The following is a 230,686-nucleotide window of genomic DNA, read 5'->3' as shown; positions in this document are numbered from 1 at the left end:
ACCCGAAGTTGTGGGAAAAGCTATGAAGGAGAAATTAAATAGGAGGTAATTTTATGAATTTAATGGAATTAGTAGAAGAACTTGAGGACTTAGTTGAAACTTCAAGCCAAATACCACTAACAGGTAAGGTTATGTTAGAAAGAGAAGAAGTGCTTGAAATAGTAAATGAAATGAAAAATGAAATTCCTACAGAAGTAAGAGAAGCAAAGAGAATAAGCTCTGACAGAGATTCAATAATTGAAGGAGCACAATCTGAAGCTGACAAAATTATTGCAGGGGCAAAAGCTCATGCGGAAGAAATCATTTCTCATGATGAACTTGTACTTCAAGCAAATCAAAGAGCAGAAGAAATTTTAAAATCTGCAAATGAAGAATCAAACCAAATCAGAGAAGGTGCAAGAGATTATGCAGATGGACTTCTTGAAAACACACAAGTAAATCTATCTGAAATAATAAAAATGCTAAATGAAAACAGAAAAGAACTTAGAGGATAAATAAAATGTCGGTACAAAAGTACCGACGTTTTTAATTGATATAGTAACATAATTATCTTACTAAATATAGAGTTCCATAGTAATATCCAACACATTTGATTCCATTGTATAGCTTACAATAATATTATATAATATTATTGTAAGCTATACAGCTGTTTATATTAAAATCAGAGGTGAAATTTATGAAAAAGACATTTTATTTGTTAGCTGTTTTTACTGTGTTTTTATGTCTTGTAGCTTGTGGAAGTAAACAGACCGATAATGTAAATTTGGAAAAGAATAATTCTATAAAAGATAATGTAACAAAAGAACAAAATATGATAACAATGGAAGAAGTTGGAAAAGTAGAGCCGGACAACATGAAGAATATAAAAGTTATTGCAGGTTCTGATAAAATTGTAGATATACTTGAAAAGTTGGGTTATGAAAATGTAGTTGCTGTTCCGACAAACTTAAAAGATAAAGGATATGTCGATGCGGTAGAGTTTGGAAATATTGAAGATCCTGATTATGATTTGTTAAAAGAATTGAAGGCTGATATTTTTATCACAGATGAAAGTGTTGAATATAAGAAACGTCCAAATGAATCTTTGAGTATAAAAATACTTACCTGTTCTTTTGAAACAGAAGAACAGACAAAAAATTCAATTGAATATATAGGAAAAGAACTTGGACTTTCGCAAAAAGCACAAGAAATTATAGACACTATGGTTCAATAGTATTTTGATTATAAGTATACTTGAAGTAAATTATCTAAAATAGTAGGATTATTAAATAAAAATTGAAAATAAAAAAGAGGGGCTTATTAAAAGCCCCTTTTATCTATTAGCAAAGACCTATGGATAATTTTACAGAAATAGCAACTATAACTGTTAATACTGAAATTATAAAATTATGAATCATAGGTTGAATTTCAGATTCAAGGTTGTCGCATATAGCCTTAAAAATCCAAGGGAAAAGCACTTGTTGAATAATAAGTTTATTTTAAATTTCTCTTCTGTTTTCAAGTGCGGTTGAGATTGTAAGTTCGTCATAATATTCCAAATCTCCACCAACAGGGATTCCATAGGCAATTCTTGTTGTTTTTATTCCAAGCGGAGAAAGCAGTTTTGAAATATATAGTGCAGTTGTATCTCCCTCGGCTGTTGGGTTTGTCGCTATGATTATTTCTTCAACATTATTATTTTCAAGTCTTTTTAAAAGCTCTCTTATTTTTAAATTGTTGGGTCCAATACCTTTGTTCGGAGAGATTGTTCCGTGAAGTACGTGATACATTCCATGATAACAAGTAGCACGTTCCATAGCTTCAACATCTTTTGGATATTCTACAACACAAATTACACTTTCATCTCGATTTGTATCATTACATATTTTACAAGGATCTATGTCTGTAAAGTTTGCACATATGCTGCATTGTTTTACATTTTCTTTTGCGCTTGTTATTGCATCTGAAAGTGCCTTAACTTTTTCAAAATCCATATCAATTATATGATATGCAAGTCGCTGAGCAGTTTTATTTCCAACTCCGGGAAGTTTATTTAATTGATTAATTAAATTTTCAATTGGTTTTGCTCTGTTTTTCATTTTATAGTCCAGGAATATTTAAGCCGCCGGTGATTTTATTCATTGCAGAGTTTGATTTTTCTTCTACTGATGCAATTGCCCCGTTAACAGCTGTAATAATTAGATCTTGCAGCATTTCAACATCATCAGGGTCTACTACTTCTTTATCAAGTGTTATCGATACAAGTTCTTTGCTTCCGTTTACTTTTGCAACTACTGCGCCGCCACCTGCAGAAAATTCTATTTCTTGATTTTTTAAGTTTTCTTGCATTTCTTCCATTTGTTTTTGAAGCTTTTGAACCTGCTTCATCATATTATTCATATTTCCTCCCATTGGAAATCCGGGATATCCTTTTGCCATAATGTTCCTCCTATATTATTTCTATATTTTTACTTCCAAATAAATCTTCTGCACTTTTTACTGCAAGTTTTATTTCTTTGTTATCTGTAAGTACAATTTTAACACTAATTTTATCATTATAGTACTTACTTAAAAAATCTTCTATAAAATTAATATTATCCTTGTTGGATAATGATTCATAGTTAAATTTATTTGATTCATCAAATTCTATTAAGAGTGTATTTTGATTAAAGTTTACAAGTTTTGCAAAGCTAAGTTGAATTGGAATGTTAAGTCTTTTTCTATTTTTAATTTCGATCAAGATATTATTCCAATCAGATTTTATTTTTTCAAGGGTTAAATTACCATCATTTATTATATCAGATTTTTCTTCTTTTTTTTCATCATCTTTTAATTCATCAACTACAGTTGTAGGAAAAACTTCCTGAGAAAGTTTTTTAGAAGGTGCTTCTATTTTTGTATCATTGTCTATAGATTTTAAATTGTTTTTAACAGGAGAAGTTTCAGATACATTTTTAAAATTCCCACTATTAATAATATCTTCTAAAGCTTTAATTCTTTCTTCAAGTGATACGGTATCTTTAAGCACAGTTATTTTTATTATGCTCATTTCAAAGATAATTCTTTTATCATTTGCATATTTTACATTTAAAAGAGTTTCATTTAAGATTTTAAGTATGTCAATTATTCTATCAACTGATAACATACAAGCTTCTTTTATATAATCATCAAGTCTTGTTGTATATAAAAGTTCACTTGTATCTTTTATAGTCTTTACTATCATAAGGTTTCTGAAATGGGAAATTAAATCGGATATTAAAATTGAAATATCCTTTCCTTTAGAATAAATTTCCTGGAGAGAACTGATAGCATTCTCAAGATTTCTGTCTATTAACGCTCTTGAAATTTTAAAAAGTATATCATCAGATGTTATACCCAAAATTTCAGTGGCAAGATTATAACTTATATGCTTATCCGTGAAAGACAGACACTGATCTAAAAGTGAAAGAGCATCACGCATAGCACCATCCGAGTTATTTGATATTAATGAAAAAACATCTTCATCACAAGATTTATTTTCAAGTGCAGTTATATTTTTTAAATTCTCGATTATAATTTCGGGATTTATCCTCTTAAAGTTAAATCTTTGTGTCCTCGAAAGTATTGTTTGAGGTATTTTTTCGGGTTCAGTTGTTGCAAGGATAAATATTAGGTGTTTAGGCGGTTCTTCTAAAACTTTAAGCAGTGCATTAAAAGCACTTTTTGATAGCATATGAACCTCATCAATTATATATACTTTATATTTTAAGTTCTGAGGAGGATATACAACTTTTTCTTTAAGTTCTCTAATATCTTCAACACTATTATTTGAAGCTGCATCCATTTCAATTACATCCATAACCCTATCATCAAGTATTGAAAGACAGTTTTCACAGTGGTTGCATGGATTTCCATTTTCAGAACACAGACAATTTACAGCACGAGCAAATATTTTTGCTGCTGATGTTTTTCCGGTTCCTCTTGTTCCTGAGAATAAGTAAGCATGAGATATTTCATTATTTGCTATTTGATTTTTAAGTGCTGTGGTAATATGATTTTGTCCCACAAGTTCATCAAAGGTCTTAGACCTATATTTACGATATAGTGCTTGGTACATTAATTTCAACTCCCATATTATTATAACATGAGGATTAAAAAATTTACCATATTTAATATTATTTAAATAATATAATATAAAGTTCTAAAACTTTTTACCATATCAACACATAATTTTCACACCATGAAACTATGATGTACACATATTAAATAGGAGGTATAGTTGAAGATGAAAAATTTAAACAAAATTCTTGCAGTAGGAACAATAGGTGTTATGATGTTCGGTTTAGTAGCTTGTGGACAAAAGAAAAATGAAGCTCCGGCAAATAATGCTCCGGCAAATGAAATGACAGAAGAAAAGGCTGAAAATGCTCCAGCAAATGAAATGATGGAAGAAAAGGCTGAAAACGCAACTGAAGAAAAAGCTGAAAATGCTCCAGCTGAAGAAGCTGCTGAAAATACAACTGAAGAAAAGAAGAACTAATTTAAATATTAAAAATGAGGAAGCCTTGGCTTCCTTTTTTTTATTCTATGTGATATGAATATTTAATGCTATAATAGTTTTGGTGATTTATATGAAAAAAATATTTTTTGTACTAAGTGCTATTTTAATTTTGATAGTCGGATTTGTTGTAGTTGATTATTCTACAAACGGAAACATAAGTGGCTTGAATTTTATTTCTAAAGAACCGGTTATTAAAAAAAATACTGTTAAGCAAAAAAACGTAGATGATAAGCCTGAAAAGAAAAGCGTTACTATTTTGGCAACAGGAGATATCATGTATCATCTTCCGCTATATATAAGAAATTTTGATGAGACTAAGGGAAAATATGATTTTTCCACATATTATGCAAAAATGAAAGAGTACATAGATTTATCAGATATAACTGTCGGAAATTTTGAGAGTACCGTGAATCCGAATAGGCGGATAAGCGGACATCCGATGTTTAACACGCCTAAGGAGGCACTTGAATATTTAAAAGAAATAGGTTTTGATGTTTTAAGTACGGTAAATAATCACTGCATAGATACTCATGCTGAAGGGATAGAAACAACTATTGATGAAATGGATAATGCGGGATTAAAGCATTTTGGGACATATAAGACAGCGGACAGACCGATGCTTGTGGTTGAAAAAAATGACATTAAGATTGGTTTTATAGGATATTCTGAAATTTTTAACGGACTTGAATCTTTAGTGCCTAAAGATAGAGCATATATGATTTCGCCGCTTGATGAAGAGCTTATAAAGGAAGATATAAGTAAGTTAAAAAGTCTTGGTGCAGATTTTATAATAGCGTATCCTCATTGGGGAGTAGAATATAGTAAAGAACCGTCAGAAGTGCAAAAATATTTTAATGATTATTTTTTAAATCTTGGAGTAGATGCAGTTTTGGGTTCACATCCTCATGTACTTCAACCTGTAAAAAATTCAAGTTATAACGGTAAAAAGACTTTTACTATTTTTTCTATGGGAAATTCTATTTCTAATCAGAGAATAAAGTGGCTACCTAAAGACGGTGTTGAGACCGGTGTTTTTGTGAAATTGTATATTGATAAAGAAAATGGCGTGACTTCTTTGACAAATGTGGAGCTTATTCCAACTTATGTAAATAGATATATAGATGAAAAAGGCAAGCCGCAGTCAGAAGTTTTGGCATATAAAGATATAATAGACGGTGGAAAATATAGAGATACATTAGACGATGCTACGAAGGCTTTTGTAGATAAAAATTATAATTTACTTTCGGAGAGTTTAAGAGAATATGAATAGTGAAGAAAATATAAAGAAAATACTTTTAATTGCAACAGGTGGAACAATTGCATCTGAACAGACGGAATTTGGGTTAAGTCCAAAAATAAATCCTAAAGAATTTTTAAATCATATACCTCAGTCAAAAGAGCTTGCACAAATTGATGTAAAGCAGGTTATGAACATAGATTCAACAAATATAGAACCTCATCACTGGCTTATGATAGCAGATGTAATTAAGGATAATTATGAAGACTATGACGGTTTCATTATAACTCATGGTACTGATACTCTTGCATATAGTGCTGCAGCATTGTCATATCTTATACAAAATTCGACTAAGCCCATAATTTTGACAGGTTCTCAAAGACCTATAACAGATTTGATAACAGATGCTAAGAAAAATTTGCTTGATTCTATAAGGTTTGCAATAAGAGAACAGGCCAGGGGAGTTTATATTGTGTTTGATGGAAAAGCCATTATAGGAACGAGAGCAAAGAAGCTTCGCTCAAAGAGCTATTCCGCATTTGATTCAATAAACTATCCGGTAGCTGCATTTATAGATGGCAATAGAATTTTACAATATGTTGAAGATAGAGAATTTGATAAGCAAACTGTTTTTTATGAAAAATTAAATTCAAAAGTATTTTTATTAAAGTTGACTCCGGGTGTTGAACCTGAAGTACTTGAATATATTTCAAAGCATTATGACGCAATTGTAATTGAGTCTTATGGTGTTGGAGGACTTCCATTTAATTCGGGCAAAAATTTTAATAAGGTACTTGAAAAGATAACTTCTGAGGGTAAAATAGTTGTCATTGCAACACAGGTTATGCTTGAAGGTTCAGATGCTACAACGTATGAGGTCGGATTTAGTATAATGAAAGATTATAATGTACTTGAGGCTTATGATATGACTGTTGAATCTGCAGTTACAAAGCTTATGTGGATACTCGGACAAACAAATAATTTTGAAAAGGTTAAAGAACTCTTCTATAAAAGTATAAATAGAGATTTGCTTAACAGCTAATACTTTACAAAAAAATATTTTAATGTTATTATTAATATATCGTTAAAATATTTTTTTAATCTAAAAGACAAAGATGGTCAAAAGGTGATTTTATGGCAAAACTTTCAAATTCAATTGAAGACTTTATAATGTCTTTACTTGAAGAAACAGATGGCACATTGGAAATACAAAGAGCTTTAATAGCAGACAGATTTAATTGTGCGCCATCTCAAATCAACTATGTTCTTACAACAAGATTTACTCCATATAAGGGATACTATGTAGAATCAAGGCGTGGTGGCGGAGGATTTATAAGGATTGTAAGAGTTGAACTTAAAAATAAAAATTCATTAAACAAGTTGTTTTATGATGAAGTTGGAAATTCGATAACTAAGGACAAGGCGGATCAAATATTAAAAGAACTTGTCCGACTTGAATATATAACAGAGAGAGAAGAGGGAATTATTAAAGTTGCATTAAGCGACAGGGCGCTTGGAGATTGTCCGGATATAAAAAATGAAGTTAGAGCGAGTATTTTAAAGAATATACTTCTTGTGATATTCGGTTAGGAGGATATTATGCTTTGTGATAGCTGTGGAAAAAAAGAAGCGATTATTTCATATACAAAGATGATGGGAAATGATGTTGAAGAAGTACATTTATGTGCTGATTGTGCCGAAAAGAAAATGAGAGAAGATTTAGAATTTAATAGTGCAGTTACCGGAAAGATGGAAAATTTTTTAAAGGAAATTTTTAAACTTACAGGTAACTTAAATTCAGATATTGTAAAAAAGAAATGCAGTCATTGTGGAACGGGATTTAAAGAGCTTGAAAATAATGAGCTTGGCTGCGAATGGTGTTATGATGAATTTGAAGATGAAATTAAAAGCATGCTTACAAGTCTTAAATCATCTTCAAAACATAAGGGAAAAATACCAAGAAGTGCAGGAGATAAAGTAGTATTTAAAAGAGAAGAGGATGAGCTTTTGAATAAATTGTCTGTTGCCATAGAACTTGAGGAATATGAAGAAGCTGCAAGACTTAGAGATGAGCTTAAGGCTTTAAGGGGGAAAAATGAGTATAACACTCTTTAGTGAAATAAGATTAGATAGAAATGTAAAGGGATATAACTTTCCGTCTACCATAAATAAAGACGAGGCATTAGAAATAACTGAAAAAGTTGAATATGCTATAAGAAATAGAAAATATAAAAAATTTTTGACTTCTGAAATGTCATCACTTGATAAGCTTAAGCATTTTGAAGAAAATGGAGCCGGAGATATTTTTAAACATGAAGATATAAGCTCAATATTTATTTCTGATGAAGATCCGGCTGTTATGGTAAATGGTACTAATCACATTAGTATATTTTCATCATCCGAAAAACTTGATTTAAAAAATTTATATGAAAGAGTATCCAGGATTGATGATTTGATTGATGCTAATGTTGATTATGCATATAGGGAAGATTTCGGATATCTGACTGCAAATCCCCAAATGTGTGGAACTGCAATGGATGCTACGATTTATTTTCATCTTCCCGCAACAGCATATTTTGGAATTTCATCTCTTGTTAGCAGTCTCAGCAAGCTTGGATATAAGGTAAGTACACTTAGCTCCGGAGCGGCACAGAGTGTCGGTTCAATATATAAAATCTCACATGAAAGAGTAATAGGACTTGAAGAGATGGAATACATTGATAAACTTCTTGGAATAGCTAGGGAAATAGTGGATATAGAAGAGCAAAATAGAAAGAAATTGTATCTGGATAAAATTATAGAGCTTGAAGATATTGTAAATAGAGCAGTTGGAGTTTTAAGTCATTGCAGAATAATAAGTGAAGAAGAAATGATTAATAAGATGTCAGATTTATTTTTAGGTATGGAACTAAGTATTTTAAAACCTAAGAAAAATATGGAATTATTAAAAACGATTAATAGCTTAAAGAATGGACATTTACAAATTGAGAGAGGTTCACTGCTTGATGAAAAATCCCGTAACATTTTAAGGGCTAATAATATTAGAAAGATGATGAAGGAGGTCTTTTAGTGGATATATTTGGAAAATTTACAGAAAAAAGTCAAAAGGCCTTATTGTTTGCACAAACTGAGGCAAGAGAAGGAAGACGTAACTATGTAGGTTCAGAACATTTGTTACTTGGAATAATGAGAGTTGAAAATTCAAAAGGGGCAAAAATTTTGTCCAATTTGGGGCTTAATTATAATAGTTTAAAGTCTGCAATATATGAAGTTGTAACTATGGGGCAAGATGTCATAAGTTCAAATTTGATATATACACCGAGAACTAAGAGAATATTTGAACTTGCATTTGAAGCTGCAAAAGAAGATGAAAGTGAATTCGTAGGAACGGAACATCTGCTCATAGGAATTTTAAGAGAAGGTCAAGGAGTTGCAGCACTTGTTTTAAAGAGAATAGGAATAGATTCGGATGCTCTTGAGGAGAGTATTTTAAATATAGAAGATGAAGAAATTGACGAGAGAAATAAAAAAGAGTCAAGTCTTGAAAAATATACTCAAAATTTGAATAGCAGAGCGGAACAGGGAAAAATTGACAATATAGTTGGAAGAGAAAAGGAAATAGAGAGAATCATACAGGTTCTTTCGAGAAGAAGAAAAAATAATCCTGTTTTAATAGGTGATCCGGGAGTCGGTAAAACTGCAATTGTAGAAGGACTTGCACAAAAAATACAAAATAGAGAAGTTCCTGAAATTATTCAAGATAAAATTATAAGAACTCTTGATGTAAGCGGCCTTATTGCAGGAGCAAAATACAGAGGAGATTTTGAAGAAAGACTTAAATCTGTAATAGATGAAGCTATTAAGAGTGAAAATACAATTTTATTTATTGATGAACTTCATGTAATTATAGGAGCAGGAGCTGCAGAAGGTGCAATGGATGCATCCAATATATTAAAACCGATGCTTACAAGAGGCGAATTACAAATAATAGGTGCTACTACAATAGGAGAGTACAGAAAACAAATTGAAAAAGACCCTGCCTTTGAAAGAAGGCTTATGCCTATTATTATAGAAGAACCTACTGTTGAAGATTCAATAAAAATTTTAAAAGGGCTTAGAGAGGGTTATGAAAATCATCACAATGTAATTATAACCGATGATGCAATAGATGCAGCAGTAAAGCTTTCTGACAGATATTTAACTGATAGATTTTTACCGGATAAAGCCATAGATTTAATTGATGAAGCGGCATCTAAATTAAAAATCAGTGCATATAAGACGCCGGATTTTAAATCTGAATATACAAGAGAATTAAATGATTTGACAAGACAAAAAAATATTGCGGTAGAAGCACAGGATTTTGAGCTTGCAGCTTCAATCAGAGATAAGGAAAAAGCATTAAAAAAGGAATATGAAAATAGAGAACAAGAATATAATTCTTCAAAGAAAAAAGATAGAGTAACATATGAAATTATTTCAAAAATAGTTTCTGACTGGAGTAAGGTACCTGTTGTAAAGATGGATGAAAAGCAAAATAAAAAGCTGCTCCATCTTGAAGGAAATTTGAAAAAAAATGTAAAAGGACAAGATGATGCTATTGCTTCAGTTTCAAAGGCAATTAAAAGAGCGAGAATCGGACTTAAAGATCCAAATAAGCCGATAGGATCATTTATTTTTGTAGGACCTACAGGAGTTGGAAAGACATATCTTGCAAAAATGCTTGCTAAGGAATTATTCGGAAGTGAAGAAAATTTGCTTAGAATTGATATGAGTGAATATATGGAAAAACATTCAGTGTCTAAACTTGTAGGTTCACCGCCGGGATATGTAGGTTATGATGAGCCGGGACAACTTACCGATGCAGTAAGGACAAATCCGTATAGTGTTGTTCTATTTGATGAAATTGAAAAAGCGCATCCTGATGTTTTTAACATACTGTTGCAAATTTTAGATGATGGAAGGCTTACCGATTCTAAGGGAAGAACTGTGAGCTTTAAGGATACTTTAATAATAATGACATCCAATGCAGGAGCAAGTTTTCTGAAGAATAAAAGTTCAATAGGATTTTCTTCTGTCGACGGTACTATAAAAGAATATGAAAATATGAAGATGCTTATAAACAAGTCTTTGAAAGATGTATTTAAACCTGAATTTTTAAATAGAATTGATGAAATAATAGTATTTAGAGAACTTGGAGAAAAAGAAGTACAGAGTATAGTTAAAAATATGCTCGAAAAATTAGCTGAAAGATTATTTGAAATGGGAATAAGAGTAAAATTTACTCCGAGAGTTGTAAAATATATTTCTGATATTGGATTTGACACGGAATTTGGGGCAAGACCGCTTGAGAGAGCAATTAGAACCAATATTGAAGATGAACTTGCTCAGAAAATACTTGAAGGAAAAATTAAAGAGGGAAATAAAATAGAAATAGGCTTTAACAAAAAACTTACAATAAAAAAATTAAGTGGGGTTAGAGATGAAAAAAAAGAACAAGTTCAAGTGTAAAAAGTGTGGCTATATATCATCAGGTTATTTTGGGAAATGTCCTGAATGTGGAGATTGGAATACATTTGAGGAAATAATTGAAGTAGATGAAAAAAAGATAAATGCTAAAGCGACAGAAAAAAGTACGTCAGCTAAAAAATTGAAAGAAATAGAAAGCATAACTTCATTTAGAATACAAAGCACTATAGAGGAATTTAACAGAGTTATGGGAGGCGGAATTGTTAGAGATTCTGTATCCATAATAACAGCAAAACCGGGTGTGGGAAAATCTACACTTCTCTTGCAGGTTGCAAATGATATGGCAAAGCAGGGTTTTAAAGTTTTATATGCTTCGGGAGAAGAGTCTGAAAGTCAAATAAAAAACAGAGCTAACAGAGTCGTAGATTTTATTTCAGAAAATATATATGTGTATTCTGATAATACGATGGATAATGTACTTGAAGAAATAGAAAAAACAGACCCTGATTTTATAATAATAGATTCAATTCAGACTTTTGTATTAAGAGATATACCTTCAAGACCTTCAACGCCTACTCAAATTATGGAGTGTGCATATAAAATGGTAGAGATTGCAAAAAATCCTCTTAGACCTAGAGTTGTATTTTTGGTAGGTCAAATGACTAAGGAGGATGAACTTGCAGGTGTTAGAGCTCTTGAGCATTTAGTAGATACAGTTTTGCTTATAGAAAATGAGAGTAATGAAGAGTTAAGAGGACTACTTGCTACTAAAAATAGATATGGTTCAACAGGGGAAATGGGATTTTTTTTGATGACAGAAAAAGGTCTTGAGTCACTTGATAATCCGTCAGAGTATTTTATGACATATAGAAAAGAGGGGACAGAACTTCCCGGTTCGGCACTTAGCGTAATAAGGGAAGGAACAAGACCTATAATCCTTGAAATTGAAGCGCTTAGCTCTCAAAGTTTTTTACCGTATCCATCACGTGTGGGAGAATGTCTAAATAGAGAGCATCTTAGTACATTGATTTCAATTTTGGAGCAGAGAGCAGGGTTAAGACTCATGGACAAAAATATAGTAGTAAAGACTACAGGAGGAATAAAGTTGAAAGAGCCTGCGGTGAATTTGGCGGTAATGATGAGTATTTATTCATCGCTTAAAAATGTTGCAATAGATACACAAACTGTTTTTATTTCAGATGTTGGACTTACAGGTGAATTAAAGAGCGTTCCTTCAATTGAAATAAGACTTAAAGAAGCGGAACGAATGGGATTTAAGAGAGCATTTATACCTCCGGTTAAAACTGAATTTGAAAATGTGAAGAATTTAAAAATTTATAAATGCAAGACAATTTCAGATGTGATAGAAAAAATTTAGTAGGATACTTAAATTTAAGTATCCTAATTTTATTTTTTATGTGTTTTAATCTGTAATGGTGTTATAATTATTTTATATTATAAGGAGGTAATTATGCATCAATATAAGGGTAGATTAATTGTTCACACAGGTTCAATGTTTAGCGGAAAGACATCAAGTCTTGAAAGAGAAATGAAAAGATTTGCAATAGCCGGATATAAGACAGTTGCATTTAAACCATCTATTGATACGAGAGCGGATAGAGAAAAAATTGTAACTCATGATAATACATATCTTTCTGCAGTAATGGTAAATAACATATTTGAGCTTGTTAAGTATGTAAGTAAAAGTGATTTTGAAGTTGTCGGTATAGATGAAGTACAATTTTTAGGCGGAGAAGTAGAAGAAATATTAAAAGAGATAAATGAACTTTTAAACTCCGGAAAAACTGTTGTAGTTGCAGGACTTGATATGGATTATACTTCAAAGCCTTTTGAAATTGTAAAAGAACTTATGTCAAGGAGCGACTATTTAAATAAGCATCATGCAGTGTGTACAGTATGTGGTGCTGATGCATGGGTTTCTCATAGAAAGACAAAAAGTGATGAGAGAATTGTAATAGGCGCCACTGAAGAATATGAACCGCTCTGTAGAAATTGTTATAATGAAATTTTGAAAAAAGAACTTGACGAAAAATAATTAAAAGTTTATAATCTAAACAAAGTTTTAGAGGTGATTTATTTGACTCCAAGAGAAAATGAAATAATGCAGCTCATTAAAAAAAATCCTGCGATATCACAACAGGAGATAGCTGATTTATTAAATATTAAAAGATCTTCAGTTGCAGCGCACATAAAAAATCTTTCAAGTCAAGGTTATATATTGGGAAGACAGTATGTGCTTAGAGATGAGCCGTATGTTGTTGTAGTCGGAGGAGCTAATGTAGATATAGTAGGCTATTCTGATTTTAAATTGATAAAAAATGATTCAAATCCCGGAAGGATTATTCAATCAACAGGCGGGGTTGGAAGAAATATTGCTGAAAATATCTCAAGGCTGAATGTGAGAACTTCGATTATTTCTGTAATAGGAGATGATGACAAGGGCAGGTTTATTTTAAACGAGCTCAATTCACTTGGAATTGAATCTGATAGTATTTTTGTAATGCATGATTGTAATACATCTGTATATCTTGCCATATTAGATGAAAATAGAGATATGGATATTGCAATTAATGATATGGAAATAATAAATAAATTGACTCCAGAGCTTATTGAAAAAAAACAGAGAATGATTGAAAATGCGATTTGCTGTATTGTAGATACAAATCTTACAAGAGAAACCCTTGAATTTCTATTTAAAAATATAAATCAAAAATATTTTGTAGATTGTGTGTCTGTAAATAAAGCGGAAAAGCTTGAAGGATTATTAAATAATGTTTATTTTTTAAAAGCGAATAAATATGAGGCTGAATTTTTAAGTAAAGTGAAAATAGACAGCCTTGAAGATGCAAAAAAATCTGCTAAAAAAATAATTGAGCAGGGAGTAAACTCTGTTGTAATAACCATGGGTGATGAAGGAAGTTTGTATGCTGATGAAAAAGATATGTTGCATGTAAGTTCAAATACTATGGATATTGTAAATGCCTCGGGGGCTGGAGATGCTTTTATGGCAGGCTATGTTTATTCCTATATAAAAGATTATAAGCTTACAGAAAGAATGAAATTTGCAACTGCATCAAGTAGAATAGCACTTATGTCTGAAAAGACAAACAGCGAAAAATTTACTGTTAAAAATATAGAGGGGGAAGTTAAGAATGTTAAGTAGAGAAATGATGAAGAAGTATATGGTTATAAGTCCTGAAGTTCAAGATGCAATGGATAACGGATATCCGATTGTTGCACTTGAATCAACAATAATATCACATGGAATGCCATATCCTCAAAATTTAGAAACAGCACTTGCTTGTGAGAGAATAGTAAGGGAAAATGGAGCAATTCCTGCAACAACAGCAATAATAAATGGAAAAATTAGAGTTGGGTTAAGTGAAGAAGAACTTAAATTTATGGCTACATCAAAAGATATTATAAAATGCTCCAGAAGAGATTATCCATATATTATAGCTAATAAATTAAATGGAGCTACTACAGTAGCAACATCAATTATAACTGCTTCCCTTGCAGGAATTAAGTTGCTTGTAACCGGCGGAATAGGAGGAGTACACAGAGGAGCTGAAGAAACATTTGATATTTCAAGAGATTTACAGGAGCTTGCAGGAACAGACATAGTAGTTGTATGTGCAGGTGCAAAATCTATACTTGATATCGGACTTACTCTTGAATATTTAGAAACATTCGGAGTTCCGGTACTCGGATATAAAACAGATGATATGCCTGCTTTTTATACAAGAAAATCAGGATATAAATTAGATTATAAAATGGACAGCGTAGCTGAAATTGCAAATACGGCAAGTACAAAATGGGAGCTTGGACTTTCAGGAGGAGTACTTGTAGCAAATCCTATTCCGGAAGAAGATGCAATGGATGAAAATTTGATTAACAGTGCGATAGAATCTGCTTTAAAAGAAGCTAAAGAAAAGGGAATAACTGGAAAAGAAACAACTCCTTTCTTACTTGGAAAAGTACTTGAAGTTACAAGTGGAAAATCTTTGGTTTCAAATATTGCTTTGGTTGAAAATAATGCAAAGGTAGGAGCGCAAATTGCAAGAGAACTTTACAGATAGTGTTAAGAAAACTTCATATAGCAGAGCTTTTTTTACTCACGCTACACTTCCCACTGATTTAAATGAGGGAGGTACAGTTTATGGAGCAAGACTTCTTGAGTGGGCGGACAATCTTGCAGGTGTAGTTGCAATAAAACATAGAAGAGGCAGCGTTACAACAGCATCTTTTGACAGTTTTGATTTTTTAAATCCTATAAGGCTTGGAGATTTTATATTTGGAGAGGCATATATTTCAGGTGTTGGTGCTAAATCAATGGAAATATTTGTAAAATTTATAGGAGAAAATTCTGTAACAGGGGATAGATATTTAGCAGCAATGGCTTTTATAACATATGCTGCATTAGATTTGAAAGACGGAGAAACACTTCCTAAGATAGAGGGAGAAACAGAAGATGAGATAAGATTTATTGCAGATTACGAAAAGCGAAGAGCAAAAATTAAGGAGCGAAGAGAAAGAAATAAAGATTTAGAAAGCAGAATAGATTTATATGCAATATAACTATTATAAGACATCATTTAAAGAGTGGTGTCTTTTTTTATTAGTAAAATTTGAAATTATATAAATAAAATAGTTTCAATTAATCGATTTTTTGGTATAATATAAAAAAGAAAAGTTTTAATTATAGTACTTTTTAATACTAAAATATAAGGAGGAGTGATAAATATGAAGAGAACTAAAGTATTTTATTTGACAGTTGCAGTTACGCTGAGCTTTATGATAATTTCACAAAGTGTCTTTGCAAAAGCTATGTCATTTACAGATGTACCAACCAGTGCATGGTATTATAATGATGTAAATTCAGCATATGAAAAAGGTCTGATAAACGGAAGAAGTGAAAAGATTTTTGCACCTGACGAAAATATGACTTATGCAGAGGCGGTAAAGCTTGCAGCGTGTATGCATCAAAAGGCAACTATGGGAAGTGTAACACTTACAAATGGAAATCCATGGTATCAAACCTATGTAGATTATGCTAAGAATAATGGGATAATTTCAGGTGAATTAGCGTGGATGTCCAGTGCAACAAGAGCAGGATATATGGCAATTTTTGCAAAAGCGCTTCCTGCAAGTGAGATGACAGAAATAAATACAATAGCAGATGGAAGTATTCCTGATGTGCCGATGACAATGACAAATGCAGCAGAAATTTATAAGTTGTATAAGGTTGGAATTGTTCAAGGAGTAGATGTATTACACAATTGCAGTCCTAACTCAAATATTAAGAGAAGTGAAGTAGCTGCTATACTTTCAAGAATGATGGATAAGAGTAAGAGATTAACATTTTCTATGTCAGGCACAAATAAAGAATTTGAAATAACAAAACAACCTACAGATCAAACTATAAGTTTTGAAAGTTGGGCAACATTTGAAATTCAAGCCAAAGGAGAAGGGTTAACATATCAATGGGAAGGTCTAAATAATAATGAATTTGTAAAATTAAATGATTCTTCAGAAATTTCAGGTAGCAATACAAGCATACTTAGATTAAAGGGAGTTGCTAATTTTAACGGCGTAAAAGGGCGTTGCGTTGTAAAAGACAAAAATGGCAACACTCTTATATCTCAGGTGGTAAGTTTAACCGTTACAGGAATTTCAAACACAAAACCGGTTATTCTTGTAGAGCCTTCGGATATCAGTGCGAAGATTGGAGATACTGTATATGTTGAAGTAGTTGCAACAGGAGAAGGCTTGACATATCAATGGGAAGGACAAATGCCCGGATATTCTTTTTCAAGTTTACAAGGCTTATCGGGAATTAGCGGAATAAATACAAATAGACTTGGAGTAGTAGTCAGTGAGGCTCTTGCCGGAGCAAAGTGTCGTTGTATAATAAAAGACAAAAACGGCAATACTGTGATAACAAGAGAGGCTTTATTAACTGTACAGCCAATTCCTCTAAAGATTACAAAACAACCTGTGGGACAGAGCGGAAGTGCAGGGAGCAGTTGGACTTTATCTGTTGAAGCTGAGGGAGTTGGGTTAACATACCAATGGTATTCTATGGTTCTTATGAATTATCCGGAACCTATTGACGGAGCTGTTTATAGTTCATATACTACCAGTTTGCCAATTATATCAAGGAGATATTATTGTATAGTAAAAGATAAATTCGGCAATACAGTTAAGTCAGATACAGTAACTTTAAGCGGAACTAATGTTGTTTATCCATGAAAAAACAAAAGGCTATTCTTAAATTTTAGAGTAGCCTTTTATTTTTTGAAATTTAATTATGGATACTAATATATCTCATATACTAAAATTTAAAGTTGAAATTAAAAATACCGACAATTATATAAATATTTTTATAAAATGTATCTTCGATGTTTGACAAAGTATATTTGTGGGGATAGTATACTATAATTGAATAAATTTTAGAGATTGTATGGGGAAAAAAGTTAGTTTGAATTTTATACTTTGTGTTATATAATAAAATTATGGTTGTGGGAACATGTAAAATAAAACTTAGACTCTTTTCACCTAACAGTCTAAAGGAAAAGAGAAAGATTATAAAATCCTTGATTGAAAGACTAAAGAATAAATTTAATATTTCCATAGCTGAAGTGGAGGATAATGATTTATGGCAAAGCTCTGTTATTGGGATAGCGGTAGTTTCAAATGACAGTATCTTTGCAGATGAAGTTATCAATAAGGTTTTAAACTTTATTGAAAATTTTAATGATGTGGAAATTATTGAATGCGACATTGAAATGTTGTAGGTGAATATGAGAAAATTATTAACTAAAAAAGAAGCAGAGCAGGTACTTGATGTATTAGAGATATGTTATCCTGATGCACATTGTGAGTTAGAGCATAATTCACCGTTTGAACTGCTTGTGTCAACTATTCTTTCAGCACAATGTACCGATGTGAGAGTTAATTCTGTTACACGAGATATGTATAAAAAATATAATACTCCTTTAGATTTTATTGAACTTGGAATTTTTGGAATAGAAGAAATTATTAAGCCTTGTGGCTTTTATAGAAATAAAGCGAAGAATATTTTAATGGCATCTAAAAAAATCATTGAGGAGTTTGACGGGCAAGTTCCAAAAACGATAGAGGAGCTTATGTCACTTCCCGGGGTAGGGAAAAAGACGGCTAATGTGGTAGCATCTACTTGTTTTGGAGTTCCGGCTATAGCAGTCGATACTCATGTATTTAGGCTTGCAAATAGAATAGGATTTGTAGATGAGAAAGACGTTTTAGAAACTGAAAAAGCTCTGCAGAAAAAAATTGAAAAAAACAGATGGACAAGAGCACATCATCTTTTAATTTTTCATGGTAGAAGAATATGTAAAGCAAGAAATCCTATTTGTGAAGAATGTAAAATTTCAAGTTATTGTAAATATTTTAAAAGGGAGAAATAAGTAATGCACTTTAGTAACAAGAGAGTGATATCAGTAGTATTAGCTGTTGTATTACTTGGAATTGCAATTATTTATTATAGTAATGAATCAAAAAGCGAAAAAATACATCGTGGTATAAAGATATCTAATATAGATGTATCAGAGCTATCAGTTGAAGATGCAATATTAAAAATTACATCAACCAAGGAAGAAGAAAATAAAGATGCTAAATTAAAATTTTCAACTGAAGAAATGAATTATTTTATACCATATAAGGACTTGGGCTACACACTTGATGTTGAAACAGCAGTTAAAGAAGCTTACTTGATAGGCAGGAGTAATTCTATAATAAAAAATTTTTTTGATATTATATACACATCGATCGTTCATAAGAATATTGAATTGTCGGAGAGCTTCAGCGTTGAAAAAGTAGATGCCACAATTAATTTTTTGGTTGAAAAGGTATATAAAAAACCTAAGAATGCTGAAATATCATATAGTGCTGAAAATGGATTCAATCTTTCTAAAGAGGAGCAGGGTTCATATTTAGATTCAAAAAAATTAAAGGAATTAATATTTCATGATATTGATAAAAAAGAAGATATACAGCTTCCAATTTTAAAATCTGAACCGACTGTGTATATAAAGCAGTTTGAAGGTATAGATGGACTTCTATCTGAATTTTCAACAGATTATTCAAAATCGGAAGATAACAGAAAAGATAACATTGCATTGGGTGCAAGTCACTTTAATGATTTTATATTAAAACCTGGAGAAGAGGTTTCATTTAATAATGTTGTTGGAGATATAAGTTTATTAACGGGATTTAAAGATGCGGGAATTATAATTAACGGAGAGTTTGATAGAGGTGTTGGCGGAGGAATATGTCAAGTATCAACCACATTATATAATGCACTTATAAGGGCAGATTTGGATATTGTTGAGAGATATAATCATACAAGACCTATTTCATATGTACCGCTTGGAACAGATGCGGCAGTTTCTCAAGGATATAAAGATTTAAAGTTTAGAAATAACTTAAATCATAATATATATTTCAAGGCATTTGCAGACGGCAATGAGCTTAAATTTCAAATATTCGGAAATAAAGCGGATCGAGACTATCAAGTTGAAATTGAACCTAAGTTACTTGCAGTTACTGAACCTAATGTAATTACACAGTATTCGGATGCAATAGAAGAAGGTAAAGAGGAAGTGAAAAAACCGGGTGCAAAGGGATACAGTTATGTCACTTATAAAAATATAATTAAAGATGGACAAATTGTAGAAACTCAAAAAATATCAAGCTCAAATTACATCGCACAGGATAAAGTAGTAGTAATAGGTGAAGGTGATCCTGATGTGATAAGAGAGAAAAAAGAAAGAGAAAAGAAAAATTACAATAAAGAAAAAACAAATAAAAAAACAAATAATGATTAGGAAGTAAATATGTATTTTCTATTTTCATAAAATTTGGATAGAAAGTATATTTATTACTCATAATTTAATCGGAATGATAATATAATTTATGCATACTAATAGAGATACATTTTGTATCTCTATTTTGTTGTACATTCTTGAGAATTACATAACTTAAAATAAATATACCTTTAGTAATTCAACTCTATATGATAAAATATTCTAAGCTAAAAGAGAGGTAATAATATGAAAAAACAACTTATTCTTGCAGAAAAACCGTCTGTAGGGAGAGATATTGCAAGAGTTTTAAATGTAACTAAAAAGAATAACGGATATTTTGAATCGAATAATAAGATAGTAACATGGGCACTTGGACATTTAGTGACACTTTCAACACCGGAAGAATATGATAAGAGATATGAAAAGTGGAATTTAGAAGATCTTCCGATAATTCCAAACAAAATGAAACTATCTGTAATAAAAAGTTCAAGGGCACAATTTAATATAGTCAAAGAGCTTATCAATAGAAAAGATATTGATGAAATTGTAATAGCAACCGATGCGGGGAGAGAAGGAGAACTTGTTGCAAGGCTAATTCTCACAATGTCAGGATCTAAGAAGAATTTAAAGAGGCTTTGGATTTCTTCTGTAACTGATAAGGCGATTAAAGAAGGCTTTGCGAATTTAAAACCAGCTGAAAAATATCACAATTTATACTTGTCTGCTCTATCAAGAGCCCAAGCGGATTGGCTTGTTGGAATTAACGGATCTCGTGCATTAACGATGAAGTACAATGCAAGATTGTCATGCGGTCGAGTTCAAACTCCTACTCTTAATTTAATAAAAATGAGAGAAGATGAGATTACCTCTTTTGTCGGAAAAGATTATTTTAAACTCAAATTGATTGTAAATAAAATGACATTCAACTATATTGATGATAATAATTCAATGACAATATATGAGGAAGATAAAGTAAATAAAATATTAAATGATGTTAGAGGCGGCAGCATAAGAATTGATGATATTGAGGAAAAATTAAAGAAAAAGTATCCTAAAGAATTATATGACCTTACTAATTTACAAAGAGATGCTAATGTCAGATATGGATATTCAGCTAAGCAAACACTTGATATAATGCAAAATTTATATGAGAAGCATAAAATTTTAACATATCCTCGTACGGATTCAAGATATTTAACAGAAGATATCGTTCCTACAATTTCAGAACGTCTTAAATCTATGAATACCGGCAGTTACAGAAAATATATAAAAGAAATATTAACGGGAAAAATCAATGCATCAAAAAATTTTGTAGATGATTCTAAAGTTAGTGATCACCATGCAATAATTCCTACAGAACAACCTCTTAGGATTGATGAATTAGATGACAAAGAAATAAAAATTTATGACCTTGTTGCAAAAAGATTCTTGTCGAATTTGATGAAACCATATGAATATAAAGAAATAAAAATTTATGCAAGTAGTTCAGGACATAAATTTGTTGCAAGGGGAACTATAGATATTAATCCGGGATATAAAGCTATTGACAGTTTTGAAGATGATGAAGAAGAAAATCAAAAATTATATGAAATTAAAAAAGGGGATATATTGAAGATTTCTGATATAAAAAAATCATCTCAAAAAACATCTCCTCCTGCATATTTTACGGAAGGTTCACTTCTTTTGGCTATGGAAAATCCTCAAAAATTTGTAAAAAATATAAGCTCCCAAAAAGCATCTACACTTAAAGAAACCGGAGGAATAGGAACAGTTGCAACAAGAGGAGATATAATTGAAAAGCTTTACAACACTGATTTAATTGAGAATAACGGAAATTATTTGAGAACAACATCAAAAGGAAGGCAGCTTCTTGAACTTGTACCTAATAAATTAAAGAGTCCGGAGCTAACTGCGGATTGGGAGTTGAAACTTAAGAATATTGAGTCGGGAAAACTAAAAGATGAAAATTTCTTAAAAGAGATAAAAGAATTTTCAATTGCAAATATTGAAGAAATAAAAAACAGCAATTACCAATATAAACACGAAAATCTAACAAATATAAAATGTGAATTATGCGGCAAATTAATGCTTAAAGTAAATAGAAAAGATAAAGAGCTTTTAATTTGTCAAGATACAAATTGTGGAAACAGAAAAACATTGAGTATTATAACAAATGTTAGATGTCCAAATTGCCATAAGAAACTAAAACTATTGATGGATAATAAAAATTATATTTGTGAAACTTGTGGATATAGAGAATCGAAGGACAGTGTGGATAAAAAATTTGCTGAAAATAAAAACAAGATGAAGAAATCTGAAGTTAAGAGATATTTAAGTAAACAGTCGGATGATGAAATTAATAATTCACTGGCAGCAAAGCTTAGCGGTTTGAAATTTGGTGAGAAGTAATGAACGTGTTTAAAAGAAAAGAGAATAGAGAAAAAAGCATATATGATGAGATTTTAGATTTTGAGGAAAGCGGACAAAAAGGAAGTATATGTTTAAATTCTTATTTTGTAGAGAAATCGTCAGATTTCAGCATTGATGAACTAAAGACAGCATTACTTGATTATTATGAGAGAGAAAATAAAGCGGTAGAAAAATTCTGTAACTATTTTCAATATCATAGAGCGGAAGATATAATTAGAAAATTCGAGAAATATATTTTTTCTATGGAAGTTTTTAATGAACAAAAACTTGTGGGAATGTCAATTTTACTTATGAGAGATACAAGAACCATAGAAGCTATGAAGTTTGGGATAATGCTATCAGAGTTTTATTCTCTTGAAAATATTAGAGCTGCAATAAAAATAATAACAGATTTAGGTGCATATGAGGAATTTACGGCAATTAGTCTTAAAGCATTAAAACAAGTAAATTTTTATCCTGTTTTAAGAGATAATATACAAAGACGCGGTAATGAAAAAGTAAAAGAAATTGTGAGGAATATGGAATGAAACTTGGAAGATGTGAACTTGAAGTAAAAAAAGTATTGAAGAAAGAAATTATTCTTACGAATGGTAAAGAAGATATAAAGTTAAAAGAGTTTGATGACAAGTTGAAAGTCGGAGAAAAATTAAACGTATTTATATATGACAGTTCAAAGGATAATAGAGTAGCGACAATTCAAAAAACATTGTTAGATGTGGGAGAAGTTGCAAAATTAAAAATTGCAGACAAGACAAAATTTGGCTATTTTGTGGATATTGGTCTTGATAAAGATATATTTTTGCCATATCAGGAAACTATAGGCAGAGTTGATATACATCAATCATACTTGATGCAGTTATACATTGACAGATCCGACAGATTATGTGTAACAATGAAAATAAAAGATAAACTCTCAATGAATGATGAATTTAAGGTAAATGACATAGTTAAGGGAACTATTTATGAAATAGACTCAAAAGGAGCTCATGTTGCAATAAATGATAAATATGACGGAATGATTTTGAAAGAAGAGCTTAAGGGAATATACCGAGTTGGAGAAGAAGTTGAAACCAGAATCCAAAGAATATTAAAAGACGGTAGAATAACTTTGACACTTAGACAAAAAGCTTATAAGCAAATGCACTATGATGCAGAAATGCTACTTGAGCTCATTGAAGATAACGGAGGAGTTTTAAATCTTGGAGATAAGTCGGATCCGGAGCTTATAAAAGAAGTAACAGGACTTACAAAATCTGCATTTAAAAGAGCTGAGGGCTCATTATATAAAGATAAATTAGTTGAACTGTATCCTGAAAAAATTGTGCTGAAGGTAAATAAATAAAATGGAATTTTTAATAAGAGATTTTGACTTTAAAGGCAGAGGATTTGCAAAATATAATGAAAAAGCGGTGTTTTTGGACGGAGGAGTAATAGGAGATAAAGTACTTGCAGAGATAGTTGAAGACAAGAAAAAATACTCTATAGCAAAAATATCAAAGATACTTGAACCTTCGCCATACAGAGTCAAATCAAAATGTCCATATATAAGAAAATGTGGCGGCTGTGACTTTTTAGAATATGACTATGAAAAACAACTGGAATGGAAAAAAGAAAAAGTTAATAATGATATGCTTCGAATTGGAAATATAGAATGTAAAGTGGAAAATACCATTGGAATGCAATATCCATATTACTATAGAAATAATATTCAGTTAAAAGTGGTAGATGGTAAAATAGGATATTTTTCTAAAAATTCGAAAGATTTAATTTCAATTAAACATTGCTTAATTGCAGGAAAAGAGATAAATAGAGCAATAGAAATTTTAAAAAATTGGAAGGGTTTAAACAGCGTTGACAGTATAATTATAAGAGAAAATAAACTTGGAGAATTATTTATAGTTCTCGTTACAAAGTCCGAAATAAAGAAAGTAAATCAACTTTTATCAGAACTGCTTGAACTTAAAATTTGCGGAATATTTGAAAATAAAAATACATCGAATAAATTCAGATTTGGCAGAGAATTTAAGAAGTTATATGGCGAAGACTATTTAACAGATGAGCTTTGCGGTTTTAAATTCAAGCTTTCTCCCGTTTCATTTTTTCAAGTAAATACAACTCAAACAGAAAAGCTATATCAAGAAGCAATTGATTATCTTGAAATTAATAAGCAAGATATAATTTTTGACTTATACTGTGGAATAGGAACAATATCTCTATTTGCAGCAAGAAATGCCAAGACAGTTATTGGTGTAGAGATAGTTGAAAATGCAATTGAAGATGCAAGGAAAAATGCAGAATTTAATTCGGTAGATAATGTGAGATTTATATGCGGGAAATCTGAAGAAATACTTGAAAAGTTGTTGGATGAAGAAAAAATAATACCGAATAAAATAATATTGGATCCGCCTCGAGCAGGATTAGATGAAAAATTAATAAAAAAACTACTTGAAATTATGCCGGAAAAAATATCATATATATCCTGTAATTCATCAACGCAAGCACGAGATTTAAAACTATTAAAAGAAAAATATAAAATAGAAAAAATTCAGCCTGTTGATATGTTTTGCAATAGCGTTCATGTTGAGACAATCGTGTTGCTTTCCAAACTAGATTCAAAGAAATATATTAGTGTAGAACTTCCGATGGATGATATGGACTTAACAAGTGCAGAGAGTAAAGCAACCTATAAACAAATTCAAAACTATGTTTTTAAGAAGTTTGGATTTAAGGTATCTAATTTATATATAGCACAAGTAAAAGAAAAATGTGGAATTAAAGAAAGAGAAAATTATAATAAACCTAAAAAAGAAGACTTAAAACAACCAATTTGTCCAATAGAAAAAGAAGAGGCAATAAAAGATGCGTTTAGATATTTTCAGATGATCTAATAGATGTTCACTAAAGCTAAAATTTCAAAATTAGTATTTGAAAATGTTTAAGTTTAGTATCCTATTAATAATTAAATATTGAATAGAGTAAGTCTATTTTAGCAATAGGTGAGCAATATTATATAAATATAAATTATCAGAAGATGAAATTGATTTTTCGAAGAAAAGATTAAGCCTATGGAATAATGTTAAAGTTAAAAAATTAGTGAAAGGATGGCTAAAATGCGATTATCGAAGATAAAGATTAAAAACTACAGATTGCTTATTGATGCCGAATTGGATGTCGATGCAAAAACAACCCTTATTGTTGGCAGGAATAATACTGCCAAGACTTCCTGTAGTAACTGTATCAACACCGTGCTGCAAGGAAACGATTTTTCATATAATGATTATCCTATATCAAAGCGAGAAAACCTCTACAATCTGATTTTTCAGTTCATGGAGAAAAAATTAAGTTATGAAGATTTCTGCAGAGGAATAGAACCTATTTCTATAGAGTTTGTAGTTGATTATTCATTGGATGATCCAGATACAAAATTGGGGGCATTATCACCTTTCATTATTGACGTTGATGTGGATACCACTGCAGCGTTAATTCGTGCGGAGTATCAGTTGAAAACTGACGAAAGCAAACTGCGGGAACTGTTTAAGGATAGTTGCTATAGTAATGATAAATTTGCGCCCAAAGCAGAGGAAATGCACGCTATGCTTGCAAGCAATTTTTCGAGGTTGTTTGGCTTAATTATCTATGCGGTTAATCCAAAGAATTTAGAAGATCGGCAAGTTAAAAGTCATAGAGAACTTGAAGACCTTTTCCCTTATTATCCGATTCCTGCAGAACGCATACTTGGAGAAGATGGTACTCAAAAGAACGAGTCCCTTAGTTCGTTGATTGCGGACTATTTCAGCTTGAACGAGGAAGATTTGACACCTGATATAGCAGAGAAAGTCAAAGAACTCCGTGCAGTAGTTGATGGTGCAAACAAAAATGTGCAAAAAGAAAGCGATCGAATACTCAGTGACTTAGTCAGCAAGGCAGTTGGTTTTGGATATCCTAATGTTGAAGAATTGCAGCTTGGTGTTACTACTGAGTTAAAAATTGATGATCAAATAAAAAACCAGACACGGCTTTCATATAGCTCTGGCACCGATGACGAAAGCCTGCCCAGCTCCCATAACGGACTGGGGTACAAGAATTTGATTAAAATGGAATTTCTCTTGGCTGCGTTTGCACGAGATGTTGAGAAAAAGGGAGACGCCTGTATTCCATTGTTGTTCATTGAAGAACCAGAGTCACATATGCATCCTCAAATGCAGCATGCGTTTGCGGAGCATTTAGAAAAATTCCTCGATAAAATTACAACTGTTCATATTCAGACGTTTTTAACTACTCACTCTGCACATATAGCGAATACTATGGATTTCTCTAAAATCCGGTATGCGCAAAAGTCTAAATCTGGAGTTGTTTATAAGAACCTTGATATTTTTGCGAGAGAAAATGCTGACAACATGGATTTCATCAAGAAATACCTTACACTTAGCAGATGCGATTTGTTCTTTGCAGATAAGATCATTTTTGTTGAGGGTGCTTCGGAGCGGTTGCTGCTACCGGACATGATAGAGAAATGTGAGAAAGAAAAACTGTTTGATTCAGAAAAATATAAACTGCCCGCACAGTATTATGCTTTGATCGAAATTGGAGGAGCATACGCATACAAATTCATACCTTTTGCAGACTTCCTCGGACTCCCTTGCTTAATCCTTACGGATATAGATTCTATGATAGATGGCAGAACAAAGGCTGTTGTCAGCAAAGGTAAGACCACCTCCAATGCAACAATAAAATGGTGGATGCGCAAAATTAAGGGTATTCCGCAGAATAGTAAAGATAAGATTTACCTTGCGGATATCACCGCTGCAACAGATGCAGAAAAGACTCTGGGGAAATGTCATATTGAATATCAAACTTCGGAAAATGGGATATGTGGCAGATCTTTGGAAGAAGCCATCATGAATGTGAATCGTAGTCATTATGGGTTCACAGAACCTGTTGCCGAAGAAGATTTGGAGTTTACTGAGAAAAGCAAGACGGACTTTGCACTCAATCTGATTTGCAATAATCCCAATTATTCTATTCCTCAATATATTAAAAATGGTTTAATATGGCTTAATCAGCAGCGAGTTCTTGAATAAGGAGGTGTTGAGAATTGTCTAAGAATTATGAATGTTTAAACTATAACATAGCTAAGGCGGAAGCAGACAAAGTCGACGAACAAATAATTTGTGCACTCAAGGCTGGGCGTAGCTTCCGCGTGGAGGCAGGCGCTGGTTCTGGAAAAACCTACTCACTAAACCGTGTAATCGAATGGATTCAAGCAAATAAGTGGAATGATTATCGCCGAAAAAAGCAGAATGTAATATGTATTACATATACAAATGCAGCTGTTGATGTGATTTCGCAGCGCTTATCCCAAGATTCATTTATTCTTCCGTTGACAATCCATTCATTTGCTTGGAATGCAATCAAGCAGTATCAAAGTACCCTTATTAGCATTATCGAGAACGATGCGTCATTAACAACGACGGAAACGGACTTTAGCAAGGTGTTAGAGATTCGTTATACTTTAGGACACCGTTATGTATCCCAAGGAGTTCATTACTTGCACCATAATGATGTTTTGAAGCTTTTTTGTACTCTGCTGGATAATGCAAAATTTCGCCGTGTTTTCTCTGACAATTACCCGTTGATTTTAATTGATGAATACCAAGATTCCTACAAACCGATTATCACACGTTTTATAAACTTTTTTATTGCAGAAGGAGTAGGCCCACAATTTGGCTTTTTCGGAGATGCATGGCAAACTATTTACCAAACCAACAACGCTTGCGGTGCGATAGAGCACAGCAATCTTCAGGAAATCAAAAAGGGTTCAAACTTTAGATCAGCTCCCAGAATTGTGAAGCTATTAAATGATATTCGCCCAGATTTACCACAACAATCTGCAATAGATAATTTTGAAGGTGAAGTAGTTGTTGTGACTTGCGATGATTTTTCTGGAGAACGTCGAACAGAACGTACATTCAAAGACGATCTCCCCGCAGAAGAACTGAAATCCAGACTGTTCCAGCTTTCAGAACACATCAAGAAAAACGCGTCAAAGGATGAAAATATTAAAATTTTGATGATTACTCATAAGGTTCTTGCCACACAGCAAGGATATGAGCGTCTATTAGCCATTATTGATGATGGACTCAGAGATAAACAAGATCCATTTTTGCTATTCTTCATGAATATCGTTGAACCGATATATGAAGCACTCAGCACATCAAATATGCAACTTCTGTTTGATACGCTTGGAATCAGACGATATCCTATCACGAAAAAAGCTGAGAAGATGAAATGGAAAGAGTTTGAGTCGCAGCTAAAGAAAGCCCGTAATGGCAGAGCCATTGATGTTATCAACACTATCGTAGAGACAAAGTTGGTGCCTATTCCATCATTGGTTGGTGGATACTACCATCTATATTTTGATGCCCCTGATACAATCTATGGATTGGATGCAACAATCCGGGATGTTTTAGATTTAGATTACAGTCAATTTAAGGCGGCAATTGAATTTCTGTACCCTGAATCAGAGTTTTCGACAGAACATGGTGTTAAGGGCGAAGAATACGATAATGTTGTCTTCGTTATCAGTAAAGGATGGAACCAATACCAATTTGAGACTTATGCACCTATGATAACTGGGAAAGTTCCAATACCAGTAGGTAAAGAGGCATCATATGAACGAAATAGAAATTTGTTTTATGTATGCTGCTCAAGACCAAAGAAAAGATTATTTTTATTTGTTTCAATACCTCTTAATTCCACTTTTAGAAATTTTCTAATCGATATAGTTGGATCAGAAAATATTTATACATTTAATGAATATTTAGATAATAAAGCTAAATAAAATGTTGGTTTGAACAAATCTGAAAAGAAAGTTGTTTCTTTACTTATTGAAAATTCAGCTTCCACTTCAGATGAGCGTGTAATTTAAATTGGTTTAACAAAAAGAACCATAGAGCGAACATTTATTTCTTACAAAATGAAAAAGTCATCGAAAGAATCGGAACAAAACGTGATAGAAGATGGTTTGCAATAAAATAGGAAAATAATCCTCATAGATATATTTTATGTTGATGTTTATATGTGGAAGTTTGGACAAAAGTTCGCATGTGGAGACGGTAGCATTGATGTCAAGAAAATGAAAAAATCTGACAGGAAACTACTGAATTTAATGATTTTTAGGATATTTTATTGAAGAAAAGTCGTTAGGGAACTGGTTGGTATTAGAATATTCCAAGGTGTATAGACACTATGTATATTTATAAAGAGATAAGATAGGGATTATGATACAGGATTTTAAGAATATTAGAAGAGCAACTTTATTTTCACATTTATTAATAGTTTTTTTATTATATTTTTTGTAAAATTTGCCGAAAGATTTTCTTATGTCTATGAGACGGATAGTATAAAAAATATAGCAACTATTATTATAGATTTACTTTTTGCGGTATTACTTATTATACATTTTATTTTAATCATAATTAATCTTATAGTCTTGTTACAAGAGATTACCAAAAAACATTTGCATTTCATAGATGTCTTATGGTGTTTGTATCCAATCTTAATTCTTTTAATAATTTCAGGATTTGATAAGTTTAATTTATTAAATGTTATAAAATCACTTTTTAATATAATTATAAATTATATTTACAGATAAAATGTTATTAAAAATATATAATTATATTATAATTAACAACAGTACCCGACATGCCTTTTAACAATGCATACCAAGTCGGGTCTTTTGATTTTAATAAAAAACACCCTTTCATATGTTACAAGAGCTTGTTCCACGAATATTATATCAGACATATTAAAGATATGTAGCTAAGATAATTGCAGAATATTTGAATAAAAATTTGATGATTGTTTGAAATAAATATACATAATTTATTAGATGAAATATCCGCTAACCATACTGTCATCATATTTAGGAATAGAGACGAAACGGAAATATTTATAAATAAACTTGATAAAAATGGGGGGATAGTAAAATATATTTAGATTTAGTTTCAAAATGGAAAAATTTATAATTAATAAAAAAGAAAAATAGATCATGGAGGTAATCCGGTTATAAAATGGATAATATATTTATACGAGCAGACCATGTTGGAAACATAAAAATATACAAGAAAAAATCTACAAAAAATATAGATGGAGTAATTGCTACAATTATGGCTCTTGATAGAGCAATAAGATGTGGTAATGATACTAGTGAATCTGTGTATGATGACAGAGGACTCATTGTGTTTTAATATCCATTACTATTATTCCTAAAACTGAGGTATTATATTCCGATGCCCTTGACATTATTCCGATGAAATAATATCATAAATTATGAAAAGGAGGAAGGGTATGTTTATAGGAGTAAGCGAAATTGCAAAAAAATGGGGCATATCAGAAAGAAGAGTTAGAATTTTATGCAGTGAAGGAAGAATTCCTAATGCTTATAAAGAAGGTAAGACATGGAAAATTCCATCTAATGCGATAAAGCCGACAGATGAAAGATTTACAAGGCCTAAAACTCTTCTTCCGATAATTGATGAAAAATTAGCAAAATTAAACACACTAAGACCTCTTACAGAGGGAGAAGTGTCAAGGCTAACAGAAGATTTCATGATTGAATACACATACAATACAAATGCGATTGAAGGAAACACTCTTACTTTAAGAGAAACGGATATGGTTCTTAGAGGACTCACTATTGATAAAAAACCATTAAAAGATCATATAGAAGCGGTTTCTCATAAAGAAGCTTTTTATTTTGTTGTAGATTTAGTTAGAGAAAATAGAGAATTAACAGAGAGTGTAATAAAGCAAATTCATTATCTTGTATTAGGAGAGAAAAAAGAAGATAGGGGAGTTTATAGAAAAGTTCCAGTTCGTATAATGGGTGCAAGTCATGAACCTGTGCAACCATATTTAATTGAGCCTAAAATGGAAGAACTCTTAATAAATTATAAATCATCAAGTGAGCATATAATAACTAAACTTGCAAAATTTCATATAGAATTCGAGGGGATTCATCCATTCATTGATGGAAATGGAAGGACTGGCAGACTTCTAGTTAATCTTGAACTTATGAAAGAAGGTATTCCGCCGATAGATATTAAATTTACAGATAGAATAAAATATTATGATGCTTTTGATGAATATCACGTAAAAAATAATTTAAGTGAAATGGAGAGTTTATTTGCCTCTTATGTTAATGAAAGATTAGATGAGTATCTAGGAATACTTGAAATAAAATAAATTATATTTAGCACTCGTTTAGATGGGTGCTATTTTTATATCTAATTTTAGGAGGTGGTAATATAAATATTTTAAATAAAATATTCACCCATAAGGGTACAGGTAAATCAAGGTATATCTAAAGACGGGGAGAGAATTTTTCATCTTCGCTTTCTATTAATGGCTATGAGAATATAATAAATTTAATCTTTAAAGAAAATTACATAGAAAAGTATGAGGATAAAGTATTAAAGTTATTATAAAGAGATGTAGAAAATTAGAAATACAATTACAAATAAAAAATTTCTGTATAACTTAAGTTAAAAACATTTTAGCAAAAGATGAAAATAAACTATATTATAATAAAAAAATAAAATTATAAAATTATTATTGATTTTTACTGTAAATATGTTAAAATATAATTGTTAAAATAATAACGAATATAGAAAGGGGTAATATGAATGGCACGTTTTACTTTACCAAGAGATTTATATCATGGAAAGGGTTCTTTAGAAGCACTTAAGACTTTTGAAGGTAAGAGAGCAATGATCTTTGTAGGTGGGGGCTCTATGAAGAGATTTGGATTTTTAGACAAAGCAGAGGGGTACTTGAAAGAAGCAGGTATGGAGGTTGAAATTTTTGAGGGCATTGAACCTGATCCATCTGTAGAAACAGTTATGCGAGGAGCAGAAGCGATGTCTAAATTCAAGCCTGATTGGATAGTAGCTATTGGCGGCGGTTCTCCTATTGATGCTGCAAAGGCTATGTGGATTAAATATGAGTATCCTGAGTGTACATTTGAAGATATGTGTAAGGTATTCGGATTACCTAAACTTCGTACTAAAGCTCATTTTTGTGCAGTATCTTCTACTTCAGGAACAGCTACGGAAGTAACAGCATTTTCAATTATTACAAATTATGAAAATGGCGTAAAATATCCTATAGCTGATTTTGAAATTACACCTGATGTAGCTATTGTTGATCCGGAATTAGCAGAAACTATGCCTAAAAAACTTGTGGCACATACAGGAATGGATGCATTTACACATGCCGTTGAGTCTTATGTATCTACAGCAAATTGTGATTACACAGATCCGTTGGCAATTCATGCTATTGAAATGATTCAGGAAAATCTTGAGGGTTCATATAATGAAGATATGGAAAAGAGACATGCAATGCATAATGCACAATGTCTTGCAGGTATGGCATTTTCAAATGCTCTTCTTGGAATTGTTCACTCTATGGCACATAAAACAGGTGCTGCATTTAGTGATTATGGTGCACATATAATTCATGGCGCTGCAAATGCTATGTATCTTCCAAAAGTTATCGCATTTAATGCAAAAGATGAAACAGCTAAAAAACGTTACGGTGTAATTGCTGATTATATGAAATTAGGTGGAAATACAGATGATGAGAAAGTTGCTTTATTGATTGAATATTGTCGCAATATGAATGATAAGCTTAATATTCCTCATTGTATTAAAAATTATGGTGCAGATAGTTACCCTGTAGAGCAAGGATTTGTTCCTGAAAATGTATTTTTAGAAAGACTTCCTGAAATTGCAAAACTTGCTATTGAAGATGCTTGTACAGGTTCTAATCCAAGAATTCCAACTCAAGAGGAAATGGAAAAATTGCTTAAGGCAGCATATTATGATACAGAAGTAGATTTTTAAATTATTTAATTTTATTCAATAGAAATTGTAAACAAAAATTGAACCTCTATCAGTAAGTTTTTATCTACTGATAGAGGTTCAATTTTTGTTTTTGCTTTTTACATTTTATTAAGTGCATTTTTTACTTTAGGAGCAATTATTACAACGGCAATAGTTTTAATAAGAGCTCCGGGGATAAATGGAATTAGTCCCCAACTTAATAGGGTGTAAAGACTATCAGGCGCTTTACCCAATGAATTTAATATAACATACATATATGGAAGACCGATTGCATAGAAAATAACTTGTCCAATTAAAAGGGAGATGAGAAGTTTTTTTCTATCTGTTGTATTTTTTACGATTGAACTTATTGCATAAGCTCCTATTGCAAAGCCTATTATAAATCCAAAACTTGGCGTAAATACTGTTCCAAATCCTCCATTAAATCCTGCAAAAACCGGTAATCCGATAAGTCCCAAGAGTATGTATATGAATACAGATAAAAATGCTTCAACAGGTGTAAGCAATACTCCGGCCATCATTACAAAAAATGTTTGCAATGTGATTGGAACCGGGTTCATGGGAATCGTTATTGCAGATCCCACACAGATAAGTGCTGTTAAAAGTGCAATTTTTGTTAAACTTTTTGTCTTATTTTTCATAAATAGCCTCCTAAATAATTAATTGTAATTATAAAATCAGTTAACAAATATGTCAAATTGTCAACATTGTTTACTAAAATTTATAAATTTTTAGAATGTCTTGAAAAAAACATATCAAATGTATATACTATAAAAAAATAAACTGTTATATAGAGGTTAAGAAATTATATGTTATTAGTTATTGATGTAGGAAATACTACAATAGTTTTTGGAGTGTATAAAAATGATGAATTGGTGCATGATTTTAGAATATCCACTGTAAAAACAAGAACATCTGATGAGTATGGTATGTTATTTTACAATACGCTTGCTCATGCAAACATAGAGATTAATGATATAGATGATGTAATAATTTCATCTGTAGTTCCAAATATTATGCATTCGTTACCGAGCATGATTATTAAGTATTTTAATAAAAAGCCAATTGTTATAGATCAAAGTTTAAAATTTGATTTAAATATTAAATATGATAATCCTAAAGAAGTCGGGGCGGATAGAGTTGTAAATGCGGTAGCTGCTGTAAAAAAATATGGCGGACCATGTATAATAGTTGACATTGGAACTGCAATGACATTTTGTGTAATTGATGAAAATAAAAATTATCTTGGGGGATTAATACTTCCGGGAATAGGAATTTCTGCAGAAGCATTGTTTATGAGAACATCAAAGCTTCCGAAAATTGAGATAGTAAAACCTGATTCCGTTATTGGTACTAATACTGTAAGTTCTATGCAGTCAGGGTTGTATTATGGATTTGCATCAATGATTGATGGAATAATAGATAAGATTGTTTTAGAGCTTGGAATGGATATAGAAAATATAAATTTAATTTCAACCGGAGGGTTTGCATCATTACTTACATCCGATTCAAAATATAATATAAAAATTGATAAGTTTCTTACTCTATATGGGTTAAAAGTTATTTATGATATGAATAAGGAAGATTTAATTGAAGAAAAAAATTGATGGAGCTATTTTATCACCTCTTGCGGGATATACAGACATTGCTTTTAGAGAAATATGTTCTCAAAAAAATGCCTATATGACAGTAACGGAAATGATAAGTGCAAAAGCTTTATATTATGGAGATAAAAAAACTAATGAATTATTAAAAGTTTCACCATTTGAGAAAAATGTGGCTGTTCAAATTTTTGGAGATGATCCGGATATAATGGGATATGTTGTAAAGAACAGCTTAAATTCTTTAAATTTTTCATGCATAGATATAAATATGGGGTGTCCGGCTCCTAAGATTGTAAAGAATAATAACGGTTCCGCATTACTTGATCAGCCTAATCTTGCATATAGTATTATAAAGAGTGTTGTAGAAAATTCAAATGTTCCTGTTTCTGTAAAAATAAGAAAGGGAATAAGGAATACAAATTCTATAGAAGTTGCAAGACTTGCACAAAAAGCCGGAGCTTCATTTATAACAGTTCATGGAAGAACGAGAGAAGAATATTATTCAGGACTTTCGGATTGGAATTATATAAAATCTGTTGTAGATGAACTTACAATTCCTGTAATTGGAAATGGAGATGTTCAAAGTTATGAAGATGCAATGGAAAAAATAAAATTTTCAGGAGTAAGTGGAGTTAGTATTGGAAGAGGAGCAATAGGAAATCCATTTATATTTGATGAGATTTATAAAAAATCAATTGGATATAACTATGAAAAGCCGACTGATTTAGAAAAAATAGAGATGGCATTGAGTCATCTTAAGTTAAATTGTGCATATAAGGGTGAAAAAATAGGTATACTTGAAATGCGAAAACATTTTGTAGGATATTTTAAAGGCATGAAAGGTTCGAAAGAGTTAAGGGACAAAATAAATAAAATTAATAATTTGGAAGAAATAGAAGAAATAATATGTAAATATATGCAGCAATAAAGGCCTTTACTTGACAAAGACCTTTATTTTTACTATAATTAGTGAGACTTTTAAGTAAGTAACTTGTAAGGGCGTGTTGCGCCTTATTTTTTATATAAGGAGAGATAAATTTGGTAGAAAAAGATATATTTTTCACTGCGGAAGGTTTGGAAAAAATTGAATCTGAAATAGAATATTTAAAAACAGTTAGAAGAAAAGAGGTTTCAGAGAGAATAAAAGTCGCACTTGGGTACGGAGATTTATCTGAAAATTCAGAATATGATGAAGCAAAAAATGAACAAGCTCAAGTTGAGGAGAGAATTGTAAAACTTGAAACTATGGTCAGAAATGCAAAGGTAATAAGTGAAACAGATTTAAATACTGATGTGGTAAATATAGGTTCAACAGTTAAAGTAAAAGATTTATCTGATGGAGAAGAAGAAGAATTTTTAATAGTAGGTTCTGCGGAGGCGGATCCTCTTGAAGGAAGAATTTCAAATGAAAGTCCTGTAGGTGGAAAGCTTATAGGTTTAAAAATAGGCGAGGTTGCAGAAGTTGAAGTGCCTGATGGAATTATAAAGTATGAAGTAGTAGGGATATCTTTATAGGAGGATAAAATGCAAAAGTCTGAAGAAAAAAAATTAAATGAAATGCTTGTTTTGAGAAGAGAAAAGTTGAATGAACTTAGAGAATCAGGTAAAGATCCGTTTAAAGTTGCAAGATATGATGTTACTAATTATTCAAAAGAAATAAAGGATAATTTTGATGCATTTGAAGGGAAAAAAGTTTCAATAGCAGGTCGTATAATGAGTAAGAGACGTCATGGAAAAATTGCATTTTTAGATGTTCAAGATAAGCTTGGAAGAATACAAATATTTGCAAGAAAAGACGTACTTCTTGACAATTATGAAGATATCAAGGGATATGATATGGGAGATATAATTGGTGTAGAGGGGGAAGTATTTAAAACGGAAGCCGGAGAAATTTCGGTAAGGGCTGAAAGTACACTTCTTCTTTCAAAATCACTACAAATATTACCTGAAAAATTTCATGGATTAAAAGACCCTGATCTTAGATACAGACAAAGATATGTAGATTTAATTGTGAATCCGGAAATAAAAGATGTATTTATTAAGAGAACTAAAATTTTAAAATCAATTAGAAATTATCTTGACAGCAGAGACTTTTTAGAAGTAGAAACTCCAATTCTTGCTACAGTGGCAGGTGGGGCGAATGCAAGACCATTTTTAACTCATCACAATACTCTTGATATGGATATGCAAATGAGAATTGCAAATGAGTTATTTTTAAAGAGATTAATAGTTGGCGGAATGGATAGAGTATATGAAATGGGTAAAATGTTTAGAAATGAGGGAATGGATACAAGACATAATCCTGAATTTACTAATATTGAGGTATATCAAGCATATGCTGACTATGAAGATATGATGAGACTTACAGAGGGCATTTTTGAAAATGCTGCAATGGAAGTTTATGGTACTACAAAGATCACATACCAAGGAACAGAAATTGATTTAAAAGCACCTTGGAAGAGAATAACAATGATAGACGCAATTAATGAAGCTACCGGAGTTGATTTTAATAAAATAGATTCTGATGAAGAAGCACAAAAAATTGCTAAGGCAAAAGGACTTGAAATTGAATCTGATTGGACAAGGGGAAAAATAATATCAGAAATGTTTGAAGAATTTTGCGAGGCATCATTAATTCAACCTACTTTTGTATTAAAACATCCTGTTGAAGTTTCACCGCTTGCAAAAAGAAGTGCTGAAGATCCAAGATTAACAGATAGATTTGAGGCATTTATAAATACATGGGAATTTGCAAATGCTTTTTCTGAATTAAATGATCCGATTGATCAAAGAGAAAGATTTGAAGAACAAGTTCGTGAGAAAGAAGCGGGAGATGATGAAGCTCATCCTATGGATTATGATTTTGTCAATGCACTTGAAGTTGGATTGCCACCAACAGGCGGACTTGGAATAGGTGTTGATAGAATGGTAATGTTACTTACAGACCAACCTAGTATAAGAGATGTGGTATTTTTCCCTACAATGAAACCTATAGTAAAAAAAGATGAGGAAGAACAAGAGTTATAGGATTTTTTGAATTAAAAAAGGCAACATTTTAGACACGAAGAATACTTGATAATATGTTGTTGTATTATTTATACTGAATTTTCGTTATAAAAAAACTAAAAAATAGTGGTTTTAGTTAACGGATTCATAGTCAAAATTATAAAAACGATATGATGCCAATCATATCGTTTTTTGATAGAAATAAAAATTGATAAGTGAAATGTAAGAGTATACTACTAAAAATAATATTATAAAATATTTGATGAGATAAAATATAATTTGTTAGGTTATATAATGCAGAATAATAAAATCTCATACCTTTTATATCTTTTTACTTTATACAGTATTTGGAATATGCATTCAAAACAATGGAATATTTGTCGATATAGAAGTCATCAAATCACATTTCGATAGATTTTATATACTGACAAGTCTCAGTTTGTATATTTAAAACAATCAAATACAGAATCGCAAATTAAAAACAGTAAATTAAAAAAGTTTACTGTTTTTTTATTGTTTAAAATCAAAAATAAAGGACAAGAAAAATTAAAAATATAAAAGAAAAAATCGTCAGTATAGAAGAAATCAATAAAACCTTAATAAAGAAAACAAATATGAAGATTTTTATAAAAGGCATATCGCAGATATTATTTTATTTTAAAGTGTAAAGAAATATCTGAAATAATATTTAGACAAAAGCAAGAGCTTAAATATATCCAAGTGAAAATTGAAAGTAAGTACTTTGAGGAAAGAAAAAGATAATCTATATTCTCAAATCTTAGATATGCGAAAATAGGTTGAACAAGCTGAAAACGTTAGAAGTAGCATAGAAAAATTCTTGCAAGAAAACAGAGAACTGACACAGAACAAGAAGCAAGAGTTAGAAGTATAATTTCTGTAAAGGTAACTTGACAAAAGTACAAACGGGGGATTATAATAATGTAAAGGAAACTTGACAGAAGGAGGACGGTGCGTTTGAAAAACAAATTAGATGAATTGCGAAAAATTAACGGTTTGACTCAAGAAGAATTTGCAAAAGAATTAAGAGTTTCAAGGCAAACTATTAGTGCGATAGAAAATGGTAAATATAATCCATCTTTAGATTTAGCATTTGAGATAGCATTATATTTTAACAAGACAATAGAAGAAGTATTTACTTATGAAAAGGAGGAAAAATATGAAAAAAAGTAATCTGATTTATGGTTTAATTTATATTATATTAGCTGGAATATCTTTGTATGTAGCTATTTACTTTGGCGACAATAAGATGACAGGTATATTTTACGGTTTAACAGGTGCTTTAGGAGGTAGTGGTATCGTTACTATAATTCGATATTTTTATTGGCAAAAGAACAAGGAAAAATATCAAGAAAAATTAGAAATTGAAGAAATAGAACAGCAAGATGAATTAAAACAAAAACTGAGAGATAAATCCGGAAAATACACTTATTGGATTGGAATGTTGATTATAGCTTTATCTATTATTGTGTATTCTGTACTTGGAGTTTTGAATATCATGGATGCAGAGCATATTGTAATTTATTTAGGGGCATACTTAATTAGCCAAGTGTTTATCGGTGTTATAGTTTTTAATTATCTATTGAAAAAATATGATTGATAAAATTCTAAAAAAGAATATTTTAGTAAAAACAGTAAATTAAAGAGAAAAAATTTAATTTGTTATGTATTTTGTGATTAATTTAGATGTGAACTATAAAAGGAGGTGTATATTGATATGGAAAAAGTAAAGATAGAAAAAAATACAGTTCAGGAAACTTTGATTGTTCCGTTATATGGAAGAAAAATGTGTTCTGAAAAATTTCCCGAACTTTATATGGATATTTTTGCTAATAGATTGTGTGATAGGTTGGATTATGATTTTTCAGAATTAGAGAAAAAGAAAAATTCATTTTTATATGAATTTGGTTCTCTTGAAGCTGCAATGCGACAGTTGGATATAATATATGAGATTAAAGAATATTTAAGTAGGTATCCTAAAGCAACAATTGTAAATCTTGGTTGCGGTTTAGATGAAACGGGAAAAACTTGTGATAACGGACTTTGCCATATTGTAAATGTGGATTTTCCGGATGTCATATCAATTCGTAAACAATTGATTTTTGAGCAGGACAGAGAAAAAATGTTGCTTGTGATTTAAAAGATTTTTCATGGATGGATGAGGTTGACGGTTCTAACGGAGTTATTTTCTTTGCTGCCGGGGTATTTCATTATTTTAAGAAGAATGAAGTAAAAGTATTGGTATTAGAACTTTCAAAAAAATATTCTAAAGGATGTTTGATTTTTGACAGTGTAGGCAAGCTCGGTTTGAAGCTGATGATGTCAAAAGTATTAAAGAATATGGGGATTAGTGATGTAGAAGGATTATTTTATGTAAATGATCCGATACAAGAATTAAATTGGTCGGAAAAAATTAAAATAACTTCAAAAGGTTATATGTTAGGATATTATGATATGAAAAGTCCTAATATTCGCTTTTCTCATCGTTTACTTGCTAAGATAGGGGATAAAGTGATGAAGATGTCAGTAAATAGAATGGATTTTAAATAAGTAAAGAGTTTTGATTTAATAAAAATAAGATTGTAATTAATATTTATAGTGAAGAATAAAAATGAAGATAATAGTATTGAAGGACATTAAAAGTAATGTCCTTTTTATTATGTTATTAATGATTGGGAAAAATATTTTGAAACTTGACATATTAGAATATTCTAATATAATAATATGTAGGTGATTATTATGGATAGAGAAATTATTATACGAAATGCAGATATATTAAAGGGTATTGCAAATCCTATAAGACTCTGTTTAGTGAAAAAAATTTTTGAAAATGGTAGTTGCAATGTATCGTTTTTTACAGATTGTATGGAAGTAAGTCAGTCTAATATAAGTCAACATCTTGCTAAGATGAGAGATTTAGGGATTTTAGATTATAAAAAAGACGGTAAAAATGTAAATTATTTTATTAAAAATGAGAAAATTAATGAAATAATAAAAGTGTTATTTAAAGAGGAGAAATAATGTCAAAAAAAATAGTTGTTGTAGGCGGGGTTGCAGGAGGAGCAACTGCAATAGCGAGAATTAGAAGATTAGATGAAAATGCTCAAATTATTTTATTTGAAAAGGGAGAATTTGTTTCGTTCGCAAATTGCGGGCTTCCTTACTATATAGGAGGCACTATTTCAAGTAGAGATAGTTTATTTGTTTCTGATATTGAATCGATTACGAGTAAGTATAATGTTGAAATAAGAAATTTTTCTGAAGTTATAAAAATAGATAAAGAAAATAAAAAAATATCTGTTGTAGATTTGAAAGTCAATAAAGAATATGAAGAAAGCTATGATGTTTTATTGCTTTCTACAGGTTCGACACCTTTTATTCCTCAAATGGACGGGCTTGAGTCTGAAAATGTATTTACTTTGTGGAATATTCCGGATACTGATAAAATTTATAATTTTATAAAAATTAATAAACCTAAAAATGCTGTTGTTGCAGGCGGAGGATTTATCGGACTTGAGATGGCGGAAAATTTGTCTGAGCTTGGTATTAAAGTTACTTTAGTTGAGTTTGCAGATCAAATTATGCCTCCTTTAGACAAAGATATGGCAAAATTAGTTCAAAATCATTTAGAACATAAAGGAGTTAAGCTAATTTTAAATACAGGAGTGAAGTCTATTTTTGATAATGGTAATAAAATTCTATTGTCAGATGGAAGTAAAATTGATACAGATATGACTCTTCTTTCAATAGGTGTAAGACCGAATTCTAAATTAGCAAAAGATGCAGGACTTGAGCTGAATGAAAGAGGAGGAGTTATCGTAAATGACAATATGCAAACAAGTGACTCCTTTATTTATGCCGTCGGAGATATGATTGAAGTAAATAATCCGATATCATTACAAAAGACTATGATACCTCTTGCAGGCCCTGCGAATAAACAAGGAAGAGCTGTTGCAGCAAATGTGTTGAATTTAAAAAAAGAAACTTATGACGGAACTATAGGAACAAGTGTAGCAAAGGTTTTTGATATAACAGTTGCAAGTACGGGAGAAAATGAAAAGGCGTTAAATAAAAGAAATTTAAAATTAAACAAGGATTATGGAATAGCACTAATTCATCCTATGTCCCATGCGGGATACTATCCTGGTGCAACTCCGTTAACTTTAAAACTGATATTTTCATTGGAAAATGCAAAAATATTAGGTGCACAAATTGTGGGATATGACGGAGTTGATAAGAGGATAGATACAATAGCAACAAGTATTCATTTTAATGGGACGGTATATGATCTTACAAAAATAGAACTTGCATATGCTCCTCCTTATTCATCAGCTAAAGACCCTGTAAATATGGCAGGATATGTCGCTACAAATATATTGGAAAAATTGACAGACCCCGTGACATTTGAACAGTGGCAAGCGAATAAAGAATTATACACTCTAATTGATGTAAGAGAAGATATTGAAGTGGTACAAGGTAAAATAGAAAATGCACTTCAAATTCCACTTACAAGAATTAGAAAAGAAATGTCGAAGCTTGATAAGTCAAAAAAATATTTATTATATTGTGCAGTGGGTGTAAGAGGATATATTGCAGAGAGAATATTAAAGCAAAATGGATTTGATGCATATAATTTTGTCGGAGGATATAGGACTTACAGAGATATTACAGATAGTGAAGACAGCTTTGAACTTATAGGAAATCAAAATTTAGAGCAAGACAAATTTGTGCTTGATAATAAAGAGAAAGCGTTAAGTTTAGATGTTTGCGGATTAAGTTGTCCAGGACCCATTGTAAAAGTATCGAAGAAAATGGAAGATATGAATATTGGGGAAATACTTAGTGTTAAAGCGACAGACCCAGGTTTTATCAGAGATATTGACAGTTGGTGTAAAAATACCGGAAATACTCTTATTTCAAGAAATGAATACAAAGGAAATTATTTTGCAAGCATTCAAAAGGGAGAAAAAGTAGAAACTTGTAGTGTCAATACTTGTAAAGAAAAAACGATGATAGTATTTGATGGAGATTTAGATAAGGCAATAGCTGCGTTTATAATAGCTACAGGAAGTGCGGCTATGGGAAATAAGGTAAATATGTTTTTCACATTTTGGGGATTAAATATTCTTAGAAAAGATGAAAAAGTTGATGTACAAAAAGATATAATTGGAAAAATGTTCAGTATGATGCTGCCAAGAGGAGCTAAAAAGCTTGGATTATCAAAAATGAATTTTTTAGGAATAGGTTCTAAAATGATGCGCGGTGTAATGGCCAAGAAGGGAATCAGTTCGCTTGAAGAATTGATTATTGAAGCTAAAAAAGCCGGAGTTAAAATGACAGCATGTCAAATGTCAATGGATGTTATGGGGATAACAAAAGAAGAATTGATTGATGGCGTTGAAATCGGCGGAGTAGCAACAATGTTAAACGATAATGATAATTCAAATATGAATTTATTCATCTAATATGAGGTAAAATAAGGCGACTTTGAAGTCGCCTCATTTTTATGCATATATAGTTAGATGATTATTGAAAAAGCTTGTACTGAATGATAAAATATAAAAATTAGTTAGATTTTATTTAATGGTGATACTATAAGGATGTAATCCTTTTTATTTATGGAGATATTAATGAGACTTAGAAAAAAACATTGGGCAATTCCTGAAATGAAAGAAAATCCGTATGTATATTTTGATGCTGCTGAATATAAAGGTAAGTGGAAAGAAGTATTTGAAAATTCAAATAAAATACATATTGAAATTGGTGCCGGTAAGGGAGCTTTTATTCAAGAGTTGGCAAGACGAAATAAAAATATAAATTATGTAATAATAGAACAAGAATCAAATGCTTTTGTTTATGCTACAAGAAAAATAATAGAAGAAAAACTTGAAAATGTAAGAGCGCTTCCAATAAATGCTGAAAAAATAAATGAATATTTTGATAAAGAAGAAATTGACAGAATATATATTAATTTTTGTAATCCATGGCCTAAGCTAAGGCATCAAAAAAGAAGATTAACTCATCCGAGATTTCTTGTTCAATATAGAGAAATATTAAAAAAGGATGCTGAAGTACATTTTAAAACTGATGATTTAGATCTATTTAATGATTCGCTTAAATATTTTGAAGATAATAAATTTAAAATTATGAAATGTACAAGAAATATGAAACTTGAAGATTATCCTGAGAATATAGTTACAGAATATGAAAATAAATGGAGAAGTAAAAATATTCCGATATGTTATGGAGTTTTTAGAATTGAAAAATAAATTTTGATAGTAATTATAACAGTAAGTCACTGAAATGATTTACTGTTATTTAATTTATCTATAATAAAAGTTTAATAAATTTGCATAATGTTTGTTGTATAATTTAATACATAAATATTAAAGGAGAAAATAAATGAAATTTAAAAAAATTAAAGTAATTATATTTTTAATGGTAATTGTTATATCCGCGGGATTAACATTACTGTATTTTTGCAATAATAAATTAGCTAAAATTGATTACAATTCGAAGGCAATTTGTGTAATGGATGCAGATAAAAATAAAATAATATTTGAAAAAAATGCAAATGAAAAATTAAAAATAGCTTCACTTACAAAATTAATGACAGTACTTGTTGCAATTGAAAAGAATTTAGATTGGGAAGAAATTAGTCCTGTAGATGTAGAAAGTTATAAAAATATGGTAGCTTCAAATGCTTCTATGGTAGGATTTTATGGAAGAGAAAGAGTTAAAGTAAAAGATTTATTATATGGAACAATGCTTGCATCCGGAGGAGAAGCAGCTATGAGTCTTGCCATAAAATCAAGTGGAAGTTTAGAAAATTTTGTCATTGATATGAATGAAAAAGCAAAAGAGCTTGGGCTTAAGGAAACAAATTTTTCAAATCCTGTCGGAATGGATGAAGAAAATAATTATTCAACAGCAAGGGATATGGCATTATTATTAAATGAAGCAATAAAAAATGAGGAATTTAAAAAAATTTTTACTGCAAAAAATTATACTACAACAGAAACATTAGATCATCCAAATGGAATTAATATAGAGAGTACAGTTCTTAAAGAAATTTCAGATGAGGATAAAACTGATTTTAAGATATTGGGAGGTAAAAGCGGAACAACAAAAGAGGCAGGACTTTGTTGGGCAACATTATCAAAAAAAGGAGAAAAAAACTATATAATAGTAGTAATAGGAGCACCATTGGATGAATTAAGAAATCCTACAATGTTACAGAAAGAGGATACAATAAAAATATTAGAAAAGATATAAAAAAACTATTGACAAAAAAGAATAAAACTAATAGAATAAAAAAGCTATCGCTTGAACAGAAAATTTCATAAAAGAAATAAAGAAAAATAAAAAAAACATCTTGACATCTTTAAAATGAAATTATATAATGAATAAGCTGTTCAAATGAATAGCAAACCTTGATAATTAAATAGTGTAAGAGAAAGAAACACAAGCAAAGCAAAAAAGCTTAGCGGAAAAAGTCAGTGAAAGAAACTGAAAGCTAAGGATACAAATTTCAATTGAGAGTTTGATCCTGGCTCAGGACGAACGCTGGCGGCGCGCCTAACACATGCAAGTCGAGCGATGAAAAGGATTTGGAGTTCTTCGGGACAAAGAAACCTTGGATTAGCGGCGGACGGGTGAGTAACACGTGAGTAACCTGCCTTTGACATGGGGATAGCCTCGGGAAACCGTGATTAATACCCAATAACATTTCCAAGTCGCATGACATGGAAATCAAAGCGTTTAGCGGTCAAAGATGGACTCGCGTCTGATTAATTAGTTGGTGAGGTAACGGCTCACCAAGATAGCGATCAGTAGCCGGCCTGAGAGGGTGAACGGCCACATTGGAACTGAGAGACGGTCCAAACTCCTACGGGAGGCAGCAGTGGGGAATATTGCACAATGGGGGGAACCCTGATGCAGCGACGCCGCGTGAGCGAAGAAGGTTTTCGAATCGTAAAGCTCTGTCCTATGGGAAGATAATGACGGTACCATAGGAGGAAGCCCCGGCTAACTACGTGCCAGCAGCCGCGGTAATACGTAGGGGGCTAGCGTTGTCCGGAATCACTGGGCGTAAAGGGTTCGCAGGCGGAAAAGCAAGTCAGGTGTGAAAGGCGAGGGCTTAACCCTCGTAAGCATTTGAAACTGTTTTTCTTGAGATGTGGAGAGGTAAGTGGAATTCCTAGTGTAGCGGTGAAATGCGTAGATATTAGGAGGAATACCGGTGGCGAAGGCGACTTACTGGACACAAACTGACGCTGAGGAACGAAAGCGTGGGGAGCAAACAGGATTAGATACCCTGGTAGTCCACGCTGTAAACGATGAGTGCTAGGTGTCGGGAGTAATCTCGGTGCCGCAGTAAACACAATAAGCACTCCGCCTGGGGAGTACGTACGCAAGTATGAAACTCAAAGGAATTGACGGGGACCCGCACAAGCAGCGGAGCATGTGGTTTAATTCGAAGCAACGCGAAGAACCTTACCAGGGCTTGACATATAGTGGACATATTTAGAGATAAATACTTTTCTTCGGAAACCGCTATACAGGTGGTGCATGGTTGTCGTCAGCTCGTGTCGTGAGATGTTGGGTTAAGTCCCGCAACGAGCGCAACCCTTACCTTTAGTTGCCAGCATGTAAAGATGGGAACTCTAAAGGGACTGCCGATGATAAATCGGAGGAAGGTGGGGATGACGTCAAATCATCATGCCCTATATGCCCTGGGCTACACACGTGCTACAATGGTCGGAACAAAGGGTAGCAAACTTGTGAAAGTAAGCAAATCTCAAAAAGCCGATCTCAGTTCGGATTGTTCTCTGCAACTCGAGAACATGAAGTCGGAGTTGCTAGTAATCGCAGATCAGAATGCTGCGGTGAATGCGTTCCCGGGTCTTGTACACACCGCCCGTCACACCATGGGAGTTGGCAATACCCGAAGCCTGTGAGCTAACCTTAGGGGAGCAGCAGTCGAAGGTAGGGTTAATGACTGGGGTGAAGTCGTAACAAGGTAGCCGTATCGGAAGGTGCGGCTGGATCACCTCCTTTCTAAGGAGATTAACTGTTGGACTGTAAAAGGAAAGGCAGTAATCAAAAGTGAAGGAYACACAACAAACCAAAGAGAGCTTGGTTCTAAGCTCTTACACTATTAATTATATATAAAAAAATCCAATTCAAAACTATATAGTTTTGAATTAATTTATGGACTTGTAGCTCAGGTGGTTAGAGCGCACGCCTGATAAGCGTGAGGTCGGAGGTTCGAGTCCTCCCAGGTCCACCAGTAATGATGAAAATCATTAAAAGAACCATGAAAACTACAAATCTAGAAGAAAGTCAAAACTTAAATTTCAGAAGAAATAAAGAAAAGACAAGAACACTGGAAAAGAAGTTAAATTTAGAAATAAATATAACAAAGGTCAAGTAAAAAAGAGCATTAGGTGAATGCCTAGGCACCAAGAGGCGAAGAAGGACGTGACAAGCTGCGAAAAGCTGTGGTAAGGAGCAAATATCCATCGACCCACAGATATCCGAATGGGGAAACCCACCTTAAAAAGGTATCTTTAAGCGAATAAATAACTTAAAGAAGCGAACCGGGTGAACTGAAACATCTAAGTAACCCGAGGAAAAGAAAGAAAACTCGATATCCCAAGTAGCGGCGAGCGAACAGGATAGAGCCCAACCGTGCATAAAGTATAAATAGCCAGTAGAATCATTTGGGAAGATGAACCAAAGAAGGTAACAGTCCTGTAAACGAAGGCGAAGAAATACCGGCACAAAAGAGTACCACGAGACACGAGAAACCTTGTGGGAAAATGGGGGGACCACCCCCCAAGGCTAAATACTACTTGGTGACCGATAGCGAACAAGTACCGTGAGGGAAAGGTGAAAAGAACCCCGGGAGGGGAGTGAAATAGAAACTGAAACCTAATGTTTACAAGCAGCGAAACTGGCAAAAGCCAGGATCGTGTACTTTTTGTAGAACGGGCCAGCGAGTTATGATATCTAGCAAGGTTAAAGTATAAAGTACCGGAGCCGTAGAGAAATCGAGTCTTAATAGGGCGAAAGTTAGATGTCATAGACCCGAAACCGTGTGATCTATCCATGGGCAGAGTGAAGTTGAAGTAAAATTCAATGGAGGCTCGAACCGGGTAGCGTTTAAAAGCTATCGGATGACCTGTGGATAGGGGTGAAAAGCCAAACGAACACGGAGATAGCTGGTTCTCCTCGAAATAGCTTTAGGGCTAGCCTTTAGTGATCAATGATGAGGGGGTAGAGCACTGAATCGTAGAGGGGTCTGTAAGATTACTAATACGTATCAAACTCCGAATACCAAATCAAGCACTAAGGAGTCAGACAATGTGGGATGAGCTTCATTGTCGAAAGGGAAACAGCCCAGACCACCAGCTAAGGTCCCAAAATAATAGTTAAGTGGGAAAGGATGTGGAGTTACTCAGACAACCAGGATGTTGGCTTAGAAGCAGCCATACATTCAAAGAGTGCGTAATAGCTCACTGGTCAAGTGACTCTGCGCCGAAGATAACCGGGGCTAAACTATATACCGAAGCTGTGGACTACGAAAGTAGTGGTAGAGGAGCAATGTGTAAGAGACGAAGCATAAGGCGTAAGCCGATGTGGATTTTACAGAAGAGAGAATGCTGGCATGAGTAGCGAAAGGTGAGTGAGAATCTCACCCGTCGAAAACCTAAGGATTCCTGAGGAAGGCTCGTCCACTCAGGGTAAGTCGGGACCTAAGGCGAGGCTGAAAAGCGTAGTCGATGGACAACAGGTGGAAATTCCTGTACCGATATGAAGCGTAAGAAAGTAAGTGGGGACGCAGGAGGATAGTAGCAGCGCCCAGTTGGTGAGGCGTGCAAGCACAAAGGTGGGAATAGAGGCAAATCCCTATTCTAAGAACACTAAAGTGTGATGCGGATCGAAAAACAAGTAGAGAAGGATATGACTCCACACTGCCAAGAAAAGCCACTATCAAGTAACATATCGCCCGTACCGCAAACCGACACAGGTAGGAGAGGAGAGAATCCTAAGACGAGCGGAAGAACCTTTGTTAAGGAACTCGGCAAAATGACCCCGTAAGTTAGCGAGAAGGGGAGCCCCTGTAAAAGGGGGCCGCAGTAAAAAGGCCCAAGCGACTGTTTACCAAAAACATAAGTTTCTGCAAAGTCGAAAGACGAAGTATAGGAGCTGACACCTGCCCGGTGCTGGAAGGTTAAGGGAAAATGTTAGGAGCAATTCGAAGCATAGAACTGAAGCCCCAGTAAACGGCGGCCGTAACTATAACGGTCCTAAGGTAGCGAAATTCCTTGTCGGGTAAGTTCCGACCCGCACGAAAGGTGTAACGATTTGGGCACTGTCTCAACAAAGGATCCGGTGAAATTGTAGTAGCGGTAAAGATGCCGCTTACCCACGACAGGACGGAAAGACCCCGTGGAGCTTTACTGTAGGCTGACATTGGATTTTGAGTTTAAATGTACAGGATAGGTGGGAGACAAAGAAGCTAGTACGCCAGTATTAGTGGAGTCAACCTTGGGATACCACTCTTTTAAGCTTAGAATTCTAACCTAACCCCTTGAATCAGGGGAAGGGACACTGTCAGTCGGGCAGTTTGACTGGGGCGGTCGCCTCCCAAAAAGTAACGGAGGCGTTCAAAGGTTCCCTCAGCACGGACGGAAATCGTGCGAAGAGTGCAAAGGCAGAAGGGAGCTTAACTGCGAGACCAACAAGTCGAGCAGATAGGAAACTAGGACTTAGTGATCCGGTGGTACCGAGTGGAAGGGCCATCGCTCAACGGATAAAAGCTACCCCGGGGATAACAGGCTTATCTCCCCCAAGAGTCCACATCGACGGGGAGGTTTGGCACCTCGATGTCGGCTCGTCTCATCCTGGGGCTGAAGTAGGTCCCAAGGGTTGGGCTGTTCGCCCATTAAAGAGGCACGCGAGCTGGGTTCAGAACGTCGTGAGACAGTTCGGTCCCTATCCGTCGTGGGCGTAGGAAATTTGAGAGGAGCTGTCCTTAGTACGAGAGGACCGGGATGGACTAACCTCTGGTGAATCAGTTGCACTGCCAAGTGCACGGCTGAGTAGCTAAGTTAGGAAGGGATAAGAGCTGAAGGCATCTAAGCACGAAGCCCCCCTCGAGATGAGATTTCCCCTGAAAAGATAAGACCCCTTGAAGAAAACGAGGTAGATAGGCTCAAGGTGTAAGAGCAGCAATGTTTTAAGCTAAAGAGTACTAATAGGTCGAAGACTTGACCAAGAAAGAAGAAAGATTTGTAGTTAAATGGTATCCGGTAACGAAAGTAAGAGGGAAACACCTGTAACCATACCGAACACAGAAGTTAAGGCTCAATACGCCGATGGTACTTGGCTGGCGACGGCCCGGGAGAGTAGGTATTGCCGGTTTGAATAAAGGTCTATGAATGAATATGTAAATATCGTTTATAGGCTTTTTTATTTTGTTTAAAATTATTAAAAATAAGCTGTATTAACAAATTAATAATTAAATCTTATAAATGCATAATAAAAACTCTTAATATAAATTAAATATTAAGAGTTTTTATTATTTGTATTTTTTATTACTTTAAGTTTTTTAAAAGTTCTAAGGTAAATTCATATACTCTCTTTGTAGATGGTATTGAAAGTGTTTCTTGAGGAGTATGTGCGCCTGAAATATCAGGTCCGATTGAAATCATATCTAAGTTTTTATATTTTATATAGAATACTCCGCATTCAAGACCTCCGTGGGTAATATCTATTGTCATTTCTTTTCCATACATTTCTTTATATAGCTTCATAGTAAGTGCTCTTAAATTGGAATCTTCTTTATATTCCCATTCAGGATAGTAGTTGGAATAGTTATATTCTACATTATATTCCTCTGAGATTAAATTGAATTTATTTTTAAATTCAGTCATCAAATCCCCTTTATTAAATCGCATTGAATTCCAAACTTCATATTTTCCGTTATCTTTTTTAGTTACTATTGCAAGATTAGAAGATGAAGCTACAAATGTTTTTGTTTCATCTGTAAATGAATTTACTCCTGTTGGGAGAGATAATAAATATTTTGCAAATTTATTTGTAGATTCTATTGATTGAGCTTCACTAGGTGTTTCTATTTCATTGTATATTATTTTAAGTTCACCTTCAATATTGCTGTATTTTTCTTTTAATGAAGTTATCAGTTCGTCAATACCATTTGTGTTCTTGATAGCAAGTTTAACTTTTCCAAGTCTTGGAATAGCATTATCTTTGGTTCCCACTATAAAGTCAACAAGCATAGAATCCTTTAAATTTTCTACAAAATCTGCCATTACAACAACCATGTTTCCTTTAGGGTTGGCAATTTCTACACCGCTGTGACCTCCCATAAATCCTGAGAAGTTGAATTCATAAGTTTTATATTCATTTGTTGGTGAAAGTTCAGGAGTGAAGTATGCCATATACAATTCTCCTCCGGCAGAGCCCACAGTCATTATTCCTTCTTCTTCAGAGTCTATGTTAATTAGATAATCACCTTTAAGAACTTTATCAGATAGAGCTTGTGCACCACCTAAATCTGTTTCTTCAGAAACTGTTACAAGAACTTCTAATGGTGCATGAGCAATTGTATCTGAGTCCAGTATAGCAAGTGCCATTGCTACACCTATACCATCGTCTGCGCCAAGGGTTGTATCATTTGCATGTAAGTTATCTCCATCTACTATAAGTTCAATAGGATCTTTTTCAAAATCATGAGTGGAGTTTTCTCCTTTTTCAGGAACCATATCCATATGTCCTTGTAAGATTACACCTTTTGCATTTTCATAACCTTTAGAAGCAGGTTTTCTGATTATAACATTATATGATTCGTCTTGTAAAACTTCCAAATTTCTTTCTTTTGCAAATTTCACAAGATAATCTGAAATTGCTTTTTCATTTCCGGATCCTCTAGGGATTTGAGATATTTCTTCAAAGTATTTAAATACATCTTTTGGTTCTAATTGTGAATATTCCATTATTTTGCCTCCAAATTTTCAATTATTTTAATTACTAAATCTTTTCCTTTTGTTAAAGAAGATACTGGAATAAATTCGTATCTTCCGTGGAAATTATATCCACCTGCAAATAGGTTGGGACAAGGAAGTCCCATATATGAAAGAGTAGCTCCGTCTGTACCACCGCGAATTGGTTGTATAATAGGTTCTATATTGAGATCTTTCATTGATTTTGATGCAAGTTCTATAATTTCCATATGTGGTTCAATTTTTTCTTTCATATTGAAATATGAATCACTAATATTAATTATAGCAACATTTCCATATTTTTTGTTTATAAATTCAACGATATTTGTAATTAATTCTTTCTTTTTATTAAATAATTCTATATCATGGTCTCTTATTATATAGAACATTTTTGTTTCTTCAACTGTTCCGTTAAACTCATCTAATAAGAAAAATCCTTCATAACCTTCAGTATGTTCAGGACGCTGAGCTGATGGAAGAAGAGAATTTATTTCTATTCCTATAAGTGATGAATTTAGCATAATATTTTTTGCAGATCCGGGATGAACATTTTTACCTTTTATTGTAATTTCTACACTTGCGGCATTGAAATTTTCATATTCTAATTCGCCTACAGGACCGCCATCAATTGTATAAGCGAAATCTGCTGCGAAATTTTTAACATCAAATAAGTTAGCTCCCCTTCCGATTTCCTCATCAGGAGTAAAACCAACTTTAACTGTTCCGTGTTTTATAGATGGATTTTCAATTAAATATTCCATTGCAGAAACTATAATTGCAATTCCACTTTTATCATCTGCACCAAGTAGTGTAGTTCCATCTGTAGTTATAAGTCTTTCTCCGATTAAATTTTTGAGAAATGGAAATTCTTTTTCTGTCATTACATATTCATCATTAAGTTTTATATCTCCACCTTTATAATCAACAAATTTAGGATTGACATTTTTTCCTGTTAAGTCTGGAGCTGTATCCATATGAGCAATAAATCCTACTATCGGAACATTTTTATTTGTGTTTGAAGGTAAAGTAGCATATACATATCCGTTTTTATCCATAGTTACTTCTTTCATTCCGATATTTGTAAGCTCTTCTACCAAGTACTTTGCCAAGACTAATTGGTTTTCTGTAGAAGGACATGTTTCAGAGCTGTCATCGGATGTAGTTTCAAAGGAAACATATTTTAAAAATCTTTCTACTATATCTTTCATAATCCACCTCATTTATAATTTTAAAAGATGTAGCCGGCATTAGCCGGCTGCTTTTTTACATAATAGTTTGAACACCAAGCATAGTTGCTGCAAATATTGCAAGTAGTACCATGTAAGGTATTACCCATTTTACCCATTTATCATAAGTTACACCAACCATTTGCAATGTAGGAAGTATTAATCCTGTAGGTGTTAAGAATGCCATCCAACCTTGACCGTAAGTGTATGCTGATACAATTACATCACGTCCTAAATTTACAGTATCTGCTAGTGGAGCAAATATAGGCATTGATAATACGGCAAGACCTGATGAAGATGGTATAAAAATTCCAAGGAAAGTGAATAAAATCATTTGTACTATTGAGAACAGTATTCCATTCATACCGTTTACAAGATTAGAAGCATAGAATAGCATTGTATCTGAAATAGATCCGTTATCCATAATTATATTAATAGCTCTTGCTACACCGCATACTAATGCTACTTGAATTAAATCTGCTGCTCCGTTCATAAATGTATTTACTGCTTCACCTTCAGTCATATTTGATAAAAGCATAATTAAGAATGCTGTTACCATAAATATTACGCTCATTTCAGTGAACCACCAGCCTTGAGAATAATCTCCCCAAATCATTACAGGGAATCCTAAACCAAATATTAAAAGAATAAGTTTTCTTTTTAGAGTAAATTCAGGAGCATTGTTTGAATCAAAGTTATCTAAATCAAATTTTTGTCTTATTTCAGGCATTTGGTCGGAAATAATCGATAAACTTGGATTTTTTTGAACTTTCTTTGCATAGCGATAGATGTAGATTAAAGTTAAAATAGAACCTAAAACAAGACCTACAGATCTTATAGGAAGACCAAGTTTAAAATTAATTCCGGCTGCTGTTGATGCTATTATAGTGGCAAACGGGTTTACTGTTGAGAACATTGTTCCCAATGATGATGCCATATAAATTGTTGCAATTGCTACCATGGCATCATATCCGCTTGCAATAAAAATAGGTAATAAAATAGGATATAATGCTATAGTTTCTTCTGCCATCCCAAAGGTTGTACCGCCGAGAGCTACCAGAGAGAATACTATTATAATTAGTATAAATTCTTTACCTTTGGTTTTTTTAGAAAGTGCTGCAATACCTGCATCAAATGCTCCGGTTTTGTTAAGAAGACCAATATTTCCACCAATTATCAATATAAATATTATAATGTCTACAGTATCAATAACACCCTCAATAGGAGATTTTAAAAATGCTGTTAATCCCTGCGGATTTTGTTCAATAGTTTTATAAGTACCTGGAATTGCGATAGGCTTACGAATATCTCCTCCTGTAAATTTTTCGAGTCCTATTGCTATGTTAAGCTCTTTTAAAGTATCTTCAGTTGCAGGTTTTTCGGTAACATTTCCTTCTTGATCGATAACTTCAAATACATTGCTATCTCCATCATAAGATAGACGTTGATATAGTCCGGCGGGAACTATAAATGTAAGTATTGCTGCAAGAATTAATACAATAAATAGTACCGTGAAGGCATTAGGAAAGGCCCTCTTTTTTTTCTTTTTGGTTGTTTCTGTCATTAAATATCACCTCATTTTTTTATTAAGAAATCTTATATTATAACAAATGAAAGAATTTCTTAATTATATTTTAACCCTACTGTAAATTAAAAACAAGAAAATTATATAAGATAAATTAATAAAAATCTGTAAATTTAGCTGTTTGAAGTGTAAAACTATATCAGGTTTTAAATATATTAAAAATATCGATGTAAAATAAATTGTATTTCAAAATAAAGATGTTTTGCTATATAATTACATAAAAGATTATTTAATAGAGAGTGATTTAATTATGAAAGTAATTATAATAGGTGGAGGAATATCCGGAGTTTTTTGTGCAATAGAACTTGCAAGAAGAGGAAATAAAGTTGTCATACTTGAAAAAAAAGATAGAATTTTAAAAAAAATGTTAGTTACAGGAAATGGAAGATGTAATTTAACAAATATGGAACTTTCTTCAGATAAATATTTTGAGAAAAAAGAATTTGTTTCAAATGCTATTGAAAAATTTTCAAATATAGATTTTATAAATTATCTTAATACTATTGGAATATATACAACGATTGAAAATGCAAATAGAGTATATCCGATAACGTTAAAGGCACAAAGTGTAGTTAAAGAATTATTAGATGAGCTTTATGATTTAGGAGTGGAGATTTTTTGCAACAATAGTGTTATATCAATAGAAAAAGAAAATAAGTTTGTTGTTAAAACTAATGAATGTTCTTATGAATCTGATAAAGTAGTTTTTGCAGTTGGAGGATCATCAACTCCAAATCTCGGTTCAGATGGTAAGAGTTATAAAGTACTTGAAAAATTGGGGCATAGAATCACAAAAATAATGCCGGCACTTACACAAATAAAATTAAATTCTAAATATTTGAAGCATTTAAGCGGAGTTAAAGTTGTTGGAAATGTAAAACTTATTAACGGTAAGAATGTAGTTGAAGAAGATTTCGGTGAGATTTTATTTACAGATTATGGAGTAAGTGGTCCTCCGATATTAAATATTTCCAGAAAAGTAAATTTTTATAAAAAAGAATTGAAAATAAAATTATCTATTATTAATAATGTTGATGATTTAAGTTTAATGAAAAATGAATTGTATAATAGGTATTATATGCTTTCTCATTTTGATTTAGATAGATGGCTTAGCGGAATAGTAGATAAAAAATTTATATATTATATAACAGATATCTTAGGAATGAAGAAAGAAACGTCTTTAAACATAATAGACAGTTCTGAATTTGAACGATTAATTAATATATTACTTGAAAGTGAATTTGAAGTTTTGGGTAATAGAGGATTTGAAAATTCTCAAGTGAGTGTTGGAGGAGTTGCAACTGATGATATAGATGAAAAATCTTTTGAATCTAAAATTTTAGGCGGGCTATATATTATAGGAGAGGTTCTTGATGTTGATGGTATGTGCGGAGGATATAATATTCAATGGGCAGTATCATCTGCAATGCAAGCTGCCAGAAGTATGTAGCTTTTAAAACTAAATTTTATATGATATAATTTTATTTTAGATAAGGAGGCAGTATGTTCTATTTAAAAAAAGTTTTAGAAGAGCATGGTAAAATTTCAGTTGGAGTTGTTGGGGCTGGAATTATGGGTACATCATTAGTATCACAACTCGAAATAATAGATAATTTTATGCCGCAAGTTCAATCATCACGCAAAATAGAATCAGTTCTTGAATCTTTCAATAAAGCGGGAATATTAAAAGAAAAAATAAAAATTACAAATGAATTAGATGAGGCATTAAGATATATTGAACAAGGATATTATATAGCTACTACAAATAATGAAATTCCTGCAAAATTTACTGACTGTGTTGTTGACTGTACAGGAGATACAGAAGCCGGAGCACAAATTTCTCTTTGGGCTATAGAATCAAAAACAGATATTGTAACATTAAATGTTGAAATGGATGCAACTATAGGAGCATATTTAAAAATTTTAGCAGATGAAGCCGGAATAATTTATACAGGGTCTTCCGGAGATGAACCTGGAGCTATAATAGAACTGTTCGAGTTTTTAAAAACAACCGGTTTTGATATTTTGGTTCTTGGAAAAGGGAAAAATAATAAGTTAAATAATTATGCAATACCCGATGAACTTTGTGATGAAGCAATATCGAGAGGATTAAATCCAAGGATGTTAACATCATTTGTTGATGGAACAAATACAATGACAGAACTTAATGCAGTTTGTAATGCTACCGGTTTTGTTCCGGATACAAGAGGATGTCATTGCTTTACAACAAGTCCAAAAGAAATTGCTAAAGATATTAATTTGAAAGAATACGGCGGTATGTTAAATAGTTACGGAGTAGTTGATTTTGCGATGGGAATAGCGCCGGGAGTGTTTGCAATTGTCAGGGCAAAATCAGATGTAATAAAGTCTGAAATGAAATATCTTTCAATGGGAGACGGACCTAATTTTGCAATATATAGGCCCTATCATTTGACAAGTATTGAAGTGCCGAATTCAATTATAAGAGCTGTAGTTCTTAGGGACTCATCTATTGTTAGCATTGGAGCACCTGTTGCTGAAACTATAGCAATAGCAAAAAAAGATTTGAAAGCAGGAGATTTTATTGACGGCATAGGTGGATATTCTGTTTTTGGACAACTTGAAAAAGCAGAAATTCAGAAAAAAGAAAATTTGCTTCCGATAGGATTGATAGTTGGAAATGTTAGGCTTAGAAGAAATGTAAAAAAAGGACAAGCTCTCAGCTATGAAGATGTAATTTTGGATGAAAATTCTGTAATAGTTAAACTTAGAAGAGAACAGGATAAAAAAATTATATTGACGTAATATATTTAATATTATAGAATGTATCTATTATAGATTAGGATGGAGAGGAATATCTGGTATGAGAATTACACAAGAAACAGATTATGCATTTAGAATTTGTGGATATTTAGCTCAAAATGAAGGACAAGTAATTGGAGCGCCTAAGATAGCAAGTGAAAAGAAAATATCTGAGAGATTTACACTTAGAATTTTAAGAAAGTTAAATCTTGCAGGTATAACTACAGCAAAAAGAGGTGCTGCAGGGGGATACTTGTTAAATAAACCTAAGGAAGAAATTACATTATATGACATAATTGTTGCAGTAGATGGACCAATTATAGTTAATAAATGTATTGATTCAGAATGTGGAAGAGTATCTGACAGCCCTTGTGGATTTGTAGGATGTAAATTTCACAATAAACTTGCAGAAGTACAACAAACAATAGTAGATATGTTTAAAGATGCAACATTAGATAAGTTTATGGAGCGATGAAAAGACCGTTATGCTTGATATTTATTTTTAGAGAGTGTTCGCTTGGTGGAAGAACATAAAATTGAGCATATAGATCAGCTTGGAGCTTTTAGGTTAGTCGCCTTAAGACCTTAAGAGATAGACATCTATAATTAGGGTGGTACCGCGGCAATGTTCGTCCCTTTCTTTTGAAAGGGACTTTTTTTTATATTATTTTTAAGGAGGAAAAAGATGAAAGTATTTAAAACACTTTCTAAGGAATCTGTAAAAGAAAGAGAAGAAAGTATAGCAAAATATTGGGAAGATATAGATCTTCTCCACAGATCCGTTGAGACAAGAGCTGGGAATGAACCTTATATATTTTTTGAAGGACCTCCTACAGCAAACGGTCGTCCGGGCATACATCACGTAATGGCTAGAACATTAAAAGATTTAACTTGTAGATATAAAACTATGAACGGCTATCAAGTAAAAAGAAAGGCCGGATGGGATACACACGGTCTTCCTGTTGAAATTGAAGTTGAAAAAAGACTTGATCTTCATAACAAACAAGATATAGAAAAATATGGTATAGCAGATTTTAATAAAATGTGCAAAGAATCTGTATTTGAATATGAACGTGAATGGAGAACTCTTACAAAGAGAATGGCATATCTTATAGATCTTGATCATCCATATATAACACTTGAAAATGATTATATAGAATCAGTTTGGTATATACTAAATAAGATGTTTGAAGATGGACTTATTTATGAAGGACATAAAATATTACCATATTGTCCAAGATGTGGAACAGGTCTTGCATCACATGAAGTGGCTCAAGGATATGAAGAAATAAAAACAGAAACAGTAATTGCAAAATTCAAATTAGCTAATAAAGATGAATATTTCCTTGCGTGGACAACTACTCCATGGACACTTCCATCTAATGTTGCACTTACAGTAAATGCAGATGTAGATTATATAAAGGTAAAGTATGAAGATGTAATATATTATGTTGCAAAAGATCTTGCATCTAAAATCTTTGATAAAGAATATGAAATTCTTGAAACAATGAAAGGGAAAGAGCTTGAATTTGTAGAATATGAACAGTTAATACCATTTTTAACTACAAATAAAAAAGCATTTTTTGTAACTTGTGCGGATTATGTAACAACTGAGGATGGTACGGGAATAGTTCATACAGCACCTGCATTTGGAGAAGATGATTATCAAACAGGAAGAAGATATGATTTACCGGTATTAAATCCTGTAGATGAAGAAGGTAAATTTACAGAAACTCCTTGGAAAGGACAATTTGTAATGGATGCGGATCATGAAGTAATACATTACTTATATGATAATGATAAGTTATTCAAAAAACAAAAATTCTTACACAATTATCCTCATTGTTGGAGATGTCATACTCCATTGATTTATTATGCACATCCATCTTGGTATATAGAAGTTACAAAGTTTAAAGATAAATTAATTGAAAATAATAATGATGTTAATTGGTTTCCTGAATTTGTAGGAGAAAAGAGATTTGGAAATTGGCTTGAAAATTTAAATGATTGGGCAATTTCAAGATCAAGGTATTGGGGAACACCACTTCCTCTTTGGAGATGTGAATGCGGTCATGTTGAGTCTGTAGGTTCTAGAAAAGAACTTGTAGAAAAAGCGGTAGAAGATATAGATGAAACTGTTGAATTACACAGACCTTATGTTGATGATATACATTTAACTTGTCCTCATTGCGGCAAACCTATGACAAGAGAAAAAGATGTAATTGACGTATGGTTTGATTCAGGCGCTATGCCTTTTGCTCAATGGCACTATCCATTTGAACATAAAGATGATTTTAATGAGTTATTTCCTGCAAATTTCATCTGTGAAGGTATAGATCAAACAAGAGGTTGGTTCTACTCACTACTTGCAATTTCAACTTATATGACAGGAGTTACTCCTTACAAGAATGTACTTGTTAATGATTTAATTCTTGATAAATTCGGTAAGAAAATGAGTAAGTCTAAAGGTAATACAGTTCAACCATTTGAATTATTTGATAAATACGGAGCTGATACAGTTCGCTGGTATTTAATGTATGTATCACCACCATGGGCACCTACAAAGTTTGATGAAGACGGATTAAGAGAAGCTGAATCTAAATTCTTCAGATCACTTAGAAATATATATAATTTCTTTAGTCTATATGCAAATACAGATGAAATAGATCCGCGTGAATTTAAAGTTTCTTATGAGAATAGAGATGAAATAGATAAGTGGCTTCTTTCAAAATATAATAATCTTTTGCTAAATGTTAAGGCTGATATGGAAGTATTTGAGCTTACAAGAGTTGTAAGAAATATTCAAGACTTTGTAATAGAAGATTTTTCTAACTGGTATATCAGAAGAAATAGAAGAAGATTTTGGAAAACAGAAATCGATGATGATAAAAAAGCTGTTTACAATACAACATATGAAGTTATGCTTGGAATTACAAAAGTGATAGCACCTTTTGTTCCGTTTATAGCAGAAGAGCTTTTTAAATCTCTCACAGAAAATGAATCTGTTCATCTTGAAATGTATCCGCTTGCAGATGAGTCATTAATTGATACTAAACTTGAAGAAAAAATGGATTTAGTAAGAAGCCTAGTGGCACTTGGTCGTGCTTCAAGAGAAGAAGTTAAGATAAAAGTTCGCCAACCACTTTCAAAGGTAATAATTGATGGTAAATACAAAGAAATAATAGGCGATTTAACGGATTTAATAAAAGAAGAATTGAATGTTAAAGAAGTTGTATTTGAAGAAGATTTATCCGTATTTATGAATTATGAATTAAAGCCAAACTTTAAAGTGGCAGGTTCAATTCTTGGAGCAAAAATTAAAGAGTTTGGAAATGTATTAAAGTCAATAGAACCGAAAAAATTTGTATCAGACTTGAGAAATGGCGCTGTAAATATGGTTCTAAACGGAGAAGATACAGAGATATTAGAGGATTATGTATTAATAACAATAAAGTCTAAAGAAGGCTTTGATGTAATAATGGAAAATAATTTATTTGTAATACTGGATACAGAATTTACAAAAGAATTAGTTGAAGAAGGATATGTTCGTGAGTTTATTTCAAAGATTCAGCAACTTAGAAAATCTGAAGATCTTGATGTGCTTGATAATATAGTAATATCTTATGAAGCTGATGATGAAGTAGTAGAGGCAATAACAAATTATACAGAATTTATTAAAGCGGAAACACTTGCTCAAGATATAAAGAGAGAAGGTTTTGAAGGAGAATCTGTTGATTTGAATGGACATGACTCTAAAATAAAAATAGAAAAACTCAATTAAATAATGAAATTAAGAAGTTAATGTACTAATATTAGTATATTAACTTCTTTTTTATAGTAATAAAATTTATGCTTAAAGATTTTAAAGTAATAAGAAAATATATTTATTTAAAAACTTTAACAACATCAATGTTAAATAATTATATTGATAGCATTAAGCTAGGAATATGGAATACTGAGCATATGCCATGTATTAAAGAGAAAAATATATTGTTAAAATGAAAGGAATATAAGTAATATTATAATAATTAAATAAAATGATAAGCAGCCTATTTGAAAAAGAAAAACCGACATTTTTGAATGTCGATTTTAAATAAAATTATATCTTTATATAAATCATCTGTTTTAAAAATTATCAAAATTTGTCAACTAAATTACAAAATTTCCATCTTTAAATATTTGAGTTCTTTCTCCACTTTTGCTTATTCCTACAATATTTGTTGTGCTATCTCCAATCATAAAGTCAACATGTATGATTGAATCATTAGCACCATTTTTGATAAGTTCTTCCGTACTCATAGATTCGCCTCCCTTAATACAAATAGGATATGCTTTTCCAAGAGCTAAATGGCATGATGCGTTTTCATCGTAAAGTGTATTGTAGAATAAAATTTTTGTATTGGAAATTGGAGAGTGATATGGAACTAATGCAACTTCTCCGAGTCTTCTTGAGCCTTCATCCGAATCTAGCATATTTTTTAATGTTTCATATCCGATTTTTGCATCAAAATCAACAACTACTCCATCTTTAAATTTAAGATAAAAGTCATCTATTAAATTTCCGTTGTAGTTGAGAGGTTTTGTGTTGTAGACTATTCCGTTTACACCATCTCTATGCGGCATTGAAAATACTTCTTCAGTTGGCATATTGGCAATGAATTCTTCGCCATACCTGTTAAATTCACTTGCACCTGAAAATATATGATTTTCCGGTAGTCTTATTTTTAAGTCTGTACCATTTTCACTATGGTATTCAAGAAATTCAAATTGTTTTTCATTTAAGAAGTCAGACCATTTTTTTAGATTATTTGAATGAGTTTCCCATGCTGATATAGGATTATCTTCCGTAACTCTAACTGTATAGAAAATTGTGTCCCAAAGTTTTTTAACAGCTTCTTCTTCACTTAAGTTTGGAAATACTACTTTAGCCCAACTCGGAACTGCAACACCTACAACACACCATGAACATTCACTATTCATCATTTTTTCGCTGAAAGATTTTAAGGCTATTGATTTTGCTTTGACAGCGGCTTTAACTTTTTCGGGATTTACATCAGAAAGCAAATTTGGATCATCACCTGTAATTGATAAAAATTTAGCTTTTTTTTCAATATATCCATTTTGTTCATCAATAAAATATTGTGGAATATCGCTTAAAGTTTCAATACTTGCATTATTGTATCTTATTTTAGCTAAATTTTGGTCAGAATAATTTACAAAAACATCTTTTGCTCCTGCTTCAAATGCAGTTTCTGCAATTAAGTTAATAAACTCATAGGTTTCTACCGGACCTCTAATTACAAGCAGATCATCTTTTTTTATTTTAAGTCCTTCTCTTATTATTAAATTTGCATATTTTTTTAGATTTTCTTTAAAAGACATTAATAATCACCTCATTAAAATTATAGCATATTATAATTAACAAAATATATAAGAATAGGGTGCAAATTTTTCGAATTATAAACTATTTTATTATTCCCGATCCTAAACAAATATCTCCTTGATAGAATACAAGAACTTGTCCCGGGGTTACACCTTTTAACGGATTTTCAAATATAACTTTAAGTTCATCATTTTCTAAATATACAGTCATATTTTCATCCTTGGCACGATATCGTATTTTTCCTGTACATTTAAGTGGAAATTTTGGAGTATCTGTTATCCAAAATGCATTTTCACATATAGTTTCTTTTTTATATAGGGCAGGATGTTTTAATCCTTGTGCTACGATAAGCCTATTGTTTTTTAAATCTTTATCTGCAACAAAAAACGGTTCTCCACTTCCCATACCTCCAAGTCCCATACCACGTCTTTGACCTATGGTATAATGCATGAGACCGGAGTGTTTTCCAAGATATTGACCATCCACTGAATATATGTCGCCTTCTTTAGTAAATAAAAATTTATCTAAAAAGTTGTTGAAATTTCTTTCTCCTATAAAACAAATTCCGGTAGAGTCTTTTTTCTTTGCAGTTGCAAGATTATATTTTTGTGCTAATTCTCTAACCTGTTCTTTTTTCATATTTCCTATGGGAAATAGTGTTTTAGAAAGAGCCGCTTCGGAAACTCTTGATAAAAAATAACTTTGATCTTTATTTTCATCAAGTCCCCTTAGTAAATATGTCTTTCCATCTTTTTTTAAAGTTCTTGCGTAGTGACCCATAGCGATATAATCAGAATTAAATTTCATTGCAAATTCTAAAAATGCTTTGAATTTTATTTCTGTATTACACATAACATCCGGATTTGGAGTGCGACCTTTTTCATATTCAGATAGAAAATATGAAAAAACTCTATCTTTATATTCCTTTTCAAAATTTACCGTATAATATTTTATTCCAAGTTCTGAACATACTCTTATTACATCAAGATAGTCTTCTGTAGCTGTACACACACCATCATCATCTTCTTCATCCCAATTTTTCATAAAAACTGCGGTTACATCATAACCTTGTTCTTTTAATAATGCAGCGCATACAGAAGAATCTACACCACCGCTCATTCCGAGAATAACACTTTTAGATTCAGTCATAAAAATTCTCCTATTTTAATAATTATTAATTCATTATATCTTAACAATTAAAAAAAATCTATAACAGCTATATATAATAAATTAATTGTATGGTAAATTAGTTTAAAATATTAAAAAGGGTAGAAATCTATAAAGAATTATCGTAATATGTTAGATAGAAAATATGATTAGGATGGTGTATAAATATGAAAAAGAAAATTTTAAATTTTGCATTAGGTATGGTAACGGCGACTGTTGGACCTAAAATTTTAAAATCAAAACTAGCAAAAAAAGTAGCTGTTGAAGCGGTAGTACAAGGAATGAAAGCTAAAGATTATATTGATAAAACTGTAGAAACTATAAAAGAAAATACAGATGATATAATCGCAGAAGCAAAAATTATAAAAGCAGAGGAAGAAAGTAAAGCAAGAGAAACTGAATTTAATGAAGAAGATTTTGTAACTGAAGTTAAAACAGAAGAAGCATAATAATATATGAAATTTACAATCGAGCATAAAATAAAAGGTAGAATAAGATTTAAAACTCCATATAAGTTCAGTTATGAAGAGGTAAATATACTTAAATATAATCTCGAGGCTATATCCGGTGTAAAAGAAGCCTATATTTATAAGAGAACAGGAAGTATCAGAATTGATTATGAAGAGTACGCATTTAAGGATATATATTATTTGATTAGAGATACTAAACTTAATCAACTTAAAAAATCCGATGTTGAAAATCATGCATTTAAACCTCAAGAGCGTATTGAGTTGCTTGATATATTAAGAGATGCAGTAGTTAAAAGAACTATTATTAAATATTTAATGCCATATCAGTTTAGAATAGCTTATAGTTTTATTGGAGCTTTTCCTTTTATTAAAAAAGGAATAAAAAGTTTGGTGCGTAGAAAACTTGATGTAGACGTATTAGATGCTACTGCTATAGGAATTTCTCTTTTAAGTAGAGAGTATTCTTCAGTAAATTCTATAGTATTTTTATTAAAGCTTGGACAAAGACTTGAAGAATGGGTATTTGAACGTTCTAAAGCAAATCTTAAGGGAGCGCTTTCTCTTAATGTAGAAAGTGTATGGATAAAAAGAGATGAACAGATAGAAAAAATTTCTTTAAGCAGCATTAAATTTGGTGATGAAGTATTAGTTGAGATGGGAAATATAATTCCGGTTGATGGCATAGTTATAGATGGAATTGGAATGGTAAATCAATCAAGTTTCACCGGAGAAGCGGAACCTGTTGAAAAGTTTAAAGATAGTTTCGTTTTTGCAGGAACGGTTCTTGAAGAAGGAAGACTTTTAATAAAAACGACTAAGGCACAAGATGACACTAAACTCAATGAGATAATAAGGCTTATATCTGAATCGGAGGAGAATAAAGCACAATCTCAAAAAAATGCTGAAAGAAAAGCAGATTCACTAGTAAAGTATACTTTTCTAGGCTCTATAATAACCTATGCTTTGACGAGAAATTTTGCTAAGGCCAAAGCTTTTTTAATGGTAGATTTTTCTTGTGCACTTAGACTTGCTATTCCAATTTCGGTAATGAGTGCGATGAGAGATGCATCGGATAAAAAAGCTCTTGTAAAAGGTGGAAAGTTTTTAGAAAAGCTAGCTATGTCAGATACTATAGTATTTGATAAAACAGGGACACTTACAAATGCACAGCCTAAGGTTGTAGATTTGATTACATTTGGAGAATTTTCAAAAGATGAATGCTTAAAATATGCAGCTTGTCTTGAAGAGCATTTTCCTCATTCAGTAGCCAATGCTGTTGTAAGGTATGCTGAAGATAGAAATATTATTCATAGAGAAATGCATACAAGCCCTGAATATATAGTTGCTCATGGAATAGCATCTACAGTTGATGGAAAGAGAATATTAATTGGAAGTGAGCATTTTATATTTGAAGATGAAAAAATAGAATACAATCATGAGGCGATAATAGAAATTGAGAAACTAAAATCTAATTATTCACTTTTATATCTGGCATATAGTGGAAAATTAGAAGCTGTAATTTGTATAGAAGATCCAATTAGAGATGAAGCTAAGACTTGTATTGAAAAATTACGTAATACAGGATTTAAAAATATAGTGATGCTTACTGGAGATTCAGAAAATTCTGCATTTCATGTTGCAGATGAGTTAAATCTTGATTATTATAAATCGCAGGTATTACCTGATGATAAATCCAATTATATAAGAGAACAAAAGAAACTTGGAAGAACGGTTGTTATGATAGGTGATGGAATTAATGATTCTGTAGCTCTTTCTGAGGCTGATGTGGGAATTTCTATGTTTAAAGGAGCAGATATAGCAAGAGAAGTTGCAGATATAAGTATTAATTCTGACAGTTTATATATCTTAAATGATATGGTAAGTCTTTCTAGAGCAATGGATAGAAGAATTAAAAACAATTATATATCAATAGTTGGCATAAATTCTATATTGATTATTCTTGGAGTGTTCGGAATTATAACTAATACTACAAGTTCATTACTTCATAATACATCTACGGTAATAGGATCAATGTTTAATATGAGAAAGTATAAAATTTAAAAAAATACCTAAATGTAAAAACTATATTACATTTAGGTATTTTTTGTTTAAAATTACTTTTACAATATACATATTTTTGATAATATATACAAAAGGTGATGAATTTGAAAAAAATATTGGTTGTTTTATTAATACTTTTTTTAACATGTGGATGTACAAAAGAAATAAGAAATTATGAAAAATATGATATTCAATTTTTTGATGCTTTTGATACGGTTACTTCAATGATTATTTATGAGGAAAGTGAAGAAAAAGCAAATGAAATTCTTTCAAAAATGAAAGATAAATTTTTTGAATACCATAGAATTTTTGATAGATATAATAATTATAAAGGTATAAACAATCTAAAGACAATTAACGATAATGCAGGAATAAGACCTGTTAAAGTATCTGATGAACTTTTTTTTCTAATAAAGAAAACCATTGAATATAATAAGGATGTAAGTGATAAGATTTGTCTTACAATAGGACCTGTAGTGGATTATTGGAGCAAATATAATGAGCTATATAATTCCGGAGCAACAGAAGATGAAGTTATAAATGAAATGGGTTTACCGATACCGACACATGAGAAATTGGATGAATTTAGAAATCTTATTAATGATGAAGATATTATTTTAAATGATGTTGATAAATCTGTATTTTTAAAGAAGAAGGGAATGATTCTTGATCTCGGTGCAGTTGCAAAAGGATACGCAACAGAGCTTGTTTGCAATTATGCGGTAGATGAACTTGGGGTTAAATCAGGAATAGTATCAGCAGGTGGAAATGTAAAAATAATGGGAAAGCCTGTAGATAAACCGGCATTTAAAGTAGGAATACAGAATCCGAATTTGGAAAGTTCTCAATTATATCTTTCAATACTAACACTTAATGATACATCTGTAGTAACGAGCGGAGATTATCAAAGATACTTTTTCTATAACAAAAAAAGATATTGTCATATAATAAATGCACAAAGTTTAGAACCTGCCGATGAGTATAAATCAGTTACAGTAATAAGTAAAGATTCATTTTTCTGCGATTATATGTCTACTACACTATTTCTTTCAAGTTATGAAGAGGGCTTAGAGCTTTGTGAAAAATTTGATGTGGATGCAGTTTGGAAATTTAAAGATGGAACTATAAAGGCGACAAAGGGTGCAAAAAAAGTAATGGGTGATTAAATGAGAAATAATACAAGGGGATTAATATTTCACTTAATAATAATAGCAGTAATGTTTATTTTTACTGCAATTGTAAATTTAAGTGAAATGCTAAAAAAAGTTTTATATGGAAATATAGCGTTTAGAATTATACTTTGTATAATTCCCATATTGCTATACTACAATTTGGCAAAGGGAATGAGCAAAAAAAAATCAAAACGACTTGATTTTTTAAGTGGAAATATAATAGTTTTAATATCTGTAATTTTATTTATTCCTCCATTTTTAATTTTAAAATCTAAGATGTTTTCGCTTGGTATAGCAGAATCAATTTGGAAATTTCCGTTAGATTTATTTTTAATGCCGGAACTATTTATATATCAGCTTTTAAAAATAGATTATAATATAGTTAGCATTATAATAGCATCATTAATTCCAGGATTTATTTATGGAATATCTATAAAAAAATCAAGAATAAAAATAATGAGAAAAATCAGAATGAAACAGTTGAGAAGTAAAAGATATGAAAAATAAAAAGATTTATTTATTGTTAGTATTATTTTTAATTTTATTTTTTCAAAAAAATTTATTATCTGTTAAGATTGATGATAATGTTGAAATTGCTGTTATAAAAACTGTTATAGATGGAGATACAGTTATTTTAGAAAATGGAGATAAAATTAGAATAATTGGGATAAATACTCCTGAAATCGGAAAAAAAGAAGAGTTGTACGGAATAGAAGCTAAAGAGTTTGCTGAAAAAATTCTATTAAATAAAAAAATCTATCTCGAAAAAGATAAGAAATATTTTGATAAATATGGAAGAAAATTAAGGTATATATGGCTTGAGATTCCTGAAAAAATAACAAAAGGAACAATAGAAGAATATAATTTTTCCGCGATTCAACTTAAAAATGGGTTTGCAAGAACATATACTTTTAAACCGAATGTAAAGTATTTAGATTATTTTAAAAAGATTCAGAAAAGTGCAATTAAAAATAAGGAAGGAATGTGGAAAGAAGACATTGCTAAAATAACGAGAGGAAATAGTTTGAGGTGATATAATGTATAACTATGATCAAAAACAATTATTTGATGAAGCTGTAAAAGCATTAAACAGAGCAGGAATAGAAATAAGAGATATTGCAGAAATTGTATATGAATTACAATCAAAATACGCAAAAGATTTAACTATTGAATATTGTGAAAAAAATGTTATTGCTGTTCTTGAAAAAAGAGAAGTGATTCATGCAATATTGACAGGACTTGCAATAGATGATTTGGCACAGAAAAAATTACTTCCGGAACCATTGCAGACAATTATAGAAAAGGATGAAGGGTTATATGGGATAGATGAAGTTCTTCCTCTTGGTATCGTAAATGTATATGGAACAATAGGACTTACCAATTTTGGATATTTAGACAAAGCTAAGGTCGGTATAATAAAAGATCTTGATGGAAGAAAAAACACAACAGGTCAGATTGCGACATTTGCGGATGATATAGTAGCGGCAGTAGCAGCTGCTTCTGCCTCAAGAATAGCACATAGAAATGCGAATAAATAAATTTTAAAACTGAGAATAAAGTCTCAGTTTTTTTAGTTGAAAAAAACTTTAATAGGTGTTATTCTATCATAAGGTGTAAAAGTTTGTTAAATATTAAACTATACGATAAGATACCCCAAAATAATTAAATGTGGTAAAATTAAGTTAGAAACTTTTAAGAAAGGGGATTTTTGATGAAAGTAACAATATGTATGGGATCAAGATGCACATTGATGGGTGCGAATGCAATCTATGATGCAGTTGATTTCTTAAAGGATAATATATGTACACCGGAATCGGATTATTGTTCTGCGGAAAATTTAGAAATAGAACTTTCTCATTGTATGAATTATTGTAAAAATGCTGAACATGGGAATTTAGCACCTATAGTAATAGTAGATGATGAAATAATATATAAAGCAACCGCACAGGAAGTAAGTGCAAAGATAATTGATAAGTTAAAATTATAGTATTGCAAATAGAGGACTGGTTATATGAAAGAAAGTTTCGGTAGTATAGTAGATATTAGAAGAAAGGTATTTGCTGAAGTTGCAAGAATTGCATATGAGGATTGTGATATTTCGGAATTAGAGAATTCAAGTTATAGAATAGTTCCGGGAGAAGTAGCTAAATATAGAGAAGATATATTTAGAGAAAGAGCAGTTGCCGATGAAAGATTAAGACTTGCAATGGGAATGGGTGTAAGAGAGATAAGTGTATATAAAAAAGTTACTGATGGATTTGATAAGATTGATATAGATACTAATGCCTATGAAAAACCGCTTATAAATGTAATAAAATTTGCGTGTGAGGCTTGTCCTACAAAAACATATTATGTAACTGATAATTGTAGAAAATGTATGGCACATCCATGTACAAATGTATGCCCGGTGAATGCTGTGACAATAGAAAGAAATAGGGCGCATATTGACACTACAAAATGTATAAAATGTGGTAGATGTAAAGAGACATGTCCATACAATGCAATAGTTATGTATGATAGACCATGTGCAGCAGCTTGTGGAGTAAATGCGATAGGTTCAGATGAATATGGTCGCGCAGAAATAGATCATGATGAATGTGTTGCCTGCGGAAGATGTATTGCAAGTTGTCCTTTTGGAGCAATAGCAGATAAAACACAAATATTCCAGTTAATTAAAGCTATTAAGTCAGGAAAAAAAGTATACGGAGCAATAGCACCATCATTTATAGGACAATTTGGAGCAAAAACAACACCGATGCAAGTAATAGAAGCAATTAAGAAACTTGGATTTGAGGATGTAATAGAAGTTAGTCTCGGTGCAGACATAACTACATTAAATGAAGCAAAAGAATATTTAAAGAGAGTACCTAATGAAATTCCATTTATGGGAACAAGTTGTTGTTATTCTTGGGCTCTTATGATAAAAAATAAATTCCCTGATTTATATGAACAAGTATCAGATTCAGGTTCACCAATGAGGTATACAGCAGAATATATAAATAGATTGGACCCTAATTCAGTTGTTTGTTTTATAGGACCATGTACATCAAAAAAACTTGAAGCACTTGATACTAAAGTAAAATCTTATGTTGATTTTGTTATAACATTTGAGGAGCTCATGGGAATGTTTGTAGCCAAAAATATAGAACCATCTGAGATAGAAATATCAAAAGAAAAAGAAGAGGCATCTGCACTTGGAAGAGGGTATCCTATAGCAGGAGGAGTTGCTGCGGCGGTAAAAGAGGTTGCACAGCAATTAGAGCCGAATAGAGAAATACAAATTGAAGGTGCAAATTCACTTGATGAGTGTATAAAAATGTTAAAGCTTGCCAAAGCAGGAAAATTAAATGGATGTTTACTTGAAGGCATGGCTTGCCCGGGAGGATGTATAGCGGGCGTTGGAACAATAGCATCAATGACAAGAGTTAAGAGAAATATAGAACAATTTAAGAAAAATTCACAAATTAAAACTCCGCTTGAAAATGAATTAATATTAAAAGAAAAATAAAAAAATATGCTAAAAACTTTGTGAAATACAGAAATAATACTTGACATAATATTTAGTGTATATTAAAATAATTGAAGTATTTAAAAAGCCCCGGAAAATTTTTAAATCACAGGAGGGAAATCCCATGAAAACTTATATGGCAAAAGCCAATGAAGTAGATAGAAAATGGTATATAATAGATGCTGAAGATAAAGTTTTAGGTAGACTTGCAACTGAAGTAGCTAATATTTTAAGAGGAAAAAACAAACCAATCTACACACCACATGTAGATACAGGAGACTATGTAATAATAATCAATGCTGATAAGGTTAGATTAACAGGAAATAAGTGGGAACAAAAAATTCATGCTTATCATACAGGTTATCCAGGTGGAAGAAAAGAAGTAGTATATAATCAATTAAGAGAAAAACATCCTGAAAGAGTAATAGAATACGCAGTAAAGGGTATGCTTCCAAAAAATAGACTTGGAAGAAAAATGTACACTAAACTTAAGGTATATGCAGGTGCTGAACATCCACATGAAGCACAAAAACCAGAAGTTTATGAGTTTTAATTGAGGGAGGATACAAATGGATAAATCACAATACAGAGGCACAGGAAGAAGAAAAACTTCTATTGCACAAGTAAGATTACTACCTGGTAATGGAAACTTTACAATAAATGGTCGTGATATTGAAAATTATTTCGATTATGAGACTCTTAGAATAGTTGCTAAATCTCCCCTAACATTAACAGAAACACTATCACAATTTGATGTAATAGTAAAAGTAATAGGCGGAGGATATACAGGACAAGCAGGAGCAATAAGACAAGGAATATCTCGTGCATTGCTTGAAGTAGATCCTGAACACAGAGTAATTCTTAAAAAAGCCGGTTTCTTAACAAGAGATCCAAGAATGAAGGAAAGAAAGAAGTACGGTTTAAAGAAAGCAAGAAGAGCTCCACAATTTTCAAAGAGATAATATATTATTATACAAAACCTTGGAAAACACCAACATTCCAAGGTTTTTTTATTTTGAAATAAAATTGAACTTGAAGTTATTTATACTGATAGTATAATTAAATTAATATTATTCTATATGGAGATTATTAGTATGAATGAAAATAAAGATAATAAAAATGAAAAAAATATAAGAATTAATGGGAAGTTTTTAAAGTATTTCGGACCGGTGTTTTATATTTTAGGACTTGCAGCAATAATCGGAAGTTATCAAAAGAAAGATATATTTTTGGCAATAGTTGGTATTTTTTTAATATTTTGGACAAAAAGATACAGAAAACCTTATATAAAGGCGCTTGAAGAGTTAGAAAATAAAAAAGAGTAGGTAGGATACAATTTATAAAAATTTATGAACGTGAAAAAGATTTCTTCATAAAAAGATATTAATACATCCTATATTGTTAGATGAAAAAAGTAATAAATATTTAAAGTATAAAATGTAAAGTCTCTTTTTGGAGACTTTATTTTTATTGTTTATGTAGTTTAATTTATAAAACTTTAGGTGTTATTTTTTAAATTTATGTTGACATTAAAAATCAAACAAATTATAATCTTTAGTGGTATTTAATAAATTAAGTAGATAGTTTAATATTTTGTTAAGAGGTGATTATTTGGATATTGGAAATAAACTAAAAAATTTGAGAGTTAAACAGGCGCTTACTCAAGAAGAATTAGCGGACAGATCTGAACTTACAAAAGGGTTTATATCACAAGTTGAAAGAAATTTGACATCACCTTCGGTAGCAACTTTAATTGATATATTAGAAGCACTTGGAACTACTCCTCTTGAATTTTTTGAAGATGATGTAGAGGAAAAGATTGTCTTTAAAAAAGAAGATTACTTTGAAATTGTTAAAGATGATGGTTATAAAATAACTTGGATAGTTCCTAATGCTCAAAAAAATGAAATGGAGCCTATAATTATAGAGCTTGAAAAAAATTCATCGACTAAGCTTTTAGATCCTTTTGAAGGTGAAATAATGGGATATGTATTAGAGGGAAGAGTTGAGCTTAATTATGGAGATGAAAAATTTGATATTAAGAAAAATGAAACATTTTATTTTACTGCGAATAAAGTAAGTTATCTTGAAAATAAAAATGCAAAAGTTGCAAGGGTGATGTATATAAGTTCACCACCTAATTTTTAAGGGGGATGAGTATGGAAAATTGTGTAATAGACTTAGTAAATATAAATAAGACTTTTGAAGAAGATGTTATTTTAAGTGATTTTAATTTGTCTGTTAAAAAAAATGAATTTCTTACATTACTTGGTCCAAGTGGTTGCGGAAAAACTACAACTCTTAGAATTATTGGCGGTTTTGAGACACCTGATAGCGGCAAAGTTATTTTTGAAGGAAAAGACATAACAGAACTTGAACCTTATGAGAGAAATATAAATACTGTTTTTCAAAAGTATGCTCTTTTTCCTCATCTAAACGTTTCGCAAAATATAGCTTTCGGATTAAAAATAAAAAAGATGGGTGCATCAGAAATAGCTTCAAAAGTTAAAGAGGTTTTAAAAATTGTAAATCTTAAAAATTTTGAAAATAGATCCATAAATTCTTTAAGTGGTGGACAGCAACAAAGAGTTGCAATTGCAAGAGCACTTGTTAATGAACCTAAAGTTATATTACTTGATGAACCGCTTGGAGCACTTGATTTAAAACTTAGACAAGGTATGCAAATAGAGCTTAAAAAAATTCAAAAAAGTGTTGAAACTACGTTTATTTATGTAACTCATGATCAGGAAGAAGCTCTTTCTATGTCTGATACTATAGTTGTAATGAATAATGGTAAGATACAGCAAATCGGAACTCCCATTGACATATATAATGAACCTAAAAATGCATTTGTAGCTGATTTTATAGGAGAAAGTAATATTATTAATGGCATTATGAGAGAAGATTATTCTGTTGAATTTTTAGGACATTTATTTAAATGTGTTGATAAGGGATTTGATAAGGATGAAGAGGTTGAAATCGTAATACGACCTGAGGATGTTGATCTTGTAAATGGAGATGGAATGCTTAGTGGAGTTGTAAAATCTGAAATTTTCAGAGGAGTTCATTACGAGATGGAAGTTGACGTTAATGGCTTCAATATGCTTGTTCAATCTACGATAAATAGACCTATAAATTCGGTTGTAGGAATAAATATTGATCCTGATTTGATCCATGTAATGAAAGCTGGTGGAAAATGAAAAAATATTCCTATGTATATGCACTTTGGGCATTAATTTTTATAGTATTTCCAATAGTTTTAATATTGGCATATTCTTTAAATGGCAGTAGGGGTATGGGGCTTTCTGATTTTAAATTTTCTTTTGAAAATTTCAGTAGATTTTTTGAACCGTTATATCTAAAAATACTTTGGACATCTCTTATCGTTGCATTTTTTTCAACAGTTATATGTCTTTTAGTAGGATATCCTGTTGCATATATAATTTCAAGAATGAGCGAAAAGGTCAGAGGTAATTTGATTTTACTATTTATAATTCCAATGTGGATGAATTTTTTGCTTAGAACTTATGCATGGCTGACTTTACTTGGAAACAATGGACTTATAAATAAATTTTTATCTGTACTTGGATTTGCTCCGTTAAATTTGATGTATAATATGCGTGCTGTAATGCTTGGTATGGTATATAATTTTTTGCCATTTATGGTACTTCCGATTTATACGGTATTACTTAAAATTGACAAAAATTTAATTGATGCAGCTAAGGATTTGGGTGCAAATAATTTAAAAGTATTTTTAAAAGTTACATTACCTCTTTCACTTTCAGGAGTGTATACAGGCATAACAATGGTGTTTATACCTGCTATTTCTACATTTGTAATTTCAAATTTACTTGGCGGAAATAGATTTTACTTAATAGGTAATTTAATAGAGCAACAATTTACTTTTACAGGAGATTGGGCTTTCGGTTCTGCGATTTCAATAATTTTGATTATTATAATGATTTTATTCCTTGTAGGTTCAAATATCATTTCCAAAGGTAAAAACAGAGAAGGAGGTGGAGCTATATGGTAAGAAAAATATTGGATAAACTATATTTAATTTTGGTTTTTATTTTTCTGTATGCACCAATAGCTGTGCTTATGGTTTTTTCCTTTAATGATTCTAAATTGAGAGGATCTTGGGCAGGATTTACTTTAAGATGGTATAGAGCTCTTTTGGAAGATTCTACAATTCTCAGAAGTCTTTATATAACTTTAATAGTAGCGGTTATAGCAACATTAATATCTACTGTCCTTGGAACATTTGCAGCAATAGGAATACATGAGCTTAAAGGGCACAGAAAAGAAATAATTCTTGATGTTAACTATTTACCGGTATTAAATCCGGATATTGTAACTGCAGTTGCATTAATGGGGTTATATGGATTTTTAGGACTTAATTTCGGAATGTTGACAATGACACTGTCACATATTGTATTTTGTACACCGTATGTAATTTTATCAGTTCTTCCTAAGTTAAAGCAAATGGACAAAAATACTGTTGAAGCTGCTTTGGATCTTGGAGCAACACCTGAGTATGCTATGAGACATGTGGTTATACCGCAAATAAAACCCGGAATAATAACAGGTGCACTTATGGCATTTACACTTTCAATTGATGATTTTGTTGTAAGTTATTTTACAACAGGCCATGGAGTTCCAAATCTTTCGATTACAATTTATACTATGGCAAGAAAGGGAATTAATCCTGCAATAAATGCAATGTCAACTATAATGTTTATATCTTTATTGGTACTATTGATTATTATTAATAAGAGAAACAGTAAGCAAATTATTAATAAGTGAGGTTACAAATATGAAAAAAAATAAAATTTTATTAATAGGTTTAGTTTTTATAATAGCGATGTTGCTATCTTCATGTGGCGGCAGTTCATCAAGTACGGCTACAATTAATGTATATAATGCGGGCGAATATATGGATCCCAGTACGATAAAGGAATTTGAAAAAGAAACAGGAATAAGAGTTGTATACGATACATTTGCATCTAATGAAGATATGTATATAAAAGCAACTCAATCTAAAGATGCATATGATATTTTAGTTCCATCAGATTATATGATTGAAAGGCTTATAAAGGAAGATATTATACAAAAATTAGATTTTAACAATATACCTAATTATAGCGGTATATCATCTGCTTTAAAAAATAAAGAATTTGATCCGAATAATGAATATTCAGTACCTTATTTTGCGGGAACTGTTGGTATTATATATAATACAGAAATGGTTAGTGAAGATATAAATTCTTGGAATGCACTTTGGGATGCCAAGTATAAAAACCAAATTATAATGTATAACTCTCAAAGAGATTCAATAGCTATAGCATTAAAGAAACTTGGCTATTCCATGAATTCTATAGATAAAATTCAGCTTGAAGAGGCAAAGGAAATATTAATACAACAAAAACCGTTAGTATATGCTTATTTGACAGATGATGGCAGGGATGTATTAGTTCAAGGGGATGCTGCAATGGGGGTTATGTATTCAGGAGATGCGGCTCTTATGATGGAGAATAATTCCAGTTTAAAATATGTAATTCCTAAAGAAGGATCAAATATTTGGATAGATTCATTCGTAATTCCCAAAAATGCAAAAAATAAAGAAGCTGCGGAAAAATTTATTGACTTTATGTGTAGACCGGATATTGCAGCAAAAAATGCCGAATATTGTGTAGGCTATACTTCTCCTGTTGATGCTGCTAAAGATTTACTTCCTGAAAAATTAAAAAATTCAGAAGTTGCATATCCTGATTATTCTAAATTACCTGAGCTTGAGTCGTATAAAGATCTTGGAGAAAATGTATCTTTATATGATAAAATATGGACAGAAGTATCTGCTACAATGGATGAGAAGCTTTAATAGCTTCTCTTTTTTATGTGATTGATTTGAAAAAAATTTAGAATTTAAAGTAATACGCTTTAAAAAATATTAATAGAGTGTATAATATCTTATGGAGGTTGATAACATGCAAGTATTATTTATAGTAATTAATCACGAACAGCATTTTAATGACATTTTGGAAGAATTTAAGAATAATGATATAAGAGGAGGTACTATTATTGATAGCGAGGGAATGGCACAATCATTGGCGTATATTGACCCAAGTTTTAGTACCAGTTATTTAAAGGTTATGTTAAATCAGGGAAGACCTTATAATAAAACAATATTTTTATTATTAAATGATGAGAAACTTGAAGTTGCAAAAGAATGTGTTAGAAGAGCAGTTGGTAATTTGAATAAAGAAAATGTTGGAATTATGTTTACTTTTGAAGTAACAAGTTTTGAGGGATTGACTAAATAGATGGATAAAATATATTATATATCAGTATTATTAATAGCAGGACTTGTTTTTTCTAAAATCTTAGGCAAGTTCAAATTTCCGGATGTTACAGGTTTTTTGATTGGTGGAATTATAATAGGTCCATCTGTACTCGGACTTATTCCAAAAGAGACACTCTCTTCACTTGATGTTGTAAGTGAAGTTGCGCTTGCATTTATAGCTTTTTCAATAGGTGATGAAATGAAGATTTCTGCTATTAAAAAATTGGGAAGCGGAATTTTATTAATAGTTTTATTAGAGGGAATATTTGCATTTATTGCAGTAACTATTTCAACTTTGTTTATATTTAAAGAAAGCTTTGCCTTTTCACTTACACTTGGAAGTATAGCATGTGCAACAGCACCCGCTGCAACACTTATGGTAATTAAACAATACAATGCAAAAGGAGATCTTGTAGATGTACTTATACCTGTTGTAGCACTTGATGATGTTTTATGTATTATTTGTTTTGGAATTGCATCATCAATCACAATTTCTTTAATTTCACATAGTGCTCTTAGTATAGGAGTTATGATTTATAAACCTATTAAAGAAATTATTCTTGCATTACTTTTAGGATTGATATCGGGAACTGGATTTTCGTTCATTATTAAAAAGGCAAAAAGTGATAGTGAAACAACAATAATCTCAGTTGCATCAATATTTATGGTAACTTCAATAGCTCTATATTTAAAATTATCAAGTCTTCTTACACTCATGCTCATGGGAGTAGTTTCATCAAATATAGGTAAAAGTAATAGAAGATATAGTGCTCTTATAAGTAGTATAGCACCGCCTGTAACAGTATGTTTTTTTGTACTTTCCGGGGCAGAACTTGACTTTGCAAATTTAAAGACTGTTGGATTAATGGGAGCATCATATATAATTACAAGAGTAATCGGGAAAATGCTTGGAGCTTATTCTGCATCTAAGATTGCAAAATTTCCTAAATCAGTTCAAAAATATTTGGGACTTACACTTGTTCCGCAAGCCGGAGTTGCAATTGGCTTAAGTCTTATAGCCTCAAGAATAATTCCCAATCCTCACGGTGCAATGATTAGATCTATTGTGTTAAGTGCGACGATAGTATATGAATTAATAGGACCTTTACTTGCTAAAATAGCTCTTGATAAAGCGGGATGCATAAAAGAAAATAGTTAAATTAAAAACTTCGGTATTAATACCGAAGTTTTTAATTTTTAATAGTTTAAAATTATTAAAAATTAGGGTATGATAGAAAAAAAGAAAGAGGGTGTTAGTATGATTCCTACAAGGGAACAGGCGTATAATTTGTTAATAAAATATAACGAATCAGATGCATTAATAAAACATGGTCTTCAAGTAGAAGCTGCTATGATTCATTTTGCAAAATATTTTGGTGAAGATGAAGAAAAATGGGGTATAGTTGGGCTTTGTCATGATTTAGATTATGAAAAATATCCTGAAGAACATTGTATAAAAACAAGAGAAATTTTAGAAAGTGAAAATTGGGACGAAGAATATATTCGTGCAATAGAGTCACATGGTTGGAAAATGTGTGTAGATGTTGAACCTATATCGCTTATGGAAAAAACACTTTATACAATAGATGAACTTACAGGAATTATAAATGCTTGTTGCTTACTTAGACCGAGTAAATCTGTGCTTGATTTGAATTTGAAGTCATTAACTAAAAAATTTAAGGATAAAAAATTTGCGGCAGGGTGTGATAGAGACATTATTCTTGAAGGATGTGAAATGCTTCAAATTGATAAAAATATAATTTTTGAAGAAACAATAAAAGGGTTAAGTGAAAGAGCCGAAATATGTGGATTAAAGGGAGAACTTTAATTTAATATATTAATCTTTAAAATTTCATTTCTATTTCACATAATGATTATATATTATAAAAAGAGGTGATAGCTTGTTTAAAATATTAGTTGTAGATGATGAAGAAAAAATAAGAGAAGTAATAAAGACTTATGCAGAGTTTGAAGGTCATAATGTTGTAGAAGCATGCGATGGACTTGAAGCAATAGAAAAATGTAAAGAGCAGGAATTTGACGTTATTGTGATGGATATAATGATGCCAAGACTTGATGGTTTTTCTTCATATAAAGAAATAAAAAAGATTAATGATATTCCTGTATTAATGTTATCGGCAAGAGGAGAGGAATATGATAAGTTATTTGGATTTGAAATTGGAATAGATGATTATGTTGTCAAACCATTTTCTCCAAAAGAACTTATGGCGAGGCTTAATGTAATAGTTAAGAGACGTCAGAGAATAATTGAAAATGCAGTTTTAGAATTTCAAGGTCTTAAAATTGATTTAGATGGAAGAGTAGTTTATGTGGATGGAGAAAAAGTTGATATGACTCCAAAAGAATATGATTTACTTGTATTTTTAGCGACTAATGAAAATATTGCTCTTTCAAGAGACAAGTTATTAAGCAAAGTATGGGGATATGATTTTTATGGTGATGATAGGACCGTTGATACACATATAAAAATGCTTAGAAATTCTATAAAAGATTATAGAAAATTCATTGTAACAGTTAGAGGAACAGGTTATAAATTTGATACGAAAGAATAAGAATTTAAAAATAGACAAAAAAAGCATAATGTTCACTTTTTGGAAGTACTTTTCTGCATTTGCGGTTGTAATACTTGCTATACTATGGCTTTTTCAAATAGTATTTTTAAATAGATTTTATGAATCTATGAAAATACACGAGGTTACGAAAATTGGAGATTATTTAAGAAGCCAGTATATGAATAAAGATTTTGAGAGTAAAGTATTAAACTATTCTCAAAAAAAAGGACTCAATATAGAAGTAATTGATGAAGAGGGGACTTTAATTTATCCTCTTACATGGCTTGATGTTATGATAAATCCAAAAGTAATAGGAAGTGATGCATTTGATGAATATTTTGCAGGTGTGAAAAACGGAGATCATCCTTATAGGGTTTCAATTACTAAGTTAAAACATTTAGAAACTCCAACTATAGTTTATGCAGGTTATCTTGGTACTACTGCAGGAACCAATTACTATATAATGATAAAAACCTCTCCACAGCCTGTAGATTCGGCAATAGATGTATTAAAGAGACTTTTAATAATAGTTTCTATACTTTCATTGTTGTTGGCATTCGCATTATCTTATTTTATTTCAAGAAGATTATCAAAACCTCTTGTTGAAATGTCAAAAACTGCAAAAAAGCTTGGAAGTGGAGATTATTCTGTAAATTTTAAAAAGGGAGATTATACTGAAATAGATGATCTTTCAAATACACTCAATTATGCTACAAGAGAAATTACAAAAACTATGGAAGTAAGAAAAGACTTAATTGCTAATGTGAGTCATGATTTAAAAACACCTCTTACAGTTATAAAATCTTATGGAGAAATGATAAGGGATATATCAGGAAATAATGAAGAGATGAGAAACAAGCATATTGATACTATAATAAATGAGGCTGATAGACTTACTATGCTTGTAAACGACCTTTTGGATATTTCAAAAATAGAATCAAATCTTGAAGAAATAAAATTTGATTGTATAGATTTAAAAGAAGTTGCAGAAGATGTTATTGATAGATTTAAGATTATGTTTGAAAAAAATAATTATAAATTTAATTTTATTTATTCCGGAAACACTCATATATTTGCAAACAAAAAAAGAATTGAGCAAGTAATATATAATCTTATAAATAATGCAATTAATTATTCTAAATCTGAAAAAGATATAACTATAAAAGTTGTTGGAGATTTAGGTGTAGTTAGGTTTGACTGTATAGATAAAGGAATAGGAATACCGAAAGATAAATTGGATTCAATATGGGAGAGATTCTATAGAGTTAGAAATAATCATACAAGACCTACAGTTGGAACCGGACTTGGACTTTATATTGTAAAAAATATTTTAGAGCTTCACAAATTTAAATATGGAGTAATTTCGGAGGAAGGAGTAGGATCTGATTTTTATTTTATAACGAAGCAATGTAATACAAAAGTTGTATCTTAATGTAATTATAATAATGGGAAAAAAACAATTTATAGTATGCCTTTAAAGATTATAAACAATATATAGTTGAATTTTGATTTTGATTTAAATATAACAGCGTAGATATATAAAAATAGAGAATAGGGACTTAGGTCCCTATTTATTTTTTTTATAAATTATAATGGAATAAGTAACGTAAATAGTGTAAAATGTAATTAAAGTGGTAGTAAGTGGTAAATAGTGGTAATAAGTGGTGATAGAAATGCTTATAGGTGAATATAGACATTCCCTCGATAATAAGGGAAGAGTGATGATTCCATCTAAATTAAGAGAAGATCTTGGAGATAATTTTGTAATAACAAAAGGATTAGACAAGTGTCTTTTTGTGTATCCAAATGAAGAATGGAAAAGGATTGAAAATAAACTTAAAGAATTACCGATGACTAATAAAGCTGCAAGATCATTTATAAGAATATTTTTCTCTGGAGCTACAAATGAAGATTTAGATAAACAGGGAAGAGCGCTAATACCACAAAATCTCAGAGAACATGCAGAAATTTTAAAAGATGTAGTTATTATAGGAGCAAGTACGAGAGCTGAAATATGGAGTAGTGAAAATTGGGATTCATATAATGATGATGAAGGTTTAAGCTATGAAGAGGTTGCCGAAAAAATGGCGGAGCTTGGAATATAAATGAAATTTAATCATAAATCAGTATTGTTTGAAGATACAATAAATTTATTGAATATAAAAGAAAATGGGATATATGTTGATGGGACAATAGGTGGAGCGGGACACTCATCTCAAATATTAAAGATACTTAATGGAACAGGACTATTAATAGGTATAGATCAAGATTTAGCTGCATTAGAAAAATCAAAAGAGGTTCTTGGAGAACTCGGCTATAATAACTATAAGTTATTTAATTCAAATTATAAAGATTTTAATGTTATTCTCGATTCTTTGGAAATTGATAAAGTGGATGGATTTTTACTGGACTTGGGAGTAAGTTCATATCAATTTGATGAAGGGGATAGAGGATTTTCATATAATTATGATGCAAAGCTTGATATGAGAATGGATACAAATGCTGCATTTAGTGCTTGGGATATAGTAAATGGATATTCAAAGGAAGAAATTGCAAAAATTTTATGGGATTATTCTGAAGAAAAATGGGCAGGAAGAATAGCGGATTTTATAGTTAAAAGTAGAATAAAAAAACCTATAGATACAACTTTTGAACTGGTTGAAATAATAAAAAATGCAATTCCTGCTGCAGCGAGAAAGAAAAAAGGTCATCCTGCTAAAAAAACATTTCAAGCACTTAGAATAGAAACAAACAATGAACTTGATGTTTTAAGAAATACACTTGGTAGAATGATTGACAGATTAAATCCAGGTGGAAGAATAGCTGTAATATCATTTCATTCTCTTGAAGACAGGATAGTTAAAGAAACATTCAAGTATTATTATTTAGATTGTATTTGTCCTGAAAAGGCTCCAGTATGCAACTGCGGTAAAAAACGTGAAATTGAAATAATAACAAGAAAGCCTATAGTTGCTTCTGAAAAAGAACTAATAGAAAATAACAGAGCACATAGTGCAAAATTAAGGGTTGCAGAAAAATTATAGAGGTGTAAAATGTTTAAAGTAAAAAATGATTTTAAAATACAAAAAAATAAAATAAAAAAAATTAATAGAGCCTCAAAAAGACCTTTATATATAACTCTTATTATTGTTATGATGGTTGTATGTGCATCTACATTAACTTATGCACAACTTTCAAGTTTAGATAAGAAAATTATGATACAACAAAAGGAAATTTCGGAACTTAAAAAGACTAAAATGTCTTTAATAGGAGAGGTAAAGGGAATAAAAAGCTCAACTGAAATACAAGATGAAGCAATGTACAAATTAGGTATGATTTATCCTAAAGAAAATCAAATTGTTTATGTAGATATAAGTAAGGACCAAAAACAAAAAGATGTAAATAACAACGTATTTTTAAGTCCTATTATTTCTGTACTTAAATCATTTACTAAAGATTAGGAGGAATCATGAACAAAAGAATGAAATTAACAGAGCCTGAAAAGAAAAATAAAGTAGAGAATAATTTGTCGAAAACTGCGAATAAAAAGGTTTTTTTTCTACTTTTCTTTTTGGGTTTTTTGTTTATAGCGATAGTATTAAAATTATTATATATTAATGTATTTCAAGGTGAAGACCTGACAAGAAAAGCGTTGAATCAGTTGACTAAGACTGAACTTGTAAGAGCTGACAGGGGAATAATATATGATAGAAATAAGAAAGAACTTGCAGTAAATGTCACCAAAGCAAATGTATTTTATAATATGAATTTTGAAAAAAGTGAATCTCAAAAGACAGAAGAATTTAATATTTATAAAAGAGCTGTATTGGAAGAGGCGTCAGAGAAAATAGCAACGGTGTTGGAAATTAGCAAGGAAGAAATTTTGGATATTATGGTTGGCGATAAAATTATAAAAATAGCTTCAAATATTTCAAGAGAAAAAGCTCTTGAATTAAAAGATTTAAAAATACCGAGACTTTCAATAGAAGATGTTGCAAGAAGATTTTATCCTTATGATGCTATTGCCAGTCATGTTATCGGATTTATAAGTGATGATGGAGTTGGTCAATATGGTCTTGAAGCTAAGTATGATGATGAATTATCTGGAATAGCAGGAAAAAATATATCAATAAAGAATAATTCATATACTCAAATTCCTTTGACAGATGAAGAAAATTATGCACCAAAAGAAGGGGCATATCCGGTGCTTACATTGGATGAAACAATTCAACAATTTGCAGAAGAAGCTGCATTGGACGCGAGAATAAAACACAATGCGGATATGGTTTCCATTATAGTTCAAAATACGGTTACTGGCGAAATCCTTGCTATGGCTAATAATAGAAGTTATAATGCAAATAATCCTAAGGCACCGGTAGGGGAAGAACAGGAAAAAATTTGGCCTAATTTAAGTAAAGAGGAAAAAGCGGAATTATGGTTTGAAAATTGGACAAATTTTTGTGTGAGTTCTCAATATGAGCCGGGTTCTGTTATGAAAGTAATAACTGCAGCAGCGGCTCTGGAAGAAAATACAACAAGTCCTTTAAAAATATATTATTGTCCACCTGTTTTGCCGGGTACAAAAATAATTTGTAATACTAAAAATATAGGAAATAAAACTATGGAACAGGCGATGGCGGAAAGTTGCAATATTACATTTGTAAAGATTGGTAGAGAGCTTGGTGCTGAAAAACTATTAAAATATATAAAAGCATTTGGTTTTGGAGAAAAGACAGGCATAGATTTACCGGCAGAAATCAAAGGACAAATTCCGGCAAATGCTAACGAAATAGGAGATATAAGACTCGCTACATTGAGTTATGGACATGGAATAGCGGTGACTCCTATTCAACTTATAAATTCAGTGTCTGCAATTGTAAATGGAGGAAATTTAAATACACCTAAAATAGTCGATAGATTTGAAGATAAAAATGGAAATGTTATTAAAAAATTTAAGACTGAGTTAAAGAGAAAGGTGATATCTGAAGAAACATCAAATACTATGAAGAGATTGATGAAAAAAGTAGTTGATGATGGAACAGGAAGACTGGCAAGAGTTCCCGGATATCAAATTGGAGGAAAGACAGGTACAGCATATATACCATCAAAAGATGGAGGATACGAAGATAATTATATATCTTCTTTTGTAGGGGTTGCGCCTATAAATGATCCTAAGATAACAGTACTTGTTGTTATGCAAAGACCGAGAGGAGATTTTTATGCTGCAACTGTAGTTGTACCGGCAGCTCAATATGTGTTAAAAAATACTTTAGAATATTTAAATATTCCAAAGACAGAGAAAATTGACACATCTGATAACAAAAATATTGTAGAAGTTCCTGATGTAACAGGATTGTTGTTATCGGACGCAGGTAAAAAAATTGTAGATGTGGGATTACAATTTAATGCAAATATAAATAATATTTCTAACGCTTCAATAGTTATGAAACAATATCCGGAAGCTGGAGCCATGGTAAATCTTGAAACAATAGTAGATTTAAGTGTAAATTCCAATATTGAAGAAGATAAAGTTATGCCAAATTTAGTTGGTAAGACCGAGAAGGAATTAAAGACTATTTTAAAAGATTTAAACGTGGAGTATAATATAAAAGGCACAGGTGAAGTGACATATCAATCTGTAGGACCTAATAGTAAAATCAACAGTAATACTTTTGTAGTATTTACTATGTCGATTCCTCCTACAGATGAAAATATCAGAGAATCTAAAAATGATGAAAATAACAAAAAGAATTTGAATAAAGAAAAGTAATTAAAGTTAGGAAGTGTATTTATGCAGGAAAGTAGAATCCTGATTAGTTTAATTTTATCAATGCTTATATCGTTAATGTCAGGGAAAATTGTAATACCGGAGTTAAAAAAGTTGAAAGCAGGTCAAAGTATTAGAGAAGATGGTCCACAAAGTCATTTGGTAAAAGGTGGAACGCCTACGATGGGCGGAGTAATGTTTTTAATTACTATATTAATTATGGTAATTTTATCCAAAGATAAAAGTCTTGAAATTGTAATGCTTTTATTTTCAACTTTTGCATTTGGTTTGGTAGGATTTATAGATGATTATATTAAGGTTGTAAAAAAGAGAAATTTAGGATTTACTGCAAAACAAAAATTAATCTGTCAAATTTTGGTAGCTTTAATAATATTGTTTTATCAATATAAAACTCCGGAACTTAATACAAATATAATAATTCCTATATTAAATTTGAACATAAACATAGGATTATTATATATACCATTTATTGTATTTGTCGTAGTTGGAACAGTTAATTCGGTGAATTTGACAGATGGATTAGATGGTCTTTCCAGTGGAATAACTATAATTTGCTTAGGTTTTTTCGCTGTTGTTGCACATAAACTCGGAAGAACAACAGTGGAACTATTTTGTATATTGCTAATAGGAGCTTTATTAGGCTTTCTATATTATAATAAATATCCGGCAAAAGTATTTATGGGAGACACAGGTTCTCTTGCATTGGGCGGAGCAGTTAGTGCCGTTGCAATACTGTTAAATTTACCTTTAATACTTCCTGTAGCGGGAGGTATATATTTTATAGAAACTCTATCTGTAATAATACAGGTAGCATCATTTAAACTTAGAGGCAAAAGAGTATTTTTGATGTCACCGCTTCACCACCATTTTGAACAAAAAGGTTGGAAAGAAACCAAGGTAGTAGTTGTATTTTATGCTGTGGAATTAATATTGTGTTTAATTTCATATAAAATGTTATTTTAGGAGATAATTATGTACGAATATAAAAATATATTAATTTTTGGGCTAGGAGTTACAGGCGAATCCGCATTGAAATGTATGAGTAATTTTGAGTGCAATTTATACGCCTATGATGAAAATGAAGACAATTTAAACAAAGATTTTGAAATAGACTTTAAAATTTTCAATAAAAAAGATATTGATAAAATTGATTTGATAATAAAGAGCCCGGGAATAAATCCTAAAAATGAAATTTTAATGCTTGCTAATGAAAAAAATATTAAAGTTGTATCAGATATTGAAATTGCTTATGGGATTACTAAGTGTAAAAATTTAATAGCAATAACAGGAACGAATGGAAAGACAACAACAACTTCATTAACTTATCAAATATTAAACAATGATAGAAAAACATACTGTGTAGGAAACATTGGAAAGGGAATTTTAGATATAGCTCTTGAAGCTGAAGAAGATGATTATATAGTTATTGAGGCAAGTTCGTTTCAATTAGAGTATACTTATGATTTCAAACCGATAGTTTCAGTTATAACAAATGTTACAAGCGACCATTTAGACTGGCATGGGAATATTTCTAATTATAAAAATGCTAAATATAAAATATTTAAAAATCAAAATGAAGATGATTACACCATATTCAATTATAGAGATCAGAATTTAAAAAGTTTAAGTTTCGATAGAGATATATATTATTTTTCACTTGAAGATTCCGGGAAGCTTGGTACATTTGTAAAGGAAGGCGGTATTTACTTTAGAAGTAAAGATTCTACGGAATTTATAATGTCTGTGAATGATATAAAAATGCCGGGAGTACATAATGTAGAAAATGTACTTGCATCAACAGCTATCGCAAAATCTCTTGGAATAAAAAATGAGGTCATAAAAAAGTCTATTTCTAATTTCATGGGAGTGGAGCATAGAATAGAATTTGTAAGAGAGTTAAATGGGGTAAAATATTATAATGATTCTAAAGGAACTAATCCGGATTCTACAATTATGGCAATTAACGCTATTGAAAAAAATATAATTTTAATAGCAGGCGGATATGATAAGAAAGCTGATTTTTCAGAGATGCTTAATATAGGGCTTGGCAAAGTAAAAAAACTTATATTACTTGGAGAAACAGCAGATATATTGCAGAAAATATCAAAGCCGTTAGGCTATGAAATATATATGGTTAATGACTTAGATAAGGCGGTTATGCTTTCTAATAGCATAGCATCTAGTGGAGATGTTGTATTGTTGTCACCGGCATGTGCATCGTGGGATATGTATACTTCCTATGAAAAAAGAGGAGAACATTTTAAAAAATTAGTAAATGAGTTGATATAATGAAAAAATATAAAAACAAATTAAAATCTATGGATTTTCCGTTAATAATAATTTTGATACTTTTAGTATTTTTTGGTCTTATTGCAGTAACAAGTGCAAGTTACCCTGAAGGTGTAAAAAATTTTGACGGCGATGGGTTTTATTTTGCAAAAAGACAATTAATATTTTCTATACTTGGATTTATCGGAGTTATTGTTGTTTCAAAATTACCAAGAAAAACAATCCGAAATTTATCTGGGATTGGTTTTATAGTGGGGATTTTTTTGATTTTTGCATTATGGACTCCTCTTGGCTGGGGGAAGTATGGACAGATAAGATGGATAAGAATTCCGAGTTCATCATTTAAATTTCAACCATCAGATATTTTAAAAATAACATCTATTGTGTATATGGCGAAGCTTCTTGATATTAACAAAAAAAATATGGGAAATAGTTATACATTTTATTCATTAGTATTAATCATGGCAATATCAGTTGTTCCGATAATGTTGAAAGACCTTTCAACAGCTGTTGTAATAGGAATATCATTATTTTCTATGTATTTTGTAGGGGGAATAAAGTCTCATCAATTTGTGACATTACTTGGCATTGGGGGAGCATCAATTGTGCCGATGATAGTTTTATTTCCATATAGAATAAAGAGAATGTTTTCGTTTTTTACAGATAGCGGAACATTAACAAAAGATAAATATCAAATAACACAATCATTGTATGCGATAGCTATGGGCGGATTTGGAGGAGTAGGATTGTTTCATTCAAGACAAAAATATTCTAATGTACCACTTGCATATAATGACTTTATTTTTCCTATTATTTGTGAAGAGTTCGGTATCATAGGAGCCATATTTTTGATTTTTTTGTTTTTTATGTTAATATATAGAGGATATTTGATTGCATATAAGGCAAAAAATTATTATGATAAATATGTAGCAGTTGGAATTACGACATATATCGGAATACAGGCAATATTTAATTTGGGAGTTGGCTGTGGATTATTTCCGGTTACGGGTATAACACTTCCATTTATTTCTTATGGAGGAACATCATTAATGTTGACTATGATTTCAATAGGTTTGCTACTTAGAATTTCAAGGGATGTGGAAGAATAAATGAAATACATTTTATCCGGTGGAGGAACCGGAGGACATATTTATCCGGCACTTGCGATAGCAAATGAATTAAGAAAAAGAAATGGGGATAATGAAATATTGTATGTAGGGAAAGAAGGAAGTCTTGAAGAAGAACTTGTAAAAACATATGGTATTGATTTTGAATCGATTCACATAGAAGGATTACCAAGAAAAAAAATAAATAAGCAAACTTTTATTACAATGTTGACTCTCTTTAAGGGTTTAAGAGAATGCAATAAAATAATAAAAAAATTTAAGCCGGATGTTGTAATAGGTACCGGAGGTTATGTTTGTGCTCCGATAGTTTTAAAAGCTCAGCAAAAGAAAATAAAAACTGTTATTCAAGAACAAAATGCATATCCGGGAAAAACAAACAGACTTTTGGCTAAAAAGGCAAATCTTGTTTCACTTAATTTTGAAGAAGCTAGAGAATATTTGAATACTGATAATATAATTATAACCGGAAATCCTGTAAGAGATGACTTTGAAAATATAGATAGAGAGAATGCGAGAAAAGAACTTGGAATTTTAGATAGTGAAAAATTTGTTTTATCATTTGGAGGTAGCGGAGGACAAGAATCTACAAATGAAGCTGTTATTGATATAATAAAAAGTAAAAAGGATATAAACTTTAAATTTATGCATATAACAGGAAAAACTCACTATAATAAATTTATGGAAAATTTAAATAAAAATAATATTTCTGAAAACATAACGATATTAAATTATTCATATGAAATTCCAAAATTATTAATGGCAAGCGATCTTGTAATTGCAAGTTCAAGTGCAATGACACTTGCTGAAGTGTCGGCGGTTGGAATTGCAAGTATTTTAATTCCAAAAGCATATACTGCAGGGAATCATCAAGTTTTTAATGCTAAAAGCTACGAGAATAAAGGTGCTTCAAAAGTTATATTAGAAGAAAATTTAAACGGAGATATTTTATATAATAATATAGTTGAACTGATTTCAAATGATAATTTAAGAAATGAGATGGCATTGAATTCAAAAAAAATTGGGAATATTGAAGCTGTAAAATTATTGGTAGATAAAATAGAAAGTTTAAAATAATGAATAACGGAAATAGAAAAAAGAAAATTATAAAGCGTAGAAAGAAAAGGCTTTTGATAAGAAAAATAGTTTCTATAATAATTTTGTTTAGTATAATAATATTTTTTATGCTAAAATTGGGAGTATTTAATGTAAGATCAATCAATATAAAAGGGGCATCAGAAGCAAAAGAGTCTGAGATAATAAAAAAGTCTGAATTTAAAGTTGGAGAAAATTATTTTTCTGTAAATAAAAAAGATAGAATTAAAAATATAAATAATATTCCGGTAATTAAAACTTCAAAAATTTCTTTTTCATTATCAAGGCGTGTAACTATTTCAGTTTATGAAAGAAAACCGATTCTACAAATAGAAAATTATATGGATTATTATTTGCTTGATGATGAATTTAGAATTATTGGAATAAAAAATGAACCATTACAAAATATTGTAGAACTTACCGGAATAGATGAAAAAGATTTAAAACTTGGAAAGTTTTTATACGCTAAAGATGATCAAACTAAAAATTTTATAAAAAAGCTTTTTGATGAAAAAGAAATTTTTCAAAATTTGAAAAGTGTAAATATAAGTTCTAATTCTATTATGTGTATAAATAAGGATAATATTGAAATTAAATTTGGAGAACCTACTAATCTTGATTACAAATTTAAGATGTTAGGACAAGTATTGGAAGATATTAGGAAAACAAATAAAAGAGCCACTTTAATAGATATGAGTAAAGGAGATAATATTATAGTAGAAATAGAAAGTGATTATTCAAATGGTAATGATAAAAATGACAAAGATAATTTTGATGAAAATTTAACGGAAAGTGAAAATTAACGATGTTTTTTTATAATGAAGTGTTTAGATATTGACTATTTTACAATTTATTTATAAAATACTATTATAGGTTTATTATGATGAATAAGTAATTTATTATATAAGGAGGATGTTTATGTTGGATTTTGATATGGATCATGATGATTTTGCCAAGATAAGGGTAGTTGGCGTTGGTGGCGGCGGAAATAATGCTGTTAACAGAATGATAAATGCCGGAGTTAAGGGAGTAGAATTTATTGCTTTTAATACAGATAGACAAGCATTAAAAAATTCTCTTGCAGAAAGTAAAATTCAATTAGGAGAGAAAGTAACAAAAGGGTTAGGTGCAGGTGCCAATCCTGATGTTGGAGAACAATCTGCAGAAGAGTCTCGTGATGAAATAAGAGCATGTCTTGAAGGTGCCGATATGGTATTTATAACTGCCGGAATGGGCGGTGGAACCGGTACTGGAGCAGCTCCTATAATTGCAGATGTTGCGAAAGAATTAGGATTACTTACAGTTGGTGTAGTAACAAAACCTTTTGCCTTTGAGGGTATAAAGAGAGCAAAATTTGCAGAGAGAGGAATTAACGCATTAAAAGATAAAGTAGATACATTGGTTATTATTCCAAATGATAGACTCCTTTCAATTTCAGATAAAAAGACAAGTTTTTCAAAAGCTTTTGAGATGGCGGATGAAATATTAAAACAAGGTATACAAGGTATATCAGATTTAATTTCGGTACCTAATCTAATAAATCTTGACTTTGCGGACGTTAAGACAATTATGTATGATAAAGGTATTGCTCATATGGGTATAGGTGTTGCATCCGGGGACGATAGAGCTACTGAAGCTGCTAAACTTGCTATAAATTCTCCTCTACTTGAAACTTCTATTCAAGGAGCAAAATCTGTACTTCTTAATATAACAGCAGGAAATGATCTTGGAATTTTTGAAGTTAATGAAGCTGCAGATTTAATTCGTGACTGTGTAGATGAAGATGCAAATATTATATTTGGAGCAGGAATTGATGAATCACTTAAAGATCAAATAAAAATTACAGTAATAGCTACTGAATTTGATCAATATAAAGAAGATAAGGGAAAAAAATTTCCAGGTCTTGACATTAGTGGCAGATCTGATTCTAAAGATTCTGTAAAAAATTTTGAAGATGGAGAATTAAAAATCCCTTCATTTTTAAGAACAAAGAAAAACTAATTAATGCCTCATCATTTGATGAGGTATTTTTGATGAGGTGATAATATGAAGTGTCCATATTGTGGGTATTCTGAATCTAAAGTTGTAGATTCAAGACCGACAGACGAAGGTAGTACAATAAGACGTAGAAGAGAATGTATAAATTGTAAGGGAAGATTTACAACCTATGAGAAAATTGAAGAGACACCTATAATAGTTGAAAAAAAAGATGGCAATAGACAGAGCTTTGATAGAAATAAAATAGTTCATGGAATAATAAAATCGTGTGAAAAAAGACCTGTATCAATTGAAAAAATAGAAGCTGCAGTAGACAATATAGAAAAAAAGATTCAAAATTCATTAAAAAAAGAAATTACAACTACTGAAATCGGTGAAATGGTAATGCAGGAACTAAAAGAACTTGATGAAGTTGCCTATGTTAGATTTGCTTCTGTATATAGGCAATTTAAAGATGTAAATAGTTTTTTTGATGAACTGCAAGATATAATAAGCAAGAAGAAGTGATTTTATGGATTTATTTACTTTAAATATGCAGGAAAATTTAAAAACAAATGCACCGCTTGCAGAAAGACTAAGGCCAAAAAATCTAAATGAATTTTTTGGACAGAAACATCTTGTCGGTGAAGGAAGATACTTAAGTAGAATTATAAAATCGGACAGAGTATCTTCGATGATATTTTATGGACCGCCTGGAGTTGGGAAAACAACTCTTGCAAGAATAATTGCAAATACCACAAAAAAAAGATTTGTTCAAATTTCAGCTGTAACATCAAATATAAAAGAATTAAGAGAAGTGTTAAATGAAGCTGAAGAATTTTTAAAATATGAAAATAAAAATACTATACTGTTTATAGATGAAATTCATAGATTTAATAAAACTCAACAAGATGCTCTTCTTCCTTTTGTTGAAAAGGGAATTATAATTCTAATAGGAGCTACAACTGAAAATCCTTACTTTGAAGTTAATAAAGCATTAGTTTCCAGGTGCCAAATATTAACACTTGAAGCTCTTTGTCAGGAAGAATTAAGAGAACTTATAATAAAAGCTTTAAATGATGAAAATGGTTTCGGTAATTTAAATATAGAAATAGATGATGCTGCAATTAATTTTTTGATAAATAATTCTTCAGGTGATGGGAGAAATATTTTAAATTCTTTAGAAATAGCAATTTTATCTACAGATATGGTTGATAATAAGATAAAAATAGATATAGATATTATTAAAGATTGTTTACAAAGTAAAAACATAAATTATGATAAAAATGGAAATGAGCATTATGATACTGCATCAGCTTTTATAAAATCAATTAGAGGATCTGATCCTAATGCTGCACTTTTTTACCTTGCAAAGATGATAGAGTCAGGAGAAGAACCTAAATTTATAGCAAGAAGATTAATAATATCCGCATCAGAAGATATATCAAATGCGGATCCTATGGCGCTTGTAGTTGCAGTAGCGGCATTTAATGCAGTTAATATGGTTGGATTTCCGGAAGGCAGAATTATTTTAGCACAAGCAACCACATATCTTGCTACAGCTCCAAAATCTAATAGGGCATATCTTGGAATTAATTCGGCTATTAATGATGTGAAATATGGAACAAATTTTTATATACCGATGTATCTAAGAGATAAGCATAGTCCGGATATAAAAAAAGAAGCTATATATAAGTATCCTCATGATTATGAAAATAATTATGTAGAGCAACAATATCTTCCAAGTGAATTTGTAGATAGGATTTATTATGAACCATCTAACAATGGATATGAGAAAAAAATAAAAGATTTTATGGCTAAACTTAAAGATAAATAAGAAAAAAATAGAATTAGAAATTGTGTTTTTCAATCAATTTGATTATGGAATAGAGCATAAATATTTAAAACATAGCATTGTGTTTTTTAATAAATATTTATGCTCTTTTATATTTGATTAAATATTGCTATAATATTAACTAGGAAATCATTTTCGTAAGGAGGAATTATAATTATGAAGAAAAGAATGTTATCTTTGTTATTGGCACTTATTATGATATTAAGTGTTGGTAATAGTGCACTTGCCTGTACAGGAACTTATGTAGGAAAAGATGTATCTAAGAATGGTTCTACTTTAATTTGCAGAACAGAAGATATAGGTGGAGGACATCCGAAAAGTTTTGTTGTATATCCGGCTGCAGATCATAAAGACGGTGAAATGTATGAAGATCAAATAACAGGGTTTAAATGGCCTCAAGCTATGCATACTTATCAATATTGTGCAGTTCCTGATTCAGATGGCTATGATGATGATGGTATTTATGACGAAGTTGGTTATAACGAAAAAGGAGTTGCAATATCTGCAACAGTATCTGCAGATTATAGAGAAGAAATTGAAAAAGTAGATCCTCTTATTGATACTGGTCTTAGAGAAGCAGACATAACTACATTAGTTCTTTCAAGATGTAGCACAGCTAAAGAAGGCGTTAAACTTCTTGGAGAAATAATTGATAAAGAGGGAGCTGCTGAATGTAACGTTTTAATGATAGCAGATCATAAAGAAGCGTGGTACATGGAAATAGTATCAGGACATCAATATGTTGCAATTAAATTGCCAACTGATGTTTGTGCGGTAATTCCAAATTGTTTATGGCTTGATTACGTAGATGTAAATGATACAGAAAATGTTATAGCATCTAAAGAATTAATTAGTATGCCTGAAAAACATAATTTAATAAAAAAAGTAAATGGAAAGTTTTCAGTGAGGGCAACTTATGCTCCTGAACTTCAAGATTATGATAGAGCAAGAGTATGGGGCGGACAAAATTTTCTTGCACCTTCAAAAAAATTGTCTTATGAAAGTAACTATAATTTATTTTTCAAACCGGATAAAAAGGTTTCTTTAAAAGATGTTATGGAATTACAAAAATATAGATATGAAGGAACTAAGTTAGATGGAAATAAGCCTGAAAATAAAGGCGTAAGAGTTATAGGAATAGAAAGACAAGTTGAGTGTCATATAATAGAATTAAAAGAAAATTTCCCTGCAAAAGTTCCTGGAATTTTATGGCTTGCTATGGGAAATGCGGAACACAATGTGTATGTTCCATACTTCCCTAATTTATCAAAAACTCCTGAGGCATATGCTAAAAAATCATCAAATTTTGATGATACACAGGCATATTGGGTATTTAGAGGATTATCTACATTAGCTGAATTAAATAGAGATAAATATGGAAAGAGTATTAGAGAATACTGGAGTAAGTATCAAGATAAATTAATAGAAGAACAAGATGCAAGAAATAAAGAATTTTTAGTTTTGTATCATCAAGATCCTAAAAGAGCAGTTGAATATGCAAATGAAATGGCAGAAAAGCTGGGAATGCAGGCTTTTAAAGATGCAAAATCAATGTACTCTGAGTTATTTAGATATGTTGCCGGAGATGTAGCAAGAACAGCTAAAAAGCCATTTGTTCCATCAATAGCTCAATAATGAAAAGATAAGGTCCTAAAGGGCCTTATTTTTATGTAAAAATACTTCTACAATTTGACAAACTGTTACAAAATGGCTATAATACAACCTATATATAAATTGAAAATAAAAAATAAAGTTGATATATTAGGAGGAATTATGAGATTAACTATTAGAGAAATTTTAGAAAACAGTCAAAAATTTATTGATAGAGATGTAAAAATTGAAGGATGGATAAAAACAAGCAGATCATCTAAAAATTTTGGATTTATAGAACTTACAGATGGTTCGTGCTTTGGAAGTCTGCAAATTGTATACGATGATAAGCTGCAAAATTTTTCTGAAGTTGAAAAATATCCCATAAGTTCTTCTCTTTTAGTAGAGGGAAAAATCGTGGAAAGTCCCGGAGCAAAGCAGCCAATTGAGCTACATGCAGTAAAAATTGAAGCTTACTGTGAATCTGACAGAGATTATCCGCTTCAAAAAAAGCGTCATACGATGGAATATTTAAGAACTATTGCACATTTAAGGGGAAGATCTAATACATTTAATGCAGTATTTAGAGTTAGATCTATTCTTGCGTTTGCAATACACAAATTTTTTCAAGAAAAAGGATTTGTTTATGTAAATACTCCGCTTATAACAGCATCAGATGCAGAAGGGGCAGGAGAGATGTTTCAAGTTACAACTCTTGATTTAAAAAATATTCCTTTAACTGAAGATGGTAAAGTTGATTTTTCGAATGACTTTTTTGGAAAATCAACTAATTTAACTGTATCTGGACAATTAGAGGCTGAATCATTTGCTTTAGCATTTGGAAACGTGTATACTTTTGGACCTACTTTCAGAGCTGAAAATTCAAATACAGCAAGGCACGCTGCAGAATTTTGGATGATAGAACCGGAACTTGCATTTGCAGATCTTGAAGAAAATATGAGAATTTCAGAAGAAATGTTAAAGTATATAATTAAATATGTACTTGATAATGCAAAAGATGAAATGGAGTTTTTTAATAGCTTTATTGATAAGGGACTTTTTGAAAGACTTAATAATGTTGTAAATTCTGATTTTGGTAGAATTACTTATACAGAGGCTATAGAAGTATTAAAAAAATCAGGACGTGAGTTTAAATATCCTGTTGAATGGGGAGTTGACTTACAGACTGAGCATGAGAGATATTTGACTGAAGAAGTATATAAAAAGCCTTTATTTGTAATAAACTATCCAAAAGAGATAAAAGCTTTTTATATGAAAGAAAACGAAGATAAAAAAACGGTAGCTGCAATGGATCTTCTTGTACCCGGAGTTGGAGAAATAATTGGAGGTTCTCAAAGAGAGGATAGACTTGAAGTATTAGAAGAAAAAATGAAAAATATTGGAATGGATATGGACACATATAAGTGGTATTTAGATCTTAGAAGGTATGGTAGCGCTCAACACTCAGGATTTGGACTTGGATTTGAAAGAGCTGTAATGTATATTACAGGTATGAGCAATATTAGAGATGTAATACCATTTCCAAGAACAGTTGGTTCTGCAGAATTTTAGGAGGAACAGATGAATAATTATAATCCAAATGAAATAGAAAAAAAATGGCAAAAGTTTTGGGATGATAATAAAACTTATGTTACAAAAAATGAATTTGACAAGGAAAAATTTTATGCATTAGTAGAATTTCCATATCCTTCAGGACAAGGACTTCATGTAGGACATCCAAGACCTTATACTGCACTTGATATTGTTGCAAGAAAAAGAAGATATGAAGGATATAATGTTTTATATCCGATGGGATGGGATGCATTTGGACTTCCAACTGAGAATTTTGCTATTAAAAATAAAATTCATCCTGCGAAAGTTACTAAACAAAATGTAAATAGATTTAAGAAACAGCTAAAATCAATAGGATTTTCCTTTGACTGGTCAAGGGAAGTTAATACAACAGATCCTAAATATTATAAATGGACTCAATGGATATTTTTACAACTTTTTAAAAGAGGGCTTGCATATAAAACTGAAATGCCTGTAAATTGGTGTCCTTCATGTAAAGCGGGACTTGCTAATGAAGAAGTAGTTGGCGGTAAATGCGAAAGATGCGGTCATGAGGTAGTTAGAAAAGTTAAAAGTCAATGGATGCTTAAAATTACTGATTATGCACAAAGACTTTTAGATGATCTTGAAGAAGTAGACTATATTGAAAGGGTTAAGACTCAACAAAAAAATTGGATAGGCAGAAGTGAAGGAGCTGAAATTAAATTCAATATTGCAAATTCAGATGATTATCTTGAAGTTTTTACAACGAGACCTGATACTATTTTCGGAGCGACATATATGGTAATAGCTCCGGAACATCCATTAATTGAAAAATATATTGATAGAATTAAAAATTTAGAGGCAATAGAAACATACAAGGAAGAGTGCTCCAAAAAATCTGATTTTGAAAGAACAGAGCTTTCAACTGAAAAAACAGGAGTAGTAATAGAAGGACTATATGCTATAAATCCGGTGACTGAAGAGCAAATTCCTATTTGGATTTCGGATTATGTATTAATGAGTTACGGTAAAGGTGCTATAATGGCAGTTCCGGCTCATGATACAAGAGATTATGAGTTTGCAAAGAAATTTGATCTTAATATAGTTCCTGTAATTGATGGTGGAAATGTCGAACAAGAAGCTTTCATAGATACTGAAACAGGAATTATGATAAATTCTGGATTTTTAAATGGAAAATCAGTTAAAGATGCCATTGATTCAATGCTAAAGTGGATTGAAGATAAGGGAATAGGACATAGAAAAATAAACTTTAAGTTGCGTGATTGGGTATTTTCAAGACAAAGATACTGGGGAGAACCAATACCTTTAATATATTGCGAAAAGTGCGGTTGGGTTCCGGTTCCTGAAGCTGAATTACCTGTTTTATTACCTGATGTTGAAAACTATGAGCCTACAGATAATGGAGAAAGTCCTCTTTCTAAAATTGATAGTTGGGTAAATACAACATGTCCTCATTGTGGAGGCTTTGCGAAAAGAGAAACGGATACTATGCCTCAATGGGCAGGAAGTTCTTGGTATTTTTTAAGATATACAGACCCTGATAATGATATGGAGCTTGCATCAAAAGAAGCACTAAAATATTGGACTGCAGTTGATTGGTATAATGGAGGTATGGAGCATACAACTCTTCACCTATTATATTCAAGATTTTGGCATAAATTTTTATATGATATAGGAGTTGTTCCTACCAAAGAACCTTATAAAAAGAGAACATCTCACGGAATGATTCTTGGGAATAATGGTGAAAAAATGAGTAAGTCAAGAGGTAATGTAATAAATCCTGATGATATAATTAGAGATTATGGTGCGGATACTCTTAGAACTTATGAAATGTTTATAGGAGATTTTGAAAAGAACGCTCCATGGAGTGACAATGGCGTTAAGGGATGTAGAAGATTTTTAGAGAGAGTTTGGAATCTTCAGTCTATTTTAAATAACGGTGAAGATTATAGTAAGAGTCTTGAGTCCAGTATCCACAAGGCTATAAAAAAAGTTTCGCATGATTATGAGAACTTAAAAGCAAATACGGCAATAGCAGCATTAATGGGTTTATTAAATGAATTTAATGAAAATAAGAGTATCACTAAAAAAGATTTAAAAACATATTTAATACTTTTAAATCCAGTTGCTCCACATATAACAGAAGAATTGTGGGAAATTACAAATCTTGGTGGATATCTAAATCAAGCTAGATGGCCTGAGTATGATGAAGCAAAGACTATTGATGATAGTATTGCGCTTCCTGTTCAATTTAACGGCAAGGTTAGGTACACAATAGAGATTCCAAGGGATGCTAATATAGATGTTGCAAGGCAGATTGCTATGCAAAATGAAGTTTATAGAAATTATACTGACGGAAAGAATATTGTGAAGGAAATATATGTTCCGGGTAAGATTTATAATATTGTAGTAAAATAAAAAGAGAATCTGAAAAGATTCTCTTTTTTTGTCTTGTTTTTATGGCAAATCTATCAGAAATAAAGTATAATACTATAAAATGGGGTGTTATAAATGAATAGCATGACAGGATATGGAAGTGGAATAGCTTCTAATGAAAGATTCAGCATTAAAGTAGAAATGAAGTCTGTAAATAACAGATATTGTGATATATCAGTAAGACTTCCTAAAATATTATTTGCTCTTGAAGAAAGAGTTAAAAAGTCTATAAAAGACAGTGTAAATAGAGGAAAGATTGATGTATTTATAAATCTTGAATACATTAATTCTACAGATGTTAAAATAGAAGTAGATACTACTTTAGCTAAACAATATTATTTAGCTCTTACAGAACTTAAAAATGAGCTTAATATTAGTGATGATATATCTCTTAGGGATATATACTATATGCAGGGAGTTCTTGTAAATAAAAACAATGAAGAAGATATAAATGAATATTCAAAGATTTTGGATGAAGCATTAAATGAAGCTTTGACTAATTTTATTTCAATGAGAAATATAGAAGGAGAAGAAACAAAAAAGTTTTTTATAGAAAGAATTTCAGATATTGAAAAAATTTCCGCAATGATTAAAGAAAGAGCACCGATAACTTTAAAAGAAAATACAGAAAAGTTGAGGGAAACAATAGAGTCTAATGTAGATATTAAAAATCTAGATTTACCAAGGCTTAGTACAGAGCTTGCAATAATGTGTGACAGGTTATCTATTGACGAAGAAATTACAAGAGTTTTTTTACATCTTAAACAATTTAATAAAATAATCAATTTGGATGGAGCTATTGGAAGAAAACTTGATTTTTTAGTTCAAGAATTAAATAGAGAAGTAAATACAATAGGTTCTAAATCAACGGATATAGATACATTAAATTGTGTAGTTGAATTGAAATCCGAAATAGAAAAGATAAGAGAACAAATTCAAAATATAGAGTAGGAGTTAAAAAATAATTAAAATGATAAATATAGGCTTTGGAAATATTATTAATGAAAGTAGAATTATAGCGGTAATCGATCCTGATTCTGCTCCAATAAAGAGATTAATATCTGAAAGTAGAGATAAGGGGTTATTAGTAGATTCGACTTATGGACGAAAGACAAGATCTGTTATAATTATGGATACAAGTCAGATAATTCTTGCTTCTATACAACCGGAAACAATAGCGGCAAGGATAAGTGAAGGAAAAGTTAAGGAGGATTGATTTTTTTGTCAGCAGGTTTTTTATTAGTGTTATCAGGACCTTCAGGAAGTGGAAAGGGTACAGTAAGTCAAGCACTTATGAGTAGAAATAATAAGATATCCTTTTCTACATCGGTTACTACAAGAACTCCTAGACCAAATGAAGTTAATGGAGAAAATTATTTTTTTACTACTATTGAAGAATTTGAAGATATGGTAAAAAATGATGAACTTCTTGAATATGCTTTTGTACATACAAATTATTATGGAACTCCAAAAAAGTTTGTATTTAGCGAAATAGAAAAAGGTGAAATAGTTCTATTGGAAATAGATGTTCAAGGAGCATTACAAGTAAAAGAAAAATATAAAGAGGCAGTATTTATATTTTTACTTCCACCGACAATGGACGAATTAAAAAGTAGACTTATAAAGAGAGACACAGAGACGGAAGAAGAAATCAATACGAGATTTAAAAATGCATTTAGAGAACTTGACTTTGTCGGTGAATATGATTATTTTGTTGTAAATAATACAGTTGAACAAGCTGTTATAGATATAGAAAACATAATTGAAGCTGAAAAGCTTAGAGTTAAAAGACATAAAGATATAAAAAAAGAAGTAATGAAAGAAAAGAAAGGTGAGTAAAATGATAATACCTTCATTTAATAAAATAAAAAATGTAACAGATAGCAGATATTCTTTAGTGGTACTAGTTTCTAAAAGAGCAAGAAAAATTGTGGACGGTTCAGCTCCACTTGTTAATACTGAGAATGAAAAACCGGTATCAATAGCTATTGAAGAAATAATGGACAAATCTATTTTGTTTGGGGAGCCTATGTCAGATCGTGCTTATAACAAAAAAATAGAGGATGAAAAAGCGCATAAACTCGAAATTCTTAAAAATAGCAGAATGAAAAAAATGAAAGATGAATATGAAGAAAATTCTAAAATAGAAGATGAGATTAATGATGAAGAAGTTAATTTTAAAGAGAGTATGAGTGAAAATGCTTAAAAATAAAAATATATTACTTGGAGTTACAGGAGGTATTGCTGCATATAAGGCACCATCTATTGTAAGTAATTTGCGAAAACAAGGCGCTAATGTAAAAGTTGTAATGACTAAAGCTGCATGTGAATTTGTAACTCCACTTACATTTCAGACAATGTCCAATGATATAGTACATGTAGATATGTTTAAACAACTTTCAAATATGGATGTTGAACATATTTCTCTTGCAAAGTGGGCAGATATAATTGTTGTTGCACCGGCAAGTGCAAATACGATTGCAAAGTTTGCAAATGGTATTTGTGATAATTTACTGACTACTATATTACTTGCAAGTCGCTCAAAAGTGATGATAGTCCCTGCTATGAATACATTTATGTTAAATAGCCATGCCAATAGAGAAAATATGAAAAAATTATCAGATAGAGGTGTGATGATACTTGACACTCAAAATGGTGTATTGGCATGTAATGATGTTGGGGATGGAAAAATGTTAGAGCCGGCAGAGATTATTGATGAAATAGATAGTGCTCTTACGGAAAAAGACTTAGAAGGAAAAAGATTTGTAATTACAAGTGGCGCTACTATTGAACCTATAGATCCCGTTAGATATATTACAAATCATTCAAGCGGTAAAATGGGTTATGCTCTTGCTAAGCAAGCTAAGAAAAGAGGAGCGGATGTAACTCTTATTTCAGGTTCTGTAAGTATAGAAGCGCCTAAGGTTGATAATTTTGTTAAGGTATCTACGACTCAAGATATGTTCGATGCAGTTGAAAAATATTTTGATAAGTGTGATGTTTTAATAAAAGCAGCAGCCCCTGCAGATTATAGACCTAAAAAGTATAGTGAAGAAAAAATAAAGAAAACGGCACAAAAGGATTTGGAATATATTGAGCTTGTTCATAATATAGATATAGCAAAACATTTTGGAAATAGCAAAAAGAATCAAATTGTTGTGGGTTTTGCAGCAGAGTCAAATAATGAGATAAATTATGGAATCGGCAAGCTTAGAAGTAAAAATTTTGATATTATTGTTGTAAATAATATAAAGCAAGCAGGAGCAGGATTTAGAACTGATACTAATATCGCCAGTATTATTGATAGAAATGAAAATGTAGAAACTCTGGGTTTAATGACAAAGACTGAACTTGCAAATGTAATATTAAATAAGGTTAGAAAATTATTTTAAGCAAGAGAAAATCTTGCTTTTTTAATGGTGGTTATATGAAATATGCAAGTGTTTTTATACAAAATAGCGTATCTAAGATAGATGATTTATATTTATATAAATGTCCGGAAAACTTATTTATTGAAATCGGAATGAGAGTAATAGTTCCTTTTGGCAGAGGTAATAGTACAAGAATTGCATTAGTTGTAAAAATTCATGACAATATAGAAAAAGTAAATTATAAATTAAAAACTATAATTAATGTAATAGACTATGAACCAATATTGGAAAAAGATTTAATTGAGCTTGGTTTTTGGATGTCAGATAGGTATTTAACTACTTATTCTCAAAGTTTTTCTCCTATATTTCCACCGGGAGATGTTAAAAAAATCAAAAAAATTGCAAAAATAAACGGGAATATTAAGCTTAATGATAGTCAGAATGAGTTTATAAGACTCATAGAGAAAAATAATTATGAACTTGATTTTTTGGATGGAGATGAAAAATTAAAAAATTTTTTAAGAGTTCTTATAGAAAAGAAAGTAATCGAAATTGATTTTAAGATTGATACAATAGGTGGGGAAAAAACACAGAAATATGTTAAGTTGTCAAAAAATTACTTGAGAAAAATTGGAGAGAAATCATTAAAAATAACTGAAAAGCAAAGCTTAATTATTAAATATTTACAAGAAAAAATTGAAACTTCAAGGGCTAATTTACTTTCAGATTTAAAATTATCGGATGCTCCATTAAAAAGTCTTGTAAATAAAGAAATAGTTGAACTGTATGATAAATTTATTGAAAGAAATCCATATAAAGATAAGCAAAAATTAGAATCAAAAATATTAAATGATGAACAGTTAAAAGTTTTAAATGGGATATTTAATTCAAATAAAGAAACTGATTTAATATATGGACTAACGGGAAGTGGAAAAACTGAAATTTACTTAAAACTTGCAGAAGAAGTTATAAAAGCCGGTGGACAAGTTATAGTTCTTGTTCCTGAAATTGGGTTAACTCCTCAGATGATTGAAAGATTTATGGGAAGGTTTGAAAATAAGGTTTCTGTACTTCATTCTAAGTTGTCTACCGGAGAGAGGTATGATCAGTGGCAAAAAATTAAAAATGGATATGTTGATGTAGTTGTTGGAGCTAGATCTGCAATATTTGCACCGTTTAAAAATTTAAAATTAGTTATAATAGATGAAGAACATGATAGTTCGTATAGATTTCATAATGCATTGAGATATGATACATTAGAAGTTGCTCAAAAGAGGATGAATATATTAAATGGAAAAGTTATTATAGGAAGTGCAACTCCAAGTATTGACAGTTATTATAATGCATTAAGTGGGAAATATGGACTATTTAAGTTAAAACATAGAGCTGTTTTAGGTGCTAAACTTCCAACTGTTCAAATTGTTGATATGAGAAAAGAGCTTCTTAGAGGTAATGTTTCTATTTTTAGTGAACAACTTCGTAATTTAATAGAAGAAAAATTAGAAAAAAAAGAACAAATAATATTGTTTTTAAATCGAAGAGGATTTTCTAATTTTGTATCATGTAGATCTTGTGGTCATGTTATAAAATGTGATAATTGTGACATATCTATGACATATCATAAAAACACAAATTCGCTTAGATGTCATTATTGCGGTTCAACTAAGAAAATGGTAGATAGATGCCATGAATGTGGAAGTAAGTTTATAAAACAGTTTGGAGTAGGAACTCAAAAAGTTGAAGAAGAAGTACAAAAATTATTTCCTAATGCAAGAATTATTAGAATGGATAGAGATACAACTGTAAGAAAAAATTCTTATGATAATATTTATGAAAGTGTAAAAAACAAAGAAGTAGATATTTTAATAGGAACTCAAATGCTTGCTAAAGGATTAGATTTTGAAAATGTTACATTAGTTGGGATAATAGCGGCAGATTTATCTTTATACATTTCAGATTATAAAGCTACTGAGACTACATTTGAACTTTTAACTCAAGTTTCCGGGAGGGCAGGAAGATCGAATAAAGGCGGAGATGTTATTATACAAACTTATGAACCTGATAATTATAGCATTGTGTATTCTAAAAATGCAGATTATGAGCGATTTTATAATAAAGAGATAGGATATAGAAAAGAATTTAATTATCCTCCTTTTATTAAGCTTGTAAATATACATTTATATTCTGAATTTGAAAATAAGCTTGATTTTATGGCAAATGAAATTTTAAATTCATTTGCTGGAGAAATTAGAGGATATAAAGTTGAACATACAAGGATAATAAAAATGCCTAAAATAAAAAATGTATTTAATCGTAAAATAACGCTTAAAGTTGATCCTGATAATTTGGAGGAGTTAATTGAAGTTATAAAAAGGGTATTAATAAATAATAGATTAAAGCTTAATAAGAATAATATATTTATTGAAATAGAATTTATATGAGGTGAATTATGGCATATAGAGTTATACGAACAGATGATGATCCTGTTCTTAGAAAGATATCGAGAGAAGTTGTAAAATTCGATGATAGGCTTAAAACCTTAATAGAAGACATGTATGAAACGATGGATAAGGCAGAAGGAGTTGGATTAGCAGCTCCGCAAGTCGGTGTACTAAGAAGAGTCATAACCGTTGATGACAGAACGGAACATAGATTTGCTCTTATCAATCCTGAAATAATTTTTGAATCGGGAACACAATTAGGTTATGAAGGTTGTTTGTCATTGCCAAATAAACAAGGTAAGGTTAAAAGATTTAACGAAATTAAGGTTAAGTACTTAGACGAAAATGGAGAAAAAAAAGAAATAGAAGCTAAAGAATATCTGGCAAGAATTCTTCAACATGAGATAGATCATTTAAATGGAATTTTATATTCTGATATAGCTGAAGAGATGTATGTTATAAATAGTGAAGATGAGGAAATATAATGAATATAATTTTTATGTCTACTCCTGAATTTGGGATAGATGCACTTGATGCGCTTAATGAAAAATATAATATAAGTGCAGTTATAACTCAAGTTGATAAAAAAAGAGGAAGAGGTAAAAAGCTGCTTTCATCTCCAATAAAAGAGAGAGCATTAGCTCTTGGACTTGAAGTTTATCAACCTGAGGATATAAATTCAGAAGAATCAGTTAAATATTTAAAATCAAAAAATGCGGATTTATTTGTTGTAGTAGCTTATGGACAAATTTTAAAAGAAGAAGTATTATACTTACCTAAATATTATTCAATTAATATTCATGCGTCATTACTTCCAAAGCTTAGGGGGGCGGCACCCATAAACAGAGCAATAATAAATGGAGAAAGTTGTACAGGAATAAGTATTATGAAAATGGAGAAAGGTCTTGATACGGGTGATGTTGCGATAACAGATTGTATTGAAATCGGAAAGCTTTCTGCATCTGAGCTTGAAAAAAAACTTGCTAAAATGGGAGCAAAATTAATAGTAGAATTTATAGAAAAGTTAAAAAATAAAAATGTAAATTTTAAAAAACAAGATGAAGAATTGGCGACTTATGCTGAAAAAATAGAAAGAGAAACAGGGCATATTGATTTTAAAAAAATGAGTGTATTTGAAATAGACAGACTTGTAAGAGGCCTTAATGACAGAATGTATGCTTCTTCAGTATACAAAGGAGAAAGATTTAAAATAGTAGAAGTTGAAATTTCAAAAGATATTCAAAATAAATTACCGGGAGAGATTATTGATTCAAATAAGAAATTAATTATTTCAGCAATAGATGGAACTGTTTCAATATTAAAGCTTCAATTTCCGGGGAAAAAGTTAATGGATATTAAATCATATCTTGCCGGAAATAGTTTTAAAGTCGGAGAAATTTTGGGGGTGTAGTATTATGTTTGGTTATGGTTATTATGGTATTGGTTTCCAATATATGTATTATATAATACCCGGATTGTTACTTGCTATGTTTGCTCAATCAAAAATCAATTCTACTTATGAAAAATATAGAAGAATTGATTCAAATACAGGATTAACAGGTGCAGATGTTGCAAGGCTAATAATGGATAGAAATAATTTAAGAGATGTAAGAATTCAAATGATAGGTGGAAAACTTTCAGATAATTATGATCCTGAAAATAAAGTTTTAAATTTATCGTCTGATATATATTCAGGAAGAAGTATAGCAGCACTTGGAATAGCGGCACATGAAGTGGGGCACGCTATTCAGCATGAAAGAGGATATATTCCATTAAAAATTAGAGCTGCACTTGTTCCGGCTGCAAATATAGGATCTAATTTGTCAATGATATTTATAATGATGGGATTGTTTTTCTCGGCATTTATGATAAAACTTGGAATAGCAATGTTTGCGATAGCAGTTTTATTTCAGATAGTTACACTACCTGTAGAATTTGATGCAAGTAGAAGAGCACAAGCTGAATTATCTAACAATATTTTGTCGGTTGATGCACTTGTAGGAACGAAAGAAGTTCTTTCGGCAGCGGCATTAACTTATGTTGCATCTACATTAATTGCATTGGGACAACTTTTTAGATTATTGGCATTATTCGGAAAGAGAAGAGATTAAATATGAAAGATATTAGAAAAAAGGCACTTTTTATAATAGATAATGTCCTTTATAAGGGTGCCTTTTTAAATGAAGAACTGTTAATTTTATCTAAATCTAAAATTGACAAAAGAGATTATAATTTAATAGTTAATATAACTACAGGAGTAGTCCAAAATAAGCTTTTATTAGAACATATTGTATCTAAGTATTCTAAAATTAAAATAAAAAAAATACACAGAACTATTTTGACTATTTTACAAATGGGAATATATCAGATATTTTTTACAAGTAGAATACCTGACTATTCTATTATAAATGAAAGTGTAAATTTAGCTAAAATTTTTGGGAATCAAGGGTCGGCAGGATTTGTGAATGGATTACTTAGGAATATTTTAAGAGATAAAGAAAATATAGAAAAGTCTGAATTTTGGTTAAATGATGTAAAAGAGACAGATTATGCTGAGTATCTTTCCATCTATTATTCACATCCTAAATTTTATGTAGACTTAATTTTAGAAGAAAAGGGAAAAGATTTTACAAAAGAACTTTTAAAATGCAATAATGTACAAGCGCCATTTACAATAAGAGTAAATACATTAAAATGTAGTGTCGAAGACTTAGCGGGCAAGCTTAAAAAAAGAGGATTTGATACAGAAAAAACTAAATATTCCAAGAATGCTTTAATTGTAAAAAATCCTGAATCGATTTTGGATTCATTTTTGTTTAAGGAAGGGTATTTTTATATTCAGGATGAGGCATCTATGCTTGTATCAGAATTTACAAAATTTAATGAAAAGGCAAAAGTTTTAGATTTATGTAGTGCTCCCGGAGGGAAGAGTTTTAATATAGCTATGTTAAATAGAGATGCATCAATAATTTTATGCGATATTTCAAATAAAAAAATTTCGTTGATTCGAGAGAATATGGAGAGGCTTGGAATTAAGAACATAAAAATTCTAAAGAATGATGCTACGATATATAATAAAACTTTTTATAATTTATTTGACAATGTAATTGTGGATGCACCTTGTTCGGGTCTTGGATTATATAGGAGAAAGCCGGAAATAAAATGGAATAGGAAGCCTGAAGACATAGAGAAACTCACAAAAATTCAAATGAATATAATAAATAATGCATCTAAATATGTAAAAATAGGCGGAATAATAACATATTCCACATGTACAATAACAAGAGAAGAAAATGAAGATATAATTAATAAATTTTTAGATGAAAATAAGAATTTTGAAATTGAAAAAATAGAGAATTCAGATATTTTAAAAATATATACTAATACCCATAATATGGATGGTTTTTCTATAGCAAAGATTAAGAGGATTAATTGATGGAAATTAATAACCTGTATTTAGATGAAATTGAAAACAAAGTAAAATTTTATGGAGAAAAAAATTTTAGAGCTATGCAGCTGTATAATTTTTTCCATAAGCAAAAAAGGACAGACATAGAAAATTCTAATCTTCCTAAGAGTTTGATTACAAAGATTTTAGAATATGAAAAAATTCAGACAGTTTCAATCCTTGAGGAATATTCATCAAAACTTGATGAAACTAAAAAATTTCTATTTAAACTTGAAGATAAAAATATTGTTGAGGGAGTATTAATGAAATATAAGCATGGGTATTCTCAATGTATTTCAACTCAAGTTGGTTGTAGAATGGGTTGTGTTTTTTGTGCGTCAACAAAAGAAGGATTAATTAGAAATTTATCTGCTTATGAAATGCTTGGACAAGTTTATGAAGTTGAAAAAAGGTTTAATATAAATGTATCTAATATAATTTTGATGGGTAGTGGAGAGCCTTTTGATAATTATGATAATGTAATTAGATTTTTAAAATTAGTTCATAGCAAAGAAGGAAAAAATTTAAGCTATAGAAATATAACAATATCTACTTGTGGAATAGTAGATAAGATATATGAGCTTTCTAAAGAAAATTTGCCAATAACTCTTGCAATATCTCTTCATAACACTAATAATATTAGTAGAGACAACATTATGCCAATTAATAAAAAATATAACATTGAACAGATAATACAAGCTTGTAAAAATTATTCAAATATGACAAATAGCAGGATAACTTTTGAGTATACTTTAATTGGAGGTCAGAATGACACATTAGAAAATGCACAAGAACTTAAAAGTTTAATTAATGGATTAAAAGCTCATATAAATTTAATTCCATTAAATCCGATAAAAGAATATAATAAGAAAAGACCAAACCAAAAAGAAGTTGAAGATTTTAAGAAAAAGCTTGAAGCTTTGAAGTTAAATGTTACAATAAGAAGAGAATTAGGTGCGGATATAATGGCATCATGTGGACAACTTAGAAGAAAGTATGAAGGAGGCGATAAAAATGTTTGTAGCTGCGACTGATAAGGGATGTATTAGAGATAATAACGAAGATTCGTATTATATTCCCGGTAAAATAGAAAATATTTTTATACTTGCCGATGGTATGGGAGGTCATTTAGCTGGAGAAACCGCCAGTCAAATGGCTGTTCAAACAATAGTGGATTATTTTTCTGAAGAAAATATTAATTCTGATGAAGAGCTTGAAAGAGTAATAGTAAATTCAGTAAAAATGGCTAATGAAAAAATTTTTAATTTATCTCGTGAAGATATAAAATATAGAGGAATGGGAACAACTCTTTCTATGTGTTATATTTATGATGGATATTTATACTATGTCAATATCGGAGATAGCAGAATATATGAGATAAATTGTGATGAGATAAATCAAATTACAACAGATGATTCTTTTGTCAATTATTTAATTCAAATAGGAGAAATAACTGAACAGGAAGCTAAGGAGCATCCTAAGAAAAATGTACTTACAAAAGCCTTAGGTACATCAGAAACTATAGAGGTAACTGTAAATAAGCTGAAAATTAATAAGAATACAAAATATTTGTTGTGTTCAGATGGGCTTACAAATATGGTTGATGAAAAAGAAATATTAGAAATAATAAACAAATATGAAATTGAAATAGCCAAGGATAAATTAATTAAAGAAACTCTTTTAAATGGCGGAATTGACAATGTTACATTGATTATAATAGATAATAAGTAGGTGTTCTCATGATTGGTAAAGTATTAGGAAATAGATATGAGGTCCTTGAAAAGATAGGAACCGGAGGAATGGGCGATGTTTATAAAGCTCATTGCAGAAAACTTGATAGAATTGTAGCTATTAAGATTTTAAAAGCGGAATATAACGATGACAATAATTTCATTAGAAAATTTAAAAGAGAGTCACTTGCTGCTGCAAGTATTTCTCACCCTAATATAGTTAGTATTTATGATGTAGGTTCAGAAGAAATTGATTCTCAAAAAGTTCATTATATTGTAATGGAATATATAGATGGAAAAACATTAAAAGAAGTTATAAATGAAGAAGGGCGTTTAAATGAAAAACGAGCTTTAAATTATTGTGTGCAAATTGCTGAAGCATTAAAAGTTGCACATTCAAAGAATATTGTGCATAGAGATATAAAATCTCAAAATATTATGGTTACTAAGGATGACAGAGTAAAGGTAACTGACTTTGGCATAGCAAGAGTTGCTGACAATTCAACTGTTACAGCTACAAATGCAATAATGGGTTCTGTACATTATTTTTCTCCTGAGCAAGCAAGAGGTACTAAAGTAGATAATAGGTCAGACATATATTCTCTAGGTATTGTACTTTATGAAATGTTAACGGGTAAACTTCCTTTTGATGCAGAAAATCCTGTATCAGTAGCACTTATGCAGGTTCAAAGTAATATGCCAAAGCCATCTTCAAGATATAGCGATATATCGTCAATGGCAGATTCAATAGTATTAAAGATGACAATGAAAGAACCTAATGATAGATATGCTGATGTATATAGCTTAATAAAGGATATAAAGGATATTCAATTTGGAAGAACAACTAATTTCAATTATACAAATAGCTCTTCAAGGAATACAATGCCTGTTAATAAATCGGAAATTGCAGCTTCAAGAGATAAAAAAGTTGTTAGAAGAAATACGCCTAAACCTGAACGTGTTATTGAAAAAGAGGTTAAGAAAAAGAAAAAAAGTTCTTTTACGCCTGTACTTCTTGGAATATTATGTGCATTATTGTTGTTTGGACTATTAATTTTTGTAGTTCCTAAAATAATGTCGGGAAATAATACGGATGTAGATAAGGTGGAAAGAGTATCAGTTATAAATATAGTAGGACTTGATGAAAAAGAAGCGGAAGCAAAACTTAAAGCAATTGGATTAGTTATGGAACAATCCGGAGTTGAAGAAAGAGAAGATAAAAATAATAGAGAAATTTTATCTCAATCACCAAAAGAAGGCGAACAGGTTGAAAAAGGTACTTCTGTAAGCGTAGTTGTAAACATAGTGGAAGATTCAATTAAGGTTCCTAATCTTGTGAATAAAACATTGGAAGAGGCACAAAGACTTGCTAAAGATTCGGGACTTAATATAATTGATATTCAAATGGATTATAGCGATACTGTTGAATCTGATAGGATAATTTCACAGGAACCTCAAGCAGAAAGCGAAGTATCAAAAAAACAAGGTATATCAATTCGCATTTCAAAGGGTGCTGAAGATAAGAGTAAGGAGATTCCAAATATAAGAGGTTTAACAGAAGCACAAGCTAAAGCTACACTTGAGAAAGTTGGATTTGTTGTTGATGTGAAATATATAAAGGCAAATAATGTGGACAGAGGAGATGTATCAAGATATGAACCCGAAGGAGTAGCAGATAAAGGTTCAACAATTACAATATATGTAAGTGAAGGTCCAAAAGAAGATGGAGATTTAAATCCATCTGACGGTACTTCTACTCAAAACAGTTTAAGCGTAGATCTTCCAAATGATGGACAAAGACATAAAGTAACTGTGTATAGATTTACACCAAACGGTGGAGAGTATAAAATATATGATTATATGAAATCTGCAGATGAAGGAACTGTTTTAGTTCCATTAGATTATGCGGAACACGGAGACAAATTTGAGATTTATGTTGATGACGAAAAAGTAAGAACTGAGGTTATTGATTAGGAGGATGAATGAAAGGTAAAATAATCAAACTTACCGGTGGTTTCTATTATGTTAATTCTGAATCTGAAGTTTACGAAACAAGAGCTAGAGGAAATTTTAGAAACAATGATATAAAGCCTTTAGTCGGGGATATTGTCGAATTTAAATATGATGAAAATAAACTGGGATATATTGAAAAAGTATATCCCAGAAAAAATAAGCTTTTAAGACCTGCAGTTGCTAATGTAGATCAAGTGTTAATAGTTATACCGACTAAGGATCCTAAGTACAATTTAAACTTAATAGATAAAATGATATGCTTTTATGAAAATAAGGTTGACATATTGATTGCTATAAATAAATATGATCTTGATAGGGATAAGGCTGAAGAATTAATGGAAATTTATAGAAAAGCAGGATTTAAAACATTCTTAATCTCTTATAAATATACATTTACGATAGATTTATTAAGAGAATATTTAAAACAAAAAACTACTGCTTTGTGTGGAGTTTCTGCTGCAGGTAAATCTACAATAGCAAGTAATATTTTGAAGAAGGATATTTTAATAGGAGATGTCAGCGAAAAGACAAAAAGAGGAAAGCATACTACAAGGCATACTGAAATTTTTACGGGAGATAATAATACATATATATTTGATACTCCGGGATTTTCAAGTTTTGATTTAGACATAAACAGTGAAGAATTGCAACAATTTTTTAGAGAATTTAAAAGAAATTCGGGTAAATGTAAATTTAATAATTGTAAGCATATAAATGAACCGGAATGTAATATAAAGAAAATGGTTGAAAATGGGCTAATATCTAAATCAAGGTATGATAGCTATTTAGAAATTTACAATGAACTAAAGGAAAAGGAGCGATATTTTTGATTTCACCTTCAATATTATCATGTGATTTTACTAATGTAAAAAAAGATTTTGATGCAATGAATGAAGCAAAGGCTGATTTTGTTCATATAGATATAATGGATGGAAATTATGTTCCGAATATATCGTTTGGACCGTCAATAGTGTCTCAATTTAGAAAGCTTACTGATATAGATTTTGATGTACATTTAATGATTAATGAGCCTGAAAAATATATAGAAGATTTTGTGAAAGCCGGAGCAAATATTATTACTATTCATCCTGATTCAACACTACATTTAAATCGAACAATTAATTTAATAAAAAGTTTTGGAATTAAAGCTGGAATTGCAATAAATCCTGCACAGGAATTATCTATTTTAGATTATACACTTGAAGATATTGATTTAGTTTTAATAATGAGCGTAAATCCGGGATTTGGAGGTCAAAGTTTTATAGAAAGCTCTACCAGAAAAGTTGAAGATGTTAAAAAGATTATAAATAATGCTAAATCAAAATGTTTAATAGAGGTAGATGGCGGAATAAAATTAAATAATGCACTTAAAGTATATAATGCAGGAGCTGATATTTTAGTTGCAGGTTCTGCAATATTTGGGAGTGAAAATCCAAAAGAAACTATAATTAAATTTAAAGAGCTTTTAAAATGAAGGGGTTATTAGTATCAGGTGGAAATAAAGTAAATTTTTCAATATTAGAAAGAGAATCTAATAATTCTTTTATTGTATGTGCGGATGGTGGAATTAAAAATTTTGTCGGAACTTATTTAAAGCCTGATTTGATTGTCGGAGATTTTGATTCTATTGATGACAATGGTAAAAAATTTGTAAAAGAAAAAAATCTTGAATTTAAAAAATATCCATGCCAGAAAGAGTTTACTGATACTGAGGCTGCACTTGAAATTTTACTTGAGAAGAATGTTGATGAAATAGTGATTTTAGGAGCAACAGGAACAAGGCTTGATCATACTGTTTCAAATATATTTTTACTTCAGAAACTTTTTGGGAAAATAAATGCTAAATTAATAGATAACAATAATGAAATATATTATTTTGAAAATGGTATTTATGAGTTTGAGAAGTCTTGGTATAAATATATAAGTGTTATTCCTATAAGTACATGTGTTGAATATTCCACTGAAGGATTATTATATGATACAAATCATATTATAATAAATAGTACATCCGGAATAGGAGTTAGTAACGAAATATTGAATCAGAAGTGTAAAATAAATATTTATAATGGAAAAGGGTTTATAATAAAGTCGAATGACTGATTATAAACCCTTTTTTAGTTTTATTTCAGTTTTTAATCCGGGATTATTATAATAAAAATTTATTGTTCCTCCATGCAAGACAATTATTTTTTTTGTGATTAAAATTCCAAGTCCATGTACGTCTTGATTTTCTGTTTTTAAATTTAATGCAGTTATTTTTTGTTTAGATATAGATCCATTGTCTTTTATTATTATTTCTACATTATCATCAATTTTATTGAGAGATACTGTAATTATTACATTATCATTATGAATTATGCTGTTCAAAAGAATATTTCTTATCGCGCGTTCTATCAAATTTTTGTTGCAGTTTATTTTATATTCTTGGTCATTTGGGTTAAATTTGATTTCAAAAAACGTAGAAGAAGTATTGATAAGATCAACTATTATTTCTCTTAATAACTTTTTTATGTCCGTGTTTTCAAAACCATATTCAAAAATTGAATTTTCTAAAGTATATGTTAAATTTAGTCCTGAAATAATATTTTGCATTAGTTCGGAATTTTGCTTTATTATTTCAATTTCTTCACATTTACCTATTCTCTTTTCTAACAAATAACTGTATCCGATAGTTTTTGTAAGCGGGGTTCTAAGATCGTGACTTATTCCGCGAATCCAAAATTCTCTTTGAGAACTGTTGTTTTTCATTAATTTTGATGTTTTATTTAAGGCTTGTTTTATTTCTATAAGATTTCCGTTTTCAGGGAGATTTATAGATTTATTTTCAGATAAGTTTTTAATACTTGTTGCAATAGGATAAACTTCATCGATTATTTTTTTCTTGGAATATATATACACTAAAAATAAAGCTGATATATCAAATAAAAAAACTATAAAAATCAATTTTAATATATTTGCAAATAAATCATATTGATAAAAATTTGTTGGAAATTTTTCATATACACCGTGAGGATATCCGATTACCAATATACCCTCATCTAATACAAAAGTAAATACCGGATAACCATCAAGGTACCACCTTGTGAATTTTATTATATCTTGAATACTATAATCTCTATTTAGGTGTTTTGGAAGATTATAATTTTCTTTAATTTTTCCGTTTGAAGATATTACCATTATCCACAAATTATTTTTATCTAAAAATTCTTTGTTTTTATCTGAAAGATTCAACTTTCCATTTTCTTCAATCATATAATAAACGCTTAACGGTTCTATGTCAGATTTATTGAATTTTTGGTAATTATAATATACTCCAAAAATAAATAAAAATAGTGATGCTATAAAAAACAGGAATATGATTATAAAGAATTTAAGAAGTGATTTTAGATAATATTTTATGGAGTTCATGTTTCTACCTTCAATTTATAACCAAGGCCTTTAAATGTAAGTAAGTTTTTAGGAGACGATGGATTTAATTCAACTTTTTCTCTAATTTTTCTGATATGTGCCATTAGTGAATTTTCATATCCAAAAGAATCAACACCCCAAATGGAATTTAATATTCCGTCTATTGTAACAATCTTATTTTTGTTTTCATAAAGAAGTTTTAAAATTTCATATTCTTTTGCAGTAAGGGGAATTTCTTTATTAGATTTGATGACTAATGCTTTTTCAAAATCTATTTTAGAATTTTTTAGAAATACAATGTTATCATCATTTCCATAACTTCTGTTTAAAATAGCAATAAGTCTAAGTTCCAATTCTTTTGGTAAAAACGGTTTAACTATATAATCATCTCCTCCAAGCATAAAGCTTTTATATTGATTTTCTATATCTGATATTGCCGATAAAAATAATACGGGAATATTATTGTTTTTTCGAAAGTATTTAATTAAATCAAATCCGAGTCCGTCAGGAAGTAATATATCGAGTATTGCAATATCAAATTTTTCTCTATCAAATAATTTAATTGCATCAGCTATATTGTAAGCACATTTTATATTTTTAAATCCACATTCATTTAAAATTCTCTTAACAAGATTTACAATTACTACATCATCATCTACTATTAAGATTTTTCTATTTTTTATGTTCATAATTATACCTCAAAATTAAGTATATCATTTTATATTTGATATTTGTGGATTGATTTTAAAATTAAGGTAAATTTAAGGTTAATTAAAAGTAAATTTAAACATAAATTGATAATATACTGTTGAGGTGAGATTTATGGATAATTTTATAGAATTAACTAATTTAAAAAAGAATTATGGTAAAAATACAGTAGTAGATATTGATAATATGAAAATACCGGAAGAAAGTATCTATGGACTTATAGGACCGAATGGAGCAGGTAAATCTACGACAATGAAGATGATTTGTGGACTTACTGTTAAAGATGAAGGAATTATAAGAATTGCAGGAGAGGAGTTTAATGATAATAATAGGTTAAATATGCTAAAAAATATAGGTTCATTGATAGAGGGACCTGCATATTATAACAATTTAACTGCTTATGATAATTTGGATATAGTAAGAGAGCTTAAAGGTTTAAAGAAAACAGATATAGATGATGTAATAGATATTGTAGGATTAAAAAACAATATAAAAAAAAGGGTTAAAAATTATTCACTTGGAATGAAACAAAGACTTGCCATAGCAATGGCACTTATGGGCTTTCCAAAACTTATAATTTTAGATGAGCCTACAAACGGATTAGATCCTCATGCTATGGAAGATATAAGAAATTTAATAAGGAACTTACCCAAAAAATATGGTTGCACTGTTATGGTTTCATCTCATATTCTCGATGAAATTGAGAAAGTTGCAGATAAAATAGGGATAATAGGAAATGGAAAGATGCTTTATCAAGGTACAATTTCAGAATTTAAAAGTAATTATAGAGGAGAAATTAAGTTTAGAACATCCGATAATAATAGAGCTACTAAAATTTTAGACAATATAAATTTTGAATGTGATGATGAATTTATAAAAATAAAATATGTTTAAGACAATGTGGTGGGAAATATTATTGAATTGTTGGTGAAGAACAATATAAAAATTTACAGAGTATTTGAAGAGATTAAATCTTTGGAAAATTTATTTATAGAATTTACTGAAAGGAATACTTTATAAGTGATGTTATGAAAAATAATGTGAATGTTAATTTAAGAAAAATAGAAAATAAAAAGTTTAGGGGAAGTTTTTTATTTTTGGTATTTTTAGCCTTTTTTACGATAAATGGATTTTTTATGTCTGTTGTTTTATTTTCATCAAATTTTAAAAACATGTTTAGTAGCAATGATATCCCATGGAATTATGCATTGGATTTTTACTTTTTCATTAAGCAGTTATTAACTCCTATACTAATTGCCTCTATTATAAGTAAAGCAGTAAGTATCGAAAATGATACATATATGTGGAAATTTTTAAAAAGTTGCGGGGTCAGTTTTAATAAAATATATAGTGTAAAATTTTGGAATATTTATAAAAAGTATTTGATATATCAAATGTTAGAGTGGATTTTTCTCATATGTATTTCTAAATTTGTAGGACTTCATCAACCAATACCTATTTTTAGATTTATTGTATATTTTATATCGCAGAGTTTAATATCATTTTTACTTATGAGTTTTCATTATGTTTTATCTTTAAAATGGGAAAATCAACTAATATCAATTTCAATAGCGATAATAGGCACATTGGTAGGGCTTCTATCATCACTTATTTCTAAATTTATCTGTATATTTATGCCTTATTCTTGGTATATGTCACTTTCGTCAATTAAAGTTACAATGATTTCAGAGGACAAATTTGTAAGAAATATATTACCTATAAATTATTTACCGCTTATTTTATCAGGCATTCTTGGAATAACTATATATTTAATCGGTAGAAATATAAGAGGAGATGAATGATTTCATGATAAGAATTGAATTTAAGAAACTTAAAAACTCAAAGTTATTTTTGCCGATTATTTTACTTCCAATATTTTCTGTAGGATATGGAACTGTAAATTATTATATAAACAGAGAAATATTAAATTTGGAATGGATTAGTCTTTGGACGCAGGTTTATCTGTTTTATGGATTAATATTTTTTCCGGCTCTTATTGGAATTGTATGTGCATATATTTGGAATAACGAACATAAAAATAATAATTTTAAATTATTATTCAGTTCATCAAAAAGTTTTTATAATATAATTCTATCTAAAATTTGTGTTGTATTTATTATTTCTTTTATAATACAAATATATTTTTTAATATTATTTAATATTTCTGGAAGTTTTTTAAATTTTAATAGTCAATTTCCATTTGAAATTTTATATTTTATTATAATTATAAATTTATTTAATATTTCTATAATATGTATTCAGTGTTATTTATCATTAAAAATAAATTCTTTTGCAATACCGGTTGCACTTTCAATTGTGTATGCATTATTAGGAATGTTGGCAGCAGCTTTTGCAAAAATACCTGAACTCAAATATATTTTTAGCAATGCAAATATGACATTTGCCATGAATCATTTTCCATATAAATCATTTTCTAAATTGGAATATTTTAAAATGATGACATATAATTTTCTATTAACTATATTTTTTATAAAATTACAAGTTAGAGAACTTAAAAATAAATTAAAATAATTGAGAATCTTGTCTCCTTTTTTAACATTTATCAGCTGATTTATGATATTATTATATTAGGTGTTGATATGATTTTAGAAGCAATTATTATAGGTTTAATATTATCAAAATTTTTCAATGGAAATTTTGATAATTTCAATAAATTTAATTTAAAAGGAAAGTCTTTAATTGTCATTGGAATTATTTCAAATTTATTGATGATTTTATTTACAAGTTATGATTTTAAGATAATCACATATACTGTAATCAAATATTATGAGTATTTTCATATTATTTCATTTGCAGTTTTAATTATAGGTCTGTTATTTAATTATGATAATTTTGGGATAATTTTAATTTCAATAGGTCTTATTTTAAATTTGGTGCCAATAATTTTAAACGGGAAAATGCCTGTTGATTATGAAGCACTTTTATTGACAAATAATAATAGACTTATTGATATTATTTCTAAAGGTAGAAGTTTAAGTCATATAGTGCTTGACAATCCTAAAGCTAGAATTTTATCTGATATAATAGCGATTACAAGTCCTTATCCAATGCCCAAAGTCATAAGTATTGGAGATATTTTGATTTCAGTTGGACTGATTTGTTCATTAATTTTAATTTCGAGGAGAAAATCATGAATTTTTTTGACAATATTTTTAATATAATAAGAGTTAGAGATATTATAGATATAACCGTAATAGCTATTATTACATATAATTGTTTAAAATTATTAAAGGGAACTCGTGCGGAGCAACTTGCAAAAGGTATCTTAGTTATATTGATTTTGACTAAATTAAGTGAATGGGGAAAATTTTATACTCTTTATTGGTTGCTAAATAAACTTATGACATGGGGAATTGTTGCACTTTTAATAGTTTTTCAACCTGAACTTAGAAGAGGACTTGAATTTTTAGGGCGCTCAAGTTCAATTAGAAATAATTTAAATACTAAGTATGAGATGCCTTCAACTGTTACAGAAATTTGTGATGCAGTTGCTTCTCTTTCACGACAAAAGATAGGAGCATTAATTGTAATTGAAAGAAAAACCGGATTAAATGAAATAGTTGAAACCGGAACAAGCATTGATGGATATGTTTCAAGCGGATTATTGATTAATATATTTATTCCAAATACTCCTCTTCATGATGGAGCTGTCATCGTTAAAGGAGATAGAGTTGTTGCAGCAGCTTGTTTTTTACCTTTATCTGATAACGGCAATATTTCAAAAGAACTTGGAACACGTCATAGAGCGGGGATTGGAATTACAGAAAGATCTGATTGTTTGAGTATAATAGTTTCAGAAGAAACAGGTTCAATTTCTATAGCTGAAGGTGGAATTATTTCAAGATATCTGGATTTACCGACTTTAAAAACTATATTAGAAAAGGTTTATACTAAAACATCAATAGAAACTACTAATTCAATATTAAATAAATGGAGGATAGGTAATGAAAAAGGCAATAACTCAGATAAGTAAAGAAAGAATGCTTCAAATTATTTCTGTGGTTTTTGCGATACTTTTATGGTCTTATGTCAGAAGTGGAGTTGATCCTGAAATGAAGGTAACATATAAGGGTATAGAAGTTAGATATGAAAACATAGCTGAAATTAAAAGTAATAATTTATCTGTTATATCTCCAAAGGAAGCAACAGTTGATGTAGTTTTAAAGGGAAAGCAGTCTAATATTTCTAAAATAAGTCGTGAAAGTGTAAGAGCTTCTGTAAACTTATCGGGCTACTATTCCGGAGATTATAAAATTCCAATTAAGGTACAGGTAGATGCGAATAATATAATTGTAGATTCAAAAGAACCTGAATCTATATCATTTAAAATTGACGAAAATATAAGTAAGAATATAAATGTTGATATAAAAACGGTTGGTGAACTTGCTGATAATTATGTTCTTGGAAATGTAAAACAAAAAGAGGAAGTTAAAATTACTGGGCCAAAAACATATATTGATTCAATTGATAAAATAGTAGCTGTTGCAGATATATCCGGTAAAAGTGAAAGTACAGTTATAACAACACCGGTAATTGCTTATAATAAGGATGCTCAAGAAATTTCAGAGCTTACAGTTGAACCTGAAAATCTAAATATAGAAGTACCTATACTAAAGACAGAAATAGTTCCGGTAAGACTTAGAATAATTGGAAAAGGATCTGATAATATAGATGCTAAGGAATTTTTTGTAGAGCCTAATTCAGTTACTATAAAGGGAAACTCTGCAGTAATTAATAAGATTGATGAAATTCTTACAAAACCTGTAAATGTTAATGATTTGACAGAGAAAAAAATCCCTGTAGATATAGATTTGCCTGATGGGGTTGCACTTGTTGATAATGATTTGAAGTTCGTTGCAAGCCATTTTCCAATTTCATTATCAGAGCAAAATATAGATTTTAAATTTAGTGAAATAAAAATTTTAAATTTAGAAGAAAAATTAGAAGAAAAATTGACATTGAACTTTAATAAAGGCGATCAAATAACAGTTGTTGTAACACCCAAAGATCCACTGTCTACTGAAAAAATTGATAAGGAAAATATGAGTTTAAGTTTAGATTTAAAAGACTACACAACGGGAGTTCATAATGTTAAATTGAATGTTAGTTTGCCTGAAATATATAAGGTAGTAAAAATAAAACCGGAGTTTATAGAAATCACAATAGATAAAAAAAGAATATTTTAACTTTTTATTTGAAAAAATGAATTTAGAGAATTATAATATTATGAAATGATATTTAAGGAGGAGATATTTTGCAATATTTTGGAGAAGGATTAACGTTTGATGATATTTTGTTGTTACCTGGGAAATCAAATGTATTACCTAATAACACAGACTTAAAGACTAAGCTTACTGAGAAAATTTCTCTTAATATTCCATTGATGAGTGCCGGAATGGACACTGTTACTGAGGCTAATATGGCAATAGCCATGGCAAGAGAAGGCGGAATAGGAATAATTCATAAAAATATGTCCGTTGAAGTTCAAGCAAAAGAAGTTGATAAAGTAAAAAGGTCGGAGCACGGAGTTATAACAGATCCTTTTTCTCTATCTAAAAATCATACAATTGCTGACGCAGATAGATTGATGGATACTTATAGGATAAGTGGAGTTCCTATTGTGGATGAAAATAATAAGCTTGAAGGTATAATAACAAATAGAGATATAAGATTTGAGCAAGACCTGGATAAAAAGATTTCTGAGGTAATGACAAAGGAAAACTTAATAACAGGTCATGTTGGAATTTCTTTAGATGAAGCTTTAAAAATATTGAGAAGATATAAAGTTGAAAAACTTCCTTTAATAGATGATGATGGATTATTAAAGGGATTAATTACAATAAAAGATATAGAAAAACAAGTTCAATATCCTAATTCTACAAGAGATGAGAGCGGAAGATTGCTAGCAGGAGCGGCAATAGGTGTAACATCTGATGTATTAAGTAGAGTTGATGCACTTATTAAGTCAAAAGTAGATGTACTTGTAATTGATACAGCACATGGACAATCTGAAGGTGTTTTAAATACAATAAGGGAAATTAAATCAGCATTTCCAAATATACAATTAATTGCGGGTAATGTTGCGACATACGAAGGAACTTACGACCTTATTAAAGCCGGAGCAGATTGTGTAAAAGTTGGTATAGGACCTGGTTCTATTTGTACAACAAGAGTTGTAACAGGTATAGGTGTTCCGCAAATAACAGCAATTATGGAAGCTGCAAGAGCTGCAAATGAACTTGGAGTTCCAATTATTGCAGACGGTGGTATCAAATATTCGGGAGATATAACAAAGGCCATAGCTGCAGGGGCTAATGTAGTTATGTTAGGTTCTCTATTAGCAGGTACTGATGAATCACCCGGAGAAGAAATTTTTGCTGAAGGAAGAAGATTTAAGAGCTATCGTGGAATGGGTTCATTAGGAGCTATGAACTCAGGTTCAAGTGACAGATATTTCCAAACAGAAACTAAGAAATATGTTCCTGAAGGAGTGGAAGGTAGAGTTCCTATTAAGGGAAAAGTCGGAGATGTAGTATACCAATTAATGGGAGGTCTTCGTTCCGGTATGGGTTATACAGGTTCACATAATATTAAGGAGCTTCAAACAAATACTAAGTATATTAAGATTACAACTGCAACATTGCAAGAAAATCATCCTCATAATATCACAATAACAAGAGAGGCTCCAAATTATATAAGTAAATAGGTTAAATAAATCAAAATCTTCGTATTAAAAAATGATGCGAAGATTTTTGTTTTTAAAAACTTATGTTTCTTATTATATGGAATAAGATTATTTTTTATGATAAAATTTAAATAGTATCACATATAATAAAAGTGAGGTTAAAATAATGAGTACTAAAATTTTGTTAGTTGAAGATGAAGATGCAATAAGAAAGTTTGTAAAGATAAATTTAGAAAGAGAAGGGTATGATGTATATGAGGCTCCAACAGGAGAAGATGGAGTTGCAATTGCAAGAGAAGTTCATCCTGAAATTGTTGTTCTTGATGTAATGTTACCCGGCATTGATGGTTTTGAAGTTTGTAGAATTTTAAGAGGAGAATTTCCTGAGCTTGGAATTGTGATGTTAACTGCAAAAACAGAAGACTATGATAAAATAATGGGACTTCAATATGGAACGGATGATTATTTAACTAAACCTTTTAATCCAACTGAACTTACTCTTAGGATAAAATCACTTGAAAGAAGACTTGAACCTGAAGAGCATACAAATAAGAATTTAATAATATTTCCTCCGTTTAAGCTAGACACTTATTCGAGAAAATTTTATAAAGGAGATGAAGAATTAGAATTAACTCCTACAGAATATCAAATAATGAAAAATTTTATGCAAAATCCCGGGAAAGCATTAAATAGAGATGAAATATTAAATCTTGTTTGGGGAGAAGATTTTGTCGGAGATTCTAAAATAGTAGATGTTAATATTAGAAGACTAAGATCTAAGATAGAAGAAAATGCAGCTAAACCAAAATTTATAGAAACCGTTTGGGGACTCGGATATAGATGGCATATTGAGGTGTAGCTTGAAAAAAAGTATAGGAAAAAGACTTGTAAATAGTTTTTTATTTATAATAATATTTGCAGTTACGATAATAGCATTTTTTCTAATAGTCGGATTCAAACAATTTTATTATAATACAATTGAAAATGAGCTTGAAAATAGGCTTCTCATATCAATGGATTTTTTTGAAAAATTTTACTCGGATAAAAATCTTGAAGAAATTTTAATTGATGATAATGATTTAATATGGGCACATAGTAATTATGAAGTTCAAATATTGGATGCAGAACACTATGTTGTTTTAGATACAGTTGGAGCTATGCCAACAGATCCTATTACAAGTTCTGATGTAAAATATGCAAAAAACGGAACAATAACTTCTTGGGTAGGTTCAAACAACTATACCGATGAAATAACAATGGCAGTTACAGGAGTATTAAAAAATCAAAATGGTGATATAATTGGTTATTTAAGATTCATATCATCACTTGAAGAAGTTAATATATCAATATTTAAAACTGCTGTTGTAATAGTTTTATTTGGGCTGCTAGTAATTTTGATTACAGCGATAATGAGTTTAATATTGGCAAGATCAATAGTAAAACCCATAGTGGAGCTTAAAAATGTTGCAGAAAAAATGGCTAACGGACAATATAAGGTACATTCTAATGTAAATAGTAAAGATGAACTTGGACAGTTATCTAAAACATTAAATACCATGGCGCAAGAGATTGTTAAGAAAGAACAAATAAAAAATGATTTTATTTCTTCGGTTTCACATGAACTCAGAACACCATTAACATCAATTAAAGGTTGGGCAGTTGTATTAAAGAGTGCAAAAGAAGATGAAAGACAGCTGATTGAAGATGGACTTAATATTATAGAAAACGAGAGTGACAGACTTGCAAAAATGGTGGAAGAACTACTTGATTTTTCACGATTTATTTCAGGTAGGATACAGCTTGAAAAAGATGCTTTTAACATTGCTGATACATGCAATGATGTTGCAAAACAAATGAAGCCGAGGGCGGAGCTTAATAAGGTTGATTTTATAATAGATATTTCTGAAGATAAGGCTATAATAGTCGGAGATGAGAATAGAATCAGACAATTACTTATAAATTTGATAGATAATGCAATAAAGTTTACATCTGAAAATGGTTGGGTGAAACTGAAATCTTATGTTGAGGATGAAAAATTTGTGATTCTAGTTTCTGATAATGGAATGGGAATTTCTAAAAAAGATCTTGCACATGTTAAAGAGAAATTTTATAAAGGAAAACATTCTAAAAGTCATAGTGGTATAGGGCTTTCAGTTTCAGATGAAATAGCAAAATTACATGGAGGAAAAGTGGAGATTTTTTCAGAAGAAAAAATAGGTACAACTGTAAAGGTTACAATACCTGTTCCGATATATGATAAGGGTGATATTAATGAATAGAGTGAAATTAGTTTTAATTACACTGATGCTTTTAATTCTTACAGGTTGTTCATTCATTAATATTGATATGAATAAAGTAGAAACACCTACTATTTCAAAAACTCCAATAAGCGGGAAGTGGATTATAACAAAGTGCGTATTTAAAGAAGATTATGGGGAAGTAAATTTCAATTATAAAGACTATATAGGAAAAGATGTAGTTTTTACAAACAATAGTGCTATAGTAGGAAATTTATATTCTGAAAATGTAACATTTAAAGCTAAAAAAGTAAATGCTGCAAATTATTTATACAAGAAATTTGATATAAATAAGAAAAAGTTAAATATAGATTCAGATAATTTGTATATTGTTGATATCTATGATAAATATAGCTTATTTTATGAAATAATTAAAGCATCAGAAGATGTATGTTATATTTATGCAGATGAAGTATTTTTAAAAATCACTAAAATATCAGATACAATAAGTGATGATGAATTTAATGAAATTTTAAAAAGAGGAAAAGATGAATTTAATAGATCTGAAAGTATTGAAAGTATAAAATCAAGTGAAAATGGATTTTTACTTGGAATAAAATATACAAAAGATGAATCATCGCCTAAAGTTTTTGACTACAAGACTATTTTTATTAAGTTTAAAGATAATGAAATAGAAAATTCTAATGAAGTTGATAAAATTTTATTGCCAAAACAAAACAAGTTTTTTGAAATTTCAGTTGATAGACAAAAAAATGGAGATTTCTATAATGATGATGTAATTGTAAGTTCAAAATTTAACAATGAATCATTTAAGATAAATAATGAAGTAGTACCAAGTTTAAAAGAAATTATGTTTGTTTCAGAAAATTATATTAACTACTATGAAACTGTTGAGCAATATTTAAATGAGAACAGATATAGTTTATATTCATTAAATATTTTAAATAATCATAATCAGATAGATCTTGATGATATAGTTAAAGATGGAGAGTATCTTTTTAAAAGAGCCGGAATGGTTAGTATGAACGGCAATGAAATGGGTTTTTATGATAGTTCTAATATCGGTTTTATAAGAGAAAATGGATTTTGGAAACTTGTTGGAATAATTAAGTTTAAAGACGATTCTTATAAAGATAAGATTTTTGATCTTAATATATTACTTCCAAAAGATATTGTAAAATATGATAAACTATCTATTCCTATGTCGGAAATAAAAGAAAAATTTCCTGATGTAAAAGATGCTTTTATTTCTCCGAATAATAGATTTTTAATAACTATGGAAATTGAAAGCTTGAAGGTTTATAATATAATAAATAAGGAAATAAATCCAAATGTTATTTATGAGATTAAAATACCTAAAAATTCTGAAACTATAATGACGCAATGGTCGATGGGAAAATATTCTCAAATGTGGGATAAAGAAATATCTACTGAAAAATAGGGGTGAGTTATGTCAAAGATACTTGAAATAATGTCAGGGCACAATCAATACATAATGATTTCAATTTATGTTATAATAGCAGCTATAATTGTTACATTTGTAGTTAATTTTGTAACTAAAAGCTTGAGATTTGTGAAATATTTACCGGGAATTTTTTTAATATGTATAGGTATGTTTTCTCTTTTTTCTGTAGTAAATGATCTTTTTAACCCTGAAAACTTAGATAATATAGTTATTTTTGTAATAAGTAGTGCAGCGGGAATAATTTCATTTTTATTTGCGCTTATACTTGGTATAATACAAAATGATTTGGGATAGTTTAAACTATCCCTTTTTTATTAGATTTAATTTTTGAGTTTTCGAAAGTTTTTTTATTTCAATTTCTCTTCTTAAAGCATCCGACTTATTGTTAAATTTTTCAAAATATTTTAAAGTTACAGGAGTTCTTCCTCTTGTATACTTAGCGCCGAGTTTTGAATTATGAAGTAGAATTCTTTTAGATAAATCTACAGTATATCCTGTATATAGAGTTTTATCAGAACATTCTAATATATACACAAAATAATTCATTATTTATAATCTATCTCCTTTAAAGCCAATTTTATTTTACTATAACTGTATCCTTTATTTGTTAAATATTTAAGTAATTTCTCATATTGATTTTTATCTGTTTTATTATACTTAATTTTCTTTTCTATTTCAGATAATAAATTTTTATGTTCGGTGTCCGTATCTGCATCTTCAAAAACGGAATCTATTATATTTTTATTTATTCCTTTTAATGATAGAGCAAGTCTAATTTTTTGAAGTCCATGTTTATTTATTCTTATTTTGTCGGATGTATAATATTTAGCATATTTCAGATCATCTATATAGTTCATAGACTGTAAGTAACAAATAGTTTCATCTATTATTTCGGTTTCTATTTGATTTAATTTTAAATATTCTCTTATTTCATATTCAGTTTTTAAATTTTTTATATATTTTAGGCTTAAATTTATAGCTATATATTTTTTATTTTCAAATAAAATGTTTTTTATAATTTCATGATTTATTTCCATTGACTTATACAAATTAAATTTTACTAAGGTATCTTCTAAAATTTCAAAATTGTAGTCAGTGTCAGTATTTACAGTAAAAGTATTAGATTTTTTGTTATATAAAATATTTTTTATAATCATAATGTATCACCATTTATATTCTATCATACTAACACCATAAATATCATTTTTGTTTAATTTAATTTAAATTTGTGATATTATATTGTTGATTATATTAGAGAGGTGTAAAAGTGTTTGAATTAATATCACAAGTTTTAAAATATATATTCATATTTATAATATATTTATTTATTTTTGGAATTATAAGACTTATGTATCTTGACATAAGAAGCATGGATAAAAAAGGATCGTCTCCGGATACAGCATATTTAAAAGTAGTAAATAGACTGGATACTTTAAATTTTAAAATGCATGAATATTATGTATTAAAAGGGAAAGTTGTAGCTGGACGTTCATCAAAATGTGATATAGTTATAAAGGATAAATTTGTAAGCAAAGAGCATATAAAAATAATTGAAGATGGGAATTCATATTTTTTAGAGGATTTAGATTCGGCTAATGGAACTTTTTTAAATGGAGAAGAAGTTCATGATATTATAGAGCTTAGAAATGGAGATAAAATAGGTGTCGGATTTATCCAATTTATTTTCGTCGATAATAGGGGGTAACATGTTAGAAAAGGTTTTAAAAACAAGACGCCCAAGAGATTTATTATTGGCATTTGAATTACTGAGTATTTTACTTTTATTCTTTTTTAATAATAAACATGTAGATAAATACATTGTACTTTTATTTACAGGTCTTGTTTTAATATTATATATTTCAAATTTTATATTAGGTAGAGTTTCTACCGGAGATAATTATTTATTCTTAATAGCTTCTATGCTTTTATCAATAGGCATAATAACTATATATAGAATAAATCCAAGTCTTGGAATAAGACAAATTGTTTGGTCATTAGTGGGAATTTCACTATTTTATATTACTTATTTTGCAATGAGAGTTTTCAGAAGGCTTGAAAAATATACATTGCATTATTTTGCTATTTCAATATTTTTGTTTTTAATTACTGCAGTTTTTGGTACCGATCAAGGGATGGGTGCAAAAAACTGGATATCCATGGGAAGCTTTTCAATGCAACCGTCAGAAATTACTAAAATAATAGTAATTTTTTTAGTAGCTGCATATTATACCAGTTTCCAATATCAAATAAGTAAAAAATTTAGGTTTAAACCATATACATTAATGATAATTATCTATTTTTTAATAGGCTTGTTGTTTATTCAAAAAGATCTTGGAACAGCAGCCATATTTTTGGCAATATTTACCGGGATTCAATTTGTTTATGAAGATAATAAAAAAGTAATTCTTGTCAATATAGCATTAATGATAGCAGGAGCAGTTTTAGGATATTTAATTTTTAACCACGTTAGAGTTCGTGTCGATATTTGGTTAAATCCATGGACACCTGATAAAATTTATGGAAAAGGAAGTCAAATAGTTCAATCTCTATTTGCTATTAGTGAGGGAGGATTCTTTGGAACAGGTATTGGACTTGGATATCCAAAATTGATACCTGTTGGATATTCTGATTTTATATTTCCTATAATTTGTGAAGAAATGGGAATTTTTACAGGAATAGGTATAATAATGCTATTTATGCTATTGACATATAGGGGTATAAAAATTGCGATAAGCCAAGAATATAAGTTTTATAGAATTATATCAATTTGTGTTGCTGTACTTTTTGCAGTACAGACATTTTTAAATATAGGTGGGGTAATTAAATTAATTCCAATGACAGGAATTACCTTGCCGTTTGTGTCTTATGGGGGATCTTCAATGATTTCAAGTTGTATAGCGCTTGGAATACTTCAAGTTGCAAGTGAAGATATGTCTTATAAGTATAATGAGGTGTAGAATGGACGTAAAAGAAAACAAAAAAATATTGACATTACTAGTTTTTTTAATTGTTTTATTTTTGTCTTTGATATTATATTTAAGTTACTTTACCGTTTTTAAAGCATCTAAAATTATAGATAATCCTGCAAACAGAAGAGATGTGTTAAAAGTTGCCGAAATAAAAAGAGGAAGCATATCTGATAGAAATGGAGAAGTGTTAGCATATTCAGATGGAGAAAAATATAAGTACCAAAGACATTATCCATACCCTACAATTTATTCTCACTTAGTTGGATATTCCAGTAAAGTTAGAGGAAATTCGGGGATTGAATCAAGTTATAATAAGTACTTACTTGGAAGAGAGGGAAGTAATACATTAAAGGCGATAAGGGCATTTTTTGATAAGAGAATTGAAGTTAATGCAGGAAATAATTTGATTCTTACAACAGATACCAATATACAACAAAGATCAAGAGATTTACTTGATGAACTTGGAGAAAAAGGCGCTATAGTCGTAATGAAACCAAAAACAGGAGAAATTTTATCTTTAGTTTCTTATCCTGATTTTAATGTCGAGTCTATAGACAAAGATTATGCTGCAATAGTTGAAAGAAATGAAGGAGCATTTTTTAATAATGCAATTCAAGGATTATATACTCCCGGTTCAACTATGAAAATAGTTACAGCGGCATCAATAATAGAAAGTGGAATAAATCAAGATTATACTGATATCGGTGAAGAAAAATTGGGCGGTTATCCAATAAAAAACTCTAAAAATATGGTATATGGAGATATAAATTTAATGGAAGCATTCACTTTTTCAGTGAACACATATTTTGCAAATAAAGCAATAGGAGTTGGAAAAGATAAGTTTGGTGAAACTGCTGAAAAATTTATGTTCAACAAAAAAATTCAATTTGACCTAAATACAACTACAACAGAGCTCGCAATATCAAAATGTAAGTATAAAGATTGGGATAATCAGGCACTTGCATCTGCAGGTATAGGACAAGCGGATATTGGAGCAACACCGCTTGAAATGTGTATGGTAGCATCTGCAGTTGCTAATGAAGGGAAAATGATGAAGCCGTACTTAGTTTCTAAAGTAACTAATAATGCGGGGAATACTATATTAGAAAACAAACCTGAAGTTTTATCAGAAGCAATGAAAGTAGAAACGGCAAATCAAATTAGAGAAATGATGATAAATGTTGTAAATAAAGGATCCGGTAAAAGTGCTGCACTTAGAAATGTGCAGGTAGCAGGAAAGACAGGAACTGCACAACGTTCAGTTGAAAAATCTATTAATAATGCATGGTTTATAGGTTTTGCGCCGGCCGAAGATCCTCAAATTGCAGTTGCAATTGTAATTCAAAATGTAGACCAACTTGGTGGAGAAGTTGCTGCTCCTATGGCACAGGAAATTATAAACTATTCACTTAGTCAGTTAAATAAGTAGGAGAAAAATGTATAAGGATAATTATGTAACGGCAATAATAGCTGCTGCCGGTATGGGTAAGAGGATGAAAAATAGTTTGAATAAACAGTTTTTATCTATAAATGATATTCCGATACTTGCTCATACGATTAAAAAAATTGAATTTTCTAAATATATTGATTTTATTATTTTAATAATAAGGCGCTCAGATATAAATTATGTTGGAGAAATTATAAGTAAGTATGGAATTAATAAGCCGTTTAAGCTTGTATATGGTGGAAAAGAAAGGCAAGATTCAATTTATAATGGACTCATTAATATGCCGGATGATACAAAAATAGTTTTGACACATGATGGGGCAAGACCTTTTGTTGATGTAGCTAAAATTGACTATGCTATTGAGTCTGTTTTTGAAACTGGAAGTTGTACTCTTGCAAATCCGGTTAAGGATACTATAAAAGTTTCATTAAATGGCGAAATTGTAGATTATACTCCAAACAGAGCAGAACTTTGGGCAATTCAAACTCCGCAAGTATTTTTAAAAAATATAATTATTGGAGCATATAAGCAGGCTTATGATGAAGGATATTATGGAACCGACGATTGTTCTTTGGTAGAAAAGACAAATAGAAAAGTAAAGCTTATTTTAAATGACTATAATAATATAAAAATAACTACTCCGGAAGATTTAATTATTGCAGAGGCTATTAATAAGGATAATACTTAGGAGGTAACATGAGAATAGGTATAGGATATGATGTTCATGAACTTGTAGAAGATAGAAAACTTTTTCTCGGAGGGATAGAGATAGAATATGAAAAAGGGCTTCTTGGACATTCTGATGCAGATGTATTAATTCACGCAATAATGGATTCCATTTTAGGAGCATTATCACTTGGAGATATTGGTAAATTGTTTCCTGATACAGATGATAAATATAAGGATATTGATTCTAAAATACTTCTTAGAAAAGTTTATGATATAATGATAGATAAAGGATATGAAATTGGAAACATTGATACTGTCGTTGCAGCACAAAGACCAAAGTTAAAAGATCATATACTTGCTATGCGTAAAACAATAGCGGATATTTTAAATACAGATATTAAAAATATATCTGTAAAGGCAACTACTACCGAGCATCTTGGTTTTATAGGAAGAGAAGAAGGAATATCAGCAGAGGCTGTTGTAATTTTAGTAGAAAGAGGATAAATTATGAAATTTTTTATTGATACTGCAAATTTAGATGAGATAAGGGAGATTAATTCCTGGGGAATTATATCCGGAGTCACAACAAATCCAAGTCTTATAGCAAAAGAGGGAAGAGTTTTTGAAGATGTAGTTAGAGAAATTGCAGAAATAGTAGACGGACCGATATCTGCAGAAGTAACAGCTCTTGACAGCGAAACTATGATTACTCAAGCTATGGAGCTTTCTAAAATAAACAAAAATATAATAGTAAAAATTCCTATGACACAAGAAGGTTTAAAGGCGGTTAATATTCTTTCAAAAAAAGGAATAAAAACAAATGTAACATTAATTTTTTCTGTTAATCAAGCACTTCTTGCAGCGAGTGCAGGAGCAAACTATGTAAGTCCGTTTGTAGGAAGACTTGATGATATAGGACAAGATGGAATGGAATTAATAAGAGATTTAAGTGAAATATTCAATATTTACGGAATAGAAACAGAAATTATAGCTGCATCTGTAAGAAATACAATTCATGTTTATGAATGTGCAAAAAGTGGTGTAGATATAGCAACTATACCTTATAAAGTATTTAAACAAATGACTACTCATCCCCTTACGGAGATTGGTATAGAGAGGTTTTTGAAAGATTTTAGAGATGTTAGAACAAAAGGAGATTTTTAGAATGAACAGAAATTTAGCACTTAATCTTGCGAGAGTAACTGAAGCTGCTGCACTTTCTGCAGCAAAATTTCTTGGAAAGGGAGACAAAAATGCTGCTGATGGAGCTGCAGTTGACGCAATGAGAAGAATGTTTGACACTGTTGAAATTGATGGTGTAGTAGTAATTGGAGAAGGAGAAATTGATGAAGCTCCTATGCTTTATATAGGGGAACATATCGGAGGAACATGCGAAGAATTTGATAAAGTCGATATTGCAGTAGATCCGCTTGACGGAACTACATCAATAGCAAAGGGAATGAATAATGCTATTGCGGTAGTTGCAGTTGCACCAAGAGGATGTTTATTGAATGCGCCTGATGTTTATATGGATAAAATAGCATGTGGTCCAAAAGCGAAAGGTCAAATAAATTTAGATGATACTCCTACAGAAAACATTAAGAGGGTAGCTAAAGCTCTTGATAAAAACATTGAAGATATAACAGTTGCCATATTGGATAGACCAAGACACGAAAAAATAGTAGAAGAAATAAGATCTATAGGAGCTAGAATAAAAAAAGTTTCTGATGGTGATATAGTTACTGCTATTGAAACTTGTTTTGAAGATTCAGGTATTGATCTTATAATGGGAATGGGCGGAGCTCCTGAAGGAGTTATTGCAGCAGCAGCTCTTAAATGTTTAGGAGGAGATTTTCAGGGAAGACTTCATCCTACAGATGAAATGCAAATGAATAGATGTAAAGATTTAAATAGTGATTTAGAAAAAATTTACTATATTGATGATCTTGTAAAGGGAAATGAAGTTTTATTTTCTGCAACAGGAGTTTCTAAGGGAGAAATTTTAGATGGAGTTAAATTTTTCGGAAAAGATTCAGCCAAGACTGAAACATTAGTGCTTAGACTTCCGAGCGGAACAGTAAGAACTATTAAATCAAATCACAAATTATCACAAAAGCCTGAATATGCTAAATAATATTCAGGCCTTGTGCCTTTAGGAGTATATATGGAGAAAAAAATAGAAAATAATGAAATTTTAGACAGTAAGCCGATTGAAGATTTGCGTAATATTGCAATTTCTATGGGACTTAAAGACCATAGTTCACTTACGAGAGGAGATTATTATAATTACATAGTTAAGGGAAAAAAACCTATGATATTTTCATATAAAAAAGATGAGCTTGAAAAATTATCTGTAGCAGAACTTAGAGATATAGCAACAAATAACGGAATATCTCATAGTTATAAATTAAAAAAAGAAGAATTAATAAAAAATATATTACTTACACAATCAAATCAAGATATTCAAATTCAAAACAAAAACAAGTTAAATAATATGACAATGAGCCAATTAAGAGATATGGCTGATAATTTAAATATTAAAAAATCCTATGAATATAGAAAAACTGAATTAGTTGAAGAGATTTTAAAGATACAAAATATAGAAACAGATCTAACTTTTGACGAATATTATGACGATTTTTTAGATAGTTTAGAAGAAAAAATCGAATATGAGGAAGTCATAAATGTAGAAGATCTATCTGATAATGCTACTGAAATTATTGAAGAGATGGAAGATATAAATTATGTTGGCGGAATTTTAGATTTACACCAAGATGGTTATGGATTTTTGAGGGTTAATAACTATTTGTCGGGAGAAGGAGATATATATGTATCACCATCTCAAATAAGAAAATTTAGACTTAGAAATGGTGACGAGGTAGTAGGAGTAATAAGACCTTCAAAACCTGGTGAAAGTTATAATGCGCTGATTTATATAAAAAGTGTTAATGGATTTGAACCTAATAAATGTATAAATAGACCTTATTTTGAAAATTTAACTCCAATATATCCAAAACAAAAGCTTATACTTGAAAGTGATTCATCTGATATTGCAACAAGAATTATAGATTTAATTTCACCAATAGGAAAAGGGCAAAGAGGACTTATAGTATCACAGCCTAAAAGCGGAAAAACAACTCTTTTAAAAAAAATAGCATCTTCTATTTCAAAAAATTATCCTGAAGTAAAATTGATAGTTTTATTAATCGATGAAAGACCTGAAGAGGTTACAGATATGATGCGTTCAGTTAAAGGGGATGTAGTATATTCTACATTTGACGAACAACCTAAAAATCATATCAAAGTTGCAGAAAATGTTATAGAAAGAGCTAAGAGATTAGTTGAGCAAAAGAAAGATGTGGTCATACTTTTAGATTCACTTACAAGGCTTACAAGAGCATATAATTTAACAACACCAACAAGTGGAAAAACACTTTCGGGTGGTCTTGATCCATTATCTTTGCATAAACCGAAAAGATTTTTTGGAGCAGCAAGGAATATTGAAGAAGGGGGAAGCCTTACCATACTTGCTACAGCACTTATAGAAACAGGTTCAAAAATGGATGATATAATATTTGAAGAATTTAAGGGAACTGGAAATATGGAAGTTCACCTTGATAGAATACTTTCTGAAAAAAGAATATTTCCGGCGATTGACATATATAAAAGCGGAACAAGAAAAGAGGAGCTTTTATTAAATAATGATGAGCTTGAGTTTGCATGGACAATTAGACGTATTATGAATAAAGAGTCTACAGAAGACGTTACGGAATTTATACTTCAAAATATAATTAAATATGAAAAAAACAAAGATTTTATAGAAGGAATAAAGGATAAGTTTAATTTAAATGAAAAATGATTTGATTATTGAAAGTAAAGATAATAAAAGCTTCAAATATTTAAAGTCTCTTTTAAACAAGAAGCAAAGAACATTAGATAAAATTTTTTTTGTAGAAGGAATAAAAGTATTAGAAGAAGCTTTAAAGTACAAAATACCTATGTATATCGCAGTATCAGATACATTTAATAAATCAATAGTAACCGATCTTATTTTAAAGTATCAGTTAAATAATGTGGTGATATATTATTTTAAAAATACTATTTTTAAACAGCTCACTGATACAGAAAATTCACAAGGAATTATAGCGTATTTTAAACATATACACATTAATGGAATTAATGAAATAGAAAATGGTAAATATGCTTTTTTAGATGATCTTCAAGATCCGGGAAATGTAGGTTGCTTAATAAGGTCTGCTGATGCTTTTTCGTTAGACGGCATAATATTATCTAAAAATACAGTTGAGTTATATAATCCGAAATTAATAAGATCTACAATGGCATCGGTTTTTAGGGTTAAACTTTATATAGTAGAGAGCAAAAATGAAATTTTAAAATTAAAAGAAAATGGATTTAAAATAATATCAACTTCAGTTGAGAATGCAAAGGCATCATATGAATACAAATTTTCTGAAAATTCTGTAATTACATTCGGAAACGAGGCAAAAGGAGTAAGTGATGAAGTTTTTTCTTATAGTGATGAAAAAATTTATATTCCAATGTCTGAAGAGATAAACTCTCTTAATGTAAATGTTGCTGCTTCAATATTATTTTATGAAATGAACAGATGACAAGACTTGTAGTAGATAAAAATATAAATTCAAAACTAAAAAATAAACTTTTAAAAATGGGATACGAATTAATATATACCACAGAAAATAAAAAATTGCTTGATGGTATAAATTGTCATCCTGATATGTTATTAAGACCATTAGAAAACAGGGATATTATTTGTGATAAAGAAAATATTGATTATTATAAAAAATATTTTGAAGGATATAATTTAATAGAAACTGAAAAAATTCTTGATAAAAAATATCCTTTGGATGTAGCGCTGAATTTTGTTACTTATAATGGATATTTTATACATAACTTATCTTATACGGACAAGAAAGTAATAAATTATTATAAAGATAGAAATTATAAGTTTATAAATGTTAGACAAGGGTATACTAAGTGTAACATACTTATAGGCAAAAATTCATTAATTACATCTGATGATAACATTTATAATAAACTTAAAGAGATTTTTAATATACTTTTAATAGAACATGGGCAGATAGTGCTTAGAGGTTTTAATTACGGATTTATAGGCGGAGCATCCGGATTTTTAGATAATAAAATCATGTTTACGGGAGATTTTAAAAATCACAGCAGTTATAAAAAAATGATTGAATTTTTAGAACGAAATAATGAAGAATATGTTATTTTGACAGATGAGCCCATTGAAGATTATGGAAGTATTCTCGAAATTAGATAGTTGCCTTTTTAAATAAGTTATGTTATTATATCAATAATATTTTACGTAGATGGGATAAGTAGAATAGAAATATCTTCACAGAGAGAAGAACATCAGCTGAAAGTTCTTTAAGTAAAGCTATTTGAAAACTAACCCTGAGTACCTTGGTAATGCGAGGCGTGTTAGTCGCGATAAGATGATTAAGGAATAATTAAGGTGGAACCACGGTTTATCGTCCTTTCGGATGATAAACCTCTTTTATTTGGAGGTAAAAATGATAGTAAAATTGCCTGATGGCTCAGAAAAAGTATATGAATGCTCAAAAACTGTAAAAGAGATAACAATGGATATTTCAGAGGGACTTGCAAGAGTTGCAGTAGGAGCAGTAGTTAACGGAGAAACTTTAGGAATGAAAGATTTAGTTTCCTGTGACTGCGATTTTAGAGTTCTTAAATTTGATGATAAAGAGGGAAAACAAATTTTTTGGCATACAACATCACATGTTATGGCTTATGCAATAAAAAATTTATTTAGCGGAAGTAAATTTGCCATAGGACCATCGATTGCCAATGGATTTTACTATGACATAGATGTTGAACACAGATTTGCTCCTGAAGATCTTGAAAAGATAGAATCAGAAATGAAAAAAATTATAAAAAGTGAATATGAAGTTGAAAAATTATCCTTACCAAGAGCGGAAGCAATAAAACTATTTAAGGATTTGGAACAAAATTATAAACTTGAGTTGATAGAAGGTATAGAGGATGAAAATATAAGTATATATAAAATAGGCGACTATTATGATTTATGCAAAGGTCCTCATTTGGAAAATGTTAAAGCAATTAAAGCATTTAAGTTACTTTCAATAGCAGGTGCATATTGGAAAGGTGACGAAAATAATAAAATGCTTCAAAGAATATATGGAATTTCTTTTGAAAAGAAAAAACAGCTTGATGAATATATAGAGAGAATTGAAGAAGCGGAAAAGAGAGATCACAGAAAACTTGGACGTGAACTTGATTTATTTACAATGCATGATGAAGGTCCGGGATTCCCATTTTTCCATCCTAATGGAATGATACTTAGAAATGAACTATTAGGTTGGTGGAGAAATGTTTTAATTGAGAACGGCTACGGAGAAATACAAACTCCTATCATTTTAAATGAAGCTCTATGGCATAGATCAGGACACTGGGATCACTATAAAGAAAATATGTATTTTACAAAAATAGATGGAGAAGATTATGCTGTAAAGCCTATGAACTGTCCCGGCTCTACAATAGTATATTCTACAAATCCTCATTCATACAGGGAGCTCCCAATAAGACTTTCTGAATTTGGACAAGTTCATAGACATGAATTGTCAGGAGCACTTCATGGACTATTTAGGGTAAGAACATTTACTCAAGATGATGCTCACGTATATTGCTTGCCATCTCAAATTGAAGAAGAAGTATTTAAGATGATAGATCTTGCCGATTATTTATATTCAACATTTGGATTTAAATATTCAGTTGAACTTTCTACAAGACCGGAAGATTTTATGGGAGATATTGAAACTTGGAATAAAGCGGAAGAAAGTTTAAAGGTAGCTCTTGAAAAGAAAAATATCAAATATTCTATCAATGAAGGAGACGGAGCATTTTATGGACCTAAAATTGACTTTCATCTTGAAGATGCTATTGGAAGAACATGGCAATGTGGAACAATTCAGTTGGATTTCCAAATGCCTGTAAATTTTGACTTGACATATATAAATGAAAAGGGAGAAAAAGCAAGACCTGTAATGCTTCACAGAGCTTTACTCGGATCAGTTGAAAGATTTATGGGAATATTGATAGAACATTTTGCGGGAAAATTCCCATTGTGGTTGTCTCCGATACAAGTTGAAATTATACCTGTATCTGAAAAATTTGCCGAATTTGCAAAAGAACTTGAAATAAAACTTAAAAATGCAGGTTTAAAAGTATATTTAGATGAGAGAGCAGAAAAAGTTGGATACAAGATAAGAGAAGCACAGCTAAAGAAAATAAATTATATGCTTGTAGTTGGAGAACAAGAAGTAAATTCAGGTAAACTTTCGGTAAGAAAGAGAAACGGCGAAGAAATTAAAGATTGTGAAGTGGAAGAATTTATAAATATTTTAAAATCTGAAATAGAATCAAAAGAAATTACAAATTAAAAATAAGTGATAGAATAAAAACTCTTAGGGTAGTGTCTCTAAGAGTTTTTATTAATATATTTTATATAAATAGTGAGTTTTATGTAAATGAAGATATAAATAATAAAAAATTTTTATATTTATTAAAAATATATTGACATAAAATAGCTTGTTAAGTATAATTAATAAGGTCAATGAAAAAGGTTGACCGTAAGTGATTGTGGTGATATTATGATTGATAAAGTAATTGAAATAAATATTCTTTTAGATTTTTATGGAAAGCTATTATCTGAAAAGCAAGAAAGAGCAATAACTATGTATTATATATATGATTATTCTATAAATGAAATTGCGGAAGAACTTTGTATTTCTAAACAGGCGGTATCGGATAATATTAAAAGGGCAGAACAAAAATTAATTGATTATGAGAAAAAGCTTGATTTAGTTAAAAGCTATGAAGAAAGATTAAATAAACTTGCTTTGCTTAGAGATTTATTTTCAGAATTTAAAAATAATTCAAAGAGTGTTGATGATATAACATTGAGAAAAATATATTCCACAATTTTTGATAAAGAGGAGGTGTATTGATGGTATTCGAATCTTTGTCGGATAAATTACAAGATACACTGTCAAGGCTGAGAGGAAAAGGAAAGCTATCTGAAAAAGACATTGATGCTGCCATGAGAGAGGTTAAACTTGCTCTTTTAGAAGCAGACGTAAATTTCAAAGTAGTTAAAGATTTTATAAAGAGTGTCAAGGAACGTTCATTAGGTTCTGAGGTACTTGAGAGCTTAACTCCGGGACAGCAGGTTATAAAGATTGTAAATGAAGAGCTCACTTCTTTAATGGGTAAAGGTGAAGCTAAAATAGATTATTCTAAGAAGCCTACCGTTATAATGATGTGTGGACTTCAAGGTGCAGGAAAGACAACAACTTCTGCTAAGCTTGCTAATTTAATGAAGAAAAATGGTAAAAGACCACTTCTTGTTGCATGCGATGTATATAGACCGGCTGCAATAAAACAGTTGCAGATAGTTGGAAGCAGTGTTGATGTTCCTGTGTTTTCTATGGGAGATAAAATAAATCCTGTTGAGATTGCCAAGGCAGCTTTGGAACATGCTAAAAAAAATGGGAATGATGTTGTTTTATTAGATACTGCCGGCAGACTTCACATAGATGAATCTCTTATGGAAGAATTGCTTAGGATGAATGAACAGACAAATCCATCTGAAGTATTGCTTGTTTTAGATTCTATGACAGGTCAGGATGCTGTTAATGTTGCTGATTCATTTGATAAGCTTTTAAAATTGAGTGGTGTTATACTCACCAAGCTTGATGGAGATGCAAGGGGTGGAGCTGCACTTTCAATAAGGGCTGTTACTGATGTTCCTATAAAGTTTATTGCTATGGGAGAAAAACTTGATCAAATTGAGGTTTTTCATCCTGACAGAATGGCATCGAGAATACTTGGAATGGGAGACGTTTTGAGTTTAATTGAAAAAGCGCAGGTGGCAGTAGATGAAAAGAAAGCTATTGAGCTTGAACAGAAGATTAGAAACCAGACTTTTACATTTGATGATTTTTTAGATCAGCTTGAGCAAATGAAAAATTTAGGACCTCTTGAGGATATTCTCGGAATGCTTCCGGGTATGAATAATAAAATGCTTAAGGGAATTAATATTGATAATAAAGAATTTGCAAGAGTTGAAGCTATTATAAAATCCATGACAAAGGAAGAAAGACAAAAGCCGGAAATTATAGATATTTCCAGAAGAAAGAGAATTGCTGAAGGAAGTGGTACATCACCTGTTGATGTAAATAAACTTTTAAAACAATTTAGAGATCTCAGAAAAATGATGAAACAATTTGGAAATATGGGAAAGACAATGAAAAAGAAGAGATTTAAAATGCCTTTTTCATTTTAAGTAGTTGGAATTTATTTTATATAAATTTAGTTTTTTTAATGGAGGTGAATTAATTGGCAGTTAAGATTAGACTTAGAAGAATGGGAGCTAAAAAGAATCCTTTCTATAGAATAGTTGTAGCAGACTCTCGTAGTCCGAGAGATGGAAAATTTATTGAAGAAATTGGTTATTATGATCCACTAACTGAACCTAAAAAGGTTGTAGTTGATTCAGAAAAAGCAAATAAATGGATAAAAAACGGTGCTAAACCAACAGATACTGTTGATAGATTGTTTAAAGAAAATAGTGTTTATGAAGCTAAAGTGGAAGAAGTAAAGACAGAAGATGCTGAGTAATCTTTTGTATGGAGGAATCAAATGGTTGAATTAGTTGAATATATTGCTAAATCTTTAGTTGATTGTCCCGATTCTATAAAGATTACATCACATAGAGAGAATGATGAGTTAGTTATATCTCTAAGTGTTCTACAAAGTGACATGGGAAAGGTTATAGGAAAACAAGGTAGGATTGCAAAGGCTATTCGATCTATTTTAAAAGCTATTTCTCTTAAGGAAAATATAAGGGTTAATTTAGAAATTGAAGAAATTAAGTGAGTGTACAATAATCGGTAAGATTATCAATACAAGGGGAATAAAAGGAGAAGTTAAAATTTTTCCACTAACAAGTTCGGTTCATAGATTTTCGGATTTGATTACTGTTTTTATCGGCAAAAATCTTGAAGAATTTGAAGTATCAAATGTATCTTATGATGATAGATTTGTATATTTAAAATTTAAAAACATTGATAATATAAATGATGTACTTAGATTTAAAGATGAGTTTTTATATATTGATGATGCTGATAGGATTGAATTGGAAGAAAATACCTTTTTTATAAATGACATAATTGGATGTAAGGTATTTGATTTGAATGATAATGAACTTGGAGAAATTAAAGACGTTATAGAAAATCCTGTAAATGATTTATATTTATTAAAATCTGAAACAGGCGAATCTTTAATTCCTGCTGTTTCACAATTTGTAAAAAAGATTGATATTGATAATAAGATTATTGTTATAGACCCTATAGAGGGGTTGATTAATTGAAGTTCAGTATTCTTACACTTTTTCCTGAGTTTTTTGATGCTCTCCGAAATTATAGTATTGTAGGAAGAGCTATTGAAGAAAGTAAAATAGAGATTAATACTGTAAATATTAGAGACTTTTCTGAAAATAAGCATGGGCAGATTGATGATTATTCTTATGGAGGAGGGCCAGGTATGGTTATGATGGCACCGCCTATATATAGAGCAATAAAATCTGTTGAATCTGAAAATTCTAAGGTAATTTATTTATCACCTCAAGGAAAGACATTAACACAGAAAAAGTTAATTGAACTTTCGAAAATTGAGCATCTGGTTCTTCTTAATGGACATTATGAGGGAATAGATAATAGAATAATAGAAAATTATGTTGATGAAGAGATTTCTATAGGTGATTATGTATTAACTGGAGCGGAGATACCGTCTATGGTGCTGATTGATGGAATTACAAGGCTTCTTCCGGGAGTTTTGTCTTCTGATGAATCATACAGCATAGAGTCTCATTATAATGGAATTTTGGAGTATCCTCAGTATACTAGACCAAGTAGTTTTAATGGGTATGATGTTCCGGAAATTCTGTTAAGCGGTAATCACGAAAAAATAAAACAGTATAGAATTTATGAAGCAATAAAGGTTACACTGAAAAAAAGACCTGAATTATTAGATAGAGATAAATTATCTGATTATGAAAAAAAGATTTTAAATGATATAGAGTTTGAAGGGAGGTAACAAATTGGATATTATTAGAGCACTTGAAGCAGAACAAATAAAAAATGATTTACCTAAGATGAGTGTTGGTGATACAGTTCAAGTTCACTATAGAATTATAGAAGGTTCAAGAGAAAGAGTTCAAGTTTTTGAAGGAACTGTAATTAAAATTCAAGGAGAAAGTTCAAGAAAGACTTTTACTGTAAGAAGAATTTCTTATGGAATTGGAGTTGAAAGAACATTCTTATTATATTCGCCAAGAATTGCTAAATTGGTAATAGTTCGTAAGGGAAAAGTTAGACGTTCTAAATTGTACTATCTAAGAGATAGACAAGGTAAGGCTGCTAAAGTTAAGGAAAAAGTAAATTATTAATTAAAATATGGGACTTGTATAAGTCCTATTTTTTAATTAAAGGCTTTTAATTTTAATTCATAAGCTATATAATATAAGATATTAAATTAATGAGGATGATGAAATGAAAAAATTTTTTATTGGTTTTATATTTATATTACTTATTTTTGCGGCAGGAGGATTTTATTTTTTAAATTCAAGAGGTTCAAGTGAAACTTCTACTAAATATAAAGAATTTAGTTTTATCTATGAAGATAAGGATATAGATAAAAAAGATTTTGCTAAGATTGACGGACAATATTATCTATCATTAGATTTTATAAAAGAATATATTGACGACACAATATCTTATGATGAATCTGAAAAAGCTGTAATTTTTGTAAATACTAAGGGTACAAAAAGAATAGTTTTAGGTGCTAATGAAGCTTTTTTGAATGATCAAAGAGTAGGATTAAGATCTGCTGTAATTGAGAAAGATGGAAAAGTTTTAATTCCTTCAGAAATATTTATATATGACTATCCGGTATCTCTTAGATATATTGAAGATAAAAAAGTTCTTGTAATGGATAGAAAAGATATTGAATATGCAGTAGGAATTCCTACTGGTGATGGCTTAAATATGCGTGAGGAAGATAGCATAAAATCTCCGATAGTATCAATTTTAAAGAGGGATAATAAAGTTTATGTTTATGGAGAAAAGGGAGATTTTTATAAAGTTAGAGAAATTGATGGATATTCAGGATATATTAAAAAATCACTTCTTGATGTTGAATTTCCAAAAAATAAGTTTAAATTAGAAATTGGAATTGATAATGGAGAGGCTGTTAAGCCTCTCAATTTAACATGGGACTATACATATGGGCCTCAAAGTCAAGAAAGTATAGATGCTATAACTTCTATAAAAGGTTTAAATGTAATATGCCCTACATGGTTTTCTGTAGCCAATTCTAATTTAGATATAATTGACAGAGGCAATCAAGAATACGTAAATAAGTATAAGGCACTTGGAATTGAGGTTTGGGCTTATTTAGATAACTCATTTAATGCAGATTTAACGCATGAAGTTTTATCTAAGAGTTCATCAAGATATATTTTAGCTACAAAAACACTTAGACTTGCAAAGAGATACGGATTATCCGGTGTTAATGTGGATTTTGAAAACACTAAAATTGAAGATAGAGAAAATATTACGCAGTTTGTAAGAGAACTTTCCGGCATGTTTCATTCTGAGGGTTTAAAAGTTAGTGTAGATGTTACACCACAAATTTCAAGTGATGTTACAAAAGAACCATATAATAGAAAAGAACTTGCGAGATTTTGTGATTATGTAATTTTAATGGCATACGACCAACATTGGGCATCGTCAAAAAAAGCAGGTTCCGTTGCTGAATATAAATGGGTTGAAGGTAATTTAAACGTTCTATTTAGGCAAATACCACAAGAAAAATTAGTTTTAGGTGTACCATTATATTCTAGGTTGTGGAGTGAAAATGATAGCAATGTAAAATCAAGTTCGCTATCTATGAATCAAGTAAAAAATATTATAGAATCAAAAGGCAGTTCAATTAGTTGGGATGATGTTTCAAAACAAGACTATATAGAATACTCCGAAAATGACAAGTTGTATAAAATATGGATTGAAGATGCAAAATCAATAGAGTGGAAAACATCTCTTATAAATAAATATAATTTAGCTGGAATTGCAAGCTGGAGAAAAGGATTTGAAACCTCTGATATTTGGGATACAATAGATTCTGTTTTATCAAACATTAAATACTAAAAGATTGACAAAATAGATATATTATATTAAAATAAGTACAAATTTTTTGATGGGAGTGTTAAAAATATTAGCTGAAACTCACAGAAAAATTGCAGGTAAAATTTATGATAAAATTTTATATGAATATGGAATAGAACTTAACTTGGATAAACTGGAGTGGGGTGCTGTTGCACCGGATTATTTGCCATATTATAAGTTTAAAAGACATTATAAAGAAGAAAGCATAAATTTTATTTGTGGAGAAATTGTAAATTTAATTTTTATATGTAGATATGCTGACTTGTATAGTGATAAAAATTCATTTTTAATTAAGTATTTGAGCAAAAGAATAGGTATAATTTCACACTATTTATGTGATTATACATGTTACCCTCATGCATATCGAATGACTTTTATTGGAAATATGAAAAAACATATTAAATATGAGTCTGATTTGAATGATTATGCAAAAGAATATAATTTTGAAAATAACCACATTTCTATTAATAGCATAAATATTGAATGTAATTCGTTAGATAGTTTATTTTTTACGGTTAAAAATTATATTAATTATGTTATTGATAACTATAAGTCGGAAGAAAATTCTTTTTCAAATGATTTAAATTATGCTATGAAACTTAGTTATAATATGACAGATTTTATAGTGGAGACAATTTTAGATTATTCAGAAGAAATGGGATATCAATTTGCTTAATTAATAGTTAGTAAATATTCTTTCATCATTGATGAGGGGATATTTTTATTTGGAGGTAATATGAGAAATAATTCAGAAGTGACAAAGTTAGATCTAAAAGAAACACAAATGGCAATAAAATCACTAAAAGACTATTTTCAAAGAGATTTGGCTAATAGTTTAAATTTGGCAAGAATATCAGCTCCACTTATGGTAAGACCTGAAACCGGATTGAATGATAATTTAAGCGGTTTTGAGAAAGCTGTTAGTTTTGATATTAGAAATTATGATATAAATGTTGAGATAGTACAATCTCTTGCAAAGTGGAAAAGAAATGCTCTTAAAGAATATGGTTTTAAATGTTATGAGGGAATATATGCAGATATGAATGCTTTAAGACCTGACGAAGAACTTGACAAAATACATTCTATATATGTTGACCAATGGGATTGGGAAAAGATTATAAAGAAAGAAGATAGGAATGAATATTTCTTAAGGTCGGTCGTAAAAGAAATATTTGAAGTTTTTAAAAGAGCGGAAGAGTATATAAATCAATTGTATCCACTTGTTTTTGAAAAAAAGCTTCCGGATGAAATATATTTTATAAAAAGCCAAGAACTTGAAGATATGTATCCTAATTTAACAGGTAAAGAAAGAGAAAGGGAAATTTGCAGAGAGAAAAAAGCGGTATTTATAATTGGAATAGGGAATAAATTAAAATCTGGTGAACCGCATGATTTGAGAAGTCCTGATTATGATGATTGGTCATTAAATGGAGATATACTTTTTTGGAATCCTGTTATAGAAGATTCGTTTGAACTTTCCAGTATGGGAATAAGAGTCGATGAAAAATCGCTTAAAAATCAGCTTGAAGAATCAAATAAGACAGAAAGAATGAGTATGGATTATCACAAAAATATAATAAATAAAAAATTGCCATATACAATAGGTGGCGGGATAGGACAATCAAGACTTTGTATGTTTTTCCTTGAAAAAAGACATATAGGAGAGGTGCAAGCTTCAGTTTGGACTCCTGAAATTATTGATGAATGTAAAAAACAAAATATAATTTTACTTTAATTTTAATAAAAATTACACATTTGTAACTATTTATAGTATAATAACATTAATGGATACATGGAGGAATTTTTATGGGAGCAATATCAAAAATTAAAGAAACTAAATATGATTATAATTTTTGCTCTATGGATATAAAAAGATATTTAATTGAGAAGTTTCTGTATGATAATGATTCTGAATCCATTAATATTTTACTTAATATGTATGATGTTGATAATTCTATAGAAACTATATGTCCTACTTATATTTCTTTAAAGCATTTAAAAAAAGATATTATAAAGTTTTTAAAGCATAAAGAAGGAAAAGAACTTATAGCATATAATCTTAGTAATCTTATTCACAATGATGTAAATAGGTTTGAATTGTTTTTATATTTAGAAGGATACAGGGCAGGTTCAAATGCAGTTAAAAATATTAATAAATTAGAAATAATAACATTTAAAAATTATAATATTGAAGACTTATATTATAGAAGAACGTTATTTAATTATGAAGTGAAAGATAACGAAGTATTAAAATTAAAAGAAAATATGTTAAAAGATTTAAAAAGAGATAGTAAAGTAAGGCGTACTATTTATGATATAGTATTTAAATTTAATTTGCATCTTTTAAAAAGAAAGGTATTTAATTTAAATGCTCATGTTGATAAACAATTAGTTCTTAATTTTGATATAACTGATGAATCTGATGTTAAGTTTAAAGAAACAAATTCACATCTTTCTAAAAAAGAATTATATGGATTAGATAGAAAAATAGTTAGATTTTTGTGTATAGATGCAATGAGGATTTATGAAAATGCTTATTGGGAAGGCGTGAATGACAAAGTATTAAAGAGGTATAAATAAAAACTAAGATTTGTTGTCTTAGTTTTTTTATTAGTAATAGATTATGATAATATTAGGGATAGATCCGGGATTTGCGATAGTTGGATATGGAATTATTGAAGTGGTGGGAAATAAATATAAAGTACTTGATTATGGTGCTATTACTACAGATAGTAAAATGTCTTTTCCGTTGAGACTGGAAAAAATTTATTTAAAACTTGAAGATTTAGTAAAAAAATACAAACCGGATGACATAGCATTTGAAGAGTTGTTTTTTAATAAGAATGCAAAAACTGCAATGGCAGTTTCTCATGCAAGAGGAGTTATGATACTTTGCGGAAAATTAAATCATAAAGAATTGTTTGAATACACTCCGCTACAAATCAAGCAAGCAATAGCAGGGTATGGGAGAGCTGAAAAAAAACAAATACAGGAAATGGTTAAATTTATCTTAAAACTTAAAGAAACTCCAAAACCTGATGATGTTGCAGATGCACTTGCAGTTGCTATAACTCATGCTTCTTCCTTAAAGTTTAAAGACATGTTTAGGATGAAATAGATGATAGATTATATAAAAGGTATAATAAGCGAGCTTTTAGACAATTACATAGTTATAGAAAATAATTTTAAGGGATACATTGTATACATGTCACAGAGTGATATTGAACAACTTGAAATTATGCAAGAAGTAAAAATATATACAAGACTGATCATCAGAGAAGACAGTATGACATTATATGGATTTGCGAATAAAGATTCAAGAAAACTGTTTGATTTACTTACATCAGTAACATCGGTTGGTCCTAAAGCGAGTATGGGTATACTTTCTACATTATCTGCTTCTCAAATAATAGTTGCTATACTTGATGAAAATAGTAAGGCTCTTACAAGTTCTCCGGGTATAGGTAAGAAGACAGCCGATAGAATAGTTCTTGAATTAAAAGATAAGGTTTCAAAATATAATTTTGAAACTCGGTTTGACGTTAAAGAATTAAAAAATAGCCTGAAAGAAGAAATAGATATTTCTCCTGCGGTTGAAGCTTTGATTAGTTTAGGTTACAATAAGTATGAGGCTAAGAAGGCTCTTACCGGGATTGACGAGAATTTTGATGTATCTAAGATGATAAAAGAAGCACTTAAAAGGTTGGGGAGGTAGTTATGGAAGACAGTAGAATGGTTGAACCTACAATAACTCCATTTGACAGTTCTAATGACAATACATTAAGGCCCAGATGGTTAAGTGAATATGTTGGTCAGGATAAAGTTGTTGAGAAATTAAAAATTTTTATAGAAGCCGCTAAGAATAGACATGAACCTTTAGATCATTGTCTATTAAATGGACCTCCGGGTCTAGGAAAAACTACTTTAAGTTATATAATAGCCAATGAAATGGGAGTCAATGTTAAAGTAACAAGTGGACCGGCAATTGAAAGACCGGGAGATTTGGCAAGTATACTTTCAAATCTAAATGAAGATGATGTTTTATTTATTGATGAAATTCATAGGATAAATAGATCTGTTGAAGAAGTTTTATATCCTGCGATGGAAGATTATGCTCTTGATATAATAATAGGAAAGGGACCATCAGCACGTTCAATAAGATTGGACCTTGAAAAGTTTACTCTTATTGGAGCAACAACAAGATCAGGACAACTTACATCGCCACTTCGAGATAGATTTGGGGTTATATTAAATTTAGAATTATATGATATTGACAGTTTAACTGAGATAATAATGAGATCTGCCGATATTTTAAATATTGCAATAGAAAAAGAAGGTGCAATGGAAATAGCTTGCAGGTCAAGGGGAACTCCTAGAATTGCAAATAGGCTTCTAAAAAGGGTTAGAGATTATGCTGAAGTAAAGGAAAGTGGAGTAATAACAAAAAGAGTTGCAATAAAGGGATTAAATTTACTTGATATAGATAAATTTGGATTAGATGGCTTGGATAGAAAGATAATTCGTACTATGATAGAAAATTTTATGGGAAGGCCTGTTGGAATTGATGCAATAGCTGCATCAATAGGAGAAGAGAGAGTTACTATAGAAGATGCATATGAACCATATTTAATGCAAATAGGATTTATAAATAGAACACCAAGAGGTAGAGTACCTACTAAGGCTGCTTATGATCATTTTGGAATAGAATATAGAGAACAGGAGAACTTTTTATGAAAAAAAATTTTTTAGTGATTTTGATAATGTTATTATTGACACCATTTAGTGTTTATGCTGAAGATGATACTTATTTTAATATAAAAATCGGAAAAACATATACTGAAGGTAGTGAAATTAATGTAACGTCAAAGTCTAACATCTATCTTGTTGATGCAGACTATAATAAGATAATTGACTTAAATTCAAAAACTGTAACTGCTGTATTAAAGTCGGGAAAAATAATTTTAAAAAATAAAGAACAAATATATTCAAATGATTTAGTACAAGACGGAGCTATGATGCTTGCAACAGATGATTATTTGAAGGTTAATAATGAATATAGAGGATATATTTATTTTAAAAATTTGAAAGGAAATCTTATAGTTATAAATCATATTAAACTTGAAGATTATTTAAAAGGTGTAGTTCCAAAAGAATTATCAGCAGAATATCCAATAGAAGCACTTAAAGCTCAAGCTATATGTTCAAGAGGGTTTGCATTAAAAAATATAAATAAATATAAAAAATTGGGATACAATTTAGATGATACAACTAATTCTCAAGTATATAGTGGAAAAAGTTGTGAAAAAGATAAAAGTAACAGAGCAGTAGATGAAACTAACGGAGTATATGCTACATTTGAAGGTAAGGTTGCCGATACTATTTTTGGAGCATCTTCCGGAGGGTGTACTGCAGATATCAAAGATGTTTGGGGCGGAAATGGATTAAGTTATTTAACTGTAATTGAAGATCCATATTCATTAAAATACACTTGGAATTATTCTTTAGATAAATCTAAAATGACTGATATGTTAAAAAATAATTCTATTAATATTGGAGAACTTTTATCAATAAATATAACAGATTATGATAATTCAGGAAGAATAAAAAAAGTAGATTTGATTGGAAGTAATTCAACAGTTAATATTACAGGTAATAAGTTTAGAAATATTTTTGGAAACACTAAAATAAAAAGTGCTTTGTTTACAGTTTCTGATTTAGGAAGTAGTTTTAAATTTGATGGTAAGGGTTATGGACATGGTGTAGGAATGAGCCAATATGGAGCTGTTGAGATGGCAAAAGAAGGAAAAAGTTACAGAGAAATCATACATTTCTATTTTCCTGGAGTTGAACTTAATAAATAGTAGAAAGGTTATAGATGAAGACAAGAGATTTTAATTATGAGCTTCCTAAGGAGTTAATAGCTCAACATCCTTTAGAAAATAGAGATTATTCAAGGCTTTTAGTATTAAATAGGCTCACAGGTGATATTGTTCATAAGCATTTTTATGACATTTATGATTATTTAAAAACCGGAGATGTCCTTGTTTTAAATAATACTAGGGTTATGCCGGCAAGGATTTTTGGCAGTAGAATTGATAGACAAGAACATATAGAATTTTTACTTTTAAAAAAGATTGAGAAAGATACATGGGAATGTTTATGTAAACCGGGAAAGAAAGCTAAAGTAGGCACTAAAATCTTTTTCTCTGAAAGATTGAACGGAGAAATAGTAGATGTATTGGAAGATGGTAATAGAATTATAAAATTTATATATGAAGGTATATTTGAAGAAATTTTAGATGAATTAGGTGAGATGCCTCTTCCCCCATATATAACTGAAAAGCTCGAAGATAGAGAAAGATATCAAACTGTATATTCAAAGATTGATGGTTCAGCAGCTGCACCTACTGCAGGATTACACTTTACAAAAGAGCTCTTAGAAAAATTAGAAGACAAAGGCGTTAAAATAGTATACGTAACATTACATGTGGGGCTTGGAACATTTAGACCGGTTAAATCAGATGACATATTTAATCATCATATGCATTCTGAATATTATGAGATATGCAAAGATACAGCAGATGAAATAAATAAGGCAAAAATAGAAAATAGAAGAATTGTTGCTGTTGGAACAACTTCAATTAGAACTTTAGAAAGTTGTGCAGATGATAAAGGTATGGTTAAAGAATCTAATGGATGGACAGATATATTTATACATCCCGGATATAAGTTTAAGTGCGTAGATGCGCTTATAACTAATTTTCATTTGCCGGAGTCTACACTTGTAATGTTAGTTTCTGCATTTGCAACTAGAAGTATGATATTGAATACTTATGAAATAGCAGTAAAAGAAAAGTATAGGTTCTTCAGTTTTGGAGATGCTATGTTTATATATTAGGAGATTTTATGTTTGAATTTGAACTTATTAAAGAGTCTAAAGAATGCAAGGCAAGATTGGGCAAAATAAAAACTACTCATGGTGAGATAGAAACACCTATATTTATGCCTGTTGGTACAAGAGCGACAGTAAAAACTATGACGCCCGAAGAACTTAAAGAGCTTGAAGCTCAAATTATTTTATCAAATACTTATCACTTATATTTAAAGCCGGGTATGGAAATAATAGAAAAAGCTGGTGGGCTTCATAAGTTTATGAATTGGGATAAACCGATTTTGACAGATAGCGGAGGTTTTCAGGTATTTAGTTTAAGTAACAACAGGAAGATATCGGAAGAAGGAGTTGAATTTAGATCGCATATTGACGGATCTAAAAAATTTTTATCTCCGGAAATATCTGTTGATATCCAAAATACATTAGGTTCTGATATTATGATGTGTTTTGATGAATGTGCTCCATATCCGTCGAGTTATGAATATATTTTAAATTCTATGAATAGAACTACACGATGGGCTAGGAGATGTAAAGATCATCATAAAAATGTTGATAATCAGGCTTTATTTGGAATAATACAAGGTGGAATGTATAAGGATTTAAGAGAAATTTCTGCAAAAGATTTAGTAGCACTTGATTTTCCCGGATATGCGGTTGGAGGATTAAGTGTTGGAGAACCTCTTGAACTGATGAATGAAATACTTGATTTTACAACTGATTTCATGCCTAAGAATAAACCTAGATATTTGATGGGTGTAGGTTCTCCTGATTATTTATTTGAAGCTGTTGAAAGAGGAATAGATATGGCGGATTGTGTATTACCTACAAGAATAGCTAGAAATGGTACTGTTATTACATCAAAAGGGAAACTTGTAATAAAAAATGCTAAATATAAAGATGATTTTACTCCGATTGATGATGAATGCGATTGTTATACATGTAAAAATTATTCGAGAGCATATATACGTCATTTATTCAATGTAGACGAAATTTTAGCATTGCGTCTTGCCACTATTCATAATCTACATTTTTTAATTAATTTAATGAAAAAAATAAGAGAATCTATAAAAAATGATACTTTCATGGAATTTAAAGATGACTTTTATAATAAATACGGTTATAATAAAGTAAGAAGGGAGTTTTAATATGGATCCAAAAATAGCACAAATGTTAAGCTCGGTAGGTCCATTAGTTGTTGTTGTAATAGTATTTTACTTCTTTATGATTAGACCTCAAAAGAAAAAAGAAAATGAAATAAAATCAATGAGAGCTAATCTTAAAGTTGGAGATGATATAATAACTATTGGTGGAATAATTGGAAAAGTTGTTCTTGTTAAAGAGGACTATGTTGTAATTGAATCTTCAGGAAATAAATCAAGAATTGATGTTATGAAATGGGGAATTAATTCGGTAATAGCTAATAAGAATGATTTAAAGGCTTAAATGGAGGTACTTATGAAACACGTTAAGACATTAACAACTAAAAGATTAAAAGATACTTTTGCAAAAGGTGGATGTGGAGAATGTCAAACATCATGTCAATCTGCTTGCAAAACTTCTTGCACAGTTGGAAATCAAAAGTGCGAAAATTCTAATCAATAAGAGGGTTGGGTTAACCACCCTTTTATTTTATTAATGGGGGAAAAATGGGAAGTATTCATAAATTTTTTTTAAATGATAAATATATAGTATTAGATATAGCGAGTGGTTCAGTTCATGTAGTTGATGAAATAATATATGATTTAATAGGAGATTTTTTAAGTTTAGATGAATCTGAATTATATAAAAAATATGCTTTAAAATACGATTATGAGTCAATAAGAGAGGCTATTTCAGAGATTAATGCTTTAAAAGAAGATGAAGTTTTGTTTACTGAAGACAAAAGACTTTTTAAGCCTATATATAATCCTGATAATATAGTAAAGGCAATGTGTCTTCATGTTGCTCATGATTGTAATTTAAGATGTAAATATTGCTTTGCTTCACAAGGGGATTTTAATGGGAAAAGACTTCTTATGGACGAAGAAACAGGTAAAAAAGCACTTGATTTTATTTTAAAAAATTCAGGAAATAGAAAAAACTTAGAAGTTGATTTCTTTGGAGGGGAACCTCTAATGAATTTTGAATTAGTAAAAAAATTAGTTAATTATGGAAGAGATGAAGAAAAAAAATATAATAAGCACTTTAGATTTACAATTACAACTAATGGAGTGTTATTAAGAGATGACGTAATAGATTATATAAATGAAAATATGGATAATGTAGTTCTTTCATTAGATGGAAGAAAATGTGTTAATGATTATATGAGACCGACAATTTCCAAAAAAGGTTCTTATGACATTATAGTTCCTAAATTTAAAAAGTTAGTAGATAAAAGAAGAGATAAAGATTATTATATTCGCGGGACATTTACTAATGAAAACTTAGATTTTTCTCAAGATTTAATGGAATATTACAATCTGGGATTTAAAAAAACATCTATAGAACCTGTAGTTACAGATGAAAAAGAAGAATATGCAATTAGGGAAGAACATCTTGAAAAGATATTAAATGAATATGAAAAAATGAGTAAAGATTATATTGAAATCAGAAAAAAGGATCCTGATTTTAAGTTCTTCCATTTTATGATAGATTTGACTCAGGGACCATGCATAATTAAGAGAACTGTGGGATGTGGAGCAGGGTCTGAATATGTAGCTGTAACACCGGAAGGAGATATATATCCTTGCCATCAATTTGTAGGAGAAGAACAATTTAAACTTGGAAATGTAGATGAAGGAATACTAAATACTGAGTTAAGAGATAATTTTAAATGTTCAAATGTATTTACAAAGGAAGATTGCTATGAGTGTTGGGCTAGATATTATTGTAGCGGCGGATGTCATGCAAACGCATATTATGCAAATAATGATTTAAAAAAGCCTTATAAAATAGGTTGTGAAATGGAAAAGAAGAGAATAGAATGTGCTATATCAATACTTGCAAATGAATAACAATATTATATTGTCATGTAAAAGTTAACATATATATTTTTGAAAAATTAATTAAAGTGAATAAAGTGGTATTAAAAAAAGCAGCAAATCAAAAAAGATTTGCTGCTTTTTTAAGTTAAATAACAGAGCATAGACAAATTATAATTAATAAGTAATATTGTGCAATAAACTTAATTTTACGGTAAAAATATTGTTTAATGAAATTAAAGAATTAAAGCTTTATAAGCAAGAAGAAAATAATAATCAGAAAGTGTTAAGCAAGTTTAATCTATTTATAAATAAAATTTTTTACAAATATATAAAATACGTGATTAACAAAGTACAATAGATTTAATTTAATTTAATTTTGTGGTATACTTAATTTTAATTATAACGATAACTTTTTGGTGATTATATGGAAAAATGGTTTCTTAAAAATACAAAAGACCTAACTTTAGATTATGAAAAATTAAATATTAATAAATATATATGTAATATACTTTTTAATAGAGATATAGATACAGAAGAAAAATTGGAAAAATTTTTAAATCCAAATTTAGAAGATCTTCATACGCCATTACTTTTACCGGATTTGATAAAAGCTGCAAATATACTTATAAATTCTGTAGCTACTAATAAAAAAATCAGAATTATTGGAGACTATGATGTAGATGGCGTTATGAGCACTTACATATTATATAAGGGGCTTAGTTATTTAAAAGCAAATGTTGATTATAGGATACCAAATAGAGTAAGCGATGGATATGGAATAAATTTAAGATTAATAGATGAAGCAAGGACAGATGGAATTGATTTAATAATAACATGTGATAATGGAATAGCGGCAAGAGATGAGATTCAATATGCTGTTGAAAACGGTATAGGTGTAATAATTACAGATCATCATGAAGTTCCTGTAGATACTGAAAAAAAAGAATTACTTCCTAATGCTCTTGCGATAGTGGATCCTAAAAGAGAATCATCTAAATATCCATTTAGAGAAATTTGCGGAGCTACTGTTGCATATAAACTTATAACATATTTGTATAAAATAAATGGAATTGAAGATGAGAAATTGTATAGTGATTTTTTAGAATTTGTTGCTATAGCTACCATATGTGATGTGATGCCGCTTATAGATGAAAATAGAGTATTGGTTTTTAAGGGATTGGAATATTTAAATAAAACTAAAAATAGTGGAATTAAAGCAATTATAAATGCTGCTGATTTAAGCAATAATTTAATTTCAGCGTATCATATAGGTTTTATAATAGGTCCTACGATAAATTCAAGTGGCAGACTTGAAAGTGCAGATATTGCCGTTAAGTTGTTATTGGAAGAAGATTATAATGTAGCTTTGAAATATGCTACTTATTTAAGAGAACTTAATTCGAAGCGTCAAAAATTGACTGATGATGGCTTTGAAAAAATAGATAAGATAGTAAATGAATTTAATTTATTAGAAAAATTTCCTGTTTTGATTTTAAGGGATAAAGAAATAGATGAGAGCGTTATTGGAATTATAGCAGGTAGAATAAAAGAAAAATACAATAGACCTGCTATAATACTTACAACATCAAAAGATGAATTAAAAGGTTCAGGAAGAAGTATTGAAGGATTTAATTTATTTGAACATGTATCTGCATCAAAAGAGCTGTTAAGCAGATTTGGTGGGCATGCTATGGCATGTGGGCTTAGTCTTGAAGAAGAAAATTTTAAAAAATTTGTTATAGACGTAAATAATAAATCAAATCTTACCAAAGAAGATTTAATTAAGAAAGTTTATATAGATACTCAAATTAATCTTTCTGATGTAGATATATCTTTAGCTACAGACATTGAAAAATTAAATCCGTTTGGAAATGGAAATTCTAAACCTTTATTTGCAACCAGAGAATTAAGTATTAGAAAATTTAATGTATTCGGAAAAAATAAGAATGTAATAAAAATGGTAATAGGAGATTCTATTACTCAAAGGGATGCAATTCTATTTGAGAATATTGATGAATTTTTAGATAAAATATCAAAGTATTATAATCAGGATGAAATATATAAATTGAAAAATAATATGACAAATAATATTAAATTGGATATTACTTATATTCCTGAGATAAATAGTTTTAGAGGAAATGACAATATAGAATTGAAAATAAGTCATTATAGAGTAAGTGAGGGAGTAAAATGATAGAGGAATTATTAGAAAAAATAAAGATATATAATCCGTCAGTAGAAGTCGAACTTATAGAAGAGGCTTTTAATTTAGCCAGTGAACATCATAAAAAACAAAAAAGAAATTCCGGAGAACCATATATAGTTCATCCATTTAATGTTGCTTTAATACTTGCTGATATGAATATGGATACCGCTACAATAATAGCAGGTTTATTGCATGATACTATAGAAGATACAGATGTTACTTATGAGGATATAAAGAAAGAATTTGGAGTTGAGATTGCAGATTTAGTAGAAGGAGTTACTAAACTAAAAAAACTTAATTACCAAACTAAACAAGAAAAACAAGCTGAAAATATTAGAAAAATGGTTCTTGCAATGGCAAGAGATATAAGAGTAATTATAGTTAAGCTTGCAGATAGACTTCATAATATGAGAACTCTTGAATATATGACTGATGCCAAAAAACACGAAAAGGCTCTTGAGACACTTGAGATATATGCTCCTATTGCTGATAGATTGGGTATGAGTAAAATTAAATGGGAATTGGAAGATTTATCTCTTAGATATTTAGATCCGGAAAATTACTATCAGCTTGTTGAAATGGTAAATAAGAGGAGACACGAAAGAGAAGCTTTAATATCAAAAATTACTTTAGAAATTGAAAAAAATTTAAATAAAATAGGAATACATGCAGACATACATGGAAGACCTAAAAATTTCTATAGTATATATAAGAAAATGAAGATAAAGGGAAAAGCATTTGATGAAATATATGATTTATCTGCGGTTAGAGTTTTAGTTGATGATATTAAAGATTGTTATGGAGTTTTGGGTGTAGTGCATACACTTTGGAAACCTATCCCAGGAAGATTTAAGGACTATATAGCCATGCCTAAACCCAATAAATATCAATCATTGCATACTACAGTAATTGACAATAACGGTGAAACATTTGAAGTACAAATAAGAACTTTTGAAATGCATCAAACTGCTGAATATGGTATTGCCGCTCATTGGAAGTATAAAGCAGGGGTTTCTAAATCCACTTCGTTTGATGAAAATTTGACATGGCTTAGACAATTACTTGAATGGCAAAAAGATTTGAATGATCCTAATGATTTTATGGAGACTCTAAAAATAGATTTTTTTGCGGATGAAGTATTTATATTTACTCCAAGAGGAGATGTAATTAATTTACCTGAAGGTTCTACACCGATAGATTTTGCATATAGAATTCACTCTGCAGTTGGGAATAAGTGTACCGGTGCAAAAATTAACGGAAGAATAGTACCTCTTAACTATAAACTTAAAAGCGGAGATATTGTTGATGTTATAACTAATCCTAATTCCGGTCCGTCATTAGACTGGTTGAATATTGTAAAAAGTCCTCAAGCAAAGAAAAAAATAAGTCAATATTTTAAAATTAAGGATAGAGATAAAAATATTGAAAGAGGAAGAGACTCAATAGAAAAGGAAGCAAAAAAATTAGGATATAAAGTTTCAGATATAGTAAAAGAAGATTGGTTAGAAGATGTAAAAAATAAATTTAATTTACAAAGTTTAGATGATTTATATGCTGCAGTAGGTTTTGGGACAATAACTATTAATCAAGTTATGTCGAAACTTGTTGATTTATATAAAAAGTACAACAAAGATGATACACCTGTATTGCCTAAAACAACTCAAAGAGTTAATAAAGCATCTAAGGGCGGAGTTGTTGTAAAAGGTGTAGATAATGTAAAAGTTAGATTTGCAAAATGCTGTAATCCGGTTCCTGGGGATGATATTATAGGATATATAACTATAGGAAGAGGAATTTCTGTGCATAGAGCTGATTGTACAAATATAAAGGTATTAGATGAATCTGCAAGAATAATAGATGTAATTTGGGAAACAGAAGAAGGCGCAAGTTATAATGCTGAGATAGAAATAAAGGCACTCGATAAATCTAACGTAATTTCTGATGTTGCAAATAGAATAAATGAGTCAAAATTAATTCTTCATAGTTTAAATGCTCGATCAACAAAAGATGGAGATTTATTCTTAAATATTGTAGTTGAAATTCATACAATTGATGAACTTGTGAGATTAATTGAAAAAATTAAGAGAATAAATAATGTATTTGACGCTTATAGAGTTAAAGCATAGGAGGAAAAATGAGAGCAGTAGTTCAAAGGGTACTAGAAGCAAGTATTACTGTTGAAGGAGAAAAAATATCTGAAATAGGAAATGGATTATTAGTATTGCTTGGAATTGAAGAGCATGACAGTGATTCGGATTTTGAATATATTTTTAAGAAAGTTTTAAATTTAAGGGTTTTTGAAGATGAAAATGCTGTTATGAATTTAAGCCTTATAGATCAAAATAAAGAGCTTTTAGTTGTATCTCAATTTACTCTTTATGGAGATGTAAGAAAAGGAAATAGACCAAGTTATATTAGAGCTGCCAAGTTTGAAGATGGAATAAATTATTATAATAAATTTATTGAAAGAGCAAAGGAACTAAATATTTCTACATTTGGTGGAGAATATGGTGCTGATATGAAAGTACAATTAATAAATGATGGTCCTGTTACAATATTATTAGACAGTAACAAAGAATTTTAGGTGATAATTATGGATTTTAAAATAATCAGACTTACTTTAGGTGCATATCAAACTAACTGTTATATAATATTTGATAAGAATAATAATTCGGTGATAATTGATCCGGGCGCAGAAGCTAGAGCTATTATAAAAGAGATTGAAGATAGAAATTTAACGGTTGACAAGATAATATTGACACATGCTCACCCTGATCATTTTGGAGCTCTTGATGATGTTAGAAAACATTTTAATGTAAAGGCATTTTTAGGTAGAGACGACAATATTATGCTTGAAGACAGATCGTCTGAATTAAATCTTGTGTTAGGATTAAAGCCTAATAAAATATCTGCTGATGTTTTGGTAAAAGATGGTGACTTAATTTCATTTGGAGATAAATATTTCAAAGTTATATCTACCCCGGGTCATACTCCGGGAGGAATATGTTTATTAATTGGAAATGTTTTATTTTCCGGAGATACATTATTTTGCGGTTCAATAGGAAGAACTGATTTACCTGGTGGAGATTATGAAACAATTTTAGAATCACTTAAATTATTAATGCAATTACCTGATAACACTATAGTCTTACCGGGACACGGACCAGAAAGCAGTATAGAATACGAAAAACAAAATAATCCATTTATAAGAAGTATGAGAAATGATTAATGTTGTATGTGAAATTTTAACAGTTGCACATGAGGCATATGAATTTTTGAGATTAAAATTTCCTTCATACGAAAAAGAAGGGAATATTTTTGTTAATATCGATTTTGATAAAAATATTTTAGAAATAAGTTGTGATTTTTTAAAGAAAAAAGTTTTTATTGCAAAATGTGAAACATTAAAAGATAAAAAAGTTTTAATAAAGCAAATTCTTTTTGAAAATTTTGAAAATTATTTTGAAGTAAAAAATAAATGGGGTATTTTAACCGGAATAAGACCAACTAAATTAGCATTTAAATTACTCGAAAAAAACAGCCGAACTGAAGCTGAAAATATCTTAAAAAACACCTATTTAGTTTCTGATGAATCTATAAAACTTATTATGAATATTGTGGATTTAGAATCAAAAATAATATATCCGCTTAATAAAAACAGTTATAGCATTTATGTTCATATTCCGTTTTGCCCGAGCAAATGTTCATATTGTTCCTTTCAAACACTAAAATTGAATAAGGATGTTATAAAAAAATATGTAGATAAGTTAATTTGTGATTTAATAAATGAATCTAAATATTTTAAAAATCCGCCGAGAAGCATTTATATCGGTGGAGGAACACCTACATCTATTGATATATATTATTTAGAAAGCATTCTTAAAACCATTTTGAAATATTATGGGATTGCAGATGAATTTACAGTAGAATGTGGAAGACCTGATACAATAAATTTTGATGTTTTAGATATGCTTAAATATAATAAAGTAAATAGAATAAGTATAAACCCACAGTCTATGAGAGAAAAAACGCTTGATTTAATTGGTAGAAATCATACAATTTCTGAAATATATAATAGTTATAATTTAGCAAGAAAAGTTGGTTTTAATAGTATCAATATGGATTTAATAATAGGACTTCCGCAAGAAAAGTATAACGATGTGGAGTATAGTATTGATAAAATTTTAGAATTAAATCCTGAGAATATAACAGTTCATACTCTTGCTATAAAAAACGGTTCTGAGATATATGATAAAAATATTAAGCTTTCATCGAATATAGATTCAATAATAGAAATGACAAAAGATAAGCTTAAAATAAAAGGTTATAATCCATATTATATGTATAGACAAAAAAGAATGCTTGGTAATGGCGAAAATATAGGATATTCAAAAAATGGATTTGAATCGATATATAATGTATTAATAATGGAAGAAAAACATAGTATTATAGGCTTTGGAATGAGCAGCTCTACAAAAATATATTATCCTGATGAAAATAAACTTAAAACAATAATGAATTTTAGAAATATGAAAGATTATTTAAGTAGAGAAGACGAAATTTTTACTGTAAAGAAAAAAATATATGAAAAATTTGATTTTTAGGTGGATAAATGAATTTAAGAAAGATATTAAAAAATATTGAAATATTAGATACAAAGAATTTTATTGATTTTGATGTTGATATTAAAAAAATTTGTTACAATAGTAAATTTATAACTGAAAGCAGCTTATTTGTAGCTATAAAAGGATATATAACGGATGGACATAAATATATTTTACAAGCTTATGAAAAAGGTGCAGTTTGTGCTATAGTAGAAGATTTTATAGACTGTGAAATTCCTCAAATAAAAGTCGAAAATACCAGAATTGAACTTGCAAATGTTTCTAGAAATTTTTATGGTAATCCTTCTCAGGAATTAAATATCGTAGGCATTACAGCTACAAATGGGAAAACAACAACATCATTTATGCTTGATAAAATATATAATGATGCGGGATACAGAACAGGAATAATTGGTACAGTATATACTAAATATTCAGATATAACAATTCCGTCAGTATTAACAACGCCTGAGTCTTTAGAATTACAATCTTTTTTTAGAGATATGTTGAAAAAAAATATTGAAAAAGTCACAATGGAAGTATCGTCCTCTTCAGAAGAATTGTATAGAGTAAAAAATATTGATTTTAATATAGTGGCATTTAATAATTTCAGTCGTGAACATATAGATCAACATGGAAGCTTTGAAAAATATTATGAAGCAAAATCAAAACTTGTAAAAGAAGCTTCTGAAAATGCAGTTGCAATATTAAATATGGATTTTGATTACATAAAGGATTTATTAACTCAAACTAAGGCAAGAGTTATAACATACTCTTTAGAAAACAATGATTATGATTTTTCAATTTCTGAATTGGATTTAAGTACAGGATTTGGGAAATATATCTTTAATGTAAATAGAAATATTGATTTTAATGATTTTGTATTAAAAAAACAAAGTTTTGAAATAAATTTATCTGTAGCAGGGTATTCATCCGTAATGAATTCAGTTGCTGCAATAATAATTTCACTGGTTCAAAATATTGATGTAGATATTATAAAAAAATCAATATCAACATTTTCCGGAGTAGAAAGAAGATTTGAAATGATATACGATGAAAAATTTAAGATAATTGATGATCATTATGCAAACGTTAAAAATATAGATGTAACATTAGAGACGTTATCTAAAATGAAATATAAAAATTTTAGAATGTTATATGCTATAAGAGGAAACAGAGGTGTAAACCTAAATAGAGAAACTGCTGAAGAGACTGCAAAATGGTTAAAAAAATTAGATGCAAAAACTTTTTATGCTACTTTGAGTAAAGATACCGTTTCAAAAAAAGATGAAGTATCTAAAGAAGAACTGGAAATATTTTTGAATATAATGGAGAAATATAATATAAATGTGAAAGTTTTTGATAATTTAGAAAATTCTGTATATGAAATATTAAAAACGGCAGATAAGGGAGATGTTGTTTTATTTGCAGGCTGTCAAGGTATGGATAAAGGAGCAAAATTTGCATATAATTATTTAGAATCTAATAATTTAATGAAGGATGAAAATTATTTAAAAAATAAGATTAATAACAGAATTTGTTAATCTTGACACTTGATTTAAAGAACATTATAATAAAATTAAATACGATAGTTTAGAAAAAATTAATGAATCTTTTGTAGAGAGTGAACAGTTGGTGAAAGTTCATATAGATAAATTAATGGGACAACTTTACTGTAGAATATTCCGTAGATTTGCGTTAAAAATAGCAAGAGAGGTTTACCTAATTAGGGTGGTACCGCGAGTTTTTCCTCGTCCCTTATCGGACGGGGTATTTTTATATGGAGGTAACAAATGTTAGAAAATATTAAAGGATTAAAGAGAACTTATTATTGTGGAGAGTTAAGAGAGTCTAATATTGGGCAAGAAATAACTTTAATGGGTTGGATTGCAAAAGAAAGGAATTTAGGTTCTATAATATTTGCAGATTTAAGAGATAGAACAGGTATTGTGCAAATTGTATTTGATGATACTGTTGATAAAAATTTATTTGAAAAGGCTGTAAAACTTAGATCTGAATTTGTAGTTGCAGTTATTGGAAAAGTTAGAGAACGATCTTCTATTAACGATAAAATACCAACAGGTAAGATTGAACTTATAGCAAGTGAACTTAGAATATTAAATGAGTCAGAAGTTCCACCTATTTATATTAAGGATGATGACAATGTAACTGAAAATACAAGGTTAAAAAATAGAGCTTTAGATTTAAGAAAGCCATATATGCAAAAAAATTTAATGACAAGATCAAAGTTGTATAAAATAACAAGAGATTTTTACTATAATGAAGGATTTATGGAAATAGAAACACCAATGTTAACTAAACCTACCCCTGAAGGAGCGAGGGATTATTTAGTTCCAAGCAGAGTTAACCCTGGAAAATTTTATGCTCTTCCACAATCACCTCAATTAATGAAGCAACTCTTGATGGTATCCGGATTTGATAGATATATGCAAATTACAAAATGTTTTAGAGATGAAGATTTAAGAGCTAATAGACAACCTGAATTTACACAAATTGACTTGGAGATGAGTTTTGTTGAGGTTGATGATGTAATAGATATAAACGAGAGGTTTTTAAAATATGCATTTAAAGAAATGTTAAATATAGATATTGAACTTCCGCTTATGAGAATGAAGTATGCTGAAGCTATGGATAGATTCGGAGTTGATAAACCTGATTTAAGATTTGGACTTGAGCTTGTAAATATATCTGAATTAGTTAAAGAATGTGGATTTAAGGTATTTGAATCTTGTACTGATGAAGGCAAAAGTGTAAGAGGTATAAACATAAAAAATGGTGCTGAATTTTATTCAAGAAAAGCAATAGGAAAGCTTGAAGATTTTGTAAAAACATATGGTGCAAAAGGACTTGCATGGATAAAAGTAGAAGAAAACGGAATTAATTCTCCGATTTCCAAGTTTTTAAGTGAAGATGTTGTAAATGATATTATGAATAAATTGAAAGCTGAAATTGGAGACTTATTAGTGTTTGTAGCAGACAAAAATAACATAGTTTTTGACAGCTTAGGAAATCTTAGAAATTCAGTAGCTAAAGATATGAATTTAATAGATAAAGATGACTTCAAATTACTTTGGATAACAGAATTTCCTTTATTTGAATATGATGAAGACGAGCAAAGATATGTAGCTAAGCATCATCCATTTACTTCTCCTATGGATGAAGATTTAAATTTAATTGAAACAGCTCCACATCTTGCAAGAGCAAAAGCTTATGATATAGTAATAAATGGAGATGAAATGGGAGGCGGAAGTATAAGAATTAATAATCCTCAAATTCAAAGTAAAATGTTTAAAGCATTAGGATTTACAGAAGAAGAGGCTGAAGATAAATTTGGATTCTTACTTGAAGCATTTAAGTATGGTGCACCTCCTCATGGAGGATTAGCGTATGGGCTTGATAGATTAGTTATGACATTTACAAAATCTGATAATATTAGAGACGTAATAGCATTTCCGAAGACACAGTCTGCAACTTGTCTTTTAACTGGTGCTCCTACAGAACTATCCGATTTACAGTTAAATGAAGTTCATATAAAAGTTATAGAATAGAGGTGAAGTAATGGAACAGATGGGAGTTGTTGTAAAGGAATTAGGTGAACTTGTAGAAATACATTCTTTTAGACAGGCAGCCTGTGGTTCCAGTTGTGAAAGCTGCCATGCAAAGTGTGCAGAATCAAAGCTTTATGTGCTAAAGGCAAAAAATACTTTAGGACTTAAAGTTGGAGATAAAGTAAAAATAGAAACAAATTCAAAGAATGTAATTAAATATATACTATTAGTTTATGGACTTCCTTTAATATTTTTTTTATTTGGAATTGTGATAAGTTATAATATATTTAATAAATATTCTATTGATAATGCACAGATTCTTAGCTTTATAATAGCTGTCTTAACTACAGGATTAGCTTTTTATATCATTAAGAAAATTGATGTTAAATATGAAAATAATAAATTTGATGTTATTGTATTAAAAAGGTGTTAGATATGAAAAAACAATCTAAAATTTTATATGCATTTACCATACTTTCGATTATTTTATTGATAATCATCTCTTGTTTTTGTGGATATTCTTATTTAAATGTCAAAAATATCCATAAAATTGAAGAAGAAAATACTTCACTAAATAATAAACTTGTAGAGCTTTTAAAAGTTGAAGAGCAATTAAAGACGGAAAGTAATAACGAAAATTTAAACCTTGAAAAATTAAGTTTAGATTTTTCATCTAAATACGGATATGATTATACTCAGAAAGAGGAAAATATAATAAAGCTTGAGATAGAAAATTTAAAAGCTGCAAATGTATCAATAAAAAAGCAGCTAAAAGATGAAATAAAAAAATATTCTAAATATTATTCTGGGGACTATTATAAAAATGAATCATTAGATGCTATTATATCTAAGCTTGTAAATTTAAATAATATGAATGGAGCAGAATATTTAAATACTAATTTATATACTGAATTAAAAATATCAAATTTTATAAGAAATGCTAAATTGAGTGGTACAATAAAATATTTAAGTTCAATTAACAATGATAATCCTGAAATCAATTTACTTTTATTTACAACAGCTTTATATTCCAAGGACTTAAATGAGATAGGAAATGATTTGAGCGATATAGATGAAAATTTAAATAAGATATATGCTCAAATCATTTCTACTGAGGAAATATTTAGCAACTTAGAAAAATATGGAGTTAATACAGGAAATTTGTCTTCAAAAAATTTAAGTTTATTAAAAAACAATTGTGGAGATTTAATAAGACAATATTATGAAAATAAAGGTGTTATTGAAATTTTAACTAATATAGGTGATAAAAATGAAAAATCTAAGTAATAAATTTCTTTTTTTGATTTTATTGACTATGTTGTTAACTTCTTTTGCGTTGGGATATTTTGGGTATATAAATTTTAAAAAAATAAACTCAGTTCAGCTAGTTTACAAAGAGAAAAATAAAACTCTTAAAGAGGATATAAAGCTTAAAGAGGATAATATTAATTCAATAAAATCAAAACTTGATTTATTAAAAGAGCAGGTAAAAGAGATAAATGAAATAGATAATAAATATAGCAAAATACAACTTCCGGACAGTGAATCTTCTGTAATGGGATATGAGTCATATATTTTAAAAATTTTTAAACCTAATTATGACATATCAAGATATAAGTCAATATCTGAAAAAACGAACAGCTACAGGAAATTAATAGCAACGTTTTTTGGAGATGATGAAGTAATGGACCTTGAAGAAGCTAAAAGTAATATTCTTATAGGAAATATTTTGATGAATGATAAAATATTTTCATATTTAAATGAGAAAGTTGTAGAAAATAATAACAGAATTTTTAAGAAAATAGGTCTATACAAATATTTAGAAAAAACTAATAATTTTTTTATTAAATATGTAATTTTTGAAAAAATAAGTGAAGAAAAATCAAGTCAAGTAGAAGCCTATACTCCTTTAGAAATGAAAGAATTTTCAAGTAATATACTTTATTTAAAGGATGAACTTATCGGAATATATGATAATGCATTGTATCCTGATGAGAAGAATATTTTATATTTAAATGATATAAAAAATGCTGTAAATGAAGAAAAAAAATCTATTAATTACACTGATAATTTCAAAAAATATAGTTATAGTATTGATACAATAAAAGACATGTATAATTGCATGACACTATCAATAGATATAAATAGTCAAAATATTGATTATTTGAATGGATATGATATTTTAGACAAAACTTTTGAAATTGAAAATAATATTCAAGTTTTAAGATATTTAACTGACAACAGAAAGAGATTGTATCTAATTGAAGAGAGATCAAATGGTAAGCCAATTAAATTAGTTTACTTTTCAGCAAGTGGCAAGCCTTATTTTGAGCTGGATATTCAAAATTATAAGGGAATTTATTTTAATTTTGAAAAAACCAAAGAAATAAAGAATAAATATAATGAGGCAATAAAACTCTATAACAAATTTTAGTGTTATAGAGCGTTTTGTGCCTGTAGCTTAATTGGATAAAGCAGCAGCTTCCGAAGCTGAAGATTGGGGGTTCGAATCCCTTCAGGCATACCAAAAGAGGAAATTGAATGTATGTAAATAAAATAATATCAAATAATATAGGGTATTTAATCTTAAACAGAACAAAAAAATTAAATGCTTTAAATATTGATATGATTAGAGAATTAAGAGAAAAATATTGTGACTTTATAAAAAATGACAATGTAAAAATTATAGTTTTAAAAGGAAATAATAATAAAAATTTTTGTGCAGGCGGAGACATTGTAACCTTGTATAAGGAATATATTATAAATAATAACAGTCCTATGTTTTTCTTTGAAGAAGAATTTGAACTTGATTATTTATTATTTAATTCAAAAAAACCGATAATATCTTTTATATCAGGAATAACAATGGGTGGAGGAGTAGGTCTTTCTATTACAAGCAGTATAGTTGTTGCAGATGATACTACAAAATGGGCTATGCCCGAAACAAGACTTGGAATGATACCTGATGTTGGAGTTGGATATTATTTTTCTAAAATTGAAAAACCATTAGCATTATATATTTCCCTACTTGGAAATATATTATTTGGATCAGATTTAACAAAACTTAATATTGCAGATTTTTATATAAAAAATAGCAGCATAAGAAATATAGAGATAGAGTTAGAACAATTTGATTTTAAAAATTTAAGTTTTGATGAAATGGTTTTTAATGCAAAACATATAATATCAAAATATAAAATCAAGGAAGATTATATTGATTTGAGCATTAGTTCTGATAAGATTAATAATCATTTTGATAAAAATGAATTAAGTGATATTTTTAATTCTTTAAAAGAGGGCAATGATAAATTCTCCATAGATACATTAAATGAATTAAATAATAAATGTCCTTTATCTTTGCAAATGACATTTTTAAAATATTTTAAATGTAAAAATATTTCTATTTTAGACACATATATGTTAGATTTAAAATTATTAAAATATTGTTATGAAATTGGAAATATGAAAGAAGGAATAAGGGGAGTAATGATTGATAAAGAATATATTCCGGCATTCAAGCCGCACAGTTATAAAGAAGTAAATATTAAATTAATAGATAAATTACTAAAAATATAAAAGCAGCTTTATAAAGCTGCTTTTATATTTTTAAACGTTAAATTTAAAGACTACAACATCTCCATCTTGCATTATATATTCTTTACCTTCGCTTCGTATAAGCCCTTTTTCTCTAGCCGATGCCATTGATCCACAGCTTATTAAATCGTCATAGGATATAGTTTCTGCCTTTATAAATCCTCTTTCGATATCAGAGTGAATTTTACCTGCAGCCTGAGGAGCTTTAGAACCTTTAATAATTGTCCAAGCTCTTGATTCCATAGGTCCTGTAGTTAAGAAACTAATTAATCCAAGTAATTTATAGCTTGATTTTATTAGTTTATCAAGTCCAGAGCTATCAAGACCAAGTTCTTTTAAAAACATTTCTTTTTCATCATCATCCAAAGATTGAATTTCTGCTTCAATAGCAGCACTGATTACAACGGTTTCATCACCTTGTGATGTAGCATACTCTCTTACTTTTTTTACAAATTTATTTTCGTCAATGTTAGATGAGATGTCATCTTCAGAAACATTTGCAACATATATTATTGGTTTTGAACTCAATAGAGCATAATTTTTTATAAGCTTTTCTTCATCTTCACTTAATTTTACATTTCTTGCAGGTTTACCTTTTTCAAGAACATCTTTTAATTTTTTTAAAAGCTCTACTTCCGGAAGAAGTTTTTTATCACCTTTTAACTGTTTTTCTGTTTTAGATAATCTTTTTTCAATTTGTTCAAGATCAGAGAAAATAAGTTCTAAATTTATATTTTCAATATCTCTTAACGGATCTACACTTCCATCAACATGTATTATATTTTCATTTTCAAAGCATCTTACAACATGTACTATGGCATCTACTTCTCTTATGTTTGATAGGAACTGATTTCCGAGTCCTTCACCCTTACTTGCACCCTTAACCAATCCGGCAATATCAAAAAATTCTATATTTGTATATACTGTCTTATCTGAATTGCTCATTTCACTTAATACTTTTAAGCGTTCGTCTGGAACATTTACTACTCCGATATTAGGCTCAATTGTAGCAAAAGGATAATTAGCAGCTTCTGCACCGGCTTTTGTTAATGCATTAAATAGAGTAGATTTTCCAACATTTGGAAGTCCTACTATTCCTAATTTCATCTAATCGCCTCATTTATTATTTTATAGGCTAATATTATATCATAAAGATTAATAATACCCAATAATAAAAGTTATATAAATATTGGTTTTATGGCAACATTATAGTATAATTGTATATATATAATATGAAGAGGTGAATTTGTATGAGTGCCATAGTTATTAGTGAATTAACTAAGAGAATGGGCAAAAAAAGAATTTTTTCAGATCTTAATTTAGAAGTTATAGATGGTGAATTTTTTGCGTTATTGGGGTTGGAAGGTTCCGGTAAAACGACTCTTTCAAAAATTTTATTTAATTTTCTGAAACCTACTAAGGGAAAGGCTACAATTTATGACATGGATTGTGTAAGAGATTCTAAGAATATTAAAGAAAGTGTCAGTATAATACCTGAAGATATAATTTTTCAAGAAAATATTAAAGTGAGTACAATGCTAAAAAGAACTTTGTCATTGCATAATTTAAAAAATACTGATGACATAGCTACTCTTACAGAATATTTCAATCTTAATTCCAGGTTAAGGTTACTTGAAATGAATGAAAATGAAAAGAAACTCTTTTTGATAATAAATGCATTAATAACCAAACCAAGACTTTTGATAATTGATGAACCATCAAAATATTTAAATTCAAATCAAGTTGGAAAGTTATTTGAGTATTTAAATACCTTAAAAGTTGACGAAGGTCTTACTGTTTTTATTTTAACTCAATCTCTTGTTGAAGCACAAAGATATTGTGATAGAGCGGCATATTTATATAATGGACAAATAAAAGAAGTTGAGTTTTTAAGCGATAAGATTGCAAATGATAAAATTATAAAAATATACAGTCCTTTAAATGACTTGAGTCCATTTGTAAATATTGGAGCCAAAATAATTAAAGATGAAAATAAAGATAAAATATTATATTATGATAAGGATATGAAAATATTGTCCAGGGTAATCGCTGAATCATGCATAGATAATTACAGTATTGAAAATTCATCATTATATGATAAGATTTTAGCTTATTTTAACGAGGAGGCATAATATGATTTTTTCTAGAGAATTTAAATCTAATATTGGAAAACTTGTGGCATGGACAATAGTTTTATTCATATTAGTTGGATTATTATTAGCTTTGTATTATCCTATGATGCTTGATATAAATATGAAAAGTATGTTTGACGGATTTGTTTCTTCATTAAATCCTAATTTTAAAAATATTTTAGGTTTTGATGAAAATATAGATTACACTGAGCTTGGCCAATATATTGCATTTATATATCAATATATTGCAGTTTTAGTGGTTATATTTGCCATGCAGCTTGGAGCTAATTCCTTATCTAAGGAACAAAGTAGCGGAAGTATTCAATATATTTATAGCAATCCTATTTCAAGATCTGAAATTATGATTCAAAAATTGTTATCGGATGTATTAGTTTATTTTATATTTTTAGTTTTATTGGCAGCACTTACTATAGGGCTATTATATGTCATTCCTATGGAGGTTGCTATAAGTCTACAAGCTATAATAATAGATATAGTTAGAATATTTGTTGCAATGCTATTAAGTGGATTAGTATATATGTCCATAGGATATTTTTTCAGTGCAATTTCAAATAATACTACACTATCAGATGCTACGAGTGTATTGTTTGTTTTAATAACTGTAGTAATTGTAATTATTGGTAAAATTTATGGTGCTATGTTCTTTACGATTGTAGACTTCTTTGCGCTTGAAGTATTTAAACCGTTTAGATTTTTAGTATCTAATATTTCTATAGTCGGCGTAGGTATTAATTTAGCTATTTTTGCAATATTTATATTATTATCATTTGCAATTTACAATTCAAAAGAATTGAATTATTAAACCTGTTTAATAACAGGTTTTTTTATTTATTTTATATGTAATTATTATATAAATTTCTTGATTGTTAAATATTAATATGTTATACTTATATGCGGTAAATTAAAACACACACTTTTTGATGATTTAAGAGTTGCTGATATGTACTTAAATCAAGAGATAAAAGTGGAGGAATAAAAACGGAGGTGGATATTTTGTCAGTAATATCAATGAAGAATTTATTAGAAGCCGGTGTTCATTTTGGACATCAAACAAGAAGATGGAATCCTAAAATGAGCAGATTCATCTTTACACAAAGAAACGGTATATATATTATTGATCTTCAAAAAACTGTCAAAAAAGTAGATGAAGCATATGAATTCATCAGAGAGTTGTCATCAGAAGGTGGCAAGATTTTATTTGTAGGAACTAAAAAACAAGCTCAAGATGCAGTTGAAAAAGAAGCAAAGAAATGTGAAATGCCATTTATAAACCAAAGATGGCTAGGTGGTCTTTTGACAAATTATAAGACTATAAGAAAAAGAATTGACAGATTACAAGAATTAACAGAAATGGAAACAGATGGAACTTTTGATGTTTTACCTAAAAAGGAAGTAATTCAATTAAGACACGAAAGAGAAAGATTGGAAAAATTCTTAGGTGGCATAAAAGATATGGATAGAGTTCCAGATGCTTTATTTATAGTTGATCCTCGCAAAGAGAGAATAGCTGTAAAAGAAGCTCATATATTAGGAATTCCTGTAGTGGGAATTGTTGATACTAACTGCGATCCTGATGAAATAGATTTTCCAATTCCAGGAAATGATGATGCTATAAGAGCTGTAAAGCTTATTACAGAAACAATTTCAAATGCAGTATTGGAAGGAAAGCAAGGCGCTCAAATTCAAGATTATTCTGAAAATGAAGAAGTAAAAGTATCTGAAGAAGAGCAACCTGTCATAGAAAAAGAAGAAGAGTAATATTTTGGAGAGTTCTAAAGCTAAACCTTTAAAACTCTCTTTTTATAATAGGAGGTAAATTATGAATATAACTACAGCGTTAATTAAAGAATTAAGAGATAAGACTTCTGCAGGAATGATGGATTGTAAAAAAGCTCTTGTAGAAACAAATGGAGATTTAGATAAGGCAGTAGACTATCTAAGAGAAAAAGGGCTTGCAAGTGTGGCTAAAAAAGCTAATAGAATAGCTTCAGAAGGTATTGTAGATTCATACATTCATGGTGGAAGAATTGGTGTAATTGTAGAAGTTAATTCAGAAACAGATTTTGTTGCTAAAAATGATGAATTTAAAGCTTTTGTAAAAGATGTTGCTATGCAAATTGCAGCTGCTTCACCAAAATATGTAACACGTGAAGAAGTTCCTGCAGAAGAAGTTGAGCACGAAAGAGAAGTCTTAAAAGAACAGGCATTAAATGAAGGTAAACCTGAAAAAATTGTAGAAAAAATGGTTGAAGGTAGATTAGAAAAATTCTATGAAGATATAGTTCTACTTGATCAAAAGTTTATAAAAGATCCGGATTTAAAAATCCAAGATGTATTAAACAATTTAGCAGCTAAGATAGGTGAAAATTTAAAAATAAGAAGATTTGTAAGATACGAAGTAGGAGAAGGCTTAGAAAAAAGAGAAGAAGATTTCGCAGAAGAAGTTGCAAAACAAATTGGTAAATAAATAGGAGAGTTTTATGAATCCAAAATATCGCAGGATAGTATTAAAGTTAAGTGGAGAAGCTATGGCAGGACAAAAAGGCATAGGCATTGATATAGAAACTATAAATTCTATAGCTTCACAAATAAAAATGATACATGATATGGAAGTTGAAACAAGCATAGTAGTCGGTGGCGGTAATTTTTGGAGAGGCAGAGATGCTGTTAATATGGACAGAACAACTTCTGACTATATGGGTATGCTTGGAACAGTGATGAATGCATTAGCTCTTCAAGATGCGCTTGAAAAAATGGGTATTCCAACCAGAGTTCAAACGGCAATTGAAATGAAAGAAGTAGCTGAACCATATATAAGAAGACGCGCTATACGTCATTTGGAAAAAGGAAGAGTTGTAATATTTTCGGCAGGAATAGGAAATCCGTATTTTTCTACTGATACAACCGCTGCATTAAGAGCAGCTGAAATTGATGCAGACGTAATACTTTTAGCAAAAAAAGGTGTAGATGGTATATATGATTCTGATCCTAAGTTTAATAAAAATGCAAAAAAATTTGAAAAACTTTCATATTTTGAAATACTTAGTAGAGAATTAAAAATAATGGATTCTACAGCAACATCACTTTGTATGGATAATAATATTCCTTTAATTGTTTTTGGAATAGATGAACCTTCATCAATAGTAGATGTTGTTAATGGAAAAGATATTGGAACTAATGTAAAATAAGGAGGACATTATGATACCTGAAATAAAAAAAGATGCTGAAGAAAAAATGAAAAAAACCATATCTGTTTACAGAGAAGATCTTCAAAGTATTAGAGCGGGAAGAGCTAATCCATCTTTATTAGATAAAATAACAGTAGATTATTATGGACAAGCAACACCTCTTAATCAAGTTGCGGGTATATCTGCTCCAGAGCCTAGACTTCTTGCAATTACTCCTTGGGATGCAAGCTTAATACCAGCTATTGAAAAGGCTATATTAAAATCTGAATTAGGTATTACTCCTTCAAATGATGGTAAAATAGTAAGATTATTAATTCCTCACCTTACAGAAGAAAGACGTAAAGAACTTACTAAAATTGTAAGGAAAAATGGTGAAAATGCAAAAGTTGCAATCAGAAATATAAGACGCGATTCCATAGATGAAGTTAAAAAACTTGAAAAATCTAAAGAAATTTCTGAAGATGACAGAAAAGATGGAGAAGAACAAATTCAAAAGCTTACAGACAAGTATATAGAAGAACTTGATAAAATTACAAAGTCTAAAGAAGATGAATTAATGGAAATATAAAAAAGGACCTGTGAGGTCCTTTTTTTATAAAGGGGATAATATGACTTTAAAAGATAATATTAAATTAGATTTAATTCCCAATCATATAGGAATAATAATGGATGGAAATGGGAGATGGGCTAAAAATAAAAATTTACCTAGATATTTTGGGCATAAAGAAGGTAGTAAAAGAGTAATAGAAATAGTAGAAGCTTGCTATAATTTAGGAATCAAGTCTCTTTCATTATATGCGTTTTCTACTGAAAATTGGAAAAGACCTGAAGAAGAAATATCTAAATTAATGGATTTATTAGTTATTTTTATTAAATCTCAATTAGATAAAATTATGGAAAATAATGTAAAAATAAATGTACTTGGAGATATTTCAAAGTTACCGCTTAAAGTGCAAAAAGAAATTAATAGAGCATTGTCATTAACAGAGCATAATGATAAAATGATATTAAATATTGGATTAAATTATGGCGGAAGAGACGAAATTATAATGGCTACAAAAGCAATATGTGAAGATGTTTTAAATAAAAAGATAGCTATTAATGATATTGAAACATTATTTTCAAATTACTTATATACTAAAGGACAAAATGAGCTTGATCTTTTAATAAGGCCTAGCGGAGAATTAAGAGTTAGTAACTTTATGCTTTATCAATTGGCTTATGCTGAATTTTGGTTTTCAAATATTCTTTGGCCTGATTTTACAGAAGAAGTACTGTATGAAGCTATAATTGATTATCAAAATAGAAATAGAAGGTTTGGTGGATTATAATTGTCTGAATTAAAAAAAAGACTTATAACTGGAGTTGTAGGATTAATAATATTAGGATTAATTTTATATTTTGGTGGAAATTATTTAAGAATTGCGTTAATTTTAATTTCGATGTTGGGCTCTTATGAAATGTATAATGCTTATAAAAAAATTAACATAAATATAAATTTTTTAGTAATATTAATCGGAATATTTTCTATTTTTGTATTTGAATTAGTTGGGTTCTCATTAGAATTTAGCGTTGTAATTACATTGTTGCTATCATTTATTTTTACTTTATTCAGTGAAAGATATAATTTAAATGATGTAGCATATACTATATTAACATTTATATATGTACCATATTTATTTAGCTTAATGCTTGAATTTGAAAATACTCCATATCTATATCTTATTTTTATAATAGCATTTAGCACAGATACATTTGCATATTTTGTAGGATCGAAATTCGGCAAACATAAACTTATAGAAAAAATTAGTCCTAAAAAATCAATAGAAGGTTCTATTGGCGGGATACTTGGATGTTTAATTTTAAGCTTAGTTTATTTTTATATTACAGGTATAAGTATAAATATTGTATCATTCATTTTTGTTATAATAGGATCTATATCCGGGCAAATAGGAGATTTAATAGCTTCAAAGATAAAAAGAGTAGTTGGAATTAAAGACTATGGTAAATTATTGCCCGGACATGGAGGAATAATGGATAGATTTGATAGTATAATAACCGTTATTCCAATAGTGTATATGTTATATTTTATTACAGTTCTTTATTAGGAGGCAAACAATGAACACTTTAATTGGTTCTATTATAGTTTTTATGCTCGTTATAACTCTTCATGAGTTGGGTCATTTTTCAGTTGCTAAAATGGTTGGAATAAAGGTTAATGAATTTTCTATAGGTATGGGACCTAAAATTTTTCAAAAAGAAGGCTTGGAAACCAAATATTCTATTAGAATCCTTCCAATAGGAGGATATGTTGCCATGGAAGGTGAAGATGAACGTTCTGATGATCCTAGAAGTTTTAATAATGTCAATGTGTTTAAACGAATGGCTGTAGTTGTAGCAGGAGTTTGTATGAATTTTATCCTTGCCGTTATAGCCTTTTTTATTGTAGCAGTTATTGTAGGAACCCCTACTAATACTATTGGAAGTATTGTAGACAATTCTTCCGCATATCATGCAGGATTATATGCAGGGGATAAAATTATAGAAATTAATGATATTCCTACTAAAAATTGGGAAGATATTGTATTTAATATTTCTAATTCAAAGGAAAACTCTGATATTAGAATAAAAATAACTAGAAATCATAATGAATTAGTAAAGCATGTTATAGCTAAAAGTAACAACGGAAGAATTCAAATAGGAATAACTCCTAATTATGAAAAGTCAATTTCTAATGCGATAAAATATTCTTTTCTAGATACAATTCAAGTTATAAAAGATGTATTTATGACTATTAAATTATTATTTAAAGGCAATGTTGATGTTACAATGTTGTCCGGTCCTGTAGGAGTAATTTCTGTAATTGGACAGGCTACATCTCTTGGTATGGTTTATTTATTAAAGATGATTGGTATAATCAGTGCAAATCTTGGTGTCGTTAATTTATTACCTATACCGGCATTAGATGGAGGAAAGTTATTGTTTTTAATAATAGAAAAACTAATAGGTAAAAAGATTAATGAAAAAATTGAAAATACACTTAGTTTAATAGGAATTTCATTTTTGCTATTTTTGATGTTATATATAACTTTGTTTGGAGATTTAGCAAGAATGAATTTATGGAATGTAATAAAAAAATAATTGGGTGATTATGTGATTGATAGAAAAAAAACAAAACAAATTAAAGTAGGAAATGTATTGATAGGTGGAGATGCACCTATTAGTGTACAGTCTATGACTAATACTATAACTAAAGATATAAATTCTACTATTAGTCAGATTAATTTACTTGAAAGCTATGGGTGTGATTTAATTAGATTTGCTGTGAATGACTTAGAAGATGCAAGTGCTATAAGAAAAATTAAAAATGGAATAAAAATACCAACTATTGCAGATATACAATATGATTATAGATTAGCTTTAGCCTCTGCCGAAAATGGAATAGATTGTCTCAGAATAAATCCCGGGAATATTGGAGCAAAATGGAAAGTAGAAGAGGTAGTTAAAGCTTGTAAGTATCATGATATACCAATTAGAATTGGCGTGAATTCCGGTTCAATAAAGCAAGAATTTATAGATATGTATAAAGGTGTAAATGAAAATTCTATTTGTTATAGTGCATTAGAAGAAATAGAAATTTTAGAATCTATGTCTTTTTACGATATAAAAGTGTCATTGAAAGCAAGTAATGTAAATTTATCAATAAATTCTTATAAAAAATTTTCAGAATTTAGCGACTATCCGCTTCATCTTGGAATAACAGAAGCAGGTCCTTCGTTTAACGGAACTATAAAGTCATCTGTTGGAATAGGTTCACTTTTGGCTATGGGAATAGGAGATACAATTAGAGTCTCATTAACTGCAGATCCTATAGAAGAAGTAAAAGTTGGAAGAGAGATATTAAAATCATTAGGATTATTAAAAGAGGGCATTGAAATAATATCTTGTCCAACTTGTGCAAGAACAAAAATAAATCTTATAGATATGGTGGAGAAAGCTCAAGATAAGCTATATTCTATAAATAAAAATATTAAAGTAGCACTTATGGGGTGTCCTGTAAATGGTCCTGGAGAAGCAAAAGAAGCAGACATTGGAATTGCAGGAGGAAACGGAGTAGGAATTATATTTAAAAAAGGTAAGATAATAAAGAAGGTAGATGAAAATAAACTTCTTGAGGAATTATTTAAGGAAATAGAAAATTTATAGGTGATATAATTGATTACTTTTAAGGAACTTTTGCAAAAGCTTGATATTGATGACGAAAATTTGTATAAAAAAAATATAAAAATAGAAAAAATTTTACTTGATAAAAAAAATTTGGAAATTTTTATAAATTTTTCTAGTTATGAAGAATTAGATGATGAACTAAAAAAAATTATTGAAGATAAGATTAAAAATCAATTGAATAAATTAAAAATTATATATAAGTATAATATTTTATCCAAAGAATATACTGATGAAATTTCGTTAATAAAAGATGAAATTATAAACTACAATCCTTCTGCAAAAGTTTGGATTGATAATTTAAAAATTCATGTAAAAAAAGAAGAGTCATGTATAAACATTGAGGTATTTGATAAAAATATTTATTATTTAATTACTAAAAATGAACTGAAGAATATATTAGAGGATAAACTTAAAATATTTGGAGAGTATAAACTTAATTTTATAGAAACTGAATTGGAAATAGATACTTCTGAAGATAAAATAGAAGAAATTATTACATCAATGCAAAAACAAGAAAAAATAATTTCACAAAAAATTGATCTTCAAAGAACGTCTAATCCAACAGAAACTCAAAAAATGAGTTCAAATGATAAATATAGCTATGGAAAAAAAGATATATCCAGCGTAACAAAGCTCATATTTTTAAATTCGTACTTTAAAAAAGTAACCGTAGAGGTAGATGTATTTTCAATTGATGTAAGAGAAACAAAAAATAATAAATTTTTAATAAGTTTATCAATAACAGATTATACATCCTCTTATATAGCTAAAATATTTTTAACTAAAGATAAAATTGATGAATTTTTATCTAAAATTAACATAGGTAGTCATGTACTTATTACAGGAGATATTCAATATGATTCTTATTCTAAGAGCGAAAATATATTTATTAAATATATAGAGGTTTTAGAAAAACATATCAAACAAGATACTAATAATGAAAAGAGAGTTGAGCTTAAGCTTCACAGTAAAATGAGTGCTATGAATGGAGTAAGCTCATTTAACGAATTTGCTAAAAGGGCATCTGATTGGGGTATGAGTTCAATTGCAATTACTGATATTTCGGATGTTCAAGGATTTCCTGAAGCTATGGAATGCGGTAAAAAATATGGATTAAAAGTTATATATGGGTTAGATTGTAATTTTGTAGATAATTGTGAAGATATAGTTAAAAATTATAATGATGCTGCTTTCACAAATTCTTTCGTTGTATTTGATATAGAAACTACAGGATTTTCTCCACAAGTTGATGAAATAACAGAAATTGGAGCAGTTAAGATAGTTGATGGAGTTATTGTTGATAGATTTTCGCAATTAGTTAATCCTATGATTAAAATACCTGATAGAGTTGTGGAATTAACAGGAATAAGTAATGATTTTGTAAAAGATGAGCCTACAATTGATAAAGTAATTGTTGATTTTAATGATTTTTGTAAAAATTCTGTTTTAGTAGCGCATAATGCAGGATTTGATATAAGTTTTATAAGGCGTGATATGCTTAAATATAATCTTAGCTTTAATTTCACCGTACTTGATACATTATCATTAGCCAGGGCAATTATAAAAGACATTAAGAGATTTAATCTTACTGCATTATCAAAAAAGCTTGGAGTTAGCCTTGTGAATGCACATAGAGCTGTAAATGATGCAGAAGCTACGGCTGAAGTATTTATTAAAATGCTGGATATTTTAAAAAAATTAGGAGTAAAGACTTTTTGCGATATTAATAAATTAAAAAAAGATATTGACAGTTCAATACTTTTTGAAAGTTCCATATCTTTGTTGGTGAAGAATGATGTAGGACTTAAAAATTTATATAAACTAGTTAGTGAATCTCATATGAATTATGTAAATAGAGTTGCTAAAGTTCCAAGGAGTTTGATCAATAAATATAGAGAGGGCATTTTGGTTGGAAGCGGAAATTCTTCATCAGAACTTTTTAAAGCTGTATTCAATATGGAATCAGAAGAAAATATAAGAAATATCGCAAGATATTATGATTATATAGAAATACAGCCATTGGAAAATAACTTAAATTATATAGAAAATAATTTAGTAAAAGATTATGATACACTAAAATTTATTAATAAAAAATTATATGATTTAGGTAAAGAATTAAATATTCCCGTTGTAGCAACCGGTGATGTTTATTATTTAGATGAAAAAGATGATATAACAAGAAGAGTAATATTAAACGGTCAGACTGGCAGACCTCCAGAGAATGCGCATATACCACAGAAATTATTTTTTAGAACTACAGATGAAATGCTTGAAGAATTTTCATATCTAGGCAAAGATCAAAGTTATGAGGTTGTTGTTGGAAATACAAATATGATTGCTAATTTATGCGAAGATATAAAACCGATTCCGGATGGAACATACCCTCCCATAATCGAAGGTGCAGATTCAGATCTAAGAAAGATATGTTATGAGAAAGCTCATGAAATATATGGGGATAATCTTCCTGAAATAGTAGAAAATAGATTAGATAGAGAGCTTAATTCTATAATATCAAATGGATATGCTGTTCTTTATATAATAGCACAAAAATTAGTAAAAAAATCAAATGATGATGGTTATTTAGTCGGATCAAGAGGTTCTGTAGGCTCATCATTTGCTGCAACAATGAGTTCTATTACTGAAGTAAACCCATTACCTCCACATTATATATGTCCAAATTGTAAATATTTTGAAGATATGAGTAATGGAACTGTTGATTCAGGGATAGACTTACCGGATAAAATATGTCCTGTTTGTGGAAGTGAACTGAAAAAAGACGGACATGATATACCTTTTGAAGTTTTTTTAGGGTTTAATGGAGATAAAGAACCGGATATAGATTTAAATTTTGCCGGAGAATATCAACCTACCGCTCATAAATACACAGAAGAGTTATTTGGAGAAGGATATGTTTTTAGAGCCGGAACTATAGGTACAGTTGCAGAAAAAACAGCTTATGGATATGTTAAGAAATTTTATGAAGATAAAAACATTTCGAATGTTGAAATTGATAGAATTGCTAAAGCAGCTATAGGAGTAAAAAGAACTTCAGGGCAACATCCCGGAGGAGTAATGATCTGTCCTAAAAGTAAAGAAATATTTGACTTTACACCTATACAATATCCCGCAGATGATAAATCATCAGGAGTAATAACAACTCATTTTGATTATAATTTCATACACGGAAAAATATTAAAATTGGATATACTTGGGCACGACGGTCCTACTATAATAAAAATGTTAGAAGATTTTACGGGATTGAATTCACAAAAAATACCACTTGATGATGAAAAGACAATTTCTTTATTTTCATGTTCGGATGAATTGAAATTGAATGAAAACATATTTTCTTCAAGTACAGGAACGCTTGGTATTCCTGAGTTTGGAACTAACTTTGTAAAACAAATGTTAATAGAAACTCATCCTAAAAATTTTGCTGAATTAGTTAGAATTTCAGGGTTATCTCATGGAACTAATGTTTGGACAAATAATGCTCAAGAATTGGTAAAAGCAGGAAAAGCTAAATTATCAGATGTAATATGCACTAGAGAAGATATAATGTTATATTTAATTAGAGCAGGTGCTGAAAATAAAATGGCATTTGATACTATGGAAAAAGTTAGAAAGGGTAAAGGACTTTCTGATGAACAAAAGAAAATCATGAATACACTTCCACTTCCCAATTGGTATATTGATTCTTGTGAAAAAATAGAGTATATGTTCCCTAAAGCACATGCTGTTGCATATGTAATGCTTTCTTTTAGAATAGCATATTATAAACTTAATTATCCGTTGGCTTATTATGCAACATATTTTACCATAAAACTTGCAGATTTTAACGGAGAGCTTATAATGAAGGGAGTAAATGCTATTAAGGAAAGAATTAATGATTTGAATAATAGTAACGATAAATTATCGGCAAAAGAAAAAGGAGAATTAACAGTTTTAGAAGTTGTTCTTGAAATGTTTGCAAGAGGATTTGAATTTGCTCCTGTTGATATATATAAATCAAATGCATCAAAATTTGATATATATGATAATAAAGTTTTAATGCCTCTACGAGCATTTTTTGGAGTTGGTGAAACCGTTGCAGATAATATTGTTTCAGAAAGAGAAAAAGGAGAATTTATTTCCATAGAAGATATAATTAAGAGAACTAAGGCTACAAAATCTGTAATAGATATATTAAATAGCAATAATTTGCTAAAAGAATTTCCTCAAACAAATCAATTGAGCCTATTTAATTTATTTTAAAATTATCTGAAAGTTGATTTATTTTGATAAATATGTTATAATTCTTAAGAAAGATATAGAAATTGTTAAGAGTGGACTAGTCCACTCTTGTTTTTTTCAAATGGGGGTGCATTGTGAAAAAAAATGATCTAATAGATAAAATAAAAAATATAGCAGAAGAATGTTCTAACGAAATGGGATATGAAATAGTTGATGTTGAATATCAAGTCGGTAATAAGCATGATTTACTTTCAATTTTTATTTATAAAAAAGAAGGAATAGATATTAACGACTGTACTAATATGAGTAGAATTATTGAAAGTGTACTGGACAAAGAAGATATAATTGACAAACCATATTATTTAGAAATATCATCACCTGGACTTGATAGACCATTAAAAACAAAAGATGATTATAGAAGAAATATCGGAAATGAGGTTACTGTAAAACTATATGCACCTTTAGACGGTAAAAAACTAATAGAGGGAATACTTGAGAATTATGATGAAAGCATAATAATATTGAGTGTTGAAGACGAAAAAATAGAAATACCTATAAAATCAATTTCTCTTATGAGACAAAGTATTAAATTTTAATGGAGGAAAATATGAACGAAGAATTTATAGGCGCATTAAATGAGTTAGAAAAAGAAAAGGGGATTTCAAAAGAAGTAATATTTGAAGCTTTAGAATCTGCTTTAGTTTCAAGTTACAGAAAAAATTTTGGAACATCACAAAATGTTCAGGTTGATATCAACAAAGATAGTGGAGAAATAAATGTTTTTGCACTAAAAGATATTGTTGCGGATGTAGATTTTGAAGATGAAAATTTACAAATACCTATTTCTAAGGCAAAGGATATTGATGCTAAATTTGAATTGGGAGATGTATATTCAGAAAAAATTAAGCCTGCTAATTTTGGAAGAATTGCAGCTCAAACTGCTAAACAAGTTGTTATACAAAGAATAAAGGATGCTGAAAGAGATATAATTTTTGAAGATTTTACAGACAGAGAAAATGAAATAATTACAGGGCAAGTTCAAAGAGTTTCTTATGGAAATGTGTATTTTGATCTTGGTAAAACAGAAGCTATACTTCCCGTTGCAGAACAAATTAAAGGAGAAGTATATCGACAAGGAGATAGACTTAAATTACTTTTATTAGAAGTAAAGAAGACTACAAAAGGACCTCAAATAATATTATCAAGATCACACCCGAATCTTGTTAAAAGATTATTTGAATTAGAGGTTCCTGAAATTTCTGAAGGTATTGTTGAAGTATATTCAATATCAAGAGAAGCAGGTTCAAGAACTAAAATAGCGGTATTTTCTAGAAATGAAGATGTAGATCCGCTTGGAGCTTGTGTTGGATATAAAGGTTCCAGAGTTAAAGCTATTGTAGATGAATTACATGATGAAAAAGTTGATATTGTAATTTATGAAAAACAAATAGATAAATTTATAGCTAATGCATTAAGTCCTTCAAAAGTTGAAAAGGTGTTTGCAAACGAAAAAGAAAAATCTGCATTAGTAGTAGTTCCTGATTATCAATTATCTTTAGCTATTGGCAAAGAAGGACAAAACGCAAGGCTTGCGGCTAAACTTACAAATTGGAAAATAGATATTAAATCTGTATCACAATTTGAGGAATATTTGGACTGCGAAAAAATCAATGAAGAAGATTTAAAAGAAAAATATGGTTATTCGTATGTATCTGAAATATCAGAAGATTATTATGAAGAAAATTAACTATTAATATTTTGGGGTTAACAATGGTAAAGGTAAAAAAAATACCTATGCGAAAATGTATAGGATGTGGAGAAAATAAACCTAAAAAAGATTTGATAAGAGTTGTTAAAAATAAAGAAAATGAAATATTTTTGGATAAAACAGGTAAGAAAAACGGCAGAGGTGCTTATATATGTTTTGATATGGAGTGTCTTGAAAAAGCCATAAAAACAAAAGCTTTGAATAGAGCATTTGAAGTGGAGATAAATGATGAAACTTATAATGATTTAAGAGAATCTATAAAAAAACAGTAGTACCTTATTTCAAGGAGGTGGCCTAATGTCAAAAATTAGAGTACATGCATTGGCAAAAGATATTGGAATAAGTAGTAAAGAATTAATAGACAAGCTAAGTTCTTTAAATGTAATTGTTAAAAATCATATGTCAACAATAGAAGAAACAGATGAAGCTAAAATTAGAAGTATTTATGACAAAACAAAGAATCTGGAAAAAGAAAATATAAATAAACAGGTAAAAGATACAAAATCAGAAAAATCTTTTTCTAAAGAGCAAAATTATAAAGATAAAAATAATTTTCAAAATAAACAAAAAAATGATAAAAATTTAAACAAATTTAAGTCTGATAAAAAAAATATTAACAATAAAGAAAATAATAAAAAAGAATTTAAGAAAAATGATTTCAATAAAAATAAACAAAATAAAGATAATTTTATAAAAGATGAAACTTTTAATAAAAAAACAGGTAAAAATTTAAACAAAGATAATAAAAATATTAACTCTAATGAAAAATTCTCTAAAAAGAAAAATAATAATAAAATACAAAATTCTAAATATGATGATTCAGAAAAATCTTTTCCTAAAAGAGATTTGACAAAGAAAACTATAAAGAAAAAAAATAAATCGCAGAAAAAATCAGAAAAAACTGATATTAAGACAGGAGATGGTAGTATAGTTAGCATAAGTGCTCCTATAACAATTAAAGATTTTGCAGAAAAGTTAAATGTTTCTGTAGCTCAAATAATAACAAAATTGATTGGACTTGGAATTATGGCTAGTCAAAATGAAATGATAGATGAAGATACATGCTTATTAGTTGCTGATGATCTAAATATAGAAATTAAAATAGAAGAACCTGAAGCAGAAATATCAATTGAAGAAAAATTTGGGCTTGACTACGAAGATAAGGAATCTCAACTTAAATCAAGACCTCCTGTAGTAACAGTAATGGGACATGTTGACCATGGAAAAACATCACTATTAGATGTAATAAAAAAATCTCATGTTCAACTTTCAGAAGCTGGCGGAATTACCCAACATATAGGGGCGTATACTGTTAATGTGAACAATAAAAAGGTAACATTTTTAGACACGCCTGGACATGAAGCATTTACATCAATGAGACTTAGGGGCGCTCAAATAACAGATATTGCAATTTTAGTTGTTGCTGCAGATGATGGAGTTATGCCACAAACTATTGAAGCTATTTCTCATGCTAAATCAGCCAATGTACCTATTATAGTAGCGATTAACAAAATAGATAAACCTGAATCAAATTTAAACAGAGTAAAGCAAGAACTTTTAGATAATGGTCTTATGGCAGAAGATTGGGGCGGAGATGTAATAATGGTTCCGGTATCTGCAAAGACTAAAGAGGGAATTGATGATTTACTTGAAATGATTTTATTAGTTTCAGAAATGCTTGAATTAAAGGCTAATCCAAATAGAAAAGCTATAGGAACAGTAATAGAAGCAAAACTTGATAAAGGTAAAGGACCTATGGCTACAGTTTTAATACAAAAAGGAACCCTTCACTTTGGAGACAATGTAGTTTCAGGATTTTCTAGTGGAAGAATAAGAGCTATGACAGATGATAAAAATAAAAATATTAAAAAAGCAGGTCCTTCAATGCCTGCAGTAATATTGGGCTTATCAGATGTTCCTAATGCCGGTGATTTAATTTATGCGGTAGAAGATGAAAAAATGGCAAGAACAATTGCGGATAAAAATAGAGAATCTATCAGAGAAACTAGAATAAATGCTAATTCAAAAATATCTCTTGAAAATTTATTTGATAAAATAAAAGAAGGAGAGATGAAAGAATTAAACGTAGTTGTAAAAGCTGATGTAAAAGGATCAGTTGAAGCTCTTAATCAGTCCCTTCTAAAGCTTACTAACGAAGAAGTAAAAATAAATATAATACATTCCGGAGCTGGTGGAATTAATGAAAGTGATATATCATTAGCATCGGCATCAAATGCAATAGTAATTGGATTTAATGTGAGACCTAACATTAATGCACTTGAACTTGCAAAGTCGGAGGAAGTAGATGTTAGAACTTATAGGGTTATCTACGATATTATAAATGATATTGAAGCTGCTGTTAAAGGTATGCTTGATCCTGATATTGTTGAAGAGGTTCAAGGAAGATGTGAAGTTAGACAAATATTTAAACTTCCAGGAAACATAATAGTTGCCGGAGTTTATGTATTAAACGGAAAACTTGTTAGAAAATCTATGATAAAAGTATTAAGGGATGACATAGTTATCCATGAAGGAGAAATATCATCACTTAAAAGATTTAAAGATGACGTAAAGGAACTCGCTACAGGATTTGAAGGTGGATTGGCAATAGAAGGATTTAATGATATTAAAGAAGGAGATTTCCTTGAGTGTTATATTTTAAAGGAAGTTCAAAAAAATTAGGTGGTTTAAATGAATAATAAAAGAACTCATCAAATTTCGGAAGAGGTTAGAAGAGCTATTTCTGATATAGTTCAGCATAAATTGAAAGATCCTAGAATTCCGGATATAATAAGTATTTCTCATGTTGATGTTACAAATGATTTATCATTTGCAAAAGTATATATATCAATACTTGGCGATGATAATAAAATTGAGGAAGCTATAAATGGAATAAATAGCGCTAAGGGTTTTATAAAAAGAGAGCTTGCAAAATTAGTGAAAATAAGAGCTATTCCCGAACTTATTTTCGTAAAGGATGACTCTATAGAAATTGGAATGAAAATGTCCAAAATAATAGAAGAGGTTAATAATGGAAACAGCTAAGTTTAAGGAGCTTATAAATTCTTCAAGTAAAATTTATTTAGCATCTCATATTAATCCTGACGGAGATAATATCGGTTCGATTCTTGGAATGTATGGCATTTTAAAGAAATTAGGTAAAGAAGTATATCTTATAGAGGATGATATTGTCCCTGACACATTTAAATTTTTACCATTTTTGAGTGAAATTGTCAGAAGTGATACTTTGAAAAATGATGCCGATTTATTTATAACACTTGATAGTGCTGATGTAGATAGAATAGGAGCTAATGCAAAAGTACTATTTTATGGTTCAAAAAACACTGTAAATATAGATCATCATTCTACAAATACAATGTATGCAGATGTTAACATAGTAGATGCATTAGCTCCTGCTACAGGAGAAATATTATTTGAACTTGCCAAAAACTTAAATGTAAAAATAGATAAGAATATTGCGCTTTGTATTTATACGGCTATATCAAGTGATACCGGAAGTTTCAAATATGATAATGTTAGACCATCTACATTTAAAATTGCATCAGAATTAATTAAAATAGGGATAGACATAAATAAAGTTGCAGTTAATTTATACCAAAACAGAAGTATAGAAAAAACCAGATTATTAATTAGCGCAATGAATAACCTAGAGTTGTATTCTAATGGTAAAATAGGAATTGTATATGTAGATGACATTATGATTAAAAATTGTAATGCTCAAAGTTCTGATACTGAAGGTATAGTCGAATTCATCAGAGATATATCCGGAGTGGAAATTGCTATACTATTCAAAATAAAAAAAGATTCAATAAGAATAAGTATTAGAACTAAATCATATGTTGATGCAACTAAAATTGTACGTTCTTTTGATGGTGGAGGACACATAAGAGCTGCCGGAGCAACTCTTAAATTACCATATTTTGACAGAAAGGAAGAAATTATAAAAATTTCTTTAAGAGAATTAAATGAACGGAATATTAATATTTAATAAACCTAAGGGAATTTCATCTCATGATGTAGTTTACATTTTAAGAAAAAAAATGAAAATAAAAAAAATAGGTCATACAGGAACATTAGATCCTATAGCTACAGGCGTTCTTATCATGTGTATTGGAAAAGCTACTAAAATATCGCAGTATATAATGTCAGATACCAAAGAATATATAGCTAAAATTAGTTTTGGATATGAAACTGCCACATTAGATTCTACATCTGAGCCAATTAAAAAAACTGACTATATTCCTCCGATAAATGAATTTAAAAATATTTTAAATTCATTTATCGGAAATATAGAACAAATTCCGCCTATGTATTCTGCGATAAAAGTAAATGGTCAAAAACTCTATGAACTTGCAAGGCAAGGCAAAACAATAGAATTAAAAAAAAGAAAAATTACTGTTTATAATATAGAATTATTAAAACAAGTGGATTATAAATCATATTATATAAAGATAAAATGTTCTTCAGGAACATATATTAGAAGTTTAATAAGAGATATAGGATATTCTCTGAATTCTTTAGCTACAATGGAAGAATTGACACGAACTAAGAGTGGAGAATTTACTATAGAAAATTCAATTTCTGAAGATAAGTTCTTATCTCTTGATAATGAAGAAATTGAAAATTTTATAATACCTATTGATAAAGCTTTATATAAATACAACTACTATAATATAAATGATAATTTTTATAAAAAATTAATTAATGGAGTTCCGTATAAAACTAAATTAGATTTTAAAAATAATGAACTTTTAAGAATATATTGTAAAAATGAGTTTATAGGAATCGGAAAATACATTGATTCGTTTGATTTTAATGGAATAAAAATGGAAAAAATGTTGATGGGTGATTAGATGCAGGTAATAAAAATAGATGAAAATTATCAAGCTGTTGAAGAATCTATAATAGCATTAGGGAACTTTGATGGAGTTCATTTGGCACATAAAAAATTACTTTTAAAATTAGTTTCTGAATCCAAAAAGTTAAATTTAAAAAGTAGTATTTTAATTTTTAAAAATCATACTAAAGATACTATATATAATAAAAAACAAAGATTATTAACATCAAATAAGCAGAAATTTGAGATGTTAAGAAATATTGGAATTGATATTATTTATGAAATTATATTTGATGATAGTATAATGAAAATATCTCCTGTTGAATTCATCGAAAAATTTTTATATAAAAACTTAAAGGCTAGAGGAATTGTAGCGGGATATGACTATAAGTTTGGTTACATGGCTAAAGGAGATATTGAATTATTAAAAAATTTATCATTAAAAAATAATATTAAAAATTTTATAATTGATGCTGTTATTTTTGATGGTATAATAGTTTCTTCTTCAACTATAAGAAATTTTATAGAAGATGGTAATATCGAAATGGCAAATAAACTTTTAGGCTATAATTATACAATCACAGGAAAAATAATTCATGGGAAAAATTTAGGAACTAAAAATGGATATCCCACTGCAAATATACAAATTGACACTAATTATGTTATTCCTAAATTTGGTGTTTATGATAGTGATATAAAAATAAAAAATAAAGTATACAAAGCTGCATCCAACATAGGCAAAAATCCAACAATAGAAAATAATGGACTTAGAATAGAATCACATATATTAAATTTTAATAAAAATATATACGGTGAAACAGTTGATTTAATTTTATTAAAATTTTTAAGACCGGAATCTAAATTTTTAAATATAGACGAATTATTTGAAAAAATAAAAGAAGATGTAAATAAAGTAAAAAATAGAATTTAGTTTACAATATATGATATATGTGTTAATATAATAAAAGTACCACACATGTGTTTGTCGTACCTCGGCGCTTACTTATGTGTTGGCATATATTAAAAAACGGAGGATAAAAAATGTTAAACAAAGATGAAAAAAGTAAAATTATTGATAGTTTTAAGGTGAATGAAAAGGACACAGGTTCTCCTGAAGTTCAAGTTGCAATTTTAACTACAAGAATTAATGAGCTAAATGAACATTTAAAGGAACATAAGAAGGATCACCATTCAAGAAGAGGTCTTTTAAAAATGGTAGGTAAAAGAAGAAATCTTCTTAGATATTTAAAGAATAAAGATATTGAAAGATATCGTTCATTAATAGAAAAGCTACAAATCAGAGGTTAATAAAAAGAGCGGAGGAGCCGCTCTTTATTTTTTAAAAGGAGAAAATAATGGAGAAAATTTTTACCTTAGATCTAGCAGGTAGAACTTTAAAAGTAACTGTAGGAAAAGTAGCTGAACAGGCAAATGGTGCATGTTTAGTTGAATATGGAGACACTGTAGTTTTAGTTACAGTAACGGCATCTAAAACTCCTAGAGATGGAATAGATTTTTTCCCTCTAAGTGTTGATTTTGAAGAAAAAATGTATGCTGTTGGGAAAATGCCTGGTGGATTTATAAAAAGAGAAGGAAAACCTAGTGAAAAATCTATTTTGTCATCTAGATTAATAGACAGACCTATACGACCACTTTTCCCTGAAGGATATAGAAATGATGTTCAAGTTGTTGCTACTGTATTATCTGTTGATCAAGATTGTCAACCTGATATTGTTGGGATGATAGGATCTTCAATAGCACTTTCTATATCAGACATCCCTTTTGATGGTCCTACAGGTTCTGTTTTAGTTGGTTATGTGGATGGAAAATATATAGTAAATCCTACAGAAACAGAAAGAGAAAAATCTGACATTTATTTAGTTGTTTCTGGAACTAAAACAGCTATCATGATGGTTGAAGCAGGCGCAAATATAGTTAGCGAAGAAACTATGCTTAACGCTATACTTACGGCACATGAAGAAATTAAAAAAATATGTGATTTTGTAGATCAAATTAAAGCAGAAGTAGGAAAAGATAAAACTTCATATGAAGTATTCAAGCCTAATGAAGAAATAAAAACTAAAGTAAAAGAATATGGAACATCTATGATAGTAGATGCTATAAATGAACCTGATAAAATCATCAGAATTGAAAAGGTTGAAGAAGCAAAAGAGAATATAAGAAAACACTTCGAAGAATTAATGGAAGAATTTTCTAAAGATATAGAAATTATAATGGAAGAAATAGAGGTTACAGAAGTTAGACGTGGAATAATCGAAGATGAAATTAGACCTGATGGAAGAAAACTTGATGAAATTAGACATTTATCTTCTGAAACCGGTATTCTTCCAAGAACACACGGATCCGGGCTTTTTACAAGGGGACAAACTCAAGTATTATCAATAGCAACGCTTGCCGGACTTTCTGATGTTCAGGTTATAGATGGATTGGGCGATGATAAACCTAAAAGATATATTCATCATTATAATTTTCCCCCATTTAGTGTAGGGGACACGAAACCTATGAGAGGTCCCGGAAGAAGAGAAATAGGACATGGTGCATTAGCTGAAAAAGCATTATTACCAGTAATCCCAACTGAAGAAGAATTTCCTTATGCAATAAGAGTTGTTTCTGAAGTATTATCATCAAATGGTTCTTCATCTCAAGCCTCAGTTTGCGGTTCAACTCTTGCATTAATGGATGCTGGAGTTCCAATAAAAGCACCTGTTGCCGGAATAGCCATGGGTCTTATTGAAGAAAATGGTATTACCAAAATATTAACTGATATTCAAGGTCTTGAAGATCATTTTGGTGATATGGATTTCAAAGTTGCAGGAACAAAAGAAGGTATTACTGCTATTCAAATGGATATAAAAGTTGAAGGAATAAGCAAAGAAGTTCTGGCTGTAGCTCTTGAAAGAGCAAAAAAAGCAAGATTAGAAATTCTTGAACATTTAAATACTACAATATCTGAGCCAAGAAAAGAGTTATCACCTTATGCACCAATAATTCACATAATAATTATTGATCCTGAAAAAATTGGAGAAGTAATTGGAACCGGCGGAAAAATGATAAATAAAATAATAGAAAAAACGGGCGTAAAAATAGATATAGATGAAGATGGTAAGGTATCCGTACTTTCAGAAAATTCAGAAAAAGCAAAAGAGGCAATTTCTATTATAGAATCTATCGTAAAAGAAGTTGAAGTTGGAGATATATTTGAAGGTAAAGTTAAAAAAATAATGAAATTTGGAGCATTTGTCGAATTGAAAAAAGGTGTAGAGGCTTTACTTCACATATCAGAAATACAGCATGAGAGAACAAACAAAGTTGAAGATATATTAAAGATAGGAGATATAGTAAAAGTAAAAGTAATAGAAATTGATGAAGATGGTAAGATGTCATTATCGAGAAAAGTACTATTACCTAAAGAAGAATCTTCTAAAAATGACGCAACTTTAAAAAATGATGACGATATTGAAAAGCAAATTATAGAATAATATAAAATTGGGATACTTTTAAATTTTAGTATCCCGATTTTTTAAGGAGAATATAATGAAAATTAAAATTGTAAATAAAAGTAAGAATGAACTTCCTAAGTACCAAACCGAAGGATCTTCAGGTATGGATTTACAAGCAAATATTGAAGAACCTATTGTTCTTAAAAGCCTAGATAGAACTTTAATACCTACCGGATTATTTATAGAATTACCAAATGGATATGAAGCACAAGTAAGAGCAAGATCAGGATTAGCGCTAAAGAAAGGATTATCTCTTCCTAACGGTATAGGAACAATAGATAGTGATTATAGAGGAGAAATAAAAGTTATAATTATAAATTTAGGGAAAGAAGATGTAATTATAAATCCGGGAGATAGAATAGCCCAATTAGTAATTATAAAATACGAAAGAGTTGAACTTGATATAGTTAATGAATTAAATGAAACTGATAGGGAATCCGGAGGTTTTGGACACACTGGAGTTTAAAATTAATTATTTTAAATAGTAATTTAAACTATCCTTTATGATATAATAATTATAAAGAGGTGTTATTTTGGCAAATAGAAAAGTTAAAAAAAAATCTGAAAATAATATATTTTATGGCGAACTTGTGAGTATTGGATTTATTATACTTGGCATAATATCCTTAATAAGCTTATTTAGTAATAAAATGGGATTAGTTGGAAGCTTATTATATAAACTTTTTTCGTTTTTAGGTGGGACAGGAAACTTTTTATTTCCATTAATTTTTATTTTTTTAGGTTTTATTTATAATATTAATAAATTAAAGAAAAATTTTAAAAAATATATTATTTCATCTATTATAATTCTTCTCTGTATCTTAGTTTTTTTGGATGGAACTAAATCATCAGATTTGACTTTAATTGATAGAATAAATTTATCTATTGAATTTTTAGATATAGCTACATCAGGTGGAGTAATAGGATCTATATTAGGATTCTTTTTGTATAAGTTATTTGGTTCAATAGGAACTTATGCTTTTTTAATAAGCATAATTATTATTAATATATATTTATTAGTTAAATATAATTTAATTTCTATCGGTAAAAATAAATCATTATTTACTATGATTACTAAATTATTTTCTAAAAAATCAAATTTAAATAAAAATAAAAAAACTATAAATAAAAATTTAAAAAAACTGATAGAAAATGTTTCAGAAGAAAAAGATATAAATGAGTTTGATTCAGAAAATATTATTGCAGATAATGATGTTAACAAAAATATTTTAGAAGAAAATTATTTAAATGATGAAAAAAATATTTTAGAAAAAAAGACAGCTGGCAAAAATATTAATTTAAATAGAAATGAATCAGATGAAATAGAATTAAATAAATTTGAGAAAAATATAAGAAAAGATCAAAAAGAGGATAATTATATATTTCCTCCAATAGAGCTTTTAAAAAAATCTTCTGAAAAATCTTCTATTTCAAATCAAGAAATAATAAAGAACGGAAGAATTATAGAACAAACAATGGAAAATTTTGGAATAGATTCAAAAATTGTTGCAATTAATAGAGGTCCCGTAATAACTTGTTATGAATTAGAGCCAGCTCCAGGGGTTAAACTTAGTAAGATAGTAGCATTAAATGATAATCTTTCAATGAGTCTTGCAAGCCCTGATATAAGAATAGAAGCTCCGATTCCCGGTAAGTCAGCTGTTGGTATTGAGGTACCTAATAAAACTAAAGAATCAGTTACGGTAAGAGAAATAATTCAAAGCAGTGAGTTTAAAAGGTTAAATTCAAATTTGCCACTTGCGCTGGGTAAAGATGTTTCCGGTTCAATAGTAATGTCATCAATTGATAAAATGCCACATCTTTTAATTGCAGGAGCAACAGGATCTGGAAAATCCGTATGTATAAATACTATTATAACAAATATACTTTATAAATCTTCTCCAAAAGATGTCAGACTACTTTTAATAGATCCTAAAGTTGTTGAACTCAGTGTGTATAATGGAATACCTCATCTTCTAATACCTGTTGTAACAGACCCTAAAAAGGCTGCATTCGCTCTAAATTGGGCTGTTGGAGAGATGGAAAAAAGATATAAATTATTTGCAGAAAATTCTGTTAGAGATTTAACTTCATATAATAAAAAAATAGAAAAAATCGGAAATGAAGATGAAAGACTTCCTAAAATCGTTGTTATAGTTGATGAATTAGCAGATTTGATGATGGTTGCTCAAGGAGAAGTTGAAGATTATATAGCAAGACTTGCACAAATGGCAAGAGCAGCGGGAATTTATTTAATAATTGCAACTCAAAGGCCATCCGTTGATGTAATAACAGGTACTATAAAAGCTAATATTCCATCAAGAATTGCTTTTTCAGTATCATCAGCAATAGATTCAAGAACTATTTTGGATATGGCTGGAGCTGAAAAACTTCTCGGAAAAGGAGATATGCTTTTCTATCCTGGATTCTACTCAAAACCGGTTAGAATTCAAGGTTCATTTATTAGTGATGAAGAAGTTGAATCTGTTGTTGATTTTATAATTGCAAATTCAACCATAAAAAATGATTTCGAAGAAAAAATAAATAAAGAAATTGAAGAAAAAAGAGAAAAATTAAGTAATGATAGAGATCCTCTTTTTAATGATGCGTTGAAATTTATAGTAGCAGATGAACAAGCTTCTATATCATTTTTACAACGAAAATTAAAAATAGGATATTCTAGAGCAGCCAGAATTGTAGATCAAATGGAAGAGTCTGGTATTCTTGGTCCACATGAAGGATCTAGACCTAGAAAACTACTACTTAGCGAAGAAGAAATTTCAAATTTATTGGGGGAAAATAATGAATAGCATACATTTTATAACATTAGGCTGTTCAAAAAATGAAGTTGATACTTCACAAATGCAATCTATATTAGACTCAAAAAAATATATTATAACAAATAATGTAAATGATGCTAATGTAATTATTATAAACACTTGCGGATTTATAGATGTGGCTAAAGAGGAATCTGTAGATACTATCATAGAAGCTGCAAAATATAAAGATGTAGGAAAATGTAAAAAATTAATTCTTGCAGGTTGCCTTGCACAAAGATATTCCAAAGAATTGATGGAAGAAATTCCTGAAGTAGATGCAATATTAGGAACAGGAAACATTATAAATATAAATAATATATTAGATAGTGCATTTAATGGAGAAAGAATAGTAAAAGTTGATAATATAAATGATAAATATATTGAGGGAATTAAAAAATCTAAAGTTTCGGTTACTGAGTATGTAAAAATATCAGAAGGATGTAATAATAATTGTACTTATTGCATAATACCTAAGCTTCGTGGAAGAAATAGATCTAGAAAAATAGAAGATATTTATGATGAAGTTAAATATTTGGTAAATAACGGTACAAGAGAAGTAATTTTAATTGCTCAAAATACGACTGATTATGGTATAGATAACTATAAAGAATATAAGCTTAAAGATTTAGTTAAAAAATTGTCTGAAATAAAAGATTTAAAGTGGATAAGACTTATGTATTTATATCCTGATAATTTTACAGACGAATTAATTGATGAATTTAAAAATAATGATAAGCTTTTAAACTATGTTGATATACCTTTACAACATATCAGCGATAATATCCTTTCTAAAATGAATAGAAAAACAAATAGAAATAATATAAGTGAACTTCTATTTAAACTTAGAAATAATATACCTAATATAATAATTAGAACTACTTTTATAGTTGGATTTCCTGGAGAAGAAAATTCTGATTTCAATGAATTAAACGAATTTATTGAAGAAAATAAATTTGACAAATTGGGAGCTTTTATTTATTCAAGAGAGGAAGATACTCCTGCTTTTAATATGAATAATCAAATACAAGAAAATGTTAAACAAGAACGATTAGATATACTTATGTCAACTCAAATTAGTATTTCTGAGAATAAATTGTCCTCAAATATAGGAAATATATTAGAAGTTTTAATAGAAGAAATAGCAGATAATGAAACTTATGTGGGAAGATCTTATATGGATGCTCCGGAAATTGATGGAGTGGTTTATGTTAAAAGTAAAAATAATTTGAAAATAGGATCTTTCTATAATGTAAAAATAACAGATTATTTAGAATATGATTTAATAGGAGATGCAATATGAATTTGCCAAATAAATTAACATTTATTAGAATTTTATTGGTTCCAATTTTTGTGTTTTTGATGTATATGAATTTTGAGGGTGCAAGAGTAATTGCAACAATTGTATTTGCAATAGCTTCTTTTACAGATTTTCTTGATGGATATATAGCGAGAAAAAATAAATTAGTAACAAATTTCGGGAAATTTGCCGATCCACTTGCAGATAAAATACTTGTTTGTTCTGCGTTAATTTGCCTTACAAGTATTGGAGATATTCCCGCTTGGGGTGTTATTGTTATAATCTCAAGAGAATTTGCAGTTACAGGATTTAGAATAATTGCCGCTTCTGAAAATATAACAATTGCAGCAAGTAAACTTGGAAAAATAAAAACAGTTTCTCAACTTATAGCAATAATTGTTTTATTGACAAATATAACTTCATTATATAAAACCGGGTTATATATTTTTTATTTTGCAGTATTTTTTACTATTTTATCTGGAATTGATTATTTTATAAAAAATATTAAAGTATTAGATTTAGAAAATATTTAGGAGAATAATATGAAGGCTGGTATCATAACTATAGGAACAGAAATTTTGATAGGAAGTATTTTAAACACTAATTCTAAATTTTTATCAAAAAGGCTTTCAGAATTTGGAGTTCACGTAAGTTATCATGTTTCCGTAAGAGATAATGCTATTGAGCTTAGTGAAGTAATAAATGAACTGCTTAATAAAGTTGATTTACTTTTTTTATGTGGAGGACTTGGACCCACAAATGATGATATAACTAAAGAGGTTTTGTCAAATGTTTTAGGGCGTTCTTGCATAGTAGATGAAGTTCAATATAAAAAATTAATAGATAAATTTAAAATTATGGGCAGAGAAATGACTGCTAACAACAAAAAACAAATTATAGTAATTGATGAAGCTGTTGTTTTAGATAACAAATGGGGAGTAGCACCCGGCGAGGTAATTAATTACAACAATAAAAAAATATTTTTATTACCTGGACCTCCAAGAGAATTTGAGCCAATGATAGATTTCTATTTAAAAAATTTTATAAATGAAAATAATCAAATTATAGTAAAATCTGTAAATATAGCCGGCATAGGAGAGTCCCGAGTAGAAGATATATTAAGAAAATTAAATCTTGAAGAGCATAATATTTCCATAAATACATTTGCAAAATTTTATGATACAGAAATAAAAATCATAGCTGAAGGTACTGATACAAAACAATTACAACGAAAAATCGATAGTATAGTAAAAAAATTATATGAAGTATTTGAAGGGTATTTATATGCAGAAGATAATGCGAGTATTAGTGAATCTATAGTAAAAAAACTGACAGAAAAAAAATTAACTATAAGTTTTGCCGAATCTGTAACAGGGGGATTATTAGCTTCTAAAATAACTAGTGTACCAAATTCATCAAAAATTTTAAAAAATTCAATAGTAACATATTCTAATGAATCGAAAATTAAATTATTAAATGTAAATGAGAAAACTTTGAATAAATATGGTGCAGTAAGCCCTGAAGTTGCATACGAAATGGCTAACGGTTTAAAAGATATTGGCTTTAGCGATATATCTGTGTCAGTTACAGGTGAAGCGGGACCTATATCTTCTGAAAAAGAAGTAGGACTAATATTTGTTTGCTACTACTTTAAAAATTATTATGAAATAAAAAAATATTATTTTACTGGAAGTAGAAATGAAATTCAAGAAAGAACAGCTAATACAATTCTTCAACACGTATTATTTAATATTTAATGGAGGTAATATATGGATATCGAAAAAAAGAAAGCACTTGAACTTGCTATTTCTCAAATTGAAAAGCAATATGGTAAGGGTTCTATAATGAAACTGGGAGCTGACAGTAAGCTAGATATAGAAACTATCCCTACAGGCTCTTTGGCATTAGATTTATCTTTAGGTGTTGGAGGGATTCCAAAAGGTAGAATAATCGAAGTATATGGACCTGAATCTTCCGGAAAAACAACATTAGCTCTTCATATATTGGCAGAATCACAAAAAATGGGTGGTATAGGTGCCTTTATAGATGCAGAACATGCATTAGATCCGAGTTATGCAAAAAATTTAGGAGTTGACGTTGAAAATTTAATCGTTTCACAACCTGATACAGGTGAGCAAGCTCTTGAAATTATAGAGTCATTAGTAAGAAGCAATGCTGTTGATATAGTTATTGTAGATTCTGTTGCAGCTTTAGTTCCTAAAGCTGAAATTGAAGGAGAAATGGGCGATAGTCATATAGGTCTTCAAGCTAGACTTATGTCTCAAGCACTCAGAAAATTAACAGGTGCAATTAACAAATCTAAAGCTTCTGTAGTATTTATAAATCAATTAAGAGAAAAAGTTGGTGTAATGTTCGGCAATCCTGAAACAACAACAGGAGGCCGTGCTTTAAAATTTTATTCCTCAATAAGACTTGAAATAAGAAAAGTAGAAAATTTAAAATTAGGGGAAGAAATTGTAGGAAATAGAGTAAGAGTAAAAGTTGTTAAAAATAAAGTTGCTCCACCTTTTAAACAAGCTGAATTTGATATTATGTACGGTAAGGGAATTTCTAAAGAAGGAACTTTAATAGATGTCGGTGTACAAACTGATGTAGTAACAAAATCTGGTGCTTGGTATAGCTATGGAGAACACAGATTAGGACAAGGCAGAGAAAATGCTAAAGAATTTTTACTTGCAAATCCTGATATATCAAGAGAAATTGAAATGAAAATTAAAGATAAATATAATTTAAATAAATCTGACAACATTGAGAGTTCAGAAGAAAATAAATAAGGTATAATAATTATGAAGTTTTTATATTTTACAGATACTCATTTAAGAGCTACTAATCCAATTAATAGAACCGATAATTTCTTTGAAACATTAAAAACTAAATTAAATGAAGTAGTAAATATCAGTATTGAAGAAAACGTAGATTATATACTTCATGGAGGGGATCTTTTTGACAGGCCGGACACTTCTATTTCAGTTGTGTCCGATTTTTCGAAAATATTTCAAAAATTTAATGTACCTATTTATATAGTAAGTGGTAATCATGATATTTTTGGACATAATCCTAAAACTTTAAATAGAACAATGCTTGGATTATTATGTAATTTAGGAATTTTAAATCTTGTAAACGATAAAAAAATTATATTAAAAAAAGATATATCGGTTCAACTTACAGCATACCCATATACATTTGGAATGGATGATGATATAAATAAAAGTAATTATTTAGTATTAGAAAAAAATCCTGAAGCTGATTACATGATTCATATGACACATGGTTTTTTAATTGATAGACCATTTATAAAAAATATTCCCCACACACTAATTAGTGAAATTTCAAGTACATTTGCTGATATAACTTTAGGAGCTCATTATCATTATGGCTTTAAAACAACAGAAATAAATGGCAAATATTTTGTAAATCCTGGTTCTATAGTGAGAATTTCAAACAGTCAAGAAGAAATTAAAAGAAAACCTAAAGTTGTTATAATTGAACTAAATGATAAGATAAGCATAAAAGATATTTATTTAAAAAATGCGTTAGATGGAAATTTAGTCTTGGATAGAAGTGAAATGGAAAGACATAAATTTAAGCAAAACCAAATTTATGAATTTAAAGAAATAATAGATTCATCTACAGAACTTAATAATTTAGATATATATGAAATTTTAATTAAAATAGCAACTAATGAATCTATAGATGATAATATAAAAATGGAAGCTATAAAAAGAATTCAAAATATTCAAATTAAAGGAGCTGATTTTTCGTGATTTTCATAACTAAAGTTGAGCTTATAAATTTCCAATCTCACGAAAATACTGTAATTGATTTTCACAGAGGCTTAAATGTAATTTTAGGTAATTCAGACAGTGGAAAAACAGCAATATTAAGAGCTATTAAATGGGCTTTATATAATGAACCATCAGGAAATTATTTCATAAGAGAAGGCGAAAAAGAAACTTCAGTAACTATATATTTTAATACAGGAGCTGTCGTAAAAAGATATCGTTCTAATTCTAAAAACACGTATTATTTAAAAAAATCAAATTTAGAAGAATTTAATTTTGACGGTTTTGGATTAACTGTTCCAAAAGAAATAATAACAGAAATTGGAATGTCAAAAATTAATTTAGATAATTCATTAAATAGCATAATAAATATTGCGGAACAATTAGATGGTCCATTTCTTTTAAACGAAAAAACATCAGTCAGAGCTAGTGCAATAGGAAGAATTATAGGGGTGAATTATATTGATGATGCTCTAAGAGAAACAATTAGAGATAATAAACAAATAGCATCAGACATAAAATATTTAAAGTCAAAAAAAGAAATAATAGAAGCTAAAATTCTAAAATTTGATTATTTAAAAGAAACTGAAGTTTTATTAAATACCCTTATTGAAATTAAAGAAATAATAACTTATAGCAAGACTAGGCTGAATAAATTAATAGAATTAAAAAATAAATATGAATTTAATAACAATGAACTCGAAAAACTTAGAGAGGAAAATAGTAAATATAAAAATTTAGATCTTCTATATAATTTGCTGTCAAATATAGAGATAATATTATTTAAATATAATACTTATTCAAATTTTTATAAAAATTTGAACTTTTATAATTATGAAATAAATGAAAACATTAAATGCTTAAATAAGTATAAACATTTAAATGAACTTTCACTTAAATATGACATTTTGAATAACTTATTACATGATTATTTTAATAATATTTCTATAAAAAATGAATTTCTTGATATTTCCAATAGAATAGATGAAGGTGTAAAATTTATTGATAATCTTAAATATATCGATAAATTAGAAACTATTTATAAAAATTTAGTTCCTAAAATAGATTGTATTTTTTTATTTGAAAGGCTTAGCGTATCAAATAAAAAAATATCTTATGATATAAATAAGTTAGAAGAACATTTGAATACTTTAAGCGATGATATTAAAGAAAAATATTTTGAATATGAAAAAAATATTTTGAATTTAGGATACTGTCCATTTTGTTATAGTGAAATTGATGAAAATATAATAAATCATATACGAAAACATTATAAGGAGTAATTTATGAATTATGAATATAACTTAAATAAATTAAAAGAAGAACTTGAAAAAGCTAAAAATCTTAAATATAAAGCTGAAGCAAAACTTGAGCAATTAAATGTTCAAAAAGAAGAAATAATAAAAGAAATTAAATCACATGGAATAGAGCCCGAACATTTAGATGAAGAAATTGAAAAATTAAAAAATGAAATAGATGATTTATTTAAAAAAGCAAATGAATTAATTCCGAGGGACTGATATGGATTTAAATATATTAGAATCTAAAATTAATCGTATTGAAAAAAATTTAAATATAGATAAAGGAAAATTAGAAATATTAAACAATAACTTGTCAGATATAAATTCTGAAATAAAAAGTTTAATTGAATATGACGATATATTAAGTAAGGTAATAATTTTATTTCAAAAAACATCAAGCTATGGAAGAAATCAAGCGCGAAAACAAATAGAAGAATTAGTAACTAAGTGTTTACAATTTGTCTTTGAAACGGATATTGAATTTATTATTGAAATTACAGAAAATGGTAAAATACCTCAAGCGGAATTTTATGTATTATCTAATTATGATGAATATAAAGTTAAAACCAAACCTGAGTTATCACGTGGAGGAGGCGTTGTTGATATAATTTCTATCGCTTTAAGAATTGCCTTTATTCAATTATATAAACCTGAAATCAAAGGACCGATCATATTAGATGAACCTGGCAAACATGTGAGCAATGATTATATATTTAATCTTGGAGAATTTTTAAGACAAGCTTCATCCATGTTTAGGCGACAAATTATAATGGTAACACACAATTCTCATTTATCTCAAATTTGTGATATTTCGTATACCGTAGAAATTAAAAACGGTAAAAGTGTAATATTGCAAAACGAAGAACTATCATAGTTTGATAGTTCTATTTATCTTGACTTATTTTTTTAAAAGAGATAGAATAACTTTATACAAGTTTGTAAATTATTTTATATTTTTAAATTTGGAATTTTTAAATTTGGAACATGAAAATTTAATAAGGAGGTGCATGAATGGAATTAGAAATGATAGTCAAAATTTTAATTGGCCTAATAATTGGTATAGCCGGAGGTTATGCCATTAGAAAATATATTGGCGAGAGCAAAATTAACAGCGCTGAAGATCTTGCTCGAAAAATTGTGACAGATGCTGAACATAATGCTGAAGGAAAGAAAAAAGAACTTTTACTTGAAGCTAAGGAGGAAATCCATAAGCTTAGAAGTGAACATGAGCATGAAGTAAAGCAAAGAAGAAATGAACTTCAACAAATAGAAAAAAGAGTTATTGCAAGAGAAGAATCTGTAGAAAGAAAACTTTCTTCCCTTGAAAAAAAAGAGGATAATCTTAATTCTAAAATTGAAGAAGCAAAGAAAAAAGTTGAAAAAGCAAGTTTATTAGTTGAGCAAAGAGAAGAAGAATTACAAAAAGTTGCTGGGTTAACATCAGAAGAAGGAAAGAAAATTTTATTATCTGAACTTGAAAAAGAGATAACTCAGGAATCTGCGCTAATAATCAGAGAAAATGAACAAAAAGTAAAAGATGAATGCAATAAATATGCTAAAAATATTATTGCACAGGCAATTCAAAGATGTGCTGCTGACCAAGTAGCAGAAAATACTGTTTCTGTTGTAAGTCTTCCTAATGATGAAATGAAAGGAAGAATAATAGGTAGAGAAGGAAGAAATATAAGGACTATTGAGTCTTTAACTGGTGTAGATTTAATTATTGATGACACCCCAGAAGCTGTTGTATTATCTTGCTTTGAGCCTGTTAGAAGAGAAGTTGCAAGGGTTGCTCTTGAAAAATTAGTTGCTGATGGAAGAATACATCCAACTAGAATTGAAGAAGCTATTGAGAAAGCACAAAATGAAGTTGACACTTTAATAAAAGAATCTGGAGAACAAGCTGCATATGACAGTGGTGTACATGGATTACATCCTGAAATGATTTATTATTTAGGAAGATTAAAATATAGAACAAGTTATGGACAAAATGTTTTAAAGCATTCTGTTGAAGTTTCTAATATTGCAGGAATTCTTGCAGGAGAAATTGGAGCAGATGTTAAACTTGCAAAAAGAGGAGGCCTATTACACGATATAGGTAAGAGTATAGATCATGAAGTTGAAGGTACTCATGTTGAATTAGGCGTTGAACTTGCTAGAAAATATAAAGAATCTGATGCAGTTATTAATTGTATAGAATCACATCATGGTGATGTTGAACCTAAATCTGTAGAAGCTATTTTAGTTCAAGCGGCAGATAGTATTAGTGCTGCAAGACCTGGCGCTAGAAGAGAAACTGTAGAATCTTATATTAAAAGACTTGAAAAATTAGAAGAGATAGCTACATCTTTTGATGGAATAGAAAAGTCTTACGCTATTCAAGCAGGAAGAGAAGTTAGAATAATAGTTAATCCTGAACAAATTTCTGAAGCCGAAATAACAATTACTGCAAGAAATATTGTTAAGAGAATAGAAGATGAACTTGATTTCCCTGGTCAGATTAAAGTAAATGTAATTAGAGAAACAAGAGCTGTAGAATATGCAAAATAAATAATAACCTGCTAAATAGCAGGTTATTTTAATATGGAGGGGTTTAGTTTGATAAATAGTAATATAGTAGATGATTTTTTATCATATCTATCCACAACTAAAGGTGCATCTCAAACTACAATAAAAGAATATTATTATGATATCAGAATTTTTTTGAAATTTATATTTGTAAGAAAAGGAATAATAGATGAAAAAAGTATCAATGAAATAGATATCGATGCTATAAATATAGATATTTTAAAATCTATAAATAAAATGGATATATATGCATATAATTCATACTTAGATAAAATACGGAAAAATTCTAATAAAACCAAATATAGAAAAATTTCATCGATTAGAACTTTTTTTAATTATCTTTCAAACAAAATAGATGTTATAGAGTTTAATCCTATAGAGGATATAGATATGCCTAAAATAGAAAAACGATTGCCAATTTATTTAACGCTTGAAGAATCTAAATTATTATTAAAAACCGTATCTGAATCAAAAATTAAAGATAAATATAAGACAAGAGATTATGCTATAGTTGTACTATTTTTAAATTGCGGAATGAGATTATCTGAACTTTCGGGATTAAATATAAAAGACATAAACAATGATAATACCTTAAGAGTAACCGGAAAAGGAAATAAAGAACGAACTATATACTTAAATAATGCATGTGTTAATGCATTAAAAAATTATCTTAATTACAGAAATGATACTGATAATAAAGCCTTATTTTTGTCAAACAGAAATACAAGATTAAGTAATAGACAAATTCAAAGAATGGTAGAAAAATACATTAACGCTTCTGGACTTGATTCTGAAAAATACACAGTTCATAAATTGAGGCATACTGCCGCATCACTTATGTATCAATATGGTGATGCTGATATTAGATCTCTCCAAGAGATATTAGGGCATGAATCTGTCACAACAACACAAATATATACTCATATAAATGATAAACAACTAAAAAATACAGTAGATAACAATCCGTTGTCAAATATAGATTTTGACAATAAATAAAATAAGATATTATAAATTCTACAAAAAATCAGTACAGTGTGATAAAATATTATTGAGGAGTGGTAGAATGGATAGAATATCAGAACTTCAAACTCAATATAGTTCCAGTTTCGATAAAAGAAAAATATGTTCCTATGATATCGAACAAATAAATGAACCTACAAAATCTATAATGCATCAAGAGTCGCGCTTTTTATTTTTTACAAGTGGTAAAGGAATAATAAAAATAAATGATGTTCCATACGAAGTTAAACCAAATTCATGTGTTGCAATAGTTCCATGGGTAATAACAGAGGTAACTAAAGTAGAAGAACCTATGCAATTCATAAAAATAGTATATAATTTCAATTTTTTAAACAGAAATATAAAAACAGCATATATAGATGCTAAAGAACAATTCAATTTATTTAATGAAATATCCAATAGCCCAATGATATATTGCAATGAATTTGAAGCAAAAAATTTCATAAAAATAATGGATGATATAAAAACAGAAGTTGGAATAGAATCTATATTGGATGTAAAACAAGAAAAAATACTTACTAATGTTTTCATAACGAACAAGATAATGGAAATGTTAATATGGTACATAAGAATTGAACAAAAAGTTGATCTTTCAACTGAAAATAATGAAAATCCGGGGTTTGATGAAAGAGCTGTAATATTTAAATATCTTTATTCGCATTTAAGTGAGAAGCAAACCCTTAAATCTGTATCAAGTTTGTTTTTTATGTCAGAATCGTCTCTTTCTAAGTACTGTCAAAAAGTAACGGGACATAGTTTTCACGATTTATTAAATGAAATGAGATTAGTTAAAACTATGGACTTTCTAATGTATTCAGATTTTTCATTAAATATAATTGCCGAACTTGTCGGGTTTAATGATGCATCACACTTATCAAAATTTTTTGCTAAAAGAATAGGTACAACTCCAAATCAATATAGAAAAATAAATCAAAATGTTGTAAATATGTTAAATCCTGAAGAGAGCAATATAACTTATGAACTAATAGGACATATAAGTAATTTGTTTACAGAGAACATAAATGAAGTAGAAACTGCAAAAGAATTTAATATGTCTGTTGTAGAAATGAATAGAATCTTATTATATACAATCGAAAAAAATTTTGATGAATTCATAAGATATCTTAGAATAAATTATGCTTGTGAACTTTTAAAAAGTACAGAAGAAAATATATTAGATATAGCTGTTACAGTAGGCTATAATAATGCAAAAACATTTAATAATCATTTTTTAAAATTAAAGGGTATGACACCATCTAAGTTTAGAAAAACCGTTGAAATACAATATGATTATGATTAATTTAAAATCATTGTAAATTTAAACACAAATTTACAATGATTTTTTCTATCTTTTTCGTACTTGGGAAATCATTTTCGTATATACTATATTCGTAAGATATTTAATATTAATTTAATTAGGAGGTTATAAAGTGGCAAACATTAATGTAACAAGTGAGATTAAACAATTAAAGAAAGTTTTGGTTCATAGACCTGGAGATGAATTACTAAATCTAACTCCTTCTACTTTAGAAGAGCTTTTATTTGATGATATTCCAGATTTACAATTAGCTCAAGAAGAACACGACAGATTTACAAACATTCTTAGAGATAATGGAGTAGAAGTTGTTTATCTTGAAGATTTAATGACAGAAACATTAGATGCAAATGAAGGTTTAAGAGAAAAATTCTTAGATGAATATCTATCAGAAACAGGTGTAACTGATGAAAAAATTTTAGCCTTGGCTAAAGAATATTTCGAAAAAATAACTGACACTAAAGCATTTGTTGAAAAGACAATGGCAGGTTTAACTTTAAAAGAACTTGGTTTATTTAACGAAGAAGATTTACACAATATGGTAGTTGGAAAATCTTATCTAGCAATTAATCCAATGCCAAATCTATACTTTACAAGAGATCCATTTGCTTCAGTAGGAAATGGCGCTGTTATTAACAGAATGTATTCAGTTACAAGAAACAGAGAAACAATATATGCTGATTATATTTTCAGATTCCATCCGGAATATAAAGGAAACGTTCCTAACCTTTATGGAAGAAAGAATGAATTCCATATTGAAGGTGGAGATACATTTAATGGAAATGAAACAACATTGCTAATAGGTATTTCTCAAAGAACTCAATATGAAGCTATTAAGCTTTTAGCTAAAAAATTATTCTTTGGAGATACTGAAAATAAAATCGAAAAAATTTATGCATTAAAAATCGATGAAAACAGAGCGTTTATGCACTTAGATACAGTATTTACTCAAATTGATGTAGATGCTTTCACTTATCATCCAGCTATTATTAAAGAAATGGAAGTTAAGATTATTACTAAAGATGAAGCAAACAAAGATTTACACATTGAAACTGCTTCAGGAAAATTAGATGAAATTCTTGCAAAAGCATTAGGAATTGAAAAAGTACGTTTAATTCCATGTGGTGGCGGAGATCCAATTGCTGCTGAAAGAGAACAATGGAATGACGGCTCAAATACATTAGCAATTGCTCCAGGTAAAGTACTTGTTTATAAGAGAAATATTGTTACAAATGCCGTACTAAGAAAAGAAGGAATTGAAGTATTCGAATTAGATGCTTCTAACTTAACAGTTGGACGTGGAGGCCCAAGATGTATGTCAATGCCTCTTGTAAGAGAATAATAATTAATAAATTTTAAAAAATTGGGGGATAAAAGTATGCCAGTAAATTTACAAGGAAGAAGTTTCTTAAAATTATTAGATTTCTCAACAGAAGAAATTAAATATCTTCTTGAATTGTCAAAAGAACTTAAAAGATTAAAATTAGCAAGAGTACCGCATAAATATTTAGAAGGAAAAAATATTGCACTATTATTTGAAAAAACTTCTACAAGAACTCGTTGTTCATTTGAAGTAGGTGCTTATGATTTAGGTATGAATGTAACATATCTTGAACCGGGCACTTCACAAATGGGTAAAAAAGAATCTATTGAAGATACAGCAAGAGTTTTGGGCAGATTTTATGATGGTATTGAATACAGAGGATTTTCTCAAGCAATAGTTGAAGAAATTGCTGAAAAAGCAGGCGTTCCAGTATGGAATGGACTAACAGATGATTTTCATCCTACTCAAATGTTGGCAGATGTTTTAACAGTTGAAGAAAACTTTGGAGATTTAAGAGGACTTAACTTTACGTTCATGGGTGATGCTAGAAACAATGTTGCTAACTCTTTAATGGTTGTTTGTGCTAAACTTGGTATGAACTTTACAGCTTGTGGACCTAAAGAATTAATGCCAAAAGCAGAACTTGTAGAACAATGTAGAGAAATTGCTAAAGAAAACAAATGTACTATAACTCTTACAGATGATGTTAAAGTTGGATGTACCGGAGCTCATGTAATTTATACTGATATTTGGGTATCTATGGGAGAGCCTGATGAAGTATGGACAGAAAGAATTAAACTTCTTGAACCATATAGAGTAGATAAAAAAGCTATGGCAATGGCTGATGAAAATGCTATTTTCTTACACTGCTTGCCATCTTTCCATGATACAAACACTACTATCGGAAAAGAAATTGCTGCTAAATTCAATGTTACTGAAATGGAAGTTGCTGATGAAGTATTCGAATCACGCCAATCAAAAGTATTTGATCAAGCAGAAAATAGAATGCACACAATTAAAGCTGTAATGTATGCTACATTAAAATAATCATTAGTATTATAAGCATTGAACCATAAATTTATGGTTCAATGCTCTATATTAAGTTAAGATAAAAATAATATAGTATCAAATTTACATGCAATAAATTATATTTTTTCTTATTTTATACTTTATAGATATTAAGTTATTTTTTTCTTAAATAAAAATATTTTAAAAGGTTGGTTTAATAATGAACAAAAAAAGATTAGTAATTGCACTTGGTGGTAATGCTCTAGGTAATACACCTGAAGAACAATTAGAATTAGTTAAAGAAACAGCAAAAACTATAGTGGATCTTGCTGAAGATTATGATGTTATAATTGGTCATGGAAATGGTCCTCAAGTAGGCATGATAAATAATGCAATGGAATTTTCATCTACAAACGGTGGAAAAACTCCTTATATGCCTTTTCCGGAATGTGGAGCTATGTCACAAGGATATATAGGATATCATTTAACTCAATCAATTCAAAGAGAATTGATGCTTAGAAATGTGAAAAAAGAAGTAGCTTGTGTAGTTACTCAAGTTGTAGTAGATGAAACTGATAAAGCTTTTTCAAACCCTACTAAACCTATAGGTTCATTTATGAGTAAAGAAGAAGCTGATAAAATAGCAGAAGAAAAAGGATTTGTTTTCGTAGAAGATGCTGGTAGAGGATATAGAAGAGTTGTTCCAAGTCCAAAGCCAAAGAAAATTGTTGAACTAAATGTTGTTGAACAATTAGTTAGCGCCGGCGATATCGTAATTACAGTTGGCGGTGGCGGAATTCCGGTCATTGAAACAAATGACGGATTAAAAGGAGTTGCTGCAGTTATAGACAAAGACAGTTCAAGTGCAAAATTAGCCTTAGATGTTAATGCTGATATGCTTGTTATCTTAACTGCTGTTGATAGAGTGGCAATTAATTTCAATAAACCTAATCAAGAATCATTAGCTGAAATGACAATTGAAGAAGCTAAGAAATATATAGCTGAAGGACATTTTGCACCTGGTTCTATGCTTCCTAAAGTTGAAGCTTGTTTAGATTTTGTTGAAAAAACATCAAATGGTGTAGCTTTGATTACATCTTTACAAAAAGCTAAAGCTGCATTAAATGGTGAAACAGGAACCATATTAAAGAAATAAGGAGGAATTTTTATGGATCAAAAGAAGAAGAGAAAATCGCTAACAGCCTTTTCAATACTACTAATAGTATTAGCAGTTGTATGTTTAGTATCTGTTGCATTACAAGGAAATGTAATTGATCCGGAAATTATTAAGCCATTAGACCCAGGTCGTTTTGGAGAATTAATAGACGCTGTTGATGCTGGTGAAGATATCACAGTTCAAGGTGCTACTTTTTCAAATTTCATAATGGCAATACCGGAAGGATTTATAGATGCTGCTGACTTAGTAGTATTTATAGTTGCTCTTGGTGGTTTTATCGGAGTAGTAATGAAAACCGGAGCTTTAGAAGCTGGAGTATATCACTTAGTAAAAAAATTAAAAGGTAAAGAAGAACGCCTAATAGTTGTATTGATGTTTTTATTCTCATTAGGTGGAACAACTTACGGTATGGCTGAAGAAACTATAGGATTTTATGCACTTATAACTTCTGCAATGGTTGCAGCAGGATTTGATACAATAGTTGCTGTAGGTACAGTATTACTTGGAGCTGGAGCCGGAGTATTAGGTTCTACAATAAATCCATTTGCAACTGGTGCTGCTATGGGAGCTTTATCATCAGTAGGAATTGAACCTAATACAACTCTTATAATGGTTTTAGGACTAGTTCTATGGTTATCTACTTTTGCTATTTGCTGCTCATTTGTATTATCTTATGCAAAGAAAGTAAAGAAAGATAAGGGTTCTACAATTTTATCTTTACAAGAACAACAAGTAATGAAAGAAAGCTTTACTAATGAAGATGGAGTTAACTTAGAATTCACTTCAAAACATAAACGTGTATTATTAGTATTTGCATTTGCTTTTGTAATTATGATTGCATCATTAATTTCATATCAAGATTTAGCATTTGGTGGAGATGAAGAGGCTTATTTAAGCGCATTAGGATGGTCTGATTTCTTAACAGGACAACCTCTTGGATGGTGGTATTTTACTGAATTAGCTGGATGGTTTATACTAGCAAGTATTGGAATTGGTATAATGGCTAAATTAAGTGAAAAAGAATTTGTTGATACATTTATAGCTGGTTCTGCAGATTTATTATCAGTAGGCTTAATTATAGCTGTTGCTCGTGGTATTACTGTTGTAATGGGCAAAACTCACTTAGACTTTTATATATTAGATCATAGTTCTAAATTATTAAGTGGAGTTCCTGGATTTATATTTACACCAGCTGCTTATGTAATTTATCTATTCCTAAGTTTCTTGGTTCCTTCAACTTCAGGATTAGCTGCATTATCTATTCCTGTAATGGGTAGCTTAACTGGAGCTCTAGGATTTAATCCAAGTGTAATGATTATGGTATTCTGTGGTGGTAGTGGATTAATTAACTTATTCACTCCAACTTCTGGTGTTGTAATGGGTGGATTAGGAGCTGCTAAGGTTGAATATTCAACTTATATGAAATGGGTATTTAAACTATTAGTTGCAGTTGGAATTGCAAATGTTATAGTACTAACAGCTGCAATGATGATGTTATAATTTAACTAAAAAAAGAACAGTAAAATTACTGTTCTTTTTTTACACGCATAATAAATGTCACAAAATTATTATTTTGTGACATTTATTATGCGTGCTACTGTCAAAGTATTTCTGACATCTAATAATGTTAATTAAGTACATCAGGAATTAAAATTATGTCTCCTGGTTTTAGCTGATTATCTATATTATTAAGTTTAATAATTTTATCAATATAATCTCTTTTTTCATAGTTATATTGATAATTATCAACTATGTTCCACAAATTATCATTTTCAGATACAATATAATATACATTTTTACAATTATTTTGACATAAATATGAAGTTAAATTAACAGTTTTTACAGCTGTTGTAAATATAAACATTAATGCTAACAAAAATAAACATCTAATTTTATTAATAATAATTTTTTTATTTTTCATAAATATCCCCTTTAAATATTTAAATATATGTTCAGAATATATGTTCTATTTATATTTTAACCGAACATACATTCATTGTCAATATAAATTAAACATTTGTTTGAAATATTTGTTCTTTTTTGATATAATTAAATCAAATAAATTTAGGAGGTTTTTTAATGTACGAAGATTTAAGCCAACGCGAAAAAGATATACTTTTTTTCATAAAAAGATTTTTAGAATCTAAAGGATATCCTCCTACTGTTAGAGAAATAGGAATTAAATTAAATATTAAAAGTACTTCTACTGTTCATACAAGTATAGAAAGATTAGAAAATAAAGGTTATTTAAAAAAAGATCCTACAAAACCAAGGGCTATTGAAATAATAGATAATAATGATGATGTGTTAATGATTAAAAAAAAGACTGTCGACATACCAATAGTAGGTTCTGTAACTGCAGGAATGCCAATTTTAGCATACGATAATATAGAAGATACTTGTCCCCTCCCTATTGAATTTGTTCGAGATAAAAATCTTTTTATCTTAAAAGTTAAAGGTGAAAGTATGATAAATGTAGGAATATTTGATGGTGATTATGTTATAATAGAAAAATCTGAATACGCTAAAAATGGAGATAAAGTTCTTGCTTTAATCGGTGACGAATCTACAATTAAAACTTTTTATAAAGAAAAAGATTTTTACAAATTACAACCAGAAAATGATTTTATGGAACCTATTTACGTAAAAGAATTAAAAATATTAGGTAAAATAATTGGATTATATAGAAAAATGTGACCTTAAGGTCACATTTTTCTATATTCTATATATCTAAATATCTAAAAACCCATTACTTTTAAAATTTGATAAAACTTTTAAAAGTGCAAATTTTGCATGATAATATGTCAATCCTCCCTGATAATATACAAAATAAGGTTCTCTCATAGGTCCATCAGCAGATAATTCTATTGATGAGCCCTCTATAAAATCACCTGCTGCCATTATTACTTTATCTTCATATCCAGGCATATCCCATGGTTCCGGTAAAAAATGTGAATCAACAGGAGATGCTTCTTGTATTGCCCTACAAAATTGTTTAAGTTTTTCAGGATTTTTTAATTCTATCGAAAGTATTATATCAGATCTAATATCATCTGTTTTTGGAATACAATTATATCCTAATTTTTCAAATACACAAGAAAATAGTTGAGCAGAGTTTATAGCATCTTCAACAACCTTCGGAGAAATAAATAATCCTTGTAATATTTGTCTTGTCATCCCAAAACTAAGTCCACATTCTTTACCTATTCCGGGAGCTGTTAATCTATTAGATATTCTATTTATTAAATTGTGTTTACCTACTATATATCCTCCGGAATATGCAAGTCCACCACCCGGATTCTTAATTAATGATCCCGCCATTAAATCCGCTCCAAAATCAGTAGGCTCATTAATATCTGTAAATTCTCCATAACAATTATCTACAAAAATTATTATATCTTTATTAATTTCTTTTATTAATTCAATTGATTTTTTGATTTCATCCATAGTTAAAGCTCTTCTATTGCTATATCCTGTAGATCTTTGTATACAAACTAATTTTGTATTAGGACGGATCTCATCTTTTAACCCATCTATGTCAACTAAATTATCCTTTAATGGAATTTCAGAATATTTTATACCCATTTCAAGCATATTTCCATATTCTGTTCCGTTAACTCCAATAACTTTTAATAAAGTATCATATGGTGTTCCTGATGCATATATAAAATGATCATTTGGCTTTAAAATTCCGAATAATGCAAGAGATATAGCATGAGTTCCACTAACTATATTAGGTCTAACTAAAGCATCTTCGGTATTAAATATATCTTTATAAATACTTTCTACTTTTTCACGACCTATATCACCGTAACCATATCCTGTCGTCCAATTAAAATCAGTAGCCTGTAGTTTATTTTTTTGCATACTGTTAAGTATTTTTACTTGATTATATTGGCTTATTTTTTTTCTATCATTAAATTTTTCTATAAGTAAATTTTCACATTCATCTACAAAATTAATTATAGACTTATCTATATTATAATTATCCAATAATAAACTTTTATATTTTTCCAAATTTTTCTCCTATTGTATTCATAATTTTTTCTTCTAAATCTTTATCATCTTTATCGAACCAAATTATTCTACTATCTCTTTTAAACCATGTAATTTGTCTTTTTGCATAATGTCTTGAATTTTTCTTAATTAAATCTATAGCTTCATCCAATGTTAATTCCAATTTTAAATATGATATTATTTCTTTATATCCTATTGCTTTAAAGCTATTTAATTCGCAGTTTTTATATTTATTTAATAAAAACTTTACTTCCTGAACTAAACCTTGTTCAATCATTAAATCTACTCTGTTATTTATTTTTTCATATAATTTTTCTCTTTTCATATTAATTCCTAAAAAAAGTAAATTATAATTATTATTTTCTTTTCTTAAATTTTCATATTCTCCATCACTCGAAAATTCTAAAATTTCTAATGCTCTAATTATCCTATTTCTGTTATTTTTATCTATTTTATTTGCAATATTGATATTTTTTTCTTTTAGTTTTTCATACAAATACAATACACCATTTTTATTAATTAGAGATTCCAAATAGTTTCTATACTCTTCATTTTTTTTTACTCTTTGGAAACTCAAATCATAAACTAAAGAATTTATATATAATCCTGTACCCCCCACAATAAATGGAAGTTTCCCATTTTTATTTATTTCACTTATTAAGCTGACAGACTGTTTTTTAAAATCCGCAACACTAAAATCATCACATGGATATACCACATCAATCATATAATGTGGTATATCCGTTTCGTTTATATTTATTTTAGCTGTTCCAATATCCATTTCTTTATAAATTTGCATTGAATCTGCAGATATTATTTCGCAATTATATTTTCGAGATATACTTAAAGAAAGTTCAGTCTTCCCTATTCCAGTAGGTCCTGTTAATATTAAAAGATTGTCCAACTAATCACTCCCTTAAGAATAATTTTTCTATTTCTAAACTTTTTAGTTCAATAATTGTAGGACGTCCATGAGGACATGTGTAGGGATTTTTACATTCTAATAGAGATTTTATCAATGCTTGAACTTCCATATCAGATAATTCATCTCCTGCTTTAACAGCAGCTTTACAAGCTTTTTTCATAATTTTATATGAATCAACTTCATAACTAGATTGTTTTATCTTATCTAAAGAATCTATCGTATCATGAATAAAATCATATCTTACTCCATGTCCAAAAATCATTGGAACTTGTCTAATTACTATTGAATTTTCTCCAAATTCTTCAATTTCAAATCCCAATGATTTAAATAATTCATAATTATTTTCCAATTTTTCTTTTTCTTCTACACTAAGCTCTATTATTTCAGGAGTAATCAAAATTTGGCTTAATACTTCGGAATTTTCAAACTGTTCCTTAAATTTCTCATATAATATTCTTTCATGTGCAGCATGTTGATCTATTAAATAGCACCTTCCTCTAGAATAATTTTCCAAAATTATAAATGTTTTAAAAAGTATCCCAACTAATCTTGTATTTAATAAATCACAATCTATTTTACTACTATCTTCATTATTATTCGTATTTGAATTCTCTAATGAGCTATTGATATTTTTAAAATCTTCATTATTTTCACATGTATTGTTTGTATTGTTATAAATATATTTCTGCTCTTCAAAAAAAGCATTCGTTTTACTTTCAAATTCTTCTATAGAATTATTATAAATAAAATTTTCTGTTTTATTTTCAGTATTTTGTTCAAAATCAACTTCTTTAAACATTTCAAAAATATTTATATTTCTTTCTTTTGGTTCTTCTTTGATTGGATTTATAATACTTCTATTAGGATATAAAGTTTCATCAACTAAGTCAGATAAAATTGCAAGTATATTATTTTCTTTCGACAATTTAACTTCATGTTTCTTAGGATGTACATTTACATCAACAAGTATAGGATCAATGTCTATATATAATAAAAATACAGGATATCTATTTAACGGTATCAATGAATAATAATGTTTTTCTATTTCTTTAGATATATCTAAATTTTTAACATATCTACCATTTATATAAATGTACTGATGATACCTATTAGATCGATATAATTTATTATTGGATATAAAACTTTTTATTTTATAAGAATTAGAACTAAAGTTCACCTCTATCAAATTTGATGCTACTTCTCTTCCAAGTATAGAAAATATATGATTCTTCAAATTATCAGTTGCTGATGAATTTAAAATAACTTTATTATCTCTTATTAATTTTATTGATATATCAGGATTCCCTAATGCTATTTTTTGTACAACTTCATAAATATAATTAAATTCTGTATTATCTAATTTTAAATATTTCTTTCTTACAGGCATATTATAAAATACATCTTTTACATAAAAAGTTGTTCCGACAGGTAGTCCAATACTGTTCATTTTTACTATTTTACCATCTTCAATTTCTGCTCTTGTTCCGGATAAATCATCTTTAGTTTTTGTTAAAACTTCTATTTTACTTATATGCGATATGCTAGCTAATGCTTCACCTCTAAATCCAAGTGATACTATATTATGCAAATCTTCAGCAGTTTTTAATTTTGATGTAGAATGACGTAAAAATGCTAAGTTTAGATCATCTTTATCCATTCCTATTCCATCATCCGTTATTCTTATATAACTTCCTATATTTCCTCTAACTTCAACAATTATATTTTTTGCTTTAGCGTCTATTGAATTTTCTAATAACTCTTTGACTATAGATGCCGGATTTTCTATTATTTCACCGGCAGCTATTTTAGCTATAGTGGCTTCATCTAAAAGTATAATGCTCATATTATATCATTTACCTCATTTATAATATCATTTAATAAATTAAGTGCTTCTATTGGTGATAATGAATTAATATTAAGTGTGCTTAATTTTTTTAGAAATTCATCTTTCTTCATATCAAAAATAGTTTTTTGACTAACCTTTATTTTATCTTTCTTTGCAATATTATTTTTTATATTCATATCTTCATTGTTTTGAATAAATTCAAGAATTTCATTTGATCTTTGAATTATAAAATCATTTATTCCTGCAAGTTTTGCAACATCAATCCCGTAAGAATTATTGCTGAACCCTTCAACTATTTTCCTTAAAAATACAATTGAATCATTTTGCTTTTCAACTGATATCGTAAGATTATTTATATTATTATATTTATTACTTAAATTTACCAATTCATGATAATGCGTAGCAAATAATGTCTTTGCATGAATATTTGTCACCAAATATTCTACTAGAGCCCAGGCTATAGAAAGTCCATCATAAGTACTTGTACCTCTGCCGACTTCATCTAAAATTATTAAAGAATTTTTAGTTGCATTTTTAACTATATTCGCAACTTCTTTCATCTCTACCATGAAAGTACTGTCCCCTTTAGCTAAATTATCCGAAGCTCCAATCCTTGTAAAGATTTTATCAACTATCGATATATTAGCTGATTCACACGGCACATAAGAGCCCATATGAGCCATTATAACAATAATTGCCACCTGTCTCATATATGTAGATTTACCTGCCATATTTGGCCCTGTTATAATGTGAATTAAGTTATTATTTGCATCAAGCAATGTGTCATTTGGAACAAATAGTTCTTCTTGCAATTTTAATTCAACTATTGGATGCCTTCCATTTTTAATTTCAATAATACCATCTTTATTTATAGAAGGTCTTACATAATTATTATCAATTGCAACAGTACATAGAGATACCAATACATCTAATTTTGATATATTTTTTGCTACTTTTTGTATTTGTATTATATTATCAGCTAAAAATTCTTTTAAACTTTTATATATTTCCATTTGCAGTTTAAATGCTTCACCTTTTGAGCTTAATAATTTAGATTCCATTTCTTTAAGCTCTATAGAAAAGTATCTCTCAGAGCCAACTAAAGTTTGTTTTCTTATATAATCTTTAGGAACTTGATTTGAATAAGATTTTGTTACTTCTATAAAATACCCTAAAATTTTATTATATTTTATTTTTAAACCTTTTATAGATGTTCTTTTTCTCTCTTTATCTTCTAATGAAAGTATCCATTCTCTACCTTTTTCACTTGCGGCAAACAATTCATCCAACTCTGTAGAATATCCTGTTTTTATAAATCTATTCTCATCAATATTAACAGGAGGATCATCTATTATAATATCTGTTATTCTTTTTCTTATAGATGCTAATGAATCCAGAGATTCTGCAATTTTTATTAAAGTTAAATTATCGCTAGAAATTAAAATATTTTTTATATTTTTAATTGAATTTAATGATATTAAAAGAGATATAATTTCTTTTGGAGTTATAGTCCTGTTTGAAATTTTAACACTTAGTCTTTCTATATCATATATCTCTTTAAGTTGAAGCTTTAGATCATCTAATAACAATAAATCTCTTTTTAATTCATTTATTTTATCAAATCTATCATTAATAGCACATTCATTTAGAAGCGGCTCTTCTATCCACTTCTTTAATTCTCTTGAGCCCATTGATGTTTTTGTTTTATCTAAAATTTCAAGCAATGATTGTGATTTATTTCCGGTATTAATTCCCTTTACAAGTTCAAGGTTTCTTTTAGAACTCTCATCAAGAAGCAAATATTCATCACTATTATAATATATGATTGAATTAAGATGACTCAAACTATCTTTCTGAGTTTTTATCAAATATTTAATCAATATATAAATTGAGGAATAGTCGCTTATCTTGTTTGTTGTTTTTAATTTTTCTATATCATTAAAAATATTATTATTTATTAAACTGATTTCTTCATTCGTAAATTCTATATCATGAATAGACTCATAAAAATCTTCGATATAATTTATATATAAATTTGAAAATTTTAAAATAGAATTTAACTTCTTATTTTTTATTCTATTAATCAAAATTTCTGAAGGATTTATTCTATAACATTCATTTATAAAAAAATCTAATAATTCATTAAAATTAAAAAATGTTTTTGATGTTGTATATAATTCTCCTGTGCTATAATCTGTATAACTTAAATATATACTGTTATTATTTATTACAGTACATAACAAATAATTATTTTCATCTTTTTTCAAATAATTAAAGTCAGTAAAAGTACCAGGAGTTACTATTTTTGTAACTTCTCTCTTAACTATTGTCTTTGCAAGTTTTGGATCTTCCATTTGATCACAAATTGCAACTTTATAACCTTTATTTATTAGTTTTGAAATATAACTATCCGCAACATGATATGGAACTCCACACATTGGAGTGTTTTCCCCCGTACTACTTCTCTTAGTCAAAGTAATTTCAAGTTCTTTAGATGCTATTATTGCATCTTCAAAAAACATTTCATAAAAATCTCCAAGTCTAAAAAATAAAATTTCATCTTTATGCTTTTTTTTAATTTCTAAATATTGCTCCATCATAGGAGTTAATTTTTCTTCTTTTTTACTCAATTATTTCACCTGTTAAAGAAAATGTATTAGCATCTATTATTTTCACATTAACTATTTTACCTATTTTATTTTTATCTGCCCTAAAATTAACTAACTTAAATTCTTCTGTTCTACCACTTACATTTTCAGAGTTATTCTTACTTACATCTTCCACTAAAACTTTAACATTTCGTCCTATATACTTTTTATTTTTTTCAAACTGAATTGGATATAAGACATCTATAAGTTTTTGAAATCTATCATGTTTAATTTTATCCGGGATTTGCTCATTAGATTTTGCAGCAAAAGTTCCTTCTCGTTTAGAATATATAAATGTAAATGATGTATCATACTGAACTTTTTTTACTAAATCAATTGTCTCCATGAAATCCTCTTCAGTTTCTCCAGGAAATCCAACCATTAAATCGGTGCATAATGCTATATTAGGATTTACAGTTTTTATTTTATCAATTTTTTTCAAATAATCTTCTTTAGTATATTTTCTATTCATTAATTTTAATATCCTACTTGAACCTGATTGAACCGGTAAATGTAAAAAATTACAAAGTTTATCTAAATCTCTATAGGCATATATTAATTCATCCGATATATCTTTTGGATGTGAAGTCATAAATCTTATTCTATCAATCCCATCGATTTCATTTATTCTGTACAATAAATTTGCAAAGCTTATTGGTTTCTGTAAGTTTTTTCCATATGAATTTACATTTTGGCCTAATAATGTAACTTCTTTAGTCCCGTTTTTTGCCAATAACTCTATTTCTCTTATTATATCTCTTGGATCTCTACTTTGCTCTCTTCCTCTTGTATATGGAACTATACAAAAAGTACAAAAATTATTACATCCATACATTATGTTAACATAAGATTTATATGGATACAGCCTGTTAGCTCCCAAAGTATCATCAATACCGCTAAAATTTTCTTCTATATCCATTGATAATTTATTAGTCTCATAATTTTTTAAAAGAAGTTCCGGTAACTTCCAAATATTATTTGTTCCAAATATTATATCTACATTTTCAAACTTATCTATTACATAATTTCTAGACTCTTTTCTTTGCATCATACAACCACATACGGCTACCTTTAAGTTGTTTTTTTTCTTCTTTAAATGTTTTAAAACTCCTAATTGTCCATATACCTTATCTTCTGCAGAATGTCTTACTGAACATGTATTTAATACAACTAAATCACTATTAGCTAAATCTTGAATTATTTCATATCCCATTTTTTCTAAAATCCATTCAATTTTTTCTGAATCATGTTCATTCATTTGACAACCATGAGTTATTATTTTAGCCCTTTTATTATGTCCATAATTTTTCTCTACATTTTTTATATATTCATCAATATTTTCTTTACTATCTCTTATTAAATCATAATTATCCATCTTATTTTCCTTTCCTAATACTGTATAAATTATATCATACAAGTTCATTTTTATAAAATAAATAAGTAATTGCATATGCAATTACTTAAGATTTTTTGCTATTTTTAAAAACTCTTTAGTTGATTTTTTAATATACCTGTATTTCTTATAAAAAAAAGAAATATCTCTTTCAGAATCATTACTTTCTAATTTATATAAATAAATATTATCTTTTTTTCCAACATTTTTTAATATTAAGTCACTTATAAAAGAAACTCCCATACCAAAACAAGTTAAGTTAAAAGATGTCATTTGTTGATCTAACTCAAGTAATATATTCGGCTCAACTTTTTCTCTGCTACAAATTTTATCAGCTCTCATTCTTGTATCATTACCTTCTTTTAAAAAAATAAAAGGATCATCTTTAAATATTTTTAGTGGAAGAATAGGTATTTCATCACTCAAATATTTTCCTGAAATTATTTCATCGTATGATATTTTATAATCTTCCGCTTCTAAATTAGACTTAAATTTAGCCGGAACAGCGAGAATTATATTATCTTTTTCATAAAATTGCTTTTCATATATCGATTCATCAAATGCATAATTATCTATTACCACATCTAAATATCCATCATATAAATATTTTTCTAAATTTGCGGTATTGGTTTCAACAATATTAAGTTCAACCTTTGGATACTTTTTAGAAAATTCAGAAAGTATCGGAGGAAGCACATAAGATGTAAATAAATTTGTACCGCCTATTGAAATGTGTCCTGCCTTCAAATCTCCAATATCATTCAAGTAGTTATCAAAATTTTCCTCGATTTCAAGTATTTTCTTAGCTGCCAATATGTACTCTTCCCCAAATTCAGTTAAACCTATAGGCTTCGTAGATCTATCAAATATATCAAACCCAAGTTCAACTTCTATCTTTTTTACAGCTGCACTTAAAGATGGTTGAGATATAAACAAATTTTTAGCAGCTTTTGAAAAACTTTTTTCCTTATACACTTCATATACATATTCCATTCCTCTAAACAATATAGTCACCAACCTATAAAAACATATAACATTATCTATTTGATTATATATTATGCCAATTTTATAATTATATCAAGAATAATATTAAAATTTATTAATTTTGGAGGAATATAATGAATGAATATAGATTAGAACATGATTCTGTAGGTGAGAAAAAAATACCCTCAGAGGCATATTATGGAGTACATAGCTTAAGGGCATGCGAAAATTTTGCTATAACAGGACATAAATTGCATGATGAACTCATAAACTCAATATCTGAAATTAAAAAAGCTTGTGCTATAACAAATATGGAGGTTGGTATTTTAAGTAAAGATATTGGAAATGCAATAGTATCTGCATGTGATGAAATAATTTCAGGAAATTTTCATGATCAATTTATAGTAGATCCCATTCAAGGAGGAGCCGGAACTTCAACTAATATGAATGCAAATGAAGTTATAGCAAACATCGCTCTTGAAAAATTAAATTCTATAAAGGGAAATTATAAATTAATAAATCCTAATGATCATGTAAATATGGGACAATCTACTAATGATGTTTATCCTTCTTGCGGAAAGCTTACAACATTAAAATTAATATCAAAAACAATTGATAAACTTATACTATTAAATTCATATTTTGAGTTAAAATCGAAAGAATTTAAAGATGTAATTAAAATGGGCAGAACTCAACTTGAAGACGCTGTCCCCATAACATTAGGTCAAGAATTTAATGCGTATAGTACTGCAATTAAAAGAGATATTGAGCGATTAAAAAGAGTCTCTAATGAGCTTAGAATTTTAAATTTAGGAGGAACAGCAATAGGAACCGGACTTAATGCAGATGTCAACTATGTCAAAAATGTTGTTCCTAATCTCAATAAAATAACAAATTTAAATCTTGTACAGGCTGAAGATTTAATAGATGCTACTCAAAATCTTGATTGTTATGTATCGGTTTCAGGAGTAATCAAATCATGTGCAGTTAACTTATCTAAAATAAGTAATGATTTGAGGCTTATGAATTCTGGACCAAGAGCAGGTATAGGGGAAATAAATCTACCGGCAAGACAAAATGGTTCTTCTATAATGCCCGGAAAGATAAATCCTGTAATACCCGAAGTTGTAAATCAAGTGGCATTTAATATAATAGGAAATGATATGACAATAACAATGGCAGCTGAAGCCGGACAACTTGAACTTAATGCTTTTGAACCTGTAATATTCTTTAATCTTTTTGAATCACTTGAAACTTTATCTGGTGCAATAATAACTTTAGCAGAAAATTGTATTAAAGATATAACTGCAAATAAGGAAGAATGTAAACATTTAGTTGAACATTCTATAGGAATGATTACTGCAATAAATCCTTATGTAGGTTATGAAAAAGCTGCAGAAATTGCAAAAGAAGCATTAAAAACAGGACAATCTATTAAGGAACTCATCATCAGAGATAATTTGATTCCTATAGATGAAATAGATGATATTTTAAATCCCTTTAAAATGATAAAACCGGGAATTATTAGTAAAGATAGGTGATTATATTATGGAGTATAGAATAGAAAAAGATTCTATGGGAGAAATAAAAGTTCCTTCTAACGTATATTGGGCTGCACAAACTCAAAGAAGTTATGAAAATTTTTTAATAGGAACAGATATTGTCCCATTAGAAGTAATTCATAGTCTTGCAGAACTTAAAAAAGCTTGCGCAGAAGTAAACTTTTTAAATTCAAATTTATCAGAAAAAAAATATAATTTAATAACAAAGGTATGTAATGAAATTATAGATAATAAACTTAATAGTCACTTCCCTCTCATGGTTTTTCAAACAGGAAGCGGAACTCAATCAAATATGAATGTAAATGAAGTAATTGCTAACAGAGCTAATGAAATAGCAAAAGAAAAATTAATACACCCAAATGATGATGTAAATATGTCTCAAAGTTCAAATGATACTTTTCCAACTGCTATGCACATAAGTTCTACAATAGAAATAAATAAAAGACTTATTCCTGCAATAAATTCTTTAATTGATACCTTTAAGCACCTTGAAGAAAAATATTATGATATTATTAAAATAGGTCGAACTCATCTTCAAGATGCCACTCCAATAAAATTTTCACAAGAAATCAGTGGTTGGAGAGGAATGCTTGAAATAAACAAAAATATGATTTTAGAAGCATCAAATGGACTATTAAATTTGGCAATTGGTGGAACTGCTGTCGGAACAGGATTAAATGCTCCAAAAAATTTTGGAGAAAATGTTTCTGAAATTTTATCAAAAAATTTAGGATTTAAATTTAAATCAGATTTTAATAAATTTCATGCTTTATCTAGCAAAGATGAAATTGTGTATGCACATGGAGCCTTAAAAGCACTTGCTGCAAATCTTATGAAAATAGCTAATGATATTAGATGGTTAGCAAGCGGACCAAGATGTGGTCTTGGGGAAATAAATATACCCGCAAATGAACCGGGTTCTTCTATAATGCCTGGAAAAGTAAATCCCACACAAGCGGAAGCAATGACTATGGTCTGTGCTCAGGTTATGGGAAATGATATGACTATAGGCTTTGCAGCATCGCAGGGAAATTTTCAACTAAATGTATTTATGCCTGTAATAATATATAATTTTTTAAAATCAGTTAGACTCTTATCTGATACAATTAATTCTTTTAATAAAAATTGTGCTTCAGGAATTGAGCCTAATGTAGAAAAAATGAATTACAATTTATATCATTCACTTATGCTTGTAACAGCGCTAAGCCCTCAAATAGGGTATGATAATGCAGCAAAGGTAGCTAAATATGCCTATAATAAAAATTGTTCTTTAAAGGATGCCTGCAAAGAGCTGAACCTTATGAGTAGCGAAGACTTTGATAAATATATAAAACCTGAAAAAATGGTATAAAAAAATACGGTGATCCCGTATTTTTTTATACCATTAAATGTTTTTTATTAGTAAAATTCATAATATTATAAAATATAATTCCAAATACACCTGTAAATAACGACGTTGGAAATACAACCAAAATCATTAATAAAGATAAGGTAGCACCCTCAGGTAATCCTGAAATAATTAAAGCTGAATATAAAAATATAAAACCGCTAAAAATACTTCCTAAAAAACATATTATAAACATAATAATATTATTAATTTTATATTTTTTTAATGCTAAATTAAACATAACATAAACTAATAAACTTGAACCTAGTTTATCTAAAATTGACGGTATCTGCCCAAATGGAAATGTAGTAGTCATTGCTGCAATAATACCAGCAACAAATCCTATTGTAAAAACCGATCTTATCTCTAAATTAAATAATATAGAAATAAACATCATCAATAATAAAAAATCTGGTTTCATTCCATTTATTATCCCCGGAACTATCATATGCAATATACTTCCAAGTGCTAAAAGCACAGCTGCAATAGTTAAATTTTTTGTTTTCATATCTTCTTATTCCTTTCTTTTTTAGAAAAAGTTCCCTGAAAATAAAAAAATCATTTGCCCTTAAAGGAGCAAATGACAATTCACGGTACCATCCTTTTTATATCAAAAAGATATATCTCATTCGAATACTAACATATTCTATCTCTATAACGGGAGAACCGTCTCAGCTACTATAATTCGCCTCGCATTCATAGACCCATTCACTAAAGCAATTTTATCAGTTTGCACCAAACACTGACTCTCTACAAAAATTCTTCAATAGCTACTATTTTCTAATCAACAATTTCTTATTTTTTATTATATTAAACCAAAGTAAAATAATTGTCAAGGACAATCTTATTATTATTTATATTTTTTCTATATATACTTGATCTATATGATCAACCTCAATGATATTAACAACTACCTTTTCAGACATGGATGTAGGTAAATTTTTACCTATAAAATCCGGCCTTATGGGAAGCTCCCTATGCCCCCTATCAATAAATGAAACTAGTTCTATTTTCTTAGGACGTCCTTTAGATAATATTGCGTCAATAGCAGCCCTAACAGTTCTTCCGGTAAATAAAACATCATCTACCAAAATAATTTTTTTGCCATTAACCGGTATAAAAAAATTATTATTAATTTTTGCCGATGCTTTAATATCATCTCTAAAATTGGTTACATCTATAGGATAAACATCTATTTTTCTATTTTCTATTTCAAAAATTTTTTTTGAAATTCTTTTTGCTATGTCTTCTCCTCTTCTTATTACGCCTATTAAAATTAAGTCTTCTGTACCTTTATTTTTTTCGATAATTTCATTGGATATTCTTGAAATAGCTCTTTTTATAGCCATCTCATCCATTATTATATTTTTCATATATCTTTCCTACTTAAAAATTTTACAAATCTATTTGGAATATCATCTTCAAAACTTAACTCTTCTCCCGTTATTGGATGATTAAATTTCAATCTATATGCATGTAACATCTGTTTATCAATTTTATATTTATTTTTATTGCCATATGTCAAATCTCCTAATACCGGATGCTTTATATAGCTTAAATGAACTCTTATTTGATGAGTTCTTCCGGTAAGAATATTAATAGAAATTAAACTGAAATTATTAAATTCTCTAATTTTTTTATATTCGGTTATTGCATTTTTAGAATTTTCATATATAACAGCCATTTTTTTTCTATTTTTAGGATCTCTTCCTATAGGTTCATTTATTATTCCAAACTCATCTGTTTTTCCTTCTACTACAGCTATATATGTTTTTCTTATTTTAGATTCTTTAAAATCTTTAACTAATTTCAAATATGCTAAATTTGTTTTTGCAATTATCATAAGTCCACTTGTGTCTTTATCTAATCTATGAACTATTCCGGGTCTTAATTTATCTCCACAATTTGAAAGATTTTTAAATTTAAATAACAATCCATTAACTAAAGTATGATTATAATTTCCAGATCCGGGATGAACGACTAAATTTTGAGGTTTTGAAATAACGACAATATGTTCATCTTCATAAATTATTTTAAAATCTATTTTTTCCGGTAACAAAAAAATTTCATCTTCATATGAAACATCGATTATATCTCCTATTTTTGTCATATATCCTGCTTTTACAATAGAATTATTTATTAATATATTTCCGGAATCTATATATTTCTTAATTTGCGATCTGTTTATATTAAGTTTTTCTACTAAATATCTATCTATTCTAATATTATCTAATTCACATACATAATTGACTTTAACCATATTATTTCCTCTTAGGATTTTCATATAATAATATAATTATAACTAAAATAATAGTACCAATAACTATAAAAGAGTCTGCTAAATTAAATACGGCAAAATCATAATTAAATATTTTTACACTTATAAAATCTATAACATATTTAAGTCTTATCCTATCTACAAAATTCCCTATTGTTCCTCCTAAAATTAAAGCAATAGCAAATTTTAAAGGTTTGCTTTTATTGTTATAATTTTTAAATAATATTCCTGTTAAAACGCATACTACAATAACCGTAATAATTGTGAAAAACATTCCCTGGTCTTGCATTATTCCAAATGCAGCTCCTCTATTTTCTAAATAGAAAAAATTAAGAAAATTTTTTATAACTACCAGTGGCGGTTTATCTTTTAAAAAATTAACTACAAAATATTTTGACAATTGATCTATTATAAACAAAAAAAATGAAAAAATTATAACTCCCATTATGCCTCCAATGAATAATCCCAAAATTTTCATTTTGGGATTTTTACCTTAACTATATATCTATCTTTTCTTGTATATCCTTCTATATTGTCGAAAAATATTCTACCAAATCCCCTAACTGAAATTAAATCTCCAATATTAACTTTATTAGAACCCTTACTTTCTTTCCTGAAATTTACTTTCACCTTATCTGATTCAATTAAATTTGAAACAGCAGTTCTTGATAATTTTAAAACTGAGCTAAGAAATGTATCTAATCTAAGTGACGAAATAATAAAAGTATATTCATCATATGTTAAAGTCGGTTCAATAAATTCTGCTTTTTCAAATTTTATATTATTTCTTTTTATTTTTTCTAAATTAAATCTTAAATATTTAGATATTTCTGATTTTACAAAAATGTGACAATAATTAGAATTGAATACTATGTCTCCAACTTTTCTTCTATCAATACCTAAAGATAAAATACTTCCAAGCACGTCTTTATGCGTAAATTCAAAATTATTTTTAAAGCTTAAAACTTCTACATCATCAAAGTCAATATCATACATATAATTTGGAAAAATATATATAACAGCTCGTTCAGAATTATTATATCCTCCATCAATGCTATACGATATATCATCAAACTTATTTAAAATTGAAATTACTATTTTACGCTCATAAGGATCTAAAAAATCTGTTGATTGTATACTATGACGATTAGCAGATATCTCAATTTTATCAATAACTTTCCTTATCTCAAAAAGTTTATCCTCGTCAACACTATTTAAAATAGCATTTCTGTCTATTTTCATTACCAAGGAAACATTCCAGTACTTTTAAGTTCTTCCTTTAACCCATCAATTTCAACATTACTTGGTGCAAGAACAAATATATCTTTATTTACTTTTTGAATTTTACCATCAAGAGCATATAAAGCTCCACTTACAAAATCAAATATTTGTCTTTTAACATCAATATCAAGTTGTTCAAAATTAAGAACTACAGACTTATGTTCTCTAAGATCATCTACGATATTAGGAGATTCATCATAAGAAAGTGGTTCATGAACTGTTATAATCATATCAGAAGCATTTAAATTCAAAACATTAGAATTTCTTTTACTTCTAGTAATTTTAGGTGCTGTTTCTTTTATATCTGCAACCTCTTCATGATATGTTTCTTCTTCATAATCATCATAATCATACTCTTCAGAAAATCCAAAAACTTTTTTTACCTTATTCATTATATCTGCCATAATATAATCCTCCTATTTATAATTTCTTTTTCCAAATATACTTGTTCCTATTCTAACCATATTTGAACCCTCTTCTATGGCTATTTTATAATCTCCGCTCATTCCCATTGAAAGATATTTCATTTCAACTTCATCATAATTTAACTTTATAATTTTTTCTTTCAAAATGAACATTTTTTTAAAACATTCTCTCAAAAATAATTTATCTGAAGTATCTGGAGCTACAGTCATAATACCTTTAATTTTTATATTTTTATAATCTATACATGTTTCTATAAAATTTAAAGCTTCGGTATATGGAACACCACCTTTTTGACTTTCTTCAGCTATGTTAATCTCAACTAAGCAGTCTACATCTATATTTTTAACATCTGCTCTTTTATTAATTTCTTCTAATAAACTCTTTCTATCGAGAGATTGAATCAAAGTAACTTTATCATATATATATTTTACCTTATTTGTCTGTAAATTTCCAATCATATGGAAATTTATATCATCAAAATTTAAAAATTT

218 protein-coding genes, 2 tRNA genes and 3 rRNA genes (2 of these 223 running past the window's edge) are annotated in these 230,686 nt (G+C 29.3%); 195 read left to right on the top strand and 28 right to left on the bottom strand.

Annotation, left to right across the window (positions count from 1 at the left end; all coding sequences use genetic code 11):
* The 3 genes from coaD to M915_RS02595 all read left to right on the top strand — a co-directional run.
* A protein-coding gene (gene coaD / locus M915_RS02605; RefSeq protein WP_036729086.1) for a pantetheine-phosphate adenylyltransferase crosses the window boundary here: on the top strand, positions 1-49 show its 3' end. 431 nt of this gene lie to the left of the window's left edge; only the last 49 of its 480 coding nucleotides appear in the window; its start codon lies off the left edge, out of view; the stop codon is at positions 47-49.
* A 4-nt stretch (positions 50-53) separates the two neighbouring features.
* Positions 54-494 (top strand): ATP synthase subunit B family protein, encoded by a 441-nt coding sequence (locus M915_RS02600; protein ID WP_009222664.1) that lies wholly within the window; start codon positions 54-56, stop codon positions 492-494.
* 182 nt (positions 495-676) lie between these two features.
* Positions 677-1,213, top strand: a complete 537-nt coding sequence (locus tag M915_RS02595; protein WP_036729083.1) for a substrate-binding domain-containing protein — start codon at positions 677-679, stop codon at positions 1,211-1,213.
* A gap of 265 nt (positions 1,214-1,478) precedes the next feature.
* Here the strand turns inward: M915_RS02595 and recR are convergent, their stop codons facing one another.
* From recR to dnaX, 3 genes are read right to left on the bottom strand one after another with little or no spacing between them, the layout of a single operon-like run.
* The gene (gene recR / locus M915_RS02590; protein WP_036729081.1) at positions 1,479-2,078 is read right to left on the bottom strand and encodes a recombination mediator RecR; all 600 of its coding nucleotides are present in this window, start codon (positions 2,076-2,078) and stop codon (positions 1,479-1,481) included.
* Between the two features lies 1 nt (position 2,079).
* Positions 2,080-2,418, bottom strand: coding sequence for a YbaB/EbfC family nucleoid-associated protein (locus M915_RS02585; protein WP_009222667.1), 339 nt, complete (start codon positions 2,416-2,418; stop codon positions 2,080-2,082).
* Positions 2,419-2,428: 10 nt separating this feature from the next.
* The gene (gene dnaX / locus M915_RS02580) at positions 2,429-4,075 is read right to left on the bottom strand and encodes a DNA polymerase III subunit gamma/tau (RefSeq protein ID WP_036729077.1); all 1,647 of its coding nucleotides are present in this window, start codon (positions 4,073-4,075) and stop codon (positions 2,429-2,431) included.
* Positions 4,076-4,237: 162 nt separating this feature from the next.
* On the opposite strand from dnaX, the gene M915_RS02575 reads away from it, so the two are divergent.
* From M915_RS02575 to M915_RS02460, 25 genes are all read left to right on the top strand, one after another.
* Positions 4,238-4,498 carry a hypothetical protein gene (locus M915_RS02575; protein WP_051259772.1) on the top strand — a complete coding sequence of 87 codons (261 nt, stop codon included), beginning with the start codon at positions 4,238-4,240 and terminating at the stop codon, positions 4,496-4,498.
* Between the two features lie 91 nt (positions 4,499-4,589).
* Positions 4,590-5,789 carry a CapA family protein gene (locus M915_RS02570; protein ID WP_036729074.1) on the top strand — a complete coding sequence of 400 codons (1,200 nt, stop codon included), beginning with the start codon at positions 4,590-4,592 and terminating at the stop codon, positions 5,787-5,789.
* Positions 5,782-6,798, top strand: a complete 1,017-nt coding sequence (locus M915_RS02565) for an asparaginase (protein WP_009222671.1) — start codon at positions 5,782-5,784, stop codon at positions 6,796-6,798. Before M915_RS02570 ends, M915_RS02565 begins: the two co-directional genes overlap by 8 nt.
* A gap of 92 nt (positions 6,799-6,890) precedes the next feature.
* Positions 6,891-7,346, top strand: a complete 456-nt coding sequence (locus M915_RS02560; protein WP_009222672.1) for a CtsR family transcriptional regulator — start codon at positions 6,891-6,893, stop codon at positions 7,344-7,346.
* A 9-nt stretch (positions 7,347-7,355) separates the two neighbouring features.
* The gene (locus tag M915_RS02555) at positions 7,356-7,871 is read left to right on the top strand and encodes a UvrB/UvrC motif-containing protein (protein ID WP_009222673.1); all 516 of its coding nucleotides are present in this window, start codon (positions 7,356-7,358) and stop codon (positions 7,869-7,871) included.
* Positions 7,852-8,826 (top strand): ATP--guanido phosphotransferase, encoded by a 975-nt coding sequence (locus M915_RS02550; RefSeq protein ID WP_036729070.1) that lies wholly within the window; start codon positions 7,852-7,854, stop codon positions 8,824-8,826. The genes M915_RS02555 and M915_RS02550 overlap by 20 nt, the downstream gene beginning before the upstream one ends.
* Positions 8,826-11,264: an ATP-dependent Clp protease ATP-binding subunit gene (locus M915_RS02545; RefSeq protein WP_009222675.1), complete on the top strand. Its 2,439-nt coding sequence runs from the start codon at positions 8,826-8,828 to the stop codon at positions 11,262-11,264. Before M915_RS02550 ends, M915_RS02545 begins: the two co-directional genes overlap by 1 nt.
* Positions 11,236-12,600: a DNA repair protein RadA gene (gene radA, locus M915_RS02540; protein ID WP_036729067.1), complete on the top strand. Its 1,365-nt coding sequence runs from the start codon at positions 11,236-11,238 to the stop codon at positions 12,598-12,600. Before M915_RS02545 ends, radA begins: the two co-directional genes overlap by 29 nt.
* A 93-nt stretch (positions 12,601-12,693) precedes the next feature.
* A complete protein-coding gene (locus tag M915_RS02535; RefSeq protein WP_009222677.1) occupies positions 12,694-13,278 on the top strand; it encodes a thymidine kinase in 585 nt (194 codons plus the stop codon).
* 33 nt (positions 13,279-13,311) lie between these two features.
* Positions 13,312-14,406, top strand: a complete 1,095-nt coding sequence (locus tag M915_RS02530; RefSeq protein ID WP_051259771.1) for a carbohydrate kinase — start codon at positions 13,312-13,314, stop codon at positions 14,404-14,406.
* Entirely contained in the window at positions 14,396-15,322 is a 927-nt protein-coding gene (locus M915_RS02525) for a pseudouridine-5'-phosphate glycosidase (protein ID WP_036729062.1), read from the top strand. Before M915_RS02530 ends, M915_RS02525 begins: the two co-directional genes overlap by 11 nt.
* The gene (locus M915_RS02520; protein WP_009222680.1) at positions 15,300-15,821 is read left to right on the top strand and encodes an acyl-CoA thioesterase; all 522 of its coding nucleotides are present in this window, start codon (positions 15,300-15,302) and stop codon (positions 15,819-15,821) included. The genes M915_RS02525 and M915_RS02520 overlap by 23 nt, the downstream gene beginning before the upstream one ends.
* Positions 15,822-15,986: 165 nt before the next feature.
* On the top strand, positions 15,987-17,495 hold the full coding sequence (locus M915_RS02515; protein WP_051259770.1) for an S-layer homology domain-containing protein: 1,509 nt from the start codon (positions 15,987-15,989) through the stop codon (positions 17,493-17,495).
* 245 nt (positions 17,496-17,740) lie between these two features.
* Positions 17,741-18,040: a DUF503 domain-containing protein gene (locus M915_RS02510; protein WP_235043753.1), complete on the top strand. Its 300-nt coding sequence runs from the start codon at positions 17,741-17,743 to the stop codon at positions 18,038-18,040.
* A 6-nt stretch (positions 18,041-18,046) separates the two neighbouring features.
* Positions 18,047-18,691 carry an endonuclease III gene (gene nth, locus M915_RS02505; protein WP_036729060.1) on the top strand — a complete coding sequence of 215 codons (645 nt, stop codon included), beginning with the start codon at positions 18,047-18,049 and terminating at the stop codon, positions 18,689-18,691.
* Between the two features lie 3 nt (positions 18,692-18,694).
* Positions 18,695-20,110 carry a VanW family protein gene (locus M915_RS02500; protein WP_036729057.1) on the top strand — a complete coding sequence of 472 codons (1,416 nt, stop codon included), beginning with the start codon at positions 18,695-18,697 and terminating at the stop codon, positions 20,108-20,110.
* 225 nt (positions 20,111-20,335) lie between these two features.
* A complete protein-coding gene (locus M915_RS02495; RefSeq protein ID WP_036729055.1) occupies positions 20,336-22,498 on the top strand; it encodes a DNA topoisomerase III in 2,163 nt (720 codons plus the stop codon).
* A complete protein-coding gene (locus M915_RS02490) occupies positions 22,498-23,046 on the top strand; it encodes a hypothetical protein (RefSeq protein WP_036729052.1) in 549 nt (182 codons plus the stop codon). The genes M915_RS02495 and M915_RS02490 overlap by 1 nt, the downstream gene beginning before the upstream one ends.
* The gene (locus tag M915_RS02485; RefSeq protein WP_009222687.1) at positions 23,043-23,861 is read left to right on the top strand and encodes a CvfB family protein; all 819 of its coding nucleotides are present in this window, start codon (positions 23,043-23,045) and stop codon (positions 23,859-23,861) included. The genes M915_RS02490 and M915_RS02485 overlap by 4 nt, the downstream gene beginning before the upstream one ends.
* A gap of 1 nt (position 23,862) precedes the next feature.
* Positions 23,863-25,407 (top strand): 23S rRNA (uracil(1939)-C(5))-methyltransferase RlmD, encoded by a 1,545-nt coding sequence (gene rlmD, locus M915_RS02480; RefSeq protein ID WP_036729049.1) that lies wholly within the window; start codon positions 23,863-23,865, stop codon positions 25,405-25,407.
* A 213-nt stretch (positions 25,408-25,620) separates the two neighbouring features.
* A complete protein-coding gene (locus tag M915_RS02475; RefSeq protein WP_235043752.1) occupies positions 25,621-27,600 on the top strand; it encodes an ATP-dependent nuclease in 1,980 nt (659 codons plus the stop codon).
* 14 nt (positions 27,601-27,614) lie between these two features.
* Complete coding sequence (locus tag M915_RS02470) at positions 27,615-29,360, top strand: UvrD-helicase domain-containing protein (protein WP_036729044.1); 1,746 nt, start codon at positions 27,615-27,617, stop codon at positions 29,358-29,360.
* 1,231 nt (positions 29,361-30,591) lie between these two features.
* Complete coding sequence (locus tag M915_RS07360; RefSeq protein WP_235043751.1) at positions 30,592-30,768, top strand: phage terminase family protein; 177 nt, start codon at positions 30,592-30,594, stop codon at positions 30,766-30,768.
* Between the two features lie 100 nt (positions 30,769-30,868).
* Positions 30,869-31,765 carry a Fic family protein gene (locus M915_RS02465; RefSeq protein WP_036729041.1) on the top strand — a complete coding sequence of 299 codons (897 nt, stop codon included), beginning with the start codon at positions 30,869-30,871 and terminating at the stop codon, positions 31,763-31,765.
* A gap of 440 nt (positions 31,766-32,205) precedes the next feature.
* Positions 32,206-33,423: an iron-containing alcohol dehydrogenase gene (locus tag M915_RS02460; RefSeq protein ID WP_009222699.1), complete on the top strand. Its 1,218-nt coding sequence runs from the start codon at positions 32,206-32,208 to the stop codon at positions 33,421-33,423.
* A 98-nt stretch (positions 33,424-33,521) separates the two neighbouring features.
* Here the strand turns inward: M915_RS02460 and M915_RS02455 are convergent, their stop codons facing one another.
* Complete coding sequence (locus M915_RS02455; RefSeq protein WP_036729039.1) at positions 33,522-34,064, bottom strand: biotin transporter BioY; 543 nt, start codon at positions 34,062-34,064, stop codon at positions 33,522-33,524.
* A gap of 168 nt (positions 34,065-34,232) precedes the next feature.
* Here M915_RS02455 and M915_RS02450 point away from each other — a divergent pair, with 168 nt between their 5' ends.
* The 16 genes from M915_RS02450 to rrf all read left to right on the top strand — a co-directional run bounded on the left by M915_RS02450 (position 34,233) and on the right by rrf (position 50,483).
* Positions 34,233-35,030: a type III pantothenate kinase gene (locus M915_RS02450; RefSeq protein ID WP_009222701.1), complete on the top strand. Its 798-nt coding sequence runs from the start codon at positions 34,233-34,235 to the stop codon at positions 35,028-35,030.
* Complete coding sequence (dusB, locus tag M915_RS02445) at positions 35,014-35,955, top strand: tRNA dihydrouridine synthase DusB (protein ID WP_081689722.1); 942 nt, start codon at positions 35,014-35,016, stop codon at positions 35,953-35,955. The genes M915_RS02450 and dusB overlap by 17 nt, the downstream gene beginning before the upstream one ends.
* A gap of 110 nt (positions 35,956-36,065) precedes the next feature.
* Positions 36,066-36,542 (top strand): transcription elongation factor GreA, encoded by a 477-nt coding sequence (gene greA / locus M915_RS02440; protein WP_009222703.1) that lies wholly within the window; start codon positions 36,066-36,068, stop codon positions 36,540-36,542.
* A gap of 9 nt (positions 36,543-36,551) precedes the next feature.
* On the top strand, positions 36,552-38,054 hold the full coding sequence (gene lysS, locus M915_RS02435) for a lysine--tRNA ligase (protein WP_036729036.1): 1,503 nt from the start codon (positions 36,552-36,554) through the stop codon (positions 38,052-38,054).
* A gap of 948 nt (positions 38,055-39,002) precedes the next feature.
* The gene (locus M915_RS02430) at positions 39,003-39,224 is read left to right on the top strand and encodes a helix-turn-helix transcriptional regulator (protein WP_009222705.1); all 222 of its coding nucleotides are present in this window, start codon (positions 39,003-39,005) and stop codon (positions 39,222-39,224) included.
* Entirely contained in the window at positions 39,211-39,651 is a 441-nt protein-coding gene (locus M915_RS02425; protein WP_036729030.1) for a hypothetical protein, read from the top strand. Before M915_RS02430 ends, M915_RS02425 begins: the two co-directional genes overlap by 14 nt.
* Positions 39,652-39,768: 117 nt before the next feature.
* Complete coding sequence (locus M915_RS07575; RefSeq protein WP_235043750.1) at positions 39,769-40,191, top strand: hypothetical protein; 423 nt, start codon at positions 39,769-39,771, stop codon at positions 40,189-40,191.
* A 14-nt stretch (positions 40,192-40,205) separates the two neighbouring features.
* On the top strand, positions 40,206-40,601 hold the full coding sequence (locus M915_RS07570; protein ID WP_235043749.1) for a hypothetical protein: 396 nt from the start codon (positions 40,206-40,208) through the stop codon (positions 40,599-40,601).
* Positions 40,602-40,790: 189 nt separating this feature from the next.
* A complete protein-coding gene (locus tag M915_RS02415; RefSeq protein ID WP_036729027.1) occupies positions 40,791-41,072 on the top strand; it encodes an ArsR/SmtB family transcription factor in 282 nt (93 codons plus the stop codon).
* Positions 41,072-43,516: an FAD-dependent oxidoreductase gene (locus tag M915_RS02410; protein ID WP_036729024.1), complete on the top strand. Its 2,445-nt coding sequence runs from the start codon at positions 41,072-41,074 to the stop codon at positions 43,514-43,516. Before M915_RS02415 ends, M915_RS02410 begins: the two co-directional genes overlap by 1 nt.
* Before the next feature lie 165 nt (positions 43,517-43,681).
* Complete coding sequence (trmB, locus tag M915_RS02405) at positions 43,682-44,320, top strand: tRNA (guanosine(46)-N7)-methyltransferase TrmB (protein WP_036729022.1); 639 nt, start codon at positions 43,682-43,684, stop codon at positions 44,318-44,320.
* A 133-nt stretch (positions 44,321-44,453) separates the two neighbouring features.
* On the top strand, positions 44,454-45,326 hold the full coding sequence (locus M915_RS02400) for a D-alanyl-D-alanine carboxypeptidase family protein (RefSeq protein WP_036729019.1): 873 nt from the start codon (positions 44,454-44,456) through the stop codon (positions 45,324-45,326).
* Positions 45,327-45,582: 256 nt separating this feature from the next.
* Positions 45,583-47,111, top strand: a 16S ribosomal RNA gene (locus M915_RS02395).
* A 155-nt stretch (positions 47,112-47,266) separates the two neighbouring features.
* Positions 47,267-47,343: transfer RNA gene (locus tag M915_RS02390), tRNA-Ile, on the top strand.
* Between the two features lie 134 nt (positions 47,344-47,477).
* Positions 47,478-50,337: ribosomal RNA gene (locus M915_RS02385) — 23S ribosomal RNA — on the top strand.
* 30 nt (positions 50,338-50,367) lie between these two features.
* Positions 50,368-50,483 (top strand): 5S ribosomal RNA (gene rrf / locus M915_RS02380).
* Together the 16S, 23S and 5S rRNA genes with 1 tRNA gene alongside form the textbook arrangement of a ribosomal RNA operon.
* Positions 50,484-50,656: 173 nt before the next feature.
* On the opposite strand, the gene M915_RS02375 is transcribed toward rrf, so the two are convergent.
* From M915_RS02375 to M915_RS02365, 3 genes are read right to left on the bottom strand one after another with little or no spacing between them, the layout of a single operon-like run.
* Positions 50,657-52,078 (bottom strand): aminoacyl-histidine dipeptidase, encoded by a 1,422-nt coding sequence (locus M915_RS02375; protein ID WP_036729016.1) that lies wholly within the window; start codon positions 52,076-52,078, stop codon positions 50,657-50,659.
* Positions 52,078-53,292, bottom strand: a complete 1,215-nt coding sequence (pepT, locus tag M915_RS02370; RefSeq protein WP_036729014.1) for a peptidase T — start codon at positions 53,290-53,292, stop codon at positions 52,078-52,080. The genes M915_RS02375 and pepT overlap by 1 nt, the downstream gene beginning before the upstream one ends.
* Before the next feature lie 55 nt (positions 53,293-53,347).
* The gene (locus M915_RS02365) at positions 53,348-54,874 is read right to left on the bottom strand and encodes a YfcC family protein (protein WP_009222084.1); all 1,527 of its coding nucleotides are present in this window, start codon (positions 54,872-54,874) and stop codon (positions 53,348-53,350) included.
* Positions 54,875-55,145: 271 nt separating this feature from the next.
* Here M915_RS02365 and M915_RS02360 point away from each other — a divergent pair, with 271 nt between their 5' ends.
* The 4 genes from M915_RS02360 to ileS all read left to right on the top strand — a co-directional run bounded on the left by M915_RS02360 (position 55,146) and on the right by ileS (position 61,457).
* On the top strand, positions 55,146-56,345 hold the full coding sequence (locus M915_RS02360; protein ID WP_036729011.1) for a BaiN/RdsA family NAD(P)/FAD-dependent oxidoreductase: 1,200 nt from the start codon (positions 55,146-55,148) through the stop codon (positions 56,343-56,345).
* A gap of 53 nt (positions 56,346-56,398) precedes the next feature.
* Positions 56,399-57,679 (top strand): NAD(P)H-dependent oxidoreductase, encoded by a 1,281-nt coding sequence (locus tag M915_RS02355; RefSeq protein ID WP_036729009.1) that lies wholly within the window; start codon positions 56,399-56,401, stop codon positions 57,677-57,679.
* 58 nt (positions 57,680-57,737) lie between these two features.
* Positions 57,738-58,151 carry an RrF2 family transcriptional regulator gene (locus tag M915_RS02350; RefSeq protein ID WP_009222087.1) on the top strand — a complete coding sequence of 138 codons (414 nt, stop codon included), beginning with the start codon at positions 57,738-57,740 and terminating at the stop codon, positions 58,149-58,151.
* Between the two features lie 210 nt (positions 58,152-58,361).
* On the top strand, positions 58,362-61,457 hold the full coding sequence (gene ileS, locus M915_RS02345; protein ID WP_036729006.1) for an isoleucine--tRNA ligase: 3,096 nt from the start codon (positions 58,362-58,364) through the stop codon (positions 61,455-61,457).
* A 368-nt stretch (positions 61,458-61,825) separates the two neighbouring features.
* On the opposite strand, the gene M915_RS02340 is transcribed toward ileS, so the two are convergent.
* Both M915_RS02340 and mnmA read right to left on the bottom strand, forming a co-directional pair.
* Positions 61,826-63,058, bottom strand: a complete 1,233-nt coding sequence (locus M915_RS02340) for an aminopeptidase (RefSeq protein ID WP_036729003.1) — start codon at positions 63,056-63,058, stop codon at positions 61,826-61,828.
* 82 nt (positions 63,059-63,140) lie between these two features.
* The gene (mnmA, locus tag M915_RS02335) at positions 63,141-64,208 is read right to left on the bottom strand and encodes a tRNA 2-thiouridine(34) synthase MnmA (protein WP_036729001.1); all 1,068 of its coding nucleotides are present in this window, start codon (positions 64,206-64,208) and stop codon (positions 63,141-63,143) included.
* A gap of 185 nt (positions 64,209-64,393) precedes the next feature.
* On the opposite strand from mnmA, the gene M915_RS02330 reads away from it, so the two are divergent.
* The 52 genes from M915_RS02330 to M915_RS02075 all read left to right on the top strand — a co-directional run bounded on the left by M915_RS02330 (position 64,394) and on the right by M915_RS02075 (position 115,185).
* Positions 64,394-64,675 carry a DUF6110 family protein gene (locus M915_RS02330; protein ID WP_009222092.1) on the top strand — a complete coding sequence of 94 codons (282 nt, stop codon included), beginning with the start codon at positions 64,394-64,396 and terminating at the stop codon, positions 64,673-64,675.
* Positions 64,676-64,681: 6 nt separating this feature from the next.
* Complete coding sequence (locus tag M915_RS02325) at positions 64,682-66,757, top strand: heavy metal translocating P-type ATPase (RefSeq protein ID WP_036729000.1); 2,076 nt, start codon at positions 64,682-64,684, stop codon at positions 66,755-66,757.
* 104 nt (positions 66,758-66,861) lie between these two features.
* Complete coding sequence (locus M915_RS02320; RefSeq protein ID WP_036728997.1) at positions 66,862-67,923, top strand: FAD:protein FMN transferase; 1,062 nt, start codon at positions 66,862-66,864, stop codon at positions 67,921-67,923.
* A complete protein-coding gene (locus M915_RS02315; protein ID WP_009222095.1) occupies positions 67,924-68,436 on the top strand; it encodes a hypothetical protein in 513 nt (170 codons plus the stop codon). It begins immediately after the preceding gene.
* Positions 68,426-68,962, top strand: coding sequence for a thermonuclease family protein (locus M915_RS02310; protein WP_036728993.1), 537 nt, complete (start codon positions 68,426-68,428; stop codon positions 68,960-68,962). Before M915_RS02315 ends, M915_RS02310 begins: the two co-directional genes overlap by 11 nt.
* A gap of 4 nt (positions 68,963-68,966) precedes the next feature.
* A complete protein-coding gene (locus M915_RS02305; RefSeq protein ID WP_036728990.1) occupies positions 68,967-69,467 on the top strand; it encodes a phosphatidylglycerophosphatase A family protein in 501 nt (166 codons plus the stop codon).
* A gap of 173 nt (positions 69,468-69,640) precedes the next feature.
* On the top strand, positions 69,641-69,916 hold the full coding sequence (locus M915_RS02300; RefSeq protein ID WP_009222098.1) for a (2Fe-2S) ferredoxin domain-containing protein: 276 nt from the start codon (positions 69,641-69,643) through the stop codon (positions 69,914-69,916).
* A gap of 24 nt (positions 69,917-69,940) precedes the next feature.
* Complete coding sequence (locus M915_RS02295; protein WP_009222099.1) at positions 69,941-71,437, top strand: 4Fe-4S dicluster domain-containing protein; 1,497 nt, start codon at positions 69,941-69,943, stop codon at positions 71,435-71,437.
* Positions 71,438-71,561: 124 nt separating this feature from the next.
* Positions 71,562-71,990 (top strand): 50S ribosomal protein L13, encoded by a 429-nt coding sequence (gene rplM, locus M915_RS02290; protein ID WP_009222100.1) that lies wholly within the window; start codon positions 71,562-71,564, stop codon positions 71,988-71,990.
* Positions 71,991-72,006: 16 nt separating this feature from the next.
* Complete coding sequence (gene rpsI / locus M915_RS02285; protein ID WP_009222101.1) at positions 72,007-72,399, top strand: 30S ribosomal protein S9; 393 nt, start codon at positions 72,007-72,009, stop codon at positions 72,397-72,399.
* Positions 72,400-72,531: 132 nt separating this feature from the next.
* Complete coding sequence (locus M915_RS02280; protein WP_036728987.1) at positions 72,532-72,762, top strand: hypothetical protein; 231 nt, start codon at positions 72,532-72,534, stop codon at positions 72,760-72,762.
* A gap of 286 nt (positions 72,763-73,048) precedes the next feature.
* Positions 73,049-73,585, top strand: coding sequence for a helix-turn-helix domain-containing protein (locus M915_RS02275; protein ID WP_036728985.1), 537 nt, complete (start codon positions 73,049-73,051; stop codon positions 73,583-73,585).
* 11 nt (positions 73,586-73,596) lie between these two features.
* Positions 73,597-74,637: an ABC transporter ATP-binding protein gene (locus M915_RS02270; RefSeq protein ID WP_036728982.1), complete on the top strand. Its 1,041-nt coding sequence runs from the start codon at positions 73,597-73,599 to the stop codon at positions 74,635-74,637.
* Positions 74,634-75,470, top strand: a complete 837-nt coding sequence (locus tag M915_RS02265) for an ABC transporter permease (protein ID WP_009222106.1) — start codon at positions 74,634-74,636, stop codon at positions 75,468-75,470. Before M915_RS02270 ends, M915_RS02265 begins: the two co-directional genes overlap by 4 nt.
* Positions 75,464-76,243, top strand: a complete 780-nt coding sequence (locus M915_RS02260) for an ABC transporter permease (RefSeq protein ID WP_036728979.1) — start codon at positions 75,464-75,466, stop codon at positions 76,241-76,243. The genes M915_RS02265 and M915_RS02260 overlap by 7 nt, the downstream gene beginning before the upstream one ends.
* 10 nt (positions 76,244-76,253) lie before the next feature.
* Entirely contained in the window at positions 76,254-77,318 is a 1,065-nt protein-coding gene (locus M915_RS02255) for an ABC transporter substrate-binding protein (RefSeq protein WP_036728976.1), read from the top strand.
* Positions 77,319-77,424: 106 nt separating this feature from the next.
* Positions 77,425-77,760 (top strand): hypothetical protein, encoded by a 336-nt coding sequence (locus M915_RS02250; protein WP_036728973.1) that lies wholly within the window; start codon positions 77,425-77,427, stop codon positions 77,758-77,760.
* Positions 77,761-78,939: a cation:proton antiporter gene (locus tag M915_RS02245; RefSeq protein ID WP_036728970.1), complete on the top strand. Its 1,179-nt coding sequence runs from the start codon at positions 77,761-77,763 to the stop codon at positions 78,937-78,939.
* A gap of 99 nt (positions 78,940-79,038) precedes the next feature.
* Positions 79,039-79,608 (top strand): hydrolase, encoded by a 570-nt coding sequence (locus M915_RS02240; protein WP_009222109.1) that lies wholly within the window; start codon positions 79,039-79,041, stop codon positions 79,606-79,608.
* Positions 79,609-79,681: 73 nt separating this feature from the next.
* On the top strand, positions 79,682-80,353 hold the full coding sequence (locus M915_RS02235) for a response regulator transcription factor (protein ID WP_009222110.1): 672 nt from the start codon (positions 79,682-79,684) through the stop codon (positions 80,351-80,353).
* A gap of 28 nt (positions 80,354-80,381) precedes the next feature.
* Positions 80,382-81,785: a sensor histidine kinase gene (locus M915_RS02230; protein ID WP_200860585.1), complete on the top strand. Its 1,404-nt coding sequence runs from the start codon at positions 80,382-80,384 to the stop codon at positions 81,783-81,785.
* A 241-nt stretch (positions 81,786-82,026) separates the two neighbouring features.
* Entirely contained in the window at positions 82,027-82,458 is a 432-nt protein-coding gene (gene mraZ, locus M915_RS02225; protein ID WP_009222112.1) for a division/cell wall cluster transcriptional repressor MraZ, read from the top strand.
* Entirely contained in the window at positions 82,459-83,397 is a 939-nt protein-coding gene (rsmH, locus tag M915_RS02220) for a 16S rRNA (cytosine(1402)-N(4))-methyltransferase RsmH (protein ID WP_009222113.1), read from the top strand.
* A 9-nt stretch (positions 83,398-83,406) separates the two neighbouring features.
* Entirely contained in the window at positions 83,407-83,814 is a 408-nt protein-coding gene (locus M915_RS02215; RefSeq protein WP_009222115.1) for an FtsB family cell division protein, read from the top strand.
* Positions 83,815-83,822: 8 nt separating this feature from the next.
* On the top strand, positions 83,823-86,123 hold the full coding sequence (locus M915_RS02210; RefSeq protein ID WP_235043748.1) for a penicillin-binding transpeptidase domain-containing protein: 2,301 nt from the start codon (positions 83,823-83,825) through the stop codon (positions 86,121-86,123).
* 21 nt (positions 86,124-86,144) lie between these two features.
* On the top strand, positions 86,145-87,104 hold the full coding sequence (mraY, locus tag M915_RS02205; protein ID WP_036728961.1) for a phospho-N-acetylmuramoyl-pentapeptide-transferase: 960 nt from the start codon (positions 86,145-86,147) through the stop codon (positions 87,102-87,104).
* Between the two features lie 9 nt (positions 87,105-87,113).
* Positions 87,114-88,430, top strand: coding sequence for a UDP-N-acetylmuramoyl-L-alanine--D-glutamate ligase (gene murD / locus M915_RS02200; RefSeq protein WP_036728958.1), 1,317 nt, complete (start codon positions 87,114-87,116; stop codon positions 88,428-88,430).
* Complete coding sequence (locus M915_RS02195; protein ID WP_009222119.1) at positions 88,430-89,539, top strand: FtsW/RodA/SpoVE family cell cycle protein; 1,110 nt, start codon at positions 88,430-88,432, stop codon at positions 89,537-89,539. The genes murD and M915_RS02195 overlap by 1 nt, the downstream gene beginning before the upstream one ends.
* A complete protein-coding gene (gene murG, locus M915_RS02190) occupies positions 89,540-90,631 on the top strand; it encodes an undecaprenyldiphospho-muramoylpentapeptide beta-N-acetylglucosaminyltransferase (protein ID WP_036728955.1) in 1,092 nt (363 codons plus the stop codon). It begins immediately after the preceding gene.
* Complete coding sequence (locus M915_RS02185; protein WP_036728952.1) at positions 90,631-91,452, top strand: cell division protein FtsQ/DivIB; 822 nt, start codon at positions 90,631-90,633, stop codon at positions 91,450-91,452. The genes murG and M915_RS02185 overlap by 1 nt, the downstream gene beginning before the upstream one ends.
* Positions 91,453-91,567: 115 nt before the next feature.
* Positions 91,568-92,650, top strand: a complete 1,083-nt coding sequence (ftsZ, locus tag M915_RS02180) for a cell division protein FtsZ (RefSeq protein WP_036728950.1) — start codon at positions 91,568-91,570, stop codon at positions 92,648-92,650.
* A gap of 45 nt (positions 92,651-92,695) precedes the next feature.
* Positions 92,696-93,154: a transcriptional regulator NrdR gene (gene nrdR / locus M915_RS02175; RefSeq protein ID WP_009222123.1), complete on the top strand. Its 459-nt coding sequence runs from the start codon at positions 92,696-92,698 to the stop codon at positions 93,152-93,154.
* Positions 93,155-93,158: 4 nt separating this feature from the next.
* Positions 93,159-94,463 (top strand): replication-associated recombination protein A, encoded by a 1,305-nt coding sequence (locus M915_RS02170; protein WP_009222124.1) that lies wholly within the window; start codon positions 93,159-93,161, stop codon positions 94,461-94,463.
* A 174-nt stretch (positions 94,464-94,637) separates the two neighbouring features.
* Positions 94,638-96,116, top strand: coding sequence for a C69 family dipeptidase (locus tag M915_RS02165; RefSeq protein ID WP_036728947.1), 1,479 nt, complete (start codon positions 94,638-94,640; stop codon positions 96,114-96,116).
* A 138-nt stretch (positions 96,117-96,254) separates the two neighbouring features.
* Complete coding sequence (gene asnS, locus M915_RS02160; protein ID WP_036728945.1) at positions 96,255-97,643, top strand: asparagine--tRNA ligase; 1,389 nt, start codon at positions 96,255-96,257, stop codon at positions 97,641-97,643.
* Between the two features lie 9 nt (positions 97,644-97,652).
* Positions 97,653-100,064: a leucine--tRNA ligase gene (gene leuS, locus M915_RS02155; RefSeq protein WP_036728942.1), complete on the top strand. Its 2,412-nt coding sequence runs from the start codon at positions 97,653-97,655 to the stop codon at positions 100,062-100,064.
* 93 nt (positions 100,065-100,157) lie between these two features.
* Positions 100,158-101,033, top strand: a complete 876-nt coding sequence (locus M915_RS02150; protein WP_036728939.1) for a YicC/YloC family endoribonuclease — start codon at positions 100,158-100,160, stop codon at positions 101,031-101,033.
* A gap of 19 nt (positions 101,034-101,052) precedes the next feature.
* Positions 101,053-101,298: an extracellular matrix/biofilm biosynthesis regulator RemA family protein gene (locus tag M915_RS02145; RefSeq protein WP_009222129.1), complete on the top strand. Its 246-nt coding sequence runs from the start codon at positions 101,053-101,055 to the stop codon at positions 101,296-101,298.
* Between the two features lie 5 nt (positions 101,299-101,303).
* Positions 101,304-101,921, top strand: coding sequence for a guanylate kinase (gene gmk, locus M915_RS02140; protein ID WP_009222130.1), 618 nt, complete (start codon positions 101,304-101,306; stop codon positions 101,919-101,921).
* A gap of 1 nt (position 101,922) precedes the next feature.
* Positions 101,923-102,288, top strand: a complete 366-nt coding sequence (gene rpoZ, locus M915_RS02135) for a DNA-directed RNA polymerase subunit omega (protein ID WP_036728936.1) — start codon at positions 101,923-101,925, stop codon at positions 102,286-102,288.
* On the top strand, positions 102,281-103,474 hold the full coding sequence (gene coaBC, locus M915_RS02130; protein ID WP_036729751.1) for a bifunctional phosphopantothenoylcysteine decarboxylase/phosphopantothenate--cysteine ligase CoaBC: 1,194 nt from the start codon (positions 102,281-102,283) through the stop codon (positions 103,472-103,474). The genes rpoZ and coaBC overlap by 8 nt, the downstream gene beginning before the upstream one ends.
* Positions 103,475-103,509: 35 nt before the next feature.
* Positions 103,510-105,894 (top strand): primosomal protein N', encoded by a 2,385-nt coding sequence (priA, locus tag M915_RS02125; protein ID WP_036728933.1) that lies wholly within the window; start codon positions 103,510-103,512, stop codon positions 105,892-105,894.
* An 8-nt stretch (positions 105,895-105,902) separates the two neighbouring features.
* Positions 105,903-106,379, top strand: coding sequence for a peptide deformylase (def, locus tag M915_RS02120; RefSeq protein ID WP_009222134.1), 477 nt, complete (start codon positions 105,903-105,905; stop codon positions 106,377-106,379).
* Positions 106,379-107,305 (top strand): methionyl-tRNA formyltransferase, encoded by a 927-nt coding sequence (gene fmt, locus M915_RS02115; RefSeq protein WP_009222135.1) that lies wholly within the window; start codon positions 106,379-106,381, stop codon positions 107,303-107,305. The genes def and fmt overlap by 1 nt, the downstream gene beginning before the upstream one ends.
* A gap of 4 nt (positions 107,306-107,309) precedes the next feature.
* Positions 107,310-108,005, top strand: coding sequence for a zinc metallopeptidase (locus tag M915_RS02110; protein ID WP_009222136.1), 696 nt, complete (start codon positions 107,310-107,312; stop codon positions 108,003-108,005).
* A 2-nt stretch (positions 108,006-108,007) separates the two neighbouring features.
* Entirely contained in the window at positions 108,008-109,330 is a 1,323-nt protein-coding gene (gene rsmB, locus M915_RS02105; protein ID WP_036728931.1) for a 16S rRNA (cytosine(967)-C(5))-methyltransferase RsmB, read from the top strand.
* A complete protein-coding gene (gene rlmN / locus M915_RS02100) occupies positions 109,330-110,376 on the top strand; it encodes a 23S rRNA (adenine(2503)-C(2))-methyltransferase RlmN (RefSeq protein ID WP_036728928.1) in 1,047 nt (348 codons plus the stop codon). The genes rsmB and rlmN overlap by 1 nt, the downstream gene beginning before the upstream one ends.
* Positions 110,357-111,073 (top strand): Stp1/IreP family PP2C-type Ser/Thr phosphatase, encoded by a 717-nt coding sequence (locus tag M915_RS02095; protein WP_036728925.1) that lies wholly within the window; start codon positions 110,357-110,359, stop codon positions 111,071-111,073. Before rlmN ends, M915_RS02095 begins: the two co-directional genes overlap by 20 nt.
* Before the next feature lie 8 nt (positions 111,074-111,081).
* Positions 111,082-113,046 carry a Stk1 family PASTA domain-containing Ser/Thr kinase gene (gene pknB / locus M915_RS02090; protein ID WP_036728922.1) on the top strand — a complete coding sequence of 655 codons (1,965 nt, stop codon included), beginning with the start codon at positions 111,082-111,084 and terminating at the stop codon, positions 113,044-113,046.
* An 8-nt stretch (positions 113,047-113,054) separates the two neighbouring features.
* A complete protein-coding gene (gene rsgA, locus M915_RS02085; protein ID WP_009222141.1) occupies positions 113,055-113,915 on the top strand; it encodes a ribosome small subunit-dependent GTPase A in 861 nt (286 codons plus the stop codon).
* Positions 113,912-114,559, top strand: a complete 648-nt coding sequence (gene rpe / locus M915_RS02080; protein WP_036728919.1) for a ribulose-phosphate 3-epimerase — start codon at positions 113,912-113,914, stop codon at positions 114,557-114,559. The genes rsgA and rpe overlap by 4 nt, the downstream gene beginning before the upstream one ends.
* The gene (locus M915_RS02075; RefSeq protein ID WP_036728916.1) at positions 114,556-115,185 is read left to right on the top strand and encodes a thiamine diphosphokinase; all 630 of its coding nucleotides are present in this window, start codon (positions 114,556-114,558) and stop codon (positions 115,183-115,185) included. The genes rpe and M915_RS02075 overlap by 4 nt, the downstream gene beginning before the upstream one ends.
* Here the strand turns inward: M915_RS02075 and M915_RS02070 are convergent, their stop codons facing one another.
* Together M915_RS02070 and M915_RS02065 are read right to left on the bottom strand one after the other, a co-directional pair.
* Positions 115,186-116,493, bottom strand: a complete 1,308-nt coding sequence (locus M915_RS02070; RefSeq protein WP_036728914.1) for a sensor histidine kinase — start codon at positions 116,491-116,493, stop codon at positions 115,186-115,188.
* Entirely contained in the window at positions 116,490-117,182 is a 693-nt protein-coding gene (locus tag M915_RS02065; RefSeq protein ID WP_009222145.1) for a response regulator transcription factor, read from the bottom strand. The genes M915_RS02070 and M915_RS02065 overlap by 4 nt, the downstream gene beginning before the upstream one ends.
* A gap of 133 nt (positions 117,183-117,315) precedes the next feature.
* On the opposite strand from M915_RS02065, the gene M915_RS02060 reads away from it, so the two are divergent.
* The 11 genes from M915_RS02060 to M915_RS02010 all read left to right on the top strand — a co-directional run bounded on the left by M915_RS02060 (position 117,316) and on the right by M915_RS02010 (position 127,924).
* Complete coding sequence (locus tag M915_RS02060) at positions 117,316-118,095, top strand: ABC transporter ATP-binding protein (RefSeq protein WP_200860572.1); 780 nt, start codon at positions 117,316-117,318, stop codon at positions 118,093-118,095.
* A gap of 134 nt (positions 118,096-118,229) precedes the next feature.
* Positions 118,230-119,003, top strand: coding sequence for an ABC transporter permease (locus tag M915_RS02055; RefSeq protein WP_051259769.1), 774 nt, complete (start codon positions 118,230-118,232; stop codon positions 119,001-119,003).
* 4 nt (positions 119,004-119,007) lie between these two features.
* Positions 119,008-119,733: an ABC transporter permease gene (locus M915_RS02050; protein WP_009222148.1), complete on the top strand. Its 726-nt coding sequence runs from the start codon at positions 119,008-119,010 to the stop codon at positions 119,731-119,733.
* Between the two features lie 68 nt (positions 119,734-119,801).
* Positions 119,802-120,356 carry a DUF5317 domain-containing protein gene (locus M915_RS02045; protein WP_036728911.1) on the top strand — a complete coding sequence of 185 codons (555 nt, stop codon included), beginning with the start codon at positions 119,802-119,804 and terminating at the stop codon, positions 120,354-120,356.
* Complete coding sequence (gene cdaA, locus M915_RS02040) at positions 120,353-121,195, top strand: diadenylate cyclase CdaA (RefSeq protein ID WP_036728908.1); 843 nt, start codon at positions 120,353-120,355, stop codon at positions 121,193-121,195. The genes M915_RS02045 and cdaA overlap by 4 nt, the downstream gene beginning before the upstream one ends.
* A complete protein-coding gene (locus tag M915_RS02035; protein WP_036728905.1) occupies positions 121,167-122,408 on the top strand; it encodes a CdaR family protein in 1,242 nt (413 codons plus the stop codon). The genes cdaA and M915_RS02035 overlap by 29 nt, the downstream gene beginning before the upstream one ends.
* 68 nt (positions 122,409-122,476) lie before the next feature.
* A complete protein-coding gene (gene guaB, locus M915_RS02030) occupies positions 122,477-123,928 on the top strand; it encodes an IMP dehydrogenase (RefSeq protein ID WP_036728901.1) in 1,452 nt (483 codons plus the stop codon).
* A gap of 145 nt (positions 123,929-124,073) precedes the next feature.
* Positions 124,074-124,766 (top strand): response regulator transcription factor, encoded by a 693-nt coding sequence (locus tag M915_RS02025; RefSeq protein WP_009222151.1) that lies wholly within the window; start codon positions 124,074-124,076, stop codon positions 124,764-124,766.
* A 1-nt stretch (position 124,767) separates the two neighbouring features.
* Complete coding sequence (locus M915_RS02020; RefSeq protein ID WP_009222152.1) at positions 124,768-126,186, top strand: sensor histidine kinase; 1,419 nt, start codon at positions 124,768-124,770, stop codon at positions 126,184-126,186.
* Complete coding sequence (locus M915_RS02015) at positions 126,179-127,606, top strand: hypothetical protein (protein ID WP_036728898.1); 1,428 nt, start codon at positions 126,179-126,181, stop codon at positions 127,604-127,606. The genes M915_RS02020 and M915_RS02015 overlap by 8 nt, the downstream gene beginning before the upstream one ends.
* Positions 127,607-127,615: 9 nt before the next feature.
* Positions 127,616-127,924 (top strand): hypothetical protein, encoded by a 309-nt coding sequence (locus tag M915_RS02010; protein WP_009222154.1) that lies wholly within the window; start codon positions 127,616-127,618, stop codon positions 127,922-127,924.
* Positions 127,925-127,930: 6 nt separating this feature from the next.
* Here M915_RS02010 and M915_RS02005 read toward each other — a convergent pair whose 3' ends face one another.
* Both M915_RS02005 and M915_RS02000 read right to left on the bottom strand, forming a co-directional pair.
* Positions 127,931-128,176 carry a GIY-YIG nuclease family protein gene (locus M915_RS02005; protein WP_036728895.1) on the bottom strand — a complete coding sequence of 82 codons (246 nt, stop codon included), beginning with the start codon at positions 128,174-128,176 and terminating at the stop codon, positions 127,931-127,933.
* A complete protein-coding gene (locus M915_RS02000; RefSeq protein WP_036728892.1) occupies positions 128,176-128,787 on the bottom strand; it encodes a RecX family transcriptional regulator in 612 nt (203 codons plus the stop codon). Before M915_RS02000 ends, M915_RS02005 begins: the two co-directional genes overlap by 1 nt.
* Positions 128,788-128,897: 110 nt before the next feature.
* On the opposite strand from M915_RS02000, the gene M915_RS01995 reads away from it, so the two are divergent.
* From M915_RS01995 to M915_RS01785, 43 genes are all read left to right on the top strand, one after another.
* Entirely contained in the window at positions 128,898-129,335 is a 438-nt protein-coding gene (locus M915_RS01995) for an FHA domain-containing protein (protein WP_009222157.1), read from the top strand.
* Between the two features lies 1 nt (position 129,336).
* Positions 129,337-130,587 carry an FtsW/RodA/SpoVE family cell cycle protein gene (locus M915_RS01990; RefSeq protein WP_036728889.1) on the top strand — a complete coding sequence of 417 codons (1,251 nt, stop codon included), beginning with the start codon at positions 129,337-129,339 and terminating at the stop codon, positions 130,585-130,587.
* Position 130,588: 1 nt separating this feature from the next.
* Positions 130,589-132,028, top strand: a complete 1,440-nt coding sequence (locus M915_RS01985; protein WP_036728886.1) for a peptidoglycan D,D-transpeptidase FtsI family protein — start codon at positions 130,589-130,591, stop codon at positions 132,026-132,028.
* Between the two features lie 7 nt (positions 132,029-132,035).
* Positions 132,036-132,734, top strand: coding sequence for a 2-C-methyl-D-erythritol 4-phosphate cytidylyltransferase (gene ispD / locus M915_RS01980; protein WP_036728882.1), 699 nt, complete (start codon positions 132,036-132,038; stop codon positions 132,732-132,734).
* An 8-nt stretch (positions 132,735-132,742) separates the two neighbouring features.
* Positions 132,743-133,219 (top strand): 2-C-methyl-D-erythritol 2,4-cyclodiphosphate synthase, encoded by a 477-nt coding sequence (gene ispF / locus M915_RS01975; RefSeq protein WP_036728880.1) that lies wholly within the window; start codon positions 132,743-132,745, stop codon positions 133,217-133,219.
* 3 nt (positions 133,220-133,222) lie between these two features.
* On the top strand, positions 133,223-133,879 hold the full coding sequence (fsa, locus tag M915_RS01970) for a fructose-6-phosphate aldolase (protein ID WP_036728877.1): 657 nt from the start codon (positions 133,223-133,225) through the stop codon (positions 133,877-133,879).
* Position 133,880: 1 nt separating this feature from the next.
* Positions 133,881-134,849: a class II fructose-bisphosphatase gene (glpX, locus tag M915_RS01965; protein ID WP_009222160.1), complete on the top strand. Its 969-nt coding sequence runs from the start codon at positions 133,881-133,883 to the stop codon at positions 134,847-134,849.
* Positions 134,850-134,879: 30 nt separating this feature from the next.
* Complete coding sequence (rho, locus tag M915_RS01960) at positions 134,880-136,574, top strand: transcription termination factor Rho (RefSeq protein WP_036728874.1); 1,695 nt, start codon at positions 134,880-134,882, stop codon at positions 136,572-136,574.
* Positions 136,564-137,346 (top strand): TrmH family RNA methyltransferase, encoded by a 783-nt coding sequence (locus tag M915_RS01955; RefSeq protein WP_036728870.1) that lies wholly within the window; start codon positions 136,564-136,566, stop codon positions 137,344-137,346. The genes rho and M915_RS01955 overlap by 11 nt, the downstream gene beginning before the upstream one ends.
* Complete coding sequence (locus tag M915_RS01950) at positions 137,343-138,035, top strand: DUF6873 family GME fold protein (protein WP_009222163.1); 693 nt, start codon at positions 137,343-137,345, stop codon at positions 138,033-138,035. Before M915_RS01955 ends, M915_RS01950 begins: the two co-directional genes overlap by 4 nt.
* A gap of 253 nt (positions 138,036-138,288) precedes the next feature.
* On the top strand, positions 138,289-140,196 hold the full coding sequence (gene thrS / locus M915_RS01945) for a threonine--tRNA ligase (protein ID WP_036728867.1): 1,908 nt from the start codon (positions 138,289-138,291) through the stop codon (positions 140,194-140,196).
* A gap of 210 nt (positions 140,197-140,406) precedes the next feature.
* Positions 140,407-140,763 carry a YlxM family DNA-binding protein gene (gene ylxM, locus M915_RS01940; RefSeq protein ID WP_036728864.1) on the top strand — a complete coding sequence of 119 codons (357 nt, stop codon included), beginning with the start codon at positions 140,407-140,409 and terminating at the stop codon, positions 140,761-140,763.
* Positions 140,763-142,100 carry a signal recognition particle protein gene (gene ffh / locus M915_RS01935; RefSeq protein ID WP_036728861.1) on the top strand — a complete coding sequence of 446 codons (1,338 nt, stop codon included), beginning with the start codon at positions 140,763-140,765 and terminating at the stop codon, positions 142,098-142,100. The genes ylxM and ffh overlap by 1 nt, the downstream gene beginning before the upstream one ends.
* A gap of 53 nt (positions 142,101-142,153) precedes the next feature.
* Positions 142,154-142,435 (top strand): 30S ribosomal protein S16, encoded by a 282-nt coding sequence (gene rpsP / locus M915_RS01930; RefSeq protein ID WP_036728858.1) that lies wholly within the window; start codon positions 142,154-142,156, stop codon positions 142,433-142,435.
* A 21-nt stretch (positions 142,436-142,456) separates the two neighbouring features.
* The gene (locus M915_RS01925) at positions 142,457-142,693 is read left to right on the top strand and encodes a KH domain-containing protein (protein ID WP_009222168.1); all 237 of its coding nucleotides are present in this window, start codon (positions 142,457-142,459) and stop codon (positions 142,691-142,693) included.
* Positions 142,677-143,186 carry a ribosome maturation factor RimM gene (rimM, locus tag M915_RS01920; protein WP_036728855.1) on the top strand — a complete coding sequence of 170 codons (510 nt, stop codon included), beginning with the start codon at positions 142,677-142,679 and terminating at the stop codon, positions 143,184-143,186. Before M915_RS01925 ends, rimM begins: the two co-directional genes overlap by 17 nt.
* The gene (trmD, locus tag M915_RS01915; protein WP_036728852.1) at positions 143,183-143,911 is read left to right on the top strand and encodes a tRNA (guanosine(37)-N1)-methyltransferase TrmD; all 729 of its coding nucleotides are present in this window, start codon (positions 143,183-143,185) and stop codon (positions 143,909-143,911) included. The genes rimM and trmD overlap by 4 nt, the downstream gene beginning before the upstream one ends.
* A gap of 4 nt (positions 143,912-143,915) precedes the next feature.
* The gene (rplS, locus tag M915_RS01910; protein WP_009222171.1) at positions 143,916-144,263 is read left to right on the top strand and encodes a 50S ribosomal protein L19; all 348 of its coding nucleotides are present in this window, start codon (positions 143,916-143,918) and stop codon (positions 144,261-144,263) included.
* A gap of 103 nt (positions 144,264-144,366) precedes the next feature.
* Positions 144,367-146,022 carry a glycosyl hydrolase family 18 protein gene (locus tag M915_RS01905; protein WP_036728849.1) on the top strand — a complete coding sequence of 552 codons (1,656 nt, stop codon included), beginning with the start codon at positions 144,367-144,369 and terminating at the stop codon, positions 146,020-146,022.
* Between the two features lie 55 nt (positions 146,023-146,077).
* Positions 146,078-146,716 carry a zinc dependent phospholipase C family protein gene (locus M915_RS01900; protein WP_036729745.1) on the top strand — a complete coding sequence of 213 codons (639 nt, stop codon included), beginning with the start codon at positions 146,078-146,080 and terminating at the stop codon, positions 146,714-146,716.
* A 60-nt stretch (positions 146,717-146,776) separates the two neighbouring features.
* Positions 146,777-147,775, top strand: coding sequence for an aspartate--ammonia ligase (gene asnA / locus M915_RS01895; RefSeq protein WP_036728846.1), 999 nt, complete (start codon positions 146,777-146,779; stop codon positions 147,773-147,775).
* A 71-nt stretch (positions 147,776-147,846) separates the two neighbouring features.
* Positions 147,847-148,620, top strand: coding sequence for a hypothetical protein (locus tag M915_RS01890; RefSeq protein ID WP_009222176.1), 774 nt, complete (start codon positions 147,847-147,849; stop codon positions 148,618-148,620).
* A 43-nt stretch (positions 148,621-148,663) separates the two neighbouring features.
* On the top strand, positions 148,664-149,158 hold the full coding sequence (ruvC, locus tag M915_RS01885) for a crossover junction endodeoxyribonuclease RuvC (protein ID WP_009222177.1): 495 nt from the start codon (positions 148,664-148,666) through the stop codon (positions 149,156-149,158).
* On the top strand, positions 149,159-149,755 hold the full coding sequence (gene ruvA, locus M915_RS01880) for a Holliday junction branch migration protein RuvA (protein ID WP_036728842.1): 597 nt from the start codon (positions 149,159-149,161) through the stop codon (positions 149,753-149,755).
* Positions 149,756-149,757: 2 nt separating this feature from the next.
* Positions 149,758-150,774, top strand: coding sequence for a Holliday junction branch migration DNA helicase RuvB (gene ruvB, locus M915_RS01875; protein ID WP_009222179.1), 1,017 nt, complete (start codon positions 149,758-149,760; stop codon positions 150,772-150,774).
* Positions 150,771-151,901, top strand: coding sequence for a SpoIID/LytB domain-containing protein (locus tag M915_RS01870; protein WP_036728839.1), 1,131 nt, complete (start codon positions 150,771-150,773; stop codon positions 151,899-151,901). The genes ruvB and M915_RS01870 overlap by 4 nt, the downstream gene beginning before the upstream one ends.
* 14 nt (positions 151,902-151,915) lie before the next feature.
* Positions 151,916-152,938: a tRNA preQ1(34) S-adenosylmethionine ribosyltransferase-isomerase QueA gene (gene queA, locus M915_RS01865; protein WP_009222181.1), complete on the top strand. Its 1,023-nt coding sequence runs from the start codon at positions 151,916-151,918 to the stop codon at positions 152,936-152,938.
* An 8-nt stretch (positions 152,939-152,946) separates the two neighbouring features.
* Entirely contained in the window at positions 152,947-154,077 is a 1,131-nt protein-coding gene (tgt, locus tag M915_RS01860) for a tRNA guanosine(34) transglycosylase Tgt (RefSeq protein WP_036728837.1), read from the top strand.
* Between the two features lies 1 nt (position 154,078).
* Positions 154,079-154,375, top strand: a complete 297-nt coding sequence (yajC, locus tag M915_RS01855; RefSeq protein ID WP_009222183.1) for a preprotein translocase subunit YajC — start codon at positions 154,079-154,081, stop codon at positions 154,373-154,375.
* Positions 154,376-154,387: 12 nt separating this feature from the next.
* Complete coding sequence (gene scfA, locus M915_RS01850; protein WP_009222184.1) at positions 154,388-154,534, top strand: six-cysteine ranthipeptide SCIFF; 147 nt, start codon at positions 154,388-154,390, stop codon at positions 154,532-154,534.
* Between the two features lie 44 nt (positions 154,535-154,578).
* Complete coding sequence (scfB, locus tag M915_RS01845; protein ID WP_036728833.1) at positions 154,579-155,925, top strand: thioether cross-link-forming SCIFF peptide maturase; 1,347 nt, start codon at positions 154,579-154,581, stop codon at positions 155,923-155,925.
* Between the two features lie 394 nt (positions 155,926-156,319).
* Positions 156,320-158,089, top strand: a complete 1,770-nt coding sequence (recJ, locus tag M915_RS01840; RefSeq protein WP_036728830.1) for a single-stranded-DNA-specific exonuclease RecJ — start codon at positions 156,320-156,322, stop codon at positions 158,087-158,089.
* Positions 158,086-160,227, top strand: coding sequence for a RelA/SpoT family protein (locus tag M915_RS01835; RefSeq protein ID WP_009222187.1), 2,142 nt, complete (start codon positions 158,086-158,088; stop codon positions 160,225-160,227). Before recJ ends, M915_RS01835 begins: the two co-directional genes overlap by 4 nt.
* Before the next feature lie 8 nt (positions 160,228-160,235).
* The gene (dtd, locus tag M915_RS01830; protein ID WP_036728828.1) at positions 160,236-160,685 is read left to right on the top strand and encodes a D-aminoacyl-tRNA deacylase; all 450 of its coding nucleotides are present in this window, start codon (positions 160,236-160,238) and stop codon (positions 160,683-160,685) included.
* 9 nt (positions 160,686-160,694) lie between these two features.
* Positions 160,695-161,330: an MBL fold metallo-hydrolase gene (locus M915_RS01825; protein WP_036728826.1), complete on the top strand. Its 636-nt coding sequence runs from the start codon at positions 160,695-160,697 to the stop codon at positions 161,328-161,330.
* A complete protein-coding gene (gene hemZ, locus M915_RS01820) occupies positions 161,323-162,705 on the top strand; it encodes a coproporphyrinogen dehydrogenase HemZ (protein ID WP_036728823.1) in 1,383 nt (460 codons plus the stop codon). Before M915_RS01825 ends, hemZ begins: the two co-directional genes overlap by 8 nt.
* Positions 162,706-162,713: 8 nt before the next feature.
* Entirely contained in the window at positions 162,714-164,249 is a 1,536-nt protein-coding gene (locus M915_RS01815) for a Mur ligase family protein (protein WP_036728822.1), read from the top strand.
* A 249-nt stretch (positions 164,250-164,498) separates the two neighbouring features.
* The gene (gene aspS / locus M915_RS01810) at positions 164,499-166,274 is read left to right on the top strand and encodes an aspartate--tRNA ligase (RefSeq protein WP_036728819.1); all 1,776 of its coding nucleotides are present in this window, start codon (positions 164,499-164,501) and stop codon (positions 166,272-166,274) included.
* A 10-nt stretch (positions 166,275-166,284) separates the two neighbouring features.
* Complete coding sequence (locus M915_RS01805; protein WP_036728816.1) at positions 166,285-166,707, top strand: SoxR reducing system RseC family protein; 423 nt, start codon at positions 166,285-166,287, stop codon at positions 166,705-166,707.
* A gap of 2 nt (positions 166,708-166,709) precedes the next feature.
* Positions 166,710-167,561, top strand: coding sequence for a hypothetical protein (locus M915_RS01800; protein ID WP_036728813.1), 852 nt, complete (start codon positions 166,710-166,712; stop codon positions 167,559-167,561).
* A complete protein-coding gene (locus M915_RS01795) occupies positions 167,545-168,708 on the top strand; it encodes a hypothetical protein (RefSeq protein ID WP_036728811.1) in 1,164 nt (387 codons plus the stop codon). The genes M915_RS01800 and M915_RS01795 overlap by 17 nt, the downstream gene beginning before the upstream one ends.
* 16 nt (positions 168,709-168,724) lie before the next feature.
* Positions 168,725-168,801, top strand: a tRNA-Arg gene (locus M915_RS01790).
* A gap of 14 nt (positions 168,802-168,815) precedes the next feature.
* Positions 168,816-169,850 (top strand): enoyl-CoA hydratase/isomerase family protein, encoded by a 1,035-nt coding sequence (locus M915_RS01785; protein ID WP_036728808.1) that lies wholly within the window; start codon positions 168,816-168,818, stop codon positions 169,848-169,850.
* Between the two features lie 30 nt (positions 169,851-169,880).
* On the opposite strand, the gene ychF is transcribed toward M915_RS01785, so the two are convergent.
* Entirely contained in the window at positions 169,881-170,975 is a 1,095-nt protein-coding gene (gene ychF / locus M915_RS01780) for a redox-regulated ATPase YchF (protein ID WP_036728806.1), read from the bottom strand.
* 143 nt (positions 170,976-171,118) lie between these two features.
* Between ychF and M915_RS01775 the strand changes: the two genes are divergently transcribed.
* From M915_RS01775 to M915_RS01590, 38 genes are all read left to right on the top strand, one after another.
* Positions 171,119-172,000 (top strand): ATP-binding cassette domain-containing protein, encoded by an 882-nt coding sequence (locus M915_RS01775; RefSeq protein ID WP_036728803.1) that lies wholly within the window; start codon positions 171,119-171,121, stop codon positions 171,998-172,000.
* A gap of 1 nt (position 172,001) precedes the next feature.
* Positions 172,002-172,823 carry an ABC transporter permease gene (locus M915_RS01770; protein WP_009222198.1) on the top strand — a complete coding sequence of 274 codons (822 nt, stop codon included), beginning with the start codon at positions 172,002-172,004 and terminating at the stop codon, positions 172,821-172,823.
* 191 nt (positions 172,824-173,014) lie between these two features.
* Entirely contained in the window at positions 173,015-173,779 is a 765-nt protein-coding gene (gene rpsB, locus M915_RS01765) for a 30S ribosomal protein S2 (protein ID WP_036728800.1), read from the top strand.
* Positions 173,780-173,840: 61 nt separating this feature from the next.
* Positions 173,841-174,488, top strand: a complete 648-nt coding sequence (gene tsf, locus M915_RS01760; RefSeq protein WP_009222200.1) for a translation elongation factor Ts — start codon at positions 173,841-173,843, stop codon at positions 174,486-174,488.
* 13 nt (positions 174,489-174,501) lie between these two features.
* Complete coding sequence (gene pyrH / locus M915_RS01755; RefSeq protein ID WP_009222201.1) at positions 174,502-175,209, top strand: UMP kinase; 708 nt, start codon at positions 174,502-174,504, stop codon at positions 175,207-175,209.
* 10 nt (positions 175,210-175,219) lie between these two features.
* Positions 175,220-175,777 (top strand): ribosome recycling factor, encoded by a 558-nt coding sequence (frr, locus tag M915_RS01750; protein WP_036728797.1) that lies wholly within the window; start codon positions 175,220-175,222, stop codon positions 175,775-175,777.
* 40 nt (positions 175,778-175,817) lie between these two features.
* The gene (locus tag M915_RS01745) at positions 175,818-176,540 is read left to right on the top strand and encodes an isoprenyl transferase (RefSeq protein ID WP_036728795.1); all 723 of its coding nucleotides are present in this window, start codon (positions 175,818-175,820) and stop codon (positions 176,538-176,540) included.
* Positions 176,541-177,317: a phosphatidate cytidylyltransferase gene (locus tag M915_RS01740; RefSeq protein ID WP_036728792.1), complete on the top strand. Its 777-nt coding sequence runs from the start codon at positions 176,541-176,543 to the stop codon at positions 177,315-177,317.
* Between the two features lie 10 nt (positions 177,318-177,327).
* On the top strand, positions 177,328-178,350 hold the full coding sequence (rseP, locus tag M915_RS01735) for an RIP metalloprotease RseP (RefSeq protein WP_009222205.1): 1,023 nt from the start codon (positions 177,328-177,330) through the stop codon (positions 178,348-178,350).
* A 15-nt stretch (positions 178,351-178,365) separates the two neighbouring features.
* Entirely contained in the window at positions 178,366-179,415 is a 1,050-nt protein-coding gene (ispG, locus tag M915_RS01730; protein ID WP_036729742.1) for a flavodoxin-dependent (E)-4-hydroxy-3-methylbut-2-enyl-diphosphate synthase, read from the top strand.
* A 9-nt stretch (positions 179,416-179,424) separates the two neighbouring features.
* Positions 179,425-183,690 carry a PolC-type DNA polymerase III gene (locus M915_RS01725; RefSeq protein WP_051259768.1) on the top strand — a complete coding sequence of 1,422 codons (4,266 nt, stop codon included), beginning with the start codon at positions 179,425-179,427 and terminating at the stop codon, positions 183,688-183,690.
* A gap of 113 nt (positions 183,691-183,803) precedes the next feature.
* A complete protein-coding gene (locus M915_RS01720; protein WP_036728789.1) occupies positions 183,804-184,265 on the top strand; it encodes a ribosome maturation factor RimP in 462 nt (153 codons plus the stop codon).
* An 11-nt stretch (positions 184,266-184,276) separates the two neighbouring features.
* The gene (gene nusA, locus M915_RS01715; RefSeq protein WP_009222209.1) at positions 184,277-185,416 is read left to right on the top strand and encodes a transcription termination factor NusA; all 1,140 of its coding nucleotides are present in this window, start codon (positions 184,277-184,279) and stop codon (positions 185,414-185,416) included.
* 23 nt (positions 185,417-185,439) lie between these two features.
* Positions 185,440-185,709, top strand: coding sequence for an RNase P modulator RnpM (rnpM, locus tag M915_RS01710; RefSeq protein WP_036728786.1), 270 nt, complete (start codon positions 185,440-185,442; stop codon positions 185,707-185,709).
* A 25-nt stretch (positions 185,710-185,734) separates the two neighbouring features.
* Positions 185,735-188,119 (top strand): translation initiation factor IF-2, encoded by a 2,385-nt coding sequence (gene infB, locus M915_RS01705; protein WP_036728784.1) that lies wholly within the window; start codon positions 185,735-185,737, stop codon positions 188,117-188,119.
* 9 nt (positions 188,120-188,128) lie between these two features.
* Positions 188,129-188,482 (top strand): 30S ribosome-binding factor RbfA, encoded by a 354-nt coding sequence (gene rbfA / locus M915_RS01700; RefSeq protein ID WP_036728781.1) that lies wholly within the window; start codon positions 188,129-188,131, stop codon positions 188,480-188,482.
* Positions 188,469-189,446, top strand: coding sequence for a DHH family phosphoesterase (locus M915_RS01695; protein WP_009222213.1), 978 nt, complete (start codon positions 188,469-188,471; stop codon positions 189,444-189,446). The genes rbfA and M915_RS01695 overlap by 14 nt, the downstream gene beginning before the upstream one ends.
* On the top strand, positions 189,424-190,311 hold the full coding sequence (gene truB, locus M915_RS01690) for a tRNA pseudouridine(55) synthase TruB (protein ID WP_009222214.1): 888 nt from the start codon (positions 189,424-189,426) through the stop codon (positions 190,309-190,311). The genes M915_RS01695 and truB overlap by 23 nt, the downstream gene beginning before the upstream one ends.
* Positions 190,312-191,226, top strand: coding sequence for a bifunctional riboflavin kinase/FAD synthetase (locus tag M915_RS01685; protein ID WP_009222215.1), 915 nt, complete (start codon positions 190,312-190,314; stop codon positions 191,224-191,226).
* Between the two features lie 110 nt (positions 191,227-191,336).
* Positions 191,337-191,603, top strand: coding sequence for a 30S ribosomal protein S15 (rpsO, locus tag M915_RS01680; RefSeq protein ID WP_009222216.1), 267 nt, complete (start codon positions 191,337-191,339; stop codon positions 191,601-191,603).
* 47 nt (positions 191,604-191,650) lie between these two features.
* Positions 191,651-193,795, top strand: a complete 2,145-nt coding sequence (locus M915_RS01675; RefSeq protein WP_036728777.1) for a polyribonucleotide nucleotidyltransferase — start codon at positions 191,651-191,653, stop codon at positions 193,793-193,795.
* Positions 193,796-193,850: 55 nt separating this feature from the next.
* Positions 193,851-194,282, top strand: coding sequence for a dUTP diphosphatase (dut, locus tag M915_RS01670; RefSeq protein WP_009222218.1), 432 nt, complete (start codon positions 193,851-193,853; stop codon positions 194,280-194,282).
* 64 nt (positions 194,283-194,346) lie between these two features.
* A complete protein-coding gene (locus M915_RS01665; RefSeq protein ID WP_051259767.1) occupies positions 194,347-196,626 on the top strand; it encodes a DNA translocase FtsK in 2,280 nt (759 codons plus the stop codon).
* Positions 196,619-197,935, top strand: a complete 1,317-nt coding sequence (gene rimO, locus M915_RS01660; RefSeq protein ID WP_036728773.1) for a 30S ribosomal protein S12 methylthiotransferase RimO — start codon at positions 196,619-196,621, stop codon at positions 197,933-197,935. The genes M915_RS01665 and rimO overlap by 8 nt, the downstream gene beginning before the upstream one ends.
* Complete coding sequence (gene pgsA / locus M915_RS01655) at positions 197,932-198,465, top strand: CDP-diacylglycerol--glycerol-3-phosphate 3-phosphatidyltransferase (protein ID WP_036728771.1); 534 nt, start codon at positions 197,932-197,934, stop codon at positions 198,463-198,465. Before rimO ends, pgsA begins: the two co-directional genes overlap by 4 nt.
* A gap of 9 nt (positions 198,466-198,474) precedes the next feature.
* On the top strand, positions 198,475-199,689 hold the full coding sequence (locus tag M915_RS01650; RefSeq protein WP_036728768.1) for a competence/damage-inducible protein A: 1,215 nt from the start codon (positions 198,475-198,477) through the stop codon (positions 199,687-199,689).
* A 12-nt stretch (positions 199,690-199,701) separates the two neighbouring features.
* Complete coding sequence (recA, locus tag M915_RS01645; protein WP_036728765.1) at positions 199,702-200,727, top strand: recombinase RecA; 1,026 nt, start codon at positions 199,702-199,704, stop codon at positions 200,725-200,727.
* A gap of 12 nt (positions 200,728-200,739) precedes the next feature.
* Positions 200,740-201,717, top strand: coding sequence for a metallophosphoesterase family protein (locus M915_RS01640; RefSeq protein WP_036728763.1), 978 nt, complete (start codon positions 200,740-200,742; stop codon positions 201,715-201,717).
* The gene (locus M915_RS01635) at positions 201,714-203,018 is read left to right on the top strand and encodes an AAA family ATPase (protein ID WP_036728759.1); all 1,305 of its coding nucleotides are present in this window, start codon (positions 201,714-201,716) and stop codon (positions 203,016-203,018) included. Before M915_RS01640 ends, M915_RS01635 begins: the two co-directional genes overlap by 4 nt.
* A gap of 3 nt (positions 203,019-203,021) precedes the next feature.
* Positions 203,022-203,255, top strand: a complete 234-nt coding sequence (locus tag M915_RS01630; RefSeq protein ID WP_009222228.1) for a hypothetical protein — start codon at positions 203,022-203,024, stop codon at positions 203,253-203,255.
* A 1-nt stretch (position 203,256) separates the two neighbouring features.
* Positions 203,257-203,910 carry an AAA family ATPase gene (locus M915_RS01625; protein WP_036728756.1) on the top strand — a complete coding sequence of 218 codons (654 nt, stop codon included), beginning with the start codon at positions 203,257-203,259 and terminating at the stop codon, positions 203,908-203,910.
* A gap of 137 nt (positions 203,911-204,047) precedes the next feature.
* Positions 204,048-205,586: a ribonuclease Y gene (rny, locus tag M915_RS01620; RefSeq protein WP_036728755.1), complete on the top strand. Its 1,539-nt coding sequence runs from the start codon at positions 204,048-204,050 to the stop codon at positions 205,584-205,586.
* Between the two features lie 48 nt (positions 205,587-205,634).
* Positions 205,635-206,600 carry a tyrosine recombinase XerC gene (locus tag M915_RS01615; protein ID WP_081689720.1) on the top strand — a complete coding sequence of 322 codons (966 nt, stop codon included), beginning with the start codon at positions 205,635-205,637 and terminating at the stop codon, positions 206,598-206,600.
* 67 nt (positions 206,601-206,667) lie between these two features.
* Entirely contained in the window at positions 206,668-207,924 is a 1,257-nt protein-coding gene (locus M915_RS01610; RefSeq protein ID WP_009222232.1) for an AraC family transcriptional regulator, read from the top strand.
* A gap of 130 nt (positions 207,925-208,054) precedes the next feature.
* Complete coding sequence (gene arcA, locus M915_RS01605) at positions 208,055-209,281, top strand: arginine deiminase (RefSeq protein ID WP_009222233.1); 1,227 nt, start codon at positions 208,055-208,057, stop codon at positions 209,279-209,281.
* A 36-nt stretch (positions 209,282-209,317) separates the two neighbouring features.
* Complete coding sequence (argF, locus tag M915_RS01600) at positions 209,318-210,310, top strand: ornithine carbamoyltransferase (RefSeq protein ID WP_036728751.1); 993 nt, start codon at positions 209,318-209,320, stop codon at positions 210,308-210,310.
* Between the two features lie 181 nt (positions 210,311-210,491).
* Positions 210,492-211,427 carry a carbamate kinase gene (gene arcC / locus M915_RS01595; RefSeq protein WP_009222235.1) on the top strand — a complete coding sequence of 312 codons (936 nt, stop codon included), beginning with the start codon at positions 210,492-210,494 and terminating at the stop codon, positions 211,425-211,427.
* Positions 211,428-211,439: 12 nt separating this feature from the next.
* Positions 211,440-212,948 (top strand): YfcC family protein, encoded by a 1,509-nt coding sequence (locus M915_RS01590; RefSeq protein ID WP_036728748.1) that lies wholly within the window; start codon positions 211,440-211,442, stop codon positions 212,946-212,948.
* Between the two features lie 127 nt (positions 212,949-213,075).
* On the opposite strand, the gene M915_RS01585 is transcribed toward M915_RS01590, so the two are convergent.
* A complete protein-coding gene (locus M915_RS01585) occupies positions 213,076-213,369 on the bottom strand; it encodes a LysM peptidoglycan-binding domain-containing protein (RefSeq protein ID WP_009222718.1) in 294 nt (97 codons plus the stop codon).
* Between the two features lie 158 nt (positions 213,370-213,527).
* Here M915_RS01585 and lexA point away from each other — a divergent pair, with 158 nt between their 5' ends.
* Positions 213,528-214,145 carry a transcriptional repressor LexA gene (gene lexA / locus M915_RS01580; protein WP_036728746.1) on the top strand — a complete coding sequence of 206 codons (618 nt, stop codon included), beginning with the start codon at positions 213,528-213,530 and terminating at the stop codon, positions 214,143-214,145.
* A gap of 33 nt (positions 214,146-214,178) precedes the next feature.
* Here lexA and M915_RS01575 read toward each other — a convergent pair whose 3' ends face one another.
* From M915_RS01575 to M915_RS01550, 6 genes are all read right to left on the bottom strand, one after another.
* A complete protein-coding gene (locus tag M915_RS01575; RefSeq protein WP_009222237.1) occupies positions 214,179-215,465 on the bottom strand; it encodes a methionine gamma-lyase family protein in 1,287 nt (428 codons plus the stop codon).
* On the bottom strand, positions 215,452-216,369 hold the full coding sequence (gene miaA / locus M915_RS01570) for a tRNA (adenosine(37)-N6)-dimethylallyltransferase MiaA (RefSeq protein ID WP_036728743.1): 918 nt from the start codon (positions 216,367-216,369) through the stop codon (positions 215,452-215,454). The genes M915_RS01575 and miaA overlap by 14 nt, the downstream gene beginning before the upstream one ends.
* 4 nt (positions 216,370-216,373) lie before the next feature.
* On the bottom strand, positions 216,374-218,233 hold the full coding sequence (gene mutL, locus M915_RS01565; RefSeq protein WP_036728741.1) for a DNA mismatch repair endonuclease MutL: 1,860 nt from the start codon (positions 218,231-218,233) through the stop codon (positions 216,374-216,376).
* The gene (gene mutS / locus M915_RS01560; protein ID WP_321163011.1) at positions 218,230-220,866 is read right to left on the bottom strand and encodes a DNA mismatch repair protein MutS; all 2,637 of its coding nucleotides are present in this window, start codon (positions 220,864-220,866) and stop codon (positions 218,230-218,232) included. Before mutS ends, mutL begins: the two co-directional genes overlap by 4 nt.
* Entirely contained in the window at positions 220,859-222,259 is a 1,401-nt protein-coding gene (gene miaB, locus M915_RS01555) for a tRNA (N6-isopentenyl adenosine(37)-C2)-methylthiotransferase MiaB (protein ID WP_036729730.1), read from the bottom strand. Before miaB ends, mutS begins: the two co-directional genes overlap by 8 nt.
* A gap of 81 nt (positions 222,260-222,340) precedes the next feature.
* Positions 222,341-223,291, bottom strand: coding sequence for a LysR family transcriptional regulator (locus M915_RS01550; RefSeq protein WP_235043747.1), 951 nt, complete (start codon positions 223,289-223,291; stop codon positions 222,341-222,343).
* A gap of 104 nt (positions 223,292-223,395) precedes the next feature.
* Here M915_RS01550 and M915_RS01545 point away from each other — a divergent pair, with 104 nt between their 5' ends.
* Positions 223,396-224,802: an aspartate ammonia-lyase gene (locus M915_RS01545; RefSeq protein ID WP_009222243.1), complete on the top strand. Its 1,407-nt coding sequence runs from the start codon at positions 223,396-223,398 to the stop codon at positions 224,800-224,802.
* 7 nt (positions 224,803-224,809) lie between these two features.
* A complete protein-coding gene (gene fumC / locus M915_RS01540; protein WP_009222244.1) occupies positions 224,810-226,174 on the top strand; it encodes a class II fumarate hydratase in 1,365 nt (454 codons plus the stop codon).
* A 25-nt stretch (positions 226,175-226,199) separates the two neighbouring features.
* On the opposite strand, the gene M915_RS01535 is transcribed toward fumC, so the two are convergent.
* From M915_RS01535 to M915_RS01505, 7 genes are all read right to left on the bottom strand, one after another.
* Positions 226,200-226,718, bottom strand: a complete 519-nt coding sequence (locus tag M915_RS01535) for a tryptophan transporter (RefSeq protein ID WP_036728735.1) — start codon at positions 226,716-226,718, stop codon at positions 226,200-226,202.
* A gap of 346 nt (positions 226,719-227,064) precedes the next feature.
* Positions 227,065-227,583 (bottom strand): bifunctional pyr operon transcriptional regulator/uracil phosphoribosyltransferase PyrR, encoded by a 519-nt coding sequence (pyrR, locus tag M915_RS01530; RefSeq protein WP_036728734.1) that lies wholly within the window; start codon positions 227,581-227,583, stop codon positions 227,065-227,067.
* A complete protein-coding gene (locus M915_RS01525) occupies positions 227,580-228,470 on the bottom strand; it encodes an RluA family pseudouridine synthase (protein ID WP_036728731.1) in 891 nt (296 codons plus the stop codon). Before M915_RS01525 ends, pyrR begins: the two co-directional genes overlap by 4 nt.
* 1 nt (position 228,471) lies before the next feature.
* Entirely contained in the window at positions 228,472-228,933 is a 462-nt protein-coding gene (lspA, locus tag M915_RS01520; protein ID WP_036728728.1) for a signal peptidase II, read from the bottom strand.
* A 29-nt stretch (positions 228,934-228,962) separates the two neighbouring features.
* On the bottom strand, positions 228,963-229,730 hold the full coding sequence (locus tag M915_RS01515; protein ID WP_036728726.1) for a YlmH family RNA-binding protein: 768 nt from the start codon (positions 229,728-229,730) through the stop codon (positions 228,963-228,965).
* Positions 229,730-230,173: a cell division protein SepF gene (locus tag M915_RS01510; protein WP_009222250.1), complete on the bottom strand. Its 444-nt coding sequence runs from the start codon at positions 230,171-230,173 to the stop codon at positions 229,730-229,732. Before M915_RS01510 ends, M915_RS01515 begins: the two co-directional genes overlap by 1 nt.
* Positions 230,174-230,185: 12 nt before the next feature.
* Positions 230,186-230,686: the 3' portion of a YggS family pyridoxal phosphate-dependent enzyme gene (locus M915_RS01505; protein WP_036728722.1), read on the bottom strand. The gene runs 186 nt beyond the window's last position; only the last 501 of its 687 coding nucleotides appear in the window; its start codon lies beyond the right edge, outside the window; the stop codon is at positions 230,186-230,188.

This window comes from Peptoniphilus mikwangii, from assembly GCF_000468535.1.
Taxonomy (GTDB): domain Bacteria; phylum Bacillota; class Clostridia; order Tissierellales; family Peptoniphilaceae; genus Anaerosphaera; species Anaerosphaera mikwangii.
The sequence above is the reverse complement of the archived record's forward strand: the minus strand, read 5'-3'. Positions and strand labels throughout refer to the sequence as shown.

Excerpts from the sequence above, each read along its gene's own strand:
- M915_RS02525 (WP_036729062.1), top strand. The coding sequence starts at position 14,396 with ATGTTAAGTAGAGAAATGATGAAGAAGTATATGGTTATAAGTCCTGAA.
- M915_RS02555 (WP_009222673.1), top strand. The coding sequence starts at position 7,356 with ATGCTTTGTGATAGCTGTGGAAAAAAAGAAGCGATTATTTCATATACA.
- M915_RS01610 (WP_009222232.1), top strand. The coding sequence starts at position 206,668 with ATGGATAGAATATCAGAACTTCAAACTCAATATAGTTCCAGTTTCGAT.
- lysS (WP_036729036.1), top strand. The coding sequence starts at position 36,552 with ATGCAAAAGTCTGAAGAAAAAAAATTAAATGAAATGCTTGTTTTGAGA.
- M915_RS02210 (WP_235043748.1), top strand. The coding sequence starts at position 83,823 with ATGAACAAAAGAATGAAATTAACAGAGCCTGAAAAGAAAAATAAAGTA.
- rsmB (WP_036728931.1), top strand. The coding sequence starts at position 108,008 with ATGAAAGATATTAGAAAAAAGGCACTTTTTATAATAGATAATGTCCTT.
- M915_RS02595 (WP_036729083.1), top strand. The coding sequence starts at position 677 with ATGAAAAAGACATTTTATTTGTTAGCTGTTTTTACTGTGTTTTTATGT.
- M915_RS02475 (WP_235043752.1), top strand. The coding sequence starts at position 25,621 with ATGGCTAAAATGCGATTATCGAAGATAAAGATTAAAAACTACAGATTG.
- pepT (WP_036729014.1), bottom strand. The coding sequence starts at position 53,292 with ATGAAAGATATAGTAGAAAGATTTTTAAAATATGTTTCCTTTGAAACT.
- rseP (WP_009222205.1), top strand. The coding sequence starts at position 177,328 with ATGAACACTTTAATTGGTTCTATTATAGTTTTTATGCTCGTTATAACT.
- lspA (WP_036728728.1), bottom strand. The coding sequence starts at position 228,933 with ATGGGAGTTATAATTTTTTCATTTTTTTTGTTTATAATAGATCAATTG.
- M915_RS02375 (WP_036729016.1), bottom strand. The coding sequence starts at position 52,078 with ATGGAATATTCACAATTAGAACCAAAAGATGTATTTAAATACTTTGAA.
- M915_RS02110 (WP_009222136.1), top strand. The coding sequence starts at position 107,310 with ATGTTTGGTTATGGTTATTATGGTATTGGTTTCCAATATATGTATTAT.
- pyrH (WP_009222201.1), top strand. The coding sequence starts at position 174,502 with ATGAATCCAAAATATCGCAGGATAGTATTAAAGTTAAGTGGAGAAGCT.
- M915_RS01590 (WP_036728748.1), top strand. The coding sequence starts at position 211,440 with ATGGATCAAAAGAAGAAGAGAAAATCGCTAACAGCCTTTTCAATACTA.
- M915_RS02260 (WP_036728979.1), top strand. The coding sequence starts at position 75,464 with ATGGTAAGAAAAATATTGGATAAACTATATTTAATTTTGGTTTTTATT.
- dut (WP_009222218.1), top strand. The coding sequence starts at position 193,851 with ATGAAAATTAAAATTGTAAATAAAAGTAAGAATGAACTTCCTAAGTAC.
- M915_RS02410 (WP_036729024.1), top strand. The coding sequence starts at position 41,072 with ATGTCAAAAAAAATAGTTGTTGTAGGCGGGGTTGCAGGAGGAGCAACT.
- M915_RS01870 (WP_036728839.1), top strand. The coding sequence starts at position 150,771 with ATGAAAAAAAATTTTTTAGTGATTTTGATAATGTTATTATTGACACCA.
- frr (WP_036728797.1), top strand. The coding sequence starts at position 175,220 with ATGATACCTGAAATAAAAAAAGATGCTGAAGAAAAAATGAAAAAAACC.
- M915_RS02570 (WP_036729074.1), top strand. The coding sequence starts at position 4,590 with ATGAAAAAAATATTTTTTGTACTAAGTGCTATTTTAATTTTGATAGTC.
- rbfA (WP_036728781.1), top strand. The coding sequence starts at position 188,129 with ATGAATAATAAAAGAACTCATCAAATTTCGGAAGAGGTTAGAAGAGCT.
- ileS (WP_036729006.1), top strand. The coding sequence starts at position 58,362 with ATGAAAGTATTTAAAACACTTTCTAAGGAATCTGTAAAAGAAAGAGAA.
- arcC (WP_009222235.1), top strand. The coding sequence starts at position 210,492 with ATGAACAAAAAAAGATTAGTAATTGCACTTGGTGGTAATGCTCTAGGT.
- ychF (WP_036728806.1), bottom strand. The coding sequence starts at position 170,975 with ATGAAATTAGGAATAGTAGGACTTCCAAATGTTGGAAAATCTACTCTA.
- M915_RS02240 (WP_009222109.1), top strand. The coding sequence starts at position 79,039 with ATGATTCCTACAAGGGAACAGGCGTATAATTTGTTAATAAAATATAAC.
- rsgA (WP_009222141.1), top strand. The coding sequence starts at position 113,055 with ATGAAAGGTAAAATAATCAAACTTACCGGTGGTTTCTATTATGTTAAT.
- M915_RS02045 (WP_036728911.1), top strand. The coding sequence starts at position 119,802 with ATGATTTTAGAAGCAATTATTATAGGTTTAATATTATCAAAATTTTTC.
- thrS (WP_036728867.1), top strand. The coding sequence starts at position 138,289 with ATGATAGTAAAATTGCCTGATGGCTCAGAAAAAGTATATGAATGCTCA.
- rpsO (WP_009222216.1), top strand. The coding sequence starts at position 191,337 with ATGTTAAACAAAGATGAAAAAAGTAAAATTATTGATAGTTTTAAGGTG.
- M915_RS02270 (WP_036728982.1), top strand. The coding sequence starts at position 73,597 with ATGGAAAATTGTGTAATAGACTTAGTAAATATAAATAAGACTTTTGAA.
- M915_RS01800 (WP_036728813.1), top strand. The coding sequence starts at position 166,710 with ATGAAAAAACAATCTAAAATTTTATATGCATTTACCATACTTTCGATT.
- M915_RS01785 (WP_036728808.1), top strand. The coding sequence starts at position 168,816 with ATGTATGTAAATAAAATAATATCAAATAATATAGGGTATTTAATCTTA.
- M915_RS02055 (WP_051259769.1), top strand. The coding sequence starts at position 118,230 with ATGAAAAATAATGTGAATGTTAATTTAAGAAAAATAGAAAATAAAAAG.
- M915_RS02325 (WP_036729000.1), top strand. The coding sequence starts at position 64,682 with ATGAAATTTACAATCGAGCATAAAATAAAAGGTAGAATAAGATTTAAA.
- M915_RS02150 (WP_036728939.1), top strand. The coding sequence starts at position 100,158 with ATGAATAGCATGACAGGATATGGAAGTGGAATAGCTTCTAATGAAAGA.
- M915_RS02095 (WP_036728925.1), top strand. The coding sequence starts at position 110,357 with ATGTTTGTAGCTGCGACTGATAAGGGATGTATTAGAGATAATAACGAA.
- hemZ (WP_036728823.1), top strand. The coding sequence starts at position 161,323 with ATGATTAATGTTGTATGTGAAATTTTAACAGTTGCACATGAGGCATAT.
- M915_RS02490 (WP_036729052.1), top strand. The coding sequence starts at position 22,498 with ATGAACGTGTTTAAAAGAAAAGAGAATAGAGAAAAAAGCATATATGAT.
- M915_RS01825 (WP_036728826.1), top strand. The coding sequence starts at position 160,695 with ATGGATTTTAAAATAATCAGACTTACTTTAGGTGCATATCAAACTAAC.
- aspS (WP_036728819.1), top strand. The coding sequence starts at position 164,499 with ATGTTAGAAAATATTAAAGGATTAAAGAGAACTTATTATTGTGGAGAG.
- pyrR (WP_036728734.1), bottom strand. The coding sequence starts at position 227,583 with ATGAAAAATATAATAATGGATGAGATGGCTATAAAAAGAGCTATTTCA.
- M915_RS01650 (WP_036728768.1), top strand. The coding sequence starts at position 198,475 with ATGAAGGCTGGTATCATAACTATAGGAACAGAAATTTTGATAGGAAGT.
- M915_RS01890 (WP_009222176.1), top strand. The coding sequence starts at position 147,847 with ATGGGAGCAATATCAAAAATTAAAGAAACTAAATATGATTATAATTTT.
- rsmH (WP_009222113.1), top strand. The coding sequence starts at position 82,459 with ATGAAATTTAATCATAAATCAGTATTGTTTGAAGATACAATAAATTTA.
- M915_RS02230 (WP_200860585.1), top strand. The coding sequence starts at position 80,382 with ATGTTCACTTTTTGGAAGTACTTTTCTGCATTTGCGGTTGTAATACTT.
- glpX (WP_009222160.1), top strand. The coding sequence starts at position 133,881 with ATGAACAGAAATTTAGCACTTAATCTTGCGAGAGTAACTGAAGCTGCT.
- fumC (WP_009222244.1), top strand. The coding sequence starts at position 224,810 with ATGGAGTATAGAATAGAAAAAGATTCTATGGGAGAAATAAAAGTTCCT.
- ruvB (WP_009222179.1), top strand. The coding sequence starts at position 149,758 with ATGGAAGACAGTAGAATGGTTGAACCTACAATAACTCCATTTGACAGT.
- M915_RS01685 (WP_009222215.1), top strand. The coding sequence starts at position 190,312 with ATGCAGGTAATAAAAATAGATGAAAATTATCAAGCTGTTGAAGAATCT.
- M915_RS02265 (WP_009222106.1), top strand. The coding sequence starts at position 74,634 with ATGAAAAAATATTCCTATGTATATGCACTTTGGGCATTAATTTTTATA.
- M915_RS01630 (WP_009222228.1), top strand. The coding sequence starts at position 203,022 with ATGAATTATGAATATAACTTAAATAAATTAAAAGAAGAACTTGAAAAA.
- M915_RS01770 (WP_009222198.1), top strand. The coding sequence starts at position 172,002 with ATGATTTTTTCTAGAGAATTTAAATCTAATATTGGAAAACTTGTGGCA.
- M915_RS02550 (WP_036729070.1), top strand. The coding sequence starts at position 7,852 with ATGAGTATAACACTCTTTAGTGAAATAAGATTAGATAGAAATGTAAAG.
- infB (WP_036728784.1), top strand. The coding sequence starts at position 185,735 with ATGTCAAAAATTAGAGTACATGCATTGGCAAAAGATATTGGAATAAGT.
- M915_RS02465 (WP_036729041.1), top strand. The coding sequence starts at position 30,869 with ATGTTTATAGGAGTAAGCGAAATTGCAAAAAAATGGGGCATATCAGAA.
- M915_RS02450 (WP_009222701.1), top strand. The coding sequence starts at position 34,233 with ATGTTATTAGTTATTGATGTAGGAAATACTACAATAGTTTTTGGAGTG.
- trmB (WP_036729022.1), top strand. The coding sequence starts at position 43,682 with ATGAGACTTAGAAAAAAACATTGGGCAATTCCTGAAATGAAAGAAAAT.
- M915_RS02035 (WP_036728905.1), top strand. The coding sequence starts at position 121,167 with ATGAAAAAGGCAATAACTCAGATAAGTAAAGAAAGAATGCTTCAAATT.
- M915_RS01795 (WP_036728811.1), top strand. The coding sequence starts at position 167,545 with ATGAAAAATCTAAGTAATAAATTTCTTTTTTTGATTTTATTGACTATG.
- scfA (WP_009222184.1), top strand. The coding sequence starts at position 154,388 with ATGAAACACGTTAAGACATTAACAACTAAAAGATTAAAAGATACTTTT.
- M915_RS01815 (WP_036728822.1), top strand. The coding sequence starts at position 162,714 with ATGAATTTAAGAAAGATATTAAAAAATATTGAAATATTAGATACAAAG.
- M915_RS02305 (WP_036728990.1), top strand. The coding sequence starts at position 68,967 with ATGTATAACTATGATCAAAAACAATTATTTGATGAAGCTGTAAAAGCA.
- M915_RS02360 (WP_036729011.1), top strand. The coding sequence starts at position 55,146 with ATGAAAGTAATTATAATAGGTGGAGGAATATCCGGAGTTTTTTGTGCA.
- ispD (WP_036728882.1), top strand. The coding sequence starts at position 132,036 with ATGTATAAGGATAATTATGTAACGGCAATAATAGCTGCTGCCGGTATG.
- recA (WP_036728765.1), top strand. The coding sequence starts at position 199,702 with ATGGATATCGAAAAAAAGAAAGCACTTGAACTTGCTATTTCTCAAATT.
- M915_RS01950 (WP_009222163.1), top strand. The coding sequence starts at position 137,343 with ATGACAAGACTTGTAGTAGATAAAAATATAAATTCAAAACTAAAAAAT.
- rho (WP_036728874.1), top strand. The coding sequence starts at position 134,880 with ATGGAGAAAAAAATAGAAAATAATGAAATTTTAGACAGTAAGCCGATT.
- ispF (WP_036728880.1), top strand. The coding sequence starts at position 132,743 with ATGAGAATAGGTATAGGATATGATGTTCATGAACTTGTAGAAGATAGA.
- M915_RS02050 (WP_009222148.1), top strand. The coding sequence starts at position 119,008 with ATGATAAGAATTGAATTTAAGAAACTTAAAAACTCAAAGTTATTTTTG.
- M915_RS02015 (WP_036728898.1), top strand. The coding sequence starts at position 126,179 with ATGAATAGAGTGAAATTAGTTTTAATTACACTGATGCTTTTAATTCTT.
- M915_RS02500 (WP_036729057.1), top strand. The coding sequence starts at position 18,695 with ATGCACTTTAGTAACAAGAGAGTGATATCAGTAGTATTAGCTGTTGTA.
- M915_RS02460 (WP_009222699.1), top strand. The coding sequence starts at position 32,206 with ATGGCACGTTTTACTTTACCAAGAGATTTATATCATGGAAAGGGTTCT.
- M915_RS02170 (WP_009222124.1), top strand. The coding sequence starts at position 93,159 with ATGGATTTATTTACTTTAAATATGCAGGAAAATTTAAAAACAAATGCA.
- M915_RS02300 (WP_009222098.1), top strand. The coding sequence starts at position 69,641 with ATGAAAGTAACAATATGTATGGGATCAAGATGCACATTGATGGGTGCG.
- M915_RS02185 (WP_036728952.1), top strand. The coding sequence starts at position 90,631 with ATGAATAACGGAAATAGAAAAAAGAAAATTATAAAGCGTAGAAAGAAA.
- asnS (WP_036728945.1), top strand. The coding sequence starts at position 96,255 with ATGAGATTAACTATTAGAGAAATTTTAGAAAACAGTCAAAAATTTATT.
- def (WP_009222134.1), top strand. The coding sequence starts at position 105,903 with ATGGCATATAGAGTTATACGAACAGATGATGATCCTGTTCTTAGAAAG.
- murG (WP_036728955.1), top strand. The coding sequence starts at position 89,540 with ATGAAATACATTTTATCCGGTGGAGGAACCGGAGGACATATTTATCCG.
- ruvA (WP_036728842.1), top strand. The coding sequence starts at position 149,159 with ATGATAGATTATATAAAAGGTATAATAAGCGAGCTTTTAGACAATTAC.
- murD (WP_036728958.1), top strand. The coding sequence starts at position 87,114 with ATGTACGAATATAAAAATATATTAATTTTTGGGCTAGGAGTTACAGGC.
- rpsI (WP_009222101.1), top strand. The coding sequence starts at position 72,007 with ATGGATAAATCACAATACAGAGGCACAGGAAGAAGAAAAACTTCTATT.
- nrdR (WP_009222123.1), top strand. The coding sequence starts at position 92,696 with ATGAAGTGTCCATATTGTGGGTATTCTGAATCTAAAGTTGTAGATTCA.
- M915_RS02010 (WP_009222154.1), top strand. The coding sequence starts at position 127,616 with ATGTCAAAGATACTTGAAATAATGTCAGGGCACAATCAATACATAATG.
- M915_RS01695 (WP_009222213.1), top strand. The coding sequence starts at position 188,469 with ATGGAAACAGCTAAGTTTAAGGAGCTTATAAATTCTTCAAGTAAAATT.
- M915_RS07360 (WP_235043751.1), top strand. The coding sequence starts at position 30,592 with ATGGATAATATATTTATACGAGCAGACCATGTTGGAAACATAAAAATA.
- coaBC (WP_036729751.1), top strand. The coding sequence starts at position 102,281 with ATGCTTAAAAATAAAAATATATTACTTGGAGTTACAGGAGGTATTGCT.
- M915_RS02350 (WP_009222087.1), top strand. The coding sequence starts at position 57,738 with ATGAGAATTACACAAGAAACAGATTATGCATTTAGAATTTGTGGATAT.
- pknB (WP_036728922.1), top strand. The coding sequence starts at position 111,082 with ATGATTGGTAAAGTATTAGGAAATAGATATGAGGTCCTTGAAAAGATA.
- M915_RS01835 (WP_009222187.1), top strand. The coding sequence starts at position 158,086 with ATGATAGAGGAATTATTAGAAAAAATAAAGATATATAATCCGTCAGTA.
- M915_RS02195 (WP_009222119.1), top strand. The coding sequence starts at position 88,430 with ATGAAAAAATATAAAAACAAATTAAAATCTATGGATTTTCCGTTAATA.
- M915_RS02355 (WP_036729009.1), top strand. The coding sequence starts at position 56,399 with ATGTTCTATTTAAAAAAAGTTTTAGAAGAGCATGGTAAAATTTCAGTT.
- M915_RS01745 (WP_036728795.1), top strand. The coding sequence starts at position 175,818 with ATGACTTTAAAAGATAATATTAAATTAGATTTAATTCCCAATCATATA.
- mutL (WP_036728741.1), bottom strand. The coding sequence starts at position 218,233 with ATGAGCATTATACTTTTAGATGAAGCCACTATAGCTAAAATAGCTGCC.
- tsf (WP_009222200.1), top strand. The coding sequence starts at position 173,841 with ATGAATATAACTACAGCGTTAATTAAAGAATTAAGAGATAAGACTTCT.
- rimO (WP_036728773.1), top strand. The coding sequence starts at position 196,619 with ATGAATAGCATACATTTTATAACATTAGGCTGTTCAAAAAATGAAGTT.
- M915_RS02025 (WP_009222151.1), top strand. The coding sequence starts at position 124,074 with ATGAGTACTAAAATTTTGTTAGTTGAAGATGAAGATGCAATAAGAAAG.
- M915_RS01925 (WP_009222168.1), top strand. The coding sequence starts at position 142,457 with ATGGTTGAATTAGTTGAATATATTGCTAAATCTTTAGTTGATTGTCCC.
- M915_RS01675 (WP_036728777.1), top strand. The coding sequence starts at position 191,651 with ATGGAGAAAATTTTTACCTTAGATCTAGCAGGTAGAACTTTAAAAGTA.
- M915_RS01640 (WP_036728763.1), top strand. The coding sequence starts at position 200,740 with ATGAAGTTTTTATATTTTACAGATACTCATTTAAGAGCTACTAATCCA.
- M915_RS02005 (WP_036728895.1), bottom strand. The coding sequence starts at position 128,176 with ATGAATTATTTTGTGTATATATTAGAATGTTCTGATAAAACTCTATAT.
- queA (WP_009222181.1), top strand. The coding sequence starts at position 151,916 with ATGAAGACAAGAGATTTTAATTATGAGCTTCCTAAGGAGTTAATAGCT.
- M915_RS02070 (WP_036728914.1), bottom strand. The coding sequence starts at position 116,493 with ATGAACTCCATAAAATATTATCTAAAATCACTTCTTAAATTCTTTATA.
- M915_RS02565 (WP_009222671.1), top strand. The coding sequence starts at position 5,782 with ATGAATAGTGAAGAAAATATAAAGAAAATACTTTTAATTGCAACAGGT.
- M915_RS01525 (WP_036728731.1), bottom strand. The coding sequence starts at position 228,470 with ATGGTTAAAGTCAATTATGTATGTGAATTAGATAATATTAGAATAGAT.
- cdaA (WP_036728908.1), top strand. The coding sequence starts at position 120,353 with ATGAATTTTTTTGACAATATTTTTAATATAATAAGAGTTAGAGATATT.
- M915_RS01905 (WP_036728849.1), top strand. The coding sequence starts at position 144,367 with ATGAAAAAATTTTTTATTGGTTTTATATTTATATTACTTATTTTTGCG.
- nusA (WP_009222209.1), top strand. The coding sequence starts at position 184,277 with ATGAACGAAGAATTTATAGGCGCATTAAATGAGTTAGAAAAAGAAAAG.
- M915_RS01985 (WP_036728886.1), top strand. The coding sequence starts at position 130,589 with ATGGACGTAAAAGAAAACAAAAAAATATTGACATTACTAGTTTTTTTA.
- M915_RS02075 (WP_036728916.1), top strand. The coding sequence starts at position 114,556 with ATGAAGGGGTTATTAGTATCAGGTGGAAATAAAGTAAATTTTTCAATA.
- pgsA (WP_036728771.1), top strand. The coding sequence starts at position 197,932 with ATGAATTTGCCAAATAAATTAACATTTATTAGAATTTTATTGGTTCCA.
- ylxM (WP_036728864.1), top strand. The coding sequence starts at position 140,407 with ATGATTGATAAAGTAATTGAAATAAATATTCTTTTAGATTTTTATGGA.
- M915_RS02310 (WP_036728993.1), top strand. The coding sequence starts at position 68,426 with ATGAAAAATAAAAAGATTTATTTATTGTTAGTATTATTTTTAATTTTA.
- M915_RS02245 (WP_036728970.1), top strand. The coding sequence starts at position 77,761 with ATGGATAAAATATATTATATATCAGTATTATTAATAGCAGGACTTGTT.
- fsa (WP_036728877.1), top strand. The coding sequence starts at position 133,223 with ATGAAATTTTTTATTGATACTGCAAATTTAGATGAGATAAGGGAGATT.
- rlmD (WP_036729049.1), top strand. The coding sequence starts at position 23,863 with ATGGAATTTTTAATAAGAGATTTTGACTTTAAAGGCAGAGGATTTGCA.
- truB (WP_009222214.1), top strand. The coding sequence starts at position 189,424 with ATGAACGGAATATTAATATTTAATAAACCTAAGGGAATTTCATCTCAT.
- M915_RS07575 (WP_235043750.1), top strand. The coding sequence starts at position 39,769 with ATGGAAAAAGTAAAGATAGAAAAAAATACAGTTCAGGAAACTTTGATT.
- mraZ (WP_009222112.1), top strand. The coding sequence starts at position 82,027 with ATGCTTATAGGTGAATATAGACATTCCCTCGATAATAAGGGAAGAGTG.
- rlmN (WP_036728928.1), top strand. The coding sequence starts at position 109,330 with ATGGAAATTAATAACCTGTATTTAGATGAAATTGAAAACAAAGTAAAA.
- M915_RS02515 (WP_051259770.1), top strand. The coding sequence starts at position 15,987 with ATGAAGAGAACTAAAGTATTTTATTTGACAGTTGCAGTTACGCTGAGC.
- radA (WP_036729067.1), top strand. The coding sequence starts at position 11,236 with ATGAAAAAAAAGAACAAGTTCAAGTGTAAAAAGTGTGGCTATATATCA.
- M915_RS02295 (WP_009222099.1), top strand. The coding sequence starts at position 69,941 with ATGAAAGAAAGTTTCGGTAGTATAGTAGATATTAGAAGAAAGGTATTT.
- M915_RS02145 (WP_009222129.1), top strand. The coding sequence starts at position 101,053 with ATGATAAATATAGGCTTTGGAAATATTATTAATGAAAGTAGAATTATA.
- M915_RS07570 (WP_235043749.1), top strand. The coding sequence starts at position 40,206 with ATGGATGAGGTTGACGGTTCTAACGGAGTTATTTTCTTTGCTGCCGGG.
- rny (WP_036728755.1), top strand. The coding sequence starts at position 204,048 with ATGGAATTAGAAATGATAGTCAAAATTTTAATTGGCCTAATAATTGGT.
- M915_RS01625 (WP_036728756.1), top strand. The coding sequence starts at position 203,257 with ATGGATTTAAATATATTAGAATCTAAAATTAATCGTATTGAAAAAAAT.
- M915_RS01775 (WP_036728803.1), top strand. The coding sequence starts at position 171,119 with ATGAGTGCCATAGTTATTAGTGAATTAACTAAGAGAATGGGCAAAAAA.
- mnmA (WP_036729001.1), bottom strand. The coding sequence starts at position 64,208 with ATGACTGAATCTAAAAGTGTTATTCTCGGAATGAGCGGTGGTGTAGAT.
- M915_RS01535 (WP_036728735.1), bottom strand. The coding sequence starts at position 226,718 with ATGAAAACAAAAAATTTAACTATTGCAGCTGTGCTTTTAGCACTTGGA.
- dtd (WP_036728828.1), top strand. The coding sequence starts at position 160,236 with ATGAGAGCAGTAGTTCAAAGGGTACTAGAAGCAAGTATTACTGTTGAA.
- M915_RS02215 (WP_009222115.1), top strand. The coding sequence starts at position 83,407 with ATGTTTAAAGTAAAAAATGATTTTAAAATACAAAAAAATAAAATAAAA.
- M915_RS02365 (WP_009222084.1), bottom strand. The coding sequence starts at position 54,874 with ATGACAGAAACAACCAAAAAGAAAAAAAAGAGGGCCTTTCCTAATGCC.
- M915_RS02560 (WP_009222672.1), top strand. The coding sequence starts at position 6,891 with ATGGCAAAACTTTCAAATTCAATTGAAGACTTTATAATGTCTTTACTT.
- M915_RS02065 (WP_009222145.1), bottom strand. The coding sequence starts at position 117,182 with ATGAACATAAAAAATAGAAAAATCTTAATAGTAGATGATGATGTAGTA.
- asnA (WP_036728846.1), top strand. The coding sequence starts at position 146,777 with ATGAGAAATAATTCAGAAGTGACAAAGTTAGATCTAAAAGAAACACAA.
- scfB (WP_036728833.1), top strand. The coding sequence starts at position 154,579 with ATGGGAAGTATTCATAAATTTTTTTTAAATGATAAATATATAGTATTA.
- leuS (WP_036728942.1), top strand. The coding sequence starts at position 97,653 with ATGAATAATTATAATCCAAATGAAATAGAAAAAAAATGGCAAAAGTTT.
- mraY (WP_036728961.1), top strand. The coding sequence starts at position 86,145 with ATGCAGGAAAGTAGAATCCTGATTAGTTTAATTTTATCAATGCTTATA.
- fmt (WP_009222135.1), top strand. The coding sequence starts at position 106,379 with ATGAATATAATTTTTATGTCTACTCCTGAATTTGGGATAGATGCACTT.
- rpoZ (WP_036728936.1), top strand. The coding sequence starts at position 101,923 with ATGATAATACCTTCATTTAATAAAATAAAAAATGTAACAGATAGCAGA.
- tgt (WP_036728837.1), top strand. The coding sequence starts at position 152,947 with ATGTTTGAATTTGAACTTATTAAAGAGTCTAAAGAATGCAAGGCAAGA.
- M915_RS02280 (WP_036728987.1), top strand. The coding sequence starts at position 72,532 with ATGAATGAAAATAAAGATAATAAAAATGAAAAAAATATAAGAATTAAT.
- M915_RS01515 (WP_036728726.1), bottom strand. The coding sequence starts at position 229,730 with ATGAAAATAGACAGAAATGCTATTTTAAATAGTGTTGACGAGGATAAA.
- M915_RS02330 (WP_009222092.1), top strand. The coding sequence starts at position 64,394 with ATGAAAAAGAAAATTTTAAATTTTGCATTAGGTATGGTAACGGCGACT.
- M915_RS01545 (WP_009222243.1), top strand. The coding sequence starts at position 223,396 with ATGAATGAATATAGATTAGAACATGATTCTGTAGGTGAGAAAAAAATA.
- M915_RS02000 (WP_036728892.1), bottom strand. The coding sequence starts at position 128,787 with ATGATTATAAAAAATATTTTATATAACAAAAAATCTAATACTTTTACT.
- M915_RS01805 (WP_036728816.1), top strand. The coding sequence starts at position 166,285 with ATGGAACAGATGGGAGTTGTTGTAAAGGAATTAGGTGAACTTGTAGAA.
- M915_RS02255 (WP_036728976.1), top strand. The coding sequence starts at position 76,254 with ATGAAAAAAAATAAAATTTTATTAATAGGTTTAGTTTTTATAATAGCG.
- nth (WP_036729060.1), top strand. The coding sequence starts at position 18,047 with ATGAGAAAATTATTAACTAAAAAAGAAGCAGAGCAGGTACTTGATGTA.
- M915_RS01585 (WP_009222718.1), bottom strand. The coding sequence starts at position 213,369 with ATGAAAAATAAAAAAATTATTATTAATAAAATTAGATGTTTATTTTTG.
- M915_RS02340 (WP_036729003.1), bottom strand. The coding sequence starts at position 63,058 with ATGTCTTTTAAAGAAAATCTAAAAAAATATGCAAATTTAATAATAAGA.
- M915_RS01990 (WP_036728889.1), top strand. The coding sequence starts at position 129,337 with ATGTTAGAAAAGGTTTTAAAAACAAGACGCCCAAGAGATTTATTATTG.
- M915_RS02495 (WP_036729055.1), top strand. The coding sequence starts at position 20,336 with ATGAAAAAACAACTTATTCTTGCAGAAAAACCGTCTGTAGGGAGAGAT.
- M915_RS02250 (WP_036728973.1), top strand. The coding sequence starts at position 77,425 with ATGCAAGTATTATTTATAGTAATTAATCACGAACAGCATTTTAATGAC.
- M915_RS02060 (WP_200860572.1), top strand. The coding sequence starts at position 117,316 with ATGGATAATTTTATAGAATTAACTAATTTAAAAAAGAATTATGGTAAA.
- ruvC (WP_009222177.1), top strand. The coding sequence starts at position 148,664 with ATGATAATATTAGGGATAGATCCGGGATTTGCGATAGTTGGATATGGA.
- lexA (WP_036728746.1), top strand. The coding sequence starts at position 213,528 with ATGTACGAAGATTTAAGCCAACGCGAAAAAGATATACTTTTTTTCATA.
- dnaX (WP_036729077.1), bottom strand. The coding sequence starts at position 4,075 with ATGTACCAAGCACTATATCGTAAATATAGGTCTAAGACCTTTGATGAA.
- M915_RS01955 (WP_036728870.1), top strand. The coding sequence starts at position 136,564 with ATGAAAAATGATTTGATTATTGAAAGTAAAGATAATAAAAGCTTCAAA.
- recJ (WP_036728830.1), top strand. The coding sequence starts at position 156,320 with ATGGAAAAATGGTTTCTTAAAAATACAAAAGACCTAACTTTAGATTAT.
- M915_RS02315 (WP_009222095.1), top strand. The coding sequence starts at position 67,924 with ATGAGAAATAATACAAGGGGATTAATATTTCACTTAATAATAATAGCA.
- rnpM (WP_036728786.1), top strand. The coding sequence starts at position 185,440 with ATGGTAAAGGTAAAAAAAATACCTATGCGAAAATGTATAGGATGTGGA.
- argF (WP_036728751.1), top strand. The coding sequence starts at position 209,318 with ATGCCAGTAAATTTACAAGGAAGAAGTTTCTTAAAATTATTAGATTTC.
- M915_RS02400 (WP_036729019.1), top strand. The coding sequence starts at position 44,454 with ATGAAATTTAAAAAAATTAAAGTAATTATATTTTTAATGGTAATTGTT.
- M915_RS01510 (WP_009222250.1), bottom strand. The coding sequence starts at position 230,173 with ATGGCAGATATAATGAATAAGGTAAAAAAAGTTTTTGGATTTTCTGAA.
- M915_RS02535 (WP_009222677.1), top strand. The coding sequence starts at position 12,694 with ATGCATCAATATAAGGGTAGATTAATTGTTCACACAGGTTCAATGTTT.
- priA (WP_036728933.1), top strand. The coding sequence starts at position 103,510 with ATGAAATATGCAAGTGTTTTTATACAAAATAGCGTATCTAAGATAGAT.
- M915_RS02165 (WP_036728947.1), top strand. The coding sequence starts at position 94,638 with ATGAAGAAAAGAATGTTATCTTTGTTATTGGCACTTATTATGATATTA.
- rplM (WP_009222100.1), top strand. The coding sequence starts at position 71,562 with ATGAAAACTTATATGGCAAAAGCCAATGAAGTAGATAGAAAATGGTAT.
- M915_RS02485 (WP_009222687.1), top strand. The coding sequence starts at position 23,043 with ATGAAACTTGGAAGATGTGAACTTGAAGTAAAAAAAGTATTGAAGAAA.
- M915_RS02425 (WP_036729030.1), top strand. The coding sequence starts at position 39,211 with ATGAAAAAAAGTAATCTGATTTATGGTTTAATTTATATTATATTAGCT.
- M915_RS02455 (WP_036729039.1), bottom strand. The coding sequence starts at position 34,064 with ATGAAAAATAAGACAAAAAGTTTAACAAAAATTGCACTTTTAACAGCA.
- yajC (WP_009222183.1), top strand. The coding sequence starts at position 154,079 with ATGGATCCAAAAATAGCACAAATGTTAAGCTCGGTAGGTCCATTAGTT.
- miaB (WP_036729730.1), bottom strand. The coding sequence starts at position 222,259 with ATGGATAATTATGATTTAATAAGAGATAGTAAAGAAAATATTGATGAA.
- M915_RS02585 (WP_009222667.1), bottom strand. The coding sequence starts at position 2,418 with ATGGCAAAAGGATATCCCGGATTTCCAATGGGAGGAAATATGAATAAT.
- ftsZ (WP_036728950.1), top strand. The coding sequence starts at position 91,568 with ATGTTGGATTTTGATATGGATCATGATGATTTTGCCAAGATAAGGGTA.
- M915_RS02600 (WP_009222664.1), top strand. The coding sequence starts at position 54 with ATGAATTTAATGGAATTAGTAGAAGAACTTGAGGACTTAGTTGAAACT.
- M915_RS02415 (WP_036729027.1), top strand. The coding sequence starts at position 40,791 with ATGGATAGAGAAATTATTATACGAAATGCAGATATATTAAAGGGTATT.
- recR (WP_036729081.1), bottom strand. The coding sequence starts at position 2,078 with ATGAAAAACAGAGCAAAACCAATTGAAAATTTAATTAATCAATTAAAT.
- ffh (WP_036728861.1), top strand. The coding sequence starts at position 140,763 with ATGGTATTCGAATCTTTGTCGGATAAATTACAAGATACACTGTCAAGG.